The 230,686-nt window shown below is 70.7% G+C and carries 187 protein-coding genes, 1 other RNA gene and 1 pseudogene (1 of these 189 cut by a window edge); 121 read left to right on the top strand and 68 right to left on the bottom strand.

Translation table 11 applies throughout. From position 1 onward, the window contains the following. A protein-coding gene (gene purE, locus ACGFIV_RS10355; RefSeq protein ID WP_358555081.1) for a 5-(carboxyamino)imidazole ribonucleotide mutase crosses the window boundary here: on the top strand, positions 1–97 show its end. Its footprint begins 431 nt before the window's first position; 97 of the gene's 528 nt are visible here — the last part of the coding sequence; its start codon lies off the left edge, out of view; the stop codon is at positions 95–97. 12 nt (positions 98–109) lie between these two features. Here the strand turns inward: purE and ACGFIV_RS10350 are convergent, their stop codons facing one another. Beyond that, positions 110–1,429 (bottom strand): UDP-glucose/GDP-mannose dehydrogenase family protein, encoded by a 1,320-nt coding sequence (locus ACGFIV_RS10350; protein WP_358555084.1) that lies wholly within the window; start codon positions 1,427–1,429, stop codon positions 110–112. 175 nt (positions 1,430–1,604) lie between these two features. Here ACGFIV_RS10350 and ACGFIV_RS10345 point away from each other — a divergent pair, with 175 nt between their 5' ends. Further along, entirely contained in the window at positions 1,605–2,768 is a 1,164-nt protein-coding gene (locus ACGFIV_RS10345; protein WP_358555086.1) for an acyl-CoA dehydrogenase family protein, read from the top strand. 70 nt (positions 2,769–2,838) lie between these two features. Here the strand turns inward: ACGFIV_RS10345 and ACGFIV_RS10340 are convergent, their stop codons facing one another. After that, a complete protein-coding gene (locus ACGFIV_RS10340; protein WP_392833784.1) occupies positions 2,839–3,030 on the bottom strand; it encodes a hypothetical protein in 192 nt (63 codons plus the stop codon). A 342-nt stretch (positions 3,031–3,372) separates the two neighbouring features. On the opposite strand from ACGFIV_RS10340, the gene ACGFIV_RS10335 reads away from it, so the two are divergent. Next, the gene (locus ACGFIV_RS10335; RefSeq protein ID WP_392833782.1) at positions 3,373–3,726 is read left to right on the top strand and encodes a hypothetical protein; all 354 of its coding nucleotides are present in this window, start codon (positions 3,373–3,375) and stop codon (positions 3,724–3,726) included. Positions 3,727–3,757: 31 nt separating this feature from the next. Here ACGFIV_RS10335 and ACGFIV_RS10330 read toward each other — a convergent pair whose 3' ends face one another. After that, positions 3,758–6,607: a tetratricopeptide repeat protein gene (locus tag ACGFIV_RS10330; protein ID WP_392833779.1), complete on the bottom strand. Its 2,850-nt coding sequence runs from the start codon at positions 6,605–6,607 to the stop codon at positions 3,758–3,760. A 205-nt stretch (positions 6,608–6,812) separates the two neighbouring features. Here ACGFIV_RS10330 and ACGFIV_RS10325 point away from each other — a divergent pair, with 205 nt between their 5' ends. The 6 genes and pseudogenes from ACGFIV_RS10325 to ACGFIV_RS10300 all read left to right on the top strand — a co-directional run. Further along, the gene (locus ACGFIV_RS10325; RefSeq protein WP_358555098.1) at positions 6,813–6,977 is read left to right on the top strand and encodes a hypothetical protein; all 165 of its coding nucleotides are present in this window, start codon (positions 6,813–6,815) and stop codon (positions 6,975–6,977) included. Positions 6,978–7,046: 69 nt separating this feature from the next. Then, a complete protein-coding gene (locus ACGFIV_RS10320; RefSeq protein ID WP_358555101.1) occupies positions 7,047–7,553 on the top strand; it encodes a MauE/DoxX family redox-associated membrane protein in 507 nt (168 codons plus the stop codon). Beyond that, the gene (locus tag ACGFIV_RS10315) at positions 7,553–8,095 is read left to right on the top strand and encodes a TlpA disulfide reductase family protein (RefSeq protein WP_358555104.1); all 543 of its coding nucleotides are present in this window, start codon (positions 7,553–7,555) and stop codon (positions 8,093–8,095) included. The genes ACGFIV_RS10320 and ACGFIV_RS10315 overlap by 1 nt, the downstream gene beginning before the upstream one ends. Then, positions 8,092–9,924 (top strand): ABC transporter ATP-binding protein, encoded by a 1,833-nt coding sequence (locus ACGFIV_RS10310; protein WP_392833775.1) that lies wholly within the window; start codon positions 8,092–8,094, stop codon positions 9,922–9,924. The genes ACGFIV_RS10315 and ACGFIV_RS10310 overlap by 4 nt, the downstream gene beginning before the upstream one ends. Further along, positions 9,921–10,448: a S26 family signal peptidase gene (locus ACGFIV_RS10305; RefSeq protein WP_358555110.1), complete on the top strand. Its 528-nt coding sequence runs from the start codon at positions 9,921–9,923 to the stop codon at positions 10,446–10,448. Before ACGFIV_RS10310 ends, ACGFIV_RS10305 begins: the two co-directional genes overlap by 4 nt. Before the next feature lie 185 nt (positions 10,449–10,633). Beyond that, a pseudogene (locus tag ACGFIV_RS10300) lies at positions 10,634–12,004 on the top strand (ATP-binding protein); the annotation flags it as partial. A gap of 1,689 nt (positions 12,005–13,693) precedes the next feature. On the opposite strand, the gene ACGFIV_RS10295 reads toward ACGFIV_RS10300, so the two are convergent. From ACGFIV_RS10295 to ACGFIV_RS10275, 5 genes are all read right to left on the bottom strand, one after another. Further along, positions 13,694–14,530 (bottom strand): ABC transporter permease, encoded by an 837-nt coding sequence (locus tag ACGFIV_RS10295; RefSeq protein WP_358555113.1) that lies wholly within the window; start codon positions 14,528–14,530, stop codon positions 13,694–13,696. After that, on the bottom strand, positions 14,527–15,552 hold the full coding sequence (locus ACGFIV_RS10290) for an ATP-binding cassette domain-containing protein (protein WP_358555115.1): 1,026 nt from the start codon (positions 15,550–15,552) through the stop codon (positions 14,527–14,529). The genes ACGFIV_RS10295 and ACGFIV_RS10290 overlap by 4 nt, the downstream gene beginning before the upstream one ends. 375 nt (positions 15,553–15,927) lie before the next feature. Further along, the gene (locus tag ACGFIV_RS10285) at positions 15,928–17,373 is read right to left on the bottom strand and encodes a non-reducing end alpha-L-arabinofuranosidase family hydrolase (RefSeq protein ID WP_392833841.1); all 1,446 of its coding nucleotides are present in this window, start codon (positions 17,371–17,373) and stop codon (positions 15,928–15,930) included. A gap of 23 nt (positions 17,374–17,396) precedes the next feature. Further along, a complete protein-coding gene (locus ACGFIV_RS10280; protein WP_358555118.1) occupies positions 17,397–20,129 on the bottom strand; it encodes a beta-L-arabinofuranosidase domain-containing protein in 2,733 nt (910 codons plus the stop codon). An 871-nt stretch (positions 20,130–21,000) separates the two neighbouring features. Then, positions 21,001–21,843 carry a siderophore-interacting protein gene (locus tag ACGFIV_RS10275; protein ID WP_392833769.1) on the bottom strand — a complete coding sequence of 281 codons (843 nt, stop codon included), beginning with the start codon at positions 21,841–21,843 and terminating at the stop codon, positions 21,001–21,003. Positions 21,844–22,474: 631 nt separating this feature from the next. Between ACGFIV_RS10275 and ACGFIV_RS10270 the strand changes: the two genes are divergently transcribed. Together ACGFIV_RS10270 and ACGFIV_RS10265 are read left to right on the top strand one after the other, a co-directional pair. Beyond that, positions 22,475–23,305: a phosphoribosylaminoimidazolesuccinocarboxamide synthase gene (locus tag ACGFIV_RS10270; protein ID WP_358548800.1), complete on the top strand. Its 831-nt coding sequence runs from the start codon at positions 22,475–22,477 to the stop codon at positions 23,303–23,305. Between the two features lie 99 nt (positions 23,306–23,404). Continuing rightward, positions 23,405–24,067 (top strand): hypothetical protein, encoded by a 663-nt coding sequence (locus ACGFIV_RS10265; protein WP_358548802.1) that lies wholly within the window; start codon positions 23,405–23,407, stop codon positions 24,065–24,067. Position 24,068: 1 nt separating this feature from the next. On the opposite strand, the gene ACGFIV_RS10260 is transcribed toward ACGFIV_RS10265, so the two are convergent. Further along, on the bottom strand, positions 24,069–25,568 hold the full coding sequence (locus tag ACGFIV_RS10260; RefSeq protein WP_392833765.1) for an LCP family protein: 1,500 nt from the start codon (positions 25,566–25,568) through the stop codon (positions 24,069–24,071). Positions 25,569–25,669: 101 nt separating this feature from the next. Here ACGFIV_RS10260 and ACGFIV_RS10255 point away from each other — a divergent pair, with 101 nt between their 5' ends. Then, positions 25,670–26,698 (top strand): glycosyltransferase family 2 protein, encoded by a 1,029-nt coding sequence (locus ACGFIV_RS10255; RefSeq protein WP_358548940.1) that lies wholly within the window; start codon positions 25,670–25,672, stop codon positions 26,696–26,698. A gap of 41 nt (positions 26,699–26,739) precedes the next feature. On the opposite strand, the gene ACGFIV_RS10250 is transcribed toward ACGFIV_RS10255, so the two are convergent. Together ACGFIV_RS10250 and ACGFIV_RS10245 are read right to left on the bottom strand one after the other, a co-directional pair. Then, positions 26,740–28,503, bottom strand: coding sequence for a CDP-glycerol glycerophosphotransferase family protein (locus tag ACGFIV_RS10250; protein WP_392833762.1), 1,764 nt, complete (start codon positions 28,501–28,503; stop codon positions 26,740–26,742). Between the two features lie 91 nt (positions 28,504–28,594). Continuing rightward, a complete protein-coding gene (locus tag ACGFIV_RS10245) occupies positions 28,595–30,007 on the bottom strand; it encodes a bifunctional cytidylyltransferase/SDR family oxidoreductase (protein ID WP_358548809.1) in 1,413 nt (470 codons plus the stop codon). 240 nt (positions 30,008–30,247) lie between these two features. On the opposite strand from ACGFIV_RS10245, the gene ACGFIV_RS10240 reads away from it, so the two are divergent. The 8 genes from ACGFIV_RS10240 (at position 30,248) to ACGFIV_RS10205 (ending at position 37,348) form a co-directional block, all read left to right on the top strand. Next, complete coding sequence (locus ACGFIV_RS10240; RefSeq protein WP_392833760.1) at positions 30,248–31,963, top strand: CDP-alcohol phosphatidyltransferase family protein; 1,716 nt, start codon at positions 30,248–30,250, stop codon at positions 31,961–31,963. 2 nt (positions 31,964–31,965) lie between these two features. Further along, entirely contained in the window at positions 31,966–32,589 is a 624-nt protein-coding gene (locus ACGFIV_RS10235; RefSeq protein WP_358548815.1) for a DUF5941 domain-containing protein, read from the top strand. A 129-nt stretch (positions 32,590–32,718) separates the two neighbouring features. Continuing rightward, a complete protein-coding gene (locus ACGFIV_RS10230; RefSeq protein ID WP_358548818.1) occupies positions 32,719–33,453 on the top strand; it encodes a phosphocholine cytidylyltransferase family protein in 735 nt (244 codons plus the stop codon). Positions 33,454–33,535: 82 nt separating this feature from the next. Continuing rightward, positions 33,536–34,576, top strand: coding sequence for an iron-containing alcohol dehydrogenase family protein (locus ACGFIV_RS10225; RefSeq protein WP_358548942.1), 1,041 nt, complete (start codon positions 33,536–33,538; stop codon positions 34,574–34,576). Next, positions 34,554–35,321 carry a CDP-alcohol phosphatidyltransferase family protein gene (locus ACGFIV_RS10220; RefSeq protein WP_358548821.1) on the top strand — a complete coding sequence of 256 codons (768 nt, stop codon included), beginning with the start codon at positions 34,554–34,556 and terminating at the stop codon, positions 35,319–35,321. The genes ACGFIV_RS10225 and ACGFIV_RS10220 overlap by 23 nt, the downstream gene beginning before the upstream one ends. Positions 35,322–35,558: 237 nt before the next feature. Next, on the top strand, positions 35,559–36,410 hold the full coding sequence (locus tag ACGFIV_RS10215) for a glycosyltransferase family 2 protein (RefSeq protein WP_392833754.1): 852 nt from the start codon (positions 35,559–35,561) through the stop codon (positions 36,408–36,410). Between the two features lie 327 nt (positions 36,411–36,737). Next, a complete protein-coding gene (locus ACGFIV_RS10210) occupies positions 36,738–37,022 on the top strand; it encodes a hypothetical protein (protein ID WP_392833751.1) in 285 nt (94 codons plus the stop codon). A 131-nt stretch (positions 37,023–37,153) separates the two neighbouring features. Beyond that, positions 37,154–37,348 carry a helix-turn-helix transcriptional regulator gene (locus tag ACGFIV_RS10205; RefSeq protein WP_103961967.1) on the top strand — a complete coding sequence of 65 codons (195 nt, stop codon included), beginning with the start codon at positions 37,154–37,156 and terminating at the stop codon, positions 37,346–37,348. A 4-nt stretch (positions 37,349–37,352) separates the two neighbouring features. Here ACGFIV_RS10205 and ACGFIV_RS10200 read toward each other — a convergent pair whose 3' ends face one another. Then, entirely contained in the window at positions 37,353–37,709 is a 357-nt protein-coding gene (locus ACGFIV_RS10200) for a hypothetical protein (RefSeq protein ID WP_358548829.1), read from the bottom strand. Between the two features lie 79 nt (positions 37,710–37,788). On the opposite strand from ACGFIV_RS10200, the gene ACGFIV_RS10195 reads away from it, so the two are divergent. After that, on the top strand, positions 37,789–38,100 hold the full coding sequence (locus ACGFIV_RS10195; RefSeq protein WP_358548832.1) for a hypothetical protein: 312 nt from the start codon (positions 37,789–37,791) through the stop codon (positions 38,098–38,100). Between the two features lie 5 nt (positions 38,101–38,105). Here the strand turns inward: ACGFIV_RS10195 and ACGFIV_RS10190 are convergent, their stop codons facing one another. The 5 genes from ACGFIV_RS10190 to ACGFIV_RS10170 form a co-directional block, all read right to left on the bottom strand. Further along, positions 38,106–38,810, bottom strand: coding sequence for an acetoacetate decarboxylase family protein (locus ACGFIV_RS10190; RefSeq protein WP_358548945.1), 705 nt, complete (start codon positions 38,808–38,810; stop codon positions 38,106–38,108). Positions 38,811–38,900: 90 nt separating this feature from the next. Continuing rightward, positions 38,901–40,016, bottom strand: a complete 1,116-nt coding sequence (locus ACGFIV_RS10185) for a glycosyltransferase (protein WP_358548835.1) — start codon at positions 40,014–40,016, stop codon at positions 38,901–38,903. Between the two features lie 102 nt (positions 40,017–40,118). Next, a complete protein-coding gene (locus ACGFIV_RS10180) occupies positions 40,119–41,804 on the bottom strand; it encodes an acyltransferase family protein (protein WP_358548837.1) in 1,686 nt (561 codons plus the stop codon). 222 nt (positions 41,805–42,026) lie between these two features. After that, positions 42,027–43,964 (bottom strand): LCP family protein, encoded by a 1,938-nt coding sequence (locus ACGFIV_RS10175; RefSeq protein ID WP_358548840.1) that lies wholly within the window; start codon positions 43,962–43,964, stop codon positions 42,027–42,029. Between the two features lie 146 nt (positions 43,965–44,110). Continuing rightward, complete coding sequence (locus tag ACGFIV_RS10170) at positions 44,111–45,655, bottom strand: hypothetical protein (RefSeq protein WP_392833746.1); 1,545 nt, start codon at positions 45,653–45,655, stop codon at positions 44,111–44,113. A 209-nt stretch (positions 45,656–45,864) separates the two neighbouring features. Here ACGFIV_RS10170 and ACGFIV_RS10165 point away from each other — a divergent pair, with 209 nt between their 5' ends. From ACGFIV_RS10165 to ACGFIV_RS10150, 4 genes are all read left to right on the top strand, one after another. Beyond that, positions 45,865–47,973, top strand: a complete 2,109-nt coding sequence (locus ACGFIV_RS10165) for a hypothetical protein (RefSeq protein WP_358548845.1) — start codon at positions 45,865–45,867, stop codon at positions 47,971–47,973. A 33-nt stretch (positions 47,974–48,006) separates the two neighbouring features. Next, positions 48,007–48,936, top strand: a complete 930-nt coding sequence (locus ACGFIV_RS10160; protein WP_392833742.1) for a permease-like cell division protein FtsX — start codon at positions 48,007–48,009, stop codon at positions 48,934–48,936. A 149-nt stretch (positions 48,937–49,085) separates the two neighbouring features. Further along, on the top strand, positions 49,086–49,979 hold the full coding sequence (locus ACGFIV_RS10155; RefSeq protein WP_358548849.1) for a glycosyltransferase family 2 protein: 894 nt from the start codon (positions 49,086–49,088) through the stop codon (positions 49,977–49,979). Position 49,980: 1 nt separating this feature from the next. Then, positions 49,981–51,057: a glycosyltransferase family 4 protein gene (locus ACGFIV_RS10150; RefSeq protein WP_358548851.1), complete on the top strand. Its 1,077-nt coding sequence runs from the start codon at positions 49,981–49,983 to the stop codon at positions 51,055–51,057. On the opposite strand, the gene ACGFIV_RS10145 is transcribed toward ACGFIV_RS10150, so the two are convergent. Further along, a complete protein-coding gene (locus ACGFIV_RS10145) occupies positions 51,012–51,956 on the bottom strand; it encodes a lysylphosphatidylglycerol synthase domain-containing protein (protein WP_358548853.1) in 945 nt (314 codons plus the stop codon). The two genes, ACGFIV_RS10150 and ACGFIV_RS10145, sit on opposite strands and share 46 nt — an antisense overlap. A gap of 128 nt (positions 51,957–52,084) precedes the next feature. Between ACGFIV_RS10145 and ACGFIV_RS10140 the strand changes: the two genes are divergently transcribed. From ACGFIV_RS10140 to ACGFIV_RS10090, 11 genes are all read left to right on the top strand, one after another. Then, positions 52,085–52,930, top strand: a complete 846-nt coding sequence (locus ACGFIV_RS10140) for a class I SAM-dependent methyltransferase (RefSeq protein ID WP_358548856.1) — start codon at positions 52,085–52,087, stop codon at positions 52,928–52,930. Beyond that, complete coding sequence (locus ACGFIV_RS10135) at positions 52,927–53,850, top strand: lysylphosphatidylglycerol synthase transmembrane domain-containing protein (RefSeq protein WP_358548859.1); 924 nt, start codon at positions 52,927–52,929, stop codon at positions 53,848–53,850. Before ACGFIV_RS10140 ends, ACGFIV_RS10135 begins: the two co-directional genes overlap by 4 nt. A gap of 228 nt (positions 53,851–54,078) precedes the next feature. Continuing rightward, positions 54,079–55,206, top strand: coding sequence for a glycosyltransferase family 1 protein (locus ACGFIV_RS10130; protein ID WP_358548862.1), 1,128 nt, complete (start codon positions 54,079–54,081; stop codon positions 55,204–55,206). 14 nt (positions 55,207–55,220) lie between these two features. Beyond that, positions 55,221–56,324 carry an NDP-sugar synthase gene (locus ACGFIV_RS10125; protein ID WP_358548865.1) on the top strand — a complete coding sequence of 368 codons (1,104 nt, stop codon included), beginning with the start codon at positions 55,221–55,223 and terminating at the stop codon, positions 56,322–56,324. A gap of 414 nt (positions 56,325–56,738) precedes the next feature. Next, positions 56,739–57,953: a helix-turn-helix domain-containing protein gene (locus ACGFIV_RS10120; RefSeq protein ID WP_358548867.1), complete on the top strand. Its 1,215-nt coding sequence runs from the start codon at positions 56,739–56,741 to the stop codon at positions 57,951–57,953. A gap of 192 nt (positions 57,954–58,145) precedes the next feature. Next, entirely contained in the window at positions 58,146–58,364 is a 219-nt protein-coding gene (locus tag ACGFIV_RS10115; protein ID WP_358548869.1) for a hypothetical protein, read from the top strand. Then, positions 58,358–58,618 carry a hypothetical protein gene (locus ACGFIV_RS10110; RefSeq protein ID WP_358548871.1) on the top strand — a complete coding sequence of 87 codons (261 nt, stop codon included), beginning with the start codon at positions 58,358–58,360 and terminating at the stop codon, positions 58,616–58,618. Before ACGFIV_RS10115 ends, ACGFIV_RS10110 begins: the two co-directional genes overlap by 7 nt. Beyond that, complete coding sequence (locus ACGFIV_RS10105) at positions 58,615–58,947, top strand: hypothetical protein (protein WP_358548873.1); 333 nt, start codon at positions 58,615–58,617, stop codon at positions 58,945–58,947. Before ACGFIV_RS10110 ends, ACGFIV_RS10105 begins: the two co-directional genes overlap by 4 nt. Positions 58,948–59,074: 127 nt before the next feature. Further along, on the top strand, positions 59,075–59,998 hold the full coding sequence (locus ACGFIV_RS10100) for a DNA-3-methyladenine glycosylase 2 family protein (protein WP_358548876.1): 924 nt from the start codon (positions 59,075–59,077) through the stop codon (positions 59,996–59,998). Positions 59,999–60,317: 319 nt separating this feature from the next. Then, positions 60,318–62,894 carry a bifunctional FO biosynthesis protein CofGH gene (locus tag ACGFIV_RS10095; protein WP_358548879.1) on the top strand — a complete coding sequence of 859 codons (2,577 nt, stop codon included), beginning with the start codon at positions 60,318–60,320 and terminating at the stop codon, positions 62,892–62,894. A gap of 147 nt (positions 62,895–63,041) precedes the next feature. Further along, on the top strand, positions 63,042–64,814 hold the full coding sequence (locus tag ACGFIV_RS10090; RefSeq protein WP_358548882.1) for a substrate-binding and VWA domain-containing protein: 1,773 nt from the start codon (positions 63,042–63,044) through the stop codon (positions 64,812–64,814). Between the two features lie 69 nt (positions 64,815–64,883). Here the strand turns inward: ACGFIV_RS10090 and ACGFIV_RS10085 are convergent, their stop codons facing one another. Beyond that, positions 64,884–66,182: a coenzyme F420-0:L-glutamate ligase gene (locus ACGFIV_RS10085; RefSeq protein ID WP_358548884.1), complete on the bottom strand. Its 1,299-nt coding sequence runs from the start codon at positions 66,180–66,182 to the stop codon at positions 64,884–64,886. Beyond that, positions 66,179–67,105 carry a 2-phospho-L-lactate transferase gene (gene cofD, locus ACGFIV_RS10080; RefSeq protein WP_358548887.1) on the bottom strand — a complete coding sequence of 309 codons (927 nt, stop codon included), beginning with the start codon at positions 67,103–67,105 and terminating at the stop codon, positions 66,179–66,181. Before cofD ends, ACGFIV_RS10085 begins: the two co-directional genes overlap by 4 nt. Before the next feature lie 269 nt (positions 67,106–67,374). Here cofD and ACGFIV_RS10075 point away from each other — a divergent pair, with 269 nt between their 5' ends. The 4 genes from ACGFIV_RS10075 to ACGFIV_RS10060 all read left to right on the top strand — a co-directional run bounded on the left by ACGFIV_RS10075 (position 67,375) and on the right by ACGFIV_RS10060 (position 75,100). Then, positions 67,375–69,837, top strand: a complete 2,463-nt coding sequence (locus ACGFIV_RS10075; protein ID WP_392833731.1) for a hypothetical protein — start codon at positions 67,375–67,377, stop codon at positions 69,835–69,837. A 280-nt stretch (positions 69,838–70,117) separates the two neighbouring features. Continuing rightward, positions 70,118–70,360 (top strand): WhiB family transcriptional regulator, encoded by a 243-nt coding sequence (locus tag ACGFIV_RS10070; protein WP_114031515.1) that lies wholly within the window; start codon positions 70,118–70,120, stop codon positions 70,358–70,360. A gap of 238 nt (positions 70,361–70,598) precedes the next feature. Further along, entirely contained in the window at positions 70,599–73,673 is a 3,075-nt protein-coding gene (locus ACGFIV_RS10065) for a glycosyltransferase family 2 protein (RefSeq protein ID WP_358548893.1), read from the top strand. Next, positions 73,670–75,100 (top strand): DUF5719 family protein, encoded by a 1,431-nt coding sequence (locus ACGFIV_RS10060; protein ID WP_392833728.1) that lies wholly within the window; start codon positions 73,670–73,672, stop codon positions 75,098–75,100. Before ACGFIV_RS10065 ends, ACGFIV_RS10060 begins: the two co-directional genes overlap by 4 nt. Before the next feature lie 14 nt (positions 75,101–75,114). Here the strand turns inward: ACGFIV_RS10060 and ACGFIV_RS10055 are convergent, their stop codons facing one another. After that, positions 75,115–75,579, bottom strand: coding sequence for a metallopeptidase family protein (locus ACGFIV_RS10055; protein ID WP_358548899.1), 465 nt, complete (start codon positions 75,577–75,579; stop codon positions 75,115–75,117). 196 nt (positions 75,580–75,775) lie between these two features. Between ACGFIV_RS10055 and ACGFIV_RS10050 the strand changes: the two genes are divergently transcribed. From ACGFIV_RS10050 to ACGFIV_RS10030, 5 genes are all read left to right on the top strand, one after another. After that, complete coding sequence (locus ACGFIV_RS10050; protein ID WP_358548902.1) at positions 75,776–76,141, top strand: DUF3499 domain-containing protein; 366 nt, start codon at positions 75,776–75,778, stop codon at positions 76,139–76,141. Between the two features lie 268 nt (positions 76,142–76,409). Then, complete coding sequence (locus ACGFIV_RS10045) at positions 76,410–77,768, top strand: phosphomannomutase/phosphoglucomutase (protein WP_358548904.1); 1,359 nt, start codon at positions 76,410–76,412, stop codon at positions 77,766–77,768. 1 nt (position 77,769) lies between these two features. Beyond that, positions 77,770–77,943, top strand: coding sequence for a Trm112 family protein (locus ACGFIV_RS10040; protein WP_358548907.1), 174 nt, complete (start codon positions 77,770–77,772; stop codon positions 77,941–77,943). Next, positions 77,940–79,061, top strand: coding sequence for an SIS domain-containing protein (locus ACGFIV_RS10035; RefSeq protein WP_358548910.1), 1,122 nt, complete (start codon positions 77,940–77,942; stop codon positions 79,059–79,061). Before ACGFIV_RS10040 ends, ACGFIV_RS10035 begins: the two co-directional genes overlap by 4 nt. Positions 79,062–79,124: 63 nt before the next feature. Continuing rightward, entirely contained in the window at positions 79,125–80,081 is a 957-nt protein-coding gene (locus ACGFIV_RS10030) for a cation diffusion facilitator family transporter (protein ID WP_392833722.1), read from the top strand. A 41-nt stretch (positions 80,082–80,122) separates the two neighbouring features. On the opposite strand, the gene ACGFIV_RS10025 is transcribed toward ACGFIV_RS10030, so the two are convergent. Further along, complete coding sequence (locus tag ACGFIV_RS10025) at positions 80,123–80,458, bottom strand: MerR family DNA-binding transcriptional regulator (RefSeq protein WP_358548916.1); 336 nt, start codon at positions 80,456–80,458, stop codon at positions 80,123–80,125. 111 nt (positions 80,459–80,569) lie between these two features. Between ACGFIV_RS10025 and ahcY the strand changes: the two genes are divergently transcribed. The 4 genes from ahcY (at position 80,570) to ACGFIV_RS10005 (ending at position 85,696) form a co-directional block, all read left to right on the top strand. Continuing rightward, positions 80,570–81,997, top strand: a complete 1,428-nt coding sequence (gene ahcY, locus ACGFIV_RS10020; protein WP_392833718.1) for an adenosylhomocysteinase — start codon at positions 80,570–80,572, stop codon at positions 81,995–81,997. Between the two features lie 81 nt (positions 81,998–82,078). Next, entirely contained in the window at positions 82,079–83,329 is a 1,251-nt protein-coding gene (locus ACGFIV_RS10015; protein WP_392833715.1) for an adenosylhomocysteinase, read from the top strand. 257 nt (positions 83,330–83,586) lie between these two features. Continuing rightward, complete coding sequence (locus ACGFIV_RS10010) at positions 83,587–84,603, top strand: ABC transporter ATP-binding protein (RefSeq protein ID WP_392833712.1); 1,017 nt, start codon at positions 83,587–83,589, stop codon at positions 84,601–84,603. 55 nt (positions 84,604–84,658) lie between these two features. Beyond that, positions 84,659–85,696 (top strand): oligopeptide/dipeptide ABC transporter ATP-binding protein, encoded by a 1,038-nt coding sequence (locus tag ACGFIV_RS10005; protein WP_358548928.1) that lies wholly within the window; start codon positions 84,659–84,661, stop codon positions 85,694–85,696. A 177-nt stretch (positions 85,697–85,873) separates the two neighbouring features. Here the strand turns inward: ACGFIV_RS10005 and ACGFIV_RS10000 are convergent, their stop codons facing one another. Beyond that, positions 85,874–86,863 carry an RDD family protein gene (locus ACGFIV_RS10000; RefSeq protein ID WP_392833708.1) on the bottom strand — a complete coding sequence of 330 codons (990 nt, stop codon included), beginning with the start codon at positions 86,861–86,863 and terminating at the stop codon, positions 85,874–85,876. Positions 86,864–86,902: 39 nt separating this feature from the next. Here ACGFIV_RS10000 and ACGFIV_RS09995 point away from each other — a divergent pair, with 39 nt between their 5' ends. Beyond that, a complete protein-coding gene (locus ACGFIV_RS09995; protein ID WP_358548934.1) occupies positions 86,903–87,898 on the top strand; it encodes a stage II sporulation protein M in 996 nt (331 codons plus the stop codon). Here ACGFIV_RS09995 and ACGFIV_RS09990 read toward each other — a convergent pair. After that, a complete protein-coding gene (locus ACGFIV_RS09990) occupies positions 87,885–89,558 on the bottom strand; it encodes a penicillin-binding transpeptidase domain-containing protein (protein ID WP_392833704.1) in 1,674 nt (557 codons plus the stop codon). The genes ACGFIV_RS09995 and ACGFIV_RS09990 overlap by 14 nt on opposite strands. Positions 89,559–89,800: 242 nt before the next feature. Here ACGFIV_RS09990 and ACGFIV_RS09985 point away from each other — a divergent pair, with 242 nt between their 5' ends. Then, complete coding sequence (locus ACGFIV_RS09985; protein ID WP_392833701.1) at positions 89,801–90,031, top strand: hypothetical protein; 231 nt, start codon at positions 89,801–89,803, stop codon at positions 90,029–90,031. After that, entirely contained in the window at positions 89,991–90,341 is a 351-nt protein-coding gene (locus tag ACGFIV_RS09980) for a type II toxin-antitoxin system PemK/MazF family toxin (RefSeq protein ID WP_392833698.1), read from the top strand. Before ACGFIV_RS09985 ends, ACGFIV_RS09980 begins: the two co-directional genes overlap by 41 nt. A gap of 57 nt (positions 90,342–90,398) precedes the next feature. Here ACGFIV_RS09980 and ACGFIV_RS09975 read toward each other — a convergent pair whose 3' ends face one another. From ACGFIV_RS09975 to ACGFIV_RS09955, 5 genes are all read right to left on the bottom strand, one after another. Beyond that, on the bottom strand, positions 90,399–91,787 hold the full coding sequence (locus ACGFIV_RS09975) for a DUF58 domain-containing protein (protein ID WP_392833695.1): 1,389 nt from the start codon (positions 91,785–91,787) through the stop codon (positions 90,399–90,401). After that, positions 91,787–92,725, bottom strand: a complete 939-nt coding sequence (locus ACGFIV_RS09970; protein WP_358559198.1) for a MoxR family ATPase — start codon at positions 92,723–92,725, stop codon at positions 91,787–91,789. The genes ACGFIV_RS09975 and ACGFIV_RS09970 overlap by 1 nt, the downstream gene beginning before the upstream one ends. A gap of 230 nt (positions 92,726–92,955) precedes the next feature. Beyond that, the gene (locus tag ACGFIV_RS09965; RefSeq protein WP_358559183.1) at positions 92,956–94,137 is read right to left on the bottom strand and encodes a DUF4350 domain-containing protein; all 1,182 of its coding nucleotides are present in this window, start codon (positions 94,135–94,137) and stop codon (positions 92,956–92,958) included. 76 nt (positions 94,138–94,213) lie between these two features. After that, positions 94,214–94,870: a DUF4129 domain-containing protein gene (locus ACGFIV_RS09960; protein ID WP_392833691.1), complete on the bottom strand. Its 657-nt coding sequence runs from the start codon at positions 94,868–94,870 to the stop codon at positions 94,214–94,216. Beyond that, positions 94,867–96,435 carry a glycerophosphoryl diester phosphodiesterase membrane domain-containing protein gene (locus ACGFIV_RS09955; RefSeq protein WP_392833687.1) on the bottom strand — a complete coding sequence of 523 codons (1,569 nt, stop codon included), beginning with the start codon at positions 96,433–96,435 and terminating at the stop codon, positions 94,867–94,869. The genes ACGFIV_RS09960 and ACGFIV_RS09955 overlap by 4 nt, the downstream gene beginning before the upstream one ends. Before the next feature lie 304 nt (positions 96,436–96,739). Here ACGFIV_RS09955 and mtrA point away from each other — a divergent pair, with 304 nt between their 5' ends. The 6 genes from mtrA to ACGFIV_RS09925 all read left to right on the top strand — a co-directional run bounded on the left by mtrA (position 96,740) and on the right by ACGFIV_RS09925 (position 103,815). Continuing rightward, complete coding sequence (gene mtrA, locus ACGFIV_RS09950; RefSeq protein ID WP_114031473.1) at positions 96,740–97,417, top strand: MtrAB system response regulator MtrA; 678 nt, start codon at positions 96,740–96,742, stop codon at positions 97,415–97,417. A gap of 41 nt (positions 97,418–97,458) precedes the next feature. Then, on the top strand, positions 97,459–99,225 hold the full coding sequence (gene mtrB / locus ACGFIV_RS09945) for an MtrAB system histidine kinase MtrB (RefSeq protein WP_358559189.1): 1,767 nt from the start codon (positions 97,459–97,461) through the stop codon (positions 99,223–99,225). Then, a complete protein-coding gene (locus ACGFIV_RS09940) occupies positions 99,215–100,981 on the top strand; it encodes an LpqB family beta-propeller domain-containing protein (protein ID WP_358559191.1) in 1,767 nt (588 codons plus the stop codon). Before mtrB ends, ACGFIV_RS09940 begins: the two co-directional genes overlap by 11 nt. Before the next feature lie 63 nt (positions 100,982–101,044). Next, entirely contained in the window at positions 101,045–101,785 is a 741-nt protein-coding gene (locus ACGFIV_RS09935) for a ComF family protein (protein ID WP_392833681.1), read from the top strand. Positions 101,786–102,303: 518 nt separating this feature from the next. Continuing rightward, on the top strand, positions 102,304–102,972 hold the full coding sequence (gene hpf, locus ACGFIV_RS09930; protein WP_358559195.1) for a ribosome hibernation-promoting factor, HPF/YfiA family: 669 nt from the start codon (positions 102,304–102,306) through the stop codon (positions 102,970–102,972). Between the two features lie 138 nt (positions 102,973–103,110). After that, a complete protein-coding gene (locus tag ACGFIV_RS09925) occupies positions 103,111–103,815 on the top strand; it encodes a response regulator transcription factor (RefSeq protein WP_358559196.1) in 705 nt (234 codons plus the stop codon). A 2-nt stretch (positions 103,816–103,817) separates the two neighbouring features. Here the strand turns inward: ACGFIV_RS09925 and ACGFIV_RS09920 are convergent, their stop codons facing one another. Both ACGFIV_RS09920 and ACGFIV_RS09915 read right to left on the bottom strand, forming a co-directional pair. After that, positions 103,818–105,092, bottom strand: coding sequence for a winged helix-turn-helix domain-containing protein (locus ACGFIV_RS09920; RefSeq protein ID WP_392833676.1), 1,275 nt, complete (start codon positions 105,090–105,092; stop codon positions 103,818–103,820). A gap of 129 nt (positions 105,093–105,221) precedes the next feature. Next, on the bottom strand, positions 105,222–105,509 hold the full coding sequence (locus ACGFIV_RS09915) for an HGxxPAAW family protein (RefSeq protein ID WP_358552636.1): 288 nt from the start codon (positions 105,507–105,509) through the stop codon (positions 105,222–105,224). Between the two features lie 293 nt (positions 105,510–105,802). On the opposite strand from ACGFIV_RS09915, the gene secA reads away from it, so the two are divergent. Further along, on the top strand, positions 105,803–108,607 hold the full coding sequence (secA, locus tag ACGFIV_RS09910; RefSeq protein ID WP_358552634.1) for a preprotein translocase subunit SecA: 2,805 nt from the start codon (positions 105,803–105,805) through the stop codon (positions 108,605–108,607). A 116-nt stretch (positions 108,608–108,723) separates the two neighbouring features. On the opposite strand, the gene ACGFIV_RS09905 is transcribed toward secA, so the two are convergent. The 3 genes from ACGFIV_RS09905 to ACGFIV_RS09895 all read right to left on the bottom strand — a co-directional run bounded on the left by ACGFIV_RS09905 (position 108,724) and on the right by ACGFIV_RS09895 (position 111,574). Then, positions 108,724–109,263 (bottom strand): Rv3235 family protein, encoded by a 540-nt coding sequence (locus ACGFIV_RS09905; RefSeq protein ID WP_358552632.1) that lies wholly within the window; start codon positions 109,261–109,263, stop codon positions 108,724–108,726. Positions 109,264–109,471: 208 nt separating this feature from the next. Then, positions 109,472–110,803: a PTS transporter subunit EIIC gene (locus ACGFIV_RS09900; RefSeq protein ID WP_358552630.1), complete on the bottom strand. Its 1,332-nt coding sequence runs from the start codon at positions 110,801–110,803 to the stop codon at positions 109,472–109,474. 30 nt (positions 110,804–110,833) lie between these two features. Then, positions 110,834–111,574 carry a GntR family transcriptional regulator gene (locus ACGFIV_RS09895; RefSeq protein WP_358552628.1) on the bottom strand — a complete coding sequence of 247 codons (741 nt, stop codon included), beginning with the start codon at positions 111,572–111,574 and terminating at the stop codon, positions 110,834–110,836. Between the two features lie 159 nt (positions 111,575–111,733). Here ACGFIV_RS09895 and ACGFIV_RS09890 point away from each other — a divergent pair, with 159 nt between their 5' ends. From ACGFIV_RS09890 to ACGFIV_RS09835, 12 genes are all read left to right on the top strand, one after another. Continuing rightward, positions 111,734–112,768 (top strand): SIS domain-containing protein, encoded by a 1,035-nt coding sequence (locus ACGFIV_RS09890; protein ID WP_358552626.1) that lies wholly within the window; start codon positions 111,734–111,736, stop codon positions 112,766–112,768. A 40-nt stretch (positions 112,769–112,808) separates the two neighbouring features. Further along, on the top strand, positions 112,809–113,045 hold the full coding sequence (locus ACGFIV_RS09885) for a PTS glucose/sucrose transporter subunit IIB (protein WP_358552624.1): 237 nt from the start codon (positions 112,809–112,811) through the stop codon (positions 113,043–113,045). A gap of 32 nt (positions 113,046–113,077) precedes the next feature. Beyond that, positions 113,078–113,527, top strand: a complete 450-nt coding sequence (locus ACGFIV_RS09880) for a PTS glucose transporter subunit IIA (RefSeq protein WP_358552622.1) — start codon at positions 113,078–113,080, stop codon at positions 113,525–113,527. Positions 113,528–113,570: 43 nt separating this feature from the next. Continuing rightward, the gene (locus ACGFIV_RS09875; protein WP_358552620.1) at positions 113,571–114,209 is read left to right on the top strand and encodes an HAD family phosphatase; all 639 of its coding nucleotides are present in this window, start codon (positions 113,571–113,573) and stop codon (positions 114,207–114,209) included. Between the two features lie 81 nt (positions 114,210–114,290). After that, on the top strand, positions 114,291–114,548 hold the full coding sequence (locus ACGFIV_RS09870) for an HPr family phosphocarrier protein (RefSeq protein WP_358552618.1): 258 nt from the start codon (positions 114,291–114,293) through the stop codon (positions 114,546–114,548). A gap of 22 nt (positions 114,549–114,570) precedes the next feature. After that, positions 114,571–116,241, top strand: a complete 1,671-nt coding sequence (ptsP, locus tag ACGFIV_RS09865) for a phosphoenolpyruvate--protein phosphotransferase (protein WP_358552616.1) — start codon at positions 114,571–114,573, stop codon at positions 116,239–116,241. A gap of 88 nt (positions 116,242–116,329) precedes the next feature. Beyond that, the gene (locus ACGFIV_RS09860; protein ID WP_358552614.1) at positions 116,330–118,057 is read left to right on the top strand and encodes a glycoside hydrolase family 3 N-terminal domain-containing protein; all 1,728 of its coding nucleotides are present in this window, start codon (positions 116,330–116,332) and stop codon (positions 118,055–118,057) included. 51 nt (positions 118,058–118,108) lie between these two features. Further along, entirely contained in the window at positions 118,109–118,762 is a 654-nt protein-coding gene (locus tag ACGFIV_RS09855; protein WP_358552612.1) for an HAD family phosphatase, read from the top strand. 190 nt (positions 118,763–118,952) lie between these two features. Continuing rightward, positions 118,953–119,459 carry a DUF6912 family protein gene (locus tag ACGFIV_RS09850; protein ID WP_358552610.1) on the top strand — a complete coding sequence of 169 codons (507 nt, stop codon included), beginning with the start codon at positions 118,953–118,955 and terminating at the stop codon, positions 119,457–119,459. A gap of 106 nt (positions 119,460–119,565) precedes the next feature. Next, on the top strand, positions 119,566–120,204 hold the full coding sequence (locus tag ACGFIV_RS09845) for an HAD hydrolase-like protein (RefSeq protein WP_358552608.1): 639 nt from the start codon (positions 119,566–119,568) through the stop codon (positions 120,202–120,204). Between the two features lie 143 nt (positions 120,205–120,347). Next, entirely contained in the window at positions 120,348–121,055 is a 708-nt protein-coding gene (locus tag ACGFIV_RS09840; protein WP_358552606.1) for a haloacid dehalogenase-like hydrolase, read from the top strand. A 139-nt stretch (positions 121,056–121,194) separates the two neighbouring features. Further along, positions 121,195–123,075 (top strand): acetoacetate--CoA ligase, encoded by a 1,881-nt coding sequence (locus ACGFIV_RS09835; protein ID WP_358552604.1) that lies wholly within the window; start codon positions 121,195–121,197, stop codon positions 123,073–123,075. A gap of 10 nt (positions 123,076–123,085) precedes the next feature. Here the strand turns inward: ACGFIV_RS09835 and ACGFIV_RS09830 are convergent, their stop codons facing one another. Further along, positions 123,086–124,600 (bottom strand): FAD-binding oxidoreductase, encoded by a 1,515-nt coding sequence (locus ACGFIV_RS09830; RefSeq protein WP_358552602.1) that lies wholly within the window; start codon positions 124,598–124,600, stop codon positions 123,086–123,088. 285 nt (positions 124,601–124,885) lie between these two features. Between ACGFIV_RS09830 and ACGFIV_RS09825 the strand changes: the two genes are divergently transcribed. Further along, a complete protein-coding gene (locus ACGFIV_RS09825; protein ID WP_392833661.1) occupies positions 124,886–129,751 on the top strand; it encodes an NAD-glutamate dehydrogenase in 4,866 nt (1,621 codons plus the stop codon). A gap of 21 nt (positions 129,752–129,772) precedes the next feature. Here ACGFIV_RS09825 and ACGFIV_RS09820 read toward each other — a convergent pair whose 3' ends face one another. Further along, the gene (locus ACGFIV_RS09820; protein ID WP_358552598.1) at positions 129,773–130,828 is read right to left on the bottom strand and encodes a hypothetical protein; all 1,056 of its coding nucleotides are present in this window, start codon (positions 130,826–130,828) and stop codon (positions 129,773–129,775) included. An 83-nt stretch (positions 130,829–130,911) separates the two neighbouring features. Between ACGFIV_RS09820 and prfB the strand changes: the two genes are divergently transcribed. From prfB to ssrA, 6 genes are all read left to right on the top strand, one after another. Continuing rightward, complete coding sequence (gene prfB, locus ACGFIV_RS09815) at positions 130,912–132,030, top strand: peptide chain release factor 2 (protein WP_358552596.1); 1,119 nt, start codon at positions 130,912–130,914, stop codon at positions 132,028–132,030. A 473-nt stretch (positions 132,031–132,503) separates the two neighbouring features. Further along, the gene (gene ftsE, locus ACGFIV_RS09810) at positions 132,504–133,193 is read left to right on the top strand and encodes a cell division ATP-binding protein FtsE (protein WP_114029179.1); all 690 of its coding nucleotides are present in this window, start codon (positions 132,504–132,506) and stop codon (positions 133,191–133,193) included. 34 nt (positions 133,194–133,227) lie between these two features. Beyond that, positions 133,228–134,136, top strand: a complete 909-nt coding sequence (gene ftsX, locus ACGFIV_RS09805) for a permease-like cell division protein FtsX (protein WP_358552594.1) — start codon at positions 133,228–133,230, stop codon at positions 134,134–134,136. Positions 134,137–134,159: 23 nt separating this feature from the next. Continuing rightward, complete coding sequence (gene smpB, locus ACGFIV_RS09800) at positions 134,160–134,627, top strand: SsrA-binding protein SmpB (RefSeq protein ID WP_358552592.1); 468 nt, start codon at positions 134,160–134,162, stop codon at positions 134,625–134,627. Positions 134,628–134,658: 31 nt separating this feature from the next. Further along, positions 134,659–136,542 (top strand): penicillin-binding transpeptidase domain-containing protein, encoded by a 1,884-nt coding sequence (locus ACGFIV_RS09795; RefSeq protein WP_358552590.1) that lies wholly within the window; start codon positions 134,659–134,661, stop codon positions 136,540–136,542. Positions 136,543–136,861: 319 nt separating this feature from the next. Further along, positions 136,862–137,239, top strand: a transfer-messenger RNA (tmRNA) gene (gene ssrA, locus ACGFIV_RS09790). A 90-nt stretch (positions 137,240–137,329) separates the two neighbouring features. Here ssrA and ACGFIV_RS09785 read toward each other — a convergent pair. After that, a complete protein-coding gene (locus ACGFIV_RS09785) occupies positions 137,330–137,482 on the bottom strand; it encodes a hypothetical protein (protein WP_358552588.1) in 153 nt (50 codons plus the stop codon). Between the two features lie 192 nt (positions 137,483–137,674). Between ACGFIV_RS09785 and ACGFIV_RS09780 the strand changes: the two genes are divergently transcribed. After that, positions 137,675–138,358, top strand: a complete 684-nt coding sequence (locus ACGFIV_RS09780; protein WP_358552586.1) for an alpha/beta fold hydrolase — start codon at positions 137,675–137,677, stop codon at positions 138,356–138,358. Between the two features lie 67 nt (positions 138,359–138,425). Here the strand turns inward: ACGFIV_RS09780 and ACGFIV_RS09775 are convergent, their stop codons facing one another. The 3 genes from ACGFIV_RS09775 to ACGFIV_RS09765 all read right to left on the bottom strand — a co-directional run bounded on the left by ACGFIV_RS09775 (position 138,426) and on the right by ACGFIV_RS09765 (position 140,944). Then, complete coding sequence (locus ACGFIV_RS09775; protein ID WP_358549613.1) at positions 138,426–139,091, bottom strand: hypothetical protein; 666 nt, start codon at positions 139,089–139,091, stop codon at positions 138,426–138,428. Positions 139,092–139,302: 211 nt separating this feature from the next. Continuing rightward, a complete protein-coding gene (locus tag ACGFIV_RS09770; protein WP_358549616.1) occupies positions 139,303–139,755 on the bottom strand; it encodes a hypothetical protein in 453 nt (150 codons plus the stop codon). A gap of 91 nt (positions 139,756–139,846) precedes the next feature. Further along, a complete protein-coding gene (locus tag ACGFIV_RS09765; RefSeq protein ID WP_358549619.1) occupies positions 139,847–140,944 on the bottom strand; it encodes a trypsin-like peptidase domain-containing protein in 1,098 nt (365 codons plus the stop codon). A 572-nt stretch (positions 140,945–141,516) separates the two neighbouring features. Between ACGFIV_RS09765 and ACGFIV_RS09760 the strand changes: the two genes are divergently transcribed. The 7 genes from ACGFIV_RS09760 (at position 141,517) to ACGFIV_RS09730 (ending at position 154,517) form a co-directional block, all read left to right on the top strand. Next, entirely contained in the window at positions 141,517–142,530 is a 1,014-nt protein-coding gene (locus ACGFIV_RS09760) for a hypothetical protein (protein ID WP_358549622.1), read from the top strand. An 80-nt stretch (positions 142,531–142,610) separates the two neighbouring features. Further along, positions 142,611–143,450 carry a TIGR03619 family F420-dependent LLM class oxidoreductase gene (locus ACGFIV_RS09755; RefSeq protein WP_358549625.1) on the top strand — a complete coding sequence of 280 codons (840 nt, stop codon included), beginning with the start codon at positions 142,611–142,613 and terminating at the stop codon, positions 143,448–143,450. A 162-nt stretch (positions 143,451–143,612) separates the two neighbouring features. Further along, positions 143,613–145,811 (top strand): acyl-CoA dehydrogenase, encoded by a 2,199-nt coding sequence (locus ACGFIV_RS09750; RefSeq protein WP_358549628.1) that lies wholly within the window; start codon positions 143,613–143,615, stop codon positions 145,809–145,811. Between the two features lie 64 nt (positions 145,812–145,875). Next, the gene (locus tag ACGFIV_RS09745) at positions 145,876–147,594 is read left to right on the top strand and encodes a hypothetical protein (RefSeq protein ID WP_358549631.1); all 1,719 of its coding nucleotides are present in this window, start codon (positions 145,876–145,878) and stop codon (positions 147,592–147,594) included. Positions 147,595–148,042: 448 nt separating this feature from the next. Beyond that, complete coding sequence (locus ACGFIV_RS09740; RefSeq protein ID WP_392833645.1) at positions 148,043–149,350, top strand: glycosyltransferase family 4 protein; 1,308 nt, start codon at positions 148,043–148,045, stop codon at positions 149,348–149,350. Between the two features lie 20 nt (positions 149,351–149,370). Continuing rightward, complete coding sequence (locus ACGFIV_RS09735) at positions 149,371–153,522, top strand: alpha-(1->3)-arabinofuranosyltransferase family protein (RefSeq protein WP_392833642.1); 4,152 nt, start codon at positions 149,371–149,373, stop codon at positions 153,520–153,522. Then, positions 153,519–154,517, top strand: a complete 999-nt coding sequence (locus tag ACGFIV_RS09730; RefSeq protein WP_358549637.1) for a DUF3068 domain-containing protein — start codon at positions 153,519–153,521, stop codon at positions 154,515–154,517. Before ACGFIV_RS09735 ends, ACGFIV_RS09730 begins: the two co-directional genes overlap by 4 nt. Here the strand turns inward: ACGFIV_RS09730 and ACGFIV_RS09725 are convergent. Then, positions 154,458–155,201 carry a class I SAM-dependent methyltransferase gene (locus ACGFIV_RS09725; RefSeq protein WP_358549640.1) on the bottom strand — a complete coding sequence of 248 codons (744 nt, stop codon included), beginning with the start codon at positions 155,199–155,201 and terminating at the stop codon, positions 154,458–154,460. The two genes, ACGFIV_RS09730 and ACGFIV_RS09725, sit on opposite strands and share 60 nt — an antisense overlap. Before the next feature lie 125 nt (positions 155,202–155,326). Between ACGFIV_RS09725 and ACGFIV_RS09720 the strand changes: the two genes are divergently transcribed. Continuing rightward, on the top strand, positions 155,327–157,204 hold the full coding sequence (locus tag ACGFIV_RS09720; protein ID WP_392833637.1) for a hypothetical protein: 1,878 nt from the start codon (positions 155,327–155,329) through the stop codon (positions 157,202–157,204). Here ACGFIV_RS09720 and ACGFIV_RS09715 read toward each other — a convergent pair. Next, on the bottom strand, positions 157,158–158,543 hold the full coding sequence (locus tag ACGFIV_RS09715; RefSeq protein WP_392833634.1) for an acyltransferase family protein: 1,386 nt from the start codon (positions 158,541–158,543) through the stop codon (positions 157,158–157,160). The two genes, ACGFIV_RS09720 and ACGFIV_RS09715, sit on opposite strands and share 47 nt — an antisense overlap. Positions 158,544–158,744: 201 nt before the next feature. Between ACGFIV_RS09715 and ACGFIV_RS09710 the strand changes: the two genes are divergently transcribed. The 4 genes from ACGFIV_RS09710 to ACGFIV_RS09695 all read left to right on the top strand — a co-directional run bounded on the left by ACGFIV_RS09710 (position 158,745) and on the right by ACGFIV_RS09695 (position 162,899). Continuing rightward, positions 158,745–159,686 (top strand): DUF3068 domain-containing protein, encoded by a 942-nt coding sequence (locus ACGFIV_RS09710; protein WP_392833631.1) that lies wholly within the window; start codon positions 158,745–158,747, stop codon positions 159,684–159,686. Beyond that, complete coding sequence (locus ACGFIV_RS09705) at positions 159,683–160,600, top strand: decaprenyl-phosphate phosphoribosyltransferase (RefSeq protein WP_392833628.1); 918 nt, start codon at positions 159,683–159,685, stop codon at positions 160,598–160,600. Before ACGFIV_RS09710 ends, ACGFIV_RS09705 begins: the two co-directional genes overlap by 4 nt. 57 nt (positions 160,601–160,657) lie before the next feature. Continuing rightward, positions 160,658–161,983, top strand: coding sequence for an FAD-binding oxidoreductase (locus ACGFIV_RS09700; protein ID WP_358549650.1), 1,326 nt, complete (start codon positions 160,658–160,660; stop codon positions 161,981–161,983). Positions 161,984–162,146: 163 nt separating this feature from the next. After that, positions 162,147–162,899, top strand: a complete 753-nt coding sequence (locus tag ACGFIV_RS09695) for a decaprenylphospho-beta-D-erythro-pentofuranosid-2-ulose 2-reductase (protein WP_392833624.1) — start codon at positions 162,147–162,149, stop codon at positions 162,897–162,899. Between the two features lie 708 nt (positions 162,900–163,607). Here ACGFIV_RS09695 and ACGFIV_RS09690 read toward each other — a convergent pair. Beyond that, positions 163,608–164,027, bottom strand: a complete 420-nt coding sequence (locus tag ACGFIV_RS09690) for an ATP-binding protein (RefSeq protein ID WP_392833621.1) — start codon at positions 164,025–164,027, stop codon at positions 163,608–163,610. Positions 164,028–164,159: 132 nt separating this feature from the next. Here ACGFIV_RS09690 and ACGFIV_RS09685 point away from each other — a divergent pair, with 132 nt between their 5' ends. Then, the gene (locus ACGFIV_RS09685) at positions 164,160–165,011 is read left to right on the top strand and encodes a helix-turn-helix domain-containing protein (protein WP_392833618.1); all 852 of its coding nucleotides are present in this window, start codon (positions 164,160–164,162) and stop codon (positions 165,009–165,011) included. A 19-nt stretch (positions 165,012–165,030) separates the two neighbouring features. Beyond that, positions 165,031–165,291, top strand: coding sequence for a DUF397 domain-containing protein (locus ACGFIV_RS09680; RefSeq protein WP_392833614.1), 261 nt, complete (start codon positions 165,031–165,033; stop codon positions 165,289–165,291). 99 nt (positions 165,292–165,390) lie between these two features. Here the strand turns inward: ACGFIV_RS09680 and ACGFIV_RS09675 are convergent, their stop codons facing one another. The 3 genes from ACGFIV_RS09675 to ACGFIV_RS09665 form a co-directional block, all read right to left on the bottom strand. Then, on the bottom strand, positions 165,391–165,699 hold the full coding sequence (locus tag ACGFIV_RS09675) for a helix-turn-helix domain-containing protein (RefSeq protein WP_392833611.1): 309 nt from the start codon (positions 165,697–165,699) through the stop codon (positions 165,391–165,393). Next, positions 165,696–166,049 (bottom strand): type II toxin-antitoxin system RelE/ParE family toxin, encoded by a 354-nt coding sequence (locus tag ACGFIV_RS09670; protein WP_392833607.1) that lies wholly within the window; start codon positions 166,047–166,049, stop codon positions 165,696–165,698. The genes ACGFIV_RS09675 and ACGFIV_RS09670 overlap by 4 nt, the downstream gene beginning before the upstream one ends. A 363-nt stretch (positions 166,050–166,412) precedes the next feature. Further along, a complete protein-coding gene (locus tag ACGFIV_RS09665; protein ID WP_358549662.1) occupies positions 166,413–167,246 on the bottom strand; it encodes a Clp protease N-terminal domain-containing protein in 834 nt (277 codons plus the stop codon). Positions 167,247–167,404: 158 nt separating this feature from the next. Here ACGFIV_RS09665 and ACGFIV_RS09660 point away from each other — a divergent pair, with 158 nt between their 5' ends. After that, positions 167,405–167,803: a hypothetical protein gene (locus ACGFIV_RS09660; RefSeq protein ID WP_358549665.1), complete on the top strand. Its 399-nt coding sequence runs from the start codon at positions 167,405–167,407 to the stop codon at positions 167,801–167,803. Further along, positions 167,796–170,420 (top strand): maltose alpha-D-glucosyltransferase, encoded by a 2,625-nt coding sequence (treS, locus tag ACGFIV_RS09655; protein WP_358549667.1) that lies wholly within the window; start codon positions 167,796–167,798, stop codon positions 170,418–170,420. The genes ACGFIV_RS09660 and treS overlap by 8 nt, the downstream gene beginning before the upstream one ends. Before the next feature lie 137 nt (positions 170,421–170,557). Here treS and ACGFIV_RS09650 read toward each other — a convergent pair whose 3' ends face one another. Then, complete coding sequence (locus tag ACGFIV_RS09650; protein WP_358549669.1) at positions 170,558–171,649, bottom strand: S1 family peptidase; 1,092 nt, start codon at positions 171,647–171,649, stop codon at positions 170,558–170,560. A 428-nt stretch (positions 171,650–172,077) separates the two neighbouring features. Between ACGFIV_RS09650 and ACGFIV_RS09645 the strand changes: the two genes are divergently transcribed. After that, entirely contained in the window at positions 172,078–172,596 is a 519-nt protein-coding gene (locus ACGFIV_RS09645; protein ID WP_358549671.1) for a hypothetical protein, read from the top strand. Between the two features lie 185 nt (positions 172,597–172,781). Here ACGFIV_RS09645 and ACGFIV_RS09640 read toward each other — a convergent pair whose 3' ends face one another. Further along, on the bottom strand, positions 172,782–173,741 hold the full coding sequence (locus tag ACGFIV_RS09640; protein ID WP_358549673.1) for a LysR family transcriptional regulator: 960 nt from the start codon (positions 173,739–173,741) through the stop codon (positions 172,782–172,784). 247 nt (positions 173,742–173,988) lie between these two features. Here ACGFIV_RS09640 and ACGFIV_RS09635 point away from each other — a divergent pair, with 247 nt between their 5' ends. Together ACGFIV_RS09635 and ACGFIV_RS09630 are read left to right on the top strand one after the other, a co-directional pair. Beyond that, the gene (locus ACGFIV_RS09635; protein WP_358549675.1) at positions 173,989–175,104 is read left to right on the top strand and encodes a nitronate monooxygenase family protein; all 1,116 of its coding nucleotides are present in this window, start codon (positions 173,989–173,991) and stop codon (positions 175,102–175,104) included. Between the two features lie 145 nt (positions 175,105–175,249). Then, positions 175,250–176,416 (top strand): damage-control phosphatase ARMT1 family protein, encoded by a 1,167-nt coding sequence (locus ACGFIV_RS09630; RefSeq protein WP_392833599.1) that lies wholly within the window; start codon positions 175,250–175,252, stop codon positions 176,414–176,416. A gap of 31 nt (positions 176,417–176,447) precedes the next feature. On the opposite strand, the gene ACGFIV_RS09625 is transcribed toward ACGFIV_RS09630, so the two are convergent. Then, a complete protein-coding gene (locus tag ACGFIV_RS09625; protein ID WP_358549679.1) occupies positions 176,448–177,263 on the bottom strand; it encodes a crotonase/enoyl-CoA hydratase family protein in 816 nt (271 codons plus the stop codon). A gap of 248 nt (positions 177,264–177,511) precedes the next feature. On the opposite strand from ACGFIV_RS09625, the gene ACGFIV_RS09620 reads away from it, so the two are divergent. From ACGFIV_RS09620 to ACGFIV_RS09600, 5 genes are all read left to right on the top strand, one after another. Beyond that, positions 177,512–179,056, top strand: a complete 1,545-nt coding sequence (locus tag ACGFIV_RS09620) for an acyl-CoA synthetase (protein ID WP_392833595.1) — start codon at positions 177,512–177,514, stop codon at positions 179,054–179,056. Continuing rightward, positions 179,046–179,948 carry an OB-fold domain-containing protein gene (locus ACGFIV_RS09615; RefSeq protein ID WP_358549683.1) on the top strand — a complete coding sequence of 301 codons (903 nt, stop codon included), beginning with the start codon at positions 179,046–179,048 and terminating at the stop codon, positions 179,946–179,948. Before ACGFIV_RS09620 ends, ACGFIV_RS09615 begins: the two co-directional genes overlap by 11 nt. 154 nt (positions 179,949–180,102) lie before the next feature. Beyond that, positions 180,103–181,122, top strand: a complete 1,020-nt coding sequence (locus tag ACGFIV_RS09610; RefSeq protein WP_358549685.1) for a thiolase domain-containing protein — start codon at positions 180,103–180,105, stop codon at positions 181,120–181,122. 2 nt (positions 181,123–181,124) lie between these two features. Beyond that, entirely contained in the window at positions 181,125–182,273 is a 1,149-nt protein-coding gene (locus tag ACGFIV_RS09605) for a thiolase domain-containing protein (RefSeq protein WP_358549687.1), read from the top strand. A gap of 35 nt (positions 182,274–182,308) precedes the next feature. After that, positions 182,309–183,898 (top strand): acyl-CoA synthetase, encoded by a 1,590-nt coding sequence (locus ACGFIV_RS09600; protein ID WP_392833590.1) that lies wholly within the window; start codon positions 182,309–182,311, stop codon positions 183,896–183,898. Positions 183,899–184,008: 110 nt separating this feature from the next. Here ACGFIV_RS09600 and ACGFIV_RS09595 read toward each other — a convergent pair whose 3' ends face one another. Further along, positions 184,009–184,647: a LysE family translocator gene (locus ACGFIV_RS09595; RefSeq protein ID WP_358549691.1), complete on the bottom strand. Its 639-nt coding sequence runs from the start codon at positions 184,645–184,647 to the stop codon at positions 184,009–184,011. Between the two features lie 154 nt (positions 184,648–184,801). On the opposite strand from ACGFIV_RS09595, the gene ACGFIV_RS09590 reads away from it, so the two are divergent. Continuing rightward, positions 184,802–185,788, top strand: coding sequence for a pyridoxal-phosphate dependent enzyme (locus tag ACGFIV_RS09590; protein ID WP_358549693.1), 987 nt, complete (start codon positions 184,802–184,804; stop codon positions 185,786–185,788). A gap of 175 nt (positions 185,789–185,963) precedes the next feature. Here ACGFIV_RS09590 and ACGFIV_RS09585 read toward each other — a convergent pair whose 3' ends face one another. The 3 genes from ACGFIV_RS09585 to ACGFIV_RS09575 all read right to left on the bottom strand — a co-directional run bounded on the left by ACGFIV_RS09585 (position 185,964) and on the right by ACGFIV_RS09575 (position 189,892). Next, entirely contained in the window at positions 185,964–186,650 is a 687-nt protein-coding gene (locus ACGFIV_RS09585) for a TetR/AcrR family transcriptional regulator (RefSeq protein ID WP_358549695.1), read from the bottom strand. 171 nt (positions 186,651–186,821) lie between these two features. Next, a complete protein-coding gene (locus tag ACGFIV_RS09580) occupies positions 186,822–189,077 on the bottom strand; it encodes a YhgE/Pip family protein (protein WP_392833584.1) in 2,256 nt (751 codons plus the stop codon). Further along, on the bottom strand, positions 189,074–189,892 hold the full coding sequence (locus tag ACGFIV_RS09575) for an ATP-binding cassette domain-containing protein (protein ID WP_358549699.1): 819 nt from the start codon (positions 189,890–189,892) through the stop codon (positions 189,074–189,076). Before ACGFIV_RS09575 ends, ACGFIV_RS09580 begins: the two co-directional genes overlap by 4 nt. A gap of 289 nt (positions 189,893–190,181) precedes the next feature. On the opposite strand from ACGFIV_RS09575, the gene ACGFIV_RS09570 reads away from it, so the two are divergent. Together ACGFIV_RS09570 and ACGFIV_RS09565 are read left to right on the top strand one after the other, a co-directional pair. Then, a complete protein-coding gene (locus ACGFIV_RS09570) occupies positions 190,182–191,636 on the top strand; it encodes an RICIN domain-containing protein (RefSeq protein ID WP_358549701.1) in 1,455 nt (484 codons plus the stop codon). Between the two features lie 67 nt (positions 191,637–191,703). After that, positions 191,704–192,972 (top strand): pectate lyase, encoded by a 1,269-nt coding sequence (locus ACGFIV_RS09565; protein ID WP_392833580.1) that lies wholly within the window; start codon positions 191,704–191,706, stop codon positions 192,970–192,972. A gap of 148 nt (positions 192,973–193,120) precedes the next feature. Here the strand turns inward: ACGFIV_RS09565 and ACGFIV_RS09560 are convergent, their stop codons facing one another. Beyond that, on the bottom strand, positions 193,121–194,461 hold the full coding sequence (locus ACGFIV_RS09560) for a M20/M25/M40 family metallo-hydrolase (RefSeq protein WP_358549705.1): 1,341 nt from the start codon (positions 194,459–194,461) through the stop codon (positions 193,121–193,123). 300 nt (positions 194,462–194,761) lie between these two features. Here ACGFIV_RS09560 and ACGFIV_RS09555 point away from each other — a divergent pair, with 300 nt between their 5' ends. Further along, on the top strand, positions 194,762–196,153 hold the full coding sequence (locus tag ACGFIV_RS09555) for an aspartate aminotransferase family protein (RefSeq protein ID WP_392833576.1): 1,392 nt from the start codon (positions 194,762–194,764) through the stop codon (positions 196,151–196,153). A gap of 77 nt (positions 196,154–196,230) precedes the next feature. Then, positions 196,231–197,343 carry an alanine dehydrogenase gene (ald, locus tag ACGFIV_RS09550; RefSeq protein ID WP_392833573.1) on the top strand — a complete coding sequence of 371 codons (1,113 nt, stop codon included), beginning with the start codon at positions 196,231–196,233 and terminating at the stop codon, positions 197,341–197,343. A gap of 80 nt (positions 197,344–197,423) precedes the next feature. Here the strand turns inward: ald and ACGFIV_RS09545 are convergent, their stop codons facing one another. The 4 genes from ACGFIV_RS09545 to ACGFIV_RS09530 all read right to left on the bottom strand — a co-directional run bounded on the left by ACGFIV_RS09545 (position 197,424) and on the right by ACGFIV_RS09530 (position 202,079). Continuing rightward, positions 197,424–198,848, bottom strand: a complete 1,425-nt coding sequence (locus ACGFIV_RS09545; protein ID WP_358561501.1) for a tetratricopeptide repeat protein — start codon at positions 198,846–198,848, stop codon at positions 197,424–197,426. A gap of 96 nt (positions 198,849–198,944) precedes the next feature. After that, positions 198,945–200,060 carry a sulfite exporter TauE/SafE family protein gene (locus ACGFIV_RS09540; RefSeq protein ID WP_392833569.1) on the bottom strand — a complete coding sequence of 372 codons (1,116 nt, stop codon included), beginning with the start codon at positions 200,058–200,060 and terminating at the stop codon, positions 198,945–198,947. Between the two features lie 214 nt (positions 200,061–200,274). Further along, positions 200,275–200,922, bottom strand: a complete 648-nt coding sequence (locus tag ACGFIV_RS09535) for a response regulator transcription factor (protein ID WP_358561495.1) — start codon at positions 200,920–200,922, stop codon at positions 200,275–200,277. Next, positions 200,919–202,079: a sensor histidine kinase gene (locus ACGFIV_RS09530; RefSeq protein ID WP_392833566.1), complete on the bottom strand. Its 1,161-nt coding sequence runs from the start codon at positions 202,077–202,079 to the stop codon at positions 200,919–200,921. Before ACGFIV_RS09530 ends, ACGFIV_RS09535 begins: the two co-directional genes overlap by 4 nt. A 230-nt stretch (positions 202,080–202,309) precedes the next feature. Here ACGFIV_RS09530 and ggt point away from each other — a divergent pair, with 230 nt between their 5' ends. Beyond that, positions 202,310–204,142, top strand: a complete 1,833-nt coding sequence (gene ggt / locus ACGFIV_RS09525) for a gamma-glutamyltransferase (protein WP_392833563.1) — start codon at positions 202,310–202,312, stop codon at positions 204,140–204,142. On the opposite strand, the gene ACGFIV_RS09520 is transcribed toward ggt, so the two are convergent. Both ACGFIV_RS09520 and ACGFIV_RS09515 read right to left on the bottom strand, forming a co-directional pair. Beyond that, entirely contained in the window at positions 204,139–205,602 is a 1,464-nt protein-coding gene (locus tag ACGFIV_RS09520) for a flavin-containing monooxygenase (RefSeq protein WP_392833561.1), read from the bottom strand. The two genes, ggt and ACGFIV_RS09520, sit on opposite strands and share 4 nt — an antisense overlap. A 182-nt stretch (positions 205,603–205,784) precedes the next feature. Next, on the bottom strand, positions 205,785–205,955 hold the full coding sequence (locus ACGFIV_RS09515) for a hypothetical protein (RefSeq protein ID WP_358559632.1): 171 nt from the start codon (positions 205,953–205,955) through the stop codon (positions 205,785–205,787). 150 nt (positions 205,956–206,105) lie between these two features. On the opposite strand from ACGFIV_RS09515, the gene ACGFIV_RS09510 reads away from it, so the two are divergent. Further along, a complete protein-coding gene (locus ACGFIV_RS09510; protein ID WP_358559630.1) occupies positions 206,106–206,894 on the top strand; it encodes an SURF1 family protein in 789 nt (262 codons plus the stop codon). A gap of 49 nt (positions 206,895–206,943) precedes the next feature. Further along, complete coding sequence (locus ACGFIV_RS09505; protein WP_358559628.1) at positions 206,944–207,264, top strand: DUF3817 domain-containing protein; 321 nt, start codon at positions 206,944–206,946, stop codon at positions 207,262–207,264. A gap of 99 nt (positions 207,265–207,363) precedes the next feature. Here the strand turns inward: ACGFIV_RS09505 and ACGFIV_RS09500 are convergent, their stop codons facing one another. The 3 genes from ACGFIV_RS09500 to ACGFIV_RS09490 all read right to left on the bottom strand — a co-directional run bounded on the left by ACGFIV_RS09500 (position 207,364) and on the right by ACGFIV_RS09490 (position 210,237). Continuing rightward, the gene (locus ACGFIV_RS09500; protein WP_358559626.1) at positions 207,364–207,555 is read right to left on the bottom strand and encodes a hypothetical protein; all 192 of its coding nucleotides are present in this window, start codon (positions 207,553–207,555) and stop codon (positions 207,364–207,366) included. A gap of 130 nt (positions 207,556–207,685) precedes the next feature. Continuing rightward, complete coding sequence (locus tag ACGFIV_RS09495) at positions 207,686–208,630, bottom strand: LLM class F420-dependent oxidoreductase (RefSeq protein ID WP_358559624.1); 945 nt, start codon at positions 208,628–208,630, stop codon at positions 207,686–207,688. 155 nt (positions 208,631–208,785) lie between these two features. Continuing rightward, positions 208,786–210,237: a carotenoid oxygenase family protein gene (locus tag ACGFIV_RS09490; RefSeq protein ID WP_358559622.1), complete on the bottom strand. Its 1,452-nt coding sequence runs from the start codon at positions 210,235–210,237 to the stop codon at positions 208,786–208,788. Between the two features lie 85 nt (positions 210,238–210,322). Between ACGFIV_RS09490 and ACGFIV_RS09485 the strand changes: the two genes are divergently transcribed. From ACGFIV_RS09485 to ACGFIV_RS09460, 6 genes are all read left to right on the top strand, one after another. Continuing rightward, complete coding sequence (locus tag ACGFIV_RS09485) at positions 210,323–211,351, top strand: helix-turn-helix domain-containing protein (protein WP_358559620.1); 1,029 nt, start codon at positions 210,323–210,325, stop codon at positions 211,349–211,351. A 51-nt stretch (positions 211,352–211,402) separates the two neighbouring features. Next, complete coding sequence (locus tag ACGFIV_RS09480) at positions 211,403–213,055, top strand: class I adenylate-forming enzyme family protein (RefSeq protein WP_392833555.1); 1,653 nt, start codon at positions 211,403–211,405, stop codon at positions 213,053–213,055. A gap of 241 nt (positions 213,056–213,296) precedes the next feature. Beyond that, on the top strand, positions 213,297–214,565 hold the full coding sequence (locus tag ACGFIV_RS09475; RefSeq protein ID WP_392833553.1) for a cellulose-binding domain-containing protein: 1,269 nt from the start codon (positions 213,297–213,299) through the stop codon (positions 214,563–214,565). A 174-nt stretch (positions 214,566–214,739) separates the two neighbouring features. After that, positions 214,740–215,423 carry a response regulator transcription factor gene (locus ACGFIV_RS09470; RefSeq protein WP_358558065.1) on the top strand — a complete coding sequence of 228 codons (684 nt, stop codon included), beginning with the start codon at positions 214,740–214,742 and terminating at the stop codon, positions 215,421–215,423. Then, a complete protein-coding gene (locus ACGFIV_RS09465) occupies positions 215,420–218,386 on the top strand; it encodes a DUF4153 domain-containing protein (RefSeq protein WP_392833550.1) in 2,967 nt (988 codons plus the stop codon). Before ACGFIV_RS09470 ends, ACGFIV_RS09465 begins: the two co-directional genes overlap by 4 nt. Positions 218,387–218,423: 37 nt before the next feature. Further along, a complete protein-coding gene (locus tag ACGFIV_RS09460) occupies positions 218,424–219,641 on the top strand; it encodes a hypothetical protein (protein ID WP_358558071.1) in 1,218 nt (405 codons plus the stop codon). 15 nt (positions 219,642–219,656) lie between these two features. On the opposite strand, the gene ACGFIV_RS09455 is transcribed toward ACGFIV_RS09460, so the two are convergent. Continuing rightward, on the bottom strand, positions 219,657–220,652 hold the full coding sequence (locus ACGFIV_RS09455) for a LacI family DNA-binding transcriptional regulator (protein WP_358558074.1): 996 nt from the start codon (positions 220,650–220,652) through the stop codon (positions 219,657–219,659). A 28-nt stretch (positions 220,653–220,680) separates the two neighbouring features. Further along, positions 220,681–220,923, bottom strand: a complete 243-nt coding sequence (locus tag ACGFIV_RS09450) for a family 1 glycosylhydrolase (RefSeq protein ID WP_392833545.1) — start codon at positions 220,921–220,923, stop codon at positions 220,681–220,683. A 595-nt stretch (positions 220,924–221,518) separates the two neighbouring features. Here ACGFIV_RS09450 and ACGFIV_RS09445 point away from each other — a divergent pair. The 3 genes from ACGFIV_RS09445 (at position 221,519) to ACGFIV_RS09435 (ending at position 226,496) form a co-directional block, all read left to right on the top strand. Then, entirely contained in the window at positions 221,519–224,296 is a 2,778-nt protein-coding gene (locus tag ACGFIV_RS09445; RefSeq protein WP_392833542.1) for a glycosyl hydrolase, read from the top strand. Positions 224,297–224,383: 87 nt separating this feature from the next. After that, positions 224,384–225,805, top strand: coding sequence for a glycoside hydrolase family 16 protein (locus ACGFIV_RS09440; RefSeq protein WP_358558083.1), 1,422 nt, complete (start codon positions 224,384–224,386; stop codon positions 225,803–225,805). Between the two features lie 58 nt (positions 225,806–225,863). After that, positions 225,864–226,496 (top strand): YbhB/YbcL family Raf kinase inhibitor-like protein, encoded by a 633-nt coding sequence (locus ACGFIV_RS09435; protein ID WP_358558086.1) that lies wholly within the window; start codon positions 225,864–225,866, stop codon positions 226,494–226,496. Between the two features lie 89 nt (positions 226,497–226,585). Here ACGFIV_RS09435 and ACGFIV_RS09430 read toward each other — a convergent pair whose 3' ends face one another. The 3 genes from ACGFIV_RS09430 to ACGFIV_RS09420 all read right to left on the bottom strand — a co-directional run bounded on the left by ACGFIV_RS09430 (position 226,586) and on the right by ACGFIV_RS09420 (position 228,883). Continuing rightward, positions 226,586–227,209: a LysE family translocator gene (locus ACGFIV_RS09430; RefSeq protein WP_358558088.1), complete on the bottom strand. Its 624-nt coding sequence runs from the start codon at positions 227,207–227,209 to the stop codon at positions 226,586–226,588. A gap of 179 nt (positions 227,210–227,388) precedes the next feature. Continuing rightward, entirely contained in the window at positions 227,389–227,784 is a 396-nt protein-coding gene (locus ACGFIV_RS09425; protein ID WP_358558091.1) for a response regulator, read from the bottom strand. 370 nt (positions 227,785–228,154) lie between these two features. Then, positions 228,155–228,883, bottom strand: a complete 729-nt coding sequence (locus ACGFIV_RS09420; protein WP_358558094.1) for a phytanoyl-CoA dioxygenase family protein — start codon at positions 228,881–228,883, stop codon at positions 228,155–228,157. Positions 228,884–230,122: 1,239 nt separating this feature from the next. On the opposite strand from ACGFIV_RS09420, the gene ACGFIV_RS09415 reads away from it, so the two are divergent. Then, positions 230,123–230,503 carry an NlpC/P60 family protein gene (locus ACGFIV_RS09415; protein WP_358558096.1) on the top strand — a complete coding sequence of 127 codons (381 nt, stop codon included), beginning with the start codon at positions 230,123–230,125 and terminating at the stop codon, positions 230,501–230,503. The last annotated feature ends 183 nt before the right edge of the window (positions 230,504–230,686 follow it).

The following is a 230,686-nucleotide window of genomic DNA, read 5'->3' as shown; positions in this document are numbered from 1 at the left end:
GGCCTTCCAGGCAGCACTCAGGGACCAGGCGCACGCCAAGGGCGCCCGGCTCCGTGCCGAGGCCGAGGCCCTGGGAAGCCCCGGCCCGACGGGCTGAGAAAGGTCTGGGCTACGGGCGGCCCAGGGCGCGGTAGTGCCAGCCCGAGGCGCGCCAGGTCTCGGCGTCAAGCGCGTTGCGGCCGTCCACGATCTTGCGGGCGGCCACGACGCCGCCGAGCTTCTCGGGGTCGAGGTCGATGAACTCCTGCCACTCGGTCAGGAGCAGCACGACGTGCGCGCCGCGCGCGGCGTCCAGCGCCGAGGAGCCGAAGCCGAGGGTCGGATGGGCCTTGCGGGCGTTGGCGAGCGCCACCGGGTCGTAGACGGTCACCTTCCCGCCCTGCTCGCGGATCTTCACGGCCACGTCGAGAGCCGGGGAGTCGCGGATGTCGTCGGAGTTGGGCTTGAAGGCCGCCCCGAGCACGCCGACCGTACAGCCGCGGAACGAGCCGCCCGCCAGCTCGCGGGCCAGGTCGACCATGCGGGCCCGGCGGCGCATGTTGATCGCGTCCACCTCGCGCAGGAACGTCAGCGCCTGGTCGGCGCCCAGCTCGCCCGCGCGCGCCATGAACGCCCGGATGTCCTTGGGCAGGCAGCCGCCGCCGAAGCCGAGGCCCGGGTTGAGAAACCGGCCGCCTATGCGCTCGTCGAACGACAGCGCGAGCGAGAGGTCCTTGACGTCGGCGTGCGCGGCCTCGCAGACCTCGGCCATCGCGTTGATGAACGAGATCTTGGTGGCCAGGAAGGCGTTGGCCGCGACCTTGACCAGCTCGGCGGTCGGGTAGTCGGTGATGATCAGAGGGGTGCCCTCCGAGAGCATGGGCTCATACACCTCGCGCATCACCTTTTCGGCCTTGTCCGAGACGAGGCCGAGCACGATGCGATCGGGATGCATGGTGTCCCGCACGGCGAAGCCCTCGCGCAGGAACTCGGGGTTCCACGCGAGCTCCACCAGCTCGCCGGCGGGCGCGAGCCGTACGAGCTTGTCGGCGAGGCGCTGGGCGGTGCCGACCGGTACGGTCGACTTGCCGACGACCAGGCACTCGCGGTCGAGGTACGGGGCGAGCGACTCGACGACCGCGTCCAGATAGGACACGTCGGCCGCGTACTCGCCCTTCTTCTGCGGGGTTCCCACGCAGACGAAGTGCACGTCGCCGAACTCGGCGGCCTCCTGGTAGGAGGTCGTGAAGCGTAGCCGGCCCGACTCAAGCCCGCGCTGGAGCAACTCCTCCAGCTCGGGCTCGTGGATGGGAAGCTCGCCGGCCTGCAGGCTGGCGACCTTGGCCGGGTCCACGTCCAGCCCCAGCACTTCGAAGCCCAGCGCGGCCATGCACGCCGCGTGCGTGGCACCCAAGTATCCGGTCCCCAGGACCGTCAGGCGATAGGACACGAGCGTGCTCCTTCCATGTACGGCTGTCGACCCAATCTTTACCGTTACGTTGCCGAGGCATGTTACCGGCCCCCCTACCTCCTGCAACAGTACAAATAGGACATTTCGCCAGAGGGGTGACTTCCATATACCCCTGCTTCGGCCACCGTATTGTTGGACGTCCTAGTATTTGTCCATGAGCTTCCCTCTGTACGCGCCCGCCGAAGAGCACGAGATGCTGCGTGAGACCGTGCGGGCCCTCTCCGATGAGAAGATCGCCCCGCACGCCGCCGCCGTCGACGAGAACGGTGAGTTCCCGTGGGAGGCGTACAAGGCGCTCGTCGCCGCCGAGCTGCACGCCGTACACATCCCTGAGCAGTATGGCGGGGCGGGGGCCGACGCGCTCGCGACCGTGATCGTGATCGAGGAGGTCGCGCGGGCCTGCGCGTCGTCCTCCCTTATCCCGGCCGTGAACAAGCTTGGCACGGTGCCGCTGCTGCTGTCCGCCTCCGAGGAGCTCAAGCAGCGTTACCTGGCTCCCGTGGCGCGCGGCGAGGGCATGTTCTCGTACGCCCTGTCGGAGCCCGAGGCCGGCTCCGACGCCGCGGCGATGAAGACGCGCGCGGTCCGCGACGGCGACCACTACGTGCTCAACGGCACCAAGATGTGGATCACCAACGCGGGTGTGTCGGAGTTCTACACGGTCATGGCGGTCACCGACCCGCAGGCCGGCGCCCGGGGCATCTCCGCGTTCGTCGTGGAGAAGGACGACGAGGGCGTGAGCTTCGGCGCCAAGGAGAGGAAGCTCGGCATCAAGGGCTCGCCCACCCGCCAGGTCATCTTCGAGAACGCCCACATCCCGGCGGACCGGCTGATCGGCGAGGAGGGCACGGGCTTCAAGACCGCCCTCGCGACCCTCGACCACACCCGCATCACCATCGCCGCCCAGGCCCTCGGCATCGCCCAGGGCGCGCTCGACTACGCCATCGGCTACGTCAAGGAGCGCAAGCAGTTCGGCAAGCCCATCGCCGAGTTCCAGGGGCTGCAGTTCATGATCGCCGACATGGCGATGAAGCTGGAGTCCGCCCGGCAGCTCACGTACGCGGCGGCGGCCAAGTCCGAGCTCGCCATGCACGGCCAGAAGGTCGCCGACCTCACCTTCTTCTCCAGCGCGGCCAAGTGCGCCGCCTCCGACGCCGCCATGGAGATCACCACCGACGCCGTCCAGCTCCTCGGCGGCTACGGCTACACCCGCGACTACCCGGTCGAACGCATGATGCGCGACGCCAAGATCACCCAAATCTACGAGGGCACCAACCAAATCCAGCGCATGGTCATGGCCAGGCAGCTCCTCAAGTAGGCCCCTGGACAGCGAGAACCCGGTCCCGAGGGAGTTTCCGGGACCGGGTTCGTCATGTCAGTGGATGATCTTAGGAGGGTGCCTGTTCCGTCCCTGTTCCGTGGGACGCCGCGCGCGGACGGAACAGGCGATCGTCTATCGCCTTGCGGGCACGGTCGTGTGAGCCCGGCATCAGGTGGGCGTAGACGCGAAGGGTGAATCCCAGGTCCGCGTGGCCGAGGTACTCGGCGAACTCCTTGACCGACACACCACCGGCGAGCATCACACTCGCGTAGTAGTGCCGGAACTGGTGTAAGCCTCCTTGTGGCTCGTGGCGAACCGCTGACAGAACCTGGAATCCTTCTCCAGCTGCGGGATCACTCCGGCTTGGGCGATGGCCGGCTTCCACACGAGTTCCCTGTAGCTCCGAGCTTTGATGAACGTGTCATCGTTCCACCGGAACAACAGGTTGTGGGTGCGCGGAGCAGACGGCCTCATCCACACCGAACCTGGCATGGGTTCCTTCGTCACCGAGCCCGAGGAGCCCGAGGAGCCCAAGGCCGAGTGAGTCGCCGGCCGTCCGTTCCCTTGCTCGTAGGTACGACGATCCGAAATGCTGCCGCCCATGAGCTATGACTTGGCAGTCTGGGAAGGCGAACGGCCTTCCACTACGAAGGCGCTGGCAGCAAAGTACGAAGAGCTGATGGCGTATCTGGAGGCAGACGACAGCTCAGCACCAACACTGCGAATTCGCGCGTACGTGGAAGCTCTGCTTCGCCGCTGGCCTGACATCACCACTGACGAAGGGGAAGACAGCCCATGGTCAACAGGCCCGCTGCTGGGTGAAGCCTCCGGATCGATGATCTACTTCCCGTTGCGGTGGAGTGTGGCGGACGAGGCATCGGCCTTCGCCGCCCAGCTCGCAGAAGAGCATGGACTCGTGTGCTACGACCCACAGATGGACTGCCTCCGTCCGTAAGCCCGATCCAGCTCATCCGTGTACTCCAAACTCAGGTCGCGCCGCTGCCGAAGTGTTTCACGATCCGCTCCCGGAGCGCGTCCGCGTCCGCGTCGTTGAGTTCGTCGAGGATCGTCAGGGCCTCCTGCCAGCGGTCACGGGCCTGGGCGATGTCACCTGTCGCGGCGTATGTGTCGCCGAGGTGGGTGAGGACGGCGGCTTGGAACGAGCGGGCACCCACCTCCTGGAACACGGCGAGGGCCTGCTGGAAGCAGTCGATCGCTTCGTCGAAGCGGCCGAGGTGGTGATGGGCGTAGCCGATGCTGTCCAGCGTGCCCGCCTGGCCGTACCGAGAGCCGATCTGCCGCTGCAGGATGAGGGCCTGCTCGCCCGAGGCGAGGGCCTCGGCGTAGTCCCCCACACGGGTGCGGCACCAGCCGACCATGTTGAGCGCGTTCGCCTGCCCGGTGACGTGGTCTGCCGATCGGAACAGAAGCAGGGCCTCCGAGGCGTGGTCCAGCGCCGTGCGGTAGTCGCCTTGTCCCTCCAGCGCCAGTGCGAGACTGATGTGCACGTTGGCGCGAGCGGTGTCGTCGCCGTGTCCGGTGGCCAGTTCCAGCGCCTCCCCCAGGTGGGCACGCGCTTCATCGAAGCGGCCGAGCTGTGCGCAGGCGGTGCCGAGGACGCGGAGCACTCTGATCTGACCGGTCCGGTCGCCGAGACGCCTCGTGGCCTCCAGTGCTATGAGCTGTACGGTCATGCGGTCGGTCCAGTGCCCCCGGCGTTCCAGGAACTCGGTCGTGGTCCAGGCCAGTTGCCAGGCGTGGACGTCGAACCCTGATCGGTGCGCGTGCCGCACGGCCGCGAGCAGGTTCTGGTGCTCAGCGGCGAACCAGTGCGTCGCCCGCTCGGAATCCGGCACATCACCCCGTGTCACTCCCGGCCCGGGTCGCGCCACCACCACCGGGTCGCGGTGAGGATTGAGCGACATGGCCGCCGTCTGGGCGGTGTGCAGGTAATGGTCGAGTAGCCGGTGTGTCGCCGCGTACCCCTCGGCGGCATCGTCCTGCAGGGAGAGCTCGGCGCTGTACGCCCGGAGCAGGTCGTGCGAGGTGAACCGGCCGGGCCGGTGCTCGGTGACCAGGCCCGCCGCGGTCAACTCGGCGAGCAGGCCGCGCGCCGTCTCCGACGTGACCCCGGCGAGACTCGCCGCGGCCGCCGTGGCGATGTCGGCGCCCGCGGTCAGCCCGAGCAGACGGAAGACGCGGGCCGCGGCGGGCCCCAGAGTGCGGTACGACCAGGAGAAGACCGCGCGGACCTCGCCGGCCTCGTCCCCCGCGCTGAGGAGGTCCAGCCGCCCGCGCTCGTCGCGCAGCTCGTCGGCGAACACCGAAAGCGGGGAGGCTGGATGTCCGGCGGCTCGGGCGGCCACGATCGCCAGGGCCAGGGGCAGCCGCGCGCACCAGGTGATGATCTCGTCCATCGCATCGGGTTCGGCGGCGGCGCGCTCGGGGCCCAGGCGCCGCGCCAGCAGTTGCCGCGCTTCGCCGGCGGCCGGCGGATCCAAGGCGAGCGGATGGGCGCCTTCCACGGCGACGAGGCTGGTGAGCTGGTTGCGGCTGGTCACCAGCACCATGCTGCCGGGTGCCCCGGGCAGCAGTGGTCGTACCTGCTCGGCATCTCGGGCGTTGTCCAGCACCACAAGCATTCGGCGCCGGGCGAGCAAACTCCGGTACAGCGCCGTCTGCCTGTCCACGTCGGACGGCAGGTTTGAGACCGGGACGGCCAGGGCGTGCAGGAATCCGCCAAGTGCTTCGCCCGGTGTCATCGCCGGCCTGTTCGGGGCGAATCCGCGGAGGTTGACGTAGAGCTGGCCGTCGGGGAACCGTGCGGAGGCCCTGTGGGCCCAGTGCACCGCCAGAGCCGTCTTTCCCACGCCCGCCGTGCCCGACAGCGTCGCGATGAGGACCGCGGTGGGCTGGTCGGCAGCGCGGGCGAGAATCGCGTCTAGTTCGGCGATCTCGGTGTCGCGCCCGGTGAACCCGCGCACGTCCAGAGGGAGTTGCGCCGGGGGCGCGGTCCGGGCGTCCGCGGTCGCCGGTGAAGCCGTGCCGGTTTCGGCCGCCGTCGGCGGTGCGGGTGCCGGTCCGGATTCCGCTCCGTTCCCGCACAGGAGCGCCCGGTGCAGCTCGCGCAGTTCCTTTCCGGGGTCTAGGCCGAGTTGGTCGGCCATCCGTCGCCGAAACGTGTCGTAGCAGTCCAGAGCCTCCGGGATGCGTCCGGCGGCGTGCAGGGCACGCATCAGCGCCGTGACCAACGGCTCCGCCAAGGGGTTCTCCAGCAGCAGGTCGGCGAGTGGGCCGATGACCGTGGCCGCTTCGCCCAGGCGTAGTTCCGCCTGCGCCCAGCGCACCGCCGTGTCGAGGTGCTGCTGGTGCCATGCCTGTCGCACGCGGTCCGCCCAGTCGCCTTCGATGCCGCAAAGGGGGGCGCCCCGCCACAGCCCCAGAGCCTGCCGCAGCAGCCCGGCCTCCTCCGTCTCCGCGCATTTCCCGATTCGCGCCTGTCCGACGAGGCGCCTGAAGCGGTGCAGGTCGATGCTGTCGGGATCGACGTCCAGCACGTACCCTCCGCTGCGGCGCCTGAGCCGCGCCGATCCTTCCTCGCCGGTGCTCACCTGCTCCAGCACCCGCCGCATCCTGGCCAGATAGACATGGAGCGTGTGCCGTGCCCGCTCCGGCGGAGCCTCGCCCCACACCCGATCGACCAAGGTCTCCACGGGCACCGGCCGTGGGGTGTCCACCGCCACGGCCGCCCACACGGCCCGCTGCCGCGGAGGTCCGAGATCCACCGGCCGACCCGCCGTCCATAACTCCATCGGGCCCAGCATGCGTAACTCCACGATGCTCTCTCCCCCGTAAGCGCGAGCTCCGCCTGATCTCCCGTTGACCAGGTGATTAAGAAATCTGCAGCGTTTCGGCCACTTTCCTGGCCGATGCTGAACCCGTGATCGCCCCGTGTCAACCGGGTTCACGGGGGACGAAGTACGGACCGAACCGCCGGAAGCGTGATCGGCGACTTCGGTCCGAAACGCGAAGGAGAAAATCGTGAGCCGTCTCATCGACCGGATGATCGATCGGATCGTCCCCAAGGCCACCGCGTCCGCCTGTGACTACCGCGACGTGTGCAACGCGGCCGGCCATCCGGGCCTCTGGTGGCGCGAGTGCTGTGCGCAGACCGGCTGTTCCTGGACCTACGTCGGCCCCTGCTGACCGGCTGTGACGACACCGGGTGGCGGCGCCACGCCGCCACCCGGGCTTCCCGCGAGGAGTGACATGGGCATGGAGTACGTGAGGGCGGCGTGCGCCACCCTGATCGCGGTGGTCTTCGCGGCCTCCGCAGTGTCGAAGCTGCGGGATTTCAGGGGGTTCGCCCGGTCCCTTCCAACGCTCGTCCCGGTCAGGGCCCGCCTGGTCCGGCCGCTGGCCCTGGTCGTCGTCGCCGCGGAGACGGCGACCCCGATCCTCCTGGCGGTGCCCCGGGCGACCTCGTACGGCTTCGCGCTCGCGTGCGCCCTGCTCACGGCGTTCACCGCCGCGATCGCCGGCGTCCTACGACGGGGGCGGCAGGCTGCGTGCCAGTGCTTCGGCGCGTCCAGTGAGCCCGTCGGTCACCGTCACCTCGTCCGTAACGGCGCGCTGTTGATCAGTACGGTCCTCGGCGGGCTCGCGCCGCAGGGCCTTCCGGCTCCGGCCGGTCTGGCGGTGGCGGTCACGGCAGGCGTCGCCGGAGCGATGCTGATCATTTCGTTCGACGACGTCGTCGACCTGTTCGCGAGGAGCTCCTGATGCCCTACCTTGCCGCCGCCGTGGTGTTGCTCGGTGTGCTGTGCCTGCTGAACCTGGCGCTAATGATCGGGGTCCTGCGCCGGCTGCGAGCGCAGGCCGTCCAGGCGGACGTCCCAGCGGGGGCGCCGTCCGCGCTGGGACCGCGCTCTTCCATCGGGGAGTTCACGGCCGTCACCACTGACGGCGAGCTGGTGTCCGCCGCCACCTTGACCGGGGTGGTGGGCTTCTTCTCCTCCGGCTGCGAACCCTGCCACCGGCTGCTGCCGCGTTTCGTCGAGCATGCGCGGAAGCTGGGGCGCGAGAACGTGCTGGCGGTGTTCGGCGGCGACGACGAGGCGGCGGTACGGGCCCTCACACTTGTCGCCCGGGTCGTCGTGGCCGACCGCGACGGCGGAGCGGTGGCGCGCGCGTTCCAGAACACGTGGACCCCCATGCTCTACCTCATCGGCGACGACCACCGGATCGTCGCCGTGGGCACTCGCATGGAGGAATTGCCCCTCCCGGACCGGGACGACAGGGTCGCGGGCAAGGGGCGGCGGTGAGCGCCGTAGAGAAGAGGGATCTGCGCATCAGCCTGCGAGAGCAGCGCGCCTCCATCACCGAGGCCCTCTCGATCATCTGGCGGGCGGCATCGGTTGATGTGGCGGTGCTCCTGCTGCTGACCTTCGTCGCGGCCGCGGCGCCGATCGCGACCGCGTGGCTGACCAAGCTGGTGATCGACCGATTGACGGCTCCGGACGGCGCGGTCGCGGGACTCGCGCTCGGACTGGCCGGCACCGGACTGGGAGCCGCCGTCCTCCCGGCGATGCTCCGCCACCTTCGAGCCCACATCGGCAGGGCCGCCAACCTGGCCGCCATCGAGCGGCTGTTCGTGGCGGTCGAACGCCAGGTCGGGCTGCGCACCTTCGAGGATTCGTCCTTCCATGATCGCCTCCGGCTGGCCCAGGGGGCCACCGGTCGCATCGCCGAGTTGGTGGACGGCATCGGCAACGGTCTCGGAGGCGTGCTCTCCCTCGTCGGTTTCGTGGCATCCCTGCTCATCCTCAGCCCGGCGATGACCATGGTGGTGCTCCTGGCCGCCATTCCCGCCCTCGTCGCCGAGCTGTATCTCGCACGGCGCCGAGCGAGCACGGAATGGAACGTCGAACAGTACTACCGGCGGGAGTTCTTCTATAGCCAGCTGCTCACCGGGGTAGCCGCGGCCACGGAGATCCGCCTTTTCGGCATCGGGGCGTTCCTGCGCGCCCGGATGATCGGCGAACGACTGTCGGCGAACACGGCGATCCGGCGGATGGACCTGCGGGAACTCCGCACCCAGGCCGGACTGACGGTGCTGGGCGCGGGGGTCGCCGGGGCCGGCCTGTGGTGGGCGATCGCCGCTGCACGGCGCGGCGAGCTGAGCATCGGAGACGTCTCCATGTTCCTCGCGGCCGTCGGCGGCGTGCAGTCCGCCCTGGGGACGCTGACGTCGTCGATCTCCGGCTGGCAGGCGAGGCTGCTCGCCTTCACCCACTACGTCGCCGTCGTAACGGCCGAACCGGACCTGCCGCACGCGGAGCATGGGCACGCGCCGCCGCTGCGGCAGGGCGTCGAACTGCGGGACGTGTGGTTCCGCTACAGCGACGACCATCCCTGGGTTCTGCGTGGGGTGAACCTGACCATCCCGCACGGATGCGCTGTCGCACTCGTCGGGCTGAACGGCGCGGGAAAGAGCACGCTGGTCAAGCTGCTGTGCCGGATGTACGACCCGACCCGAGGTCAGATCTTGTGGGATGGAACGGATCTGCGCGACATCCCCCCGGCCATGCTGCGTGAGCGGATCAGCGCCGTGTTCCAGGACCACATGAACTACGACATGACGGCCCGCGACAACATCGTCCTCGGCGACCTGAGCACACGGCATGACCAGGGACGCATCGAGGAGGCGGCCGCACGTGCCGGGCTGCACGACACGCTCGCCGCCCTTCCCCGGGGTTACGGCACGCCCCTCACCCGCATCTTCATGATCGGGGATGACAAGGATGATCCGGCGGTCGGCGTCGTCCTGTCCGGCGGTCAATGGCAGCGGCTCGCGCTCGCCCGGGCCTTCGTGCGGAACGACAGGGATCTGATGATCCTCGACGAGCCGAGCTCCGGCCTGGATCCGGAGGCCGAACACGAGATCCACACCGGCATGCGGGAGTACCGCGAGGGCCGGACCAGCCTGCTGATCTCGCATCGGCTCAGCGCCGTCCGCGACGCCGACTACATCGCCGTCCTCGACGACGGACGGATCACCGAACACGGGTCGCACGAGGTCCTGCTCGCCGCCGGCGGCAGCTACGCCAGGCTCTTCCGGCTCCAGGCCGCCGGATACCAGGAGGCTCTGTGAAGCTCGCTCTTCCGGCCGCCGGGATGCTGCTGGCCGTCGGCCTGCTGGCGCTCTGGGCCCGCCGCGGCTTCCTGGCCACGACCGTCCACGGTACGAGCATGGAACCGACGCTGCGACCGGGCGACCGCCTGCTGGTCCGCAGGACGAAGCGCGTCCGCGCGGGACAGATAGTGGTCTTCGTCTACCCCGGCGGGCCGCACACCGAAGAGCCCGTACCCGAGCGGGACCGCCCGCTCCTCATCAAGCGGGCCGTGGCCGTGCCGGGTGATCAGGTGCCTGTCGCATGGGAGCATCCGGATGTCCACGAAGTGGCAGGCACGGTGGTGCCGCGCGGAGCTCTCGTCGTGCTGGGCGACAACCGTGCGACCAGCTGGGACTCCCGGCACTACGGTCTGGTGTGCCACGACCGCTTCGTCGGCGTCGTGATCCGGCGGCTGCCCGGACGGGAACCGTCCGAAGGGGATAAGCCCCACGGGGCCATGGCGGGCTCGCGCACCGACCACCTCGCCTCCCGCGAGGAGTGATCGCCCGACGAATCTGGCGAGGCCGAGTGTGATGACCACGGCCGGTCTGGCGAAGGATTCGCCCGCCGAGGCCAGGTTCGTAAGCTGGGGGTGTGTCCCCCGCACTGGTTCTGCTCGATGGAGTGCGCTGGCAGGGTGCGCGCGTGGTCGGTGATCGCGCGCAGACCCTGCTGGCCGTACTCGCCATGCACGGGCGTGGGGGGCTCAGTGACGAGCGCCTGGTCGAGGAGTTGTGGCCCGACGAGGCGCCGGCCAACCCGACGAAGGCGCTGCAGGTGGTCGTCTCGCGGACCAGGGCGGCGACCTGCGCCGACGTGGTGGTGCGGCTCCCGCGTGGTTACCGGCTCGGGCTGCCCGCCGGTCAGGTGGACGCGCTGCTGCTCGGCGCGCTGGTGGAGAAGGCACGGGCCGCGCTGGGCGAAGACGACATGGAGCTCGCGCGTCGCCACGCCGAAGAGGCCATGGGTCTCGTGGCCGGCGGCATGGATGGCGCCACGGGCCCACTCGCCGAGCTGAGGGGCGTCGCCGCGGGGTGGGTGGCCGAGGCGCGCCGGGTGGCGGCGATCGCGCGGGGCCGGAGCGGCGCTCACGAGGGCGCGCTGCCGCTGCTGGAAGAGGCCGCGGCCGATCGGCCGCACGACGAGGAGCTGCTCGCCTGCCTGCTGCGCAGCGAGGCCGCCGTACGCGGCGCCGGCGCCGCCCTGGAGCGCTACGAGCGGTATCGCGCGGGCCTGGTCGCGCGGCTCGGCACCGAACCAGGGCCTGAGCTCGCCCGCGTGTACGCCGAACTCCTCCTGGCCGATCGGCCGGTGCGTGAGGGCATCCTGTTCGATGGTTCCTCGCTGCTCGGCCGCGACGGCGATATTCGTGCGGTACACGCCCTGTTGCAGACCAACCGGGCGGTCTCCATCATCGGCCCTGGCGGGCTGGGCAAGACGCGGCTGGCTCATGTCGTCGGCAGGAACGCCGCGCAGCCCGTCGCCCACTTCGTCGAACTCGTCGGCGTCTCCTCGCCGGAGGGCGTGGTGGGCGAGGTGGGCTCGGCGCTCGGGGTCCGGGACTCGGTCAGCGGGCGCCGTGCCCTGACCGCCGAGCAGCGCTCCGACGTTCGCGCCCGGATCGCCCAGCATCTCGACCAGACTCCGGCGCTGCTGATCCTGGACAACTGCGAGCACGTGATCGAGGCTGTCGCCGATCTGGTGGCGTTCCTGACCGTGACGACCCGCGACCTGCGGGTGCTGATCACCTCGCGCGCCCCCTTGTCGATCCCCGCCGAACGCGTCTACCTGCTCGGCGAGCTGCCCACGGGCGACGCGGTGGAGTTGTTCCGCCAGCGCGCCACGGCCGCCCGTCCAGGTGTGCGGATCGCTGAGGAGGTGGTCGAGCAGGTCGTCGCCCGCCTCGACGGCCTGCCGCTCGCGATCGAGCTGGCCGCGGCCAAGGTGCGGGTGATGTCGGTGGAGGAGATCGCGCGGCGCCTGGCGGACCGGTTCGCCCTGCTGCGCGGCGGGAACCGTATGGCCCCCGACCGGCACCAGACGCTGCTGGCGGTCATCGACTGGTCGTGGAATCTGCTGGACGAGCCAGAACGGCGGGCGTTGCGATGGTTGTCGCTGTTCGGCGACGGTTTCACGCTGGACGCGGCCGAGCACGTACTCGGCCCGGAGGCCCTGCACGTCGTGGACGTGCTGACCGAGCAGTCGATGGTGAGCGTCCGCGAGACGACGTACGGCCTCCGCTACCGGATGCTGGAGACCGTCAGGGAGTTCGGGCGGATGAGGCTGAAGGAGGCCGGCGAGGAGGCGCCCGCCCGGGCGGCGCAGCGGGCCTGGGCGACGGAGTACGCTCACGAACACGCCTTCGAGCTGTTCGGCCCTGCGCAGTTCGCGGCGGTCGACGCGTTGCACGCCGAGGAGAGCAACCTCGCCGATCTGCTCCGGCAGGCTCTCAGCGAGTCCGATCCCGTGACGACCGTCCAGTTGCTGGCCGGCGTCGGCGCGCTGTGGTCGATCCGTGGCGACCACTCCCGGATCCTCGTCCACTGGGACGCGATCACCCAGGTGATCACCGGCTGGACGCCACCGCCGTACCTTGTGGAGGTGACCAGGGCCGCCACGATGATCACGCTCATGAACATCGCGGTCCTCATTGATCGCCGCGGCGATCCGTTGCGCGATCTCCTCCGCACGCTGCCCGCCGGTGAGACGACGGATCCCCGCGTGGCGGCGATGGCCACGGTGCTGCTCGCGTGCGACGCGGCCGACGGCTCCGAGGTGCGTCGCCGGCTGGCGGAACTGTGCCGGAGCCCCGATCCTGACGTCGCCTTGACGGCCACGCAGATGAGTGTCCACGTCCTGGAGAACGCGGGTGACGTGGCCGGGGCGATCGAGGCCGCCGAGCGGACCCTGACGATGCTCCGCGAGGACGAGGGGCCGTGGCTCGCCGCGATCATGCACGCCGTGCTGGCCCACCTGGTCAGGCAGCTCGGCGACCGCCGCCGGGCCGTCGAGCACGCGCGGACCGCCATCCCGGTGCTGACCCGGCTCGGCGCCAACGACGACGAGACCCAGCTACGCGCGTTGCTGCTGACCTCCGCGCTCGCCGACGGCGACCTCGGCACCGCGGAGGCCGAGCTCGCCGAGATCACCCGGATCAACGACAACGAGACGGTGCTCGGCGGGATGGCGATCGCCTCGCTGAGCGCGGCCGAGCTCGCCCTCGCCCGCGGTGAGACGGCCGCCGCGCTCGCGGAGTACCGCCTGGCCGTCCAGCGGGCACGCGATCTGCGCCTGCCCGGAGTCCCGCTCGCGGAGTTCACGCCGTGGATGATGATCGCGGTGTCGGTCACCCTGACGGCGTACGCGTACCACGCCCCGCCGGAAGACGTCCGGTACGGCGAGGAGTTGTTCTCCGCAGTCCGGGACCACGACCTGCTGGCTTCGGGAAACCCCGTCCTCGACTACCCGCTGTGCGGCTCGGTGCTCTTCGCGCTCGGCGCCTGGGGGTTGCTTCGGGTAGCCATGGCCCCCGGCGACGCGATCGGGTTGCTGGTGCTGGCCGAGCGGTTCGCGTACAACAGCAGCATGCCCAGCATGGCCTTCGAGCGGATCGAACCGTACGCGGAGCGGGCCGCGCCCGGGATGATCGCCGCCGTGCGGGCCGAGTACGGCGACCGACGCGGCTCCGACCTGCTCGGCGAGGCGCGGCGTCTCGTCGAGCAGGTTTCCGGCCGTGACGGGCGGAGGTCACATGTGCCGTTTGTAGCTGCGTACCGACAGCGGCGCGAAGATCGCGATGACGATCAGGCACGCCAGGAGCGTCCAGGCCACCTCTCCGCTGACGAGGGCGTTGTTGGCGAGGTCGCGGGCGGCCGTGACCAGGTGTGAGACCGGGTTGATCCGTACGAACGCGGCCAGCCAGTCGGGCAGGGTCTCGACGGGGACGAACGCGTTCGACAGGAACGTCAAGGGGAACAAGATCATCATGGAGATGCCCTGCACGGCCTGGGCGCTCCGGGCGATCGTGCCGACCCAGGTGAAGACCCACGCCAGCGACCAGCCCGTGAAGATCGCCAGCAGGATCGCGGCGAGCACGCCGCCCGCTCCGCCGCCCGGGCGGTAGCCCAGCACCAGGCCCATGGAGAAGGTCAGGGTGGCCGCGATCGTATAGCGCAGCAGGTCGGCCACCATCGGGCCGGCGAGCGGCGCGATCCGGGCGATCGGCAGCGACTTGAACCGATCGAAGACACCCTTCTCCATGTCTTCGCGGAGCTGCGTGCCCGTGGCCATGCACGTCGTCAGCACGGTCTGGGCGAGGATGCCGGGGATCATCAGGGGAAGGTAGCTTTCCACGTCGCCGGCGATGGCGCCGCCGAAGATGAAGGCGAACATCGCGGTGAACAGGATCGGCTGCAGCGCCACGTCGAAGAACTGCTCCGGGTTGCGGCGCATCTTCTTGAGCGCCCGCCACGCCATCATCAGGGTCTGGCCGAGCGTCTCCCCCATGGAGACGCGCCGCCGGGCGGCGGCCACGCGGTCGGCGGCCCGTACCGCCTCGCGGGCGGGTGCGGTCATGGTGCTCATCGGTTCTCCTCGATGCCGGTCTTGTCGTCCCCGTCCGTCTCATGGCCGGTGAGGGCGAGGAACACCTCGTCCAGGCTGGGCTTGGCCACGCTCACCGAGGAGATGGACACCCCGGCGGCGCGAAGCGCGATCAGTACGTCCGCGGCCAGGTCGGCCTGGTCGAGGGCGACGTTGAGGCGGCCCTGCTCCGGGCCGAGGATCGGGTCGGAGCCGAGGACGCGCCGCACGACCTCCACGGCGGCGGGCACCGCGCCCGGCTCGGCGAGCAGCAACTGGAGGGCGGAGTTGCCGACCGCGGTCTTCAACTCGTCGGGGGTGCCCTCGGCGACTTTGCGGCCGTGGTCGATGACGGCGACGCGATCGGCGAGCTGGTCGGCCTCGTCCAGATATTGCGTGGTCAGCAGCACCGTGCAGCCATCGGCGACCAGACCGCGGATGGTGTCCCACATCTGGCCGCGCGTGCGCGGATCGAGACCGGTGGTCGGCTCGTCGAGGAAGATCAGCGGTGGCCTGGTGATCAGGCTGGCCGCCAGGTCGAGACGCCGGCGCATGCCGCCGGAGAACTGCGAGATCGGCTTGTTGGCGGCGTCCTCCAGGCCGAACTGACCCAGCAGTTCGGTGGCGATGCGCCGGGCGCGCGGCGCGGCGATGCCCTGCAGGCGACTGAAAAGCCAGAGGTTCTCGCGGGCCGTCAGGTTCTCGTCGACCGACGCGTACTGTCCGGTGACGCCGACGAGCTGGCGGATCACGTGCGGATTGCCGGCCACGTCGACCCCGAAGATCTCGGCACGGCCCGCGTCGATCTTCAACAGGGTGGCCAGCATCCGTAGCATGGTGGTCTTGCCGGCGCCGTTCGGGCCAAGGACGCCGAAGATCTCACCTGGGCGTACGTCCAGGTCGATCCCGTCGACGGCACGGTGCCCGCCGAACGTCTTCACCAGCCCTTCCGCATGTACGGCCAGATCAGTGCCCCCGTCGGGGGCCGGGCCGCCCCCGGTTCGTCCGAGTTCTGTGATGCTCATGGCCTCACTCTCGGTGGCGCCGGTTTCACGGCACCCTCGACCGGGTTTCACCGCTCATCCCCGTGATCGGATTGTTTTCCCAGGTGCCCTGGTAGCGGGTCGCTACGGGCCAGAAGGTCATGCTCGGCGTGCGAGCAGACGGCCTCATCCGCACCGAACCGGGCATGGGTTCCTTCGTCACCAAGGCCGAGGAGCGCGAGGAGTCAAAGGCCCGAGTGAACCGCCGTCCGTCCGTTTGCTCGTCTGTACGACGATCCGATGCCCGCTTCAGCTCCATCTGGTGGTGATCGCGTGCTGTGCTGACGCTCACTCGATTTCGCGTAATGCCTTCGTGGTGAGCGTCAGGAGCACCCCTGGTGGAGCTGTGTCAGGTTGTCAGCGTTGCAGGGTGAGTACGCCCGGGCGGTAGGGCAGGAGGCCGTAGTCGCCGCCGGAGCTGGGGCTGCGGCCTTGGTAGAGCAGTTGCAGGTTGCAGGGGTCGATGGTCTTGGTCTGGTCGGGGTTGCTGCGGACCAGGTCGCCGTGGCTGATGTCGTTGGTCCAGGTGGCGCCGCTGTTGGCCTTGCCGGCGAAGGGGTTGCTCTCGGTCGCGGCCTGCGGTGTCCACGAGCCGCCCAGGCTGGTGGAGGTGAACGAGCGGAAGTAGCGGCCCTGCGAGCCGATCGCCTCGACGATCATGAGGTATTGGTTCTGGCCCTGGACCTTGTAGACCTCGACCGCTTCGAACAGGTTGTTCGTCGTGTCGCTCATGACCACTGTCGAGGTCGAGCCGAAGCTGCCCGGGAAATTCCCGATGGGCATGCTGGCCCGGTAGATCTTGCCGTTGTCCCCGGCGAAGAACAGGTACATGTTGGTGCCGTCACCGATGAGCGTCTGGTCGATGGGGCCCGTTCCGGAGCCGGAGATGCTTCCGGAGAACAGGGTCTGCGCCGATGACCAGCCGTTGGGGTTGGTGGGGTCGCTTGAGGTCTTGTAGGAGAAGGCGGTCGGACCCCATTGGTAGGCCAGGACCCAGATGTTCTTGGGGGCGAAGTAGAAAAGCGTGGGCGCCACAGTGCCGGAGGACATGGTGTTCTGGCCGGCCGAGGCCATGTCGGACCAGTTGGTGAACAGGCCGAAGTTCATCGAACCCCAGCTCGATCCCGTGTCGTGCGTCGTGGCGTAGACCAGGTGCTTGCCGTTGTAGACGACGGAGGTGAAGTCCTTGAGCGAGACCCACCCCGACTTCGGGTTCGCCAGCGAGCCCGTCGATGTCCAGCGGTACGTCGACGGAAGAGCGCACGTACCGGTCGGCGTCGCGCTCGGGCTCGGGCTCGGGTTGCCGCCGCCGACCTGGACGAGCTGCCACTGCTGGTTGGCGCCGCCCCAGTCGTCGTACTGGACGATGTTGCCCCCGTCTGCCGTCGACGCGCCCTGGACCTCCAGGGCCTTGTTGCTGAGACGGCTGATGAAGCGGACGTAGCCGCTGTCGGAGTCGGCGAGGCGCCATTGCTGGTTGGTGCCGTTGCCGTCGGCCCATTGGACGATGGAGCCGCCGTTGGCGGTGGAGAAGTTGTAGACGTCCAGGACCTTGCCGGAGACGCGGGACTTGATGCGGTAGTAGCCGCCGCCTGAGTCGACGAACTGCCATTGCTGGTTGTTCCCGTTGTTGCGGGTCCATTGGGTGATGCGCCCGCCGTCGGCGGTGGAGGAGTTGTAGACGTCCAAGGCCTTGCCGCTGTTGCGGTTGACCAGGATGTACCACGCGTTGGTGTCGACGGTCGCGGCGGAGGCGCCGGACGACAGGATGCTGATCACGGTTGCCGCGAGTATCGCGGGCAGGATGATCGCCAGGAGGCGTCTGATCACAGGAATCTCCAGAGGTTGTTGCTCGAACCGTTGTCGTCGGCCAGGACGACCTGCGCGCCCTGGGAGGTACCACTGAGGCCCAGCACCCGGCCGCCGTTGGCGCACTGGACGCGGAAGGCGGCGTCGCCGCCGTAGCGGAGCCGCCACCGGTGGTCGCCGGTGCCGTTGTCGGCCCACTGCACGACGCGCGATCCCGCGGCGGTGCCCGCGTTCTCCACACCCAGCACCTTCTGGCTGTTGGAGTTGCGCAGCCGCAGGTAGCCCCCGGTGTCGACGATCGCGGTCCACAGGTGGTCGGCGGTGCCGGTGTCACCCCACTGGACGACGAGCGCGCCGTCGGACGTCGCCATGCCGGTGACGCCGAGCACCATGCCGGTGCCCACGTTCTGCAGGCGACGCGCGCCGTTGGGCACGAATCGCCACTGGTTGTCCGCGCTGCCGTTGTCGGAGTCCTGCACGGCGGGCGTGCCGTTGGCGGTGGAGCCGTTCTGGGTGCCGAGCAGCTTGGAGCTGTTGACGTTGCGGATCTTCACGGAGCCGTCACCGACGTCGGTGATCGTCCAGCGGTGGTCGGCGGTGCCCGTGTCGCCCCACTGGAGCACGCGGGCGCCGTCGGCCGTCGACATGTTCTCGACGCCCAGCACCTTGCCGCTGTTGGCGTTGCGGAACCGCAGGGCGTTGCCGTCCACGATGAGGGCCCAGTCGTGGTCGGCGGTCCCGTTGTCGGTCCACTGCAGGGCCGTCCCGCCGTCGGCGGTGGACATGTCCTGGATGCCGAGGACCAGAGCGCTGGCGGCGTTCATCAGCCGGAACCTCGCCCCGCCTCCCTGCCCGGTGGCGTTCCAGTAGACGACGTAGTTGTGGTCGTACGCGTCGTAGAACGGGCCGAGGTTGACCGTGGAGCCGTTGGCGGTGGCGGTGGCGGTGGCGGTGAAGGCCAGTGACGACGTGCTGGTCCGGGTGATCGACGAGGGGGTGAGCGTCGGCGCCGACGACAGGGAGGTGCTGCCGTAGTTCCCCGACAACACGACCGGGCCGTACACGGCGGCGGCGATGCCGGCGTTGTCGTTGGCGGCCTTCATGATCACGCGCATGGGCAGTCGCATGGTCACGGTGTCGCCCGAGGTCCACGACCGGGTCAGCTCGGCGTAGGAGCCCGGGGTGATGCCGATGTTCTGTTCGGCCCCGTTGACGCTGATCGTCGCGCCCTGGGTCCAGGCCGGGATGCGGATCCGCATCGACCACGACCCGCTCACGTTACCGGTGACCTGCAATGATGTGGTGTCGCTCACCGGGTAGGTCGTCGTCTGCGTCACGGTGATGCCGCGCTGGGACCAGTTCAGCGTCGAGGGCGCGAACAGGTTCACGAACAACGTGGTGCCGTTGTAGAAGTAGATCGAGTCCACCAGCTTCGTGTTGGTCTCGATGCCGGTGCCCTGGCAGCACCAGAACGAGTTGTAGTCCGTGCTCCAGGTGCCCCCGCCCCAGGCCGGGCCGACGCCGCGGCGGCCGCCGGGGTTGAGCGGGGTGAAGTAGGTGACGTGCCCCCGGCTGTCGGAGGGGTTCTGCTGGCCGATCATATGGTTGAACAGGGCGTTCTCGTAGTAGTCGAAGTAGTCGGCCCGGTTGGGCGAGAGCGTCCAAAGCTCCCGGGTCAGCTTCAGCATGTTGTACGTGTTGCACGCCTCGCCGGTGTCCTGGGTCAGGTAGGCGGCGATGGCGTTGGGTGCGCGGAAGTGCTCGGCCTGGCTGTTGGCGCCGTTCACGTACGTGTGCGCGTTGACCGTGATGGCCCAGGCGTTGGCCGCGATGTCCCGATAGCGGGTCGTGCCCGTCGCCTTGTACTCGCGCGCCGCCCCGATCCACTTGGGGACCTGCGTGTTGGCGTGCAGGCCGTTGAGCTGGTCCTGGTTGGACGCGAGGGGGTTGAAGACGGCGGCGTGGTCGAACCGCTGGGCCACGGTCAGCCAGCGGGAATCGCCGGTCATCTGGTACAGGTCGGTCAGCACGGCGTTCATGCCGCCGAACTCGGTGCCCAGCATCGACTGCATCTGGCTTGAGCTGAGCCGGCTCGTCCGCGTGTCCACCCAGCCCGCCAGGGCCAGCACTACCGTCCGGGCCTGGTTGTTCTCCATGAGCCGCCACACGTCGAGCAGCCCGGCGAGGGTCTTGTGGACGCAGTAGTAGGGTACGTTGCCGTTGCTGAGCGTCCGGTTCTCGACGGCGGTGATTTCGGACTCGGGGAAGCCGGACAGGTAGCCGGCGGTGAACCCCGCGGCGCCGTTGTTGTTCTGGCATTTGGCCAGCTCGGCGACCATGTAGCCGGCCTTGTCCCGGCACGTGGTGTCCCCGAGCACGGCGTAGGCCTGCGCCCATGCCGTCAGGAAGTGCCCCTGCATGTGGCTGCGGAACGGGAAGCCGGGCGCGTCCCAGCCGCCGTTGGCCGAGGCGCCGTTGGTGGACAGACGGTGGTTGGCGCGAAAGACGTAGAGCAGCCGGTCGACGTCGACGAAGCGCAGATAGTTCAGGGTGCGGTTCTGATTGTCCAGCCAGCGGCCAGAGGTCAACCGGACCTGCCCGAGGCCGAACTCGTAGGCGGCCACGCCGATGTCGGCACGTCCCCAGGGAACGGCGGCGCCGGCGGCGGAGGCACCGGCGACCTGGGCGGCGGCCGAGAGCACCACGGTCGTGCCCGCGGCCTGGAAGAGCTGGCGGCGGTTCATGGACATGGGAAGGCTCCTAGAGACAGGGGGGTGTCAGGTCAGCGGTCGTGGCCACCCGGCCGCTCACCGGTGTTCATCCGGTCGGGCCGATGGATCTGCTGCCCATGACCTTCGGCGTTGGGGAGCGCACGAGGTTTCCTCCGGGACGGGACGGGACGGGGTGGTCTGATGGCTTCCGGAGCGCCGCTCCCGGGAGCCGTCGGCGAGGTCAAGGAGTGGTCATGTCGGGCCGGCCGCGCCGAGTGTCGTTCGCGGGCGCAGGGGTTCCCAGCGTTGCGAGGCCGGTGGAGGGAACTGCGGCGCAAGTGAAGGGTCTGGGTGGCGTAGGCGGCCGGGATGAGAGGGGAATCCGACGTTCCCTGGCCAGGTCGAGGAGGGACGATTAGATTGTTATCGCTAACATTTCAACTGGCAGATCTTCATGGCGTGCTCCGTGGTCGCGTGACGCGGAGTACATCCGACTGCCGAGTCCGGTGTCAACGAGTCGCGAACTTCGCATACCTGCGCATCGCTACGGGGGCATCCATCGGCCTGGGCATTCGTTCGGATGGAGATCGCGTCGCACTCCCCGCGGAAGTGAAAGTTTCAGTGAGGTTACCGGTCGGCGACCCGTCGGACCCGGGCGGAGTGCGGGCGGAACCCCGCGTCTGGGTTTTCTAGGCCGATTCCCGGCCTGCGAAGGCCCGGGTATGTTAGCGATAACAAGATCCTTGAGCCCGCCGCGCGGTGACCATCCTCATGCCACCAACGAGGACTGCTTCTCCTGGCCGCTCGCCCTGTCAAGCGGCGGAACTCGACACGAGCCGTCCGGTGAGGAGATGACCTGCCTCCGGAACTTGGACTCCGCTCGCAGGCCAGGACTCGCGGGGACGTCGCTTCAGGGGGTCGGTTCCTGTTCGGCTTCCACTTGTTGGTTCCACTCACGCTTGGTGGCCTGCCAGCCGTCCTCGTCCTGGCCGGCGCGCCAGTATCCCGAGATGGACAGCGCCTCGCGCGGCACGCCGTGTTCGACGCGCAGCAGGTGCCGCAGCTCCTTCACGAAGCCCGCCTCGCCGTGCACGAACGCCTGGACCGCGCCCGAAGGGAAGTCCAGGGCCCGGACCGAGCGGACCAGGGCGTCGCCGACTCGCCCGTCGCCCCGGTGCAGCCAGGTGATGGAGACCTCGCCGGCCGATTCCAGCTTCTGCTCCTCCTCTGGGCCGCTGACCTCGATGAAGACGTGCGCCCGCGCACCGGGAGCGAGGCGCTCCAGGGCGGCGGCGATGGCGGGCAGCGCGCTCTCGTCGCCGGCCATCAGGTGCCAGCCGGCCGCCGGGTCGGGCGCGTAGCCGCCGCCCGGACCGGCGAAACGCACCTGGTCGCCGGGAACGACGGAGGCGGCCCACGGGCCGGCCAGGCCCTCGTCCCCGTGGTAGACGAAGTCCAAAGTCAGCTCGCCCGCTTCGGCGTCCCACCGGCGCACGGTGTAGGTCCGCATGCGTGGCCATTGCTCGCGCGAGAACTCGGCGCGGACGCGCTGAAGGTCGAAGGGCTCCGGGTAGGTCACCCCTTCGGCGGGGAACAGCAGCTTGACGTAGTGATCGGTGTACTGGCCCGCGGGGAAGCCCGCCAGGCCGGGGCCGCCCAGGACGACGCGGATCATGTGCGGCGTCAGCCGTTCGACGCGCAGCACCTGCGCCTGGGTCACATTCGGAGTCCTGCGTGCCGGACGCTCGGTCATGCGCGGGCCCCCTGTCCGGTCAGCGCGCCCGGCAGCGGCACGCCGGGCCGCGTCTTCGCGGCGCGTACCTCGTTCCACACTTTCGCCCCCACTGGGATCCCGTTCTTCGCTCTCGCGCCGGCGACTGCCGCGCTCCGTTCCCCAGCGTAGAGAACGTCCGCCCCCCGGCGATCCGTCGGTGCGACCACCCGAGCCGATCGTACGGGCCGGGCGGTGGAGGCCGGGGTCACCTTCAGGTCGAACGCAGACGGGATGCTCAGAACAGTCGCGACAGGTGCGGGTCTGCCCGGCGGAACGATGCCGTGAACGTCATGTCGGCGGCTTCAGCCTCCACGCTCTTGGCTGCGACGGTGGTGCTTGAGCGCCAGTCGGACTGCGCCGTACACGATGGGAAACAGAATGATGATGGGGATCACAAGCGCGATCATCTCGGCCGTGCCTAAACCGGGCATTTCGTTCCCTTCGTGGTAGAGGCATCTAAGCCTAGAGGGATCAAGGCCCATGGGAGGTAGTGGGGGGCCGTAGGCGCGTCTCCTGAAGGCTCAGGGAAGGCGGGGTCGGGGGTGGGCGATAGCCTGGGGGCGGTTCGGGAGGACGGGAGGCCGTTGGTGGCCGCAGAGCAGGGGGCAGGGTGAAGCTTCTCCACTCCGGGAAGGTCCGGGACGTCTACGAGGACCGCGGGGACATCATCCTCGTGGCGTCCGACCGGCTCTCGGTGTACGACGTGATCCTTCCGACCGCGATCCCCGACAAGGGCAAGGTCCTGACGCGGCTCTCGTTGTGGTGGTTCGAGCAGCTCGCGGACATCGTCCCCAGTCACGTGATCTCGGCGACCGACGTTCCCGAGGAGTTCGCCGGCCGGGCCGTACGCTGCCGCAGGCTCGACATGGTCCCCGTGGAGTGCATCGCCCGCGGCTACCTCGCCGGGCTCGGCCTTCGGGAGTACCAGGCGACGGGCGCGGTGTCCGGCGTGGCGCTCCCGCCGGGGCTCGTGGAGGGCTCCAAGCTGCCGGAGCCGGTCTTCACGCCGACCACCAAGGCCGAGCTGGGCGCCCACGACGAGTTCATCACCTTCGCCGACGTGGTCGCGCAGGAGGGCGCCGAGACCGCCGAGGAGCTGCGGCGGGTCACGCTGGAGGTCTACCGGCGCGGCGCGGAGCTCGCCGCCGAGCGGGGCATCCTGATCGCCGACACCAAGCTGGAGTTCGGACGGGCGGCCGACGGCACGCTGGTGCTGGGGGACGAGGTCCTTACCTCCGACTCCTCGCGGTTCTGGCCTGCCGGCCAGTGGGAGCCCGGGCGCCCGCAGTACGCCTTCGACAAGCAGTTCGTACGAGACTGGGCGCTCGGCACCGGGTGGGACAAGAAGGAGCCCGCGCCTGAGGTGCCCCAGGAGGTCGTCGACACCACGCGCGCACGCTACATCGAGGCGTACGAGCGCATCACCGGCAAGGCCTGGTAGTCGGCCGCCGGAACCCCGGGGCGGGGCGGGGGAGGCGTCAGGGGTGGTCCGGGGTCATCCCCGATGGGAGCGGGCGCGGGTCCGGCGCATCATCGGAGCATGTCCTATCGATCGCTGACAGCCTCCCGCGACGTGTTCACCGGGATGGCGTTCGCCGGCGCCCCCGTCTTCCTGCTGGCGTACGGGGTCATCCGGCTGCTGGACGGGCTCGACGGGGTCCGGGGCCCGGGTGTGGCCTGGACGACCGGCCACGCGGCGTTCCTCATCGGGCTGCTCCTGTTCGGGCCGGTCGTCCTCGGGATGCGCCGCATGGTGGCCGCCGGCACGGCGGGCCTGAGGTTCACCGCGACCCTGACCGCCGTGATCGCCCTGCTCGGGGTGGCCGCGACGGCCGGGCAGGCCGTCATCGACCTCGTCGTGGGGCTGCGCGCGGCCGGCCGTCCCGAGATGAACGACCTGTTCCAGCAGGTCCAGGGGTATCCGGGCGTGGGCCCGGCGTTCTACACCGTAGGCCCTGTGCTGTTCTACGTGGGTCTTCTCGCGCTCGTCGTCCTGCTCGCCGTGCTGACGCCGGGACGGGTGAGCGGCTGGAGCCCCGTGCTGGTCGTCCTCGGCACCGCCCTGATGGCGGTCGACCTCGACCTGATCCCCGTGGGCGCCATCTGCTACTGGCTCGTCCTGGCCCCGCTGGGATGGCGGCTGGCGCAGGGAGCCCCTGAAGGAGCGGTGAGCGGCGCCGAGGACGCGGCCGCCCTCGCCTGACTCACTTCTTGCAGATGTTCTGGGTGGCGGTCTTGGCCACCGGGGCGTCGTCGGCGGGGGTGGGGGTGGCGGCGGGGGAGTCGTCCTTGACGGTGACCTTCTTGGTGCCGGAGTACTTGCTCCCGACGATGACCTCGATGCCCGGCACGTCGGCCTGCCGCAGGTCGGCCCCGGGGATGGCGGCGGCGACGGTGCGCGCGGAGTCCTCCCGGCCGGCGGGGTAGCGCACCACGGTGTCGGTGTGGTCGCGTGGGGTCGTGTCGCCGGGTGCGGCGGGCACCTGGAAACCGACCTTGCGCAGATCGGCCTTGGTGCGCGCGCCCAGGCCCGTGATGGCCGTGCCGTTGAGCACCCGGACCGCGATGCGCGAGGGAGCCACGGTCAGGGCCTCGGCCGAGGAAGCCGGGGAGGACGAGGCCGATGGAGTAGGCGTGGCGCTCTTGGAGGCCGCCGGCTTGACCAGGGGCTCGTCGGCCGCGATGCGCTTGAACAGGTCGCGGGCCGCCGGCTTGTCCCACAGCACGGCGGATTCCCCGGTGGGCGCCCTGTAGTTCACGTCCGCGAGCGGGACGGTGGTGAAGGCCACGTCGTCGGTCGACACGTCCTTGAGCTGGTCGGCGAGGCCGAGGACGTCCTTGGCCAGGGCGTCGTCCACGGTCAGGGTCTTGAGTGTCGAGCCGACCAGGGCGCCGAGCTTCGCGGGGTTGGCCAGGGTGCCGCCGCTCAGCGCCCGCTGGAGCAGGGCCGAGATGACCTGCTGCTGGCGGTCGATGCGGTCGAGGTCGGAACGGGCGGTGGCGCGGGTGCGCGCGTAGAACAGCGCCTTGACCCCGTCGAGCTCGTACGTGCCGGGCTGGAGCTGGAACTTGGTGTGCTGGTCGTTGATCGCGACGGGGGTGCACACGGAGACCCCGCCGACGGCGTTCACGACGTTGATGAACCCGAGGACGTTGACCTCGATGTAGTGGTTGATCGGCAGCCCGGTGGCGTTCTGCACCGTGTGGACGGCCAGCTTGGCGCCGCCGAGGGAGTACGCTGAGTTGATCTTGTGGGTGCCCTTGCCGGGGATGTCGACCCAGCTGTCACGGGGCAGGCTGACCACGGTGACCTTCGAGTGGTCCTCCGAGAGGTGGATCACCATCATCGTGTCGCTGCGCTGGCCGACCTCACGGCCGAGGTGGAGCCGGTTCTGCTCCTTGCGCGACAGGTCGTCGCGCTTGTCGACGCCGACCAGCAAGATGTTCATCGCTCCGCGGGCGTCGGACCCGACGGTGCCGGCGTTGACCCGCTTGAGCTGGCTCGTCGCGTAGGTCGACAGGAACCACAGCACGCCCGACCCGAGCAGCACCGCGCTTGACAGGGCCCCGGTGACCATCAGGCCGCGCGCGCTGGACCGTGCCCGCCTGGTGCGGCGCTGTGACAGCCTGACTCCGCCGTACGCGTCGCCGCCCACGTGGACACCGGAGTCGCCGACGCCAGCACCGGAGTCGTCGTCACTCACCGTGGTGCCCCCCTCAGGCCGAGAACGTTCACCGGTGAGGGGGCTTCCATCGCCCGTGGGTTGCCGTCCCCACCCGCTCGTACAGTAGCGTGAGCGCCGCCATGAAGGAGTTCCCCGACTCGCCCCGAACCAGCCAGACCACACGAGTCTGGCCGCCGATCTCGGTCGTCATGCCGGTGCTCAACGAAGAGCGCCACCTGCGTGAGGCCGTGCGGCAGGTGCTCGCCCAACGCTACGACGGACCGATCGAGATCGTCCTCGCCATCGGCCCGTCCCATGACCGCACGCAGGAGGTGGCCGACGCCCTCGCGGCGGAGGACCCCCGCGTGAAGGTCGTGCCGAATCCCACCGGACGTACCCCGAACGCGCTCAACGCCGCCATCGGGGCATCCCGCAACGGGATCATCGCCCGCGTCGACGGGCACGCCATGCTCCCGGAGGACTACCTCCAGGTCGCGGTCGACACCCTCGAACGCACCGGCGCCGACAACGTGGGCGGCATCATGGCCGCCGAGGGCGTCACGCCGTTCGAGCAGGCCGTGGCGTGCGCGATGACGTCCAAGATCGGCGTGGGCAACGCGCGCTTCCACACCGGAGGCCAGCCAGGGCCCGCCGACACCGTCTACCTCGGCGTCTTCCGCCGTGAGGCGCTGGAGCGGGTCGGCGGCTACGACGAGCACTTCCAGCGCGCGCAGGACTGGGAGATGAACCACCGCATCCGGGAGACCGGCGGCCTGGTCTGGTTCCAGCCCCGCATGCGCGTCTCCTACCGGCCGCGCCCGACGGTCAAGGCCCTCGCCAAGCAGTACTTCCACTACGGGCGCTGGCGGCGGGTCGTGGCCCGCACCCACGAGGGCACGATCAACCTCCGCTACCTCGCCCCGCCGCTCGCGGTGCTGGCGATGCTGCTCGGCCTTGTGGTGTCGCCGTTCTTCCCGCTCGGCCTGCTGGTTCCCGGGGCGTACATCGTGGCGATCCTCGCCGGCTCGGTGCTCACCGGCCGGGGGCTGTCCACCAGCGCTCTGCTGCGGTTGCCGCTGGTGTACGCGACCATGCACATCTCGTGGGGCTGGGGCTTCCTCACCAGCCCGCCTCGCCTCGCCAGGCCGCCGCAGGGCGCGCTCTCCTAGCCGCACGCCCCCTCCGGGAGCCTCCCAGGGCTCCCGGAGCCCTAGAGCCGTAGCGTGCCCTTGAGCCCCGCCATGTCGTGGGCGCGGTTGACCGCCTCGTCGAACCGCGTCATCGCGTCCGGATGGTCGGGCCCGAGCAGGTAGGTCTTCATCGCCCGCCTCGCCTCGGCGAGCTCGTCCACGCCCGGGCGCTGGAGCTGGGCGAGGATCCCCGGCAGCTCCCGCAGGCCGGGGCCGAGCAGGTAGGCCGCCACCGCGCTCGGGTAGCGCTCGCGGAAGACGTGGTCGGCCATCCCCGCGACGTTGGTCACCGCGTACGGCTTGCCGCTCGCCACGAAGTCGGCGACGACGCTGGAGATGTCGCTGACCAGCAGGTCGCAGTCGTTGAAGCAGGCGTAAAGGTGGGGCTCAGGGCCGGTGACCACCTGATGCCGCCCGGCGCCCGCCCCGATCATCTCGACGATCCTGCGGTGCGCCGTGCCGGCGCGCGGGTCGCGCTCACCCGTCAGCGGGTGCGGCTTGTAGATCACCCGTACGGCCGGGGAGTGCGCGAGCAGGGCCCGTACGAGCTTCGGGCCCATCGTGATGAGCGAGGTGTGGAACAGGTCGTCGGTCCAGCCCTCCCAGGTGGGCGCGTAGAGCACGCTGAGGACCGGCAGGCCGGGACCGCTCCGCCTGATCCCCGACAGCTGCGGGCGGCCCACCTCGACGATGTCCTCGTCGCGCACGCCCACCTGAGCGCGGAGGTAGCGGTCGCGCCCCGCCTGCCCAACGACCCACACCTCGTCGTACGCCTTGGAGAACGGGTTGAACGAGGCCTCCTTGTCGCTGTCGCCGTGGCCGATGAACACGCTGCGCAGGCCCTGAGCCCGCAGCAGATGGATGTTCTTACCCACGTTCGAGGCGTAGAGCGCGAGGCGGGCGCCGTCCAGCCCGCGCAGGTTCATCAGGTCGACGGCGGAGGGCACGCACAGCACCGGCAGCGCCGTCGGCCCGAGCAGGGGGAGGATCTCGCGCTCCCGCAGCACGATGATCGTGCGGCGGCTGAGCCGTGCCATCGTGTCCAGCCACATGGTGGCCTGGTAGACCGAGGTGGGCGGCCCAGAGAAGTAGAAGATCACCTCAGGGCGGTAGGCCTGGACGCGCTGGTCGACGGCCGCGATCACGTGCTCGCGGTTCGCCGGCGGAGCCGCCCGCCGCGCGTGGAGCAGCAGTACGAGCACGGCCGCCGCCTGGAGCGCGATGGCCGCGCCGAGCCCGGCTCCGCCCAGTGCGGCCGTACCGGGCCCGTACGCCTCCATGAGGGCACTGACGGCGATCGCGCCCACGGGGAGGACGTCGACGTAGAACAGCCGGGCCCCGCGCCATCCGGCCAGCCCTCCCGGGGGCTCCGCGTGGATCCGCAGCGAGGGCACATCGAGGTTCCTGGTCGCCACCGGCATGAGGTTGAGGCAGCGGTCGAGGTAGAGCGCGGTGCCGGCCTGGAGCACGCGAAGGACGTGCATGAGCAGGAGGCCGCCGCAGAGCAGGACGAACCACCGGGAACCCGCGCCGGCCGTACGCGCCACGAGCAGCACCGCGCCGACCTCCCGGGCCAGGAAGCGCACGGTGACCCCGAGGTGGATCCGGCCCAGCCGGTCGAGCACCGGCCGCGCCAGGCGCCCGGCCGCCGTCTCCGCGCCGTACGACACAGCCACCACGACGGCGAAGGCCGTGGGGAAGGGGTACAGCGCGGTGACCATCAGCGCCGGGAAGGACAGCAGGAGCAGTCCCGCGAGGAACGCTCCAGGCGTGTTTCGGCGCACCCACCCCATCGACGGCCCCCCGGTCGTGTCCCCGCGCGTTGACGACCTTGTACCCACTCACCGGCCGGGGCTTACCGCAGGGTGGCTTATGTCAGGGGATGCGGCGTACGTCGATCACCTGGCCGGTGAGGTTGGAGATGAGCAGGTCTATGGAGGTCTGGGCCACCGCGCGGGGCGACAGCAACGTCGCGGGCGGCTCGTCGCCGAAGGCGCGGTGCCGCATGGGCGTGCCGGTGCGCTCGGGGTTGACGCAGTTGACGCGGACCCCGTACTCGGCCCACTCGTCGGCCAGCGCCTGGGTGAGGTTCACCACGGCCGCCTTGGTGGAGGAGTAGAGGCTGTAGTCCGCGCGGCCCCTGGTGTAGGACGAGGAGGTGTAGAGCAGCAGGTGACCGTGGGTCTCGCGGAGGTGGCGGATCGCCGCCCTGGCGATGTTGACCGGGCCGAGGTAGTTGACGCCGACGGTCTCCTGCACGGTGAGGTCGTCCGCCTCTCCGAGCTTGCCCATGTGGAGCACCCCGGCGGTGTTGACCACGTAGTCGACCCGGCCGCTCTCCTTGGCCGCCTGGTCGAGGGCATCGGCCACCGCGACGGCGTCCTCCACGCGCACGCCGTTCTGGGACCGCGAGAAGGAGTACACGTTGGCGCCGTACTCGCCGGCGAGGTCCACGACGTCGGCGCCGATGCCGTAGCTGCCGCCGAACACGACCACGGTCCTGCCCGCGAGCGCCCGCCGGTAGGCCTCCGGGCTCGCGGGCACGGGGGCGGTGTTCGAGGCGAGCTGGAAGAGCTTGTCGGCGATGTAGACGTCGACGGGATGGGTGACCTTCATGTTGTGCTCGCTACCCGGCACGATGTAGATGGGGACGTCCGGGAGGTAACGCAGCACCACGCCGCAGTCGTCGGTGGCGGGCCGCCTGTCGAAGTCCGGGTCCGCGAAGGCGCGCTCGTACGCCTCGCGGATCACCGACAGGCGGAAGCACTGCGGGGTCTGGCCGCGCCGCAGCCGCGAGCGGTCGGGGATGTCGCGGATGATCTCGCCCCGGGGGCCCGGCGCGGCCACCACGACCGTGTCGGAGGACGGGATCGCCACGTCGACCGCCGAATACACCTTGAGGGCCTCTACGCACTCGGTGATGATGCGCGGCTCCACCAGGGGGCGCACGGCGTCGTGCAGGAGCACGTCGCACTCGCCGGGGCCGAGCGCCTGCAGGGCCCGCCAGGTCGACTCGGTGCGGCTCGCGCCTCCCTCGACGACCTTGCTCACCTTGTGGAAGCCGCCCCGCTTGATCAACTGCTCGACATCGGCCGTGAAGCCGGGGGCCATGAGCACGACGATCTCGTCGATCTCGGGAGCGTCGTTGAAGACCGCGAGGGTGTGTTCGATGATCGTGCGCCCAGCGATCTTGAGGAGCTGCTTCGGGGTGTTGAGCCCGACGCGTTGCCCGATTCCGCCGGCGAGGACCACTCCGACGGTCCGCAGGCGTGGTTCCTGTGTGGCCAAAATAGGACTTCCTTAAGCGACTCGGTAATGGCTGACCCTACTGATCACTACCCGGAGGCAGCGCTCACGTCCCCTTATAACGCAGCGGCGCGCCGCGTGACGCGCCGATGGGATTGCGAGGCGCGTGACCGCTCGGTTACTTTGCGGGGTGGACGATCCCCGGCCGCGGAAGGAGACCCCCGGTTGCCCGACTCCGCGTACCCGCCCCCTGTGAGGCCTCCCCGAAAGCCTCACGGCACTGTGGAGCATTCAGGCGCCCTGTCGGACGCCAAGCCGCCGGCGGCCGCCGCGGTGCTGCTCGCCACCACCCCGGCGACCGGCCTGGCGTGCCCCGAGGGCACCCTGGCCGACCGGCTCGCCCGGCAGCTCGCGTCACTCCATGTCCCCCGGGTGCACGTCGTGACCCGCGCCACCGACCTGCCCGCGCTCCCCGCCCGTCCGGCCGTGCTCGTCGCGGGCCCCGCGGTGGAGCCGGTGACCGAGCCGCCGGCCGGGCCGGTGACCGAGCCGCCGGCCGGGCCTCTGGTCGAGCCTGACGTCACGCGGAGCGCCGGGCTCACCGGCGACCTGCGCGCGGTGGCCGAGGTCGCCCGAGCCGTCTCAGGCCCCTTAGCCGTGCTCCCCGGCGACCTGGTGGCTCACACCGACGCGCTCGCCCTGCTCCTGGCCGACCCCGCGCGTGGCACCGGCGCGCTGGTCTCCCCAGAGCACGACCGGCTTCCTCCGGTCCGCGCCGAGCGGGGCCGGGTGGTCGCCGCGGGAAACTCCTTCCACACCGTGAGCGGCGCCAACGGCGGCTTCAGAGGCGTCCTGCACGTGGGCGAGGCCGATCTGGTGAGCCTCGCCGACGTCGCCGAGGAGCTCGCCAGTCTGGCCCAGGACCAACGGCTCGGCGGCGCAGAGGAGACCGAGGTGGCCGACCTGCTGCTGGCGGGCCTGGTGCGCGTGGGAGTGCCCGTACGGGCGGCGCCCCTCGGGCGGCTGCACTGCGACAGGGTCACGGGCCAGCCCGGCGCCGACGCCGCCATCGCCAGGCTTGGCGAGGTCGACGAGGGCCGCGCCCGGCTGGAGGCCGCGGTCAAGTCCGACGACGGCTTCGTCGCGACCTACTTCGTGAGCTCGTGGTCGGGGCACGTGGTGCGGCTGGCCGCCAGGCTGGGGCTCACTCCGAACGCCGTCACCGGGCTCTCGGTCGGCCTCGCGGGCCTCGCTGCGGTCGCCTTCTCTGCGGGGGAGCGCCGCGCGCAGGTCGCGGGCGCCGCGCTGCTCTTCCTGTCGTTCGTCCTCGACTGCGTCGACGGGCAGCTCGCCCGGTACACCCGTATGTTCTCGCCCCTCGGGGCCTGGCTTGACGCCACGTTCGACCGCGTGAAGGAGTATGTCGTCTATGTCGGGCTCGCCGTTGGATACGCCGGTGGCGTCGAGCTCGGGCCCACGGGCCCGGGCGGCATCTGGGCCCTGGCGGTAGCGGCCATGCTGGTCCAGGCGATCCGCCACATGATCGACTTCTCGTACGCCGGGGCGCGGGCGGACGCGGCCGGCGCCGGCCAGGTCTGGGAGCGTCCCGAGCACGGCGGCTCGCTGGGGCTGCCGGTCGCGCTCAGGCGCGACTCCTCCGGCGGGCCCGGGACGTCCGGCGGGCCTGGGAAGCCCGGTGGGGCCGGGACACCCGGCGGGCCTGGGAAGCCCGGTGGGGCCGGGACGCCCGGCGTGGTCGTGGCGCCGGGACGAAGGCGCGGTGACGGCTCGGTCGCGCGGCTCTCGGCCCGCCTCGACAGGAACACCGCGTCCCGCTGGCTGAAGAAGATCGTCGTACTGCCCATCGGCGAGCGCATGGTGCTGATCGCGCTGACCGCCGCGATCTTCAACGCGCGGGTGACCTTCGTCGCGCTGCTGGCCTGGGGTGGGCTCGCGGCGCTCTACACGCTGACCGGCCGGATCGCGAGGTCTCTATGAGCATGACCAGGGTTCACATGGCACCGGTGCCGCGCAGCTCCGTGGTGACCTACCGCGACGACGGGGTGCTGGCGCGCGGCATGGGCCTGCTGGTCGCGGGCCAGCTTCCGCCGCTGCCGCCCGCGATCGCCGGGGCGTTCGTCACGGGGGTGATGCTGTTCCTCGGCGTCGCCGGCGCCGACGGGCCGTCCGTCTTCGCCCCGGCCGTGGCGCTGCTGCTCGCGGGCCCCGGCAGCTCCCACGCCCACGACGGGCGGCTCGACTGGCTGGTGCCGCCCATCCTCCGGCTCACCGAGTACGGCTTCATCGCCTGCGTCGGCTTCGCGTGGGATGTGCCCAAGGTCCTTTTGTTCACCCTTCTCGGCGCGATGCTCTTCCACCACTACGACGTCGTCTACCGCTGCCGCCAGCGGGTCTATCCGCCCGCCTGGCTCGCCTCCGCCGGGCTCGGGTGGGAGGGGAGGATGCTGCTGATCGCCATGGGTGCCCTGCTGGAGATCGTCACACCCGTGTTCGCGCTGGCCGCGCTGTATCTCGCGGCGCTGTTCTGCTGGGAGAGCGTCACCTGCTGGCTGGTCGCGCCCAGATCCGGCGTCGAGGCGGCCGACCTCGGCGGGCACGACTGACGCGCTTCACGGCGGTCATTGCCACTGTTTGGTCTTGTTATGGAATAGGTGAACCCGGGATTACACGATCACCACCTGCAGGCAACTAACCTTTGGCCTACAGATTCTGGCTTTATTGAGGAGTGCACGTTGCTGGGAATGGTGCTGGCCGCCGGGGCCGGACGACGCCTGCGGCCGTACACCGACACGCTGCCCAAGGCGCTCGTGCCGGTCGACGGGGAGACCACGATCCTGGACATCGCCCTGCGGAACCTCGCCGCGGTCGATCTGCGGGATGTCGTGGTCATCATCGGCTACGCGGCGCAGGCGGTGCACGACCGCAAGGCCGAGCTCGAACGGCGGCACGGCGTGAAGCTCACCCTCGTGCACAACGACAAGGCGGAGGAGTGGAACAACGCGTACTCCCTGTGGTGCGCGCGCGACCACTTCTCCGAGGGCGCTCTGCTGGTCAACGGCGACACCGTCCACCCGGTCTCGGTCGAGCGCACGCTGCTCGACGCGCCCGTGACCAGCGACATCCTCCTCGCGGTCGACGACGTGAAGTCGCTCGCCGACGAGGAGATGAAGGTCACACTCGACGAGGCGGGCCACCTTCGGCGCATCACCAAGCTGATGGACCCGGCCGACGCCTTCGGCGAGTACATCGGCGCCACCCTGATCCGCCCGGGAGCCGCCGCGCGGCTCGCCGACGCCCTGAAGGCCACCTTCGAGCGCGACCCCCAGCTCTACTACGAGGACGGGTACGGCGAGATGGTGGCCCGCGGCGAGAAGATCGCCGTCGCCCCCATCGGCAAGGTCGACTGGGTGGAAGTGGACAACCACGACGACCTCGCCAAGGCCCGGGAGATCGCGTGCACCTACTAGCCGAGCCGCCCGCGGGCCCGTGGGCAGCCGGTGTGCCGTGTCCCTCGACAGTCTGTGAGAACGCATGCCGCTTCTAGCGCGAATGCTCATGGCCCCGCTGACCGTCGAGGTCCGCCGGGGCGCGGTGGCCCAGCTTGGCGCGCTGCTCGCCGACAGCCGGGTGGCCACCTCCGGCCGGGTCGCGGTCGCGGTGGGCGCCGGGCAGGGCGACCACATCTCCAGCATGATCGCGCCCACGCTGGGCGAGGCGGAGGTGTTCCGGGTCCCCGACGGCTCGGTGGACTCCGCCGTCTCGCTCGGCGCCGACCTGCGCAAGGGCGCGTACGAGGCCGTGGTCGGCATCGGCGGCGGCAAGACCATCGACGTGACCAAGTACGCCGCGTCGCTGACCGGCATCCCCATGGTCGCCGTGGCCACCAACCTGTCCCACGACGGCATCTGCTCGCCGGTCTCCTCGCTGGAGCACGAGGGGGGCAAGGGCTCGTTCGGCGTCCCGATGCCCCTGGCGATCCTGGTCGACCTCGACTTCGTCCACGGCGCGCCCCCCTCACTCGTACGGGCCGGCGTGGGCGATGTGATCAGCAACCTGTCGGCCATCGAAGACTGGCAGCTCGGCAACGTCGAGCGCGGCGAGCCCATCGACGGCCTCGCGGTCGCCATGGCGCGCACCAGCGCCGAGGCCGTGCTCGGCAGGAGCGACTCGGTCGAGTCCGACGCCTTCCTCACGGTCCTCGCCGAATCCCTGGTGCTGTCGGGCATGTCGATGGTCATCGCGGGTTCGTCGCGTCCCAGCAGTGGTGGGGATCATGAGATCCTGCATGCCGTGGACCAGCTATTCCCAGGCACCTCGAACCACGGCGAGCTCGCCGGCATCGGGGCCGCCTTCTGCTTCTTCCTGCGTGAGGACGAGCGCCGGCTGTCGCTGGTCGCCGACTGCCTGCGCGGGCATGACCTGCCGGTCACCCCCGGCGACGTCGGGCTGACGGCCGAGCAGTTCACCGCCGCGGTGATGCTGGCGCCGTCGACCCGTCCCGGGCGATACACGATTCTGGAGCACCTGCGCCTCTCCGAGGCCGAAGTGCGTGACCGGGTGGAGGAATATGTCCGGGCCCTCGGTCATTGAGCTGCGCGCGGTCGCTCAGCCGCACACGACGATGGAGCGCAACTCCGGTGAGCACTGGGCCGGAGCGCTCTACATGCGCAAGCTCTCGATCTACGTGACGTGGGCGCTGGCCCGCACGCCGATCACCCCCAACCAGGTCACCGGCCTGATGATCCTCGCCGGGTTGCTCGCCGGCGTGGTGCTGGCCCTGCCGGGGCTGTGGGCGGCCGTCGCCGCCGCGGTCCTGATCCAGGTCTACCTGTTGCTCGACTGCTCAGACGGCGAGCTGGCGAGGTGGACCCACCGCACCTCGATCACCGGCGTCTACCTCGACCGGGTCGGCCACTACTTCTGCGAGGCCGCGCTGCTGATCGGGCTCGGGTTCCGGGCCTCGGTCACGCTGCCCGACTGGTACACCGTGCTCGGCGTCGCCGCCGCGCTCGGGGCCATCCTGATCAAGTCGGAGACCGACCTGGTGGACGTCGCCCGTGCCCGTTCGGGGCTGGCGGCGACCACGGAGGCGGCGGCCGAGCAGTTCCAGTCGCGGCGGCTCGGCGCGGCCCGGAAGATCGCCGCGGCGCTGCGCTTCCACCGGGTGATCCAGGCGGTGGAGCTGTCGATCATCGCCGTGATCGCGGCCGTCTGGGACGCGGTGGCGGGGAGCCTGGTGGCGACCCAGGTGCTGACCGTCGCGTGTGTCGTATTCGCGGGGCTTCAGGCGGTTCTGCACCTTGTGAGCATCCTGGCGTCGAAGCGGCTCGGGTGACATGAGAAAGCATCGGAACCGGCAGCGCTTCTCCGGCGTCGTATCTCTGTCAAGAGCCGTCGCCAAGCCAACAGTTACTGTTTGGCGGGGGTTTGCTGGCAGTTCCGATACCCTTATTTCGCAGTATGCAGACACAAGCTGGATTGCCCGCTCAAGCAGACTCGGTGATCATGACTCCATGCGTTCTCCATGCGTCGAGGCGATGACGCGTTGAAGATCTCGTGTGTCATCCTCACTATGGGTAACCGGATCTCCGAGCTCGACAGGGCCGTCGAATCCGCGCTGAACCAGACCGACGGAGACGTCGAGGTCGTGGTCGTCGGCAACGGTGCCGATGTGCCCAAGCTCGCCGACGTTCCGACGCCCGGTTCCGCCTCCGTGCGCACCGTGCGCGTCCCGCACAACGTCGGCATCCCCGAGGGCCGCAACCACGGCGTCCGCGAGTGTACGGGCGACGTGGTGCTGTTCCTCGACGACGACGGCTGGTACGCCGACGACAAGCTCGCGGCGCACGTCCGCGAGCGGTTCGCCGCCGAGCCCGATCTCGCGGTGATCTCCTTCCGCGTCATGGACCCCGACGGCGGCGTGGGCCAGCGTCGTCACGTGCCCCGCCTGCGGGCCGGCGACCCGCAGCGCTCCTCGCCGGTGACCACCTTCCTGGGCGGTGCCTGCGCGATCAGACGCTCGGCCTACCTGCAGGTCGGCGGCCTTCCGGGCCGCTTCTTCTATGCCCACGAGGAGACGGACCTGGCCTGGCGCCTCCTGGGTGAGGGCTACCGCATCGAGTACGACGCGGACGCCGTCATGTACCACCCGCAGGTGCCGCCCACGCGCCACGCCGACTTCTACCGGCTGAACGCGCGCAACCGGGTGTGGCTGGCCCGCCGCAACCTGCCCTGGCCGCTGGCGGCCCTGTACCTGCTCGACTGGGTCGTGCTGACGCTGGTGCGCGAGCGCTCCTCGCTGGCGATCAAGTCGTGGTTCCAGGGCTTCAAGGAAGGCCTCCGCGAACCGGCGGGCGAACGCCGCCCCATGGCCTGGCGCACCGCCTGGCGCATGCTCCGCCTCGGCCGCCCTCCCATCGTCTGACCTGTCGCCAGCCGTGGTTCTCGCACGGCTGCGCTCCGCGAGCGCAAGGCCATCCGGCTGGTCGGCGAACTTCATGACCGAGTGGCACCAGCGCTACGGCGGTGCCAGGGTCATGGTGTATTGGCACGTAGAGCGTAGGAACGTGGGCTGACAGCGATGACCGGAAAGCAGCGTCGCCCGGGCCGCACGTTGTCGGACGGAACTAATGACCGTCCCATGGTGCCCTGACCAGGGGTCGACCCGGCCGACGTAAAGGACACTTGACATCACGGCGGCCTCCTCCTACCGTGTCAAGTGTCCTTGACTTCTCGCCGCAGGAGGGCGCCCGTGCAAGCACACACCACAACCGGGGACTACCGGGAGTCGACCAAGGCAACCGTCCGGCTCGTACTCTGGACACTCGCCTGGGCGGCGACCCTCGCCTTGGCCAAGTTCGGTCCCGACCTCTTATGGGACCCGCAGCAACCGGTGGCAAGCTGGGCCGCGGTCGCCGTCAACCTGGCCGTCGGCATCGGATGGATCGTCGCCTTCACTCGCTTTCTTCAGAGAGTCGATGAGTTGCAGCGCAAGGTCATGCAGGAGGCCCTGGCCATCTCCCTCGGAGCAGGGTAGGTCGGCGGATTCGCCTATGTCGTCGCGGACGCCGCCGGCCTCATCACTTACGACGTCAACGCTGCGGTCCTGCCCGCGCTCCTGGGAGTCGTCTTCCTGATCGCCTTCGCCGCTGGCATGATCAGATACCGATGAAGAACCGCATCACGGAACTCCGGGCCGAACGCGACTGGACACAGGCTGATCTGGCTCAGCGGATCAGCGTGTCGAGGCAGACGATCATCGCGATCGAAAAAGGCAAGTTCGACCCGAGCCTTCCCGTCGCCTTCCGCCTCGCCAAGGTGTTCGACCTGACGATCGAAGAAGTTTTTCTCGACGAGCAGTAGAGCATCATCCGAAGTAGCTGAACACCATTCGGACGGCCGCGGAAGCACCCGCGCCGGTAGATCGCCCGATCCCGTACGTGCGTGCTCGGAAAGAGCATCTGTCATCGCCGGCATGGCTTACGTGCGGTCCCATCACTTTGGAGAGGAAGCGTTGCCGTGATCGTGCCCAGACCTCTTCCGCGAGACCGAGGCTGAGATCCGTCCATTCGGGCCGCATGATCGCCTGGTAGAAGGTGATGAGCGGTTCCGCGATACGGTAGCGCGTCCGCCCCGACCGGAAGGCATCCTTCTCTTTGGTCAGAAGGCCGCAGTCTTCCAGGACGTTGAGCGGGTGGGCGATGTCGGGTGACTTGCGGCCCACATGACTCGCTATGCCGCCCCAGGTGTTACTTCCCTCCGCCACCGCGGAGAGGACTGAGTGGTAGAGCGCAGGATCGCGAATGTCGGTCTCCTCGGTCGAACTGCTTCGCCTTTTCGGCATGGCGCTCGCCCGGCAGACCGGCTCTCCTGTCGGCTATCCGTTCGCGGACTGGCGGGACGCGCTCACCTTCTTCTTCTCGCTCCCCCGAGACCGCCCGATGCCGCTGGTCATCGACGAGATTCCGTATCTGATGAAAGCCAATCCCGCCATCCCGTCCATCCTCATGCAGGAGATCGATCTGCGCGGCCGTACACATGGAGGACCTCAGCACGCAGTCTGCGGGTGGCCGTGCGAAGACATTCGTGAGCACGCTCGTCCAGGAAGGCGGTGAGTGTCTTAGGAGGGCGGGAGTACCAAGGGGGAGTCGAAGGTCATCGTCAGGTGGGAGACGGTGGTGGTGAGCAGGGCTCGTTTGGGGAGGCCCAGTTCGCTGAGTTCCTTGGCGATGGGGTGGTTGCCGAGCCTGATCAGGGCTCCGCCGGGGCGGGCGCGTACGCCGTGGGGACGCATCGTCCAGCCGGTGTGCCGGGTCACGCCGTCGAGCCGGGAGTAGGCGTCCATCGGGGTGGAGCCACCGACCACGGGCATTCCCGGACGGATCAGCAGGTCGAGGACGAGCCGTCCGTCCTTCCGCAGGACGCAGCGCTTGTACGGCGAGGTGAGGCGGAGGTCGATCTCCGCCAGCTCCTTGGGGAAGCCCCAGATCGTGCGTCCGGCCTCCATGGTGAAGCCCTGGTCCACCGGGAGCCAGTGGATGAACGCCCCGGTGCCGTTCAGGCGGAGGTCCTTCAACCCCGCCAGCACGCCGCGCGTGGGCGGGCGCCCGGCCTCCGGCGGGCGGACCATGAACGCCACACCGAACTCGTTGTAGGAGTCAAGGTCGCTGTCGCCGTAGCGGACGAACGCCAGCGTGCACAGGGCCTTGCCGGGGAGCACCTCGGTGACGTCCAGGTCGGCATAGGCGAGCACGGCCCGGGCGGCGTCGGCTCGCACCAGGTACATCGCGCTGCACAGCGTGGCGTCCCTGACTTCCACGGGCATCCTGACCAAGCGCCCCTGGATGAGATGGCTAGCCATAACCTCAAGTACACCAACCCGGGCCGCAGGGCGCCAGGGCCTGGATTCCAGGGGTCAGGCCGGGACGACGCGGTGGACGGCGGGGGCGGGGACGTGGACGGCCCATTCCTCCAGCCGGGCGACGAAGTCCCGCGCGTGGTCCGGCCAGTGGTAGTGGCCGCGGGCCTCGGCGTACCCACGGGCCGCCATCACGGCCCGCCGCTCGGGGTCGTCCCGCAGGCGGAGTACGGCCTGCGCCGCCGCGTCCACGTCGCCGTAGGGAACGATCATGCCGCAGTCCGCGCGTCCGACGATCGAGGCCGCCAGGGGCAGCGGAGTGGTGATCACGGGAATGCCCCTGGCCATGTACTCGACGACCTTCGTGGGCAGGGACTGCCGGTAGTTGGGCACGTCGTGCAGGAGCGAGAGCCCCGCCAGTGCCCCCTGGGCCATGCGCAGCGCGTGGTCGTTCGGCACGTACCCGAACCAGTCGAGCAGGCCCTCCCGCTGCGCGTCCCGCAGCATCGGGCGCACCGTCGCGTCGGCGGCCCCGATCAGGTCCAGGCGGATCCCGTGCGGGCGGAGCCTGCGGGCCAGCTCCAGCATCTCGGCGACGCCCCTGGCCTCGGAGAGGTGGCCGACGTAGACGAGGCGCCCGGCGCCCGGCGGGGGAGGCGGCGCGGCGGGCACGTACGTGGTGTTCGGGATCACCGGGTGGTTCCCGGTGAAGCGGTCGCGGTAGGCGGCCTCGGCGAGGATCAGGTGCAGGCGGCGCTCCGCCCGCCTCTCGATCCCGTTGATCAGGTGCGGGAGCATCCGGCGCGCGGACTCCGGGAGGTAGGGCTTGGTTTCCAGGGCGCCCACGATGTCCTCGTGTACGTCCCACACGGTCGTGGGACGGCGTCGTGGCAGGGCGAACAGCAGCTCGATGTCGTGGACGAGCAGCAGGTCGGCGTCCCTTGCGCCCTTCCTGAGCGCGCCGCGCGCCGCGTTGAGCGCGTGTCCCCGGCGCAGGCCCACGGCGCGCGGCACGTCGATCGCGCGGATCTCCTGGGGCGGAGTGACGTTGCAATGGGTGAACGGCGCGATGTACGTGACCTCGTGCCCGGCGTCGAGCAACGCGCGGATCTGCCGGTGCATGATCCGCGCGTCCTCCGGGTGGTGGACGATCGTGCCGACACATACCTTCATACGTCGATGCTGGGTGGCGTTCCCTTCCTGCCCGGATGCGCACCGTGAATCAGAACCGAAATGCCGCTTAACATCAGCCCTTCTGGCGGGCGCCGGGTGGCCCTACGAGGAGGGCCTGCGGTAGAGCCAGACCAGGCGCGGCTCCAGCAGCCACTTGAAGGCCGTGCGGGTCTCCGGCAGGCACAGGACGATCGCCAGAGCGAAGCAACTGCTGGTGATCGCCATGACGCCGAGCGGCCCGTGCAGCCACGGGTAGCTCAGCCAGCCCATCTCCTTGGCGATGAGCACGGGCACCCCGTGGAGCAGGTAGCAGTAGAGCGTGCGCGTGCCGAGGTCGGAGAACCACGTGGTCCCGCGCGGCACCAGCGCCAGGACCGCCACGGAGACGGTCAGGGCGGCGACCAGCAGGGCCGCGCGCATGCCCATGCCCATCCACCACGACAGGTGGAGCTCGGCGTAGCTGTCCTTGAAGTAGATCGGCCCGAGCGGCACGCGCTTGGAGATCAGGATCGCCACCCCGGCGGCCCCGACGAGCACCACCGCCGACACGATCTTCACCCAGAGGCGGTTCAGCATGTCGAAGTGGCGGGGCTGGAGCCAGAGGCCGAGCACGAAGAACGGCATCAGGCCGAAGAAGCGGTCCATGCTGAAGTCACCCGGCAGATCGGACAGCCCGGCGAGCAGGTAGACGGCGACCGCGATCGGCAGGGGATAGCGCATGCGCTTCCACACCGGGGTGGAGAGCCGCCAGAGGAGCAGGGCGAGCAGATACCAGTTGAGCCAGGCCGGGTCGATGATCGTCAGGCTCCACTTGTGGCCGAGCGCGAAGCGGAGCGCGGCGTAGCCGATCTCCACGATCACGTACGGCACGAGGAAGGTGTCGACGAGCTTGTTCGTCTTGGCGTTGGAGTTCCAGAAGTTCCTGCTCAGGTAACCGCTGATGAGCACGAACAGCGGCATGTGGAACACGTAGATGAACAGGTAGGCCGACCGGGCCGAGTGCGCCGCGAGCGTGGGCACCAGGGAGTGCCCGGTGACGACCAGCGCGATCAGCACGAACTTCACGTTGTCGAGGTACGGCTCGCGCGGGCGCTTCACCGGCGCGGGCGCGGGGGCCTCCTCGGCCTCGGGAGCGGAGTCGTCCCAGGCGGCCTCGCCGGCTCGCGCGGGCTGCCGGACGCCGGGCTGCCCGGCCCAGGCGGGGGGCGCCCCGTCGAAGGTAGCGGGGGAGGCGTCGGGTATCGGCCGCCGTTCCCAGTACGAGAAGCCGTCGGACGCGGTGCCCTCAGGCCGCTCCTGCGGCCCCGGCGGAGCCTCCCACGCGGGCACGGGCCCCCGGGCGGCGGGCGGCGTCTCACGCGCGGGCGCCTGCGGGACGTCGCGTACGGACGTGCCGCCCGTCGGCTCGTCCCACGTGGGCCTTTCGAAGGTGAACGTCTCTGGGTCGTCGTCGGACGCCGGCGGGCCGGTGTGCTCGCCGGGACGGGCGTGGACGCCCTTCCAGGACTCGTCGCCGGCGTTCGCGGCGTGCTCGGCGACCGGCCACAGGGGCTCCCGGGCGTGCCCGCCGCTGTGAGGCCGCTGCCGGTCCCACGCGCCCGTTGGGGGCTCGGCGTAGTCGGGGACCGGCCAGCGCGCCGTGGGCGCGTCCTCGACGGCGTCGGTGTCCGGGGCGGGGCCGGTCGGTGCCTGTCCTCGTCTGGCGGTGGCCCCGACCTCGTCGGCGTCGGTGGAGACGCCGTCGGTGCGTGGAGCCGGAACCTGGAAGGAGGATCTGGTGTCACTCACGGGGGAAACGCTCAGCCATCTGTCGGGAGACCAGGGGTAGCTTCTGACACTGGAAGGTGCCCTCGAAGGACGGCGGAATGGAGCGTGCGGGCGCGCCTGCCAGGTGATCCACCATAACGCCCTCGTCAGGGATTGTCGCGACGGAGTCAGAAGTTCAACCCTGAGGGAATCATGAGAAACGGCCCGGCCCCACAGGGGAACCGGGCCGTTTCCTTGATCGGCTCAGGTGCTGCAGACGTCCGTCTTGGAGTCGACCACGCGAGCGCTGTCAGGGATGGTGACCGGCACCTTGACACCCTTGAAGTCGGCGCCGATGACCAACTGGATCACCGGGCTGCCGGGTGCGGGAGTGGCGGTGGAAGGCGTGGGCGCCACCGTGGGGGTGAAGGGGGTGATGAGCCCGGCCGTCACCTTGCCGGCGGCGGGGGTGACCTTGGTCAGCAGCTTCGCGACCACAGGGGCGGCGTAGTCGGGTCCCGCGGCCGCGCCCTTGGCGTAGAGCACCATGGTCTGCGGGCGGTCGGTGCCGTCGGGCTTGCGCGCGTCGCCCACCTGGGTCACCTTGAAGCCCTGCGCCGCCAGCGCCTCGGCGACCTCCTTGGCCCTGCCCGCGGTGTTGGTGCCGTTGACCACCTGGATGCGCACCTCGCCCGGCTTGATCGCGGGCTTGGCGGGCGCGGCCGAGCCGGAGGACGCCGCGCTCGGCTTGGCCGTCGGGGTGACCTCGACGTCGGTGCGCAGCGACTCGAACATCTTCCCGGCGTCCGGCTGCTTCCACTGGACGCGGTTCTTGTCGGCGGGGTACGGCTCCCAGGGAACCGTGACGAACTTGACCCCCTTGGCGGTCAGGCTTCGGGCGCTCTGGGCGATCTGGATCAGGGTGTCCACGTCGAGCTGGGGGTCCATGACCACCGACTGGGCGGCGGCTCTGACGAGGTTCAGGAGCTTGGCGGGATCGGTCAGGGTGTCGCCGCTGGTCGCCTTCTTGGCCACCTGCGAGAGGAAGATCTGCTGGCGCTTGATGCGGCTGATGTCGCTGCCGTCACCGAGGGAGTGGCGCGCACGCACGTACGCGAGCGCGGTCTCGCCCTTCACGATCTGCTTGCCCGCCTGGAGGTCGAGCTTGGCCTGCTTGTCGTGGACGGCCTGCGGCACGCAGATCTGGATGCCGCCGAGCGAGTCGACGATGGCCTTGAAGCCGGTGAAGTCGACCTTGATGTAGTGGTCGACACGGATGTTGGTGGTCGCCTCGATCGTGTTGATCGTGCAGGCCATGCCGCCCTCGTTGAACGCCGAGTTGATCATGTCGACGCGGGGGGCGATCGACACCTTCGTACGCGCGTTCTTGCAGCCCGGGATCTGCACCATCGAGTCGCGGGGAAAGCTGATCAGCGTCGCCTTGTCGCGGTTCGGCGAGATGTGCATGAGGATGATCGTGTCGGTGCGCTCGCCCTCGCCGGCCATGTGCTGGCCGTACTTCTTGTTGTCGCCCGCGCGGGAGTCGGACCCGACGAGCAGCACGTTGAGGGCGCCGGTGGAGTTGACGGGCCGGTTGGCGTTGAGGTCGCCGCTGACGTCCTCGGTACGGACGTTGCCGAGCAGGTTGCGGTAGAGCGTGTACCCGGTCAGTGCGATGAGGACCAGCACGGCGGTGAGGGCGATGCTGATGTAGGCCAGGACCCGCTGGCGCCCGGTCTTCGGGTCACCGGGGGCCTTGCCGCCTCGGCGGCGCCCGCGCCGGCCGGGGTCGTCCGGCGGCGGGGGAGGGGGCTCGGCGGGGACGCCCCTGCGGCGGGAGCGCTTCTCCTCGACCGGAGGCGCGCCCTGCGCACCGTAGGCGTCGGGGGGGCCGTAGGACTCCTGAGATCGGTAGGCGTCCGGGGTGCCGTAGGCCTCCCGCACACCGTAGGGATCGCGTGAGTCGTAGGCCTCCGGCGTGCCGTAGGCGTCGCGGGTGCCGTACGGATCCTCCGGGCGCTGGGGGCCCGGGGGCTCCTGCGGGCCCTGGGGGGCGCCCCGGCGGCGGCGGGGACGCTCGGCCTCGGCGGGGGGGAGGCCGCCTGGGGGTTCCGGCGTCCGGCCTCGGCTCGACCTGCGGCCGGGCTGGCCCGGATCCGCACGTTGGTCCCTGACCGTGGCGCCGTGTCGGTGCTCGCTCATTTCGTCATGAGGTTAGGTCACCGGCCCGCTTCTGGGCAGCATGATCGGGTGAATAGGCTCATGATCATGAATACTCCAGAGGGGTCGACACGGCGGCCAAGCTTACCGACAGGAGGATATTTGCAGGAATATCCTAATCCGCTGCTTTACCTGGAATTCACAGAATTCGCAGGTAGTGGGCTGTCTGACCGATCCCTCTTTCCTGCGGTCATGAGTGCGGCGGCCAGGCATGCCAGCGGCACCGCGGGCAGGACGTAGCGGTAGTCGAACTCGGCGGTCGCGGCGGGGATGACCAGCAACGACAGGGACGTCACCCACGGCAGCGTCCACGGCGCCCCCGCAGGCTCTCCCCTGCGCCGGCGTACGGCCGCTCGGGGGACGGCCCCTCGGCGTACGGCTCGGCGTACGGCCGTTCGGCGTACGGCCGCGGCCACGGGAGGCGCCAGCAGGAGCGCCAGGAGCACCGTGCCCGGCAGCCGGACCACGTCCTGGTAGGCCCGCGTCCAGCCCGCGAACGGCTCGGCGACGCGCGTGCCGATGGGACCCCGCTCGTAGCGCACGGCGAACTTCGCGCCGGTGGTGGCGGGCTCGCGGCCGGGCGGGGCGGGGGTCACGGCGGGGAACTCGTAGTGGTCGTAGATCTCCTGGTCGGGGTACACCGGACGGCCCCAGGAGAACGACCGGGCCAGCTCGGACACCACCGAGGCCGCGTAGTCCACCGGCTGGCTGCGCAGGGCCAGGAACGCGAACCGCCCCGCGAGCCGGTCGGTGTCCGCGGTGAAGGTGATGCCCGGCAGGGCGACCAGCGGCGAGCCCGCGGCCCAGACGTACTCCTGCGACGGCGGCCGGCGCGCGGGCGGGGTGCCGTCGCAGAGCACCGCGAGGTCGGGCGGCGGGCGCATGACGCCGCAGTCGGCGAACGACATCGTGCGTGCGTACAGGAAGACGCCGTTGGAGCCCACGATGCCGAACCGGTGGTGCGTCGAGGAGAACCAGGCGGCGTACCCCGCGATCGGCAGCAGGGCCACGACGACGAGCACCCCCACCAGACGCAGCCCCCTGGTCAGTGGAGTGTCCCATCGGCGTGCCGCCATCGCCTGCCGGACCAGCAGCCAGGCCGCCACGACCGCGATCAGCGGCAGCCCCACCGTCCTGGTGAGCGTCGCGGTCGCCAGGAGCAGGCCGGTGGCGCAGGCCGTACGCCAGGTCAACGGCCCCATGGCGACGATGACGGCCGCGACGACCAGGAACATGAACAGCGTGTCCGAGACCAGGAGGTGCTCCAGCTCGACCTGGTAGGCGTCGAGCAGAACCGGCGCGGCGGCCAGCGCGCCCACCCGGCTCCGGCCGCGCAGGCGCAGTACGGCCGCGTAGACGAGCACGCCCGTCGCCAGGCCCAGCAGGTGCTGTACGAGCACCACGAACCCGAAGCTGTGGAAGGGCTCCAGCAGCCGGAGGAACATCGAGTACCCGGCGGGCCGTACGAGGTCGGGCCGGGGTCGCATCGCGGTGACCACGTAGGTGTAGGAGTCGGGGAACCAGAGCGCGGGCCGATAACCGATCATCGCCACCACCCGCAGCACCGCCCCGGCCGACAGCACCGCGACGAACCACCGATGCCGCCCGGCCAGGGCACGTAGGCCCCCACCGGCCCGCGGAGCCGGGGGGAACACCCCGATCAGTTCACGCATGCCGCCACCGCTCGACAGCGCCGACGATGAACCGCCCGGCCGTTTCGCACAGGCTGCCGCCGGTCCGCGTGACGCGGTCCCACCCGGCAGCCACCACTCCATACCCCCACACACGAACGATCCACGAGGTCGGGCCGTACGCTACCCGGTCCGACAGGACGTGCCCGCATCCACGCGGAGCGTTCCTGAGACTAGGCTCGCGCACACAGATGGACGGAACCTGGCTCGATCACTCGCGATGGCCGTCGGCTGGCCGGGTGCTCGCCGCGGTGTCGATCATGCCCGCCCTCGCCCTGGCGGGCTGGCTGCTCGCGGGGCTGCCCCTGCTCCTGCTCGGCTGGTTCCGCCCGCTGCCCATGCTGCTGCTCGGCGGAGCGCTCGCGGTCGCCCTGTGCGTGTACGGCGCGCGTCTCGCCCGCGAGGACGAGGCGGCCGACGCCACCGCCTGGCACGTCACCGCCACCTGCGGCATCGCCGCCGCCTCGGCCGTCTTCAACGGCCTGTTCCACAGCGAGCAGCTCGTCATCCGCAGGGATCCCGCCACCTACGCCCAGTACGCCGTCTGGCTGGCCGATCACGGATCCCTGCCGATCCCGTACGGCACGGCGGCGTTCGGCGGAGGCGATCCGGCGCTGGTCCCCCGCAGCGTGGGGGTCTACGACCACGGCGGCGCGATCGTGCCGCAGTTCATGCCGGGCGCGCCGATCGTCCAGGCCATCGGGCACTGGATCGGAGGGGTCTCCGGCCTGCTGCTGACGCCCCCGGTGCTCGGCGCCCTGGCCGTGCTGACCGTCGCCGGCGTCGTCGCCCGGCTGGTCGGGGCGCGCTGGGCCCCGCTCGCCGCGCTGGCCTTCGCGGTCGCGCTGCCGATCCTCTACACCTCGCGCACCACGTTCAGCGAGATCCCGTCGCTGATTCTGATCTTCGGGGGCATCGCCCTCACCGTCGACGCCCGCGCCCGCCCGCGCGCGGCGGCGCTCGCCGGGCTCGTCTTCGGCCTGGCCGTCCTGGTGCGCATCGACGGGCTCAGGGACGTGCTTCCCGTGCTGGCCTACGCCGGGCTGCTGATCGCGCTGCGCCGCGGGCGCGGCCGGGGCGAGAGGTACGCGCGCATGGGACTGCCGCTCCTCGGGGGCCTGGCCGTGGGCGTGGGGCTCGGCTTCGTCGCGGCCTACTTCCTGGCCAGGCCCTATCTCGGCTACCTGTCCGACTCCCTCGTCCCGCTGCTCGCCATCTGCGCGGTCGTCCTCGCGGCCACGGCGGCGGGCGCGGTCCTCGGGCCGAAGATCATCCCGATCGGGTGGAAGGCGGTGCGCACGGGGAGGGCGGCGCGATGGCTGCCCGAGCTGGCGGCGGGTCTGGTGGTCCTGGTGGCGCTCGGCCTGGCCGTACGTCCCTGGGTGCAGACCGTCCATCGGGTGGCGAGGGCCGAGGGCGACGTGCTCAACGCGCAGTTCATCATGATGACGCAGCTCGCCAACGGGCTGCCGCCCGATCCGAGCCGTCTTTATTACGAGAACTCCCTCTATTGGGTGATCTGGTACGTCGGCGTCCCGGTCGTCGTGCTCGCCACGCTGGCGGCGGCCGTGCTGGCGCGGCGCATGGCGCGGGGCAGGGGGTTCGTCTGGCTGCTGCCGCTGGCGATCATCGCGTGGACGACCGTCACCACGCTCTGGCGTCCCGCCATCACGCCCGACCATCCTTTCGCGTCGCGGCGGCTCGTACCGGTGATCGTCCCCGGCCTGATCCTGCTGGCGGTCTGGGGGCTGCGCTGGATGCGGGCGAGGGCGCGGCAGGCCGGGTACGGCTGGCGCGTCCAGCGCTCGCTGCTCGCGGCGGGCGGTGCGCTGGTGGTACTCCCCGCCGTGGTGACCTCGATCGGGACGGCGTTCACACCCGTCGAGCGCGGGGAGTCGGCGGCGGTCGCGAGGCTGTGCGCCGCGCTGCCCCGCGACGCCTCGGTGCTGATCGTCGAGCGCGTCACCGGCGACCGGTTCACCCAGGTCGTACGCGGCATGTGCGGCCTGCCGGTGTCCCAGGTCCGCCTGTCGGGTGATGTCGGCGCCGCCGCGGGCCGCGACGCCGACATCACCGTCGCGGCCCCAGCCGACGTGAGGCGCCTGGCCGAGCGCATCCGTTCCGCCGGCCGCCGCCCGGTCGTCCTCGCGGCCCAGCCTGCCCAGCTCGCGCCGTACGGCCCGGCCACCCAGGTCGTGCGACTCCGCACCCGCCAGGACGAGCGCTCCCTGGTCGACCCCCCGAACGGCACGTGGTCCCTGAGCATCGACGTCTGGATGGCCCTCCCCCCACCGAGTTGACCTTGAACTCCGCCGGTCGCGAGAGTGGTCCTCATGGACGCGCCCGCGAGCTCGCATTCGGCCGAGGAACTGTCGTTCGGAGGCGACCCCGACCGGGATCCGTGGTTACGGGCCTGGATATCGGCCCACCGCAGGCTGCTGGCCGTGTGCACGGCCGTGCTCGTCGTGCTGGGACTGGCAGGAGGCGGTGGCTGGTACCTGTACGACCGCTCACGCAGGCCCCTGCCGCCGCCGGACGGGCCCTGGCCCGAACACCTGGGCTTCACGGTCGGCCTTTGCGGCAAGTGGTCACCATCCCCCGCATGCACGCCGGCGGCTGAACTGGCCGCCAAGAAGCCGTCTGGCATCGAGGCCGCGCTGCGGGCCGTTCCCGAGATCGCCACGATCCGGTTCTCCGAGGAGCGGTTCGTCTCTCGCGGCGACCCGAACAAGTCCCTCTGGGTTTCACGTGTCATCAGTGGGATGGGCGACGCGTCCGACCAGACCTCCTACGTCAGCCCGGCGAACTTCGTAGGGACGGTGCGCACCCGCGACTACGCTCGCGTGGCCGCGCGGGTGAGGTCCATCGAAGGGGTGAGTTACGTCTGGTCCCAGGCCATGTTCTGGGAGGGCAAGGCCGACGTGGCGATCGACCTGTGTGCGAAGGGCCCGGGGCTGGTGTGCGGCGGCATCGACGACCGATCGGTGACCGAGCCGCAGAAGCGGGCCATCGTCGACCGGCTCTGGGACATCCCCGGGGTGGAGAAGATCTACTTCGAGGACCACGCCCACGTGAGGAAGATCCGCGAGCACTATGCCTCCGGAGACGCGGACGCCTCGGACGACCCGGCCATCGTCAGCGCGGACGACATGCGAGAGTCGCTGTACGTCAAGCTCACCGACCGCCGGGCCGTCGAGGTCGTCGGCGAGTCGATCAAGGACATGCCGGGGGTCCGGGTCGTCCGCAGGGTCGGAGCCGAGTGATCGGCGGCCGGGCGAGACGTACGGCGCGGAGTAGGGGCCGGGTGGGTGGGAAGAGGCCCAGGTGAGGATGAGGTGGATTCGAAGGCGGGCTCGGCACTGTATCCTCGCCCGACGTGAGTGTGACCGAGACGCCTGAGACTGGATCCGCCGTGGAAGCGAAGCCGTACGTCACGATCGTCCTGCCCTGTTACAACGAGCAGGACCACGTCATCGAAGAGGTCGAGCGCATCTGCGGCGCCATGGACGTCAGCGGTTACACCTACGAGCTGGTCGCCGTGGACGACCATTCCACCGACGAGACGCTCGCCCGCCTCCAGGAGGCCGCGCCCCGGTTTCCGAGCATGCGCATCGTGGCGTTCCACCGCAACGGCGGCTCGGGCACGGTGCGGCGCATCGGCACGCAGGACGCGCTCGGCGAGATCGTCGTGTGGACCGACGCCGACATGACCTACCCCAACGAGCGCATCCCCGAGCTCGTGCAGCTCCTGGAGAAGGACCCGACGATCGACCAGGTCGTCGGCGCGCGCACCAGCGAGCAGGGCTCCCACAAGGTCCTCCGGGTGCCGGCCAAGTGGTTCATCCGCAAGGTGGCCGAGCGCCTGGCCGGTCAGGAGATCCCCGACCTGAACTCCGGCCTGCGGGCCTTCAGGAAGTCGGTCTCCCTGCCCTACCTGCGCCTGCTGCCCCCCGGCTTCTCCTGCGTGACGACGATCACCCTGGCGTTCCTGTCGAACCAGCACGACGTGCACTACATGCCCATCGAGTACAGCAAGCGGGCGGGCAAGTCGAAGTTCAGCTTCATCTCCGACGCCTACCGCTACATCCTGCAGGTGCTGCGGATGGTGATGTACTTCAACCCGCTCAAGGTGCTCATGCCGCCCGCGATCTGGCTGGTCGTGATCGGTCTGGGCAAGGGCGTCGTCGACATGTTCCGGCACCCGTTCTACTTCCCGGCGAGCACGGTGATGCTCGTCCTGTCCGGGCTGATCATCGGATCGCTGGCCCTCCTGGCCGACCTGATCGTCCGGTCCCGGGGCGCCTGACGTGCGGGTCGCGATCGTCGGGCCCGCCTACCCGTACAAGGGCGGCGGGGCGCAGCACACCACGGAGCTGGCGCACCGGCTGGCGGCCCTGGGCCACGACGTCGTGATCGAGTCCTGGCGCGCGCAGTACCCCTCGTTCCTGTATCCCGGGCAGCAGACCATCTCGGCGCCCGAGGGGCGGCCGTTCCCTGGCATCCGGCGCGACCTCGACTGGCGGCGCCCCGACGGCTGGCTCCGCTGCGGGCGCCGGCTGCGCGGCGCCGACCTCGCCGTGCTGACCCTGTTGAGCCCCGTGCAGGTGCCCGCCTACCTGGGCATCCTGTACGGGCTGCGCCGCAGGACCCCCGTGGTCGCGCTCTGCCACAACGTGCTGCCGCACGAGCGCAAGCCGTACGACGCGCCGCTGGTGAAGGCGCTGCTGCGGCGGGCCGACCGGGTGCTCGCGCACTCCGAGGAGCAGGCGGGGCTCGCCCGCGACCTGGCGCCCGCGCCGGTCCGCGTCGCCGCGCTGCCGCCGCACCTGCCCACGAAGGCCGAGGCCAGGTCCGGTGGAGGGGTGCGGCACAGGCTGCTGTTCTTCGGCATGGTCCGGCCTTACAAGGGGCTCGACCTGCTGCTGCGCGCGCTGGCACCCGTCCCGGGGGTCTCGCTCACGGTCGCCGGTGAGTTCTGGGGCGGCCTGGACGAGACGCGCGCCCTGATCAAGGAGCTGGGCCTGGGCGAGCGGGTCGAGCTGCGACCGGGGTACGTCCCCGCCGGTGACCTGCCCGCGTTGTTCGCCGGGGCCGACGCCCTCGTGCTTCCCTACCGGAGCGCCACGGCCAGCCAGAACGCCTGGCTCGGCCACGAGCACGGCCTCCCGGTCATCGCCACCCGCGTGGGGGCACTGGCCGACCACGTCACCGACGGGGTCGACGGGCTGCTCGTCGAGCCCGGCTCCGTCGGCGCGCTCACCGAGGCGATCACCCGGTTCTACGCGGACGGCGAGCCCGAGCGGCTGCGCCAGGGCGTGAAGGCCGTGGACCCCGACCCCTACTGGTCGGCGTACGCCGAGGCCCTGCTCTCCTCGGAGGCATGACCGCGCGCCAGCAGGAAGCCCAGCCCGGCCCACAGGACGTCGGAGAGGGTGAAGGCCAGCCGTGACACGATCGCGATGACCAGCGCGCGCGGCGCGTCAAGGACGGGCGCGAGCACCAGCACCATGGCGCCCTCGCGGACCCCGATGCCGGCCGGGACGATCACGGTGAGCAGGCCCGTCACCCACGCGAGCGCGTACGCCCCGGCGGCGACGGCGAACAGCGACGGGCCGCCGGGACGCATGTCGGTGAGCAGCAGCCAGATGTGCACGCCGTAGAACAGCCAGCCGATCATCGTCCACGCGGTCGCGACCAGCATCGCCGACCCCGGCAGCACCCGGTCGAGCGGCTCCTTCCTGGCGATCCTCAGCACGAGGTTGAGCCCGAAGGTCAGCACCCGGGGATGCAGGCCCACGACGATGAGCGGGATCAGCAGCAGCAGGTACCAGGTCTGCCTGGCCACGGCCTGCGAGGTCAGCGGCAGCGTCACCGCAGCGAGCGCCAGCGCGCAGCCGAGCGAGGTCACAAGGGCCACCACCGTCGCGCCGAACGTGCGGCGGGGCGGGGAGCCGTGGTCGCGGGCCAGTTCCATCATCGCCGCGAACGCCCACACAGAGCCGGGGACGTACTTGCCGAGCTGCCCCATGAACAGGACCTTGGCGGCGACGCGCGACGGCAGCGGGGAGCCGAACCCGGCCAGCACGGCCCGCCAGGCAAGCAGCATGAACCCGAGGCCGGCGAGGACGGCGGCGAGGGACCCGGCCACCGTCCACCACGACAGCCTGCCGAGAGCGGCCACGGAGTCGTTCCAGTTCCTGGACAGCCCGTACGTGAGGAAAGCCAGGGCGACGAGCGCCAGACCCACCCGGAGCAGGGGACTCGATCGCAGGCGGCTCAGCATCCGCCCAGCGTACGATCACTCGTTACCAGCCGGTAGGTCCTCTCCCGCATCGTTACCCCATGCGGAGCCGTTCATGGTCGACACATAGGACCGGAGCCCGCACCGCGAACCCACTACTCTTGGGCGGCGTGGGTAAGGAACGCGTGGCGCAGCTTGAGTACTCCGAGCTCCAGACCGCGATGCTGGACGAGGCCAAGCGACGCCGCAAGGCCGCCAAGATCATCGCTGTGCTCGCGCACTTCCTGGGCCGTGATCCGGGTTCCCCCGTGCTCGACGGGCTGACCGTCGCCGACATCGGATGCTCGGCCGGGTTCATCGCCGACGAGCTGGCCTCCGCGGGCGCGCGCCGGGCCTTCGGGGTGGACATCGACGTCCCTGGCCTGCGCAGGGCGGCCGAGCGGTTCGGCAAGAGGGTCGAGTTCGTGTGCGCCGACGGCACCGCGCTGCCCTTCCCCGACGGGTCGCTGGACGTGCTGGTCTTCAACCACATCTACGAGCACGTGGTCGACCCCGACGCCGTGGTCAAGGAGATGCACCGGGTGCTCGCCGACGACGGCGTGCTGTACCTCGGCCTCGGAAACCGGCTCGGCGTGATGGAGCCGCACTACAAGCTGCCGTTCCTGTCGTACCTGCCGCCGTCGCTGGCCGATCGCTACGTCCGCGCGTCCGGCCGGGCCGACCACTACTACGAGCGCTTCCGCACGAGGGGCGGGCTGCGCCGCATGCTCGGGGACTTCCACGTCTGGGACTACTCGTTCCCCGTGCTCGCCTCGCCGGAGCGGTTCGCCGGCACCGAGCTGTTCCCCGGCGCCGTCGGGCGCGCCGCCCAGGGCACGCTGGCGAGGACGCCTCGCACGGCGCTGCGGGCGCTGCTGCCGGTCGTCCCGACCTACCTTTGGGTGGCGACCAAGACGCCCCGCGGGCCCCTCGGCCCCGCCCTCCCGCGGCCTCCCGAGCACGTACGCACGCCGTGACGCGCAAGAAGCTGGTCAGGTTCGCGTTCCTGCTGGTCGCGCTGGGGTTCGGGGCGTGGGCGATCGCGGGGCGGTGGACCCAGGTGGCCGACGGCTTCACCAGGCTCTCCTGGCCGCTGCTGGCCGGGTCCCTGGTCGCGGTGCTGGCGGCGCTGACGGCGGGGATGATGATGTGGCGGGCGCTGCTGGCCGATCTCGGCTCGCCGCTGCGGTTCACCGACGCGGCCAAGGTGTTCTTCGTGGGCCAGCTCGGCAAGTACATCCCCGGGTCGCTCTGGCCCGTGCTCGCCCAGATGGAGATGGGCAAGGACCTCGGCGTCCCCCGACCCCGCAGTGCAGCCGCCTTTTTCCTGACATATCCGATCTATCTGGTCAGTGGTCTCGCGGTGGCCCTCGTGACCCTGCCCGCGTTCGCCGGCGACTCGGTGGCGCGCTACGCGTGGCTGCTCCTGCTGCTGCCCCTGCTGGTCGCCGGCCTCCATCCCCGCGTCGTCAACACCGTCCTCGGATTCGGGCTCAAGCTGATCAAACGCCCCCCGCTGGAGCGCCCGCTGACCCGCAGGGGTGTGCTCACCTCGGTCGGATGGGCCTTCGCGGGCTGGGCGGCGTACGGGGTACACCTCGCGCTGATCGCCGCCGGGCTGGGCGCGTCAGGGCCGAGGGCCCTGGTGCTGTCCCTCGGGGCGTTCGCGCTCGCCTGGTGCCTGGGGTTCGTCGTCTTCGTCGCTCCCGCCGGGGCCGGAGTGCGCGAGGTGGCCATGGTGGCGGCGCTGGCGCCTGTGCTCGACGGGGGCTCGGCGATCGCGGCGGCGCTGTGCTCGCGCCTGGTCGTGTCGGCAGGGGACCTCGTCTGCGCCGGGCTCGCCGGCCTGGCCGCGCGCCGCGCCGAGACGGTGCCGGCGGCGGCTCGGAACGACTGATGTTTCCCCATTGGTCGCCGGCGAGAAGGATGAAATGGCCTGTGATTTCTCTCACGGATTTGGGGAGCCCCGCAATAGAGTGAAGTCGATGGGGATCGGCGGCGACGGTGCCGGCGGCAGCCGGTGGGACATTTCAGTGACCCTGCCGGTTCGCACGAGCAGGCGGCCTTCGCCCGCATCTGGTCTCCGTCCCTGACCGGCCCGGAGACCCGAGAGGAGCGATCGCTCTTGACGCCCCGAGTGCTCGTCGACGCCGCAGCCGTTCCCGCGGATCGCGGGGCCCTGATCCGCTATGTCGACGGGCTCCTTGCCGCGCTCGACCGGGCGGGCGCCGATCTCGCGGTCGTCTGCCAGCGGGCCGACGCCGAGCGGTACGGCAAGATCGCCCCCTCCGCCCGCGTCATCCCCGGGCCTCCGGCGATCTCCAGCAGGGGCACCCGGCTGGTCTGGGAACAGACCGGCATACCGGTGCTGGCCCGCCAGGTCGGGGCGCAGGTCATCCACGCCCCCTTCTACTCGATCCCGTTGCACACCGGGATTCCCACGGTGGCCACCGTGCACGACGTGACGTGGTTCACCGAGCCCGAGCAGCACAACACCGTCAGGGCGTCGTTCTTCCGCGCCGCCACGCGTACGGCGGTCCGCAACGCGACGCGCGTCATCGTGCCGTCCAAGGCCACCCGCGACGAGCTCGTACGGGTGCTCGCGGCCGACCCGACGCGCATCGACGTCGCCTACCACGGGGTCGACACCGGGCTGTTCCACCAGCCGTCCGAGCAGGAGATCAAGAGGACGGCCGGCCGCCTCGGCCTGCACGGCCGTCCCTATGTCGCCTTTCTCGGTGCCTTCGAGCCCCGCAAGAACGTCCCGAACCTCGTCAAGGGGTTCGGCCAGGCCGTCAGCGACCTGCCGTCGCCGCCCGCCCTGGTGCTGGCCAGCGGAGCCGGCTGGAACGACGAGGTGAACGCCGCGATCAGCGAGCTTCCCGTCACCGTGCGGGTCGTCCGCCCCGGCTACCTCTCCTTCGCCGACCTGCCGGGCTTCCTCGGCGGCGCCGTCGTGGTGGCGTTCCCCTCGCGCGGCGAGGGGTTCGGCCTGCCCGTCCTGGAGGCCATGGCCTGCGGCGCGCCGGTGCTCACGACCCACCGCACGTCCCTGCCCGAGGTGGGCGGTGAGGCCGTCGCCTACACCGAGCCGGACGCCGAGAGCATCCGAGACGCCCTGAAATCGTTGCTGGAGTCGCCGGAGCGGCGCGCGTCGCTCTCCGCCTCCGGTATCGCCCGTTCACGGGAGTTCACGTGGGATGCGTCGGCTGAGGCTCATATGGTGTCCTATCAACGTGCGGTCGATCAGTGAGCTAGCCTCACGGTGTGACGGAGAGCTACTCGCCGGAGTCGGCGCACCTTGAGGCGATTCTCCTTGTGGGCGGGCAGGGCACCAGGCTCCGCCCCCTGACCTTGAGCACTCCGAAGCCGTTGCTCCCGACGGCCGGTGTCCCGTTCCTCGCCCACCAGCTGGCGAGGGCCAGGTCGTTCGGCGTGCGCCGGGTCGTCTTCGCGACCTCCTACCGCGCCTCGATGTTCGCCGACGTCTTCGGCGACGGTTCGGCGTTCGGCCTCTCGCTCGAATACATGACCGAGGAGAGCCCGCTCGGCACGGGCGGGGCGATCCGGAACGCCGCCGAGGCGCTGACCTGCGGATCCGACGCGCCGGTGCTCGTGCTCAACGGCGACATCCTGTCCGGTCACGACATCTCCGAGCAGGTCGGGCTGCACGTCTCGCGCGGGGCGGCCGTCACGCTCCACCTGACCGAGGTGGACGACCCGTCGAGGTTCGGATGCGTGCCGAGCGACGCGGACGGCCGGGTCACGGCCTTCCTGGAGAAGACCCCGAACCCCGTGACGAACCGCATCAACGCCGGGTGCTACGTGTTCCAGCGGTCGTTCATCGACCAGATCCCGGCGGGCCAGGTGGTCTCCGTCGAGCGCGAGACCTTCCCCGGCCTGATCGCCTCCGGCGAGCTGGTGCTCGGGTACGCCGACCGGTCCTACTGGCTGGATGTGGGTACCCCCGCGGCCTTCGTCCAGGGGTCGTGCGATCTGGTGCTGGGCCGCCTGGCGTCTCCGGCGCTTCCCGGTCCCTGCGGGGAGTTCCTCGCGCTGCCGGAGTCCAGGGTCTCGCCGAACGCCAAGGTCGCCGGTGGCACGGTGGTCGGCCCCCGGGCCGTCGTGGAGTCCGACGCCTCCGTCCGGGGGAGCGTGCTGTACGCCGACTGCGTGGTGGAGTCCGGTGCCACGGTGGTCGAGTCGGTGGTGGGCGTGGGCGCCCGCATCTGCTCGGGGGCGGTGCTGAGGAACGCCGTGATCGGTGACGGCGCGGTCGTCGGCCCCGGCAACGAGCTGCTGGCCGGCGCCCGCGTCTGGCCCGGCGTGACGCTGCCCACGCGCGCGGTCCGCTTCTCCAGCGACATCTGACCGCACGAGCGGTCCGGGCGGACTACCGCTGCACGGGCGGTCCGGGCAGACCATCGACGCCGACCGTTCGCTGATCGCGTTCCTCCCGGACTGGCTGGAGGCGGTTACGCTGCCGCTGATCCCCACCGGCCTGGCGTACCGGGCTCGCCATACTCCCCGGCCGGACCTGCCAGCCTCGCAGCACTAGACCGACGCCACCGGGAAAGAGACAGGACTCATGGAGGACTCAGTGAGCCCTCACCGGCGCGCGGCAGTCTCGGCCACGGTTGCCTCGCGACCGGAGGGTGTCATCCGTGACACCGTCAATCTGACGGGCTCAAAAACTCTGCGATCCTGGCACGAGAAAAGCCCTGCGCCTAGCCTGAAGTTGCGACGCTCCAGGAAAGGCCAGGGCTTATGAATCACCGTAGCACCATGGACCTACGTCCAGAGATGTCCATCGGCGAGCGACTCGCGGTCGCACGGCGCTATCGCGGGCTCAACCAAGAGGTCCTCGCCGAGCGGGCCGGCGTGCATGTCGACACCATCCGCAAGCTGGAGCAGGGTCAGCGCCATTCCGCGCGCCTCTCAACCATCAACGCGCTGGCGAACGCCCTGGGCGTGGACACCTCGGCGCTACTACTGGGCATCGACCAGGAGCAGGACCGGGAGAACCCGCGACTGCTCGCACTGCGCCAGTCCCTCCTGCCGGTCAGCGACTTTCTGCCCTCGACCGACGATGACGAAGAGGACACCCCGCCCGGCGTCGGCGCTCTACGCCGCTCCGTCGAAGACGCGTGGGGCAGTTACCACCGCGGCGAGTTCACCGCCTTGGCCGAGGTCGTGCCCCGACTGCTGACGGAAGCGCGCATAGCGGTCCGGGAGCACACCAACGGCGAAGCCCAAGAGGCCAGCGCCGTACTGGCGAAGACGTGCCAGCTCGGCGCGCACGTCCTCGCCCGGATGCAGATGGACGACCTCGCACTCCTCGGGCTGGACCGGGCGCGCACCGCCGCCCAAGGGTCGGGTGATCCGCTGCTGCCCGCGATGATCGCCAACAGCGTTGCCTGGATCTTCATGCGCACGGGCAGACTGGGCGACTCCGAGCACGTCGCCATCGCCTCGGCCGACTCGATCGAGCCGAGGTTCCGCTCATCCTCGGCGGGGCATGTCGCGGTGTACGGCGGGCTACTGCTGTCGGCCGCAGCCGCCGACGCCCGGCATCGCCGATATGACGCTGCCCGGGAACTGCTGAACGTCGCTCAGGCTGCGGCACAGCGCGTCGGGGATGACTCCACCGACCGATGGACCAGCGTGTTCGGACCCACATCCGTGGCCATGCAAGCCGTGGCGGTCGAGACGGCCGCAGGCGAATGGGGTACGGCGCTACAACTAGCCCGCCGCGTGCCCATGACCGGCAAGACCCCTGACTCCTGGAAGGCATGGTTCCTGCTCGACGTCGCTCAGGCGCAGATGGAGACCTACCGCGACAACGACGCCACCGAAACCCTCCGCGCGGTCCGGCGGGCTGCGCCGGAGTGGCTGCGTCGCGCCGGCCTGGCCAAGGTCGTGGTTCGCGAACTGCTGGGGAGGCCCACCCCGCCGCGTGGCATCCACGCGTTGGCCGATTTCGTGGGGGTCGCGCACTAATCGCGACGTGACAGCACTGCTGCGAGTAGTGGGTTTCGTCCCTGTGACGGCGATCAAGGCGGCCCTACCGTCGTAGGCGTGACTCTGCGCGATGGGGCCGTCACGCGAGTGCGGCTCTGCGCTAAAGCGGGGACCCGCAGGCGCGGTCACGCCGTACGGGTCCCCTTGGCCGCACGCTGGAGGTGCAACCCAATGGGAAAGCCTACGGGCAGCGACGAAAACCCCGCGATCGTCGGGTGGTCCGTCTTCAAGTCGGATAAAGGACGATTTTGGGCGAGCAGGCACCGCCCCTACGAGCCCGCCGCCGAGAAGGCCGGCGCGTGGCGCACCGTCGACGGGGACGACCTCGCCCAGGTCTGCATGGCCATCGCCGAACAGGAGGCCCTCGCCACGGTGGCGACCGGATGGTGACGCCGTCACGCGTCGAACGCCAGCTCGCTGTGCTCAACCAGGACAACCCGGCCTGGAGGATCACAAGACCCCTACGCCCGGACGGCAGCTCGATGGGCTGGTGGGCCTTCCGGCGTGTCCCGCTGACCCCCTCTGAGCGGTGCGCGGGCCTGGTCCCGAGCATCGCCCGGGGTGACGTCGTAGCGCTGGCCATGGAGCTGGCGGCGCAGGACGACATCGCGCACCGGGCGCGGTACTCGGCGGGCGCGCCGTGAGCGAGCGCCTGGAGACGTACCTGAGCGCCTTCCAGGGCAACGCCGACCACGGGGTGCACATCCCCCGGTGGCGGGGCACAGGCGGAGCGGACCGGGTCACCTGGTTTCCCGCATGGAGCGGGGAGGAGCGCACCCGGGTGCTGCGCTGGACGTGCGAATGCCGGCTCAGGGTGTACTACCTGGTGACCGGCGGCGGGCGGGCGTGGGTACGCCGCAAAGCCCGAGCCGCGCCCATCAGCGATCAGGTGAAGACGAGCGACACCGAGCGCATGCGATACCCGGACGCCGAGATGCTGTGGGAACGGATCCTGCTCGGACGCGCCCGATAGACCGGCGCGGCGGGCCTGAGCCGTGCGGGCGGGGTCCGCCGCGTTCTCCCTCCACATAGAACAGGAGACCGTTCTCGGCCGACGACCACCGTACGCGCGGGAGCCGGGGCGCCCATAGCCTGGCAGCGTGCGAGAACGCTGGTGGCGCCCGGGCCGGGCCCTCGACGTGGAGCCGACGATGGCGCCGCATCGCCGGGGGAGCGGCGACCCCGCCTGGCAGCTCGCACCCGACAGGGCGATCTGGCGCACCTGCCGCACGCCCGAGGGGGCGGGCACGCTCCGGGTCACGGTCCGGCCGGGCGAGGCTGTCGTCGTCGCCCAGGCGTGGGGCCGGGGGGCCGAGTGGATGCTGGAGACCCTGCCGGAGCTCCTCGGCGCGCAGGACGAGATCTCCGGCTTCCAGGGGCTGATCGAGCGGCTGGGGCCTGACGGCCACCCGCTGATCAGGGAGCTGGCCACGCGGTACGGCGGGTTGCGCGTCGGCCGTACGCTGCGGGTGTTCGAGGCGCTGGTGCCGGCGGTGCTGGAGCAGAAGGTCGTCGGCCGGGAGGCGTGGCGGGCGTGGCGGTGGCTCCTGCGGACGTACGGCGAGCCCGCGCCGGGCCCGGCTCCCGCGACCATGCGGGTCTTCCCCGAGCCCGAGGTGTGGCGGAAGGTCCCCTCGTGGGACTGGCACCGCGCGGGGGCGGAGGCCGTACGGGCCAGGACGATCGTGAACGCGGCCCTGCACGCCGAGAGACTGGAGGCGTCCGGGCCGGCGGAGGCGGACAGGTTGTTACGGGCGCTGCCCGGCATCGGGGTGTGGACGTCGGCGGAGACGCGGCAGCGCGCCCACGGTGACCCGGACGCCGTCTCGGTCGGTGACTACCACCTGCCGTCGCTGGTCGGGTGGTCGCTGACCGGCAGGAAGACCGACGACGCCGGGATGCTGGAGTTGCTCGCTCCCTACCGGGGGCACCGCCACAGGATCATCCGCCTGCTGGAACTCGGCGGGCGCAGGCCACCGGCGCGCGGCCCTCGGATGGCCGTTCGCGACTATCGAGCCTTCTGACCGGCGGACCCTCGGGGTACGAGCGCCGCTCGTCGGGCGCCTGCGGCGTGCTTGACTTCCAGTCGCGGCCGTCGCGCGTGTCGGCGCCGAAGAGCGGGGCGAGCAGGGCCGCCGCGACGATGAAGGCGAGGACCAACCAGGACATCGGAGTCTCCTTTTGGAGGATCGCGGAGGAGTGACTCTGTAAGTGTGTTCCCGCGCATATGTTTACGTCTATCGAGAATTCGTCAGTCTTACTCTTAAGGACCGCTAAACCCCTTGCCGGTCGGCGGGACCCCGCCCGAGTGCCGGGCCGCGGTGATTCCGTACTGTGCGTTCCATGGACGTGAACCCCACAGACGCCGCGATGCGGCGGGCGCTGGCCAGGGCCAGAGACGGCAAGGCGCTCGACGTGACGGAGGCCACGGTTCTGTTGCATGCCCGAGGGGCCGACCTGGACCGGCTCCTCGAATACGCCGGCCGCGTGAGGGACGCTGGGCTGGCCTCGGTGGGAAGGGAGGGGATCGTCACCTACAGCCGCAAGGTCTTCATCCCCCTGACCAGGTTGTGCCGCGACCGATGTGGCTACTGCACGTTCGCCACGGCTCCCGGCAAGCTTCCCGCCGCCTTCCTCAGTCCCGACGAGGTGCTGGACATCGCCCGCCAGGGCGCCGCCATGGGGTGCAAGGAGGCCCTGTTCACGCTGGGCGACCGCCCCGAGGACCGCTGGCACCAGGCCAAGGAGTGGCTGGACGCCCACGGGTACGACGACACCCTCTCCTACGTGCGCGCCATGGCGATCCGCGTGCTGGAGGAGACCGGGCTGCTCCCGCACCTCAACCCGGGCGTCATGACCTGGAGCGACCTGCAGCGGCTCAAGCCGGTCGCCCCTTCCATGGGCATGATGCTGGAGACGACCTCCCGGCGGCTGTTCGAGGAGAAGGGCGAGGCGCACTACGGCTCGCCCGACAAGGACCCGGCCGTACGGCTGCGCGTGCTGGAGGACGCCGGCCGCACCAACGTGCCGTTCACCACGGGCGTCCTGATCGGCATCGGGGAGACCGTCGCCGACCGCGCCGAGTCGATCTTCGCCATCCGCCGCGTCGCCCGCGAGTACGGGGCCGTGCAGGAAGTCATCGTGCAGAACTTCCGCGCCAAGCCGGACACGTCCATGCGCGGCATGCCGGACGCCGACCTGCACGAGCTGGCCGCCACGATCGCGGTCACCCGGCTCGTGCTCGGCGCCAGGACCCGCGTCCAGGCGCCCCCGAACCTCATCGGCGACGAGTACGCCCTGATGATCAGGGCCGGCATCGACGACTGGGGCGGGGTCTCCCCGCTGACGCCCGACCACGTGAACCCCGAGCGCCCCTGGCCGCAGATCGAGGAGCTCGCCGCCCGCACGGCCGAGGCCGGGTTCACGCTCAAGGAGCGGCTCACGATCTACCCGGAGTACGTCCTCGCGGGCGAGCCCTGGCTGGACCCGCGCCTGCGCGGCCACGTGGCAGCGCTGGCCGACCCGGAGACCGGCCTGGCCCTTCCGGGCGTGCTCCCCGCCGGCCTGCCGTGGCAGGAGCCCGACGGCGGGTTCGCCTCGACGGGCCGTACGGACCTGCACGTCGAGGTGGACTCCACGGGCCGGACGCAGGACAGGCGCGACGACTTCGACAACGTCTACGGTGACTGGGACGCCCTGCGCGAGCGGACGCCCGCCCCGAACGGGACGCCGGCGGGCACCGCGATCGCCGCCGACATGCGTGAGGCGCTGCGCCGCGCCGCCTCGGACCCCGCGCGTCTCACCGACGACCAGGCACTCACGCTGCTGAGCGCCGACGGGGCCGACCTGACAGAGCTGTGCCGGGTCGCGGACGACCTGCGCAGGCAGGCCGTGGGCGACGACGTCACCTACGTCGTGAACCGGAACATCAACTTCACCAACGTCTGCTACACCGGCTGCCGGTTCTGCGCGTTCGCGCAGCGGCGCACCGACGCCGACGCCTACACCCTGTCCCTCGACCAGGTCGCCGACCGGGCGGCCGAGGGGTGGGAGGCGGGGGCGACCGAGGTGTGCATGCAGGGCGGCATCCACCCCGACCTGCCCGGCACGGCCTACTTCGACATCGCCAGGGCGGTGAAGGAGCGGTGCCCGGAGATGCACGTCCACGCCTTCTCGCCGATGGAGGTCATGAACGGCGCGAGCCGCACCAACATGTCGGTCCACGACTGGCTCGTGGCGGCGAAGGAGGCCGGGGTCGACTCGCTGCCGGGCACGGCGGCCGAGATCCTCGACGACGACGTGCGCTGGGTCCTGACCAAGGGCAAGCTCCCCACCAGGGAGTGGGTGGACGTCGTCACCACCGCCCACCGCGTGGGCATCCCGACGACCTCGACGATGATGTACGGCCACGTGGACACGCCCGCGCACTGGGTGGCGCACATCCGGCTGATCCGCCGCATCCAGGAGGAGACCGGCGGTTTCTCCGAGTTCGTGCTGCTGCCTTTCGTCCACCACAGCGCGCCGATCTACCTGGCGGGCATCGCGCGGCCGGGCCCGACCCCCAGGGAGAACCGCGCCGTGCACGCGCTCGCGCGGATCATGCTGCACGGCGCGATCGACAACATCCAGTGCTCGTGGGTGAAGCTCCAGGACGAGCTGTGCCGCGCCGTGCTGTCGGGCGGCGTGAACGACCTGGGCGGCACGCTGATGGAGGAGACGATCAGCCGCATGGCCGGCTCGGAGAACGGGTCGTACAAGACCATCACCGAGATCGCCGCGATGGTCGCGCCCACCGGACGCCCGCTGCGCCAGCGCGTCACCGGGTACGGCCGGCCGTCCGAGGAGCGCGTCGCGGCGGCGAGGGCCAGCGACGGCGTCTGCCGCAGCGTGCGCAGGACCATCCCCCTGCTGGCGCAGTAGGGGCGGCCCGTCCGACCGGAAGGCTTATCAGACACGGGTATAACAAGTTCTCCATTTCCGTCTTGGGGATACTTGCGCTGTCTACGGTGTCCGTTGGGAGAATCGTCCGACTCCTCCCTGTAACACGAGACACCGAGAGGCGAACCCGTGGCGACAGGTCGACACGGTCGGCACCGCGCGGAACCGGTCTTCGAGCCCCCGCGCCGGCGGACCGGGCGCCGCGGCCCGCTGGCGGCGGTCATCGTCGTCGTGCTGGTCGCGGGGGCGCTCGTATGGGCCGGTCGGCGCGGGGAGGGCTCGTGCTCGTCCCGCGACCCGGTGCTCGTCGGCGTGGACGCCGCGGTGGACATCGCCCCGGTCGCCATGGAGGCCGCCGGGCGGTTCAACGCGACCAGGGCGGCCGTGGACGGGCGCTGCGTGCTGGTGCAGGTCACCGAGCAGTCCCCGGCGCCCGTGCTGCGGACGCTGATCGGCGACCGGGCCGGGGTGCTCGCCCAGCGGCCCGACGCCTGGATCGCCGACTCCTCCGCGTGGATCCGGCTCGCGCGCAAGCAGGGCGCGCCCGGCGTGGCGCCCAGCGAGACCGTGGTGGCCACCTCGCCGCTGGTGTTCGCGACCAGGCGCTCCCTGGCCCAGCGGTTCGCCACCGGGAACACCGAGATGAGCTGGGAGATGGTCTTCCCGGCCACGGCGAGAGGACGGCTCCAGCCGACCGAGGACGAGCCGGACATCGTCCGCGTCCCCGACCCGTCGGTGGCGGGCGCCGGCATCGCCACGGTGGCCGCCGCCAGGGACATCGCGGGCGAGGGCGGCCGGGGGGACAAGGAGCTGACCGCCTTCGTCCGGATGGCGCAGGCGGGCTCGGCCCCCGACTACCGCTCGATGCTCGCCGCCGTGGACGACCACTCGTTCTGGAAGCGGCCGGTCGTCGTCGTGCCCGAGCAGTCGGTGTGGCTGCACAACCGGACGCCCTCCGCCGACCCCGTCGTGGCGCTCACCCCCAAAGAGGGCACGATCATCCTCGACTACCCGTACGTGGTCACCTCCTCGGACCCCGCCGATTCGGCCGGCGCGCGGCTCTTCGGGAACTGGCTGACCTCGGCGGAGGTGAGGACGGCGGTGCGCGGCGGCGGGTTCCGCCTCCCCGACGGCAAGGACGCGCCGCTGGACGCGGGGCCGGAGATCCCGGCCGGTCAGCCGAGGCCGCGCCCGTCCATCACGCCCCTGGTGATCGACGAGGCCCTTGACGCGTGGAGCCGCCTCGCGCCGCCGAGCAACATCCTGGTGCTGGCCGACGCCGCCAGGCACATGGCCGAGCCCATCGCGGGCGGCAAGGGCGACACCCCGCTGTCGGTGGCGCTCAAGGCCACCCACCTCGGGCTCCAGCTCTTCCCGGGCTCCACCCGGATGGGCCTGTGGGAGTTCGCGGACGGGCTGGACGGCGGCAAGGGGTACCGCTCTTTGGTCCGGCTCGGGCCGATCACCCAGCCGGACGGCGAGGACGACCAGCTCACCAGGCAGAGCCGCCTGGACCGGTTCACCCAGACGCTAAAGGCGTACAAGGGCCGCGACAGCTCGCTCTACGACTCGATCTTCGCGGGGTTCCGCGAGGTGACCGACGAGTACGACCCGGCGATGAACAACTCGCTCCTGGTCATCACGGCCGGCAGGGACGACGGCAAGGGGCTCTCCCGGCAGGCGCTGGTGGACAGGCTCAGAAAGGACTGGGACCCCGACCACCCCGTGCAGATCATCGTGCTGGCCTTCGGCAGGAACGTCGACCGCGCCGCCCTGGGTGAGATCACCTCGATCACCAATGGGTCCCTGCACGTGGCCACCGGGCCCGGCGAGATCATCGACGTCTTCCTGAGCGCCCTGGCCCGCCGCCTGTGCCACCCCACCTGCGTCAAGCCCGGCTGAGAAGGCCCGGTTCAGAAGGCGGGTGACCACCGCCGGGACGTGGCGGTGGTCCTCCTCGTCGGCGGTGGCTCAGCGGGTGACGACGAAGTCGGCGGCGTCCCGGGGGGGACGGTCGCGCGGCGGGGCGGAGGGGTGGCCCACGGCCACGGCGCCCATGGGATCCCAGGACTCCGGCAGGTCGAGGACCTCCCGCACGACCTCGCGGCAGAACATCGTGGAGGACACCCACGCCGAGCCCAGGCCCTCGACAGCGAGGTGGACCAGCAGGTTCTCCACGCCCGCGCCCATGGCGACGACGAACATCTCGCGCTCGGCCGCGTTGCGGCGGTCGTCGGGATAGGTGTGCGAGCCGTCCATGACCAGGCAGGGGACCACCAGGTAGGGCGCCCTGCGCAGGACGTCGCCGCGCCTGACCCTGCGCGTGATCGACTCCTCGGTGAAGCCGGTGGCGCGCAGGTCGCGGATCCAGGCCTCCAGCATGGCGTCCAGCAGCTTCTCGCGTGCCGAGGGCGACTCCAGCAGCACGAAACGCCACGGCGTCGTGTGGTGGGGAGCCGGGGCGCTGATCGCGGCGCCGACGGCCCGCCTGACCGCCGCAGGGTCCACAGGTTCGGGGGAGAAGTCCCTGATCGTGCGGCGGGCGAACAGCACGTCGGCGGAGCCGTACCGGAACATGTCCTCGTCGGCGGGCCGTACGAGCGGCCGTACGCCCGGGCCGTCCTCGGCGGTCACCAGGTGGGACAGCCCGCGCACGACCGCCACCGGCACCCCGTCGAGCTTGCCCTTGACCAGCTCGGCCGCCGACGCGATCTCGTCGGCCAGCGCGGTGACCGTCGCGGACAGCGGGTTGCCGTAGGTGTCTGACCTGCCGCGGAAGTCGTCGAGCGGCCGGACGCCCGCGGCCCCGATCGCCACGTCGGTCAGGCCGTTGCGCCAGGGGCGCCCGAAGGTGTCCGACACGATGACCCCGGCGTTGACCCTCAGGCCGGCCCGGATGCGGCGGGCCGAGGCGTCCGGGTCCTCGGGGAGCAGCAGCACGGTGCCGGGCTCGGTGTTCGAGGCGTCCACCCCGGCGGCGGCCATGACGAAGCCGTGCCGCGTCTGGGCGATCACGGTCTCGCCACGCCGCGCGACGACGCGGGCGGTCTCCTCGGCGATGGCCGCCGCGCGGCTGTCGCCTTTCCGGACGCGGCCCTCGGCCTTGCTGACGATCTTGGAGGTGATGACGAGGATGTCGCCGTCCTCCAGGCCGGGCATGGCCCGCGTGACCAGCTCGGCGAGGTCGTCGCCCGGCCGTACCTCGGGCAGCCCGTGGACGCCCCGGACGCTGACCACCTGTCCGGCCCGGCCCGCCTGCGCGCCGCTCATCGGGCCAGCTCAAGCGCGGCGCGGGCGATGTCGGCGGTGGCGTCGAGGTCGCTCATGAGCAGGGGCCTGGCCACCACGCGGACCCCTTCGAGCGCGACGTCCTTGTCCTGTTCGGCGACCAGCCAGCCGTCGAGCAGACGGGAGCCGTACAGCTCAAGCACGGCCTGGGCGCTGGTCTCCACGCCGATGGCGGTGAGGCACGCGTCGGCCATGCCGCGTACCGGGGCGCCGCCGACGATGGGGGAGACGCCGACCACGGTCTTGGCTTCGAGGGCCTCGCGGATGCCGGGGATCTGGAGGATGGTGCCGATGCTGACCACGGGGTTGGAGGGCGGGAGGATCACCACGTCGGCCTGCTCGATCGCCTCGATCACGCCGGGCGCGGGCTTGGCCTCCTCGGCGCCGACGAGCAGGATCTGCTCGGCCGGGACCGACGCGCGCAGCTTCACCCACCACTCCTGGAAGTGGATCGCGCGGCGGCCCTGCTCGTCGTTGATGACCACGTGGGTCTCGGCGCGGTCGTCGGTCATCGGGATCAGCCGCACGCCGGGCCGCCAGCGCGTGCAGAGCGCCTCGGTGATCGCCGACAGGGGGTAGCCCGCGTTCAGCATCTGGGTGCGCACGATATGGGTGGCGATGTCCTTGTCACCGAGGCCGAACCACTGCGGCTCCATGCCGTAGGCGGCGAGCTCGTCCTTGATGAGGTGCCGTTCGCCGGCACGGCCCCAGCCCTGCTCCTCGTCGATGCCGCCGCCGAGGGTGTACATCACGGTGTCGAGATCGGGACAGACACGAAGACCGAAAAGGGTGATGTCGTCACCGGTGTTGCCGATGACGGTGATGTCGGCGTCGGGGATGGCGGCCAGGAGTCCGCGAAGAAAACGGGCGCCGCCGATTCCACCCGCTAGGGACACGATGCGCATGCTGTCAAGTGTTCCATTGCCATCTTCTTGCCTGGCCCCGGGCTCGGGCATGGGCGAAGTGATCTCCGAAACGCCTGCTCACGGGCTTATGGAAAGGGTTGAATGGCTTTCATACGGGGCTTGTGTGATCAATGAGGTTGTTGGGTCCGGCGTCCTCGAAGTGGGGAGATGTGCGAAACTTCGGGTGCCGTATGACCCATTGGGGGGTAGTTGTGGTGAAAGTTGAGCCCGGACGGCTCCGCGAGCCTGCGGCGTTGATCATGCTTTCGGTGGTTTGCGCACAGGTTCTGGTCGCCGCCCTGGGATTGATCCTCGAAGACGGTTCGTTCGGCTCCCGGTCGGCGGGCGCGCTCGGCGCGCTGACCTCTCCGCTCCGCCCGGCGCTCGCGATCGGCGCCGTCGTCCTGGTCACCAGGTTAGGCGAGCCGACCCGGCGTGCGCGGCTCGTGAACCTCGGCGCCGTCGCCGCACTGGCGGTCGCCGCGCTCTTCGGCTTCATCAGCCTCATCGGCGTGCTCCTCGGCGGCGGCACGGGCGGCTGGAGCATCATCGAGTACCTGCTGACCGGCGTGCCCGCGCTCGCCCTCATCGCGGTCGCCCTGGTGTACGCGCTCTCCATCCTGCCGTCCGGCGCGCCCTCGGCGGTGCGGCCCGGGCAGGCCGCGCCCGGCCAGGGGCTGTACCCCCCGCAGCCTCTCCACGGCGACAACCCCGGGTACGGTGTGCCCGGCGGCCACCCCGACCAGGCTCCGTACGTGCCCGCCCAGAACGGCCCCGCCTCCGCGCTTCCCGCGCTGCCCCCGGCTCCGTACGCCCCCCAGCAGCAGCCGTACGGGCAGGGTGACCAGCGGCCCGCGGAGACCTACGCCCAGCAGCAGCCGGGTCCCGACCCCTACCCGCAGCCGCAGTTCGCCCAGCAGGGCGAGACGCACCAGCCGCAGTTCGCCCAGCAGGGCGAGACGCACCAGCCGCAGTTCGCCCAGCAGGGGGAGCAGCAGTTCCCCCCGCAGGGTGATCAGCAGTTCGGCCCCCAGGGCGAGCAGCGATTCGGGCCGCAGAGCGAGCAGTTCGGCCCCCAGGGCGAGCAGCGGTTCGAGCCGCAGAGCGAGCAGTTCGGGCCGCAGGGTGATCGGCAGGTGCGGCCGTACGTTCCCGCGAACGAGGCGGGCCCCCTCGGCGACACCTCCTACGCGCCCCAGCACTCCCAGCCGCTCGACGCTTACGCGGCGGCCCTGAAGTCCGAGCCGTACGCGCAGAGCGCCCCGGCCGAATCCGCCGCCGCGCAGTCCTCCGGGTCGTACGGGCCGTCCTCCGCGTCTCCGTACGCCCCGCAGCCCTCCGGCCCGTACGGCCAGCAGAGCCAGCCGGGGCAGCAGAGCCAGCCGGGCCAGCACGGGCAGCAGGGCCGGCAGGCGTCCGACCCGTACGCTCCCCAAGGGTCCGACTCGTATGCCCCTCAGGCGGGCTCGCCGTACCCGCACTCGGGCGGGGGCGCGGGTGCCTTCGGCATGAACGACGCCTTCACGACCGGCGCGCGCCAGGCCGTGCCCGAGCCGCTCACGGCGCCGACCGCCTTCGACCAGCCTCACGCCTACGGCCGTCCCCCGGCGCAGGCCGGCGCCCCGTACGGCCAGACGGGTCCGCAGCCGAGTGCGCTGGACCAGCCGTCTTCGTCTTACGGTCAGACGGGTCCGCAGACGAACCCGCTGGACCAGCCGTCTTCGTCTTACGGTCAGACCGGTCCGCAGACGAACCCGCTGGACAAGGCCCCAGTCCACGGACAGACAGGCCCGCTCGACCAGCCTTCTCCGTCCTACGGTCAGTCCGGTCCGCTGGACCAGCCGTCTTCGTCCTACGGCCAGACCGGCCCGCAGGCGAACCCGATGGACCAGACGCAGGTCTACTCCCAGCCGAGCCCGCAGCCCAGCCCGCTGGACCAGCCTTCCCCGTCCTACGGTCAGACCGGCCCGCAGGCGGGCCCGTACGGTCAGGCCGGTGAGCCGTACGGCGGCTACTCCGGCGCCGACTTCGGCCGCCGGCCCGAGCCCTCCCCGCTGTATGCCGAGGCCGCCGACGCGCGCCAGCAGCAGATCGCGCATGCCTACCAGCAGGCGCAGAGCTACCAGCAGTCGCAGGCCGGGTCGCCCTCGGACGGCGGCGGCACCCAGGGCGAGTACGCCACCGGCACGCATCCGGTGAGGACGCCGGACTACACCCCCGGCTACAGCGGCAGCCCGTTCGGCCACCCGCAGTCGGCGGGGGACTCCTCGGGCTACTCGCGGCCCCCGGCGGACGCGCAGCCGTACCGGCCGGCCCAGGAGCAGCCGTATCCCCAGGCCCAGGACCAGCCGTACCAGCGACCGCAGGACCAGGGCTACCCCCAGCCCCAGGACCAGGCGTACCCCCAGTCGCAGGATCAGGGCTATCCCCAGTCGCAGGACCGGCCGTACCAGCAGGCGGCGGAGCAGCCGTACCAGCCGCAGCAGCCGGCCTGGGAGGATGTCGCCGTGGACAGTACGGTCCGCTTCGACCCCAAGGCCTTCCAGAACGACCCGCTGAACGCCCCCATGCCCCCGCCCGGGTCGCAGGGGCACCGGGACGAGCCGATCGATCCGACCGCCATCTACGCCCCCGACCGGTCGGCCCAGGCAAGGCCAGAGGAAAGCGGCGGTAGAGAACCGGCAGGTCCAGGTGTTGATCAGGGATCACGCTGGTACGGTTCCGACCGCTGAGGGCATTGAAGATCGGGGATATCAGAACGCCGTCGGGTCCCGCGTAGACGGCATACGCCGAAGACGGCCATATATTCCGCCAAGGCCCGCATACCGGGGTGAGCTGGTCTTTCCCCGGATACTGCCATGCTGCTTGACGCCACACGCGGCACACGCGTGTAATTACAACTGTGTTGTTACGCCTTTCACAGGGTGGGTATTGAGGAAGGTGTTCAAAAGGGGGGCTCCGTTGCGGAGCGGGCGGGCGATCGGCAGGAGGTGTGCATTGACCGATCTGGTCATGGCACAGGTGCTCGGCGCGGAAGAGCTGGGATGGCAGGAGCGCGCGTTGTGCGCGCAGACGGATCCGGAGGCGTTTTTCCCGGAGAAGGGCGGTTCCACCCGGGAGGCCAAGAAGGTGTGCCGGTCCTGCGAGGTGCGGGCCGAGTGCTTGGAGTACGCGCTACAGCATGATGAGAGATTTGGGATCTGGGGAGGGTTGTCCGAGCGTGAGCGTCGCCGGATCAAGCGAGAGGCCGGCTGAGAGACCGTAACCGCCGGAAGGCGACGGTTACGTTTTGAGATACGACGACCGACACTGAGCGAACACGGTCACGGCCGAACGGCTAGGGTCTAGGGGGGCCATAGCCGGAGGCCGGGCGAGGGGACGTGAGCTCCGGTCGGTGATCTGGACCTGATTGGGAGAGTGGCAGACCCGGCGCGCTCGGGGTGCCGTATCGTGATCGGCGCAAGCCACACGAGCCCCCAAGGACACCACCTCCGTGCACCCGCCGCGTCAATCCGTCACAGCGATCATCGTCGCCCACGATGGCGCCCGCTGGCTGAGGGAGTCGCTGGAAGGCGTGCTCCGGCAGACGCGCCCCCTCGACAGGCTCGTCGGCGTCGACAACGGCAGCCGCGACGGCAGCGGGAAGCTCCTCGCCGAGGCCCTCGGCGCCAACGGCGTCCTGACCCTGCCTCGCTCGACCGGTTTCGGCGAGGCGGTGGCGGCGGTGCTCGAACGGCTGCCCCGCACGGGTGGCCAAGAGTGGATCTGGCTGATCCACGACGACTGCGCGCCCCACCCGCGGGCGCTCGAAGCGCTCCTGTGGGCCGCCGCCGAGGACGAGAAGGTCGCCATCCTCGGCCCGAAGCTCCGCGACTGGCTCGACCGCCGCATCCTGCTCGAAGTCGGCGTCACGGTCGACCGGTCGGGCCGGCGTGACACCGGCCTGGAGCCCAGGGAGTACGACCAGGGGCAGCACGACGGCGTCCGCAAGGTGCTGTCGGTGTCCACGGCGGGCATGCTGATCCGTCGCGACGTGTGGGAGGAGTTCGGCGGTCTCGACCCCGGCCTGCCCCTCTTCCGCGACGACCTCGACCTGTGCTGGCGGGTCACGGCCGCCGGCTACCACGTGCTGACCGTCACCGACGCGGTCGCCTGGCACGCCGAGGCGGCGACCCGGCGCAGGCGCCGCATGACCGCCAGCACCGACCATCCGCGCAGGCTCGACCGGCGCAACGCCATGTTCGTGATCATGGCGAACCTGCCCTTCCGGTCGCTGCTGTGGTCGCTGGTGCGCAACATCTTCGGCTCGGTGTTCCGCACGCTTCTGCTGCTGCTGGCCAAGCAGCCGGCCAACGCCCTCGACGAGGTCGTCGCGCTCGTCTCCGTGCTGGCCGCCCCCCGCCGTCTCATGAAGGCGCGAAAGGCGAGGAAGCAGGGTAGGAAACAGGGCTATCCCAAGGTGAAGCGGCTGCTCACGCCCTCGGGCATGGCCTACAGACGCCTCGCCGACATGGTCCAGAACTACCTGTCGGGGGCCGGGCCGATCGACTCCGCCGGGCGGCACCACGCGGTGATCTCCGAGCCGTCCAAGGGCGACGAGGGCGACGAGCTGCTGACCGACGCCGGCCTGATGCAGCGCGTCTTCGGCAACCCCGGCGTGCTGCTCTGCCTGGCGCTCGTCGCCGTCACGCTGGCCGCCGAGCGATCCCTGCTCTACGGCGGCCTGCTCGGCGGCGGCGCGCTGGTGCCCGTCGTGGGCGGCGCCTCCGACCTGTGGCAGTTCTACACCTCGGGCTACCACGCCAGCGGGCTCGGCTCCGACGGCTGGGCGCCGCCGTACGTCGCGGTCCTCGCGGCCCTGTCGACGATCTTCCTCGGCAAGACCTGGCTCGCGGTCTCGGTCCTGCTGCTCGGCTGCGTGCCGCTCGCGGGCCTGTCCGCCTACGTCGCCACCCGCTCGATGATCTCCTACCCGCTGGCCCGGGTCTGGCTGGCCGCCTCGTACGCGCTGCTTCCCGTGGCGACAGGAGCCGTCGCGGGCGGGAGGCTCGGCACGGCGGTGGTCTTCGTCCTGCTCCCCGCCTACGCCGCGCTGGCCTCCCGGGTCATCATGGGAGAGCGCCGCGTCGCGCGCCGGGCGGCATGGGCCCTCGGCCTGCTGCTGGCGGTCGGCACGGCGTTCGCGCCCCTGGTCTACGTGCTCGTCGCGGTCCTCGGCGGCCTCGCCGCGGTGTCCTTCGGCGGGGTGCGGCGCGGGGTGGGCCTCTCGCTCGGCATCGCGATGGCCGTGCCGATCGTGTTGCTGTTCCCTTGGCTGGTCCAGATCGCGGGCGACCCCGGGCGCATCCTGCTGGAGGCCGGGCTGCACCGCCCCGAGCTGGCCGACCCCCGGCTCACCGCCGAAGCCCTCCTGCTGCTCAGCCCCGGCGGCCCCGGCGTGCCGCCCGTTTGGGTGACCGGGGGCCTGATCGCCGCCGCGCTGGCGGCCCTGCTGTTCCGGCGGCACCAGATGGTCGTCATCGTCGGATGGGGCGTCACGGTCTTCGGCGTCCTGGTCGCGATCGTGGCCAGCCGCGTCCCCGTGGAGGGCACGCCCGCCTGGCCCGGCGTGCCGCTGGCGTTCGCCGCCACGGGCCTGATCGTGGCGGCGGCGCTGACCGGGCACCGCGTCATCGAGCTCAACCAGGCCGGGGGCCTGCGCAGGGTCGGCGCGGCGTTCATGGTCCTTGTGGCCTGCGCCTCGCCCGTCGCCGTGGCGGGGTTGTGGATCAAGGAAGGCGTGCGGGGGCCGCTCCAGCGCGGCGTGCCCAGCGTGATCACGGACTTCGCCGCCGCGAGCTCCTCCGAGGGCGAGGGCACGGTCGTGCTCCGCTCGGAGGACGGCGGGCGGCTCACCTTCACCGTGCTGCGCGGCCGTACTCCTCTGCTGGGGGAGACCGACCTGCCGGTCTCCGGCGCGATGCGGCAGCGGCTCTCCGACCTGGTCGCGGGCGTGGTCTCCGGGCGCGGAGGCGACGACGCCCTCACGCTGGCCACCTACGGCGTCAGCTTCGTCGCCGTCCCGGCTCCGGTCGATCCCAAGGTGCGGCGCTCGCTCGACGCGGACCCCGCGCTGGTCCGGGTGAACCTCTCGGCGACCGCCGGGCTGTGGCGCATGGTCCAGCCCCTCGGCCGGGCCTACCTCCAGGACCAGACCGGGGCGCGCACGCCCGTCCCGTACACCGAGGCGGCGGGCGGCGGCCTGACGGTCTCGGTCCCCGTGGGGCAGGGCACCCGCACACTGGTGCTGGCCGAGCCCGCCGGCGGGTGGAACGCCACGGCGGGCGGCTCGTCGCTGGCAGGGCGCACCGTCGACGGCTGGGCACAGGGCTTCGACGTGCCCGCCGCCGGTGGCCGCGTCACCGTGGAGTACGGAGCCTTCTGGCACGACGTCTGGCTCTGGGTGCAGGTCGCGCTCGTGGCGCTGGTCCTCGTCCTGGCCTCTCCGGGCGCGCGGAGCGCGGAGGCCGCCGACGAGTACGCCGAGATGCCGGTGGAGCGCGAGACCGAGGGAGTGCTGGTCCGGTGAGGGCGCTGATCGAGAACCGTTTCGCATTCCTCGCCCTGGTCCTGGTCGCCCTGACGGCCCTGTTCGGCGTGGCGTCCGTGACCCGTCCCGGCGTCGCCGCCGTGCCCGCCGTCACCCCGCACAAGGTCGCGGTCGAGACGGTCTCCACCGTCTGCCCCGACCCGGGCGGCGCGCGGGTCAGCACGATCACCCCGCCCGGCGGCAAGGGCGCGGGGCGTACCACGATCTCCGAGGTCAGGGCCGAGACCTCGCCGCTGGCGAGCCTCGACCAGCCCGGCCTGCTGTGGCAGCGCGACCTGCCCGCGAAGTCGGGGCCGCTGGAGGTCGCCGGCGTCGGCGCGATGGCGGCGGGGCTGGAGGCCGCGCAGACCACCCGCAAGGCCGATGGCACGGCGCGCGGGCTGGCCGGGGTGCGGTGCGCCGAGCCCGGCTCCAGCGCGTGGTTCGTCGGCCCTGGCCCGGCCGCCGCCGACGTCGTGCTCTATCTCGCCAACGCGGACGCCGCCCAGGCCGTCCTTGAGGTCATGGTCTACGCCGGCGAGGGTCCCGTGGTCAACGACTCAGGCAACGGCCTCGTGCTCAAGCCTGGGGAGCACCGCGCGGTACGGGTGCGCGACCTCGCGCCCTCACCCCTGGTCATGGCCGTGGAGGTGCGCACCATCAGCGGGCGCGTGGCCGCCTCGGCGCGGGCGGTCCTCGGGAAGGGCAAGGGCACCGACTGGCTCCCCGCCGCCGCCGAGCCCGCGACCAGCGTCGTCGTCCCCGGCATCCCCGGCGGTGGCGGGCTGCGCGAGCTGTACGTCACCGCGCCGGGGGAGGCCGACACGACCGTCCATGTGAAGGCGCTGACGGCCGACGGGTTCTACGCCATGAAGAACCGCGAGTCGCTCGACGTGACCGCCGGGTCCACGGCCTCGCTCGACCTGTCGACCGGCATCGGCGGGCAGCCGTCGGCCCTCGTGCTCACCGCCGACGTCCCGATCGTGGCCGGGGTGATGGCCACGGGCACCGGCACCAAGCAGGACGTCGCGTTCAGCGCGGGAGCGGTGCCGATCGACATCGGCAGCGTGGTCGCCGACAACCGCGCCGGGAAGAAGATCTCCTCCCGGCTGGTCCTCTCGGCGCCCGGCGCCGCAGGGAAGGTGCGCGTGCAGACGCTGCCGCTGAAGGGCGCCGCGCCCCCGCCCGTGGAGGTGGAGATCCCCGCGTCGCGCACGAAGGAGATCAAGCTGGCCCCTCCGGGGGTCCGGGGGGACTTCAGCGTGGTCGTGCTGCCCCTTCCCGGCTCCGGGCCGGTCTACGGCGGGCGGGTCATGGACGAGCGTGCCCCCGACGGGCTGCTCGTCACGACGCAGCCCCTGGCCCTCGCGCGCACCTGGGCGATCGTGCCGAGCATCTCCGAGGCGCCCACCGTGGTGCTGCCCTGACCGCGTGGCCGCGCTCAGTGGCGGTCGTCGTAACCGGGGTCCACGGTCTCGGGCGACAGGCCCAGAAGGTTGGCGACCTGCTCGACCACGACGTCGTGCACGAGCGCGCTCAGAGTGTCGCGATCGCGGGCCCTGGCTTCCAGCGGGCGGCGGTAGACCACGACCACCGCCGGACTGCCGCTCTCGGCGGGCTGGACCCGGCCGAAGGGGATCGGGTCGGACGAGAGCCTGCCCGGCCCGTCGATCAGCTCGTCGGCCGGGGGGACCTCCTCGACGGCGAACTCGACGGAGGAGAGCTGCCCACCCCACTTCGGCTTCAGCCGGTCGACCGCGTCCAGCACGAAATCGTCGAAACGCTCGCTGCGGGAGCGCGCGATGGGCACGTGCGACGGGGCCAGCGGACCGCGCATGCCGCGGCCGTGCCGGTCGCGCCGCCGCGGGCCGTTGGGGCGGGGCTTGCCGCCGGGGGCCGAACTCACACAGCAAGCCTAGATCGTGGTTCTCTGGTCCCGCGCCCCACTCCCTGACGTCCCGTCGAACGGGCTGTCCGCCATGCGGTTTCAGGACCCGCCATACAGCCCGTAAAGGGACGGCAAGTGTCCGAATTGTGGCGACACGCTCGTTAAGAGCTGCCAGGTGGTGGCAATGTGAACGCGGACCGGATACGGTCCCTCCGTGAGCCCCGTCCGCAGCTGTTCCCGTACCGCCTGCAGGCAGCCTGCCGTCTTCACACTCACGTACGTCTACGCCGACTCGACCGCTGTGCTCGGACCGCTGGCGACGTACGTCGAACCACACTGCTATGACCTGTGCGCGGACCACGCGGAGCGGCTGACGGCCCCGCGTGGGTGGGAGGTCGTCCGGCTGCCGTCGGAGGCGGGGCAACCGAGCACCGACGATCTCGAAGCCCTCGCCAACGCCGTGCGCGAGGCGGCCAGGCCCACGCCCTCGACGGGCGAGCCCGTGGGGCAGGGCGTGGAGGTCGGCCGGCGCGGTCACCTGCGGGTCCTGCGGTCCGCCCAGCAGAACCTCGAACGCTGAGGCCGCCGCCGGGTCCCGGCCTCCGCGCCCTCCTCCCCGGAAAGCTCCTCACCGACCTGCCCGGAAAGCTCCTCACCGACCTCCCCGAAAAGCTTCTGGCCAGCCTCCCTGGAAAGCTTCTCACCGGCCTCCCCGGAAAAGATCCCCACCCGCGTCCCGGAAAGATCCCCGCCCACGTCGGCCCCGGACGCTTCCCGATCACCGTGAAAGGCCCGGGAGGAACGCAGTAGGCTCGGTCAGAACAGACGTGACTAGGTGCGGAGCGGCAGTGGGCGACCTCGCCAAGATCTTCAAGGCGTACGACATCCGTGGCGTCGTCCCCGGTGAGCTCGACGAGAAGACCGCCGAGGCCGTGGGCGCCGCCTTCGTCGAGGTCCTCGAAGCCGGCGCCGTGGTCATGGCACACGACATGCGCGCGTCCTCCGGCCCCCTCGCCGTGGCCTTCGCCCGAGGGGCGACAGGCAGGGGCGCCGACGTGGTCGACACCGGGCTCGGCTCGACCGATCTGCTCTACTACGCCAGCGGCAGCCTGGGGCTACCCGGCGTGATGTTTACGGCCAGCCACAATCCCGCCCGCTACAACGGGATGAAGCTGTGCCGCGCGGGCGCCGTCCCCGTCGGGGCCGACACGGGCCTGGTGCGGATCCGCGACCGCGCCGCCGAGCTGCTCGCCTCGGGCGTCCAGAGCACCGGCGGGCGCACGGGCACGGTCACCGAGCGCGACCTGCTCGACGGGTATGCCGCCCATCTGCGCGGCCTGGTCGGCCTTTCCGGCATCAGGCCCCTCAAGGTCGTCGTGGACGCCGGCAACGGCATGGGCGGGCACACCGTCCCCACGGTGTTCGAGGGTCTCCCGCTGGAGGTGACCCCGCTGTTCTTCGAGCTCGACGGCACCTTCCCCAACCACGAGGCCAACCCGATCGAGCCCGGCAACCTCCGCGACCTGCAGAAGGCCGTGCTCGACAAGGGCGCCGACCTCGGCCTGGCCTTCGACGGCGACGCCGACCGCTGCTGGGTCGTCGACGAGCGCGGTGAGTCGGTCTCGCCCTCGACGATCACCGCGCTGGTGGCCGTGCGCGAGCTGGCCAAGCATCCCGGGGCCACGGTGATCCACAATCTGATCACCTCGAAGGCGGTGCCCGAGATCATCGCCGAGAACGGCGGCGTCCCGGTGCGCACCCGCGTGGGGCACTCCTACATCAAGGCCGAGATGGCCCGCACCGGAGCCGTCTTCGGCGGCGAGCACTCCGCCCACTACTATTTCCGCGACTTCTGGTTCGCCGATTCCGGCATGCTCGCGGCGCTGCACGTGCTGGCCGCCCTCGGCGAGCAAGATCGCCCGCTGTCCGACCTGCTCGCGCGCTACTCCCGGTACGCCGCGTCCGGTGAGGTCAACAGCACCGTCGCCGACCAGGCGGCCGCGCTGGCGCGGGTCCGCGCGCGGTACGCCGGCCGTGAGGGGGTGACCGTGGACGAGCTCGACGGTCTCACCGTGTCGGGGTCCGGCTGGTGGTTCAATCTTCGTCCGTCCAACACAGAGCCGCTCCTTCGGTTGAATGCCGAGGCGGCCGACGAGAAGCTAATGGCGGCGACCCGAGACGAGGTCCTCGCCGTCGTGAGGAGTTGACGTGAAGATCGACGATTGGTTGCTCGACATCCTGGCCTGCCCGGCCTGCAAGTCACCGCTCAACGCTGTCACCCAGAGCGATGAGCTGGCGTGCAGTTCCGAGACGTGCGGGCTGGTCTACCCCGTTCGAGACGACATCCCGGTGCTGCTGGTCGACGAGGCTCGCAAGGCGTGAGCTCGTTCGAGCCCGAGCGGCTGGATGACGCGGCGCTCCTGACCGAGGGCGACCCCGCGGGCATGCTGCCCGCGGTGGCGTCCTCCGGCGCGCAGGTCCGCACCTCGCACCGGGGCGCGCTGGAGGCGGGCGTCTCCCGGATGTCCGTGGGCGACCGTCCCCGGGCGGTCGTGATCGCGGGGGTGGGCGGTTCCGCCATCGCCGGCGACATGCTCGCCGCCGTGTGCGGAGGCGGGGTCCCGATCCCGATCGTGACCGTGCGCTCCTACCGGCTGCCGGGCTGGGTGGGCGCCGCCGACCTGGTCATCGCCGTGTCCAGTTCGGGCACCACCGAGGAGACCAGGACCCTGGCGCTTGAGGCGGTGCGCCGGGGGTGCCGGCTGATCACCGTCGGACGCGCGGGGTCGCCGCTGGCGGCGATCGCCGAGCAGGCGTCCGCGCCGCACCTGCCGGTGGTGCCGGTCCAGGGGGCGGTCCGGCTGCCCCGGGCGAACCTCTGGGGGCTGACCATGCCCCTGGTCGCCGTGGCGTCGGCGCTCGGGCTGGCCGACGTGAACGCCGACGCGGTCGAGGCCACGGCCAAGCGCCTGGAGGACATCGCGCACCGCTGCCGGCCGTCGAGCGAGTCGTTCATCAACCCCGGCAAGACGCTGGCGCTGGAGATCGCCGACACGATCCCGATGGTCTGGGGGTCCTCGCCGGTGGCGACGGCGGCCGCGTACCGGCTGGCGACCCAGCTCAACGAGAACGCCAAGTACCCCGCCATCTGGGGCGAGATCCCCGAGGCCGATCACAACCAGGTGGTGGCCTTCGACGGGCCGCTGGCCCAGCGCGACATCTTCGGCGACGAGCCCTCCCTGGCCCTGCGGCTGATCGTGCTGCGCGACCTGGAGGAGCATCCCCAGGTGAGCAAGCGGCGCGCGATGTCGGTGCGCCTGGCGCAAGACCGCGGGGTGCCGGTCACCGAGATCACCGCCGAGGGGGCGCACCCGCTGGAGAGGCTGGCCTCGCTGGTGGGTCTCGTCGATTACGCGAGCGTCTACCTGGCACTGGGGTTCGGCATCGATCCGACTCCCGTGAGCGCCATCGCGGAACTTAAGGCAAGACTTTCCCAATAAGATCTCGTTGACCGCTTTACGGTGGGGTCAGAGAACGGCGTTACAGATGGGTGGAGACTGCGGGTGAGCGCGGGCGGCGGTACCAAGGCGATCATGGCGGCGCTGGGGGCGAACCTGGCGATCGCGGTGGCGAAGTTCGTGGCGTTCGTCTTCACGGGGTCGTCGTCGATGCTCGCCGAGTCGGTTCACTCGGTCGCCGACTCCGGGAACCAGGCGCTGCTGCTGCTCGGCGACAAGCGGTCGAAGAAGCGCGAGAACCGCAAGCACCCCTTCGGGTACGGCCGCGAGCGCTACTTCTACGCGTTCGTGGTCGCGGTCGTGCTGTTCACGATCGGCGCGGTCTTCTCCCTCTACGAGGGCATCGAGAAGATCGCGAATCCCCACCACGTGGAGTCCCCGATCTGGGCCTTCGGCGTCCTGATCTTCGCGATCGTCGCCGAGGGGTTCTCATTCCGAACCGCGATCATCGAGTCCAACACGGTCAGGGGCGAGGTCTCCTGGTTCAACTTCATCCGCAGGGCCAAGGCTCCCGAGCTGCCGGTCGTGCTCCTGGAGGACTTCGGAGCCCTGCTGGGCCTGCTGTTCGCGCTCTTCGGCGTGACGATGTCCGTGGTCACGGGCAACGGCGTCTGGGACGGCGTCGGCACCCTCATGATCGGCATCCTGCTGGCGATCATCGCGGTGATCCTCGCGATCGAGACCAAGTCCCTGCTCATCGGTGAGAGCGCCGTCCCGGAGATCGAGGAGAAGATCTGCGAGGCGCTGGAGGGGGCCCCCGAGGTGAGCAGGGTCATCCACCTGCGCACCCTGCACCTCGGCCCCGAGGAGCTCCTGGTCGCCGCGAAGATCGCCGTGGAGCACGGCGACACGGCCTCCGACATCGCCAAGGGCATCGACGAGGCCGAGCGGCGCATCCGCGAGGCCGTGCCGATCGCCCGGGTCATCTACCTGGAGCCCGACCTCTACCGTGCCGGCCAGGCGACCGCCTCGCCGAACGGGGCGGGCGACGCCCGCTCCTGAGCGGGACACCCGCTCCTGCGCAGGGTGGCGCTCCGCCGCGGTCAGCGGTCGCGGCGGAGCAGGCGCAGGGCCTTCTCCTTCTCGAAGTCGAGCGCGCGGCGCGGGGCGTGGATGCGGCCGATGCGCAGCCCGAGGTCGCGCACGGCCTGGGCGACGGCGGGCTCGCTGAGGACGCGCATGCCGAACGCCAGCTCGGCGGGCGACACGTCGAACCGTCGCTCCAGCTCCATGGCCTGGGTGACCGCCGCGAGCTCCTCGGGACCGAACCGCCGGTGGGAGCCGCGCTCTCGCGTCGGGGGCAGCAGGCCGAGGGCCTCCCGGTAGCGCAGCATCCGGGGGGACAACCCCAGCCGCTTGGCCGCCTCAGTGATGCGCATGGACCCGAATCTTACATTCTTTTGTCAGGTTCGCAGATCTGGGGATGCGTTGGGGTGCGCGTGCCTCTTAAACTCGCAGAGACGCACTGACCGGGTTGAGGGGAACACACTATGGACTTCAAGGTCGCCGACCTTGCGCTCGCTGATTTCGGCCGCAGGGAGATCCAGCTCGCCGAGCATGAGATGCCGGGCCTGATGGCCATCCGCCGCGAGTACGCCGAGGCGCGCCCGCTGAGCGGAGCCAAGATCATGGGCTCGCTCCACATGACCATCCAGACCGCCGTGCTCATCGAGACGCTGGTGGCGCTCGGCGCCGACGTCCGCTGGGTGAGCTGCAACATCTTCTCCACCCAGGACCACGCCGCCGCGGCGGTCGTCGTCGGCGCCGATGGCACGGCCGACGACCCCAAGGGTGTGCCGGTGTTCGCCTGGAAGGGTGAGACGCTGGAGGAGTACTGGTGGTGCACCGAGCAGGCGCTCGCGTGGCCCGGCGGTGGCGGCCCCAACATGATCCTCGACGACGGCGGCGACGCCACCCTGCTCGTCCACAAGGGCGCCGAGTACGAGAAGGCCGGGGCCGTGCCCTCGCCCTCCGAGAGCGACCCCGAGGAGTGGAAGATCATCCTCGACCTCCTCCGCCGCACGGTGTCCTCCGAGGGCCGGTGGACCGCCGTGGCCAAGGAGATCAAGGGCGTCACCGAGGAGACCACGACCGGCGTCCACCGCCTGTACGAGATGTTCAAGGCCGGCTCGCTGCTCTTCCCGGCCATCAACGTCAACGACTCGGTGACCAAGTCGAAGTTCGACAACAAGTACGGCTGCCGCCACAGCGTGATCGACGGCCTCAACCGCGCCACCGACGTCCTCATCGGCGGCAAGGTCGCCGTGGTCGCCGGGTACGGCGACGTGGGCAAGGGCTGTGCCGACGCGCTGCGCGGCCAGGGCGCCCGCGTGATCGTCACCGAGATCGACCCGATCTGCGCGCTCCAGGCGGCCATGGACGGCTTCCAGGTCACCACGCTCGACGACGTCGTCGGCATCGCGGACATCTTCGTGACCACGACCGGCAACTTCGACATCATCACGGCCGACCACATGAGCCGTATGAAGCACAACGCGATCGTCTCCAACATCGGCCACTTCGACAACGAGATCGACATGGCCGGCCTGGCGAAGCTGCCCGGCATCGTGAAGACCGAGGTCAAGCCGCAGGTCCACACCTGGACCTTCGCCGACGGCCACTCGATCATCGTGCTGGCCGAGGGCCGCCTGATGAACCTCGGCTGCGCCACCGGCCACCCCAGCTTCGTGATGTCCAACTCCTTCACGAACCAGGTGATCGCGCAGATCGAGCTGTTCACCAAGACCGACGAGTACCCCATCGGCGTCTACGTGCTCCCCAAGCACCTCGACGAGAAGGTCGCGCGGCTCCACCTCGACGCGCTGGGCGTCAAGCTGACCCAGCTCACCAAGGCGCAGGCCGAGTACATCGGCGTCGACGTCGAGGGCCCGTACAAGCCCGACCACTACCGCTACTGATCGACCGGCCTTCGGGCCAGGTGAGGTCCCCGCGCGAGGTCGCGCGGGGACCTTTCGCCACACAGGGGGACAGGGGAAACTGTGGATTCCGCGGACGCGTCGCTCGCCGAGGTGGGCGAGCGGCGGATCGACTGGGCGCTTCGCTCCATGCCCGTGCTGCGGGCGATCGGGGAGCGGTTCGACGCCGCGCGTCCGCTCGAAGGCCTGAAGATCGCCGCGTGCCTCCACGTGACCGCGGAGACGGCGGTGTTCGTCGGCGCGCTCAAGGCCGGCGGGGCCGAGATCGCCCTGGCCGCGTCCAACCCCCTGTCCACGCAGAACGACGTGGCGGTGGCGCTGCGCGCGTACGACATGGCGGTGTACGCCCGTGCGGGCGTCGACCGTGACACCTACTACCGGCACATCCACCAGGCTCTCGACATCGGGCCGGACATCGTGCTCGACGACGGCTGCGACCTGGTCAACACGCTGCACACCGAGCGTGTCGAGCTGCTCGACGGGGTGACCGGCGGGTGCGAGGAGACCACGACGGGCATCATCCGGCTGCGCCAGATGGCGGCCGAGCACGCCCTGCGGTTTCCGGTCGTCGCGGTCAACGACACCCGCACCAAGCGGATGTTCGACAACAGGTACGGCACCGGCCAGTCCACGTTCGACGGCATCATGCGGGCGACCAACACGCTGCTCGCGGGCCGCACGATCGTGGTCGCCGGGTTCGGCTTCTGCGGGCGTGGCGTGGCCGAACGGGCGCGGGGGCAGGGCGCCCGGGTCATCGTGACCGAGATCGACCCGGTCAAGGCGCTGGACGCCAGTATGCAGGGCTACGAGGTGCTGCCGATGGCCGAGGCGGCGCGCGCGGGCGACCTGTTCATCACCGTCACCGGCAACCGCGACGTCATCAGGGGCGAGCACCTCGCCGAGATGAAGGACGGCGCCATGCTCGCCAACGCCGGCCACTTCGACGTCGAGATCGACGTGCGCGCCCTGGAGGGCATGGCGCAGGAGGTACACCTCGGGGTGCGGCCCCACACCGACGAGTACGTCCTCCCGGACGGGCGGCGGCTGCTGCTGCTCGCGGAGGGCCGCCTGGTCAACCTGACCGCCGCCGAGGGGCACCCCGCGGCCGTCATGGACATGTCGTTCTCCGCCCAGGCGCTGGCGGTCGCGTGGCTGGCCGAGGAGCGCGTACGGCTCGCGCCCGGCGTGTACGACGTGCCCGCGGAGATCGACGCGGAGGTCGCGCGGCTGAAGCTCGCGGCGGCGGGCATCGACATCGACGTGCTCACCGCTCTCCAGAGCGACTACCTGCGATCGTGGCGCTTCGGCTCCTGACGCCCGTTGTTCACTCCGCCCTGACCGTCTCACGATCATCGGCGCAGGCCAGGACCGTGCCCCCGGCCCGCAGGACGGTTGTGTCGCGATTCGCTGACATTTCATCATCGAATCGGCATCACTTGCGGGTCGCGCCTCGCCAACGGTTGGGTAACCACCCTCGACAGGCACCCCTCCGGGATGGGTTCCTTCATTCAGAGCAATCTTCGACCTCACCGACCTCTGGCTGGACCCGCCGACCCATGAGCCTTCTCCAAGTGAAAGACCTCACGGTCGGGTTCCCGACCGCGGGCGGCCTGGTCCAGGCCGTCCGCGGCCTGTCGTTCAGCGTCGAGCCGGGCCGGACGCTGGCGATCGTCGGGGAGTCGGGGAGCGGCAAGACGGTCGGCACGCAGGCCATCCTCGGGCTGCTTCCCGAGGCCGACATCTCGGGGAGCGCGGTCTTCGAGGGCGTGGACCTTCTCGCGCTCGGCGAGGAACGGCTCCGGCAGATCCGAGGCGCCGAGATAAGCGTGATATTTCAGGATCCGCTGACCAGCCTGCATCCGCTGTACAAGGTGGGCAGGCAGATCGCGGAGCTGATCCGCGCCCACGACTCCGGGGTGAGCCGCGCCCAGGCCAGGCGGCGCGCCGTGGAACTGCTGGGCCTGGTCGGCATCCCCCGGCCGGACCGCAGGGTGGACGACTACCCGCACCAGTTCTCGGGCGGCATGCGGCAGCGGGCGGTGATCGCGATGGCGCTCGCGCTCAACCCCAAGCTCGTGGTCGCCGACGAGCCCACCACGGCGCTCGACGCGACCGTCCAGGCGCAGATCCTGGACCTGATCACCCGCCTCCAGCGGGAGTTCGCCATCGCGCTGCTGCTGATCACGCACGACCTCGGGGTGGTCGCCGGGATGGCCGACGAGGTCGTGGTGATGTACGCCGGGGTCCCGGTGGAGCGGGCCGACCGGCGCACGATCTACTACCGGCCACATCACCCCTACACAAAGGGTCTGCTGGAGTCGATCCCCGGCAGCACGGGCACGCGGGAGGGAAGGCTCCGGCCCATCTCCGGCCGGCCCCCCAGCATGATCGCGATGCCGTCGGGATGCGCGTTCCACCCGCGCTGCCCCTACGCCATGCCGGTATGCGCGGCCGAGCGCCCGCCCCTCGCGCGGGTCACCGGCGACGGCGACCACGCCTCGGCCTGCTGGCTTCCCCACCAGGCCATCGGCCTCGGCGAGGAGGCGGAGGCCGTACGGCTGCGCGCCTCGGGGACCGGGCCCCGGTGAACGCGGATCCCGCGAACGAAGCCGAGCGAACGCGGATCCCGCGAACGGAGGACCGGTGAACCTTCTGGAGGTGGACCGCCTGGTCAAGCACTTCCCGATCCGTGAGGGCACCGTGTTCCGCCGTACGGTCGGGCAGGTGCGGGCCGTCGACGGGGTCAGCCTGACGCTGGCGCCCGGCGAGACCCTGGGGCTGGTGGGCGAGACCGGCTCCGGCAAGTCCACGCTGGCCCGCTGCATCGCGGGGCTGCACCCCGTGAGCTCCGGCACCGTCACCTTCGACGGTCAGGACATCACCAACCTGTCGCGAAGTGCGATGCGGCCCTTTCGCAGGGACATCCAGGTGATGTTCCAGGACCCGTACGGCTCGCTGAACCCCCGCAGGCGGGCCGGCTCGATCATCGCCGACCCCCTGGTCATCCACGGCGTCGGCACCCCCGAGGAGCGGCGGCGCACGGTGGCGGAGCTGATGGAACGCGTCGGGCTCAACCCGGAGCATCACGACCGATTCCCCGCGGAGTTCTCCGGCGGCCAGCGGCAGCGCATCGGCGTGGCCCGTGCCCTCGCGCTGCGGCCCCGGCTGATCATCTGTGACGAGCCGGTGTCGGCGCTCGACGTGTCGATCCAGGCCCAGATCCTCAACCTGCTCATGGACCTCCAGGACGACTACGGGCTGACGTACCTCTTCATCGCGCAGGACCTGTCGGTGGTGCGGCACGTCAGCGACCGCATCGCGGTGATGTACCTCGGCCGGTTGGCTGAGCTGGCCGAGGCCGACGAGCTGTACGATCACCCCCGCCATCCGTACTCCGACGCCCTCCTGTCGGCCACGGCCGTCGCCGACCCGGACGTCGCCGACCGGCGCGAGCGCGTCATCCTCACGGGCGACGTCCCCTCGCCGATCGACCCGCCGTCGGGCTGCCGGTTCCACCCGCGCTGCCCGAGGGCCCAGGAGATCTGCGCGACCGAGCAGCCCGCGCTGGAGGGGACCGTACCGGAGGGGACCGTACCGGAGGGGACCATGGCGGCAGGGGCCCCGCACCTGACGGCCTGCCACTTCCCGATCGGACAGCCCGCGGACGGGGGGACGAGGTGACGCTCAACCGAGATACGCCCGGGTGCTGCCGGCCTGAGTGGTGGGTATGGCCGGTGCGACCTCTCCCTCACGCACCGGGCCATACCCGTTCCCACGTAGCGGGCTAATGCCCCAGTAGCCCGCTGGAACATCCCGTGCCCGTGGTTGCCCTATGTATGCGTCGGCTTTGCGAAAAATCTACGCCGGAGGGATGAAACCACCGGGCGTCGGCCGCGATTCCCCTGCTGGGGACGGCCGGACGCGGGTCGGCGGAACGTACGAGAAGGCCGGCGGCGGAGCGAGCGCGGCGGGGGGTCCGACGGGAGGGGCGGGGGGTCCGACGGGAGGGGCGGGGGGTCCGACGGGAGGGGCGGGGGGTCCGACGGGAGGGGCGGGGGGTCCGAGGGGAGGGGCGGCGAGGCCGTACGGCGAGGAGTTCTGCCGCATCTGGCGCGCCAGCCGCAACTCCGTGCGGCGGCGGCGCTCGGCGAGCACCGCGGCCAGGTACGCGTAGGGAGGCGCGGTGGGAGGGGGAGGCGGCGAGACGAAGGACGCGAACTGGGCGGCGATCCGCGTCCCCATGTCGTGCCGGACGGCCGGCGAGAGCTGGTGCCAGCGCGAGAGGTACTGCCTCGCGGTGGCCGCGAGGTCCTCGGGCAGGCGGGAGAGCTCCAGCGTGCCGGCCCAGCGGGCGAGCGGCGCGGGCATCTCGGGCGGCGGGGCCTGGCGAGGGGACCGCTCGGAGATCACGATGGTCCCCGAGAAGACGTCGCCGAGCCGCTTGCCCTGCGGGGAGATCAGCGAGCTGATCAGCGCCGGGGCGCCGAAGAACATCCAGAACTCCAGGAGCCCGGACAGGCCGCGGAACAGCGCCTGCCGGAAACGCTCGGGACCGCCGTCGTCGCTGACGACCCGCAGGCCCATGGCGATCTTGCCGAGGCTCCTGCCCCGGCTGAGCGTCTCGAAGATGACCGGATATCCCACGATGACCAGCGCGCTCAGCAGGATCGAGAGCGCCACCGCGACCGCCTCCTCGGCGACCCACGACAGCATGCCCATCAGCAGGCTCAGCCCGAAAACGGCCATGAGCTGGAGCGCCATGTCGATCAACAGCGCCAGTGCCCGGCTCGGCAACTGGGCCACCCGTACCTCTACGACCACGGCCTCGCCGGTCACGACATCTGCCACGTCCCCCACCCTATCCATCGGCCCAATAGGCTCTCGTGCGTGGACATCGACGCGTTTGTCTCCGCGCACAAGCCGACGTGGGACCGGCTGGAGGCCCTGGTGCGGCGCCGGGGCTCGCTGAGCGGGCCCGAGGTGGACGAGCTGGTCGACCTCTACCAGCGCGTCGCCACGCACCTGTCCATCGTCAGGACGGGCTCCGACCGGCTCCTGGTGGGGCGGCTCTCGGCGCTCGTCGCGCGGGCGCGGTCGGCGGTCACGGGGGCGCACACGCCGGCCTGGCGGGAGTTCGTCCGCTTCTTCACCGTCTCCTTCCCGGTGGTCGCCTACCGCGCGCGGTGGTGGTGGGCCATCACCTCGGCGGTGTTCCTGCTGGTCTCCCTGGCGGTCGGCCTGTGGGTCGCGCGAAACCCCGACGTCCAGGCCGCCATCGCCGGGCCTGAGCAGATCAAGCAACTCGTCGAGCACGACTTCGCCGACTACTACTCCGAGCATCCGGCGGGGGCGTTCGCCGGGCAGGTGTGGATCAACAACGCCTGGGTCTCGATGCAGGTGATCGCCACGTCCGTGCTGCTCGGCATCCCGATCCCGTACATCCTCTGGCAGAACGCCGCGAACGTCGGCGTCTCCGCCGGGCTGATGGCCTCCCGCGACCGGCTGGACGTCTTCTTCGGCCTGATCACCCCGCATGGCCTGCTGGAGCTGACGGCCGTCTTCCTCGCCGCCGCCGTCGGCATGCGCCTCGGCTGGACGGCCGTCGACCCGGGGCCGAGGAAGCGTACGGAGGCGCTGGCCGAGCAGGGGCGGGCCGTGGTCGCCGTCGCGCTCGGCCTGGTCGTGGTCCTGCTGGTGTCGGGGCTGATCGAGGCGATGGTGACCCCCTCATCCCTGCCCACGTGGGCGCGCGTCGGCATCGGGGTGGCAGCCGAGGCCGCGTTCCTGGCGTACGTCGTGTTCTTCGGCCGCCGAGCCCTGCGGGCCGGCGAGACCGGCGACCTCGAACGCGCTCCCGACGTCGCCCCGTCTACAGGGCCTTGAGGAACCTCGCGGCGATCGGCGCCGCCACGCCGCCGCCCGTGCCGCCGTTCTGGACGAGGACCGCGAACGCCAGGTCGCCCCGGTAGCCGATGAACCACGCGTGCGACCTGGCCCCGGCGACCTCGGCGGTGCCGGTCTTGCCGGCGGTGCCCGAGGGGAGGCCGGCCTGCGCGGCGGTGCCCCTGGTGACGACGGCGCCCATCATCGCGCGCAGACCGGAGACCACGCCGCCGTCCAGGGGCACCTGGGCCGGCGCGTCGGCGGGGGGCGTGTCCGTCATGATGGCGGGCTTCCAGACACCGCTCGCGACGGCGGCGGCCACCTCGGCCATGCAGAGCGGGCTGGCCTGCACCGAGTTCTGGCCGATGGCGTCGGAGCCCAGCTCGTTGAAGTCCTTGTACGGCCGGATCCGGCAGAAGCTCAGGCCGGGCTTCTCGCGGAACCCGAAGCGGTCGGCGGCCTCGGCGCGCAGCCGGTCGTCACGTAGCCGCTCGTAGGTCTGCCGCACGAACGTGGTGTTGCAGGACAGGGCGAACGCCGTGGTGAGGGTCACGGCGCCGTGGTCGGCGCCCCCGTCGTTGGTGAAGGTCCTGGCGTTCGGGATGGTGTAGCTCCCCGGGCACGCCACCGGTGACTCCGGGGTCAGCCCGGTGCCGAACAGGGCGGCGGAGGTCACCACCTTGAACGCCGAACCCGGCGGGTACAGGCCGTTGAACGCCCGCCTGCCGCCCAGCGTGTCGGCCACAGCGCGCACCTGACCGGACCGGGCGTCCACGGCCACGATCGCCGAGGGCTGCCCGACGCCGTCCAGCGCGCGGGCCGCCGCGGCCTGGACCTTCTGGGAGATCGTGCTCCGCGTTCCCGACTGCGGCGGGGTGGGGGTGGCCAGGAGCACCCGGCCCGAGGGCGCCTCCTCCAGCTTCAGGGTGACCACCGTCGCGTCCAGCCCGGTGACGTAGTCGCCCGCCCTGCTGTCGGGCGGGAACGGCAGGCCCTCGCGGGTGAGCGTGGAGGGCCTTTTGACCTGGGCCTCCTTGAGTCGCAGGCTCCCGCCGTCCTTGAGGGAGGGATGCAGCGTCTCGGGGGCCCAGAGCACCCTCCAGGCCCCGTCCCTGGACGCCAGGCGCAGCACCGAGGAGAACGGCCACCGGCCCAGCCCGGTCACCTCCCGGACCCCCTGGAAGGGCATCTCGGCCGCCTCCCCGCCCTGGCGGCGCAGAGCGCCCGGACTGAGCGACAGCGACGCGATCCGCAAATCGGCGCTGAACCGCCGGTGCCGGTCCGCGAAGTCGGCCGGAGGGTTGTCCACCAGCCCGGCCATGGTGGTGAAGTCACCGGCCTGCCAGGCGGTGAAATACCGTGTCGCGACCACCTCGGGACCGTCCTGCGCGGCCGTCTGTGACGCGGCCGGCGGCGGCGCCTGCCCCGTCGGGGCCACCTGCGCCGACGGGTCCACCGGCGGCGGCGTCTCGGCAGGCAGGAGGGTCGGCGCGGGCGCCGGGGCCGCAGGCGGACCCCCGGCCGACCGTACGGGCGCGGAGGACCGCCGCGCCCGCGGCGAGGCGTCCACGGGCTCCGGCCCGGTCAGCAGCGCGTACACGCCGAAAGCGATCATCACCACCACCACGGCGATCATCACGAGGGGCCACCGCTCACGCATGCTGTTGACACCCCCCCCGGTTTCCACATGTGCATACCAGCGCAAAGATCGTAAGCGCCCCAGCAACCGCACACCAGGCTTTTATCTGTTAACGGCGATCGCGCCCGGCCTGACGCACCGATTGAACTCGGGCCGGAACTCACAGCCGGGGGACCATTCAGTCCATGTCAGTACGCTCCGCATCCGGACGGTGACGGAATTCGTTCAAAGGCATGCGAGAGGGCTGGTCGTACAGTGAAGATATGACCGTGTTGACCGTGGAGATCGATCCGAAGACGGAGAAAATCCTCTCCGAGCTGACTGCCGACGGCAGGTCCACGACCGAGGTGATCCGTGAGGCGATCCACATCGCTGGACGGCTCCGCTGGGTGGAGCAAGCTCGTGCCGACGCGGAGAGACTGGCGAACGACCCCGATGACATCGCGGAGATCCGTGCCATCCATCGTGACCTGGGCGATTCCGATGCGTGGTGACGTCTACCGCTTGCGCGCTCCACGGGATGCGGTCGGTCATGAGCAGCAGGGAAAAAGGTTCGCGGTTCTCCTGCAGGCCGATTTCCTCTCCATGTTGTCCACCCTGATCGTCGCTCCGACTTCGGCGAGTGCGGCTCCCGCTGTCTTCCGTCCCGAGATCGAGCTGAACGGCAAGGCCACCCGAGTGCTGATTGACCAGCTCAAGGCCGTGGATGTGTCCCGGCTGGGTGATTTCGCGGGGCGCCTCTCACCATACGAGCTTGATGAGGTGGATGGAGTCCTTCTCAAGGTCTTCAGCCTGCGCCGATGAGAGCCGGCGCGGCGCGGTCCGGCTTTGGCCACCTGGCTTGCGGGAGTGCTCGTGACGCTAGAGGCGGCCTTGGGCCTTGAGGGCTAGGTAGGTGTCGGCGAGGGCGGGGGCGAGGTCGTCGGGGGTGGCGTCGACCACTTCGCATCCGTGGCGGCGGAGCCGGGCGGTGAGCCGTGCGCGCTCGCCGCGCAGGTGCTCGGCGGCCGCCGCGTCGTAGACCCGCTCCGCCGTGCCACGGCCCGCCGCCATCTCGGCGACGCGCGGATCGGCGGCGGCGGCGACCAGCACGACATGGCGCGAGGCCAGCTGCGGGAGCACAGGGAGCAGGCCCTCCTCCATGGCGGCCGGGTTCAGGTCGGTGAGCAGCACGACCAGGCACCGCCGCTTGGCCCGCGCGAGGACGGCCGCGACCATGCTCGCCGAGTCCGCCTCGACGAGCTCGGCCTCGATGGGCGCCATCACGTTGACCAGCGCCGACAGCGAGTCGGTACGGGAGGCACCGGACATCCACGCCCGTACGGCACGGTCGTGGGCGAGGAAGTCGACCCGGTCGCCTGCGCGGGTCGCGAGGGCGGCCAGCAGCAGGGCGGCGTCCATCGACCAGTCGAGACGCGGCCACCCGGCCGTGCCGGCGTCCATGCCGCCGCCAGGGCCGTTCGGCCGGGAGAGCGAGGTGTCGCCGCGGGGTCCGGCCGCTGCGGGGATGGGGGAGGTGCCGATCCGGCCGGCCGAGGTGCGGCCGGTGTCGAGGACGATCAGGACGCGGCGGTCGCGTTCGGGGCGCCAGGTCCTGACGACCACGTCCGAGCGGCGAGCCGTGGCACGCCAGTCGATCGAGCGCACGTCGTCGCCCACGACGTACTCGCGCAGCGAGTCGAACTCCGTGCCCTGGCCGCGCACCAGCGCGGGATGCTGTCCCTCCAGCTCGCGGAGCCTGGACAGCTTCGCGGGCAGGTGCTTGCGGCTGAGGAACGGCGGCAGCACCCGCACGGTCCAGGGCACGTGGTGCGACCCTTGACGGGCGGCCACGCCGAGGGGGCCGAGCGACCGTACCGTGATCGTGACGGCCTCGCGGTCGCCGCGCCGCGACGGCGTCAGCGTCGTGACGAGACGGCGGCGCTCACCGCCCGGGACGTCGAGGCGCAGATGGCGCGGGCTCGGCCCCGCCGACGGCGGCCAGGCGTCCCGGAGCGTGCCCCGTACACGCCGGCGCCCGGGGTTCTCGACGATCAGCTCCACCGCGACCGACTCGCCCAGCCGTACGAGGTGCTCGCCGCCGCGCCGGAAGCGCAGCGGGCGCACGCCCCCGGCGAACAGCAGGTCGATCACGATGAGCGCGCCCAGCGACAGCAGCAGGCCGAGCACGGCGTAGGCGGGCCGCGGCGCGAACAGCACGCCGATGGCGCCCAGCGCCGCGATCAGCCCCGCGCGGCCGGTCAGCGCCATCAGCGGGGGACCGGGACCGACGCGAGCACCCCGTCGAGCAGCCCGTCCGGTGTCGCACCCTCCAGTTCGGCTTCGGGACGGAGCTGGACGCGGTGCCGCAGGGCGGGCTTGGCCAGGGCCTTCACGTCGTCGGGGGTGACATAGGAGCGGCCGGACAGCCAGGCCCAGGCGCGGGCCGCCCCCAGCAGCGCGGTCGCGCCACGCGGCGACACGCCGAGTTGCAGGGACGGGGAAAGGCGGGTCGCGCGGGCCAGGTCCACGATGTACCCGAGCACCTCGGGGGCCACGTGGACCTTGGCGACCTCGGCCCGCGCCGCGGCGAGGTCGGCGGCCGTCGCCACCTGCTTGACGTGCGACAGGTCCTTCGGGTCGAACCCGTGCGCGTGGCGGTCGAGCACCGCGATCTCGTGGTCGCGCGGCGGCAGCGGCACGGTCAGCTTCAGCAGGAACCGGTCGAGCTGTGCCTCCGGCAACTGGTAGGTGCCTTCGTACTCGATCGGGTTCTGCGTGGCGACCACCACGAACGGGTCGGGCAGCTTCACCGGCGAGCCGTCGACGCTGACCTGCCGCTCCTCCATGGCCTCCAGCAGCGCGGCCTGGGTCTTCGGAGGCGTGCGGTTGATCTCGTCGGCGAGCAGCAGGTTGGTGAAGATCGGGCCCTCGCGGAAGGCGAACTCCGCCGTCTTGGCGTCGTACACCAGCGAGCCCGTCACGTCACCCGGCATCAGGTCGGGCGTGAACTGCACCCGCTTGAAGTCGAGGGAGAGGGTGGCGGACAGCGTGCGCACGAGCAGCGTCTTGGCGACGCCGGGGACGCCCTCAAGCAGCACGTGCCCCTTGCACAGCAGGGCGATCACCAGACCGGTGACCACGGCGTCCTGCCCCACGACCGCCTTGCCCACCTCGGCGCGCAGCGCCCCGAGCGCGTCCCTCGCCAGGTCGCCGGGGAAGGAGCCGGACGGCTCGTGGGCCGAGGGTGGCGGGGCGTCCGCGGGCGGCGGGGCGTCTGCGGGGGCCACGGCCGTCCCAGAAGGTCTGAAGGCCGGGCCGGGAGGCCGGAAAGGCTCGGAAGGGCCCAGAGACCCCGCAGGGCCTTGGCCTTCGGGAGGCGTCTGGGGCCAGGGGTGACCGGGCGATCCGCTCAACGGGCCTCCGGGCGGAGGTGTGGTCACGGCTCTCGTACCTGCCTTTCCAAGGTGTCGAGGTGGCCGGCCAGGGCCACGAGCCCGGCGTCATCGGCCGGTATCGGGCCGTACATGACCGAACGCACCCAAACCGCATCCTGCCCGGTCCGCAGAGCAGTCGCGGCGATGATCTCGTTGGGGGTCGCGTCGCCGGACAGCCCCAGCCTAGGGGCGAGCCGTGCGGCGCAGGCCGCCCGCAGGGTGGCGGAGGCGCGATCGCGGGCCCGGCGGGCGCGGTAGAGGCGGCCGCGCCCCTCGACGGTCTCGGCCGCGCGTACGACCACGGGGATCCGCTCCACCACCACGGGACCGAGGCGGCGGCCCCGCCAGCACGCGACCACCAGCAGCGCGACGCCGAGCTGGAGCACGGCCCAGGGCACCCCCGCCGGGACGAGATCCCCGGCGGCGGCGTCCCCCGACCCGGGGACGACCAGCGACTCGTCCGGCACCAGCCAGATCAGCACCGGCCTGGCGCCCGCGAGGTTGATCGCCAGCGCGGCGTTGCCGTCCTCGGCGAGCCGCTGGTTGGTCATGAACGCGCCGTCGCTCACCACGGTCACGACGCGGGGGCCGGACGTGCGCACCAGGGTCGGCCCGTCGGCGCCCGGATAGCAGCCGGTCGAGCCGGCGGGCACGGTGAGGGAGGCGCCTCCGGTGAACGCGCTGCCGGCCCGGGCGGCGGCGGGAAGGTCGCATCGCGGCTCCCTCGAACGCACCGCCACCTGGCCGCTCGCCGAGATCCCTGGGGCGAGCGTGGACAGGCCGTGCACCGTGCCGACGATCAGCCGGTCGGCGCGGGTGCCCGCGAGCGTGGCGATGTCGTCGTCGTCGAGGTAGGAGGTGCTGGACACCAGCAGCTGTGTGCCGGGCCCGTCGAGCCGTACGACCTCGCCGGGGGTCGAGACGCGCTCGACCCGGACTCCGCGCCGGCCAAGGATCTCGGCCAGAGCCCTGCCGCCGGTGAGCGTCGCGTCGGCGGGGTCGAGCCGCCTGCCCTCCGTGGAGGTGCCGGTCACCAGCGCGGTGAGCCCGGCGACGACGACCACGATCAGACCGAGGAGCAGCATGCCGCGCCCGCCGCGCCAGATGCTCCGCGCGGTCGCGGACGTCGAGGTCGAGGGGCCGCCGGAGGCGGCCGGGGCACGCTCGGGCACCGTGACGGTCATGGCGCGCCGCCCCCGTCCGATGCGGGGGCGGGCCGTCCCTGTGCCGTGACGGCCATCGGCTGCCCTGCCGTGCCGGTCATCGGCTGCCCGCCGTGGCCGGGGTGATCGCGGCCGGTCTGGCGGCACGCAGGTCGTGGTCGAGCCCCGACATGGCCTGGTAGCCCTCCGTGGTTCCCGGCGCCTCGCCGTAGGTCACGTCGTCGAACATGCGCGCCGCCGCGGCGAGCCTCGCGGCGAACTCGGGAAGCTCACGTCCCGCCGCGTCGGCCAGCTCGTCCGCCGTCCTTCCGGGCTGCGGCGCCACGATGGCCCGGTGCTCCAGGTCGCGCGCGATGGCCCGGAGCCGTTCACGGATGGCCTCGGCCCAGCGCGACTCCCCGGCCAGGCGCTCGGCCTCGGCCCGGTGCTCGTCTGCCGTGCGCTCGCGGGCGCCGTAGAGCCCGTCAACGGCGGCCCGGCGGCTCCGCGTGGCCCGCTTCGCCTGCCAGGCGATCAGCACGATCAGGGCGGCGAGGATGAGAAGCACGATGACCAGCGCGAAGACGCCTCCCGAAACCCCTCCGGGCGCGTTGTCGAGGAGGCCGTCGAGGAACTCCCGCACGCTCCTGAAGATCCGGTCGATCAGCGACTCCTGCTGGTACTCGGGCCTGACGAGCTCTTCCACGGCCCTCCGGCGCGCTTCTTCGCGCCCGATGTCGTAGAGGACCACGGCCCCGGCCAGAGAGATGATCACGGCGCTCCGGGGGCGCCGGTGGCCTGCGGCCCCGTGGAGCCCGGCGCGTACGGCCCGCCGGGTCCAGCTCCGTAAGGCGCGCCAGGTCCAGGTCCGTACGGTCCGCCGGGCCCAGGTCCGTAAGGCGCGCCAGGTCCAGGTCCGTACGGTCCGCCGGGCCCAGGTCCGTACGGTCCGCCGGGGCCGGGCGCGTGGGGACCGGAGGCGCCGGCGGCGTGGGAGGGATGCCACAGGTCGTCGGCCGTGGCCGACACCCAGCCCTGGCGCTGCTGCTCGATCGCGGCGGTCTGCAGCACGAGGTCGAACGCCTCGGCCCGCATCCGGCGGTCGGTGTAGAGCAGCCCGTTGACCCCGGCCTGGATGGGATAGGTGATCATCGAGCTGAGGATGCCTCCCACGGTGAACAGGATGGCCGTGATCACCGTGGCGGCGACGCTGCCCTGCCCGACGGCCGACACGATGAGGCTGATGACGCTGAAGGGCACCGACAGCACGCTGCCGAGCACACCGGCCAGGAGCCCGGTCAGGATCAGGATGCCGAGCACGCGCCAGAAGTCTCCGCTGACGAGCGTCCACGACCTGCGCATCGACTCGACGACGCCGCGACGCTCCAGCACGACCGCAGGGGCGGCCAGGGCGAAGCGCGTGCTGATGAACAGCGCGTACGCGATGTAGGCCACGACGAGCACCATGCCGACGAGCACGATGGCGGTCACGCTAGCCCCGGCGGCGGCGAGGGCCAGGACGAGCGCGATCCCTACTGCGAGCGGGGCCAGCGCGATCAGCCCGGTGAGCAGGGCCAGCCCGAACAGGGCGGGCAGCCGTGAGCGGGTGAGCCTCCAGGCCTCGCCGATGGTGATCTTTCCGCCGAAGACCGAACGGCCGAGGATCCGCGTCAGGACGCCGGTGAGCATGGTGACCAGGAAGAACTGCATGATCATCGACAGGGCGGCCCCGCCGAGCTGGGCGACCAGCCCGCCCATGGGCACGTCGGCGGCGCCCGACTCCAGCGCCGTGGGGTCCGTCAGCAGGCCGCCGACGGAGCGGTAGTAGACCGCCTGGCCGATCGCCAGGGGGAGAGTGCCGATCGCGGCGGCGATGGCCGACAGGCCGAGCGTGGCCTTCGGGTTGGAGCGGATCAGCTTGATGGTGCCGTCGAGGATGTCGCCGAGGGCGAGGGGCCGCAGCGGGATGATCCCCGGGCGCAGCGCCTGCGGCGGGGGGCGGTAGCCGTACGGCTGCCCGTAGACGGGCGCCTGCCCGTGAGCCCCGTACGATGACCGACCTTGGTCGTAGGGGACCTGCCCGTACTGCGGGGCCCGCGCGTCCGGGTCGTGTCCGGGCGGGACCGGCGCCGCCCGGCCGTCAGGGGCCTGGCCGTGACCGGGCGGGCCGTAAGGAGGCCGGCCGGGACCGGGCTGAGCCGGGGGGACGGGCTGGTCGGCGGGCGGGGCTGAGCCGCCGGGAGCGGTCCACGGCGTCTGGCCCTGGCCGGAGTACGGCGGAGGCTGGTTCTCCGCCCAACCCGGGGGCGTGCTGGGCGTGGAGCCGTGACCGTCTGACATATCCCAATCCTGGCATGTCGCACCGCTCTCCGTGGTGGCCGGTCAAGCGATCAAGGACAGGGATGGCCGAATATGGGGCGCTTGGCGCAGACTTGGGGAGGAACCACGGGGGCCCGCGCCACGCCACGCCACAAGCTCATCGAGCCAGATCATTGGCGGGTTCCGTAACCTGCGCCTAAAATTCGGCTTTTGGTGAAGCCAATGTTCGATCGTTTATCACCCTGCGATGACTCGCGGGTAGCCTTCGGTCGGTCGTACGGCTTTCGCCTCAACCTCCAAAACTGTGCAGAACGAATGAGGGGCCATGAAAGGACGCGTGCTGGTCGTCGACGACGACGCCGCTCTCGCCGAGATGCTCGGCATTGTCCTTCGGGGCGAGGGCTTCGAGCCGTCGTTCGTATCCGACGGAGACAAGGCGCTCGACGCGTTCCGTGACACCCGGCCGGACCTGGTCCTTCTCGACCTGATGCTGCCCGGAGCCGACGGCATCGACGTGTGCCGCCGCATCCGCGCGGAGTCCGGCGTGCCGATCGTCATGCTGACCGCCAAGAGCGACACCATCGACGTCGTGCTCGGCCTGGAGTCGGGGGCGGACGACTACATCGTCAAACCCTTCAAGCCGAAGGAGCTCGTGGCGCGGGTGCGCGCGCGGCTGCGCCGCACCGACGAGCCCACGCCCGAGGTGCTGCAGATCGGCGACATCACCATCGACGTCGCCGGCCACTCGGTCAAGCGCGAAGAGGAGACCGTCAACCTCACCCCGCTGGAGTTCGACCTGCTGGTCGCGCTCGCCCGCAAGCCGCGCCAGGTGTTCACCCGCGAGGTGCTGCTGGAGCAGGTCTGGGGCTACCGGCACGCGGCCGACACGCGGCTGGTCAACGTCCACGTCCAGCGTCTCCGCGCCAAGATCGAGAAGGATCCCGAGCATCCCGAGATCGTGGTGACGGTACGCGGCGTCGGTTACAAGGCCGGTCCGGCGTAGGCGGCCCCGCCGTGCCCGCGCTGTGACCCCCGGACATCCCGATGGCCTCCCCGACCTCGTCTTCAGGCGCCGTCCGCAGCGCGTCCAGGCCCAAGGCGAAGAGGAAGACCCGGCGGACCCCGCGCCAGATCGTGCGCGGCGTCCGCAGGCGGGCCCGCCGCGCCGTGGGCCGGGTGCGCCGGATCTGGCGGCGCTCGCTGCAGCTCAGGGTCGTCACCAGCACGATGGTCATCTCCATGATCGTCGTCGCGGTGCTGGGCACCTTCCTCACCCAGATGATCACCAAGGCCGTCCTGGACGGCCGCGTGCACGCGGCCATCGCCGAGGCGCAGGCCAACGTCACCACCGTGGCGAGCTACCTCAACCAGCCTCAGGTGGCGGTGTCCAAGCAGTCGGTGGCCTCGCAGGAGGACAGCTCCGAGATCGTCATGGGCGCTCCGCTCGAACAGGCGGCGCTGGCCCTCGCCGTGCGGTCGGACGCCCGCTACAGCGTGGTGATCCTCAACGCCGACGAGGTCGGCCAGGACCGCGGCACGGGGAACGTCGATCCGAAGAGCGTGCCCCAGCTGCTGCGCGACAAGGTGCGGCAGGTCAAGGATCCGCCCCAGTGGCAGTACACCTCGCTCTACTACCTGCACGACCCGAAGCCGGTGCCGGCCGTCGCCATCGGCTCGCTGGTGTCGAACATCTACGGCGGCGACTACGAGGTCTACCACTTCTTCCCGCTCACCGACGACGAGTACACCCTCACCATGGTCCAGCGGTGGCTGATTGTGGTGGGCGTGGCCCTGGTGCTCCTGCTCGCCGCCGTGGCGTCGCTGGTCACCCGGCAGGTGGTCACCCCGGTCCGGCTCACCCGCCAGGCCGCCGAGCGCCTCGCCGCCGGGAAGCTCTCTGAGCGGCTGCGCGTGCGCGGTGAGGACGACCTCGCCCGCCTCGCGACCTCCTTCAACGAGATGGCCTCCAACCTGGCGCTGAAGATCCACCAGCTGGAGGAGCTCTCGCAGGTCCAGCGGCAGTTCGTCTCCGACGTCTCCCACGAGCTGCGCACCCCGCTGACCACCGTGCGCATGGCGGCCGACCTGCTGTACGAGAGCCGCGAGGACTTCGAGCCCGCGGCCTCGCGCTCGGCCGAGCTCATGCAGAACCAGCTCGAACGCTTCGAGTCGATGCTGGCCGACCTGCTGGAGATCAGCCGGTACGACGCCGGGGCCGCCACGCTGGACATCGACTCGGTCGACATGCGCGACGTGGTCCTGCGGGCGGTCGGGGACTCCCAGCCGCTGGCCGAGCGCAAGGCCACCAGGCTCGACCTGCGGCTGCCCAACGAGCCGTGCATGGCCGAGGTCGAGAGCCGCAGGGTCGAGCGCATCCTACGCAACCTGCTGTTCAACGCCATCGAGCACGGCGAGGGCCGCGACATCGTGGTCACCCTCGGCGCCGACCGCGACGCGGTGGCGGTGGCGGTGCGCGACCACGGGGTGGGGCTCAAGCCCGGCGAGGAGAACATGGTCTTCGACCGGTTCTGGCGGGCCGACCCCTCACGGGCCCGCACCATCGGCGGCACGGGCCTCGGCCTCGCGATCTCCCGTGAGGACGCCATGCTGCACGGCGGCTGGCTCCAGGCGTGGGGCATGCACGGCGAAGGGTCGCAGTTCCGCTTGTCGCTGCCCCGCCAGGCGGGGGCCGAGCTGCGCGGGTCGCCGCTGCCGCTGGTGCCCCCGGAGATCGAGATGCGGCGCACCTGGAGGGGCCAGGCCACGCCGGTCCTGTCCCCGGCGATCGAGGGAGGGTTCGATGCCGACTAGGACCGGGGGGCGGAGGCTGCGAGCGTTCGCCCTCGCCGCCGTCGTCCTCGCCTCGGCGTCCTGTTCCACGGTGCCGACCGGGGGCAGCATCTTCGCGGCCCGGGACGCGGGCGGGGGCGACCCGCTCAGCCAGCCGTACGTCCGGATCCTCGCCGGCCCGCCGAAGCCGAACGGCTCGCCCCTGGAGATCGTCGTCGGCTTCCTCGCCGCGGCGGCGAGCTTCGACGACCCCCTCCGCGCCCTGGCCAGGCAGTACCTCACGGGCGAGGCCCAGCGCACCTGGAGCCCCTTCGACGCCATCACGATCTACGACGACGCCAAGCCCAGCACCGACTCCCCGAGGGACGACATCCAGCAGGCGCACGTGGCGCTGAAGGGCACCCTGCTCGGCGAGCTCGACGGCGACGGCCACTACGTGCCGAGCGACGCCTCGGCGGGCACCGGGCTGAACAAGGGCTTCACGCTGGTGAAGGTGGGCGGCCAGTGGCGCATCTCGTCGGCGCCGGCGGGGCTGCTGCTGTCGGACGACGACTTCAAGCGCGCCTACCGGTCCTTCGAGCTGTACTTCGCGGCGTACCAGTCGGTGGGCCTGGTCGCCGACCAGGTGCGGGTGCCGATCAACCCCGGCGAGGGGCTGGGCAAGACCCTGGTCCACCGGCTGCTCGTCGGGCCGACCGCGCCGCTCAGGGGCGCGGTCGAGTCAGCGTTCGGGCCGAACGTCGACGTCAACAGGGTCTCCGTCGAGGGCGACACGGTCGTGGCCGACTTCACCTACGGCATCGTCGACTCGGCCCTGATCCCCGGGAACAGGGAGGCACTGGCGGCCCAGCTCTCGTGGACGCTCAAGCCGCTGACCGAGTCGCGGCGCATCGAGGTGAGGGTCAACGGCGAGCAGTTCCCCGGCGGGCCGTTCGTCATCGACCCGCGCGACTACGAGCGCTTCGACCCCGACGTGCTGTCTTCCCAGCCCACGACCTACTACCTCCAGCAGGGCAAGCTCCACAGGATCGACAAGGACAGCGACAGCCCCGTGACGCTCGGCACGGGTGGCCAGGCGCGGCAGTTCACGCACCTCGCGGTGTCCAACGACGAGCCGCCCAAGATGGCCGCACTGGAGAAGGGCGGCGGCCTCTGGGTCACCGGCATCTCCTCCGGCGCCCAGTGGCAGCGCTGGATCGAGGGCCCGGGGCTGACCCCGCCGTCGTGGGACCGCTACGGGGACGTCTGGTCGGTCTCGCGGCAGGGGCCCCACAAGTCGCAGGTGCTCAGGTCGCACGACCCCTCGCAGCAGTTCACGGTCAGCGCGCCCGGGCTGGAGTCCACTGACGTCAAGGCGTTCCGCGTCTCGCGTGACGGGGCCCGGGTGGCCGCCATCGCGGACGACGGCCACGGCGAGCAGGTCCTGCTGGGCTCGATCAACCGCACGACCTGGGCTGTGGAGAACCTCCACCCGCTGGTGCCGGCCGAAGACGGCCAGCGCATCGCCGACATCGCGTGGCGGGACGCCAGCACGCTGCTGGTCCTCTCGGACACCAAGTCCGACCGCGTGCTGACCCCCTGGTCGGTCACGCAGGGGGTCAGGGTCGAGGCGGCCAAGGCGGCGGCCCGCATCGAGACCATCACCGCGGGCCCGGACCCCATCTCGGTCCTGGCGGGCACGGCGCAGGGCGAGGTGCTGTTGTGGGACCCGCAGAAGCGCCAGTGGAGCACACTCGTCAAGAGCGGAGCCGGGGCCCCGGTCTACCCCCTCGGCTGAGCCGCGCCGGGCGCCTGTGGACAGGCGTCCGGAACTGTCGGTGGCGGGCCGCATGGTGGCGGGGTGCTGACCGCGTTCCTCGACCTCGTCCTGCCCGCTCGCTGCGCCGGGTGCGCTCGGGCCGGCGCGGTGGTGTGCCCCGCCTGCGCGGCGGAGCTCCACGGCGATCCGTGCCCGAGGGCGCCCAGTCCGCCTCCTCACGGGCTGCCCGCCTGCTGGGCGGCCGCCCGCTACGAGGGGGCGGCCCGCCGCGCCATCCTCGCCTACAAGGAGCGCGGCCGTACGTCGCTCGCGCGCCCGCTCGCCGCGCCCCTGGCCGCCACCCTTGTGGCGGCCCTGCGGGCGGCGGGCGCGCTCGACGCGCCGTCGGCTCTGGTCCCGATCCCGAGCTCCCGCGGGGCCGTGCGGCGGCGTGGCCATGATCCCGTCGGGCGGCTGGCGGAGCTGGCCGTACGGGCGCTGCGGGCACAGGGCAGGCCGGTGACGCTGGCGCCGGTCCTCGCGCAGCGTCGGCGGGTGCGCGACCAGGCGGGCCTGAGCGCCTCGCAGAGGGCCGCGAATCTGGCCGGAGCATTCGGGGTTCGGCAGACCGGAAACGTCCGCGAGCATCCTCTGTGGGGGCGGCCGGGCCCGTTCGTGGTGCTGGTCGACGACATCGTGACCACCGGCACGACACTGGCGCAGGCCGCGGAGGCGCTGCGCCGCGAGGGAGTCGTGGTGCCGCTGGCGGTGACCCTCGCCGCCACGCCGCGCCGTGCGCGACACGCCCGGTTAGGTCCAATCCGAAAAGATTACGAAGGGTAATGAATTGGTCAAATCCGGAGCCTGCCCCGGCAGTCACATGTTCCTGGCCAGGACATCCAACCTCCCAGCTCACCGGATGCGAGAAGCCTTCACACACCGGCCCCGAGCATCGTCAACTTCCCGTCTGCCCAAGGGCTGGAGGCCGTAAGCAGATCACTTACAGTGATCATTCGGCTGATCTCCCGGCTGACATTCGCGCCGGTAGCGACTAGCGTTCGAGCCATGGCACCCGTTCGGGTCCGTGGTTGCGCCGGACCGACCCCCGTGAGGGGACAGGAATGGCTAGCCGATGCCAGCCGCAGGCGAAACGGCCCACGTAAGGCGACTCTTCGTCGACCGATCACGGTGCGGCTTAGAGGTAAGTCCTGCCTTCCCGGAGGGTCAGATGCCCTCCGCAAGAAGAGAAGGGCAGTAGTGGCGACTGAGCCGCGAACCCCTCAGCAGGCGGATGTGGGGACGAAGACCAGGTCGGCCGAGCGGGTGCCCTCCTCGCAGTCGAGACGAAGGGGGGCCTTTGAGTGGACATCATCGTCAAGGGACGGCACACCAGTGTGAGTGACCGGTTCCGCGATCATGTGACAACGAAGCTGGCCAGGATCGAACGACTGGACAACAAGCTCATACGAGTGGACGTGGAGGTGTCCAAGGAGGCGAACGTCCGGGCGACCGACGACCGCGAGCGGGTGGAGTTGACGATCCACTCCAAGGGCCCCGCCGTCCGGGCGGAGGCGTCCGCCGACGATCGGTTCGCGGCGCTGGACATCGCCCTCGGCAAGCTCGAAGGACGGCTCAGGCGCATCGCCGACCGGCGCAAGGTCCACCACGGCAACCACTGTCCCCCCTCGGTCGCCGAGCTGACCTCCGCTCTGGCCGACAACTACGAACCGCTGCCCGAGCCGCTCCCCGTAGAGCCCCAGGTGCAGGAGAAGGCCGCGGCCGGGAAGCCCTCACGCGAGGGCGAGTACTCCGAACCGATCGTCCCGATCGCGATGGAGGGTGACGGCCCCCTGGTCGTCCGCGAGAAGTTCCACGAGGCCGACCCGATGACCATCGACCAGGCGCTGCTGGAGATGGAGCTCGTCGGGCACGATTTCTATCTGTTCAGGGACAAGGAGTGCGGGCAACCGAGCGTCGTGTACCGGCGTGTCGGGTATGCCTATGGAGTCTTGCGGCTCGTAGAACAGTAACCAACGCGTTCGAAGATCCTCTCGACCAGCCCCGCGCGTCGGAAACCCATGTAATGATGGCGGTTCCGACGGCGCGGGAGCGTCGCGCGGTAGGGATCGACCTACCTTGCGCGATCTGGCTCCCCACGAGGAGGAGGCGTGACGCAGACCGACGAAACGGCCGGCCGCTCCGGGCGTGAAGAGCCGATCCGCGTGCTGATCGTTGACGATCACGCGTTGATCCGGCGGAGCCTGGAGCTGGCGCTGGCCGCGGAGCCGGACATCGAGGTGGTCGGCGAGGCGAACGACGGACAGGAGGCGGTCGAGATCGCCGATCGCCTCCTGCCCGACGTCGTTCTGATGGACGTCCGGATGCCCCGTCAGGGCGGCATCGAGGCGACCAGGGTCATCAAGGCATCGGTGCCGAGCGCGCGCATCGTCATGCTGACCGTGAGCGACGAGGAAGAGGACCTCTTCGAGGCGATCAAGGCGGGGGCCACGGGCTACCTGCTGAAGGACGTGCAGATCGACGAGGTGCCGGACGCCGTGCGCGGCGTCCACGAAGGCCAGTCGCTCATCAACCCGGCTATGGCGGCCAAGCTCATCAGCGAGTTCGCCAACATGAGCCGCAAGGAGGCCGAGCGCCCGCCGCAGCTTCCCGTGCCACGGCTGACCGAGCGCGAGATGGAAGTGCTGCGCCTGGTCGCCAAGGGCATGAACAACCGCGAGATCGCCAAGCAGCTGTTCATCTCCGAGAACACCGTCAAGAACCACGTGCGCAACATCCTGGAGAAGCTGCAGCTGCACTCGCGGATGGAGGCGGTGGTCTACGCGGTGCGCGAGCGCCTCCTGGAGATCACCTGAGCTCAGGCGAGCCCGGCGGGAGACTCCCGCAGGGCCGCTTGGAGCGGCGCCGCCAGCTCCGGCGCGCCGACCCGCTCCACGCGCACGTCGTCGCACCCGACCCAGGCCGCGGCCTCCCAGAGCGCCGCGGCCATGGCCTCGGCGGTGCCGGCGCGCACGGCGGTGCCCGCACGGCCCGCCGCCGGCTCGAACCCCACCTGCCGGGCCACGAAGGTCGACCCCTCGCGAGCGGGGTCGACCCGCCCGATCAGCCGGCCCCCCGCCAGCACCGGCATGGTGAAGTAGCCGTGGACGCGCTTGTCCTTCGGCACGTACGCCTCCAGCCGGTGGGTGAAGCCGAACACGCGCTCGGTGCGGGCGCGATCCCACACCAGGGAGTCGAAGGGGGACAGCGGGGTCGTGCGGTGACGGCCCCGTGGAGCGGTCTCCAGCGCGGAGGGGTGCGCCCAGGCGTTGGACGGCGTGGCCCGGCCCGCCGGGCCGCGACCGCCCCGGCCGTCGGACCAGCCGGCCACGCGCACCGGGACCAGCCCGGACGTGCCGTCGAGCAGCGCCTGGTCGAGCAGCGCCCCGTGGGCGCCGCGCACGCGCACGAAGTCGGCGAGGTCGGCGCGGGTGGCGACGCCCAGGGCCGCGCCCGCGATGCCCGTGAGCCGCGCGACGCACTCGGCGTCGGTGAGGTCGTGCCCGAGGAGGGAGGTGGGGACCACGCGCTCGGCCACGTCGTAGACGCGGCGCCAGCCGACCCTGCGGGTGCAGACCACCTCGCCGATGTCGAGGAGGAACTCCACGGCGATCTTGACATCGGACCAGTCCCACCAGGGGCCGCCGTTCTTGGCGCCGCCCAGCTCGGTGGTGGTCAGCGGCCCTTCGTTCCTGACCTGGTCGAGCACCTTGTCGACGGTGGGCGGGACCTCGTGCCACCGGAAGCGCCGCTCGCGGTAGGCCCGGCGCCGGAACGAGTAGAGCGGCCAGTCGCCGATCGGCACGATGCAGGCGGCGTGGCACCAGTATTCGAAGGCGAGGGCGGGGTCGTGCCAGTAGGCCCGCTCGATCTGGGCCCTGCCGACCGCCCCGAGCCGCGCGTACGCCACCAGCTCGTGGGAGCGGGCCAGCACGGAGATGGTGTCGAGCTGCACGGCGGCCAGCCGGCGCAACATGGCGGTCACCCCGCCACGCCGGGAGCCGGCCCCGAGGAAGCCCTGGGCGCTGAGGATGACCCGGCGCGCCTCGTCGGCGGAGAGCTCCAGCGCGGGGGCGGGGAAACCGTTCGGCATGGACCCGATGGTAGGGCGTGCCACCGACAAAACCGATACGCAGGTGTCGCCGCGAAAGAGAACGCCCCCACCGCGACCGTCGGCGGTGGGGGCGGCCCGGTCTTCCGGGGCGAGGCTCAGCGGGAGCGGTCAGACGGTGTCGGCGTGCCGCTCGAAGGGGGAGTGGTGCTCCTGGACCGCGATGTGGCGCGGAGCGTCCTCGATGACATCGGAGAAGATGTCGAAGACCAGGGCGAGCACGCCGCCGACCGCGATGACCCCGGCGCCGGTCCAGAAGAGGAACCAGTTGGGACCCATCACAAGGGCGATGCCGCCGATGGTGAACCCCAGCAGGATCACGGTGACGGCGAGCCACGAGGTGGGCCTCCCGGCGTGAGACTGCCCGCTGTGTGCCTGCGCCGGTGCGCTGTCGGCCATCCTGACTCCCTGTTTTCGTCCAAATTCGCATGTCGCCAGAGGGGCGCCCCGAGGCAAAGATTCCCTCCCCTTACCATCGCACGATATACAACGTGACTCCCCGTCCCGCAGGCCGTGCCCCGTAAAGGCCTCAGGTGGGAGGCGTCCGGGAACCTTCGAGGCCCCGACGGCGTCGTTGACGATGGCTGTGTCCGGTGGTGAAACCGCCTACCATGGCTACGGGGAACCATGTCTCGTCCTCATGTCCGCAGCCGTCGGGCCGCGGTACAGACCTGCGAGGAGCTTTACAAAAAGTGCCAGCCATTCTCGACAAGATTCTTCGCGCCGGCGAGGGCAAGGTCCTGCGTAAGCTGAAGCGGATCTCCGAGCAGGTCAACTCCATCGAGTCCGACTTCACCAGCCTCAGCGACGCCGAGCTGCGCGCGCTGACCGCTGAGTTCAAGCAGCGCCACGCCGACGGCGAGTCGCTCGACGATCTGCTTCCCGAGGCGTTCGCCGCCGTGCGCGAGGCGGCCCGCAGGGTCCTCGGCCAGCGCCACTTCGACGTGCAGATCATGGGCGGGGCCGCGCTCCACCTCGGCAACATCGCCGAGATGCGCACCGGTGAGGGCAAGACCCTGACCTGTACGCTGCCCGCGTACCTCAACGCGATCGCGGGCAAGGGCGTGCACGTCGTCACGGTCAACGACTACCTCGCCAAGCGCGACGCCGAGAACATGGGCCGGGTGCACCGCTTCCTCGGTCTGGAGGTCGGCGTGATCCTGGCGAACATGCCGCCGGACGAGCGCCGCAAGCAGTACAACGCCGACATCACCTACGGCACGAACAACGAGTTCGGCTTCGACTACCTCCGCGACAACATGGCGTGGTCGCTGGAGGAGTGCGTCCAGCGGGGCCACCACTTCGCCGTCGTCGACGAGGTCGACTCGATCCTCATCGACGAGGCGCGCACGCCGCTGATCATCTCCGGTCCCGGCGAGCAGTCCGGCAAGTGGTACCAGGAGTTCGCCAAGATCGTCCCCCGCCTCCGCCGCGGCGTCGAGGGCAAAGAGGGCGAAGAGAGCACCGGCGACTACATCGTCGACGAGAAGAAGCGCACGGTCGGCGTCCTTGAGGCCGGTGTCGAGAAGGTCGAAGACTGGCTCGGCATCGACAACCTCTACAAGCCGGAGCACACCCACCTGGTCGGCTTCCTCAACAACGCGATCAAGGCCAAGGAGCTCTACAAGAAGGACAAGGACTACATCGTCGTCGACGGTGAGGTCCTGATCGTCGACGAGTTCACCGGTCGCGTGCTCCACGGGCGCCGCTACAACGAGGGCATGCACCAGGCCATCGAGGCCAAGGAGTCCGTGAAGATCAAGGACGAGAACCAAACGCTCGCCACGATCACCCTGCAGAACTACTTCCGCCTCTACTCCAGGCTGTCGGGCATGACCGGCACGGCGACCACCGAGGCGAACGAGTTCCACCAGACCTACAAGCTCGGCGTCATCCCGATCCCGACGAACCGGCCGATGGTCCGCAAGGACCAGGCCGACGTGGTCTACAAGAGCGAGGACGCCAAGTTCAACGCCTGCGTGGTCGACATCAAGGAGCGCTACGAGCGGGGCCAGCCGGTCCTCGTCGGCACCACCTCGGTCGAGAAGTCCGAGAGGCTCTCCAAGGCGCTCAAGCGGGCCGGCGTCCAGCACGAGGTGCTGAACGCCAAGAACCACGCCCGTGAGGCCACGATCATCGCCGAGGCGGGCCGCAAGCACGCCGTCACCGTCGCGACCAACATGGCCGGCCGAGGCACCGACATCATGCTCGGCGGCAACTCCGAGTTCCGCGCCGACATCGAGCTCCAGCAGCGCGGCCTGTCCCCCTCGGAGACCCCCGACGAGTACGAGAAGGCCTGGCCCGAGGCGCTTGAGAAGGCCAAGGACGCCGTCAAGGCCGAGCACGAGGAGGTCACCGAGCTCGGTGGCCTGTACGTCCTCGGCACCGAGCGCCACGAGTCCCGGCGCATCGACAACCAGCTGCGAGGCCGTTCCGGCCGTCAGGGCGACCCGGGCGAGTCCCGCTTCTACCTGTCGCTCGAAGACGACCTGATGCGGCTGTTCAACTCCGCCCGCGTCGAGATGATCATGACGCGGCTGAACATCCCCGAGGACGTGCCGATCGAGTCGGGCATCGTCTCCAAGGCGATCGCCTCGGCCCAGCACCAGGTCGAGCAGCAGAACTTCGAGATCCGCAAGAACGTCCTCAAGTACGACGAGGTCATGAACCGCCAGCGCAAGGTGATCTACGCCGAGCGCCACCGGGTGCTTGAGGGCGCCGACCTGCGCGACCAGGTCCGCGACTTCATCACCGAGGTCGTCGAGGGGTACGTCCAGGCGGCCACCGCCGAGGGGTTCGCCGAAGAGTGGGACCTCGACAAGCTGTGGAAGGCGTTCCAGCAGCTCTACCCGATCTCGATCACGGTCGACGAGCTGATCGAGCGCGAGGCCGACGGCGAGCGCGAGAACCTCACGCCCCAGCTGATCACCGACTGGGTCAAGGCCGACGCCCTCGCGGCCTACGAGCGGCGCGAGGAGGAGCTCGGCGCCGAGACCGTGCGCGAGCTGGAGCGGCGCGTCATCCTCTCGGTGCTCGACCGCAAGTGGCGTGAGCACCTCTACGAGATGGACTACCTCCAGGAGGGCATCGCGCTGCGGGCCTACGCCCAGCGCGATCCGCTGATCGAGTACCAGCGCGAGGGCTTCGACATGTTCGCGGCCATGCTCGACGGCATCAAGGAGGAGTCGGTCGGCTACCTGTTCAACCTTGAGGTCGAGGTGCAGGACAACCCGATCGTCGAGGAGGTCGCCGCCGTCGACTCCAACGTCTCCGAGGCGAGCGCGATCATCTCCAAGGCGCTGCGCCGGCCGCAGCGGCCCACGGAGATGATCTACAGCGCTCCCGGTGAGAGCGGCGAGGTCGAGCAGACCCGGGTGCGCACCACCGCCGAGGAGCGTGCCGCGTACGGCAACGTCGAGCGCAACGCCCCCTGCCCCTGTGGCTCCGGCAAGAAGTACAAGCGCTGCCACGGCGACCCGAAGAACGTCCAGGTCTGACGCCTTCTCGCACGGCCCCGTGACCCGACCGGTCGCGGGGCCGTTCGCGTGTGTCACGCCGTCTCGAACGTGTTCAACGCCGTCTCGAACGTGTGTCACCGCTTCTCGAACGTGTGTCACGCCGTCTCGAAGTCGGTGCACAGCCACTGCGTGCCGTGCCGTTCGAGGCGGATCGCCAGCACGTGGCTGCGCTCGCCGCAGTGGACCAGCACGCAGGCCTCCACGGCGCCGTCACGCGGCTGGTTGACGTGGGGCAGCCCGGCCATCGGCGGCCGTCTGGTGTCGATCATCTTCCCCGCGCGCACCAGCTCGGCGTACGCCCTCTCGGTGAGGCGGTCGGCGACGGTGCTCGGCGGGCGGCGGCCCGCCAGGATCTCGGCCATGGCCTGCCCGAGGCTCCGCAGCCCTCGCTCGTCGGGCGTCGACCCGGCCGCCCCGCCCGCGCGGATGGCGTAGGGTCGCGGCCCGGCCCACTCGCGAGGTTCGCAGGGCGGGTCGTAGGCCAGGGCGAGCGCCCCCTGGGTCGGGGGCGGGGCCACGGGCGGCGAGCCGGGGCCACGCTCGTCGTCGTAGGGCGGGTCGGCCGGGGGGACGGTGCGCAGCCGGGGGAGGGTGACCGGCCGGGGGGCGCGTCGGGGGAGGGGGAGACGGGACATCGGGGCACTCCGGTGTCGTCGGCGAATCTTGACGCACTAAGGAGTTTCCGGCCCGGCCCGGTGATACGGCGGCCTCCAACTTCCTCCGCCCGGGGCCGGTTCGTACGGCTTGCGCCGTAAAGATCACCGCCGGTTGGAGCGTCAGGCGACCCGTCATGCGCCGTTTGCGGCGGGTACGCCGTGAGGAGACGGGCCGTCCGAAACCCGCTCAGCGCGCGTTGGCGCGGGTGCCGGGCTCGCCGGAGTCCACGTCCGGCTCGGGCTCGCGCCCGGGGGTCAGGATGTTCAGCGGCTTGATCAGGAAGCTGAACACCACGTAGTACACCACCGCGTAGATCAGGCCGAGGAACATGATCTGCCAGAACTTGTCGGTGTTGGACTTGGTGGCGTTGAGCGTCGCGTCGATCGCGCCCGCGCTGAAGCTGAAGCCGAGATGCCCGTCCAGCGCGGCGACCAGGGCCATCGAGAGCCCGGTGAGCAGGGCGTGGATCACGAAGAGCAGCGGGGCGACGAAGATGAAAGCGAACTCGATCGGCTCGGTGATCCCGGTGACGAAGGCCACCAGCGCCGCCGAGATCATGATGCCGCCGACCGCGGGGCGGCGGTGCGGCGGGGCGGCGCGCCAGATGGCGAGGGCGGCGGCGGGCAGGCCGAACATGATGACGGGGAAGAACCCGGCCATGAACTCGCCGGACCCGGGGTTGCCCTGCAGGTAGCAGGTGAGGTCGCCCGCGAACTGCCTGCCCGCGACGGTGCAGTCGGGCACCTGGAACCACACGATCGAGTTCAGGAAGTGGTGCAGGCCGAGGGGGATGAGCAGCCGGTTGAACACGCCGTAGATCCCCGCGCCGGCCGTGGAGTGGTCGGCGAGCCACCGGCCGAAGCTGGTCATCCACTCGCCGACGGGCTGCCAGAGGAGCCCGAACACCACGCCGAGCAGGAGCGCCGCGAACGCCGTGACGATCGGCACGAACCTCCGGCCGCCGAAGAACGCCAGCCACGTGGGCAGCTTGATGCGGTGGTAGCGCTGGTAGAGCAGGGCCGCGACGATCCCGATCACGATGCCGCCGAGCACGCCGGTCGGGTTGCCCGCCGCCAGGTTGATCACTTCGGTGGGCCTGCCGTCGGCCCCGACGACCGTCTGCGCGACCCTCTTGTGGACGGCGAACCCGGAGGAGGCGTCGAAGAACAGCAGCTTGGACACCCGGTCGAAGACCAGGTAGCCGATCAGCGCGGCGAGCGCCGTGGACCCGTCGGAGCGGCGGGCGAACCCGACGGCCACGCCGATGGCGAACAGGATGGGGAGGTTGTCGAAGAGCACCCCGCCCGCGCCCCCGACGACCTCGGCGATCTTGTCGAGGGCCGCGTTCCCCGTACGTCCGAGAAGGTCGTCCTGGCCCAGCCGGAGCAGCAGGCCCGCGGCGGGCAGGGCGGCGATCGGCAGCATCAGCGAGCGGCCGATGCGGGACATGATCGCCATGAGGGCGGAGGCGGATGAGGGGGCTGCGGGCGAGCCCGCGTCGGCCGAGGTCGAGCTCATCGGCTTTCCTCCAGGAATGGAATGGGAGGCTCAGCTGCGCCGGTTCGGTATCTCCAGCACTGTGCGGAGCTGGTACCGGTCGGCACGGTAGGTCGAGACCCCGAACTCGACGCAGACGCCGCCCGAGAAAGACCGGCGCTGGAGCAGCAGCACGGCTCCGCCCCGGGGCAGCTTGAGCAGATCGGCGTCGCCCGGATCGGCGATTCCACCGTCGATGGTCAGCTCTCCCGCGTCCAGCACCACTCCGTGGCGCGTCTCAAGTAGCGCGTAGAGCGAGCGGCCGGACAGGTCGAACGTCTCCAGGTCGGGCGCGAAGGACACCGGGATGTGGGCCCTTTCGATGCACAGCGGTTCCCCGTCCGCCGTGCGCAGCCGTTCGATGAAGTGCACGGCCTCGCCCGGCTGGATGCCGAGCTCCCGTGCGAGGTGCGCGCTGGCCCGGACCACCCGGCGGTCCAGGTCGCGGGAGCCCGGTTCCATGCCGCGGGCCCGCATGTCGTCGCTGAAGGAGGTGAGCCGCAGCGCCATCTCGATCTTCGGACGGGCCACGAACGTGCCCTTGCCCGCGACGCGGTGCAGCCGGCCCTCGGAGACCAGGTGGTCGACCGCCTGGCGTACGGTCATGCGTGACAGGCCGAAACGCTGGCAGAGCTCTCGCTCGGAGGGGATCGCCGCCCCGATGGAGAGCTCGTTGTTCTCGATGAGGTCGAGGAGGATCTCGCGAAGCTGGAAGTACTTCGGCACGGGACTGTCGGGGTCGATCTGGGCCACTGATCCCCTCCCCTCTCGATCTCGCTGCGGGTATAAGTTAAAGTTTGTGCTGGTCTAGTCCGGACTAGACCACACGCCAGAAATGAGTGTCAACGTACGGACCGGCGACGGATCGATAACGGCCCGATCTCGCCCTCCGCAGCTGAAGGACGGGCACGGATGACGACCAAGATGCGCAGCGAGATAGCCGAGCAGCCGGCCGCGCTGCGAGCCACGCTCGATGCCCTGCTCCCGCGGATCGACGAGGTGAGGAAGCTCGGCGGCCAGACCCGGCAGCTCGTCTTCATCGCCCGGGGAACCTCCGACAACGCCGCGGTCTACGGTCGCTACCTGATCGAGGCGCACGCGGGCAGGCTCTCCTCGCTCGCCGCCCCCTCCATCGCCACCACCTACAAGCGCAAGCTGGACCTCACCGGCGTGCTCGCCGTCGCGCTCTCGCAGTCGGGCAGGACCGAGGAGATCGTCGAGACCCTCACCTGGGCCAAGGACTGCGGCGCCGGCACGGTCGCCATCACCAACGGCGGAGCGGAGTCGCCGCTCGCGCAGGCCGCCCACCTCGCCCTGTGTACCGAGGCGGGCGAGGAGAAGGCCGTCCCGGCCACCAAGACCTACACCACCCAGCTCGCCGCCCTCGCCGTGCTGGCGCTCGGGCTCGGCGCGGACGTGGACGCCGACGACCTCAACCGCGTGCCCGACGCGGTCGAGCAGCTGATCGCGGACCCGGGCGACCTCGACACGGTGGTCGAGGGGCTGGCCCACGTGTCCGGCGTGGTCGTCTCCGGCCGGGGCATGGCGTTCTCGACCGCGCTGGAGACCGCGCTCAAGCTCAAGGAGGCGTGCTACCTGCACGCCATGGGCCTGTCGTACGCCGACCTGCTCCACGGGCCGATCGCCGTCGTGGACGAGAGCACGCCCGCGCTGCTCGTGGCGGCCGACGAGGGTCCGACGCTGGCGGGCACCGTCGCCCTCGCCCGGCGGGTCACCGGCGCAGGGGCGTCCGCCTTCGGCGTGGGCGGCGGCCCCGAGCTGAAGGCGGCCTCCACCGCCGCGCTCAACGGCCCGGCGCTGCCCGAATGGGTGGCGCCGATGGGCCTCATCGTGCCGGGGCAGATGCTGACCGAGGCGCTCGCCCGCAGGCGCGGCATCGACCCCGACTCTCCTCGCGGCCTCAACAAGGTGACGCAGACCGAATAACCTCATTACCTTGACCTCGGGCGTAATGAGGAGGACGGATATGGCGGCAGACGCGAACGCGATCATCGCCGGGCTCGGTGGCGCCGACAACATCATCGACATCGAGCCGTGCATCACCCGCCTCCGCACCGAGGTCCGCGACGTGTCCAAGGTCGACCACGCGGCGCTGAAGGCGGCCGGCGCCCACGGCGTCATGGCGGCCGGCAATGTCGTCCAGGTAGTGGTGGGCCCCGACGCCGACACGATCGCCTCTGACATCGACGACATCATCGCTTGATCCCCGCGCCGGGACGCCAAGGCGGGAGGCCTGTGACCACTGTTCTCGCCCCGGTGGCGGGGTCCGTCGTGGGGCTGGCCGCCGTGCCCGACCCGGTCTTCGCCCAGGGCCTGGTGGGACCGGGCACGGCCATCGACCCGGCCAGGGAGCCCGGCAAGGTGCTCGCGCCCATCGACGGCAGGATCCTGAAGCTCCACCCCCACGCGTACGTGATCGTGGGCGAGGACGGCAGGGGGGTCCTCGTCCACCTGGGCATCGACACCGTGCAGCTCAGGGGCGAGGGGTTCAGGCTCCTCGCCGGCGAGGGGGAGCGGGTCAGGGCCGGCCAGCCCGTCGTGGCGTGGAACCCCGCCGCCATCGAGGCGGGCGGGAGGTCTCCGGTCTGCCCGGTGGTCGCCCTCGACGCCCGGCCGGGTACTGTGAGCGCCGTCGTCACGGCCGGGCCCGTACGGGCGGGGGACCGGCTCTTCCAGTGGGACTGAGCCCCGGGAAGACCGGTGCGACCGAGAGTCAGGGGGAACGGCGGTGGGAGCGAAGGCCGCGCTTTTCGACCTCGACGGCACGCTGGTGGACAGCGAGCGGCGGAGCCTCGTGCTGTGGAGCACCCTGCTGGTGAACCACGGGGTCGACCACGACGAGCACCTGCTCAGGGAGTTCATGGGACGGCGGGGGCCTGACGTGCTAGCCGAGAAGGCCGTGCTGTTCCCGGGCAGGCGCATCGACGACCTGATGGCCGAGCTGAGGTCCTACTACGACAGGCCCGACCTGCCCGAGGTCAGCCCGGTCCCTGGCGCGGCCGAACTCGTCCGGCGCATCGACGGCCACGGCCTTCCCGTGGCGCTCGTCACCTCGGCGCGGCGGTGGTGGGCTCTGAGCTGCCTCGAACTGCTCGGGATCGGAGACGTGGTCCGTACCATCGTCTCCGGCGAGGACGTGATCATCGGAAAGCCCGATCCCGCCGGTTTCCTCGCGGGAGCGCGGGCCATCGGCGTGCGGCCGGGGGAGTGCGTGGCCTTCGAGGATTCGCTCGCGGGGATCGCGGCGGCCAAGGCCGCGGGTATGACTTGCGTGGGGGTCGCGACAACCCACCACGTGAGCGAACTGTCCGCTGCTGATCTGGTCGTATCCGATTTAACCGGTGTTGACTGGCCGTTATCGCTATAAGGCGTCTTCTTTTGGAATAACGCGCTAGTCGTACTGATTTGAACGGGTGGTCCGGACCGCCCGGCCAGTTGAGGAGGAAACGTGCCCGAGCGCAAGGTCATCGTGGAGTCAGAGGTCGGCCTGCACGCCCGTCCAGCCGCGACGTTCGTGCAGACCGCCGCCAAGGCACCCATCGACGTCACCGTCGCCAAGCCCGGCGGAGCGCCGGTCAGCGCGAAGAGCATCCTTTCCATCCTGGCGCTGGACGTCAAAAACGGGGAGGCGATCGTCATCCACGCGGAGGGCGACGGCGCCGACCGGTTGCTGGACGAGCTGGCCGCGATCGTGTCGGCTCCGTGAGAACGCCGTCAGCCGGGTCGCGATGGAGAGGTTGACGGGGGCCGGGGTCAGCCCCGGCGCCGGGTACGGTCCCGCGTACCTTCTGGGGGGCGCCGTCCCCGAACCGCCCGCCGGATCGCGGCACGACGGCGATCCCGTGGGCGAGACGGCGCGGGCCGAGGCCGCCGTCGAGCGGGTCGCCGCGGAGCTCTCCGCCCGCGGTGAGGCGGCGGGGGGCGACGCGCGCGAGGTGCTCGCGGCGCAGGCGCTGATCGCGCGGGACCCGGCCCTGTCCGCCGAGGTCGCCGAGCTCATCGACGCCGGTACGGCCGCCGAGCGGGCCGTCTACGAGGCTTTCGGCAGATATCACGACATGTTGGCGGAGATCGGGGGATACCTCGGGCAGCGGGTCGCCGACCTGGACGACATCCGCGATCGGGTGATCGCCGAGCTGACGGGCATGCCGATGCCCGGACTCCCGGAGAAGGGCGAGCGCCCGTACGTGCTGGTGGCCCGCGACCTCGCGCCCGCCGACACGGCGGTGCTGTCCAAGGAGGTCGTCGCCGCGTTCGTTACCGAGCAGGGCGGCCCGACCAGCCACACCGCGATCCTGGCCCGCTCCATGCGGGTGCCGGCCGTGGTGGCCTGCGCGGGCGCGACCTCCATCGTGAACGGGACCTTCGTGCTCGTGGACGGCACCACGGGCATGGTCGGGCTCGTGCCCTCCGACGAGGAGGTCACCGCGACGATCGAGGCGGCCGAGGCCCGCGCGGCCGTCCTGACCTCGGCCACGGGGCCCGGCGCGACCTCGGACGGACATCCCGTGGCCCTGCTGGCCAACGTCGGAGGCCCGCGCGACCTCGCGGCGGCGCTGGAGCACGGCGCCGAGGGCGTGGGGCTCTACCGCACGGAGTTCCTCTTCCTCGACCGCGAGGCGGCGCCCTCGGACGAGGAGCAGGAGGCCGCCTACCGCGAGGTCCTGTCCGCGTTCCCGGGCGCCCCGGTGGTGGTGCGCGTGCTCGACGCGGGCGCGGACAAGCCGCTGGGCTTCCTGCCTCCCACCGGGGACGAGCCCAACCCGGCCATGGGCGAGCGTGGGCTCAGGATTCTGCGGATATTTCCGGACGTGATGATGAGCCAGCTCCGGGCGCTCGCCCGAGCAGCCGAGGGCACCTCGGCCGAACTCCACGTCATGGCCCCGATGGTGGCGAGCGCCGAGGAGGCCACCTGGTTCGCGGGCGCCTGCCGGGCGGCCGGCCTCCCGTCGGCCGGGATCATGATCGAGATCCCCGCTGCCGCGCTCAGGGCCGCCGATCTCGCCCCGGCCGTGGACTTCTTCTCCATCGGGACCAACGACCTCGCGCAGTACGTCTTCGCGGCCGACCGGGAGGTGGGGGCGCTGGCGGTCTACCAGGACCCCTGGCAGCCCGTCATGCTCGACCTCGTCGCGATCGCCGCCTCGGCGGGCGTCCCGTGCGGGGTCTGCGGAGAGGCGGGGTCCGATCCCGCGCTCGCCTGCGTGCTGGTCGGCCTCGGCGTGACGTCGCTGTCGATGGGCGCGCCGGCGCTGCCGTGGGTACGGGCCACGCTGGCGCGCCACACTCTCGGCCAGTGCAGGGCCGCCGCCGCTGCCGCGCGCGCCACGAGCACCGCCGAGGCCGCCCGCGCCGCCGCCCGCGCGCACCTGCCCGGACTCGCCGGCCTTTCTCTTTGAGCCTCTTCGAGCGCTGACCCGCGAGCAGCGGGTCCCGCGTCCCGAAACGGCGAGCCCGCCACGCGACGACGCCGATACGGTTGAGGCCATGGGTGGACCTCTGCGCGCGGCGGCGCTTGTGATGATCGTGTCGATGGCCGCGGGGTGCGCGGGGGCGTCCTCCGAAGCGGCGCGTACCCCCGCGACCACGGCCACGAGCGCGCCGCCCCGGCCCACCCTGGCCGCCACCTCGCCCGAGGCCGGCACGGCCCCCAGCCCGTCGCTCCCGGCGAGGCTCGCCGGGATGAGCGTTGAGGACAAGGTCGGGCAGCTCTTCATGCCCGTCCTGTACGGCTCGCGCGCCGACGGGGCCCACGGCGACAACCAGGCGAGGTTCGGCCTGGCCACTCCCGAGGCGGTGATCCGCAAATACCATCCTGGCGGCGTCATCCTGTTCCCCTGGGCGGGCAACGTCGCGGACGTCGGGCAGATCGTCAAGCTGACCCGCGGCCTGCAGAGGGCCTCCGAGATCCCCCTGATCATCGGGGCCGACCAGGAGAACGGCCTGGTCTCGCGGCTCAGCCCCCTGGTAACCGACGTGCCAGGGAGCATGGCCATCGGCGCCACGCGCGACCCGGCCGACGCCCGTACGGCCGCTCGGGTGACCGGCGAGGAACTGCGCGCCCTCGGCATCAACGTCGACTTCGCGCCGGTCGCCGACGTCAACGTCGACCCGGCCAACCCGGTGATCGGCTCCCGCTCGTACGGGTCCGACCCCGCGCGGGTGGCGGCCATGGTCGGGGCCGCCGTCGACGGGTTCCACGACGCGGGCGTGGGCAGCGCGGCCAAGCACTTCCCCGGGCACGGCGACACGCGGGTCGACAGCCACAGCGGCCTGCCGGTGATCCGGCACTCGCGGTCGCAGTGGGAGAAGCTCGACGCGCCGCCGTTCAGGGCGGCGGCCAGGCACGGGGTCGACATCGTGATGTCCGCCCATGTCGTGATGCCGAAGCTCGATCCGTCGGGCGATCCCGCGACTCTCTCCAAGCCGATCCTGACCGGGTTGCTCCGTGAGAAGCTCGGCTACGACGGCGTGGTCACCACCGACGCCCTCGACATGAAGGGGGTGCGGGAGAGGTACGGCGACGCGGAGGTGGCCGTGCGGGCGATCCTCGCGGGCGTGGACCTGCTGCTGATGCCGCCGGACTTCCCCAAGGCCTACGGCGCGGTGCTCGCCGCGGTCAAGTCCGGGCGCATCTCGCGCGCGCGGCTCGACCGGTCGGTCACGCGCCTGCTGGCGCTGAAGGCCTCCAGGGGGATCCTGGAAGGCCCCATGGCGGACGCCGGCAAGGCCGCCGGGATCCTGCGCTCCGACGAGCACCGCAAGGCGGCCCAGGGCATCGCCGACCGTTCCGTGACGCCCGTGAAGGGGGCGGGCGGCCTTCCCGTGAAGGGCGACGTGCTGGTCACAGGCCCGGCGGGCAGGCGTCTCGCGGGCATGCTCGACGGCGCGTCGGCGGCGGGCACCGGGGACACCCCGACCGCCGCCCAGATCGCGAGCGCCCGAGCGGCCGCCGCGGGCGCCGACACCGTGGTCGTCACCACCAAGGACGCGGGCCCGGCCCAGGCACGGCTCCTGTCCGCGATGGCCGCCACCGGCAAGAGGGTCGTCGTGGTCTCCATGGGCGCTCCGTACGAGCTGGCGCGGCTTCGGGGCTATGACACGGCCCTGGCCGTCTACTCCGACGGCGAGGCGTCTCTCAGGGCGGCCGCCAAGGCTTTGACCGGGCATCTCAAGCCCAGGGGGGTCCTTCCGGTGGGGCTGGGGATCCGGTAGGAACCGGCTTCGGCTTACTCTGAAAGGCCGAGCCGGACATAAGGAGCAGACGTGGTAAAGGGTGTGCTTATCGACTGGGGCGGCGTGCTCACCACCAACCTCCAGGAGGCCATCGCCGAATGGCTCGCCGCCGACGCGATCGACGACGCGCACTACCGTGACCTGATGCGCCAGCTCATACGCCATGCCTACGAGGGGAGCGTCGACGGGGAGAGCCCGATCCACGCCCTTGAGCGGGGAGAGATCGACGCGGCGGAGTTCGAGCGTGACCTGGCGGCCAAGCTCGTGACGCTCGACGGCGGTTCGCCGATCGCCGAAGGGCTGCTGGCGCGGATGTTCGCCGGGTTCCGGCCGGTGCCGACCATGTACGAGATGCTGCGCGCGGCGCGGGCGGCGGGCCTGTCGACCTGCCTGCTCTCCAACTCCTGGGGCGACCACTACCTCAGGGACGGCTGGGACGACTACTTCGACCAGGTCGTGATCTCGGGCGAGGTCGGCATGCGCAAGCCCGAGCCACGGATCTTCCACCACGCCCTGGGCCTGGTGGGGCTGCGCCCGCAAGAGTGCGTCTTCATCGACGACATCGAGGCGAACATCGTGGCGGCCCGCTCGCTCGGCATCGTCGGCCTGCACCACCGCGACGCCGACGCGACCATAGCGGCGGTGGAGGCCCTGTGCCGCCTTCCCCTGCGCCCCGGCGTATGACCCGGCGCGCGCCGCGCGCCGGCTCGGGCCGTCCAGGGGGCACTATCTGAGGGCGGCCCGTGGTGGGTTTCGCGGGCCGCCTTGCGCGATCCTGTACGGACGGTGGCGCGGCGCCTGGCACACTCGTGGAGTTGATCGGCCGCCGCTCTGGCACCGATATCCGGAAATATCATGATTGAGGAACGAACGCATGCGCGTCTACCTGCCGTGCACCCTTCCCGCGCTGGCCCGTGTGGTCGCCACGGGGGAGGTCGGCCCGGCCCCGCTGACCGGCTACGCGGTGACCCCCGCACTGGTCGAGTGGTACGTCTCGGGTGACACCGAGGAGCTCGAATACGTCGCGCTGACGGACGCCGCCAGGGCGTCCCTGCGGATGCTGGCGGCCGACCGCGCGGACGGCGTGGAGGTCCCGGCACGACGCGTGGTGATCGCCGCCGAGGTGCCGGACGACATGGTGAAGGCCGGCACGGACCTTGAGGACCGCTCGCGGGTGCGGATCCCGGTCGCGGTGCCGATGAACAAGATCGCCGCCGCGCACGTGGACGACCCGCAGGCCGTGCCCGACGTGGAGACGGCGCTCGCGGCCGTCTTCGCGGCGGACGCGGGCGACGACGACGCCCGGTTCGAGGCCGACGGCGCCGAGGCCCACGAGCTGCTGTGGTACGCCACCCAGGAGATCCCCGACCTCCTCACCTGACCGGCCGGGCCCCCGGCCGCCGTTCCGCGTGACCGGGATGTGGTCACAGTGCCACCCCTATATTCCAATGCTTGGTGCAAGGGGTTCGTTTATTCTGGACCTTGTTATGAAGCACATCATCTGGGATTGGAACGGCACGCTTTTCCACGACATCGAAGCCGTGGTGGGAGCCACGAACGAGGTGTTCAGACCCTACGGCGTGGCCGCATTCGACAACGACGGCTTCCGGGCCGCCTACACCCGCCCGATCTGGGTCGCCTACGAGCGCATCCTCGGCCGGCCGATGTACGAGGGGGAGTGGGAGAGGCTCGACCAGGCGTTCCACGACCACTACCACCGGCTGATGCTCTCGTGCGCCCTCGCCGAGGAGGCGCTCGACTGCCTGCGCAGCTGGGCCGACTCAGGGCGCACCCAGTCGCTGCTGTCCATGTGGGCACACGACCGGCTGGTGAGCAAGACCGCCGAGCTGGGCATCTCCGAGTACTTCGCCCGCATCGACGGCCTGAGCAACGGCGCGCCGGGCGGGGGCAAGGCCGAGCACATGGTGGTCCACATCGAGTCGCTCGACGTGAAGCCGTCCGAGATCCTCGTGATCGGCGACAGCATCGACGACGCTCACGCGGCCGAGCATGTCGGCGCCCACGCGGTCCTGTACACCGGAGGCATGACCAGCCGCGCCGAGCTCGCGGCCTCCGGCTTCCCGGTCGTCGAGTCCCTGTCCAAGGCCTTCGACCACGCCAAGTGACCGGGCCCGCGACGGGAGCGGCCGTCCGGGACATTCCTCTCGACGGGTGACGAGTTGGGCATGGGTCGGCGTCGGGGGCGCGCGATCGTCGTACTCTGAGCGCGCACCCCTCACGCCTTCGGAGGCCCCCCATTAACCGTCTCGTGCTCTGGAACGTCGACCTCACCCTGGTCGACGTGGCGATCGTCACCCGTGACGCCTACGCCGACGCGTTCCGGCAGGTCACCGGGCGCCCGCTGGTGAAGCTGGCGCCCGCGATGGGCCGCCCCGACTCGGAGATCATCTTCGAGACGCTCGCCATCAACGGCATCGTGACCGGTGACGATCACCTTCCCCGGTTCATCGACGCCCTCTCCGCCGCGTTCGCCGCCCGGCGCAAGCGTCTCGACAAGGACGGGCGCGCCATGCCCGGCGCCAAGGACGCGCTGAAGGCCGTGGCCAGGCTCGAAGGGGTGGTCCAGTCGGTGCTCACCGGGACCGTCAAGGCCAACGCCATGCTCAAGCTGAAGGCGTTCGGCCTGGAGAAGTACGTCGACTTCGAGGTCGGCGGGTACGGCGAGGAGGTCTACCCCAAGGCGACGCTCCTCCAGGTCGCCCAGGGCAGGGTCAAGCAGATGTACGGCTTCGCCTGCGACGGGTCGAACACGGTGCTGATCGGCGACTCGGCCAGAGACGTGCAGGCCGCCCGCATCGCCGGAGCCGCGATGATCGCCGTGGCGTCGGGCCGCTCGACCTCGGCCGAGCTGCGCGAGGCGGGCGCGGACATCGTGCTGCAGGACCTGGCCAACGCCTCCGAGGTGGTCGCGGCGGTCGCCCGCCTCACCAGCCCCCTCGACCGGAAGTCCGCCTGACCCAGAGGCCGTGGATTGAGTCCGCATCGGCCACGAGCCGGCCGCGCCGTGCCCGGCAAGGGGATTACCAGGCCGGTGGGCGCCGATGTGTGGGCGGGCGGGATGGCGGCGGGGCGGGGGGCTCCGACAGGATGGGGCCATGGTTGAGGAAGGTGCGTTGCTCTGGGAGCCGTCCCCCGAGGTGATCCGCGACGCGAAGGTCACCCGGTTCGCCACGTGGCTGGGGCGTTCCGAGCACGGTTACGAAGATCTGTGGCGCTGGTCGGTCGAGGCTCCTGAAGAGTTCTGGACCTCGGTCTGGGACTATTTCTCGGTCGTCGGCGACCGTGGCGACGGGCCCGTCATCAGCGGGACGATGCCGGCCGCGAAATGGTTCGGGGGATCGACCCTGAACTACGCGGAGAACGCGTTGCGCGGAGACCCCGGCCGCCTCGCCGTGATCTCGCGCGACGAGGCGGGCGACCGGCGCTCGTTCACGTACGGCGAGCTCGCGGAGGAGGTCGCCCGGGTCAGGGCGGGCCTGGTGCGGCTCGGGGTCACCCGGGGAGACCGCGTCGCGGGGTATCTTCCCAATGCCCCTGAAGCACTGATCGCCTTCCTCGCCACCGCGAGCCTCGGCGCGATCTGGTCGTCCTGCTCGCCCGATTTCGGCGCCTCCAGCGTGGTCGACAGGTTCACGCAGATCACGCCCAAGGTGCTGATCGCGGTCGGCTCCTACAGCTACAACGGCCGCTCCTTCGACCGGTCGGCCGTGGTGGCCGACATCGCGGCCAAGCTCCCGAGCCTGGTCGCGACCGTGATGGTCGGCACGGACTCCTGGGACGGGCTGCGGGCCGAGCCCGCGCCGCTCGCCTTCGAGCCCGTGCCGTTCGACCATCCGCTCTGGATCGTCTACTCCTCGGGCACCACGGGGCTGCCCAAGCCGATCGTCCACGGCCACGGCGGCATCGTGCTGGAGCACCTGAAGGCGCTCACCTTTCATCAGGATCTAGGCGAAGGCGACGTGTTCCTCTGGTACACCACGACCGGCTGGATGATGTGGAACTACCTGGTGGGAGGCCTGCTCGTCGGCGCCACCGTGGTCCTCTACGACGGCAGCGCCACGCACCCCGGACCCGACGCGCTCTGGCGGCTGGCGGCCGAGGAGGGTGTCACCTACTTCGGCACCGGCGCGCCGTACATCATCGCCTCCATGCGCGCGGAGCTGAGCCCGTCCGGCCTGGAGAGGCTCAGGGGGGTCGGCTCGACCGGCTCGCCGCTGCCGCCCGAAGGGTTCGGCTGGCTGTACGACGTCCTGCCGGGCGTCCAGCTCGGATCGTTCTCCGGCGGCACCGACGTGTGCACGGGGTTCGTGGGCGCGGTGCCCGTGCTGCCGGTCAGGGCGGGGGTGATCCCCTGCCGCTGCCTCGGCGCGTCCGTCGAGTCCTACGACCCGGAGGGCGATTCGGTGGTCGGCGAGGTCGGCGAGCTGGTGGTGACCCGGCCCATGCCGTCGATGCCCGTCATGTTCTGGAACGACCCCGACGGCGCCCGCTACCAGGAGAGTTACTTCGCCGACTATCCGGGCGTCTGGCGGCACGGTGACTGGATCAAGATCCAGCCTGACGGTTCCTGCGTGATCTACGGCAGGTCCGACTCCACGCTGAACCGCGGCGGGGTGCGCATGGGGACCAGCGAGTTCTACCGCGTCGTCGAGCGGTTCCCCGAGATCGAGGACAGCCTGGTCATCGACACCGGCCAGCTCGGGCAGGAGGGCCGGCTGCTGCTGTACGTGACGATGTCCGAGGGCGGCACGCTGACCGACGCGCTGGTGACGAAGCTCAAGGAGGCCATCAGAGGCGAGCTGTCCCCGCGCCACGTGCCGAACGAGATCCGCGAGGTGCCCGGCATCCCCCGCACGCTCAGCGGCAAGAAGCTGGAGGTGCCGGTAAGGAAGATCCTTCTCGGCACCCCCGTGGAGAAGGCCGCCAACACGGGCGCCATGGCCAACCCCGAGGTGCTGAAGCACTTCGTCCCGTGACCGGCCCCGGTCAGACGGCCTGCGGGAAGCGGAAGAGGCGCCCGGGGTCGTAGGCGGCCTTCACCTTGGCGAGGCGGCCGGCGTTGGCGCCGTAGTAGGCCTGACGCCAGCCGCTCAGGGCCGGGTCGATGTAGTTGACGTAGGCGTGGTCGCCGAAGTGCGGAGCCATGGCGGCGTGCGCGCCGCGCAGCCAGGCGGCCGCGCCCGCCATGTGCGCGTAGTACTGCACGCTGAACAGCGCCGTGCGGTGCGGGAACGCGGTCGCTCCCGGCCGTACCCGCCCGACCGCGCCGCCGAGGGCGTCGAGGAGCACGGCGTGCCGTCCCGGGCGGGCCGTCTGGTCGACCAGGGCGCCGATGCCCGCGGCCGACAGGGGCCCGTAGGCCATGTGCGACTTGGCGCTGAACGCGTCGCGCGGGAAGCGGCCGTCGGCCGTCTGCCCCGGAAGGCTTCCCGGCCGGTGGCACTGGGACACCGTGCGGGTCGAGCAGCCCGCCTCGATCATCATGGCCTGGCGGTAGGACGTCTGGGTGACGTAGCGGGTGGAGGGCTGGGCGCCGATCTTTCCGATCAGCGGTTCCAGCCGGCGCTCGCAGTCCGCCCGCGATCCGAGGTAGAGGCCGCCGATCTGCAGGTCCAGCGAGGGATCCCGGGTCAGGTGGAGGTTGGACCACATGGCGTCCGGTTCGAAGGGCGCCCACGCCTGCCAGGCGGCGATCGCCTTGCGGGCGCGCGACCACGGCCAGTGCAGGAAGAACAGCGTGACGTCGCGCGTGGCGTGCGTGCGGAAGGTGAACGACACGGCGACGCCGAAGTTGCCCCCACCGCCGCCGCGCGAGGCCCAGTAGAGCTCGGGCTCGTGGTCGGCGTCACAGGTCAGCACCCGGCCGTCGGCGGTGACGATCTGGAGCGATTCCAGCGCGTCGCAGGTCAGGCCGTACTTCCTGGCGACGACGCCGATGCCCCCGCCCAGGGTCAGTCCGGCGATGCCCACCGTCGGGCAGGAGCCGCCCGGTATGCTCACTCCATGCGAGGCCAGCCGGTCGTACACGTCGACCAGTTGCGCGCCCGCGCCCACGACCGCGCGCCCCGATGTGGCGCGCACGCCGTTCATGCGCGAGACGTCCACGACGAGACCCGTCCCGGACGACCAGCCCGCATAGCTGTGGCCGCCCGACCGCGAGGTCACCGGCACGCGGAGCCGCTTGGCGAAGGCCAGGCACTCGGCCACGTCCGACGGGTTCGCGCAGTACGCCACGGCGGCGGGCTGTATGCCGTCGAACGAGGGGTTGTACAGACGGCGGGCCGTGTCGTACGAGGCGTCCCCGGGGCGGATCAGGCGCCCGGCCAGGCCCTTGCCCAGGGAGGTCCAGTCCGACGGCGAGGGGCCCGTCCGCGCCGTGGTCCCGGTGGCGGCGCGCGCGGCCGCCCCGGTGTTCCCGCAGGCGCTCGCCACCGCCGTGGCTGCGACGGCGGAGGTGGCCGAGGCGCGGAGGAAACTCCGGCGGTCGAGCGCGGGGCGCATGGTCACTCATCCCCCAAGAACGGGTCATCGGTCGCGAAAGGTCGCGCTCGTTGAGTGAGACGTCCGCGAGGGTGGCTTGGTTTATCACAGATCGGTCACGGCGCACGTGATGGGGTCGAAGGCTCGTCCGATCAGGGAATTGCGCACGATTCCGGACAAGTTGACGTTTCACGTGTGATGGGCTGATATCGGGTACGGCCAGAGAGGACCCGGTCAACGGAGACCGGGGTCTGGGTCGTGACCATCTGGAACGAAGGCGAACCCTCACAAAGGAGTGAGAGCGACATGCCGCTCGACGAGGCAAAGGACCGGCTTCTGCGGTCCGCTGCTGAACTGTGTGCAGAGACCCCGGACGGCGATCACCTCGACGGTGAGAGCATCCTTGAGTTTCTGCGGCTCTACTACCGGCATGTCGCGCCAGAGGATGTGATCGACCGCGAGCCCGTGGAGCTGTACGGGCCGGCCATGGCGCACCGGCGGCTCGCCGACTACCGTCCGCAGGGCCGGGCCCTGGTCCGCGCCTACACTCCGACGGTCGAGCAGCACGGCTTCGACCTCGGGAACTCCGTCGTCGAGGTGGTCACCGACGACATGTCCTTCCTCGTCGACTCGGTCACCATGGAGCTCGACCGTCACGAGATGGGCGCCCACATCATCGTGCACCCGCAGATGAGGGTCCGCCGCGACATGACGGGCAAGATGCTCGGCCGCGAGCAGGCCGAGCTCACCGGTCAGGTGCTGGTCGAGTCGTGGATGCACATCGAGATCGACCGGCAGGGCGACCCCGAGGTGCTCGCGGGGCTGGAGAGGGACCTGCAGCGGGTCCTGCAGGACGTCCGGTACTCCGTCGAGGACTACCCGAAGATGCGGGCCCTGGCCCTCCAGATCGCGGGCGACCTGGAGGCCGCCCCGCCGGAGCTCCCGCCCGGAGACCTGGAGGACAGCCTGGAGCTGCTCCGCTGGCTCGCGGACGGGCACTTCAACTTCCTCGGATACCGCGAGTACCGCCTGGAGATGGGCCCCGACGGCGACGGGCTGCGCGCCCTGCCCGGCACCGGCCTCGGCATCCTGCGGGCCGACAAGGCCGGCTCGGCCAGCTTCGCCGCGATGTCCCCCGAGCTGCGGGCGAAGGCCCGTGAGAAACAGCTGCTCGTCGTGACCAAGGCGAACAGCAGGGCGACCGTGCACCGGCCGGCCTACCTCGACTACATCGGCGCGAAGCTCTTCTCGCCCGAGGGCGAGGTGATCGGCGAGCGCCGCTTCCTCGGCCTGTTCTCGCACATGGCCTACAGCGAGTCGATCTCGCACATCCCGGTGCTGCGGCACCGGCTCCAAGAGGTGCTCGACAAGGCCGGGCTCACCGCCGACAGCCACGACGGCAAGGACCTCATCGAGATACTGGAGACCTACCCGCGCGCGGAGCTGTTCCAGGTGTCGGCCGACGACCTGGTGCCGATGGTGCTGGGCGTGCTGCGCCTGCGCGAGCGCAAGCGGGTCAAGCTCTTCCTGCGCCGCGACGACTACAACCGCTACATCTCCTGCCTGATCTACCTGCCGCGTGACCGGTACACCACCGACGTCCGCCTGCGGATGCAGGACATCCTGATCCAGACGCTCGGCGGCACGACCCTCGACTACAGCACGATGATCGGCGAGTCGCCGCTGGCCCGCCTGCACGTGGTCATCCGGGGTGAGCGCGGCAAGCCGATGGGCGGCGCCGATGTGAACCTCGCGGAGCTGGAGGCCCGCATCGCGGCCACCACCCGCTCCTGGAAGGAGGACCTCGCCGCGGCGATCGGCGAGTTCTCCCCGGAGAAGGAGGCCACGTCGCTGACCCGCCGCTACGCCGCGGCGTTCCCCGAGGGTTACAAGGAGGACTTCAGCCCCCGTACGGCCGTCGCGGACCTGTACCGCCTCGAACGGCTCTCGGACGCCCCCGGCCAGATCGGGATGGATCTGTACGAGCCGCGCGACCGGACCCAGGGCGAGCGGCGGTTCAAGATCTACCGCATCGGCTCCGCGATCTCCCTCTCCGAGATCCTCCCCCTGCTGTCGCGCATGGGCGTCGAGGTGGTGGACGAGCGGCCGTACCAGATCACCAGGAAGGGCGAGCGGCCCGCCTGGATCTACGACTTCGGCCTGCGGTGCCCCCACTCGGAGGTGGTCGACCACGAGCAGTTCAAGCGGCTGTTCCAGGACGCCTTCGCGGCGCTCTGGCGCGGTGAGATCGAGAGCGACGGCTTCAACGGGCTCGTGCTCGGCGCCGGTCTCACCTGGGAGCAGGCCCAGATCCTGCGGATTTACGCGAAGTACCTCCGCCAGGCGGGCATCGCCTTCAGCCAGCGCTACATCGAAAAGGTGCTCCTCGGGAACATCCGGCTGGCCAACCTCCTCGTCCGCCTCTTCGAGTCCAGGCTGGACCCGCGCCGCACGGACGACGCGCGGGAGGACCTCAGCGAGGCCCTGCACGAGGAGGTGCTCGCCGCCCTGGACGAGGTCGCCTCGCTGGACGAGGACCGCATCCTGCGGGCCTACCTGGAGATGATCCTCGCCACGCTGCGCACCAACGCCTTCCAGCGGGTGGACGGCAAGCGCAAGCCGTACATCTCCATCAAGTTCGACTCCTCGGCGATCAGCGTGCTGCCGCTGCCCCGGCCCAAGTACGAGATCTTCGTGTACTCGCCGAAGGTGGAGGGCGTTCACCTGCGGTTCGGCAAGGTCGCGCGGGGCGGCCTGCGCTGGTCGGACCGCATGGAGGACTTCCGGACCGAGGTCCTCGGCCTGGTCAAGGCCCAGATGGTGAAAAATACGGTCATCGTGCCTACTGGGTCCAAGGGTGGCTTTGTCGTGAAGAAGCCGCCGGTGGGCGGCGGGCGCGACGAGCTCATGGCCGAGGGCGTGGCCTGCTACCGCCAGTTCATCTCGGGCCTGCTCGACATCACCGACAACCTGGTCGACAACAAGGTGGTCCCGCCCGCCGACGTCGTGCGGCACGACGGCGACGACACCTACCTCGTCGTCGCGGCCGACAAGGGCACCGCGACGTTCTCCGACATCGCCAACAGCGTGTCCAAGGACTACGGGTTCTGGCTCGGCGACGCCTTCGCCTCCGGAGGCTCCGTCGGCTACGACCACAAGGCCATGGGCATCACCGCGCGGGGCGCGTGGGAGTCCGTCGCCTACCACTTCCGCTCGCTGGGGATCGACGTCCAGACCACCGACTTCACGGTGGCGGGCGTGGGCGACATGTCGGGCGACGTCTTCGGCAACGGCATGCTGCTTTCCCAGCACATCAAGCTGGCCGCGGCCTTCGACCACCGGCACATCTTCGTCGACCCCTCGCCGGACGCCGCGCGCGGCTTCGCCGAACGGTCGCGTCTGTTCGCCCTGCCGCGCAGCTCCTGGGCCGACTACGACACCAAGCTGATCTCCACCGGCGGCGGCGTCTGGCCGCGTACGGCCAAGTCGGTGCCGGTCTCCCCCCAGATGCGCGCGGCGCTCGGCCTCTCCGACGGGGTGTCGGCGCTTACCCCGAATGACCTGATCAACGCCATCCTGAAGGCCCCGGTCGACCTGCTCTGGAACGGAGGCATCGGCACCTACGTCAAGGCGTCCTCCGAGAGCCACGCCGACGTCGGCGACAAGGCCAACGACTCACTGCGCGTCAACGCCGCCGACCTGCGGTGCAAGGTGGTCGGCGAGGGCGGCAACCTCGGCCTGACCCAGCTCGCCCGCATCGAGTTCGCGCTGAACGGCGGGCTCGTCAACACCGACTTCATCGACAACTCGGCCGGCGTGGACACCTCCGACCACGAGGTGAACATCAAGATCCTGCTCGACCGCGTGGTGCGGGACGGCCGGCTCACCGACCAGCAGCGTGACCAGCTCTTCCTCGACATGACCGACGAGGTGGCCGGGCTCGTGCTCGGCGACAACCAGGCGCAGAACGTCGTGCTGGCCGCCGCGCGGGCCCAGGCCCCCGAGATGCTGCACATTCACTCCCGCTACCTCCGCAAGCTGGAGCGCGAGGGCCTGGTCAACCGGGAGCTGGAGGCGCTGCCCTCCGACAAGATGCTGGCCGAGCGGCGCCAGGCCGGGCTCGGGCTCACCGCTCCGGAGTTCTCGGTGCTGCTCGCGTACACCAAGCTGGTGGCCGACCACGAGCTGCTCGCCTCCGACCTGCCCGACGACCCGTACCTGGAGTCGTGGCTGGTGGGCTACTTCCCCTCGGCTCTGCGAGAGCGGTTCCGCACGGCCATGGACGCCCACCCGCTGCGCCGCGAGATCATCACCACCCGCGTGGTGAACGACCTGGTCAACGCGAGCGGCACCACGTTCATGTTCCGCTTCGGCGAGGAGACGGGCGCGTCCACCCCCGACATCGCCAGGGCGTATCTGGTGTCCAGGGAGGTCTTCGAGCTGCCGAGCTTCCGGCGGGACGTCGAGGCGCTGGACAACAAGGTGGACACCGCCACCCAGCTCGCCATGCTGCTGGAGGGCCGCAAGCTCGCCGAGCGGGGCGCGCGCTGGCTGCTCGGCAACCGCAGGCCCCCGCTCGACCTGGCCTCCACCGTGAGGTTCTTCGTCGAGGGCGCCGACGGGCTGCTGCCGCATCTGCCCAAGCTGCTCACCGGGCCCGACCTCACGGCCTTCGAGGAGCGCCGCGACGGGTTCCTGGCACGGGGCGTGCCCGCGGAGCTGGCCGAACGCGCGGCGGTGATGGTGCCGGCGTACTCGACCTTCGACCTCGTGGAGATCTCCTCGCGTACCGGCCGTCCCGTGCTCGACGTCGCGGAGGTCTACTTCGACCTGGCCGAGCGGCTCCAGCTCGCCCGGCTGCGCGAGCGGGTCATCGCCCTGCCCCGCGACAACCGGTGGAACTCCATGGCGAGGGCCGCGCTGCGCGACGACCTGTACGCCGCGCACGCCACGCTCACCCGTGACGTCCTCACGCACAGCGAGCCGGGGCTGACGCCCGAGGAGCGCCTGGCCCGCTGGTCGGAGGCGAACTCCGCGGCCGTCGCGCGTGCACGCCAGACGCTGTCGGAGATCTGGGAGAGCGACCACTTCGACCTGGCCACGCTGTCGGTGGCGCTCCGCGCGGTGCGCACCCTGGTCGCGACCAGCAACCTGCCCCACGCCGAGGGCTGACCTCTCACGCGCCGGGCGGCGTCACTTGTCGCTGACGCCGGTGGCGGCGCCGTCGAATCCGATGATCTTCGCGGGTTCGGCGGCGCCCCTGCGCAAGACGTGGCTGACGTACTGCTGCGTCTCGACCACCCGGAGCGTGTTCGGCACCACGACGCTGCCGACGGCCCAGCGAACCTCCTTGGGCACGGGCACGAGCCCGTCGGCGTGCTTGATCTTGGCCTGCCGGAGCGTGGTGCGCGTCAGGGAGTACAGGATGACGGCTCCGCCGTCGGTGGTGCGCAGGGCGAAGATGGGGAAGGCGGTCGCGGCGAAGAGCGAGTCGTACAGGAACCCGCGCAGCTTGGCCTCGGGCTGGATCTTCTTCACCTCGGTGAAGTAGCCGGTGGTCTGCGGGCCGGCCGCGATCAGGCCCGCCGCGAACCCGCCGGGGCCCTCCTCGGCGATCGTCGCGTGCAGCGGCGCCATGAGGTGCGGGCTGATCGCGATGGAGTCGTCGCGGGTGGCCAGCGGGGTGGCGTACCCCCGGGAGTCCAGGCTGACCTCAGGTGGCTTCGTGCCGGGGTAGAGCAGGGACGCGAAGCTGAGCTGCCAGCGGGAGATCTCGTACTGCTTCATGAAGGCGAGCACCGCCGTGCGGCTCGCCCCGTCGGCGTCCCGCCGCTCGACGACCGCGGCGAACCAGTAGGGGAACCGGTCGAGCTGCGGGACCAGCAGCTTCGGCCTCCCCCAGGTGTAGCGGGGCGGCTTCATGCCGGTCGACTGGAAGGCGGTCGCGGTGATCAGGCTCTGCGCGCCCTGCACCTGCTGGAGTGCGTAGGACTCGTCGCCCGACGCCCGCAGGACGTCGTCCGTCTGGAGGATCTCGCGCATCACGTCCGCCGCCTCGGTGAGCGTGACCGCGGGGGAGTCCGTGGCCGTCGGCGAGGCGGAAGGAGACGGGACGGGCGTGGAGGCGCCGGTGGACGCCGAGGTGGCGGCGACGGGGCTGCGCCGGATCTCGTGCCCGCCGGACGCGCACGCGGCGGCCGTGACGGCGGACAGGAACATCGCCAGGACCGCACGCATGGTCCGGTTCACGCTCGCCTCCCGATGGGTCCCCCGCAGACCGCCCATGCTAGCCACGCGCGAGGTGCCTCCGGTGTCGCGTACCCTTGGCAGATGTGGCAGCCATCGATCCCGCAGAAGAGATCAGCGAGCTTACCGGCACACTGAAGGGCATTCAGGACGTGCTGGACCTCGACGTTATGCGAAAGCAGATCGCCGAGTTGGAGGAGCAGGCTGCCGCGCCAGACCTGTGGAACGACCCTGAGCAGGCGCAGAAGGTCACGAGCAAGCTCTCCCACATGCAGGGCGAGCTCAACCGCGTCGAGGGCCTTCTCCGCAGGCTGGACGACATCAACGTCCTGTACGAGCTGGCCGAGGCCGAGGACGACGCCGAGACGCGCGAGGAGGCCGGGCGGGAGCTCGCGTCCCTGCGCACCGACGTCAACGCCCTGGAGGTGCGCACGCTGCTCGCCGGGCCGTACGACGCCCGCGAGGCGCTCATCACGATCAACTCCCAGGCCGGCGGCGTCGACGCGGCCGACTGGGCGCAGATGCTGCTCCGCATGTATCTCCGCTGGGCCGAGCGCAAGGGCTACTCCACCGAGGTGTACGACACCTCCTACGCCGAAGAGGCCGGCATCAAGTCGGCGACCTTCGTCGTCAAGGCGCCCTACGCCTACGGCACGCTGAGGGGCGAGCACGGCACCCACCGGCTCGTCCGCATCAGCCCGTTCGACAACCAGGGCCGCCGCCAGACCTCCTTCGCGGGCGTCGACGTGGTGCCGGTCGTCGAGCAGACCGATCACATCGACATCAACGAGGACGATCTGCGCATCGACGTCTACCGCTCGTCGGGTCCCGGCGGACAGGGCGTCAACACCACCGACTCGGCGGTGCGCATCACCCACCTGCCCACCGGCATCGTCGTCTCCTGCCAGAACGAGCGGTCCCAGCTCCAGAACCGCGCCTCCGCGATGACCGTGCTCCAGGCCAAGCTGCTGGAGCGCAAGCGGCAGGAAGAGGCCGAGAAGATGTCGGAGCTGCGTGGCGAGGCGACCACCTCGTGGGGCACGCAGATCCGCAACTACGTCCTCCACCCTTACCAGATCGTGAAGGACCTGCGCACCTCCGTCGAGGCGGGCAACCCCAGCGCCGTGCTCGACGGCGACCTCGACGAGTTCATCGAGGGCGAGATCCGATGGACGCGGCGCATCGAGTCGGGCGCGGCGGGCTAGCCCCTCGTACGGATCCCGGCGCTCCGGGATCCGTACCGGACGCCGTCAGGCGCCGTACAGGTGCTTCAGCGCCAGGGTCGCAGCGAGCAGGACAAACAGGATTATCGCGATGAGCATGGGGGAAAGACCCCCCAGCCCATGGTGATGGACCCTGGCCCTACTGGCCCGGCAGGCGGGGCAGCGGCCCTCCACGACTGGACCGGCGCACTGGGCACAGATGAGATGTTCGCAGCTCACGGGATATCTCCCTCTCCACGGTGATCGCTTTACCAGCCTGATAGCGAGTGTGGAATCGTTTTGTTTCCGTTATGGACGTTCCATGCCAGTGTTACCCCTAGACTGAGCCTCGGCCAACCGGAACGTCGATCAATGGTAAAGAGCGGCGCCCCCCGGCCGGCGAGCAATGCGCTGTGGCCCACGCGGCCACTTCCGCGACCGTCCTAACCCCTAGACTGGCATGCCGTGATGCGCCTGTGATCCATTTCGATAATGTCACCAAGGTCTACGTTAACCAGAACCGCCCTGCCCTCGACCACGTCAGCGTTGACGTCGACAAGGGTGAGTTCGTGTTCCTGGTCGGTCCTTCGGGGTCGGGGAAGTCGACCTTTCTCCGCCTGGTCCTGAAGGAGGAGCGCCCGAACTCGGGCGCTATACATGTCGCCGGGAAGGATCTGGCGCGCCTGTCGAACTTCAAGGTGCCGCATCTGCGCCGCCGCATCGGCTGCGTGTTCCAGGACTTCCGGCTGCTGCCCAACAAGAACGTCTACGAGAACGTGGCGTTCGCGTTGGAGGTCATCGGCAAGCCCCGGCGGTTCATCCGCAAGGTGGTGCCTGAGGTCGTCGAGCTGGTCGGCCTGGAAGGAAAGGCACACCGTATGCCCGACGAGCTGTCCGGAGGTGAGCAACAGCGGGTCGCCATGGCCCGCGCGTTCGTCAACCGCCCGATGATCCTGCTCGCGGACGAGCCCACGGGAAACATCGACCCCGCGACCAGCATCGGGATCATGAAGGTGCTCGACCGGATCAACCGGACCGGCACCACCGTCGTCATGGCCACCCATGACGCCGCCATTGTCGACTCCATGCGCAAGCGCGTGGTCGAGCTGGAGGACGGCAAGATCGTCCGAGATCAGTCACGCGGCGTCTACGGTCAGGCGTACTGATCACCAAGCGAGAGCAACAGGGGACACCCACAGCATGCGGGCAAACTTCATCTTCTCTGAGGTCTGGATCGGCCTTCGCCGCAACCTCACGATGACCGTCGCGGTCATCGTGACCGTGGCCATCGGCATGGCGCTGCTCGGCATTGGGCTGATGATCAACGCACAGGTCGGCAGCATGAGCAGCTACTGGTCCGACAAGGTCCAGCTGTCGGCGTTCCTGTGCAAGAAGAACGACCCGTTCCAGGCCTGCAAGGGCCGCGGCGCCGTCAGCGACCAGGAGAAGCAGGCGCTGAAGACGCAGATCGAGAGCATGGCCCAGGTGGACAGGGTCTCCTTCGAGGGCCAGGAGCAGGCCTACCAGAACTTCAAGGCCGCTTACAGCAGCAACAGCGTGTTCCTCTCCGCGGTCAAGGTCGACGACATGCCCGAGTCGTTCCGGGTCAAGCTGAAGAACCCCGATGACTACAAGGCCGTGTTCGACCGCCTCAGCGGCGCCCCGGGCGTGTCCAACGTGGTCAACGACCAGCAGTTGCTCGACAAGTTCTTCGGCCTGATGGACAAGCTGCGGTGGGCGGCGCTCATCGTGGCGATGATCCAGGTCTTCGCGGCGATCCTCCTGATCGGCAACACCGTGCGGCTGTCCGCGTACAACCGGAGGCGGGAGACCGGGATCATGCGCCTGGTCGGCGCCTCCAACCTCTACATCCAGCTACCGTTCGTCATGGAGGGCACCATCGCCGGCCTGGTCGGCGGCGTGATCTCCGCGATCCTGCTGATGCTGGCCAAGATCGTGTTGTTCGACGGGATGAAGAGCTACTTCGTCCTGTCCACGCAGCTAGGCTGGACCGAGGTCGCGCAGGTGATCACGTTGACGACCGTGGTCGGCGTGCTGATCTGTATCCTCGCCTCCTTCGTCACCCTCCGGCGATACCTGAGGGTGTGACACACCCCGGTAGGCTCGACGCTATGCCACGTGAGACCGGGCGCAAGCTCATCGCCCAGAACAAGCGTGCCCGGCACGACTATCAGATCGAGGACACCTACGAGGCGGGGCTCGTCCTGATGGGCACGGAGGTGAAATCCCTCCGTGCCGGCCGGGCGAGCCTGTCGGACGGGTACGCCCAGGTCAAAGATGACGAGGTGTGGCTGATGAACATCCACATCCCCGAGTACCACATGGGCACGTGGACCAACCACGCCTCGCGGCGCCCCCGCAAGCTCCTGCTCCACCGCAAGGAGATCGGGAAGATCATCAACAAGACCAAGGAGTCCGGTCTGACGCTGGTCCCCCTGTCGCTGTACTTCAAGGACGGCAAGGCCAAGGTCGAGATCGGTGTGGCGCGCGGTAAGAAGACCTGGGACAAGCGGCACGACCTCGCCGAGAAGCAGGCGACCCGGGAGATGGCCCGCGCCCTTCGTCACCGCAACCGATGAGGTCCGATCAGCCGTGCCGCTAGTCGTACGCATGAGAAGAACGCTGTCGGCGGGACTGTCGCTGGCCGTGGCCGTTCCCCTGCTGTCGGCCTGCCTCAGCGAGCCGTCGCCGCACGAGGCCGTCAGCCAGTTCCTGGTCGGATGGCAGACCGGCGACTTCGGCTCGGCCGCCGAGCGCACCGACGGCGACCCGAAGGTCGTCAAGAAGGCCCTGGAAGAGGCCGGCCTGCAGCTGGACGCCGCGTCGATCCGCTTCTCCCTCAAGGGGCTGCGGACCAACGGCGAGAACGCCGACGCGAAGTTCCGGGTCCAGGTCGACCTCGGGGACAACAACCCCATCTGGCAGTACGACAACGATCTGCCGCTGCACGTGGTCGACGGCACCTGGAAGGTCCGCTGGTCGCCGAGCGTCATCCACCCGCAGCTCCGTGAGGGGCAGCGCTTCGCGGTGGAGGTCTCCTCCATGGGCCGCCAGCCCATCGAGGACCGCAACGGTGACGCGCTCCAGAGGGAGGCGACGCTTTACGTCGCGGGTGTCTTCCCCGCCAGGGTCAAGGATCCTGTGGGCGTGTGCGAACGGCTCTACCAGGTGACCGGCTTCGCCCAAGATCGTCTGCTCAGCCGCATCAGGTCGGCCCCGCCCCAGACCTTCGTGCCGCTGGTGACGTTCGGCGGCACCAAGTACGCCCAGCTTCGCGACCGCCTGGACGAGATCCCCGACCTGAAGATCGACAAGAAGTCGCAGCCGGTCGCGCCCGCCCAGCCGGCCGACATCATCGGCAAGGTCGGCGCGATCACGCCAGAGACCGAGCAGCAGCTCGGCGGGCCGCAGCGCGCGGGTGACACCGTCGGCCAGGGCGGGCTGCAGAAGGCCTACCAGGACCAGCTCACCGGCTCCACCGGCACGAAGGTCATCACCTACGACCTGAAGACGAGCGAGCAGGTGGCCGAGCTGGCCCAGTGGCCCGGCAGGTCGAACACCACGTCGGTGAGGACCACCATCGACAGGGGCGTGCAGCGTTCCGCCGATCTCGCCGTCAGTGGCACGGTCCCCGCGACCCTGGTCGCGGTCAGGGCGTCGACGGGCGAGATCCTGGCCGTGAGCTCCCACGAGATGAACCAGGCGCGCGACGGGCTCAACGGCCGGTTCCCCCCGGGCACCGCGTTCTCGGTCGTCGCGGCTGAGGGGCTGCTCGCCGGGGGAGTCGATCCCAAGCAGAAGCTGCCGTGCCCCGTCGGCCGCACGGTCGGGGGCGCGCGGTTCGAGCAGGTCGCCGTGGGTCCCGTCGGCACGCCACCCACCATGGCCAGCGATTTCGCCAACGGATGCGTCACCGCGCTGGCGTCGCTGGCCCGCCGCGTCGACGCGGGCACGCTCACCGAGGCGGCCACCCGCTTCGGCATCGGCGGCGACTGGACCCTGCCGCTGCGGTCGTTCAGCGGCACCATCCCCAAGGCCACGAGTGACGCCGCCAAGGCGAAGATCATCGCTGGGCAGACCGTGCGGGTCAGCCCCCTGTCGATGGCCCTGGTCGCGGGTGCCGTGGCCTCCGGCACGTGGCGGCCGCCGACGCTGGTCACCTCTCCCGGCTCGCCCGACGCCTCGTCCGACGTCCCGCCCGCCACTCCGCCGAGCCCCGTTCCGCTGGACTCCCAGACGCTGACCAAGCTGCGCGCCCTCATGCGGTCGGGCGTCACCTCCGGTACGGCCGCGGCCGCCGCGGCGCCGGGCGACAAGGTCCACGGCGTCTCCGCCGCCATCACCTACACCGACAAGAAGCGCCCGAGGAGCCTCTCGTGGTTCGTCGGCTGGCAGGGCGACGTCGCCGTGGCCGTGCTCAGCGAGACGGCGACCGCGACTGCCTCCGCCCAGATCGCCGGTCAGTTCTTCCGCAGCGCCCGCACGGCCGCCTGAAAAAAATAGTTCCTGGGGCGAGCAACCTTTGGGGGCTTGACCTGCGTCTTTCTCGATGACTGGGCACCGCTTGGGGGTTGCGGGCTCAGTCGCCGTGATGAGACCAGGGCTTCATCTCGGGGGAAGCCCTGCCGTCCGGACCGGCTCGACCCTGCCGGTCGGCCCCCGGGGGCGTGCGCCATGTGCCACGCTTCCGGGGGTTTCGGCATGTACGGGCCGCTGTGCTGGGCATGCCGGGGAATCAAGTTCGCGCCACAGGCGTTCTCTAGAGTATCTTCTGGTTGTCCGGTCTTTCGCGAGGCCGGGCGACAACTCCACAGGGGGTGACTGGTTTCGACTTCGACATGTCGCGCCAGGGGAAGCGGGTCGAGGACTGCGGACATAACCTCGTTAACACTGTGACCGCAAAACAATAAGTGCCAATAACACGCGCACTCAGGGCCACATGGCCCTCGCCGCCTGAGCGAGGACCACGCCCTTGTCAGCCCGGGACCGCCTCCGGCCCGGACCTGGCATCGCTAGGAGGCTAAACCGATCGACCCGGTCACGGGGACGATAGGGAAACCTAACAGTGACTGAGCCCGTCGATGACATGCCTGTGTGATCATCGGGGCTGAGAAAATCGCAGCAGGCTGCACCCGGAGAAGCCCTGTCGTGGTGTTGAAGGACGCGGGTTCGATTCCCGCCACCTCCACCAGATCGCCAAGGGCGGTCGGTAAGCCCCAAAGGCCAACCGACCGCCCTTGATTCTTTCCGGCCCTGGCTTCTTCAAGTGGCCCATCGGGTATCAGAAGGTCATGATCACGCTTGGATCTGCTCGCATCCGCAGGACCTCCGGGACTCTGGAGTGGTCTCGCATCCATACGGCTGTGGTAGGGCAGATGTAGCCCACCAGCCGGTTGATGCTCTCGGCGTCCGCCTGCTCTGAACGGTCACGCACGGTAGCATGGCATGCGTACGCCCCGGATGACATCGCTTTCGAGCGGGCTCCGGGGCACAGCTCTTTCTGAGCCCGGTCGCTTGGGCCGGCCCGCTTCTCCACTGCTTCGAGTCGCTCACTCATACGCTCCCAGGTCTTTCACCTGTCGCGAACTTCGAGGCGACACGGATGGAGGCGGATTAGGTTGGGGTGATGGGCGATCTTCGGGTTGTGGGTGTCAACGGGATTCGGGTGGCCTACCAGGTGGCGGGGGACGCCGGTGCGCCGCCTCTGGTGCTCCTGCCGGGGCGGGGGCTCGATCACTCCGACTGGGCGCGCGTCGTCGACCGCCTCTCCGCTTCGTGGCGGGTCTACGCGCCCGACCTGCGGGGTCATGGGCGCAGCGACTGGCCGGGGGTCTACACGCTGGAGCTGATGCGTGACGATGTGGTCGCGCTGCTCGATCATCTGGAGGTGGATCGCGCGACGTTCGTGGCCCATTCGCTTGGTGGCATGGTCGCGGTCCTGATCGCCGAGGCGTATCCCGACCGGGTCGAGCAGATGGTGCTGGAGGATGTGCCCGCTCCCCATCCGGCGGGGCTGTCGTTGCCCGCGAAGCCCGAGGGAACGCTGTCGTTCGACTGGGCCATGGTCGAGCAGACCGCCTACCAGCGCGATCATCCCGACCCCGAGTGGCTCGAAGGGCTCGCGAAGATCACCGCGCCGACCCTCGTCATCGCCGGTGGCGCGCCCAGTCACCTGCCGCAGGATCAGGTCGCCGACCTGGCCTCACGTATCCCCGCTGCCCGGCTGGTGACGATCGAGGCGGGCCACGACGTCCACGCCAAGCGCCCGGAGGAGTTCCTCGCGGCGGTCACGGAGTTCCTCGAACGCTGAGCGGGCCGCGAGGCCGTACGACCTTGCGGAGAGGTGTGGGGCCGGAACGGTGAGCGGGGGCGGGGGGTTAGCGGTAGAGGCGGAGGGCGCCGGTGAGGGCCTGGTGGGCGATGGCGAGGACCTCGTCGGCCACGGCGGGCGACGGAGGTGGCGCGACGACCTGCACCATCTGGGTGCTGGGCTCGCCGACGTCGGGGAACAGCTCCCACTTCCACGCGGGGCTCGTGGGGTTGTCGAAGCGGTCCAGGGAGACGACGAGCGAGGCCATGCCGTCCCATCCCCACGGAGGCGTCCGCGGGAGCCGGGCCAGGCGGATCGAGGCCCGGGGAGCCGGACCGGCGGCGTCCGCCGCACCGGTCACCCCGAAAGTCGCCACGCCGCCGTCCCTCGGCGCACCGGGTAGGTCGGGGCGCGTCCGGGGGCGGAGGGTGGTCAGGCCGGCGCGGTCGGCGGCGGCGGTGAGCAGGGCGAGCGGGTCGTCCAGGCCGGCGAGGGAGGCCTGACGGTACGCGGTCGCCTGGCCCAGGAGAACGGCCTCGGCGAGTCGGTGGTCGGTACCGTGGAAACCTTGCCAGTCAGCCGGGCCGATGCCATGGCGCAGCCCGGCGGCGTGCAGGTCGGCCAGCACCGTGGAGGCGGCCTCCAGCACCGAGGGCGTGTAGACGGTTCGATAGTGCCCTCGCGCCGCCTGCTCGATCACCCGTCGCGCGGAGACGGATGTGGTGGTGGTCATCGGCTGCCATTCTCCATCGCGGTGATCAGCGGATTGAGAACCAAAGGGACATCTCACCCTTGACGTAAGGACTCTAGTCGTTCTTGATCCAATGGCGTAGCCGGGCCCGGGTTGCCCGGTCTCTCGTATCGGCTCTGTGAGCGAGGTGCGCGCCCCCGGCGTCCTGGTCTCGGGGCGTGGCCGGGTGAGGCAGGGGAGTGGGAGCCGCTGTCTATGCCTCGGCGCGGGTCATTTCCATGATCCAGTTGGTCTCCCAGTACTTGCCGCCGTCGGTGGAGAACGCCTGCTCCCATCGGGCGGAGGTCGGGGTGATCCCGGACCAGATGTACCGCACCCGTATGGGAACGCCCCGGTAGGTGTCGTCGGCGTAGAACACGCCCTCGCCTCCGTCGAAGTGGCCGACCACCGGCGGGTCGATCACGGCGGAGCGGCTGCTGGACCAGTACAGCGACCACTCCTCGCGCCCCGAGTCGTAGAGCCGGAGGGTCAGCCCCGAGAAGCCCCTGGTGGGAAAGTCGATCTCGTCCATGTTCCCGCCGCCGAAGATGCTCTTGGAGGTTGAGACGCCGGGGAACTCATCCCATTCCGTACACGCCGTCAGGCATTCCTTGAGCCGCCGGTTGGCCACGTTCCAGGTGCCGACGAGGAAGTCGAAGTCGTTCATGGGAGCCAAGCTAGGCCCGGATCGCTGACACCTACTGTCAGCGACCACCGCCGCGATGCGAGCGGCCACACCACGGGGAGCCGGAGACGGATCAGGTGCCCGAGAGGGTGCCGAGGATCACGGTGACGGTGTCCGACCTCCCGTTGGGATGGAGGATCTCGACCCTCGCCTGGGCCCCCGGCTTGAGGCCGGCGAGCACCTCGGAGAGCGTCGCGGCCGTGGGAGTCGGCCTGCCGTTGACGCTGACGATGATGTCACCGGGCTTGATGCCCGCCTTCGCGGCGCCGCTGCCCGGATCCACCTGGGCGATGCCCACGCCCACCGGCTGGCCGTCGGGCCCGACGACGGTGTTGACCCGCACCCCTAGGGCGGCGCGGCGCGTGTTGGTGACCTTGCCGCTCCTGATGATCTGCTCGGCGACGTCCTTGGCGGTGCTGCTCGGGATGGCGAAGCCGATGCCCGGGGCCGCGCCCCCGCCCAGCTCGGGGTTTATCGCGGCCAGCGTTGGGACGCCGATGACCTCGCCCGAGAGGTTGGTGAGCGCGCCGCCGCTGTTCCCCGGGTTGATCGACGCCGAGGTCTGGATGGCGTTGGTGATCGTGGCACCCGGTGACCCCTCGCCCTGGGGCTCGGTGACCGTACGGCCGAGCGCGGACACGATGCCGTTGGTCACGCTGCCCGACAGGCCCAGCGGGTTGCCCATGGCCAGCACGATCTGACCCACCTTGAGCTTGGTGGAGTCGCCGAACGTCGCCGGGGCCAGCCCCGATTTGTCGTTGACGCGGATGACGGCGAGGTCGCCCAGCGGGTACGACGCGACGAGCTTGGCCTTTCGGGGCTTGCCGCCCGTCGCGAGTATGACCTCGAAGTTCGTGGACTTACCCACAACATGGGCATTTGTCACGATATGGCCGTCAGTGTCGTATACGACGCCCGACCCGAGACCTCCCGACGTGTTGATCTGCACGATGGACGGAAGCACCTGGGCGATGACCCGCTCGTACGCCTGCTCCTCCGAGACCATCGTCGCGGGCGGCGGTGGCGGCGTGGTGGACCCCCCGGAGGCCCGGTGCGTCGAGGCCGGCGCTCCGGTGAGTCCGCAGCCGCTGAGCACCACCAGGACCCCGGCCACCCCGGCGGTGAGAGCGTGCCGGCCGATATGTCCGGTGCGCCGCGTACCTGGTGTCATCTCCATGGTCAAGGTGATGCCCGACCACACGGAAGATACTCGCTGTCAGCGGCCCATAGGTCGATCTTGCCAACGGTCCGGCCGGTCGGGCCCGCCCTGATCGGGCACGTCGGCGGTGATCATCGCGAGCATGTTGGCGACCCGATTTTCTTCGGTGCGGGCTCGCGCGTTCTACCTGCTGGAACGCGCTTTCTGCCGTCGCGGCCCGCGATGGCGGACCTCGTGGATCACGATTTGTGACGTAGTCTGCGGACATGGCGGACGGCGCTGGAAACTCCCCCAGCCGCCCTGGGCCGGGGCGGCCTCCGACGTACGTTCCCTCCTATGAAGCGCCGACCACCCCGATGCCGCGGGTGAGCACCGAGCAGGCACTCGCCATGGCCGAGGCGGCGAGGGCTCGGGCGTCCAAACGGCAGGAGCCCGGCGAAGCCGCCACGGACCCGGCAACCACGGACCCAGCGTCCACGGACCCGGCAACCACGGACCCGGCAACCACGGACCCGGCGTCCACGGATCCGGCGCCGGGCTCAGCGGCTCCGGATGAGAGCGCGCACGAGACCGCGGACCACAACGTGACGGCGAACGTCCGAAGGCCGACTGGACCGTTCCTCCGGCCGGACCGGTCCGTCGCCGGCTCGCCCGCCACCTCGGCCCGTCCCCATCCGGCCACATCGCGGCCCTCGGCCCGTCCCGGTCCCGCCACGCCAGAGCCCTCGGCCCCCGATCCGGTCACGCCGCGGGCCTCGGCCCGGCATGAGCCGCCCGCGCCGGGGCCGCCGTCGAGTTTCGGGGCTCTGGCCGGCGAGGCGAGGCCCGCCGCACCCCGCGCGAGGAAGCGGCCCCGCTGGTTCGCCAGGGCGATCTTCCGGATCGGTGACATCCCCATGAGAGCGGTGTACGGCGTCGGCGCCGCCATCGTCACGGGGATCATCGTGGTCCTGATCTTCATGCTGTTCGGCGGTGACATCCCCGGTGAGCAGGTACACGTGAGCCCGGCCCAGGCGGGCGGCCCCGCCGTGCCGAGCGCGCCGCCGAAGCCGACCCCGACCCCGATCGCGGTCCCGCCGGTCCCCGCCGCCAAGGCGATGACGGTCTTCTCCGGCGCGGGCACGCCGATCGCGTCGTACGTGGCCGACCGGACCGCCGGCCTCAGCTACGCCCAGTACGGCACCCCGTGGGCCAAGACCACCCGCGCCCCCTTCTCGGCGGCGCAGAAGGCCGGCTCGTCCGGGCAGGCGCTGATCGGCTCGGCCCCTGTGCCGGTCGCCGTTCCCAAGGCGCTGACGACGTACGAGGACTTCCGCAAGCTGGCGGGCAAGGCGGCGAAGTGGACGCTGCGCTACCAGCCCGCCGGGTCGAAGTTCACCTGGACCGTGTCGCAGCAGGCGCGGTACAACCTCGGATGGGTGCTCGGCTACAAGGTCAGCTACGTCCAGGGCGGCAAGAAGCACTCTTCGCAGGCCTACGTCATGGTCATCGCGACGGGCAAGAAGAAGCCCGCGATGCTGTTCGCGACCGTCCCCGACACCCGTACGGCGCTCTACCACGACCTGAACATGCTCTTCTGGACCGCCCGCGCGATCTAGTCCTTGGCCGCGAAACACCTGGTCAGAAGGCATCCGGGTGTCGGCGCGGCGATGGCGGGGGCCCGGGTTACCTTGGGGCGATGGACACTGGATTCGGCTACTTCGCGACGCATGACGCGGTCGCTCCCGACACCCTGGCCAGGCTGGTGGAAGAGCGCGGGCACGCGGCCGTGCTCTTCTCCGAGCACACCCATATCCCGGCCCACGCCGAGCTGCCGCGACGGCCCGAGAACGGCCCGCTCCCGCGCAAGTACTGGCACACCTACGACACCCTCACGACGTGCATGGTCGCCGGCATGGCCACCACCAAACTACGCGTCGGCACCGGTGTCTGCCTGGTGGTCCAGCATCATCCGATCACCCTCGCCAAGACGGTGGCCAGCATCGACCGCCTCACCGGCGGCCGCTTCGAGTTCGGCGTCGGCGCCGGCTGGAACGACCCCGAGATCCGCAACCACGGAGTCGACCCTTCCAGGCGGTTCGCCGTGATGAAGGAGCACGTCGAGGCGATGGAGCAGATCTGGACCCACGACGAGGCCGAGTACCACGGTGAGTTCGTCTCGTTCGATCCGATCTGGTCCTGGCCCAAGCCGGTCCAGCAGCCACACCCGCCGGTCCTGGTGGGCGGCACCGGACCCAAGGTGCTCGACCGGGTCCTGTCGTACGGTGAGGTCTGGCTGCCGAACTACGCTCCGGGCGTGCTGGAGCGCGTGCCCGAGCTGTTCCGCCGGGCGGAGGAGCTCGGGAAGTCCGTACGAGTGATGATGATGTCGGTTCCGCCGGACCCGAAGGTGCTTGAGGAGTGCGAGAAGGCCGGGGTCGCGCGGGTCATGCCGTGGCTGCCCTCGGCCGGGCTCGCCCGCATAGAGGGGGAGATGGACGCCTTCGAGAAGGCGCTGGCCGACCTGCACGGCGAGTGATCCCTTTCCGGGGTGCGCCCGTGCCAGGGTTTCCCCTTATTCACGCGCTGTGGTCGCTAAGTTGATTCGGGCCAGATGTGGTCTGGGCCATGGTTAGCCTTGGAAGCATCTTCTAGAATATGGTTCTGCCACGTCTTGGGGCCGAACCGCACGGAGGGTGTTATGGCGATCGGGTTGAGCGAGGAGCACGAGGCGCTCCGCGAGTCCGTGAGCGGCTGGGCGGAGCGCAACATTCCCGCCGAGGTCGTCCGTTCGGCCGTCGGCGCGGACACCGAGGAGCGGCCCGCCTTCTGGGCCGGCCTCGCCGACCAGGGCCTGCTCGGCCTGCACCTGCCCGAAGAGTACGGCGGGAGCGGCTTCGGCCTGCTGGAGACCGCCGTGGCCGTCGAGGCGCTCGGCGAGCGCATGGCCCCCGGCCCGTACGTCCCGACCGTGCTCGCGTCCGCGGTGATCCTCGCCTCCGACGGCAAGGCCCGCGCCGAGCTCCTGCCCGGCCTCGCCGAGGGCGCGCTGACGGGTGCCGTCGCGTTCACCGGCACGCTGACCGGCAACCGCGACGACGACGGCGTCCTGACCGTCAGCGGCACGGCCGAGCCCGTGCTCGGCGCCGCACTCGCCGACGTGTTCGTGCTCCCGGTGAGCACCGATCGGGGCCAGGAGTGGGTGGCCCTTTCCAGAGACAGCGTGACCGTCACCCCGCTCAAGAGCCTCGACCTCACCAGGGGCGTGGCCAAGGTGGAGGCCGGTTCGGTGAGCGTGCCCGGCGAGCGGGTGCTCGACGGGCTGACGGGCGCCCAGGTCCGCGAGCTGGGTGCGATCGTGCTCGGCGCGGAGGCGGCGGGCGTCGCCTCGTGGTGCGTGCGCGCCGCCTCCGACTACGCCAAGGTGCGGGTGCAGTTCGGCCGTCCGATCGGCCAGTTCCAGGGCATCAAGCACAAGGCGGCCCGGATGCTCGTCGCGCTGGAGCAGGCCCGCGCCACCGTCTGGGACGCCACCCGCGCGAGCGGCGACGAGCTCGGCTACGCCGCCGCGATCGCCGGTGTCATGGCCCCCGACGCCGCCGTGCAGTGCGCCAAGGACGCCATCCAGACCTTCGGCGGCATCGGCTACACCTTCGAGCACGACGCCCACCTGTACTTCCGCCGCGCGCTGACCCTCCGCGCGCTGCTCGGCCCGTCGGCCGAGTGGGCCGAGTCCGTGGCGTCGCACGCCCTGTCCGGCGTCGCCCGCGAGATGGAGCTCGACCTTCCCGAGGACGCCGAGGCGCTGCGCTCGTCCCTTCGCGAGGAGATCGCCGAGATCGCCACGCTGGAGGGCAAGGAGCAGAAGCGCGCGCTCGCCGGCAAGGGCTTCGTGATGCCCCACCTGCCGGCGCCGTGGGGCCGTGGGTCTTCGCCGCTGGAGCAGGTGCTCATCCACCAGGAGCTGAAGGCCGCGCGCGTACGGCTGCCACAGATGATCATCGGAGCCTGGGTCGTGCCCTCCATCGCGGCGTACGGCACCACCGAGCAGCAGGAGCGGTTCCTGCCGCCCACGCTCGCCGGAGAGCTGATCTGGTGTCAGCTCTTCAGCGAGCCGGGCGCGGGCTCCGACCTCGCCTCGCTGCAGATGAAGGCCGAGCGCGTGGAAGGCGGCTGGAAGCTCAACGGGCAGAAGATCTGGACCTCCGTCGCGCACGTCGCCGAGTGGGGCATCTGCATCGCCCGCACGGACACCTCCAAGCCCAAGCACGACGGCATCACCTACTTCGTCGTGGACATGAAGGCCCCCGGCGTGACCGTGCGGCCCCTGACCGAGATGACCGGCGAGAACCTCTTCAACGAGGTCTTCTTCGACGATGTCTTCGTCCCGGACGACCTGGTCGTGGGCGAGATCAACGAGGGCTGGCGGGTCGCGCGCAACACCCTGTCCAACGAGCGGGTGTCCCTGTCGTCCGGTTCCGGCGGCACGGGCTCCTCGGTCACCGACCTGCTCGGCCTGGCGTCCCGGCTCGGCCGCGACCTGACGGCGGTCGAGCGGCAGGAGCTGGCCCGCGTGGTCTGCGAGGGCCACTCGATCAACGCCCTGAGCATGCGGGTCACGTTGAAGCAGCTCGCGGGGTCCGAGCCGGGCGCGGACGCCTCGGTGCGCAAGCTCCTGTCGACCTCGCACGCGCAGCACGTGTCCGAATGCGCGGTCACCCTGCTCGGCGCCTCGGCCACGGTGGCCGCCGACATGAAGCTGGGCGACGCCGGCTACTGGAACCGCGCGGTCCTCGCCACGCGCGCGATGACCATCTACGGTGGCACGACCGAGGTCCAGCTCAACATCATCGCCGAACGCATGCTCGGCCTCCCCCGCGACCCGGAACCCGGCAAATAGCCAGATGACCGTCCGGTAGCTTTGCGGCATCACGGTGCCTGGCGACCGGGGGTGGTACGAGGCCATGCGCGCTCACCGCTTGGTGCGGGCGGCGCCCGCGCTCGCGGGGCTGGTCGTGGGGCTGCTCGCCCTCGGGCCCGCGCTCGGGCGCGGGTTCGTGCTGCGGTACGACATGGTCTTCGTGCCCGGTCCGCCGCTGCGCCTCGATCCCGGCGGGTTCCCGCGTGCCGTGCCGAGTGACCAGGTCGTCGCGCTGCTGTCGTCGGTGCTCCCGGCGCAGGCCGTGCAGAAGCTGATCCTGCTCGCGATCTTCGTGCTGGCCGGGTCGGGGGCGGCGGCGCTGGTGCCGGGGGACCGGCTGGTGGCCCGGCTGGCCGCGGCGGTGTTCTACGCGTGGAACGCCTACCTCGCGCAGCGGTTGCTGCTCGGCCAGTGGGCGCTGCTGCTCGGGTTCGCCGGCCTGCCGTGGGCGGTCAGGGCGGCGGCCAGAGGCGGGCCGTGGCGGCTCGCCCTGGCGCTGGTCCCGGCCGCCGCCGGCGGCTTCCAGGCCATGCTCGTGTCGGTCCTCGCCGTACTCCCCGTGGCCGCCACCCGGGCCCTGCCCGTCCCGGCCGGTGGCTCGTCCCTGGTGGTGCCTGTGCCGGTCGGCGGTTCGTCGCCGGTAGTGACCGTGCCGGTCGCGGGCCCGTCGCGGCGGCTTCGCGGGACCTTGGAGGCTCTGGCCGTACTGGCGGTGCTGAGCCTGCCGTGGGCGGTCCCCGCGCTGCTCAGCCACGCCGTGACCGACCCCGCCGGGGTGGACGCCTTCGCGCCGAGGGCCGACGGGCCGTTCGGCACCCTGGGCAGCCTGCTCAGCCTCGGCGGCATCTGGAACGCCCAGGCGGTCGTTCCCGGCCAGGCCGCCTGGGTGCTCGCGACCGCCCGCCTGCTCCTCGCCGTGGTGGCCGTCGTCACCTTCGTCCGTCTTCTCCGGACCGAAGCGCCCTACTGGAGGGGCCTGCTCATCGCCGCGTCGGCCGGGTTGGTGATCGCGCTGGCCGGGGCGTACGCGCCGGGGGTCCTCAAGGGGCTGATCGGGCTGTGGCCGGGGTTCGGGCCGCTTCGGGACGGGCAGCTCTACGTCGCTCCCCTGGTGCTGGTCCAGGCCGTCGGGTTCGGGGTGGCCGTGGGCCGGCTGTCCCGCCCGGATGACCGTGTCCGAGGGGTGGCCGTGGGCCATCTGCCCCGCCTGGACGACCGTGTCCGAGGGGTGGCACGCGCCGATGCCCGTGCCCGCAGGGCGGCGGTGCTCGTGCCTGCCGTCGTCGGCGTGCTGGTGCCGGTGCTCGTCCTGCCCACGTTCGCCTGGGGGGCCTCGGGGCGGCTGGCGGCGGTGGAGTACCCGGACGACTGGCGGCGCGTGCAGGCGATCGTGAACGGCGACCCCCGGCCGGGGGCGCTGATCTCGCTGCCATGGGGCGCCCACCGGGCGTTCGCGTGGAACGGTGGCCGGGTGATCCTGGACCCCGCCACCAAGTCGTTCGCCCGGCGGGTCGTCTGGGACGACGCGCTCGTCGTCGGCCTGGCAGCCGGGCGGCCGCTCCGCGTCGCCGGGGAGGATCTCCTGGCCAGGCGCGTCGGGGCGGCCATCGGGACGCGCGGCGGCGCCTTGACCTCGGTGCTCAGGGCGGCCGGCATACGGTACGTGCTCATCGTGGGACAGGACGAGAACGCGTTCCGCTCACGGCTGCCCGGCGCCACCTCGGTCTACGTGGGCCGTCAGGTGCTCCTGCTTCGACTGTGACCCAGTGAAGGTGCGGCCAGGCAGGCATACTGGACGGTAAGTCCATTTATTACGTTTTGACCAAGCTGCTGGCTTAGAACCTGTATCACGTTCTACTCTCGGTAGGCCCACAGCGTCCGCACTTTGGAGGGAGAAGCCCAATGGTGCGAGTGCTCGCCGCTCTCGTCGTTGGGGTGGTTCTGGCGATCGGCGCGTCCGTCAGCGTCGTCAACGTTGTCGCCCCCAGCCCTCAGCCGCCCAACAAGCCGTTGTACAACTACGGCAACAGATGATCTTTCACGGGCGGGTCTCACACGTCGATCGGTGAGCCCGTCCGGTTCCACGTCGGATGAGCACGAAGCGCGGCTTCGCCGTGCCCGAAACCATCCGGCGTGATCATGCCCATGCTCGAAACCACGCCCGAGCACGCGCGGCAGCCAGGGGGGTTCGAGACACAGAAGGAGTGGCCGTGGTCGCACAGCAGGCGGGCCGGGCTCCCCACGATCCCGGCGACGTGCCCGTACCTCCAACCGGGCCCATCGGCCCGCCGCGCCTCACGGTGGAGACGGCGCACGCTCCTGACCGGTTTCTCCAGGGCGTCCGGGTCGCGGTGCTGAACTTCCGGGAGCCGCTGCAGTCGGTCGCCGGAGGGGCGGAGGAGTACGCCTGGCAGGTCGGCCGGTACCTGGTCGGCCAGGGCGCCTCGGTGCACTTCCTGACGAGCCGCGAGCCGGGGCAGCCAGGCGGCGAGCGGCGTGAGGGCATCGAGCTGCGGCGCATGGGCAACCGCTACCTGGTCTACCTGCTGGTACCCCTCTGGCTCCTGCTGCGCCGCCGCCGCTTCGACGTGGTCGTCGACTGCATGAACGGCATCCCGTTCTTCGCTCCGCTGGTGGCCGGCAGGCGCACGAGCGTCATCTCCCTGGTCCACCACGTACACGACCGCCAGTTCTACGCGTTCTTCCCCCGCTGGCTCGCCCGCGCCGGCTGCTTCGTCGAGGGGCCGGTCGCGCGGCTGCTCTACCGCCACTGCACCACCGTGACGGTGTCGGAGTCCTCGCGTACCGAGCTGCGTGACAAGCTCGGCTGGCTCGCGCCCATCGAGGTCATCCCCAACGGCAGCCCCGTCGCGCGCCCGGTGGCCTCCGGCGTCGGCGGCGAGGAGGTCGCGGGGGACCCGGTCGTCGCCTACCTCGGACGCCTGGTCGGCCACAAGCGCGTCGAACGCGTCGTGGAACTGGTGGCCGAGCTGGGGGAGACCTGGCCTGACCTGCACGTCCACGTGATCGGACGCGGCCCGGAGTACGTACCGCTGGCGCGCAGGGCCGCCGCGCTCGGGGTGACCGGCAGGGTCAGCCTGCACGGCTTCCTCGCCGAGCCGGAGAAGAACGCGGTGCTCGGCGCCGCGCGGCTCAACGTCACGGCGTCGGAGTTCGAGGGATGGGGGCTCACGGTCATCGAGGCCGCCGCCCTCGGCGTGCCCACCGTCGCCTACGACGTGGCGGGCCTGCGCGACTCGGTGCGGCACGGCGTCACCGGCTGGCTCGTCCAGGAGGGCGAGTCGCTGGCCGACGTGGTGGACCGGGCACTGAAGGAGCTGGAGGACCCCGCGAGGCGCGCGGAGATCCAGCAGGCGTGCCGCGGCTGGGCGGCGGAGTTCTCGTGGGGAAGGACGGGCGCTAGGATGACCGGACTCATCACGGCCGAACTTGAGCAAAAGGGGCACGTTCGTTCCCTGGGTCTCCGTCTTGCCACAGGTGAGAGCCATATCCCCTGAACCCCGGCCAAGGGTACGTTTTGACCGCTGATGCCTGGTTCCGCCGTCTGACGACCGGCCGTGCCGGGCCCGATGCCCCGGGATCCCGGCTGCGCCGGCGGCTCCGCCTGCTGGCGGGCTGCCTGCTCCTTGGGGCGATCGCCTTCAACACCTCGCCGGGCGAGGTCATCGCCGAGACCAAGCTCGACATGGCGGTCAACCCGATCGGCTTCCTGGAACGTGCCGCCCACCTGTGGGACGACGCCTTCTTCGGGCACCTGCAGAACCAGGCGTACGGCTACCTGTTCCCGATGGGGCCGTTCTACGCCCTGTTCCGCTGGCTCGACATGCCTCCGTGGAACATCCAGCGGCTGTGGATGACGCTGGTGCTGTGCGCGGCGTTCCTCGGGGCCGAGAGGGTCGCGCGTGCGCTGCGTATCGGCACGCCCGACACCAGGATCCTCGCCGGGCTGGTCTACGCGCTCGCGCCGCACGCGCTGGCGCTCATCGGCGTCAACTCCTCGGAGTTCCAGCCCAGCGCCGTGCTGCCGTGGATCCTGCTGCCGCTCGTGCGCGGGGCCGAGGAGAGCGTCAGCCCGCGCCGCGCCGCCGCGCTCTCGGCCCTCGCGTTCCTGTTCGCCGGGGGCATCAACGCCGCCGCCGAGCTGGCCGTGCTCGTCGTGCCGTTCCTCTACCTGCTCACCCGCCGCGGCGGCCCGCGCAGGCGGCGGCTGCTGGCCTGGTGGCTCGTCTGCGTCGCGGCCGTGTCGATGTGGTGGCTCGTCCCGCTCGTGTTGCTCGGCCGCTACATCTTCTCCTTCCTGCCGTTCATCGAGACCGCCGCCGCGACCACGGGCGTGACGTCCCTGCTGAACACGCTGCGCGGCACGTCGAGCTGGATCTCCTTCCTTCCGGTGGACGGCAGGCCGTGGCTGCCCGCCGCCTACGACCAGGCGACCCAGCCGTGGCTGGTCGTCGTGACCGCCGCCGTCGCCGCGCTGGGCCTCGCGGGGCTGGTCCGCGGGTCCACGCCAGAGCGCACGTTCCTCGTGCTCTGCGTGCTCGCCGGGGTGGTGATCGTCACCGCCGGGCACGCCGACGCGCTCACCTTCCCGTGGGCGGCGTGGTTCAGAGCCCTGCTCGACGGCCCGCTCGCCCCCTTCCGCAACCTGCACAAGTTCGACGCGCTGCTGCGGCTGCCGCTCGCCCTCGGCCTGGCCGCCCTGCCGGCGCTGCGCCCGGAGGTGACGCGGCTGCGGCTGGCCGCCGTGAGCGCGGGCCTCGCCGGGCTCGCCGTGCTGCCCGTCGCCACCTCCGGGATCACCCCCGCGGGGGCCTTCACCGATCTGCCCACCTACTGGCGCGACGCGGCCACCTGGCTGAACGGCAACACCGGCCAGGGCATGGTGCTCGCCGTCCCCGGCTCCAAGCGCGGCGAGTATCTGTGGGGCCGTCCGCTCGACGAGCCGATGCAGTCACTGCTGACCGTGCGCTGGGCCACGCACTCGAACGTGCCGTGGGGCTCCGCCGGGCTGGCACGCCTGCTCCAGGCGGTCGACGAGCGCTTCTCCGACGGCGAAGGCTCAGAAGGCCTCACCCTCACCCTGCGCCGCATCGGGGTGAAGTACCTGCTCGTCCGCAACGACCTGGCCCGCGACACCATCGGCTCGGCGTGGCCGGCCCGCGTCCACCAGACCATCGAGGACTCCACGGGGCTGGTGCGGGTCGCCCAGTTCGGCCCCCTGGTCGGCCAGATCTCCAGCCCCACGGCCTCGAACTGGTTCGACCAGGCATATCCCGCCCTGGAGGTCTACGCGGTACCCGATCCCGCGCCGGTCGCGGGCACCGTGCCGGCCGATTCCACGATGCGGATGGCGGGCGCCCCCGAGGGCGTGCTCGACATGGCGGAGCAGGGGGTGCTGAAGGACGACTCCCCGGTCCTGGTGGGAGACGAGCCGGGCGCCTCGTCGGTGCCCGCCAGGAAGACCGTGGTCACTGACACCCTGCGCAGGCGGCAGATGGTCTTCGGCGACCTCCGGCGGAGCGCGGGGCCGACGCTCCCCGAGGGCGGGAAGCTGAACGCCACCACCGACCTGCTGGACCCGGCCTGGGCCTCCGCCACATCCTCCGCGCGTTATCTCGGGATCGACGACGTCCTCGCGTCCTCCTCGGACGCGAACATCACGGCCGCGGCGGGGGAGCGGGATCCCGGCCGCCTGCCGTTCGCCGCCTTCGACGGGGACGCGCGCACCGGATGGCGGTCGGACGGGTGGAACGGCGCGCTCGGCGAGTGGCTGGAGGCGAAATTCGTCGAGCCGGTGCCGATGAAGGAGATCACGATCGCGTTCGACCAGGGCGCGATCGGACCGCCCGTCGCCGAGGTCGAGCTCTCGACCGCGGCGGGGACGCGGCGTGTGCCCGTACGGGAGACCGCCGATCCGCAGTTGTTCGCCCCTGTTCCTGGGGAGACGACCTGGCTGCGCATCCGGGTCACCAAGCTGGCGTACCAGCCGAAGAGCGCCTTCGGCAGCCGGGTGGGCATCAGCGAGGTCGCCATTCCGGGGGTACGGCCGACGCGGGCGATCGCGGCCCCCGGGCTGCCCGGAGGCGGCGACGCGGGGACGGTGATGCTGACCTCGAAGGGCAAGGCCCCGGCCTGCATGCGCGGCTCGTCCGCCTGGGCCTGCTCGCGGCGGCTGGAGATCGTCGGCGAGGACGGCTACGGCTTCCAGCGGCTGTTCGCGGTCGACTCCAACCAGACGCGCACGCTGAGCGGTACGGCCGTGCTCACCGACCCGAGGTCGGCCGACCTGCTCACCACGCTGCCGAACGCCTACCCGCACGTGACCGCGTCCTCGACCATCACCGACCACCCGGCCGCGCTCGGGCGCTCGGCCATGGATGGCGACGAGAAGACGCTCTGGTACGCCCAGCCGTTCGACCGCCACCCCACGCTCTCGATCGACCTCGGCAGGCCCCGGAAGTTCTCCCAGGTCAAGGTGCTGTTCCCCGACTCCTTCCTCGGCAAGCCTCCGGTGAAGATCACCATCCGCACGGGATCGCGCACCGTCCAGGCGTGGATCGGCGGCGACGGGCGTGTGGCGTTCCCCGAGCTCACGACCCGGCGGCTCAGCATCGAGTTCACCGCTCCGGCCTCGCGGTCCATCGAGGTCGCCGAGATCGCCATCCCGGGGGTCGAGCCGCTCGGCCAGCTCGGCGGATTCCCGCTCCGGCTGCCCTGCGGGTACGGTCCCACCCTTGAGGTCGACGGCGACACCGTGCCGACCCGCATCGTCGGCGGCACGCTCAACGACGTGCTGAACGGCCGTCCCCTGACCTACGCCGGGTGCGCGCCGGTGCGGCTCATCCCGGGGATGACCTGGGTCGGCGCGCCGTTCACCGACGCGTTCAGGGTCAGGTCGGCGGTCCTTCGCGGGGAGTCGGCCGCAGACGACGGCACCACCAGGATCCAGCCCGCCCGCGTCGAGAGCTGGGGGCCCGAGGAGCGGCGGCTGGCCGTCTCCACGAGCGAGGGCTCCTACCTGACCGTCGGCGAGAACTACAACCCCGGCTGGAACGCCTACCTGAAGGGCGCGCGGCTCAGGCCCGTACGCCTCGACGGGTGGAGGCAGGCGTGGATCCTGCCTCCGGGCACAGGGACGGTGGTGCTCCGGTACGAGCCGGACGCGACGTACCGGGTGGCGCTGCTGGCCGGGCTCGCGCTCGTGCTGGGCGTCGCCGCGCTGGCCCTGATCCGCGCGAGGCCCGGCCGCCGCCCGCCGAAGGCGGGCGTGGGACGGATCAAGGGCCGCTGGGTCTGGCCCGCCGCGCCGCTGGCCGGCCTGTGGATCGGCGGGCTCCCCGGCGCGGCGGTCCTGTCGGTGCTGACGCTCGTGGGCCTGTGGCTTCCGCGCGTGCTCGCCGCCCAGCACGCCGGCGGCAGCCGGGCCAGGCGCGCCGCCCGCGTCGCGCTGTCCCCCTGGGTGCCAGCGTGGGCGCTGGTCCTGGCCGGGCTGAGCGCGGCGGTGGGCACCGCGTACCAGGTCACGCCGCTGACCGGCCTGGTTCCCCAGCTCTGCTGCCTGGTGGTGGTCGCCCGGCTGCTGGCCGCCGTGCCCTCCCTGGACCCTGCCCCGCCCCCGGCGCCCGCCCCGAGGCACCGCGAGGCCACGCTGACGGAGGTGGGCGGGTGACCCGCGAGCAACTGCTTCGGACCATCCCGTACGTCGTGGTGGCGTTCCTGGTGACGATGGCGGTGCTGCTGCGGTACTACGTCTACGGCACCAGCCTGACGCTGCCCCTGGAACAGCGCAGGACCACCCACCTGACCGCCCCGTCGGCCACCTACCTCGACACCGCGACCTTCCAGGTCCGTACGGGCGTGCCCGTGACCGACACGGTCTCGCTGTACGGCGACCCGGTGGCGGGGGACGCGCGCACCGCGGTCTGGGTGGAGTTCTCGTCGCTGGAGACCGGATACGGCCAGCGGATCGACTACCACGAGCGCCGGGCGGCCTTCGACCGGCGCACCGGGCTGGCCGTCGCCTGCTGCGACGCCTACATCGACGACGACACGGCCGTGCGGCAGACGGGCCTGGCGTTCCGGTTGCCGCACGGGGCGGAGCCGCGCGGGTACCCGATCTTCGACACTGTTCTCAAGCGCCAGGTCACGCTGCGGTACGAGGGCGAGGAGACCGTCGAGGGCCTGCCGGCCTACCGCTACTCCTACACCGTCGGCCCGGCCAAGGTGGAGGACCTGCCCGACCAGGTGCCGGGCAAGGTGCTCGGCCTGCCCGAGTGGAAGCTCGTCAGCGTGGCAAGGTACGTGCGGATCACCAGGACGATGTGGGTCGAGCCGGAGAGCGGCCTGCCGGTCCGTACGCGGGAGCAGCGGGTGGACACCCTGCGCACCCCCGACCAGGTGGACCGCGTGGTGAGCTTCCGTGCCGACCTCACCACCGAGCCGGGGGACGTGGACGCCCAGGTGGGCGAGGCCGCGGGGTTCCGGCGGTGGGCGATCCTGATCCGGGACGTGCTCCCGGTCGGCTGCCTCGCGCTCGCGGCCGCGGTCATCCTGGTCGTGGTGGCCGTGCGCCTGCGCCCGCGCCGCCGCCCGAAGGCGGAGGGGTCAGCGACGGCGCAGGACGAGCAGGAGGTTCCAGGTCACGATCTCGCGGACGCCGGGTAGCCGGAGCACGCCGGTGGCCCATTCGGGGTGGTAGCGGGGCCGGGCGTCCAGCACCTCGGCGTCCGTGCGCGACCTGGCCCAGCGGAGGGCGGCGGCCACCGACACCGGGTACAGGCTCTCGCCGTAGAGGTTCTTGGGGCGGTGGCCCTGGCGGCCGGTGTAGCGGCGCGCGGCGCGGTGGCCGCCCAGGTAGTGCCAGGGGGAGGTCTCGTGGCCGCCCCAGGGCGAGAGCCAGTTGGTGAACGACAGGTAGACCACCCCGCCCGGCCGGGTGACCCGCACCATCTCGGCCGCCATGCGCCAGGGGTCGGGCACGTGCTCCAGCACGTTGGAGGAGAAGCAGACGTCCACCGAGGCGTCGCGCAGCGGGATGTCGAGCGCGCTCCCGAGCACCGCGCCCTCGGGGACGGCGCCGTCCCTGGCCATCATCTCCCCGGCGTCGCAGTCGACGCACAGCGTCCTCGCGCCGTACGCCCGCAGCACCTCGGTGAAGTACCCGGGCCCGCCGCCCACGTCGGCCACCAGCGCGCCCGGCAGGCCGGTGTAGGTGGCGAGCTGGGCGGCCGTGTCGCGGGCGAGCATGCCGTAGAAGAAGTCGGGATCCGTCTGCTCCTTGCGGAAGGCCGACAGCAGCCGGACCGACCGGCCGAGCGTGGCGCGGAACGGCGCGTTCGAGGTCTCCACGTCTGCTTCCCTTCACGGGAGTGTTCGGGTGCCCGGGAGCATAACACCGCGTTGCGCCGGGTTTGCGGGGCTCATAGGGTGTTCGTTACTCGGGGGTAGCAACCGGCGCGTGATCGGAGGGACCGTTGCCGCAGACCGCGGAGGTCGAGCAGCCGGAGCGGCCGACCGTACGCATCGCCTACCCGAGGTGGATGGCGCCCCTGGCGAACCCCGTGCTGATCCTCGGCACGCTGCTCGTGCTCGCGTCGACGGGCCTGCGCGTCCCGATCCTGCGCGGTGCCTACTTCATCGAGGACGACCTGCTGTTCGTCGGCGACGCCTACGAGCACGAGTTGACCTTCGACTTCCTGTTCCGCGTCCACAAGGGCCATCTGATGCCCGGAGCGCTCGGGCTGACGTGGGTGGAGTCCCGGCTCGCCGCCTATGACTGGCTGCTGGTCGCCTCGGTGACGCTCGTCCTGCAGGCGCTGGTCGCGGTGCTGATGTTCCGCCTGCTGTGGTCGCTTTTCGGCCCCCGCATGGGCATCCTGCTGCCGCTCGCGGTGTACCTGTTCTGCCCGCTCACCATCCCGGCCTTCAGTTGGTGGTCGGCGGCGCTCAACGCCGTCCCGCTGCAACTCGCGATGGTGCTCGCGCTTGCGGCGCAGCTCCGCCACGCGCGCGGCGAGGGGACCAGGCACGCCTGGAAGGCCCTTGGCTGGGTCGTGTTCGGCATTGCTTTCAGCACCAAGGGCGTCTTCGTTCCGCTGCTGCTGTTCGCCCTGACCACCGCCTACCTGCGGGTGGACGGGACCGGGTGGTTCACCTCCGTGGCGCGGGAGCTCCGCGGGCACTGGCGGCTGTGGGGGGTCCACGTCCTGCTCATGGGCGGCTACACGGCCCTGTACCTGTCGCGCCAGTACACCGCGCCGGGGGAGGGGGCGGCGGTCCCGAAGCCGGGCGTCGCCGCCGACCTGCTCGGGACGCTGCTCGGACGCACCCTGCCCACCGGCGTGGTCGGCGGCCCGCTGTCGTGGGGTCCGGTGCCGTCCACGGGCGGCATGGCCGATCCCTCCACGTTCCTGGTCGCCGCCGCCTGGACGGCGCTCGCCGTCCTGGTGGGCGCCACCCTGCTCTACCGCCGCCGGGCGGCGCGCGCGTGGCTCGTCGTCGCGGTGTACGTCGTGGCCGTGGACGCCGTCCCCACGGTGATCGCCCGGGGCACCGCGCTCGGGCTGGTCGGGGCCGAGACCCGCTACGTGGCCGACGCCGTCGTGGTGTTCGCCGTCTGCCTCGGCCTCGCGCTGCTGCCGTCGCGCGGTGAGCCCGACCCCTACCGCAGGCCCCTCCCGGCCGGCACCGTCGTCCCGCTCGTGACGGGGCTGGCCGCCGGAGCGTACCTGACCATGTCGGTGGTCTCCATCGAGAACTTCCGGCAGACCCTGTCCGGTGAGCTCGTACGGACCTACCTCGGCAACGTGCGGGCGGCGCTGGCCAAGGCCCCGGCCGACACCGTGATCTTCTCGCGTCCGGTGCCCGACTCCATCGTGCTGCCCTGGAACGGCAGCCGCCGTCTGAGCCACCACCTGCTCGCCCCGCTGGCCTCTCCGGCGCTCCGCGCCCGGATGCGCGTGCCCGAGCCCTCCGACCAGGCCATGGTGTTCGACGACAGCGGCAAGCTGGTCCCGGTGAGCGTCAGGGCCGACTTCGCCCAGGTTCCTCCCCCGAAGAAGAAGTGCCTGCCCACGCTGGACGGCGCGGTCTACTACCCGGAGGCGGTCAGCTGGGGCGGGCCGGACGGGGTGGCGGGCCTGGCCTACTCGGCCGAGCGGCCGACCTCGGTCTCCATCGAGGTCAGCGGTCAGAGCCAGCAGCTCAACCTGACGGCCACCCCGGGCCGGCTGCTGCACTTCCCGATCCTGACCCCGGGCAGGGGCCTGCTTCTGCGGATCGACGACCCCTCGGCGGACGTCTGCCTCAAGGGGTTCGCCCTTGGGGCGGCGGTTCCTGTGAACGGGCGCTGAGGGCGGAGGGCCGCAGGAAGCGGGCCAGCCCGCGCGCCGGCTCCTCGATGTACTTGTAGGTCAGTGCCGCGAGGCCGATCGTCAGCGCGCCGACCACCAGGAGGTTGCCCGCGAAGTTCCCCGAGAACGGCTGCTGCTCGCTGAGGTCATACCACAGGTAGAGCGCGATGAACTGCCACAGGAAGATCCCGTAGGAGATGCGCCCGAAGTAGCGCATCACGGGGTTGCCGAGCAGGCGGGCCACGGGGGCGTCGCCGTGTGACAGCGTGGCGCACGGCGCCACCAGGCACAGGGCGATCGTGCTGTAGAGGGCCAGCTCGAACACGCCGCTCCAGACCCCGTCGACGCCGGAGAACCGGGGACCGGTCACCGGGGACGCCGCGACCGCGTAGGCGAGGCCGGCCACCGCCCACAGTGTTCCCGGCGAGGCGTTCACGGCGCGGACCAGCCGCGCGGCCGGGCCGTCCTGCTCGCGGCGCGCCCACACCGACACCACGGCCAGCGCCATGCCGGGCGCGAAGAACGTCAGCGCGCGCGGGAGCCAGGTGTTCATGTAGGGCCGGTAGTCGGGGTAGTAGCTCAGGACGGTCCACAGGTAGGAGACCGCGGCGAGCGCGGCGAGGCCCAGCAGCAGGCGCCTCGCCCGGCGACCGGCGTCGCCTCCGCCCCGGCGCGCGAACCACGCGAGCCCCGCGGCGAGCAGCGGCAGCACCAGGTAGAACGCCACCTCCACGCACAGGCTCCACATCTGGGCGAGCCCCTTCGGGCCGAGGCCGAACCACCAGGGGTCGGTCTCGTAGTTCTGGGCCAGGAACACCATCTGCAGCCACGTCTTGGTGTCGCCGAGGTGGTCGCGGGACCACAGCAGCATGGCGATGACCACGACGAGCCAGTAGGCGGGCAGGATGCGCAGCGCCCGCTTGACCAGGTACGTCCGGGTGCCCGGCCACCTGGTCCCGTCCACCACTGCCCTGGCGTAGGGGCGGTAGAGGAGCAGCCCGGAGAGCGTGAAGAAGATGGGCACCGCCACGTCGCCGCGAGACAGCAGGGCGGCGAAGAAGTTGTTCTGAAGCGCGGTGGCAGACTCGATGGCGACGTGGAAGATCAGGACCGCGAAGGCGGCGACGGCCCGCATCCCGTCGAGCGCGTCGAGGTGCCCGGAGGGCGACGGCGGCCCATCGGGCGGTCGCTTCCCGGGCTCCGGTGGCGTCGCAGGGGTCCCGGGTTCCGGAGACGTCCCGGGTTCCGGTGGCGTCGGAGGCGTCTCGGGTTCCGGCTCGCGGGTCGCGGCGACGGTGGACGCCGAGGGACCGGTGCCCGGCGCGTCGCTGGAGCCCAACCTAGAACCTGTTTCTGTCACTTTTCCGCATCCCTCGTGACTTGGGGTCACTCGCCCAACTAACATATCCCGAAATAGAACTTTGTTTTAGGACATATCGCCGCGATTACCCTCGCGCGTACCGTCACCAGTTGTCGAGAGTAAGTACATTCCCGTCGTCCGGGTACAAGCCCGGTCCGACGGGCACCCCCAGGAGGAGCGATGGGCCGCGTCGTCGGAATTGTTCTCTTAGGAGTAGGCACGTTCCTGATCGCGTTGGCACCACTCGTGAGGTTCCAGGTCGCAGGACAGCTCATCGCCGCCCCGGCCGATCAGTACGGCATCACCAAGCTGACCGCCGACAACGCCCAGTACTTCAGCGTCGGTGACCTGAAGGTACTCACCGGGACCTTGGACATCACCGTCACCACCCGGGGTGACGTGACGGACTCCACGGATGACAAGGTCGTCTGGGACCAGTTCACCTCGGTCAGCGACGTGACCAACAACAGGCCCGGCATCTCGATGACGGAGTTCCGCAGCGCGTTCAACAAGTACACGGGTGCGGCGGTCAACTGCTGCGGTGCCAGCATCGACAAGCAGCCGGTGAAGCTGGACGGGCAGATCTTCCTGTTCCCGTTCGGCGCGGAGAAGAAGACCTACAAGGTGTTCAACTCCAGCACCGGCGCCGCCTACGACGCCACGTTCGACGGCGAGGACGTCGTCAACGGGCTGCCGGTCTACAGGTACGTGCAGCAGGTGCCCGCCACCAAGATCCAGACGCTGACCGCCCCCGCCTCCGTGATGGGCATCGACGAGGCCGGAGACGTGCAGCTCGGCCGCTGGTACGACGGCACGGTCACGTTCTGGGTTGAGCCGGCGAGCGGCGTGCCGGTCAGGCAGGAGCAGCGGCGTCACGAGGTGCTCAAGACCGACGACGGCGTCGAGCGCAAGCCGGCCCTGATCGCCACCGCGAAGTACACCCCGGAGACCACCGACGAGCTGGTGAAGAAGGCGATCGAGTCCAGGGACCAGATCGGCCTGATCAAGACCACGATCCCGATCGTCCTGCTCGTCGCCGGGCTGCTGTCGCTCCTCGCCGGGGCGTTCCTCGTCGTCCGGGGCCGTCCGGCGTCGCGGCGCGGGAGCGCCGGGGCTTCGTGACCTCCGGGCGAACGGACGTACGGCCGTCGGACACCGTTCCGGCGGCCGTGGGCGTGGGGGCACGGATCCGGGGATTCGCGCGCGCGTGCCGTCCCCGCCAGTGGCTGAAGAACTTCCTGGTCTTCGCCGCCCCGGCCGCCGCCGGGGTGCTGACCACCCCGTCCGGCCTGCTCGACGCCATGGTGGCGTTCGTGGCGTTCTGCATGGCGGCCAGCGGCGCGTACCTGCTCAATGACGCCGCGGACGCCGAGGCCGACCGCCGCCACCCGCGCAAGCGCCTGCGCCCCATCGCCGCCGGAATCGTGCCGGTACGGGCGGCGCGGGTGGCCGGGGCGCTGTTCATCGTGGCGGCGCCCGGGTTCGCGTTCCTCGCCGGTGGCTGGAAGCTGCCGGCGGTCGTGGCCGGGTACCTCGTCCTGACCCTCTCCTACACCTACTGGCTCAAGCACGAGGTGGTCGTCGACCTCGTCGCCGTCGCGGCATGCCATGTGATCAGGGCCTTCGCCGGCGCGGTCGCGGTGGGCGTGCCCGTGACGAGCTGGTTCCTGGTGGTGATCTCGCTCGGCTCGCTCCAGGTGGTGGTGGGCAAGCGGGAGGCCGAGGTGCGCAACCAGGGCACGAACGGCACACGCGCGACCCTGGTCACCTACACCCCGAGCTACCTGGCGCACGTCCGCTCCATGGCCTCAGGGGCGATGATCGTCACGTACTGCCTGTGGGCGCTGCAGATCCACGCGGACACCCTCTATGGTGTGAGCATCGTCCCGTTCGTCCTCATCGTGCTCCGGCACAACCTGTTGGTCGACCGGGGGATCGGGGAGGAGCCGGAAGAGCTCGCGCTGCGCGACCGGCCGCTACAGCTCTACACCGCCCTGCTCGTCGTCCTGCTCGCCGTCGGAATCTACGTGCAATGACCCCACTCGCCGTCGGGATCCCTCTGAGATGACCTTCGCCCTCAGGACTCGTTCGCGATGACCTTCCTATCCGGCTGGGGGCGCACCGCCCCCACGCCCGCCACGCTCGTCACGCCGCGAACGCCGTCCGAACTGGCCGCCCTGGTCACCGGGGCGCCGTCCCGCGGCCTGATCGCGCGCGGGCTCGGCCGGGCGTACGGCGACGCCGCCCAGAACGCCGGCGGCGTGGTGGTGGACCTCGCGGGGATGGAAGCGCGCTGGTCGCTGGATCCGTCCACGGGCGTGGTGACCGCGACCGCCGGGATGAGCCTGCACGACCTGATGCGCGCGCTCGTCCCGCGCGGATGGTTCGTCCCGGTCACGCCGGGGACCCGGCACGTCACCCTGGGCGGAGCGGTCGCGGCCGACGTACACGGCAAGAACCACCACGTCGACTCCTCCTTCGGCGCGCACCTGCGGTCGCTGACGCTGGTCACCGCCGACGGGGCGAGCCGCACGCTGGGCCCGGGGGACGAGCTGTTCTGGGCCACAGTCGGCGGCATGGGCCTGACCGGCCTGATCACCGAGGTGAGCTTCGCCTGCGTCCCCGTCGAGACCTCCCGCATGCGCGTGGACGTCGAGCGCACCCGCGACCTCGACCACACGCTGGAGGTCATGACGGCCACCGACGACCGCTACCGCTACACGGTCGCGTGGATCGACCTGCTCGCCCGGGGCCCTCGTATGGGCCGCAGCGTGCTGACGCGAGGCGACCACGCGCGCCGCGACGAGCTCCCCGCCGGGGAGGACCCCCTGGCCTTCGCCCCCGCCTCGCGGCTGCCCGCCCCGCCGTGGGCGCCGAACGGCCTGCTCAACGGGCTGACCGTGCGCGCGTTCAACGAAGCCTGGTACGCCAAGTCGCGCGAGCGGCGGATCATCCAGGACCTCGCCCCCTTCTTCCACCCGCTGGACTTCGTGAACGGATGGAACCGGGTCTACGGCTCGCGGGGGTTCGTGCAGTACCAGTTCGTCGTGCCGTTCGGCGAGGAGGGGACGCTCCGGCGCATCGTGTCCCGCCTGTCGTCGGAGGGGGTGGTGTCCTTCCTGACCGTGCTGAAGCGGTTCGGTGCGGGGACGCCGGGAATGCTGTCCTTCCCTCTGCCGGGCTGGACGCTCGCGCTGGACATCCCGTCGGGGCAGGCGGGTCTGGCCGGGCTGCTGCGGGGGTTCGACGAGTGGGTCGCCGGCGCCGGCGGCCGCCTCTACCTCGCCAAGGACGCGCGGATGCGGGCCGAACTGCTGCCCGTCATGTACCCGCGCCTGCCGGAATGGCGCAAGATACGCGAGAGCGCCGACCCGGGTGAGGTCTTCCGCTCCGACCTGGCAAGGAGACTCGCGCTGTGAACCGAGCGACGTACGGACCCAGAGACGAGACTCGCGCTGTGAACCGAGCGAAGAACGGACCCGGAGACGAGACTCGCGTTGTGAACCGAGCGACGTACGGACCCGGAGACGAGACTCGCGCTGTGAACCGAGCGAAGTACGGACCCGACAAGGAGACCGGCCTGTGAAGAACGCCCTGGGCTCGGTGGACTCGGTGCTGCTGCTCGGCGGGCGCAGCGAGATCGGCCTGGCCATCGTGGAGCGGCTCGTCCGCGACGGGGCCCGTCGGGTCGTGCTGGCCGCGCGCGGCGAGGCGGAGGCCGCGGCCGTACGGCTGAAGGGCCTCGGCGCCGACGTCCGCGTGCTGCACTTCGACGCGACCGAGCCGGAGACACACGAGCAGGTCATCGCCTCCGCCGCCGAGTTCGCCGGTGACCTCGACGTCGTCGTCGCGGCCTTCGGCGTGCTGGGCGACCAGGCCGCCTACGAGGCCGACCCGGTGTCCGCGGCCCGGTCGATCGGGGTCAACTTCGGCGGGTACGTGTCGGCGGGGCTGTTCGCCGCTCGCCGGCTGCGCGAACAGGGCCACGGCACGCTCGTCGTCCTGTCCTCGGTGGCGGGCGTGCGCGTGCGGCGCGCCAACTTCGTGTACGGGGCGGCCAAGGCGGGCCTGGACGGTTTCGCCCAGGGCCTCGGCGACGCCCTGCACGGCTCCGGTGCCCGCGTGATGGTGGTACGTCCGGGGTTCGTCACCGGGCGCATGACGGCGGGGATGCCGCCCGCGCCCATGGCGACCACCCCGGAGACGGTCGCGGCCGCCGTCGCAGCCGGTCTGCGCGACGACGCGGAGACCGTCTGGGTCCCGGCCAAGCTCCGCCCGGCCTTCACAGTGCTCCGCGCCCTACCCCGCTCCCTCTGGCGCCGCATGCCTCGCTAGAACTTGTTCTAGCGTGCTGAGAGAGCACCAGGTTGACTGATCAACTTGGCCACTCAGTGAGGTCGTAGACATCCAATGCCGCCGCGGTCGCCGCCTGAGCGTCTCGATTCCGAAATGCCGCAACCAGTCGTTGGGCTTGGGCAGGAGCGATGTCCTGAGAGCGAGGCACCGGGGGTCCTGAACCAGGCTTTCGACCGGCGTAGCCGTCGGCGAGAGCGAAGCCGAACCGTTCTGTCGCCAGGAGTCGACTGGCTCACGCGACGGTTCCACTGGCGCTCTCCTGCTCGTGCCAGGCCAGGGAAGCGTGTCTCCCACGCTTGCCTGGCTTCGATTGGCAGGTACAGGTATGGCCAGATCCGGACGAGCGTCTCGCGGTTGAGGTACGTGCGCAGGTCGTCAAGCCGAGACGCTTCGCGGATCACACGCTCATACATCAGGCCCACGTGGCTGCTGTCCGACAGGTCATAGACGCCCTGTTCGGACCAGTCCAAACGAGTCGGCAGCTCCACGACACCGGCGACCGGTCCTGTCAGCTCGCTCAGGACAGCGGGCAGCAGATAAGCGCGGTGACTGCTGTAACGGGACCTGGCGTTCACATCTCCCAGTCTGCCCGTTCGCGACGAAGCTCGCACCAATGGGTGCCGAGGTACTCGGGCGAGTCGCTGATGGTGATCGCCAGGATCGGGGAGGACTTTATGACCTGCGCCATCAGAAGGGCAGTTCGCACCAGGTGGTGAGGGTTGTGCCTCGGTGGGTGACACCCCATTCCTTGGCCAGCATGCTGACGATCCTCAGGCCTCGCCCGTTCTCGGAGTCCGGCTCGTCGCGGATGTAGGGGGAGCTGTAGGCCGATCCCTCGTCGGTGACCTCCACCCGGACGGCGTTGTCGGAGCTGTCGATGGTCAGGGGCACGGTCCCTTGCCGGCCCGAGCACGAGTGCGTGATCGAATTCGTCACCAGTTCGCTGACGACGAGGATCACGTCGTCGGCCGCCGGGTGATCTCGTCCCAGCAGGTCCTGGGTGAAGTGCCGTGCTCGCCGCACCGAGGTCTTCGTGCCGATCAGGTTGATCGTCGCCGAGAGCCTGCCTGCCATCATGCCGCCCCATTTCATCGTCCGTGACGACATGATTACTCTCCGGCGTCGCGCTCGCAACCGATTCTGCAACGGTTGCAGACCTCAAATCTTTGAGACAGAGCTGCTGCGAGGCACGGCATGCATGCGCGACACTGATCCCTGCTTACGGAAGGTGGTGGACTGATGACACAAGGCCATGGCCCGACCGTGCGTCGGCGCAGGCTCGCATCCGAGTTGCGGAAGCTGCGTGAGAGATCAGGTTTGACTGGAGATCAGGCAGCGGAAGCTCTTGGCTGGTCGCCGTCGAAGATCAGTCGCATTGAAACCTGCCGGGTGGGCGTGACCGCGAAGGATCTCGCCAGAGCCTTGGACTTGTACAAGGTGACCGACGGGAAGCGCGAGGCTCTTCTGACGCTGGCGCGCACGTCGAAACAGCGAGGCTGGTGGGATAGGTACGACTCGATTCGCACGGACTACGCCAACTACATCAGCCTTGAAGCTGAGGCCAGCTCAGTAATGTGCTACTGCAACATGCTCATTCACGGCCTGCTTCAGACTGAGGACTATGCCCGCGCTGTCATTCGGTCAGCTCTCATGTCCCTGCTTCCTCCGGCTGAGATCGACCGGCGGGTAGAAGTCCGTATGACACGGCAGGAGGCTCTACGCAGGGAGTCACCTCTGAAGATCTGGGCCGTCTTGGACGAGGCCGTCCTCAATCGGATGACCGGTGGGGAGAAGACCATGCGAGAGCAAGGTCGCCATCTCCTCGAACAGGCCGAACTCCCGAATGTCACGATTCAAGTTCTCCCTAACGCGCTTGGAGCGCATCCCGGCACCGTGGAATTCTCGATCCTGGAGTTCCCGGAGCCGTACGATCCCGATGCCGTCTATGTCGAGACGATGACCAGCAGTCTTTACGTCGAGGATGACATGGATGTTTATCGGTATACGCTCGCCTTTGACCAATTACGCGCGATGGCGCTCGGCCCCGATGAGTCGATCAAGATGATCCGTCGGGTCGTCGGGACCACGTAGTCGGACGGAGGGGAGCAAGGTGCCCCAGCGACAGGTCGGCTTTGCCGCCCCTGTATGGCGTAAGTCCACCCGCAGCAATGGTGGTGAGGGCTGCGTTGAGTTGGCGGTCGTCGACGTCGCCTCTGACGGAGCCCCGCACAAGGTGGAGGCTGACAAGCTCTACCTCGTACGCGATTCGAAGAACCCCGACGGCCCGGTGCTGGGGTTCGCTCCGGGTGAGTGGGAGGCGTTCATCGGCGGTGTCAAGAACGGCGAGTTCGACCCCGAGGGCCAGGGCTGAGCATCTCCGTGGGGGAATCGTCCTCCGATGTCACACGCGGGACCGGCTCGCCGGGCTGCTCATGTGGTCGCAGGGGGCGGAGCGGGTGCGGTCGGTGGGTTAGGCGATCTTGTAGTGGGTGCCGTCCACCGTTGCCACGACGTCAAGTCGCCCACCCAGGGCCTGCACGTAGGAGATGAGCGTGCTCAGCGTCGTGGATGCGGGGTCGCCACGCTCGATCGCGGAAACCCGTTCTTGGCGGACGTGCATCCTCTCCGCGACGTCCGCCTGACGTAGGCCGACTTGCCTGCGTACCTGGGACAGCCTGATCGCGGCCACCATCTCCGCGGTGCCCTCGTCGATAGCCGTGATGTCCTCGTCATCGAAGATCTCTCGCTTGACAGCATCCCACTCGTGGAAAGTGGTCATCGGCCGTGTCCCTTCGATCCATGTTCGAGTAGCTCGACCCACTCGGCGAAACGCACTTCGGCGAGTGGAATCGCTTTCTCATACCAGGAGTCCCATTGTCCTGATTTATCTCCACCGACGAGTAGTACGGCAGTGCGCCTGGGGTCGAAGGCGAACAGGATCCTGATCTCGCTTGGGCCTGCGGAGCCCGGGCGGAGTTCCTTCAAGTTCTGTATGGCCGACCCCCGGATCCTGTCGACGAGCGGTCGGCCCAGGTCCGGTCCGATCTCGATCAGGGTCTGGATCGCCTGACCGATCAGCCGAGCGGTGATCCGGTCTTCCACGCGGATCGTGTGCAGCCACTCCTTCACTTCTCCGACCATCTCAAGACGCCACCCCACCGCGGCCCTCCTTCATAGTATGCAGGCATACTAGGAAAGCCAACTCTTCCACGCTAAGTAATCGTCAAACTTCTCATCGTGGTCACGGTGATCTCTGTAGTAGCTCGGCTTTCGGATCGTCCGGCGTCCGGGAGGGGCTCCGGAGCTGGTCGTCTTCGGGTCGCTGGGCGCTGTTCGGCCCTCCTGGTCGGTACGTCCGAGGAGTGCTGTGACAAGGTGCTCCTTGGGCGGTCCACAGCCAGCCGGAGAAGACGACGGCGCAGGACAGGACGCGTACGGTCTTGGCCCATCCGGTCTTCGGTAATCGGTCCATGGGATGGCATCCGCTCGATGTCAGCTCTCGGGAGCCGTGTTGAGGCGTTCCTCCAATTGCTCGATGCGCCGGGTGAGGGGCTGGAGTTCCTTGCGGACGACCGCCGCCAGTGCCTGGGCCGCGTCGGCGGGTACGGCCGGGGCCGCCGGCTGGGTCTGCGCCCGGAGGTGGACGTACCCCGCGAGGGCGGCGGCGACGGCGCGGCGGGTCAGGCGGGGCTCTGCGCCGAGGGCGCGCAGCACCTGCCCGGCGGTGCCGTCGGGTTCGGCGACCAGGCCGAGCAGGAGGTGCTCGCAGCCGACGTAGTTGTGCCCGAGCGCGGTGGCCTCGGTGACGGCCAGCTCCAGCGCGTTGGCGGCGGGGCCGCTGAAGTGCCGCGCCGTTCCCTCGTCGCCGTGGCCGTCGTAGCCGCTGTCGCCAGCGTCGTCGCCGTCGTCTCCGGACGCGGACGTGGATGCGGGTACGGACGTGGACGTGGACGTGGGGGAGCGGCGGTCGAGGGTGCGGCTCAGGTTTTCTGGCTCGATCTCCACGGCCCGGAGTACGTGCAGTGCCAGGTTGCCGCCCTCGGCGAGCATGCCGCCGAGCAGGTGCTCGGTGCCGACGCTCGGCGCCCCATCGGCCCGCGCCTGCTCCACGCCGAGCTTCAGCACGGTGCGCGCCCGTCCGGTGAAGTGCGCTAGCCGTTCGGTGGGGTCGTCGAGGTCCAGATCGCCCAGGACCGTCTCCCGTATGGCGGTGACGCGGCGCACCGCCTGCTCAAGAGCCCGCTGGCAGACGGCCGAGACGGGCACGCCCGCCTCCTTGACCGCCTCGGCGAGCTCGTCAGGCAGATAGACGTTGATCTTCGGCATCACACGCGCTCCGGGAAGTGGGGTTAGAGAAGGGTTATACCCCCTATATACCTCCAAGCGGGTTACTTGTCCACGCCGTGTGGGGGATAGATCACATATCTCTACGTGACGGCACCGAACGGGTGCCCGCCGCAGTTCGGGTCGGGCAGAATTCCTTCATGGAGCCACAGCCACTCATCGTCCGGCTCGAATCCATCGACCCCGGCGAGACCGAGGCCCTCGCGGAGAGGACGCTCCGCCTGCGCGACGAGATCCTTCAGCTCGACGGCGTCACCGCCGCCGAGCCCGTACCGTCCCGCGAGTCGGCGGCGGGCACCCGTGCCCCCGCGCTCATGCAAGAGGGCGCGCTCGCGATCTCCATCTACATCTGGATGGTCAGGCCCGCCGTCGCGATCATCCGCGACTTCCTCCGGCGCAACGCGGGGAACCGTGCGCGGCTCGAATTCCCCAACGGGCAGAAGGTGACGATCGAGGGCCATTCAGAGGGTTCCGCCGAGCGGCTCGTGGCCATCCTCAACGAATACAAGGAATACGAGGACAGAGCCGACCGTGACTGAGGCGCTGGGCGAAGATCTTCGCCTGGGCGGTCACCGGCGTGCCCTGGCGGTCGCCACCGGCCACTACCGTCACCCCTCCCTGCCCGACCTGGAGTCGCCCGCGAAGGACGCCGCGATCATGCGGAGGGTGCTCTCCGACCCGCTGCTCGGCGGCTTCGACCCCGTGGGCATCCTGTACGACGCCGACCTCGTGACCGTGCGCGAGCGCATCTACGACTTCTTCGTGACGGCCGAGCCAGACGACTTCCTGTTCGCCTACTTCTCCGGGCACGGGATGAAGGACGCCGACGGCCGCCTCTACCTCGCCACGATCGAGACCGACCCCGAGCGGCTGCTTCCCTCCGCCGTGCCGGCCGAGTACATCCGAGACTGCCTCGACAGGTGCCGCGCGCGCCGGGTGGCCATCGTCCTCGACTGCTGCTACGCCGGGGCGTTCCCGCGCAGCCGGCAGCAGCGCGCCGACCTCGAACGGGTGGTCATCGTGGCGGCCAGCCCGATCCAGCGGGCCCACGAGGCCGAGGACGACGCGGGCCAGGCGCTCCCGTCGGTCTTCGGAAGCGCGTTCTTCGAAGGCATCGAGACCGGCGCGGCCGACCGCGACGGCAACGGCTGGGTGAGCGTGCGCGAGGCCTTCGACCACGCCCGAGAGCGGCTCGGCTACAGCGGGCGGAACCAGACGCCCACGATCGACAGCAGGGTCGGCGGAGACCTGTGGGTCGCCCGCGCCCCCGTACGTCCCGGCGTACTCCCGGCCGACGTCGCCGCGCTGATGCACAGCGGGCGCGCCGCCGCGCGGGTCATGGCGGTCGAGGAGATCGGCCTGTGGCTGCTGTCGGCGGACGCCATCCAGGTGGCGACGGCTGAGCGCGCGCTGACGGACCTGCGTGCCGACCCCGCCGAGGAGGTCGGGCTGGCCGCGCGGCGGGCACTCGCCCGGCATCGCGGCACGTCGGTCACCGGCCTCGCCGAGGACACCGCGCGGGCACCGCTCCGCGACCCCCTCTGGTACAAGAAGGCCGTCTTCTACGAGGTGCGGGTGCGGAGCTTCTCCGACTCCGACGGCGACGGGGTCGGCGACCTGCGGGGGCTCATCAACAAGCTCGACTACCTCAGCTGGCTCGGGGTGACGTGCCTGACGCTGTCCCCGGTGTTCGGCTCGCCGCTCCACGACGACGGCTACGACATCGATGATTTCCTCGCCATAAATCCGGACCTGGGGACGCGGCAGGACTTCGTCGAGCTGATCGACGCCGCCCACCGCAAGGACATCCGCGTCGTGCTCGACCTGGTGCTCAACCACACGAGCGACCAGCATGAGTGGTTCCTCCGGTCCAGGAGCGACCCCGCCGGGCCGTACGGGGACTTCTACGTCTGGCGCGACGCCGGCGAGGGCGAGGCCCCGTACGGCCGCGGAAACGGTGACACGCGGGGCTGGACCTACGACCCGGTACGCCGCGCCCACTACTGGCATCGGTTCCTCGCGTCCGAGCCGGACCTGAACTTCGACAACCTGGCCGTGCAGGAGGCCATGCTCGACGTCGTGCGCCACTGGCTCGACCTCGGCGTCGACGGCTACCGGCTGATCTCCGCGCCTTATCTGTACGAGCGCGAGGGCACCTCGGGAGAGGGCCTCGCCGAGACGCACGACTACCTGAAGCGGCTGCGCGCCGAGGTCGAGAGGCTGTATCCCGGCCGCATCCTCATGGCGGACGCCAACCGCCGGCCGACCGACGCCGCGGCCTACTTCGGCGACGGCGTGACAGGGGACGAGTGCCACATGGTGCTCTACGCCTCGCTGATCCCGCGCATCTTCCTGGCCATCCGGCGCGAGAACCACCAGCCGGTCTCCGACGTGCTCACCCGGCTGCCCGCCACGGCGCCGAACTGCCAGTGGGGCGTGTTCCTGCGCAACAGCGACGAGCTGTCCCTGGCCTCACTCGACGAGCGCGAGCGCGCCTACCTGTTCCGCGAGTACGCCACGGCGCCGCGCATGCGCACCGAGACCGGCATCCGGCGGCGCCTCGCGCCGCTGGCGGACAACGAGCGCAGCCTCCTGGAGCTGTGTACGGCGCTCATGATGTCGCTCCCCGGCTCCCCGGTGCTCTACTACGGCGACGAGATCGGCATGGGCGACAACCTCATGCTGCGCGGCGGCGACAGCGTCCGTACGCCCATGCAGTGGTCGCCCGACCGCAACGCCGGCTTCTCTCACAGCGAGCCCGACCGGCTCATCCTGCCCGTCCTGATGGACTCGGTGTACGGCTACCAGGCGACGAACGTCGAGGCGCAGCGGCGGAGCCGTTCGCTCCTGCACTTCACGCGGCGGATCATCGAGTTGCGCCGGCACAACCCCGCCTTCGGGGTCGGCAGGTTCGAGGAGGTCGCCTCCACCAACCCCGCCGTGTTCGCCTACGTCCGCTCGCACCAGGTCGACCAGGTGCTGTGCGTGGTCAACTTCTCCAGGTTCGCCCAGGCGGCCCGGCTCGACCTCGCGGGGTACGCCAACCGCACTCCCGTGGAGGCCTTCGGGGGGTCGCGCTTCCTGCCGATCGGCCACGAGCCCTATCCCCTCAACCTGGCCGGCCACGGCTTCTACTGGCTCAACCTCCCGGCCTGACGCGGCCCGCACGACGGGCGCACAGTGACCCGTACAGTGGCCGCACATGGGAGGGCGCCGCCACCCCGTGAGGGATGGCGGCGCCTTGGTGATGCCGGGGGGTGCTTACGGGGTCTTTCAGCCGGTTACCCGGTCGGTCAGCCGGTCACCAGGGTGAGGCCGTAGACCGAGAGGATCTCGTTGACCGGCTGGAAGTAGGTGGTGCCACCGGAGGAGCAGTTGCCCGACCCGCCGGAGGTGACGCCCTGGGCCTGGCTGCCGGAGATGAAGGACCCGCCGGAGTCGCCGGGCTCGGCGCAGACGTTGGTGCGGGTGACTTCGTAGATCGTGCCCTGGGAGTAGGTCACGCTGGTGTTGCGCTGCTGGACGGTGCCGCAGTGCCAGCCGGTGGTCGAGCCCGACCGGCAGATCGACGCGCCGACGCCGGCGACGGTCGAACCGGTGACGGTCACGTTGCCGTAGGACACGATGCCCCTGGGCGTCCAGTTGCTGTTCACCGCGACCCACGAGTAGTCGTTGGTCGGGAAGGACGAGCCCTGGAAGGTGCCCTGGGCGACCCGGTTGTACCCGGTCGTGGTGTTGCCCGCCCGGCCGCAGTGGCCGGCGCTGACGAAGCCCGGCGTGCTGCCGCGCCTCACCGAGAAGCCGATCGAGCAGCGGGCCGAGCTGTTGATGTAGTACGCCTCGCCGCCGCGCAGGTCGTAGAAGGTCTGCGGCCGCTCGGTGGACTGCTCGATCTTGACCATCGACTTGTCCACGCCGCTGGCGGCGACGAAGGCCTCGGCGTCCGAGGGCTGGGAGGTCTTGAGGACCACGCTGTTGCTCGGCACGTCGACGTACCACACCGGGGTCGACTTGGGCGTCTGGGCGGCGGCGGCCTTGTCGAGCGCGGCCTTGGCGGCGTCGAGCGAGGCGAGGCTACGGCCGACGACCTTGGCCTGGACGCCGGTGCCGGTGATGGCGGACGCGGCGGCGGCGTCGGTGGTGGCGACGGTCAGCGTCGCCGAGGTGGGTCCGCTGAGCCACGAACCGGCGAAGGTGTCGCCGAGCTGGGTCTTGACCTTGGCCTCGACGCCGCTGAAGCGCGACTCGTTGAGCAGGCGGGACTCGGCCTGCTCGCGGGTGATGCCGAGGTCACGGCTCATCGCGTCGAGCATCGGGGGAGCGGGTTGCGCGGTGACGCCGGTCGCGGCGGCTGGTGCGCGGTCTGCGACAGCTGGGGCGGCCATGATGGTGAGGACACTGACGGCTAGAGCGCATCCGGCGGTAACGGTGCGTCTGCGGAGCATGGGCTCTCCTCGGTGTTCGGGGGTGCCGTCACCGTAACTGCGCTCACGGAAGTCGCGGAGCTATCGTTTGGTCCCTATCGCCGCGTTATGGAACCCTCCGGAGCGATGCCGGGCCTGTCCGGATTCGCCAACCGGGACCTCGGAACGGCGGCTTGGCCGCCGGGCGCGGGGGGCTCGTCACGAGAGCGACGGCATTTCCGCGGCCGGAAAAATAGCGCAGCTTTTTATACTGACTTGCCAGGGGAATGCGATTATGTCGCGAATCTGATCGTTGCTATGGCCATAGCGGAGCGGACACAATGTTCTGCCGCTTCAAAGCGAAATGCGGCCACTCTCTCCGCATCCCCCTTTCCCGAGTTGGAGTAGAAATGTCAGGGTTCTCGATCCGTACCCGCTATGCCACGACCGCCCTGGTCGTGGCGTTCTCGGGTACTTCGGTCGCTGTTCTTCCGCCGGTCTCGGCGTCGGCTTCCACGACCGCGTTCACGTCCACCGCCGCGTCCACTCCCAAGCACAAGTCCACCGAGCTCGTATTCCACGCCGACAATGTGGTGAACACCCAGCCCGCACAGGTCAAGCCGGGCGATTCATGGGTCACCTACTTCTCCCTCTCCGACGCGAAAAGGAAGCGGGCCGGTGACGGCAGCACGCGCTGCTCGGCGGTTCAGGCGACCGCGCACGGCGTCATCGCGCAGTGCACGCGCGTGCTGCGCACGAGGCAGGGGCAGATCACGCTGCTCGGTATGGACGAGTGGGCGGGCAACCCGCCGTGGACGAGCGGTGCCACGATCACCGGCGGCACCGAGCGCTACGCCGGCGTGACCGGCTCGGCCCGCGTCACGACCTCCGGTCAGCACGTCATCTTCAAGCTCGACCCGGAGGACTGAGGCCGGGCGCACGCGGAGGCGGTGCTGCCGTCCCACGCCGGACGGCGGTACCGCCTCGACGTCGGCGCCGGTGGGGCCGTCGAGGCGGGGGCCTGTCGCTCCACGCATCGACGTTCCTCGGTGTTGGGGGGCGTCACCGTAGCGGCGTCCATGCTGGGCGCGATTGGTCTGCCCCTATCGCTGGGTTATGGAACCGTGCCGAACTGGGGGTTGGCGACGAGCCAGTCGCGGTAGCGGGAGCTGCGTCCTATGGCGTCCCCGTAGGCCTCCCGCGCGTGGTGCGCCAGCGAGGGCGCGGCGCGGGCGGCGAGGGAGTCCGAGTGCCAGCCCAGCAGGTGCCGCCACCGCAGCGGCGCCCCGGCGACGGGCATCATCACCAGCTCGGCGGTCAGCTCGAACGTCGCCTGGCACAGCGCCACGGCCTTGCCCACCTTGACCAGGTGCAGGCAGGTTCCCACGTCGGTCTCGTACACGGTCTTCGGGACGAAGCCCGCACGCGCGCACGCCCCGGCGAAGCAGTCGGCGAAACAGCCGTCCCCCGGGGCCACCGCCCACGCCTCGTCGGCGAGGTTGGACAGTTCCAGCTCCTTCTCTCCGGCCATGGGGTGGTCCTCGCGAAGCAGGACGAAGACCGGGTCGGCCCCGACGACGCTCCACGTCATGATGTCGGCGGCGGGGGGCGGGGTGTCCCCGCAGGTCCCGATGAGCGCGAAGTCGAGCCGCCCGGCGCTCACCAACGTGGTGAGCTCGCGTGAGGACCACGACGTACGGGTGCTGACGGGCGTGTTCGGATGGGCCATGGTGAGTCTTTCGACCAGGCCGCCGAGTATGGGTCCGTGGGTGGCGCCGATCCGGAACCCCGGTATTCCTTCATAGGTGTTGGCGAAGCGCACCGCCTCTTCTTGGAGTTCCCGCACAGCGGGCAGCAGGACACGTGCCCGAGTCAGGACGAGTTCGCCGAGGGGAGTGGGACGGGCGCCGTTGCGGTCACGCTCGAACAGAGCGCCACCGAGCGTGCGCTCGATCCGTTTCAGCTGCGCGGTCAGCGATGGCTGGGCCAGTCCGAGCTGGGTGGCCGCCTTGGTGACGCTCCCTGCCTCGGCGACCGCGCGCACGATCTTGAGGTGACGGAGCTCCAGATCCATACCGGGAACGTACGACTAACGTGTTATGTCCGCAATGCCGATTTGTCACGAAATTTGACATTAATTAGTCGGATCATGCCCAACATCTTTCACGTCCCGCGAGGCGAGATGTGATGAGAAGGACTGGAACGTGTTCCTCATATTTTCGCCGTCGCGATCATGCCCGGGCGTCCGGCAGGCCGTACCGATCAGATGTTCTAGATAGAACACGTTGCAGTCATTGTCGCGCGCGCCGTACATTCGTGCCATGCGGACACGTGTCACCGACATGTTCGGGATCGAGTTACCGATCTTCGCTTTCAGCCACTGCCGGGATGTCGTCGCCGCGGTCAGCCGCGCCGGCGGCATGGGAGTGCTCGGCGCCCTCTACTTCACTCCCGACGAGCTCGAAATGGAGCTCAAGTGGATCGACGACCACGTCGACGGCAGGCCGTACGGCGTGGACGTGGTCATGCCCGCCTCGTACGCCGGAGCCGACCTCGGCGTCGACTCCCCGGAGGAACTGGTGGCCAGGCTCCAGGGGATGATCCCCGACGGGCACCGCCGGTTCGTGGAGAACCTGCTGGCCGAGCACGGCGTGCCCCCGCTGTCCGGCGGGGCCGACGCGGGCAGGGTGCTGCTCGGCTGGACCGACGCCACCGCCCGGCCCCAGGTCGAGACCGCGCTCAGGCACCCGATCGCGCTGCTCGCCAACGCGCTCGGCCCACCGCCCAAGGACGTCGTCGACCTGGCCCACGCCAAGGGGGTCAAGGTCGCCGCCCTCGCCTCGACGCCGCGCCATGCCGTCAAGCAGGTCGAGGCCGGCGTGGACGTGGTCGTCGCCCAGGGGACCGAGGCGGGCGGGCACACCGGGGAGATCTCCACCATGGTGCTGATCCCGCAGGTCGCGGACGCCGTCGACGTCCCCGTCCTCGCCGCGGGTGGCATCGGGTCGGGCCGCCAGATGGCCGCGGGGCTCGCGCTCGGCGCCGAGGGCGTCTGGACGGGCTCGCTGTGGCTGACGGTCGAGGAGGCCGACACGCCCGAGCACGCCCGGCAGAAGATCCTCAAGGCCACCTCCCGCGACACCGTGCGGTCCCGCTCCTGGACCGGCAAGCCCGCGCGGCTGCTCAAGAACGAGTGGACCGACGCCTGGGAGTCGGCCGAGTCGCCGGGAACGCTGCCGATGCCCCTCCAGTTCATGCTGATCTCCGGCGCCCTGCGCAGGATCGGCAACTCCGACGCCGCCGAGCTCGCGACGTTCCCGGCGGGCCAGATCATCGGTTCCATGAACCAGGTGAAATCCGCCAAGGACGTCGTCTTCGGCCTGGTCGAAGAGTACGTAGAGGCCATCGAACGCCTGGACCGCCTCACGGGAGGCTGATCTCGTCTCACCGGGTGCCGAGAAGCCCTGACCTTCGGGGTACGCCTGTTCCGCGTCAGCCCGTCTGCCATAGATACGACAGGGGAAGCGCGGTGAGCCGGTCCCCGAAGGACAGGGGAATGTCCCCGTAATGCAAGATGGATGGATGCCGGAGACGATCGACGCGCCGCCCATCATGGGCAACGTGCCGGGCTCGTACGCTCTCGGGGTGTTCCGTGACCGGCATCCGGTCCTGTTGCGGCAGGTCAGGGATGCGCTGCCCTACACCCCCGACCGGCACGAGGCGCTCGACCGGCTGGCGGGCGAGGTCGCGCGGGACGTGATGGAGCCGCTCGACGGCTCGGCGCACGACTACGCCGCGTGGGCGGAGTGGGGGCGCGGGAAGCTCGGCCGCCGGTGGGTCGACGTGCCGTTCCTGTGGGCCGAGAGCTACTTCTACCGCAAGCTCCTCGACGCCACGGGCTACTTCGGGGACGGCCCGTGGCGGGGCGTCGACCCGTTCGGGCCGGTGAAGCAGGCCGAGCTGCGGGGCACCGCCGTGGACGACGAGCTGGCCGCCCTGGACAAGGCCGCCACGCTGTCTCCCGGCGAGCGGGCGAAGGGACTGCTGCTCGGATCGCTCTGGGGCAACCGCGCGGACCTCTCGTTCAGGGTCACGCTGACGGACGAGCGTGAGCAGGTGGCCGCCCTCGTCGTGGACGACAGCGCGTTGCTGTGGTCGCTGATCCGCGACGGCGCTCCGGGGAGGGTCTGCGTGCTCGCGGACAACGCCGGGCGCGAGCTGCTGCCCGACCTCGTCCTGGTCGACCACCTCCTGTCCGAGGGACTCGCCGCCGAGGTGGTGCTGCACGTCAAGCCGCACCCGTACTTCGTGTCCGACGCCACGCCGGCGGACGTGGCCGCCTGCCTGCGGCGGCTCGCGGGCGCGCCGGGACGGGCGGGCGAGGCGGGCGCCCGGCTCTGGAGGGCGATGGGGGAGGGGCGCCTCACGCTGCGCGCCCATCCCTTCTCGTGCGCTCCGCTGCCGTACCGGGACATGCCCGACGACCTGCGCGAGGACTTCGCCTCGGCCTCCCTGACGATCACCAAGGGGGACCTCAACTACCGCCGGCTGGTCGGCGACCAGGTGTGGCCGCCGGACACGCCGTTCCGGGACGTCACCGCGTACTTCCCGGGGCCGGTCGCCGCCCTGCGCACGCTGAAGTCGGACGTGCTCGTCGGGGTCGGCGAGCGCACCCTGGTCGCCCTGGACGCGGCGGGCGAACCGTGGCGCACGACGGGCACGCACGCCATGATCCAGGCTCGGGCGTGAGGGCGGCGGGCATGTCCTTGTAGAGAGCGGGCTAAGCGCCCTTGTAGAGGGGGGGACGCTTCTCGCGGAAGGCGCGGGAGCCCTCCTTGGCGTCCTCGGAGCCGATCACCGGCCATCCGATGGCGTCGGAGACCTTGAGGGCCTCGGCCTCGGGCATGCCCAGCGTCTCGCGGTACGTCCGGAGTATGGCCTGCACCGCGAGCGGGCCGCAGGCCGCGACCTGGTCGGCGATCTCGCGGGCGACGGTCAGGGCCTGCCCGTCCGGCACGACGCGGTTGACCAGGCCCATCGCCAGCGCCTCCTGGGCGGTGACGGCCCGGCCGGTGAGCAGCAGGTCCATGGCGAACGCGTAGGGGACCTGGCGTGGCAGCCGGATGGCGCTGCCTCCCATGGGGAACAGCGCGCGCCTCGCCTCGAACAGGCCCAGCGTCGCCGACTCCGCGACGACCCGCAGGTCGGTGCCGACCAGCAGCTCCGTGCCGCCCGCGACGGCGTAGCCCTCGACCGCGCAGATGATCGGCTTGGTCGGCAGGGCGTCGCCGTCGCGCAGCAGGCCCTTCCAGTGGAAGTCGGGGATCTCCTGGGCGCGCTTGAGCACGCGGGGGTCGGTGGACGGCGTGCCCATGGCCTTGAGGTCGGCCCCGGCGCAGAAGGTGCCGTTCGCGCCGGTGAGGACGCCCACCCGTACGCCGGGCTCGGCGGAGATGTAGGCCCAGGCGTCGGCGAGCCCTACCAGCATGTCGGATGAGAGCGCGTTCCTGGCCTCGGGACGGTCCATCGTCACGATCACGACGTGGTCCTCGCGCTCGACGCGGCAGTGTGGCGTGCTGATGGGCAGGAGCTCCATGGACACCGTCCTCAGTGGTCAGGCGCCTGCCGGGCCGGCCGGACGCTCGGTGGGTGTTATATCAAGCGCTTGCTCGGGTCGCGTCGGGCGGGTTAGTCTGCGGCTTGCGAACTAGAACAGATTCTTGTTCGTGACCTCCCGTAGCGCCAGGTCTTGTCCGAATATCAGGAACGTGCTTCACTGCGGCGGATTCGGGGGAGGTCGCAGACGTCAAGGACGTCAGGGCGGAACCGAACAAGGGAGTTCCGATGGGCTCGCTCGGCTTCTGGAGGCTCGCGCAGGCGGATCCCGGCTGGATCGCGGCGGTGGATCCCGACGGCACCGAGTACACGGCCGGGGAGCTGCTCGCCCGGGCCAACCGCCTCGTCCACGGCCTGCGCGCCCTCGGCCTGAAGGCGGGCGACGGCATCTGCGGCCTGGTGCCGAACGGGGTCGACGGCCTCACCGTCTACCTCGCCGCGTTGCAGGCGGGCTGGTACTACACCCCGGTCAACTGGCACCTCACCGGGCCCGAGATCGCGTACATCGTCTCCGACAGCGAGGCCAAGGCGTTCTTCGTCCACGAGCGGTACGCCAAGGAGGGCGCGCGGGGGGCCGAGGCGATCGAGGCGGACCGGCGGTTCTCGTTCGGCTCGATCGAAGGGTTCCGGCCGGTGTCGGAGCTCACCGTGGGACGGCCCGAGACGCTGCCCGGCGAGCGTACGGCCGGCGCGACCATGCACTACACCTCCGGGACGACGGGCAGGCCCAAGGGCGTCAGGCGACCGCTGAACGGGCTCGATCCGGACGACGCGGCCGAGCTGATGGCGTTCCTGCTCTCGCTGTTCGGGGTCACGGCGGGCAGGCCCAACGCCCACCTGGTGACCTCGCCCAACTACCACACGGCGGTCACGCAGTTCGGCGGCACGTCGCTGCACATGGGGCACACGCTCGTCTACATGGACAAGTGGGACCCGGAGGAGACGCTGCGGCTCTGCGAGAAGTACCGGGTGACCAACTCCCACATGGTGCCCACGCACTTCAAGCGGCTGCTCGGCCTGCCCGACGAGGTCAAGCACAAGTACGACCTCTCCTCGCTGAAGTGGATGATCCACGCGGCCGCGCCCTGTCCGGTCCCGGTCAAGTGGGCGATGCTCGAATGGTGGGGCGACTGCATCTACGAGTACTACGCGGCGACCGAGGGCGGCGGCACCATCGCCACGCCGGAGGGGTGGAAGAAGCACCCGGGCACGGTCGGCACGGCCTGGCCGATCAGCGAGCTGCTCATCGTGGACGACGACCACGAGCCCGTCCCGGCGGGCACCCCCGGCACGATCTACATGAAGATGGGGGGCCTGCGCTTCGAGTACAAGGGCGACCCCGCCAAGACCGAGGAGAACCGGCTCAGGGACCACTTCACCGTCGGTGACATCGGCTATCTCGACGAGGAAGGCTTCCTGTTCCTCTGCGACCGCAAGGCCGACATGATCATCTCGGGTGGCACCAACATCTACCCGGCCGAGATCGAGAACGAGCTGGTGGTCCATCCGAAGGTGGCCGACGTCGCCGTCTTCGGGATCCCGGACGACGAGTGGGGTGAGCAGATCAAGGCCGTCGTCGAGCCCGCTCCCGGCGTCGCTCCGGGGCCGGAGCTGGCGGGCGAGATCCTGCGGTCACTCGAAGGACGGCTGGCCAAGATGAAGTGGCCGCGTTCGATCGACTTCATCGAGGAGATGCCGCGCGAGCCGAACGGCAAGCTCCTCAAGCGCAAGCTCCGTGATCCCTACTGGGAGGGCCGAGACCGTGCCATCTGATCCGCTCGTCGCCGAGCATGTGCTGGAGTTCCCCGGGGGGTACACCCGCACGACGGGACCCGTGATCGGGCGTTTCCTCACGGAGTTACGCGACGGGCGGATCGTCGGGGTGCGTACGGCCGACGACCGCGTGCTGGTGCCGCCCCTGGAGTACGACCCGGCCACCGGCGAGGCCGTGACCGGCACGTTCGTCGAGGTCGGCCCGGCGGGCACCGTGCTCGGCTGGGCCTGGGTGGAGACGCCGCGCAAGGGACACCCACTCGACCGGCCGTTCGCCTGGGCGCTGGTCAAGCTCGACGGCGCGGACACCTCGCTGGTCCACGCGGTCGACGCCGGCGACGTCAAGGCGATGCGGCCCGGCCTGCGGGTGCGTCCCCGGTTCCGGCCGGAGGCCGAGCGCGTCGGGCACATCACCGACATTTCGTGCTTCGTTCCTGAGGTCACCACGATGGTCTCGCACGTCCGCACCGAGTACCGCGTCCAGGCCGGCCGATCGCTCGCCCGCTTCCTCGAAGGCGTCCGCGAAGGCGTCTTCCTGGCCGGGCGCTGCACGCACTGCGACAAGGTCTACGTGCCCTACCGCACCACCTGCCCGCAGTGCGGCTCGTCCATCAGTGAGGAGGTGGAGCTGCCCGGCACCGGCACCGTCACCACCTTCGCCATCAACAACCTGCCCGATCCCCGCGCGCCCGAGGTGCCGTTCGTCTCGGCCTACATCCTGCTCGACGGGGCGGACGTCCCGATGATCGCGCTGATGGGCGACGTGCCCGCCCACGAGGTGCGGCAGGGCATGCGGGTGAGGGCCGTCTGGGTGCCTCCCGAGGAGCGCACCCTCTCCATGACCAACATCAGGTGGTTCGCCCCCACGGGCGAGCCCGACGCCGAACTGTGAGCGAGCGAGCGGTGAGGACGTGTGAGCGAGCGAGCTGTGAAGACCTGTTGAGTGAGCGAGCTGTGAGGACCTGTTGAGTGAGCGAGCTGTGAGGACCTGTTGAGTGAGCGAGCTGTGAGGATCGACGGCGCGAGCCGCGTGAGGGGAGGGTCGCGTGCGTGAGGTAGCGGTCGTCGCGTTCGCCCAGACCAGGCACACCGGCCACGACGAGGGACTGACCGAGCCCGAGCTGATCTCGCCGGTGATCCAGGAGGTCAAGCGGCTGTCCGGCCTGACGAGGTTCGGCTTCACCTGCTCGGGAAGCTGTGACTACCTCGCGGGGGCGCCGTTCTCGTTCGTCTCCGCGCTGGACGCCATCGGCGCCTGGCCGCCGATCTCCGAGAGCCATGTCGAGATGGACGCCGCCTGGGCCCTGTACGAGGCGTGGGTGCGCCTCCAGCATGGCGACGTGGACTCGGCGCTGGTGTACGGCTACGGCAAGTCCTCCCAGGGCGACCTGCGGGAGATCATGACGCTCCAGCTCGACCCGTACTATCTGGCTCCGCTCGGCCTCGACCAGGTCTCCTTCGCCGCGCTGCAGGCGAGCGCGCTGGGCGCCGACCCGGGCGAGCTCCGCGAGATCGTACGGCGCAGCCGCGCCGACGGCAGGGCCAACCCGTACGCGCTGGACCTGCCCGAGCCAGGCGAGGAGGGGTACGAGGTACGGCCGCTGCGTCCGAGCGACGCCGCGCCCATCACCGACGGCGCGGCGGCGGTGGTGCTCGCGGCCGGCGACCTGGCCAGGGAGCTGGTCGAACGCCCGGCGTGGATCACGGGGATCGCCCATCGGACCGAACCCCATTACCTGGGCATGCGCGATCTCGCCCGGTCGGCGTCCGCCGCCGACGCCGCGCGGGCCGCGGGCGTCGGCAAGGGTCCGGTCGAGGTCGCCGAGCTGCACGCCCAGTTCAGCCACGAGGAGATCATCCTCCGCGAGGCGCTCGGGCTGCCGCCGGACACGGTGGTCAACCCCTCGGGCGGCCCTCTGGCCGCCAATCCCGTCATGGCCACCGGGCTGATCCGCGTCGGCGAGGCCGCCCGGCGCGTCATCGACGGCGGCGCGAGCCGAACCGTCGCCCACGCGTCGTCGGGCCCGTGCCTCCAGCAGAACCTCGTCACCGTGTTGGAGGCCTGACCATGGCAAACCGCTGCGCCGTCATCGGGGTCGGGCAGACCAAGTACCAGACCAGGCGGCGGGACGTCTCGATCGCCGGGCTGGTGCGCGAGGCCGCCATCCGCGCCCTGGAGGACGCCGAGCTGACGTTCAAGGACATCGACGCGGTCGTCATCGGCAAGGCCCCCGACCTGTTCGAGGGCGTCATGATGCCGGAGGCCTACCTCGCCGACGCGCTCGGCGCCGCGGGCAAGCCGGTGACCCGCGTCCACACCGCCGGCAGCGTGGGCGGCTCGACCGCGCTGGTCGGGGCCTCGCTCATCCAGGGCGGCGTACACGAGCGGGTGCTGGTGGTCGCCTTCGAGAAGCAGTCGGAGTCCAACGCGACGTGGGCGCTTTCGACGCACCTGCCGTTCAACGCCTCCCTGGTCGTGGGCGCGGGAGGGTACTTCGCCCCGCACATCCGCGAGTACATGCGGCGGTCGGGCGCCCCCGACCACATCGGCACGCTCGTCGCCGTCAAGGACCGGCGGAACGCCCTCAAGAACCCGTACGCGCACCTGAGGATCCCCGGCATCGACCGGGCCATGGTCGAGTCCACGCCGATGCTCTGGGAGCCGATCCGCTACCTGGAGACCTGCCCGTCCTCGGACGGCGCCTGCGCCATGGTGCTCGCCGCCGAGCACAAGGTGACGGGCACGCCCGCCTGGGTACACGGCACGGCCATGCGCTCGGAGCCCATCTTCCGCGCGGACCGCGACACGGTGAACCCGCAGGGCGGCAAGGACTGCGTCGCCGACGTCTACCGCCAGGCCGGTGTCACCGACCCCCGGCGGGAGATCGACGTCGCCGAGGTGTACGTCCCGTTCTCCTGGTACGAGCCGATGTGGCTGGAGAACCTCGGCTTCGCAGGGGAGGGCGAGGGCTGGAAGCTGACCGAGTCCGGGGCCACGGCGCTCGACGGGGACATCCCCTGGAACGCCTCCGGCGGCGTCCTCAGCTCGAACCCCATCGGCGCGTCCGGGCTGATCCGCTTCGCCGAGGCGGCGTTGCAGGTCAGGGGCCTCGCGGGGGAGCACCAGGTGGACGGGGCGCGCCGCGCGCTCGGCCACGCGTACGGCGGGGGCGCCCAGTTCTTCGCCATGTGGATCGTCGGGAGTGACCGGCCGTGAGGGTCTTCAGCCACGACTTCTAAGGAGCGTCCCCGATGGAGTTCAACCACGCTGATCTGTTCGAGGGATTGGCCGACGCGATCGGGGACCGCGTGGCCGTCGTCTGCGGTGACACCCGCATGACCTACGCCGAGCTGGAGGCGCACGCCAACCGCCTCGCGCACTTCCTGCGGGACCGGGGCGTCGAGCCCGGACAGCACGTCGGCATCCACCTGTACAACGGCATCGAGTACATCGCGGGGATCCTGGCTGTACTGAAGATCAGGGCGGTGCCGGTCAACGTCAACTACCGGTACGTCGAGTCCGAGCTGCTCTACCTGTACACCGACTCCGACATCGTGGCCCTGCTGTTCGACGTGGAGTTCGACGACAGGGTGGCCGCCACCGCCCCGCGGTGCCCCAAGCTGGAGACCTTCGTCGCCGTCGGCGGCCCCTCGCGCGTCGAGGCCGCCGTGCCGTACGGGCAGGCCGTCGCCGGGCGGCCGTACGGGCGCGACGGCTTCCCCGCGCGGTCGGGCGACGACGTCTACATCATCTACACCGGCGGCACGACCGGCATGCCCAAAGGCGTCATGTGGCGCACCGAGGACCTGTTCATGGCCTTCGGCGGCGGCAACCCGTACGGGGAGCCGCACAGCGAGCCCGGGCAGGTCATCGAGACGGCGAGGAACACGGGGCCCATCGTCATGATGCCCGCCGCGCCGCTGATGCACGGAGCGGCGCAGATGGCCACGTTCATCGCGTGGTGGATGGGGGCGACCATCGTCTACACGCCGAGGTTCGACGCCTCCGAGGTGCTGCGCGCGGTGGAGCGCGAGAAGGTGCTTACGCTCAACATCACGGGTGACGCGATGGCGCGCCCCCTCGCGGACGAGATCGCCGCGGGGACGTACGACCTGTCGTCGCTCATGGTCCTGAGCTCGACCGGGGCCATCCTCACGGGCGCTGTACGCGATCGGCTGCGGGAGCTGCTGCCGAACGTGATGATCATCGACAGCTTCGGGTCGACGGAGTCCGGCTACACCGCCTCGGCCGTGGCGGGCTCGTCCCCGGAGTCCGGGCTGAAGTACCAGCCCAACGCGAGCTCCACGCTGGCCGTGCTGAACGACGCCCTGGAACCCGTGAAGCCGGGGTCCGGCGAGATGGGAACCGTGGCCAAGACGGGAAGCATCGCCTTCGGGTACTACAACGACCCGGACAAGACGAACAGGACCTTCGTCACCGACGCCGAGGGGACGCGCTGGTTACTCACCGGCGACCTCGCCAGAATCGAGGATGACGGGACGATCCTGGTCTTCGGGCGCGGCTCGCAGTGCATCAACAGCGGCGGCGAGAAGGTCTTCCCCGAGGAGGTCGAGGCCGTGCTCAAGGGACACCCGGCCGTGTTCGACGCCGTGGTGACCGGGATCCCGGACGACCGCTGGGGCAGCCGCGTCGCCGCCGTCGTCGAGCCCAGGGAGGGCGCCGAGCCGACGGCCGAGGAACTGGACGCGCACTGCCGGGGGAGGCTGTCGGGATACAAGGTGCCGCGTACGTACGCCTTCGTGGACCGCATGGTGCGCTCACCCGCGGGCAAGGCCGACTACCGCTGGGCCAAGGAGACCGCCCAGGCCACCCTCTCCTGACCGGGCCCGTTCAAGCGCAGGACGTTCGCCGTACGACACGGTGGCCCGCTGCCCGGGGAGGGGCATCCCACGGGTGATCATGGAGCCCAGTGCACCCTCCGAGGGCTCGTTCAGGACTCGCGCGCGCCGTCACCGGCGAGCGCGGCGACGGCTCCGAGGCCGATGTAGACGAGCCCGCTGGCGATGTCGAGCCGCCGGGTGGCCCTGACGGAGCGGCGCAGGCGGCCGGCGAGGGCGGCGGACAGCAGGGCGTAGCTGCCGTCGCTGGCCATCCCGAGGGCGATCCAGATGAGACCGAGCACCACGATCTGGCCCGCGACCGGGCCGCGTGCCGGGTCGACGAACTGCGGAAGGAAGGCCAGGAAGAAGATCGCCGTCTTGGGGTTGAGCACGTTGACCACGAAGCCCTCCCCGAACAGCCTCGGCCGGGACACGGGCGCGACCTGCTTGGCGAGGTCGCCGGTACGGGAGAAGAGCTTCCGCAGGCCGAGGTAGACGAGGTAGGCAGCGCCGAGGTACTTGACCAGGGCGAACGCCGTGGCCGAGGCTGCGAGCAGCGCGCTGATGCCAAGGGCGGCGGCGGCCACGTGGACCACCGAGCCCGCGTGGATGCCCGCGACGGAGACCAGCCCGGCCGTACGTCCCTGCGCCACGCTCCGCGTCACGATGTAGACGACGGCGGGGCCGGGTACGAGCAGCAGCGCGAGGGTCGCCGCGGCGAAGATCGCGAGTGTGGTGATAGGTGGCATGCCGCTGATGCTAGGAAATGCCTGGTAATCCGGTCCAGCGCATTTCGGGGTGTCCGACGCCCCTCTCGGCCGCCCGGTGGCGGAGCCTGCCCGTGTCGGTCAGCCGGCGTGTTGGCACTGGACCAATGGATGACTTTGCCGCAGCGTGGTGTCCGTGAATACGACATCGCCATCCATTACCGACGTCCTCGACGCCGCGCGCCTGATCGCTCCGCACCTGCCGGAGACCCCCATGTGGTCCTATCCGGTGCTCAACGAGCGGCTGGGGACCGAGACGCTCGTCAAGCACGAGAACACCCAGCCCACCGGCGCGTTCAAGGTGCGCGGAGGGATCAACCTGCTCGCCCGCATGCCCGGGGACCAGCGGGCGGCCGGAGTGCTGACCTATTCCACGGGCAACCACGCCCAGTCGATCGCGTACGCGGCCCGTATCTTCGGCGCGCCCTGCACGATCGTGATGCCCGAGAACCCGAACCCGGCCAAGGTCGCGGCGGTCGAGGCACTCGGCGCCACCGTGGAGATCAAGGGAGCCACGATGGTGGAGGCGGGCGAGTACGCTGCCACGCTCGCCGTGGACCGGGGGAACCGCCTGATCAGCCCCGCCGACGAGCCCGGTTTGATCGCCGGGGTCGGCACGCTGTACCTGGAGATGCTGACCCGCCGTCCGGACCTCGACGCGATCTTCGTCCCGGTGGGGTCGGGTACGGGCGCGGCGGGCGCGTGCCTGGTCGCGAAGGCGGTCGCACCCGGGTGCCGGGTGATCGCCGTACAGTCGTCGCTGGCGCCGGCCGCTCACGACTCGTGGCGGGCGGGCGAGCCGGTCAGGCGGCCGGTGCGGACGGTGGCGGACGGCCTCGCGACCGGATCCGCCTTCGCGCTGCCGCAGGAGATCATGCGCGATCTGGACGGCTTCACGCTGGTCACCGATGACGACCTTCGTCTTGCCCAGTGGCTGCTGCTCGCCGAGGCGCACACGCTCACCGAACTGGCCGGGGCCGCCGCGCTGGCCGCCCTCATCAGCAGGAAGGAGGAGTTCGCGGGACGCAAGGTAGGCGTCGTCTGCACCGGCGCCAACGCCGGCCCCGCCGAACTCCAACGCGTCCTGTCCACTGCGTATCCGACGGCTGCGAACCACGGCTGATCACGACGAGGGCGCTACCTGGTGGGCCGGTTGGGTTGTTGTTCCCTCCCGGCACCCATTGCCGGGGGGACCCATCTGCTTCCCACCCAGCAATACGCCCATACAACACGGCGACCAGGGAGTACGGCGACCACTGGATACACCCGGTGCGGCGTTTGGGTGGGGAGCCCCTGGGCTATTCAGGCACGTTCGTGCCGGCGATGCGGCCGTGGATGAGGTCGGTGAGGGTGGCGTGGACCTCGGTCAGGGGGCGCTCGGGGTGAAGTGCCCGGCGCTCGATCGAGACCGTGAGGACCATCCCGAACACCGCCGTCGCCGCCGTCTCCACGTCGAGATCCGCCCGCAACTCTCCAGCGTCGACGGCCTCCCGCAACACGTCGGCGTACACCCCGAGTGCCTGCCTGCGGAGCCGTGCCACCGCCTCCTCCCAGGTGGTGCGCCACATCTCGGCCAGCAGCACTCGGGCGAACGCGCCGTACTCCTCGAAGAAGCGAAGCTGCGCCATCACCACCGCGTCAAGCCGTTGAAGCGGCGCGGAAGCCGGTCCGCCAGGCGGGTTAGGGACGGGTGCCCCACCGGGCGGGGTGAGGGTGGAAGACCCACCTGGTGGGGTGAGGGCGGGAGTCTCGCCGGGGGGCTTGTCGGTGAGGGCATCGTTGAGAGTGTCGGCGAGCCGTTGGATGCCGTGGTCCAGGAGAGCGACGAACAGGCCGTCCTTGCTGCCGAAGTTGTAGAAGACGGTGCCTTTGGCGACCCCGGCGCGGTCGGCGATCGCGTCGACCGTTGTGGCGGTGTAACCCTGCTCGGCGATCAGCTCCACCGCGGCCATGTAGAGCTTGAGCTGGGTCTCCATCTTGCTCATATCAACAGCCCCGGCTTGCTCGTGCGGACGTTTCCAGCTTGCGGACAGGGGAGCTGCGGCTCGTTGACGCACACGTCTCCGGCCTCCGCATGGGCGGCTTGTTCGTACGGATGTCTCTGGTTTCCGGATGAGGGTGCTGCGGCTTGTTGGTGCGGGTGTTTCTGGTTTCCGTCATAGCGACAGCTCTGGGTGGAGGCGGCGCGGGGACCAGGTTCTGGCTCGGTGTGCGGCGAGGACGGTCAGGGCCAGGCCGAGGGCGGTGAAGGCGGTGAGCACGCCGCAAGCCTGCCACACCACGGTCGCGTCGCCGCCGCTGATCAGCCGGCGGAGCGCCCGTACGACCCAGCTCATCGGGAGCCAGGGCGAGATCGCCTGGAAGAACCCGGGGGAGGTCTCGATGGGATAGGTGCCGGCCGCCGAGGTGAGCTGCAGCATGAGCAGCGCCAGCACGAGCACCCGTCCGGCCGGGCCCACAAGGGCGTTGACGGCCTGGACGAGAGCGAGGAATGCCGTGACCGTGAGCGCCAGCAGGCCGAACATGCCCGCCCAGTTCGCCGCGTCGAGCCCGAGGCCGAACCGGATGACTCCCAGCAGCACGGCCACCTGCAGGAAGCCCATGGTGACACCCGGCAGCCAGCCGGCCGTCGCGATGCGCCAGGCGGGGGCGGAGCCCGCGAGCAGGCGAGGGTTCAGCGGGCGCAGGACCATGTAGGTCACCATGGCGCCGACCCACAGCGCCAAGGGGATGAAGAACGGCGCGAAGCCCGTGCCGTAGTTGGGCACGCTGTTGTCGACCTCGCTGTCGAGCCTGACGGGGTCGCTCATCATGCCCGTACGGCTGTCGCGCTCGGAGGCGGTGTAGTCGGGAATCTTGCCGGCGCCGTCGCTGAGACCGCTCGCCAGGTCGTCCGAGCCGTCGGCCAGCTTCACCAGGCCATGGTCGAGCTTGCCGGCCCCCGCGCGCAGCTTGCCGATGCCGCTGTCGAGCCGGCCCGCGCCCTCACCGAGTGCCGCGAGGCCCCCGCTGAGCTGGTCGGCGCCGGTGCTCAGACCGGCGAGGCCCGAGCCGAGCCGTGCCGTGGCGCTCACGGCGCTGCCGGTGCCCTCGCTGAGCTTCGCCGAGCCGTCGGCGAGCTGCTTCAGCCCGCTGTCGAGCTCGTTGAACTTGTCGCGCGCCGCGTCGAGCTTCGCGCCGAGCTTGGGCGCGGCGGCGGCGAGCTCGCGCGCGGCCTCGGCGACCGCGTGCGCGTCACGCCGGACGTCGTCGATGGCGGCGCTCCGCTCCTGGACGCGGTCCTGGAGGCGACCGGCCGAGTCGGCGAGCGACCTGGCCGAGTCGGCGGCGTCGCCGAGAAGCGAGCGCAGCTCCGGATCGGCGTCGGGGTGGTCGTCGAGCCATGCCTCGACCGCGCGCAGGTCGCGCTGGGCGCGGGCGGCGTCGCCGCCGACCTCCGAGGGGAGGTCGCCGAGCCCTGCGGCGACGAGGTCGGCCCCCCTGGCCACGGCGAGTGCCGCCTGCCGGATCTTGTGACCGTTCTCCGTGAGGATCGGCACGTAGGTGTCGGCCGCTCCGTTGACGGTGCCGGAGTAGGCGTGCACCTTCTTGTACGCCTGGGCGTTGCCGGTGGCGAGCTTCGCGGCGCCTCGGTCGAGCTCGGCCAGGCCCTCGCGCAGGGTCGCCGCGCCGCGCTGTGCCGTGGCCAGGCCTCCGGCCAGCCGCGCCGCGCCGCTCTGAGCCGTGGCCGCGCCCGAGGCGAGGCGGTGGGTGCCCTTCTGGGCGTCGCCGAGCCCGTCGTCGAGCGCGGAGGCGCCCTGGCTGGCGGCGGCCGCGCCGTCGCTCAGCTTGCCGGCTCCCTCGGCGGCCTTCGCTGTGGCGTCGTGGATGTCGCCGAAGGACAGGAAGACGCGGTCGAGGTAGTCGTGGATCGCGCTGCGGCCGGCTGCCTCCTTGACCTCGGAGAAGACCGCGTCGGAGATCGTGCGCATGATGTAGCTGCGCCCCGTGTCCACGCGTACGCCGAGTCGCGCCGCCGTGGGGACGCCGTCGCCGTCGGGCGAGGCGAGGTTCGCGCTGAAGTCGGCCGGGATCGTCAGGGACAGGTAATAGGTGCCGTCCCTCACGCCCTGGTCGGCCTGGCGGGCATCGACCTGGTGCCAGGCGAAGACCTCGCGGTCGCGCAGCTCGGCGGCGAGCTCGCCGCCCGCGTCGAGGGTCCTGCCGCCGACCGTCACGGGCCGGTCGGCCACGACCAGGGCGACGGGGATCCTGTCGAGGTTGCCCTGGGGATCCCAGAACGACCAGAGGTAGAGCCCGGCGTAGAGCAGCGGCAGCAGCACGACGGCGGCCAGCGCGGCCCGGGTCAGGCGCGATCTGGTGAACCGGCGCAGCTCCAGCCGCCCGAGCTGGAGCGGAAGCGGCTTCCTCACGACGACTCCTCTTCCTTCGCTTCCACTGCCGCTTCCGCCGGTATCTCGGCCACCGCTTCCGGCGGAGCCTGCGGCGGCTCCCGCCGGGTCTCTTCGGCCGATGCCCGGCCCTCTTCGGACGGACGGTCTTGCGGAGGTGTGGGCTGGGGCTCGGCGGGGTTGGAGGGCAGGGTGATCACGGTGTCGGCGCCGCCGGGTGGGTCGGTGGCGGAGGCGACCACGGTGAGGCCCTCGCGGGACAGGTCGCGCAGCGTCGTCATCAGGCCGGTGCGGTGGTCTTCACGCAGGCCGCCGTCGATGTCGTCGACCAGCAGGATCTCGGGCGCGTCGAGCAGGGCGAGGGCGATGCCCAGGCGCAGCCGCTGGTCGCGGCCGAGGTGGCGTACGAGGGTGCGGTCGGCGTGGGGCAGGCCGGACACGTCGAGCCCGGCCCGGGTGAGCGCGGCGTCGGCGGCGTGGCCGTCGCGACGGCGAAGCACGCTGGGCCGGAGCCGCTCGTGGGCGTGATCACGGATGGAGAGGGCGTCGTCGAGGTCGTTGACGCCGTCGAACAACCCGAGCGCGGTGACGCGGCGGATGCGACGACCGCTGGTGTGACCGCCGGTCACCAACGTGCCCTCGGTGGGGCGCATCCGCCCCCCGAGCGTCAGCAGCAGGCTCGTGCGACCGCTGCCGGTCTCGCCGGCGACCACGGTGACGCTTCCCTGGGGGATGTCGAGGTCGACGTCTCGGTAGACCCAGCCGTGCCCGCCCCTGAGTGACAGCCCGGTCGCGAGGATCGCCCGCGCCCCCTGGCCCTCGCCTTGCATCTCCATGCTCCCTGCCGCCTTGAACTGACCGGTCAGTTCAAAATCTACCACCGCCCAAGGGCGTGCGAGTCCCCGCGCCGTGAATGTTTCATCCCGTTCACATATATGAAATGCATCTGCTTATACGAAATCCTCGACAGTGCAGGTAGATGCCATACGGGTTTCGAGGAGGTGGGCAAGTGTTTCGTCCAGGTCACCAGCGGCATTGACAGTCGTTGGCGTTGTTCTACGTTTAGCTCGTTCGGTTACATGTATGGCGTCCACATATATGAACCGCGAGTCGAGGAGCGTGGTCGTGAACGTGATCGTGAGAAGAACCAGAGCGGGTGCGGTGCTGGCTGCGATGGTGGCGGCCGGTGTGGCGCTGGCGGGTGGTGTCGTGTCCGGGGTGTGGGCGGCGGCGGCGCCGACGTCGGGGACCTACAGCCTGGTCAACGCGGGTAGTGGTCTGTGCCTGGATGTTCCGGGTGGTAGCACGGCCGATGGTACGCAGTTGGTGCAGTACGGGTGTAACTCGGCGGCGAACCAGAGCTGGACGGTCACCTCGGTCAGCGGTGGGGTGACGTTGAAGGCGGGCAACAGCGGTAAGTGCGCGGGGGTCAAGGGTGCGAGCACCTCGGCGGGTGCGGCCGTTCAGCTGGAGAGCTGTTCGGGTGCCTTGTCGCAGACCTGGCAGCTGACCGCGTCGGGGTCGAACTACCGGGTGGTGAACGCCAACGGTGGTAAGTGCCTGAACATCAAGGACAACGCCACCAGCGCCAGCGCCCTGGTCCAGCAGAACTCCTGCGACTCGGTCAGCACCAAGCAGTGGACGCTGAACCCCGCCGGATCCACCCCCAGCAACACCCCGACTCCCACGCCCACCGTCACTCCTCCGCCCGGTAACGCCACGGGCCTGGTCGGCTGGGCCACCCAGGGCGGCGGTACCACCGGTGGCGGGAACACCAGCCCGACCACGGTGACCAGCGCCTCGGCGCTGACCAGCGCGCTGGCGGCCAGTGGCACCGCGGTCATCCGCGTCTCCGGGACGATCTCCTGCTCCGGGATGCTCAAGGTGACCTCGAACAAGAGCGTGCTCGGCAACGCGGGCGCCACGATCGTCGGCTGCGGGCTCAACGTGACCCAGGCGTCCAACGTCATCATCCGCAACCTGACCTTCAGGGACTGGGACGACGACGCCATCAACGTCCAGTACTCCACGCGGGTGTGGATCGACCACAACACCCTCAGCAACGGCTACGACGGGGCGATCGACATCAAGCGCGCCAGCGACTACGTCACCGTCTCGTGGAACCGGACCTTCAACCACGACAAGACCATGCTGCTCGGCCACAGCGACGACAACGGGTCGGAGGACAACGGCCACCTGCGGGTGACCTACCACCACAACTTCTTCGACGGCACCAACCAGCGTCACCCGCGCGTGCGCTTCGGCAACCCGGTGCACGTCTACAACAACTACTACGCCAACGTCGGCTCCTCCGGCGGGTACGGCGTCGCCTCCACCGAAGGGGCCGGCGTACTGGTCGAGGGCAACTACTTCGAGAACACCCCGGACCCGTTCCACCGCGGCGAGGCGTCCTCGTCCGCCGGGAGCCTGGTCGCGCGCAACAACTTCTTCGTGAACTCAGGAGCCGGGGACGCCGGAGGCAGCGTCGCCTCCATCCCCTACTCCTACACGCTCGACACTCCGTCGAACATCAAGTCGATCGTCAGCGGCGGCGCGGGCGCGGGCAAGATCAGCGTCTGACGCGCACGCGGGAACCCCGATGAACAAGGCCGGGACCGCGAGGTCCCACGAGCCGAGGAGCGTGATCGTGAGAAGAACCAGAGCGGGTGCGGTGCTGGCTGCGATGGTGGCGGCCGGTGTGGCGCTGGCGGGTGGTGTCGTGTCCGGGGTGTGGGCGGCGGCGGCGCCGACGTCGGGGACCTACAGCCTGGTCAACGCGGGTAGTGGTCTGTGCCTGGATGTTCCGGGTGGTAGCACGGCCGATGGTACGCAGTTGGTGCAGTACGGGTGTAACTCGGCGGCGAACCAGAGCTGGACGGTCACCTCGGTCAGCGGTGGGGTGACGTTGAAGGCGGGCAACAGCGGTAAGTGCGCGGGGGTCAAGGGCGCGAGCACCTCGGCGGGTGCGGCCGTTCAGCTGGAGAGCTGTTCGGGTGCCTCGTCGCAGACCTGGCAGCTGACCGCGTCGGGGTCGAACTACCGGGTGGTGAACGCCAACGGTGGTAAGTGCCTGAACATCAAGGACAACGCCACCAGCGCCAGCGCCCTGGTCCAGCAGAACTCCTGCGACTCGGTCAGCACCAAGCAGTGGACGCTGAACCCCGCCGGATCCACCCCCAGCAACACCCCGACGAGCACCCCGACCACGACCCCGACCAGCTCCCCGGGATCGTGGCCGAGCGCCAACGGCCAGCAGGCCGTGAGCAGCACCATCAGCGTCTCGGGCACTCTGGACGGCGGCCTGAAGCGCTACTACGCCACGGGGAACATGGGCGACGGCGGCCAGAGCGAGAGCCAGCTGCCCATCTTCGAGCTGGCGAACGGCGCGGTGCTGAAGAACGTGATCATCGGGGCTCCCGCGGCCGACGGCGTCCACTGCCTGGGCACCTGCACGCTGCAGAACGTCTGGTGGGAGGACGTGGGCGAGGACGCCGCGACGTTCATGGGGACCTCGTCGTCGCAGACGATGACCATCGACGGCGGCGGCGCCAGGAGCGCCACGGACAAGGTGTTCCAGCACAACGGCCCGGGCACGATGTACATCAGGAACTTCCAGGTCTCCGACTTCGGGAAGCTCTATCGAGCCTGCGGCAACTGTACGAACTCGTACAAGCGGGACGTGGTCATCTCCAACGTCACCGCGACCTCCCCGGGCAAGAGCCTGGCCGGGATCAACACCAACTGGGGCGACACCGCGAGGTTCTCCAACATCACGATCGTCAACGACTCCAGCAAGAAGATCGTGATCTGCGAGAAGTACAAGGGTGTGCCGAAGGGCAGCGAGCCCACGAAGATCGGAAGCGGTGCCGACGGCACCAACTGCCTCTACTCCTCGTCGGACATCACCTACAGGTAAGGCGCCCCGACCGGTAGGCCCCCGGAACCGCCCGAGGGCGGAGCACACGAATGCGGGAAGCCCCCGTGCCGACGGCACGGGGGCTTCTGGCTCGACCGGCGTCCGCGCTCCGGCAGGGAGCGGGGTGACGTACGGCGAAGCGGACCGCTCAGATGGTGCCGTAGTCCGCCAGGAACAGCGCCTCGGCGGTCGCCGCGCGGCGGAGCTCTTCGAGGACGAGCCGCTCGTTCGGCGCGTGGATCGCCGCGCCGTCGTCCTCGGCGCCGAACAGCAGGATCTCGGCGGCGGGGAACTGCCTCACCAGGGTCGCCACCAGCGGGATGGAACCGCCCGAGCCGATGTCACGCGGCGCCCGGCCGAACGCGCGCTCCATCGCGCGGTTCAGCGCGGCCCTGGCGCGTCCACCGGTGTCGGCGAGGTAGCCGGAGCCGAGGACCCGGTCGGTCACCGACACCTGCACGCCCCACGGCGCGGCCCGGCGAAGGTGCTCCACCACGTCGTCGGCGGCCGTGCCAGGATCGCCCGCCGGGGGGACCCGGACGGTGACGCGGGCCCGGGCCACGGCCTGGACGGCGTTGATCGCACCGTTGACGGTCGGCGCGTCGATGCCGGTGACCGTGATCGCGTACGAGGCCCACAGGCGGTCGGCCGGCGAGCCGGAACCGACCAGGGACACGCCGTCGAGCACCCCGGCGGTGGCGCGGAACTCCGCGTCGGAGGGGCCGGAGCCGAGGAAGACGCCACGCGGCAGGCCGGGGACCCTGATGTCGCCGTTGTCGTCGTGCAGCGAGGCGAGCATGCGGATCAGCGCCGACAGGGCGTCGGGGCTGGCGCCGCCGAACGAGCCGCTGTGCAGCGACTCCTTCAGGGACCTGACCTCGACGGTGAACGCGGCGAGGCCGCGCAGGGACGTCGTGACGGACGCCTCGCCCACGCTCGGGTTGCCGGTGTCGGCCACGACGATCGCGTCGGCGCGGAACAGCTCGGGGTTCTTCTCGACGAACGCCTCCAGGCGCTCGCCCGCGTACTCCTCCTGGCCCTCGACGACGACCTTGATCCCCACGGGGAAGCGGCCCTGGAAGGCCCGCAGCGCGAGCACGTGGGCGATGACGCCCGACTTGTCGTCGGCGGCGCCCCGGCCGTACAGCTCGCCGTCGACCAGGGTGGGCTCGAACGGGGCCGTGCGCCACAGCGAGAGGTCCCCGGCGGGCTGCACGTCGTAGTGCGCGTACAGGAGCACGGTGGGCGCCCCGGGAGGCGCGGGCGCCTCGCCGTAGACGGCGGGGAAGCTGCCTTCGACGGGGATCTGCCGGACGTGCGGCAGCCCCACGCTGCGCAAAAGCTCCTCGGTCATCGCGGCGGCCGCGTACACCGGCTCCTCCGGATGACCGGGGAAGGCGACCGAGGGGATGGAGACCAGCCGCCTCAGCTCGTCCACCGCCCGGGGCATCTCGGCTGTGACGGCGTTCTCGATTAGCTCAGGAGTCACGACTATCTGTTCCCCGCATCGACTGTGTTCTGATCCGACACATTGCATCACAGATGTGATACCGGCCGTGCCACCAGCGGCGAACGCCGTGATCACCGGTGCTCCGGGACGGCGTCCCCGCCGTCGCCAAGCCTTTGAGGAGTGGCGAAAAGCGCGACACCCCACACGGATTTCGTCGTTGTTACATACCGATATCACGGATTCCGAAGTTCTTGCATAGTGTCGCCACGCAACCAGTTGTAATCATCGGTGTGGAGCATGCACACTGAGGACAGTCGAGATCACTGAGGAAAGATAGCCATGACGCGACCTGAAACCGACACGGCCGCCGTCCTGAGGGCAGCGCAGGACAACCTGTGGATGCACTTCACCCGGCACAGCTCCTACGACGCCGGCGAGGTCCCGACGATCGTGCGGGGCGACGGTGCCCATATCTATGACATCCACGGCAAGCGCTACCTGGACGGCCTCTCCGGGCTGTTCGTCGTGCAGGTGGGCCACGGGCGCACCGAACTCGCCGAGGCCGCCGCGAAGCAGGCCCAGGAGCTCGCCTTCTTCCCCCTGTGGTCGTACGCCCACCCCAAGGCCGCCGAGCTGGCCCAGCGCCTCGCGGAGCTCGCCCCCGGTGACCTGAACCGTGTGTTCTTCACCACAGGCGGCGGCGAGGCCGTCGAGTCGGCGTGGAAGCTGGCCAAGCAGTACTTCAAGATCACCGGCAAGCCGGGCAAGCACAAGGTCATCAGCCGCGCGGTCGCCTACCACGGCACCCCGCAGGGCGCCCTGTCGATCACCGGCATCCCCGCGTTCAAGCAGCCCTTCGAGCCGCTCGTGCCGGGCTCGGTGCGCGTGCCGAACACCAACTACTACCGCGCCGGCGAGATCACCGGCTTCGACGACCTGACGCCCGAGCAGTTCGGGCGGTGGGCCGCCGACCAGGTGGGCAAGGCGATCGAGATGGAAGGCCCCGACAGCGTCGCGGCCGTCTTCGTAGAGCCGGTGCAGAACGCCGGAGGCTGCTTCCCGCCGCCGCCCGGGTACTTCCAGCGCCTGCGCGAGATCTGCGACCAGCACGACGTCCTGCTCGTCTCCGACGAGGTCATCTGCGCCTTCGGACGCCTCGGCACGATGTTCGGCGGGCAGAAGTTCGACTACGTGCCCGACATCATCACCTGCGCCAAGGGCATGACCAGCGGTTACTCGCCGATCGGCGCGATGATCGCCTCCGAGCGGCTGTTCGAGCCGTTCAGCACCGGCACCAACACCTTCTCCCACGGCTACACCTTCGGCGGGCACCCGGTCTCGGCGGCGGTCGCGCTCGCCAACCTCGACCTGTTCGAGCGTGAGGACCTCCTCGGCCACGTCCAGAAGAACGAGCCCGTCTTCCGCGCCACGCTGGAGAAGCTGCTCGACCTGCCGATCGTCGGAGACGTGCGCGGCTCCGGCTACTTCTACGGCATCGAGCTGGTCAAGGACAAGGCGACCAAGGAGACCTTCAACGAAGCCGAGTCCGAGCGCCTGCTGCGCGGCTTCCTTTCGCAGGCTCTGTTCGAGGCGGGTCTGTACTGCCGCGCCGACGACCGCGGCGACCCCGTCGTACAGCTCGCGCCGCCGCTCATCTGCGGGCCCAGGGAGTTCGACCAGATCGAGTCGATCCTCCGTACCGTCCTCACCGAGGCGTGGGCTCGCCTGTAGATCCCGTTTTTCCGCGTTTGTGCTGGTAGGGGCGCGTCCGCGTACCATCATTCGAGCCATTCTGAAAGGATTCAGCGATGAAGATCGGCGTGCCCGCCGAGGTGAAGAACCACGAGTACCGCGTCGCCGCCACTCCGGCGGGCGTGCACGAGCTCGTACGCCACGGCCATGACGTCCATGTCCAGCGGGACGCGGGCCTCGGTTCGCAGATCCCCGACGAGGACTACCTCTTCGCCGGGGCGAAGATCGTCGAAAGTGCGGACGAGGTGTGGGGCGAGGCCGACCTGGTCCTGAAGGTCAAGGAGCCCATCGCCGAGGAGTACCACCGGATGCGCGAGGGGCAGGTGCTGTTCACCTACCTGCACCTCGCCGCGTCCCGCGCCTGCACCGACGCGCTCCTCGACCGCAAGGTCACCGCGATCGCGTACGAGACCGTGCAGGTGGGCAACTCCCTGCCCCTGCTGGCCCCGATGTCGGAGGTGGCCGGCCGGCTGGCGCCGCAGGTGGGCGCGTACAACCTGATGCGGTTCAACGGCGGCCGGGGCGTGCTGCCGGGCGGTGTCCCGGGCGTCGCCCCCGCCAAGATCGTCGTCATCGGCGGCGGCGTCTCCGGCCTGAACGCCGCGCAGATCGCGGTCGGCATGGGCGCCGACGTCACGATCCTCGACGTCAACATCGACAGGCTCCGCCAGATCGACGCGATCTACCAGGGCCGGCTCAAGACGATCGTCTCCACGCAGTACGCCATCGAGCAGGCCGTCGTGGAGGCCGACCTGGTCATCGGCGCCGTCCTCATCCCGGGGGCCAAGGCTCCGACCCTGGTCTCCAACGAGCTCGTCTCCCGCATGAAGCCGGGGTCGGTGCTGGTCGACATCGCCATCGACCAGGGCGGCTGCTTCGAGGACTCCCGGCCGACCACGCACGCCGAGCCCACGTACAAGGTGCACAACTCGGTGTTCTACTGCGTGGCCAACATGCCGGGGTCGGTGGCCAACACCTCGACCTACGCGCTGACCAACGCGACGCTGCCGTACGCGGTCAAGCTCGCCAACCTCGGCTGGCAGGAGGCGCTGCGCGGCGACGCCCCGCTCGCGCTCGGCCTCAACACCCACGCCGGGCAGCTCACCTACGAGCAGGTCGCCCAGGCCCACGGCCTGCCGTTCACGCGGGTAGCCGACCTGCTCGGCTAGGCGAGCCGACGGTATCCGCGCGGGTCGCCGGCCCGCGCGGCCGGTCCTCCGGCGGCATCGCCCGTGACGCGCCTCGGCCTTCAGGAAAGGCCGAGGCGTTTGCGGAGCTGCCGTGAGGTGGCGAGGACGTGCTCGATCTCGGCTGGAGTGGGCCAGGGGGCGGTGCCGGGCCTCACCAGGGTCATGCGCACCGAGCTGAGGTGCTCGACGGCCGCCGCGTGCAGGCCGCTCTTCTCGGTGAGCCAGGCGACCACGTCGATGGGCTCCCTGAGCCGCCTGGTGAGCAGGTCCCAGGTGCCGAGGATCTCGGTCAGGTCGGCCATGCGCAGCATGGTGCCGCCCCGCCTGCCCGCCGCCGCGACGGCCAGCTCCGCGCGGGCCACCAGCTCAGGCTCCACGGGACGGTCCCACACCGGCACCGCCTGGTCGGCCGTCCACTGCGGGGGGGCCGTCCGCCGTGCGCCGATGACCGACTGCAGGGTGCTCAGCTCCGCCGCCGCCCCCTGGTGCCCGCACATGGCGGCCTGGCGGAACCAGTGCTGCCCGCCCCGCAGGTCGTTGTGCTCGGCGATGAGCAGCAGGCCGAAGTTGTAGGCCGACTCGGGATCGCCGCTGGCCGCCGCGCGCCCGAACCAGTGGCTGGCGGCGCGGGGGTCCTCCAGCTCGACGCAGACGAATCCCGCCATGCGCTGGTCCTCGACCCTGCCGAAGTGCGCGGCGCGCTCGAACCACGCGCGGGCCGTACGCAGGTCACGGCGCGCGAGGGCGAGCCTGCCGAGCTGCGAGGCGGCGGCCGGATGGTCGACCTTGGCCGCGAGGCGGTAGAGCGTCTCCGCGCCCTCCGGATCGCGGTCGGCGTGCAGGAGCCGCCCGAGGTAGTACGCGGCGTCGGCGTGCCCGCCCCTTGCGGCGTACTCCCACCAGCCGCGCGCCTGCGCCTCGTCGCCCGAGGCGTAGCTCATGAAGGCGAGGTCATGGGCGGAGGCGAGGTCGCCCGCCGAGGCCGCGCGGCGGTGCCAGTCGCGTGCGGCCACGGGGTCGCCGACGTCCTCGCAGAGCAGGGCCAGCCTCCGGGTGGCCGGACGGGACCCGGCGCCCGCGGCGCTCTCGAACCAGTGGCGCGCGCCGAGGACGTCCCCCCGCTGCTCCAGCAGCAGGGTGGCCAGGTTGACGGCCGCCTCGGCGTCCCCCGCGCCCGCCGCGAGCTCGTACCACGTGATCGCCTCGTCGAGGCTGCCGTGTTTCTCGTGCCAGACGCCGAGGTTGTAGGCGCTGTCGATGTTCCCGGCTCCCGCCGCCCGCTCCCACCAGTGGCGTGCCGCCGACCGGTCGCCGCGCTGGGCGTACAGGCGGCCGAGCCGGTGCGCGGCCCCCGAGTCGCCCGCCTGGGCGGCGCTCAGGAGGTCGGCCTCGCTGGGTTCCCGGAGTGACGCTTCGGGCGCACGGGGCATCGGCACGGCGGGCCACGCGACCGCCGCCTCCGGTTCACCATGCCACCACGTCATGGGGGACAGAGTCGCACGTGATCCAAAGAGATGGAACATAATCGACAGCTTCTTGCCGTCCGGCGGAACGCGTTTGACCCGTCCCGACCAGGGACGTCAGCGTCTCGGCTCGGTCGCCGCGCCTGGGGACGCCGGTTGACTTACGTTGATAAATCCGGCATACATCCCCATTCCGCATACATAGCGGAGCCTTCCGGGGCCCTGCGGCGCGAGCCGTACGGTCGCTTCGCCTGTCACCGGGAGCGTGATGTCGTGGCCCTGGATCGTCAGCGTGCGCGTGCACCCCTGGTTGTCCAGGGTGCGGAAGACGATCTCCGCCGGCCGTCCGGCCTCGATGGAGACCACGCCGGGACGGTAGCCCTCGGCCGTCGACCAGACCGTGACGACCTGGGTGCCGTCCGCGCGCGTCTGGGCGCCCGCGGTGGCGGTGGGGGGAGCGCCGAGGTCGGGCAGCCACCCGCCGAGCCGGAGCCCCGCGACCACGGTCACCGACCCGGCCACGAGCGCCGCCGCCGCGGCGACGATCGCGAGCCTGGTCGTGGCGATGCGGCGGAGCAGCACGCCGAGCAGGGCGAACGCCGGGGCCGTGCCGGTGACGAACCCGGCCATGACCGCCGCGCCGCCGAACCAGGATCCGCTGGAGACCGCGATCACCTCGGTGCTGAGCGTGACCCCGCAGGGGATCAGGATGGTGACCGCTCCCAGCAGCACCGCCCTCATCCAGGGCGGCACCCGCGCGAGAACCCCCGCCACCGCCGCCGGCACCCCCGAAGGCGATGGCGTTCCCGAGGGCGCCGGCGTTCCCGGGGGTCCCGACGACGAGGCGGAGGGCGGCGGCGCTGAGGTAGAAGGCGATGACAAGGCCGACGGTGCGTGGTGTGAAGAGCATGCCGGGGTCCGGCCGGTGTTCCTGATGAGCCGGGCGGCGAAGCAGATCACGGCGGTGCCCGCCCCCACGAGGAGCACCGCCCGACCCTCCGGCGGGATCCGGACCACGCCGCCCAGCAGGCCGAGCAGCGCCCCCACCATCGCGTGGGACGCCAGACGCCCCCCGATGAACGCCGGCACGACCGCGAGCCCCGAGCCTGGCCGCCCGCCGTCCCGGCGGCCGGTGAGACCGATGAGGAGGCCTCCCTGCACCGCCGTGCATGAGGCGGTGCCCGCCACCAGCCCGGCGGCGAGGCCCCCGGCGAAGAGCGCGGCGGGCGTCACGCTCGGCGGACCGGGGTCGCTCCGGCGCCACGCGGTCGTACGCTCGGTTCCACGTGATCCTCCTCCGTAAGTGTCTCCTCGCGGAACGTAACGGAGAGGGTCGCCGGTGGCCAGTCACACTTCGCTAACCACCGGCCCTTTTTCCGTCATGACCTGCCACGACGAGCGCCCCGCGCACGCTGGTCGGAAGGCCGTACGTACGGCGGGGGACAGGTCACAGCCAGCCGGGCTTGACCAGGCCGGACTCGTAGGCGATGACGACGAGCTGGGCGCGGTCGCGGGCGTGGAGCTTCGTCATGGCCCGGCTCACGTGGGTCTTGGCCGTGGCGGGCGCCATGAACAGCTTGGCGGCGATCTCGTCGTTGGTCATCCCGGCGGCGACCAGCGTCAGCACCTCGCGCTCGCGCTCGGTGAGCTGGTCGAGCCCGGCCGTGACGCGCGGCTCCTTGGCCCGCGACGCGTACTCGGCGATCAGCCGCCGGGTCACGCTGGGGGACAGCAGCGCCTCCCCCACCGCGACGACGCGTACGGCCTGGATCAGCTCGGCGGGCTCGGTGTCCTTGACCAGGAAGCCGCTGGCCCCGCCCCGCAGCGCCTCGAAGACGTACTCGTCCAGCTCGAAGGTGGTGAGGATGATGACCTTGATGTCGGCGGGCATCTCGCGCGTCGCGGTGAGGCCGTCCATCCCCGGCATGCGGATGTCCATCAGGACCACGTCCGGCCGGTGCTCCTCAGCCAGCCGGACGGCCTCGGCGCCGTCCGAGGCCTCGGCCACCACCGTCATGCCGTCCTGGGCGTCGAGCAGGGCGCGGAAGCCCGCCCGCACGAGGGCCTGGTCGTCCACCAGCAGGATCTTGATCACTCGGCTTCCTCGGGTGTCTCCGCGCCCGCCACGGGCGGGATCGGAAGGCGGGCCTCGACAAGGAAGCCCGCCCTATGGGGTCGGGCGGTCAGCGAGCCGCCCAGCGCGGCGGCGCGCTCGCGCATCCCGGGGATGCCGTTGCCGCCCCCCTCGTCGGTCAGCGCGCTCGGCGCGGTCGCGCCGCTGTCGGCGACGCGGACGTACAGCTCCTCCGGGCCGTAGGTGATCGTCACCGTGGCCCGCGCGCCGGGCGCGTGCTTGGTGACGTTGGTGAGCGACTCCTGGATGATCCGGTAGGTGGCCCGCTCGACCCCCGGAGGCAACGGCCGGGGAATGCCCTCGGTCTCCATGGTGACCGCCGGCCCCGTGCGCCCGATCAGCTCGTCGAGCTGGCCGAGGCCCGCCGCCGGCGACCGGGGGGCGCCGTCCCGCAGCACGCCGAGCACTGACCGCATCTCGGTGAGCACGTCCTTGCTGGCCTGCTTGATGGTCGCGAGCGCCGTGCGCGCCTGCTCGGGGTGGTCGTCGATGAGGTGCAGGGCCGTGGACGCCTGGACGTGGATGAGCGAGATGCTGTGCCCGAGCACGTCGTGCAGCTCCTGCGCCATGGTCAGGCGCTCCTCGCTGGCCTGCCGCCTGGCCTCCTCCTCTTCGACCCTCTCGCGCTCCACGCGCTGCTCGCGCCGGGCGCGGGCCATCTCGGCCCCGGTGAGCACGACCAGGATGATCGCTCCGACGCCTGCGTGGTGCAGCCAGCCCTGGCGCACCGGGAGGAGCCAGGTGGCGTAGGCGGCGAAGAAGAGGAAGAGGGAACCACCGGCGGCCCACGCGGCCCGGCGGTGCCCGGCCATGACAGCGTTGACGATCATGAAGATGGGGGCGGCGAACACGGGCCCGTAGGCGAAGCCCTGGTGGACGTAGACGCAGGTCGCCACGATCGTCACCCACAGCGCCGCCACGGGATGCGCCCGGCGCGCGACAAGCGCGAGCGGCCCCACCGTCAGCAGCGCGTACCCGAGGGTGTCGAGCGGGACGCGGGTGCCGGGGTCGGCGGCGTCGATCTGGGCTCTCTGCGCGCCGATCGAACCCCACACCTGCGCCATGCCCACGAGCAGCGGGAGCGTGGAGTCGAACCAATGGGACCGTTTCGTGCGCACGCCAGAACGGTACGTCAGCGCGCTGACCAGAGCGTCGTCCCAGGGGGGCAGTGCCGCCTACGGTAACCGGCGTACCGCCCGGCGCCACACGGACCCTGCGTTACACTCTCATCACTTCATGTGAACACCTCTGCCCGGCGGCACGACCGCATGCGGACACTTTGATCATAATTGACCACGGTTGTGAAGCTATGAGTCAATGCTGGTGCGATCTAGGAATGAGGTCCAGCATGAGCTTTCGCCGCCTGGCGGTGCCCTTTGTAGGGGTCGCCGCCTCTCTGGCACTCGTCATACCGCCCGCCGACGCACGGGCGCCGATCACCACCGGGACACCGCCCGGCTCCCAGGGGCACGGGCAGCCGGCCAAGGTCCCCGTCGCCGAGGGGTACGGCGGCGCCGTGTCCACCGTCGACCTCGACGCGAGCAAGGCCGCGCTGAGCGTCCTGAAGCAGGGCGGCAACGCCATGGACGCGGCCGTCGCGGGAGCCGCGACGCTGGGCGTGACCGAGCCGTACTCGGCGGGCCTGTCGGGCGGCGGGTTCCTGGTCTACTACGACGCCCGGCGCGGCAAGGTCTTCACCATTGACGGCCGCGAGAAGGCCCCCCAGGCGATGACCGAGACCTCGTTCCAGGAGAACGGCGTGGCCATCCCGTTCGACGCCGCCGTGACCAGCGGGCTGTCGGCGGGCGTGCCCGGCGGCCTCGCGCAGTGGGAGCTGGCGCTGCGGCGCTTCGGCACCCTGTCGCTCAAGCGGGCGCTCCAGCCGGCGATCGACGTCGCCACCAAGGGCTTCACGGTCGACCAGACCTTCTACGACCAGACCGCGCAGAACGCCGCGCGCTTCGCGGACTTCACCTCCACCGCCTCCCTGTACCTGCCGAACGGCGCTCCGCCGCCCGTCGGCTCGGTCTTCCGCAACCCCGACCTCGCCGCGACCTACCGCGAGCTGGGCAGGCGCGGCGGCGACTGGCTGTACGGGGGCAAGCTCGGCGAGGAGGTCGTGGCCACCGTCAAGTCGCCCCCGGTCAGGCCCGGGTCCACCCGCGTGGTGCGGCCGGGTCTCATGGAGCTCTCCGACCTGCGGGCCTACCGCGCGCTGGAGCGCGCCCCGAGCAAGATCAGCTACAACGGCATGGACGTGTACGGCATGGCGCCGCCGTCCTCCGGTGGCTCCACGGTCGGCGAGGCGCTGAACATCCTCGAAGCGCTGCCCAAGGTCGGCGTCCACGAGTACCTGGAGGCCTCCCGCCTCGCCTTCGCCGACCGCAACAAGTTCGTGGGCGACCCCGACTACGTTGACGTGCCGCTCAAGGGGCTGCTGTCCGACGGGTTCGCCAAGGAGCGCGCCTGCCTGATCGGCCACGTCGCGATGCCGAACCCGGCCGCGCCCGGCTCGCCCGACGGCTCGTACGGCCGGTGCCAGATCGAGGGCAGGCCGCTCGCGGCCGACGAGGCCGGCGCCGCCGAGAAGCCGGAGGGGCCAGAGACCACCCACCTGGTCGTGGCCGACCGCTGGGGCGACGTCGCGGCGTACAACATCACGATCGAGCAGACCGGCGGCAACGGCATGGTCGTCCCGGGGCGGGGCTTCCTGCTGAACAACGAGCTGACCGACTTCACCTTCGGCCCGGCCCCCGGCGACCCGAACCTCCCGGCCCCCGGCAAGCGCCCCCGCTCGTCCATGGCCCCGACGATCGTGCTGAAGAACGGCAAGCCCCTCCTCGCCGTGGGCTCGCCGGGCGGGGCGACGATCATCACGACGGTGCTGCAGATCCTCGTCAACCGCTACGAGTTCGGCATGTCCCTGCCCGACGCGGTCGCCGCGCCGAGGGGCAGCCAGCGCAACGCCGCCGCGACGCAGGCCGAGCAGGGCTTCATCGACCGCTACGGAGCCGAGCTGACCGCCAAGGGCCACACGCTGACGATCGCCCCCGGCCCGCCGGTCGGGGAGATCGGCGCGGCCACGGGGCTTGAGTTCCTCGGCCGCGGCAAGGTCCAGGCGGTCGCCGAGCCTTCCCGCAGGGGCGGCGGCAGCGCGCTGGTGGTCTCAGAGAGGCCCTAGCGGATCAGCTCGTAGGCACTCGGCTTCACGTTCCGGGTTCGCGCCCAGAACTCGAACGTGAAGCCGGGCCACAGGGTGCGGTTCCGGCCCTGGTCGTCGAGGTACCAGCTCACGCAGCCGCCCTCGGACCACACCAGGCGGGTGAGCCGTTCCTGGAGCCTGGTGTTGTACGCCCGCTGGGCCTCGGGCCGCACATCCAGGGCCCTCGCCCGGGCCGACGACAGCAGGCGCAGGCAGGACATGACATACCGCACCTGGGCCTCGATCATGAAGACGACCGAGGTGTGCCCGAGCCCGGTGTTCGGGCCGAGCAGGAAGAACAGGTTGGGGAACCCCGCCGTGGAGGTGCCGAGGTAGGCCTGCATGCCGTCCTGCCACGCGTCCTGGATCTTCAGCCCGTCCCTGCCGGTGATCCGCTGCTCGCCGAGCGCGTCGGTGACCTTGAACCCGGTGCCGTAGATGATCACGTCGACCGGGCGTTCCCGGCCGGTCGCGTCGACGATCGAGTGCTCGCGGATCTCGGTGATCCGGTCGGTGACCAGCTCGACGTCGTCCCGGACGAGGGCCGGGTAGTAGTCGTCGGAGAGCAGGATGCGCTTGCAGCCGATGGTGTAGCCGGGCGTCAGCTTGGCGCGCAGCTCCGCGTCGGGCACCTGGGCGGCGAGGTGGCGTTCGGCCACCGCCTGGTGGATCCGCATCAGGCGCGGGTCGACGGTGAACCCGAGGGCGCGGGTCTCCAGGAGCCAGTAGACCGCGTTGCGCAGCGCCCGCCCGGCCAGGGGCAGCGTCCTGAGCGTCTTCCGGGTGCGCTCCGAGAGCCGGATGTCGGGCTCGGGCTGGATCCACGGAGCGGTCCGCTGGAAGACGTGCAACCGCTCCGCCCGCCCGGCGATCTTGGGGACGAACTGGACGGCGGAGGCTCCGGTGCCGATGACCGCGACGCGCTTGCCGGTCAGGTCGCAGGAGTGGTCCCAGTTCGCCGAGTGGAACGACCGGCCGGCGAACGTCTCGCGTCCGGGGATCTCCGGCAGGGACGGGACGTGCAGGGCCCCGATGCCCGACACCACCGCGTTCGTCGTGAAGGTCGCGCCGTCGGCGGTGCTCACCCGCCAGCGGTTGGTCTCGTCCAGGTATTCGAGCCCGCGGACTTCCTTCCCGAATCGGAAGTGGGGCGCGAGCGCGTACTTGTCCACGCATGCACGCATGTAGTCCCAGATCTCCCGCTGCGGGGCGAACAGCCGGGACCACTCGGGGTTGAGCTCGAAGGAGAAGGAGTACATCGGGGAGGGAACGTCGCAGGCGCAACCAGGGTAGGTGTTGTCGCGCCAGGTGCCGCCGAGGTCCGCGTCCTTTTCGAGGATGACGAAGTCGTGGTACCCCGCGTCCTTCAGCTTGATCGCCATGCAGAGCCCGGCGAAACCGGAGCCGATGATCGTGATGCCGGGGCCCGTGGCTGCCATTCCATCTCCTCCACCCCGTATTGGACCTTTGGTCCAATTTAGACGCAGGTGTCGTCCTGGTCCATCCCCGCCTCTGTCAGCATATTTCCGGGTACGGGGAAAGCGCCGAACCGATTCCGGGTACGGCGAAAGCGCCGACGGCGCGTGGCCGACGGCGCGTGGCCTCTACGAGCGGCCGGTTCCTACCGGAGGAGCAGGAAGACGACCACGGCGACGACGATGACGGCGGCGACCGCGGCGATCACGGGAACCAGGTAGGACCGCTGCGGCGCGACGGGCTCGGGCTCCTGGCGCTGGGCGAAGGCCTTGAACTGCTGGGTGTTCCCCGCAGGATCAATCTGAGGTTCGGACATGGGCACGACTTTATCGACCTCGGTGGTGACTTGACGCTGTTTATGCCACTTCGGCCTCAGGCTGCGGAAGCTTTCCCCGAGCGGCGGCGCCCGCCCTGCCTGAGCAGGACCGAAGACCGGACCACGGGCCTGTGCGGATAGCGTGGGGGCATGCTCCGGACGTTGTTCTCGCCCCGCCTCGTGGGCCTCCACCTGGTGACGATCGGGGTGCTGATCTCGTTCACCTTTCTCGGGCGCTGGCAGCTCGGGGTCTTCGAGGAGTCCGGCCGTCCCCATGCCGTCGTGGATCCGGCGCCGATCGCGCTGTCCACGCTCGTCGAGGCCGGCAGGCGCGTGCCGGCACCGGCGATCAGCCGCAGGGTCACCGCGCAGGGCACCTTCGAGGCGTCCCGGCAGTTGCTCGTGGCCGAGCGCGAGCCCACCGTGGAGTCCGGCGGCGGCGTGAGCAAGGACGGCGGCTACTGGCTGCTGACCCCCCTGAAGCTGGCCGACGGCACCTTGGTGCCTGTCGTGCGCGGGTGGGTCGCTTCTCCGTCCGACCCGGCGACGGCCGTGCCGGGCGGGACGGTGAGCGTGAGCGGGCGCCTCCAGCCGTCCGAGCCCACAGACTTCGCCAGGAGGCGCACCTCTCCGCTCCCGGCGGGCCAGGTGGCGACCGTCTCGACGTCCGAGCTGATCAACATCTGGCATGGTGCCCGGCTCCATGACGGGTTCGTGGTGGCGACGGCGCCGATGGCCCCGGTCACCCGCCTGGTCGACGTGCCCCCGCCCACCGAGGGGGGCGGCTTCACCTGGCGGAACCTCGCCTACGCCGCCCAATGGTGGATCTTCGCGGCGTTCGCCGTGTTCATGTGGTTCCACTTCGTACGCGACGCGGTGCGCGCGGGCCGGGCGGGCGGAGCCGCGACCGCGGAGCTCAGCGCGTCCCCGCAGGGCTGACCACCCTCATGCCCGGATATCGTGTGGTGACCGCTCTCCAAGCGAGGTAATGATCATCGTGGATTCCGCGCTCAAGCCCTTCCGGGTGATGGCCTACGTCGTCGGCTGCATGCTGCTCGCCCTCGTGGGCGCCATGGTCCTGAAGTACGTCTTCGACAACGCCACGCCCGTCGCCGTCGTCGGCCCCGTGCACGGCTTCATCTATGCCGTCTACCTCCTGGCCGCGCTCAACCTGGGTCTCAAGGCCCGCTGGACCTGGCCCTACATCCTGGGAGTGCTGCTCGCCGGCACGATCCCGTTCCTGTCGTTCGTGATCGAGCGCAAGGTGACCCAGCGCGTGCAGGAGCAGATCGCCGTCGCCCCGGCCTGATCCCGTGGCACGATCGGGTGTGACCGCGCCTGGCCGATCGCGGACGACCGCGTGGGCGGACGGTCGGCCCGTCCGGTCACGCGGTCGTCGTGCGGGCGATCAGCGGCCGATCTGGCGCCGCCGGATCCGCCGGAGCCTTGCGCGCTGCGACTCGTCCAGCATGAAGTACACCACCACGGGCCCGGCCAGCACGGCCAGGACCAGCACCCATGCGACCAGGGACGGCAGCAGGAGAAGGGCGAGTACGGAGGCGATCCCCGCGCCCACGTAATACTTTGCGACTGGCGACATGGCCGGGCCTTTCTCTTCGCCGAGCGGGGGTGGTCCCCACGCCCATTCTGCGTCGTCCCGTCAACGTGTGGCACTCCGGCCGGAGTTCCGTTCACGGCGCCGTCCGGATCCGGGGCCGGTGCGCGGGCGGTCAGTCGGCGAGGGCCTTGAGCGTGGCCTCGCCGCACGGGTCGGCGTCGGTGCTGACGGGCACGAGCGCCACCTCGTCCACGCCCGCCTCCGCGTAGGCGTCCAGCCGGTCCATGATCTCGACCGAGTCGCCGATCAGCGCGACCGACTCCAGCAGGGCGTCCGGGATCTTGGCGAGCAGCTCACGGGGGTGCGGCAGGGTACGGGCGTACCGCACCACGTCCTCGAAACCGGCCTCGGCGAACATCTCGCCGTACCCGGGGGCAGCGAGGTAGGGGACGACGCCACGCCTGATCTGCTCGATCGCGGCCGGGCCGGGGTCCACCGCGGCCGTCACCCAGGCGGCGGCCCGCGTGCTGGGCGTGAGCAGGCGCAGATCGGTGATCAGGCGGGCGGCGGAGGCCGGGGTGAGGAGGTTGAGCACCATGCGGTCCGCGAGAGCGGCCGTGGCCACCGCTCCGGGGCCGAAGGCGGCGACGGTGAGCTCCGACCGGGGAGCGGGCAGCCGCAGCCGGTAGCCCTTGCTGGAGACCCGCGTGCCCGCGAAGTCGGATTTCTCCCCGTCGAGCAGGGGCCGCAGCGCCTGGACGGTCTCACGCAGCGCCGTGCCCGAGCCGGCCCTGGACCGGCCGTGCCAGTCCTCCACCACCATCGGGCTGGAGGTGCCGAGCGCGATGTTCACCCGCCTGCCCGTGAGCTCCGCGACCGAGGCGGCTCCCATCGCGATCATCAGGGGGTCCCGCACGCTCACCGCCAGCGGCCCGACCGTGAGAGCCGCCCGGCCGGTCCGCGCGCCGATCGCCGTGGCGAGGGCGAAGGCGTCGTACGTCGCCATCTCGCCGACCCATACCTCGGGGTAGCCGAGCTCGTCCGCGATCTGAGCGGTCCGAACCGCCTCGCCCGCCGGGCGGTCCTGCCACAGCCCGAGGGAGACGCTGAGCCTCATGTGTCATGCTCCTGCCATAGCCCGGGGGAGCCGTCGTGCCTCGTACGGCATGCCCCCGACACCGTCCTTGCGAGACGCTTAGTCAATCTCATATTGGACACTCCCCACCACTTCCATTTGATTCCGTTTTATGAGTCATATGCGTATCTGCTCGATCAATGGAGCTGGTCCGGCCTGACCCAGGTGGCGTGGAAGCCGAGGGGCACGCGCTGGGGGAGCAGGACCCGCGCGACCGGCCCCGCCGTCAGGTCGGACGCGGACAGGACCTGGACCTCCGAGGCGCCCTCGCGCTCGTCGGTGACGAACGTCACCAGGTAGCCGTCGTCCTCGCCGGTCGCGCCGTCCCGGGGGGCGAACGGCGCCTCGCTGCCGTAGCGGTGCTCGCCGAAGCGGTACACCTGCTTCTCGCCGGTCACGTTGTCGTAGCGGACCAGGCCGTCGAACAGGTTGGTGTCGGCGTCCATCACGGACACGTTGTAGGCGTACCTCGTGGCACGGCCGGTCCGGCGGGCGTCGATCGAGGGGAACTCGGTGTTGTGGCCCTCGTCCACGAACCCCTCGGAGGTCCGCCCGGTGCGCAGGTCGAAGCGGTACCGGTACATCCGGGCGTCGAGCCTCAGGTACGACAGCATGCGCGCGAGCGGCCCGCCGGCGCCGCTCGGCGCCGGGCGCGACACCCGGCAGACGTCCATGGTGATCTCGTCGCCGGACTCCCAGGCGTTGACCACGTGGTAGATGTAGCAGGGCTTGGCCTCGAACCAGCGGATCTCGTGCGCGAGGCCCCGGCGCGGAATGACGCCGAAGCGGGAGGGCAGTTCGCGGTCGAAGGTCAGCTTGTACCTTCCCCGCCGCGCGGCGTCGAGGTCCTGGTAGAGCGGCAGGTCCATGAGGATCGCGTGGTTCTCGGTGATCGCCATGTCGTGCGGCAGCCGGGCTCCGGGCAGGTCCAGCTCCACGCAGTGCTCGACCGCGCCGCCCGCGCCGACCACCCCGTACCGCAGGTAGGGCTCGCGTGGCCCGTAGTCGAACCAGAACAGTTCACCCGTGCGCTCGTCGGCCTTCGGATGGGCCATGACGTCGCCCGTCAGCGTGTTGAGGAAGGTCTCGGCGCCGAGGGTCTCCAGCGAGAGCGGGTCGAGCGAGTACGGCGAGCCGCACAGGTACCACGTGGCCAGCACCCGGCCCCTGTGGAAGATCAGATCGGTGTTGGCGGAGTCCTTCAGGTTGAGCCCGCGGGTGTTGCCGAAGGGGTTGCCCTTCGGGCTCTCCATGACGCCGGTCCACAGCGACCTCCCGGCGGCCGACTCGGCCTCGAAGGCGCTGGTGCGCACGTACCGGTTGCGGTAGCGCGCGCGGCCGTTCTCGAAGTGCATGGCGTGGACCATGCCGTCGCCGTCGAACCAGTGGTAGCGGCCCTTCATCGGGTGGCGCGCGTTGGGCCCGTTGCGCAGGTAGACGCCGTTCAGGTCACGGGGGATCTCGCCGATGACCTTGAGGTCGCCGGTGGTGATCTCATCGTGGACCGGTGCGTAGACGCCGAGGAGGTACGGGTTCGGCTCGCCCGAATCGTCCATCACCGCCGCGACCGCGGTGGGCTGTTCCCTCATCACTGGAAACTACGATAGAAAAAGTCAGCTAGTCAACGCACCGGCCGGGCCCCCCGACCGGAGAGGGCTGTTTAGAGTTGGCGCGGTGGAGACGAAGGAGTCGCCGGTCATGGCCGGGGTGGGGAAGGCCGTGGCCGGAGGCCGCGATCACGTGGACGGGGACACCGCCGATCTCAGCGCCATAGGGCGCGCGCTCGGCGTCCTCGGCGACCGATGGGTCCTGCTGATCCTCCAGCGGGCCTTCCTGCTGCGCATCCGCACCTTCGCCGCGTGGCGCGACGAGCTCGGCATCTCCGAGTCCGTGCTCGCGGCCCGGCTCAAGGAGCTGGTCAGGCACGGCATCTTCGAGACGGCCGCCTACCGCGACGGCCGCATCCGCTACGAGTACCGGCTGACCGGCAGGGGACTGCGGCTGTGGGTCCTCCTCGTGGCCATCCACAGCTGGGAGCGCGACTGGGCCGACCGGCCCGAGCTGCTCACCCTGATCCATGACACCTGCGGGAACGACGCGCGGCCGTACCTCGCCTGTGGAACGTGCCGCGCGCCGATGAGCGCCCGGGACACCCACACCGAGCGCGGCCCCCTCGCGACGTTCGCCCGCATCGGCGTGCCGCGCCACCATCGCCGCACCGTGCGCGGTGACGACAGGACCGAATTCCTCGGCTACTGCCCGCACTCCATGGAGATCCTGGGCGACCGCTGGAGCACCACGATCCTTGCGGCGGCCTTCCTCGGCATCAGGCGCTTCGTCGACTTCCAGGGCGAGCTGGGCATCGCTCCGTCGGTGCTCACCGAGCGGCTCAAGCGGTTCGTCGAGCTCGGAGTGCTCCAGACCGATTCGTACCGGCTCTACCGGCTCACCGACAAGGGGCTCGCCTTCTTCGAGGTCTTCGCCTTCCTCACCGACTGGGCTCAAACGGAGCTGCCCGCTCCGGAAGGGTCCGGCCTGACCATCACGCACAAACCCTGCGGCTCCGCGCTGCGGCCCGTCCTGCTGTGCCGGGTGTGCCACCGGGCGCTGGAGCGCCGGGAGATCCACTTCGACATGCCGGCGCACCTGCGTTCCGCGCCTTTTCCGGCCTCCTCCAGCGAGGATCTGCCCGCCTGCCATTGACCCGCTGGCTTCTGTCTTCGTAGTGTCCTTCCATTCACGATGGGAGTCGCGATGAGGCTGCACCCCCCACAGCAGATCGAGCGCTTCACTTCGGGTGGATGGTGGACAGGCGACACCGTCGACGGGCTGTTCAGGGCACAGGTGAGCGCCCGGCCGGACGCGATCGCGATCGTCGACCCGCTCAACAAGCCCAGCCTGATGGACGGCGCGGCCCGGCGGCTGACCTGGGCGCAACTGGGCGCGGAGGCCGACAGGATCGCCGCGGTCCTGCTGGAGACCGGTGTCGTCCAGGGCGATGTGGTCGCGGTCCAGCTTCCGAACAGCGTGGAGCTCGCGGTGACGTTCCTCGCGGTGGCCAGGATCGGCGCCGTCGTCACCCCCCTGCCCGTGCAGTACCGCGAGTACGAGCTGGCGCAGGCCATCCGGCTGGCGGCGGTCAAGGTGCTCGTCACCGCCGAGCGCGTGGGGGACCGGGACAACGCCGAGATCGTCCGCAGGCTCGACGTCCCCGCGCCTCCGATCGTGCTGGCCTGGGGCGATCCCGCCCGGGACCTGGAGACCGCGGTCGCCGACCCCGCCATGCTCGCCGCCCACCTCAAGGGCCTCGAAACCGACCCCAACGACTGCCTGACCATCTGCTGGACCTCCGGCACCGAGGCGACGCCGAAGGGAGTGCCCCGCTGCCACTACGACTGGTTCGCCGTCGAGTCGAACACCACCGCCGCGCCCTCGCTGCACGGGGGCGACGTGGTGCTCAACCCGTTCCCGATGGTGAACATGGCCGGGATCGGCGGCGTCTTCCTGCCGTGGCTCCGCACCGGGTTCCAGATGGTCCAGCACCACCCGTTCGACCTGCTCGTCTACCTCGACCAGATCACCGAGGAACGGGTCACCTACACCCTCGCCCCGCCGGCGCTGCTCACGATGCTGCTGCGGAAGCCCGAGATGCTCGAAAGGTACGACATCTCCTCGCTGACGCGCATCGGCTCGGGCTCCGCGCCGCTGCCTCCCTGGATGGTGAGGGGCTGGCAGGAGCGGTACGGCATCGCCGTCATCAACTTCTTCGGCTCCAACGAGGGCATCGCGCTGCTCTCCGACCCGGTGAACATTCCGGACCCCGAGGAGCGCGCACGGTTCTTCCCGCGGCCGGGCGTCCCCGGAGGCGCCTGGCCCGGGACCCTCGCCGCCAGCAGCGTGAAGCTGGTGGACCCCGCCTCCGGCGAGGAGATCACCGAGCCCGGCCGGCCGGGAGAGCTGCATCTTTCCGGGCCCACCGTCTTCGCCGGCTACCTCGCCGGCACGGCCGACGCCGATCCCTTCGACGAGGACGGCTACCTCATCACGGGTGACGTGTTCGAGATCGACGGCCCCGATGGCCGTTACCTGCGGTACGTCGACCGAGCCAAGGACCTGATCATCCGGGGTGGCATGAACATCGCCCCCGCCGAGCTGGAGTCCCTGCTCGCCGGGCACCCGGCCGTCGTGGAGGTGGCGATCGTCGGGTACCCGGACGGCGTGCTGGGCGAGAGGGTCTGCGCGGTCGTCGCGCCACGGGACGACGTCGACCTGCCGTCACTCGTGGACTTCCTCAAGGAGAAGGGCATCGCGTCCTACAAGCTCCCCGAGCGGCTGGAGATCGTCGAAGCCCTGCCGCGCAACGCCGTGGGCAAGATCCTCAAGCGGGATCTGCGCGAGCGGCTCTGAGGTTCGGGCGGGATCCGCGCGAGCGGCCATGAGGTTCGAGAGGGTCCGCGCGAACGGCCATGAGGTGAAAGATTCAGCGCGTTTTCGCGCCGTCCGAGGTCGGTGAACGCCGGGCGTCGCCGTCGTTGACACCTGGACGCGCGCGGAGAACCATCGGCGATCGAGCGCAGCAGAGCGATCCCGGTCCGGCGTGTGGGAGCGCTCCCACCTCTTGAGGGCATCCGTAGAAAGCGAGCGATCCATGAGTGCTCCCCTCCCCGGCCGTCCGTTCCCCCCGGCCGGACCCTTGCCACCGTGGTCAGGCCGGCCGAGCGCGAGGCGGCGGTTCCTCGCCCTCGTCGCCACGCTGGCCGCCGTCGCCGCCGTGCTCCTGCCGGCCCGCGCCGCCTCGGCCGCGGACCCCGGCTGCCGGGTGGACTACACCGTGAACCAGTGGAGCGGCGGGTTCACCGCCTCGGTCAAGGTGACCAACCTCGGTCCGGCCATCACGGCCTGGGATCTGCGGTGGACCTTCGGCGGCGACCAGAAGGTCACCTCGGCGTGGAACGCGAAGCTCACCCAGACCGGGGCAGCCGTGAGCGCCGTCAACCTGGCGTACAACGGCTCGCTGGCGACCGGCGGGGCGACCGACTTCGGCTTCCAGGGCACGTGGGCGGCGTCGAACCCCGTCCCGGCGAGCTTCACCGTCAACGGCGTCCCCTGCAACGGATCCACCACGCCGACGCCGACCCCGACCGTCACCCCGACCCCGACCGTCACTCCGACCCCGACCCCCACGCCCACGCCGACCCCGACGCCGACGCCCACGCCTTCGGTGCCTCCGGGCTGCTCGGGCGCCGTGGTCTGCTCCGGGTTCGACGACCAGGCGTCCTCGACGCCGAGCGGCGACTGGCAGGTCGTGACGCCCAACTGCCAGGGCACCGGTACGGCCGCGATCGACTCCACGACCGCGCACAGCGGCACCAAGTCCCTCCGGGTGAACGGCGGAGGCGGGTACTGCAACCACGTATTCGTCGGCACCACCAAGAACGTCTCCACGGTCGGGCCGGTGGTGTACGCGCGGATGTGGGTGCGGCACACCACCGCCCTTCCCGCCTCGCACGTCACCATGATCACGATGGCCGACGCCTCCAACGGCAACAAGGACCTGCGCATCGGCGGGCAGAACAGCGCTCTCCAGTGGAACCGCGAGTCCGACGACGCGACCCTGCCCGAGCAGAGCCCGACGGGTGTGGCCCTGAGCACGCCGCTGCCCACCGGTCGCTGGGTCTGCCTGCGCTACCAGATCGACACCACCAAGCAGGCCATGAGCACCTGGGTCGACAACCAGGAGGTCGCCGGCCTGCACCTGGACCAGACGCCAACCCGCGACGTCGACTCCCAGTGGCTCAGCCGTACGACGCCGCCGCGCCCGGCGACCCTGCGCCTCGGCTGGGAGAGCTACGGCGGCGACGCGGACACGCTCTGGTTCGACGACGTCGCCTTCGGATCCTCACCGATCGCCTGCTGACCCCGGCGGGGCTCGGAACGGTGAACGCGAACCGTTCCGGGCCCCCCGACCGAGGCGGTGGAGACAGGCGGATACGCCCAGAGGTCGTGTCACGGGCCAAGCCGATCAAGGCTGCATCGGATCTGCACATTTAAGCCCGGATTGTCTGCACGAGATCGTTCTAGGCTTCCGAGCGTGACAGACCAGCGGCGCATTCTCGTGGTCGAGGACGACGCGACCATCGCGTTGGCCCTCCAGAGCCGGCTCGTCGCCGAGGGCTTCGACGTCCGCACAGCGGGGGACGGTGAGGCGGCGCTCGCGGCCTACGCGAGAGCGGAGCCGGACCTGGTCGTTCTCGACAGGCTGCTGCCCGGCCTCGACGGCGTGGAGGTGTGCCGGCGCATGCAGGCGGCACGGCCCGTCCCTGTGCTGATGCTCACCGCGCTCGGCGAGGAGACCGACCTGCTCGTCGGCCTCGGCGTCGGCGCCGACGACTACCTCACCAAGCCGTTCAGCATGCGCGAGCTCGTCGCGAGGATCCACGCGCTGCTGCGCAGGGTCGAACGGGCGGCGCAGCTCGCGCACGAGGACACGGTGATCCGCGTCGGCGGCGTCGAGATCAACACCGCCGAGCGCAGGGTGTTCGTACGCGGGGTCGAGGCCCAGCTGACCCGCACCGAGTTCGACCTGCTCAGGCGCCTCGCGGAACGTCCCGGCCACGTCTTCGAGCGCGAGAGGCTGCTCTCCGACATCTGGGGCTTCTCGGAGGCCGCCGCCACCCGCACGGTCGACAGCCACGTACGGGCGCTGCGCCGCAAGCTCGGCGCGGGCATCGTCCGTACGGTCCACGGCGTCGGATACGCGCTGGTCAAGCCGTGAGGCCGCTCGACTTCCTCGGCCGGATCAAGATCAAGCTCGGGCTGGTCATCCTGCTGGCGGTGGCCACGGCCTTCGCGCTCAACGAGTACGGCCGCCTGCTGGGCATCGTCCCGGCCGTGCGCATGGGGCTCGCGGCGTTCCTCAGCCTCGGTATGGTCCAGCTGATCGGCCGGGGCATGACCGGGCCGCTGCGCGAGATGGCCGCCGCCGCCCAGACCATCGCCAAGGGCCGGTACGGGATGCGGGTCAGGGCGACATCCCGGGACGAGGTGGGCGAGCTGGCGCGTGCCTTCAACGCGATGGCGGCGGACCTTGAGGAGGTGGACCGGCAGCGCCGCGAGCTGGTCGCCAACGTGAGCCACGAGCTGCGTACGCCCATCACCGGGTTGCAGGCCGTGCTGGAGAACGTCGTGGACGGCGTGTCCCCGCCCGACCTCGCCACGCTGAGCACGGCCCTGGCCCAGACCGAACGCCTCGGACGACTGGTGGCCCAGCTGCTCGACCTGTCACGGCTGGACTCCGGCGCCCGGCCCATCGAGCCCGAACTGGTGGAGCTCGGACCGTTGTGCGGCCAGGCCGTACGGGAGGCGAGCCTCGCGCGCGACGACGTGTCGCTGTCGAGCGCGGTGTCGCCCCGGCTCGGCGTCCAGGCCGATCCCGCGCTGCTCGCCCAGGTGCTGGCCAACCTGCTGGACAACGGCGTGCGGCACAGCCCGCCCGGCGGGCTGGTCCGGCTCGAAGCACGGCCAGAGGGGGCGGGCGTACGGCTGAGCGTGACCGACGAGGGGCCGGGCATCCCCGAGCCGGAGCGGCCCCGGGTGTTCGAGCGGTTCTCCCGCCTCGACACCGCGCGGGCGGCCGACGCGGGCGGCGCGGGCCTGGGCCTGGCCATCGTCAAGGAGATCGTCGAACTGCACGGCGGCTCGATCAGAGTCGCCGACTCCCCGGTCGGCTGCCGGATGGTCGTCGACCTTCCCGGAAGGAAGGCTGCCATGAGCGACGCACCCGAGCCCCTGGGAGAACCCCGCCAACCCGACAAAACCCCCACCGCACCATCCGCACCCAAGCCAAGCCGTGGCGAGGAGCGTTTACCCGAGGTGGAGGCGAGCCTTGGCGAGGATCCTTCACCCGGGCCCGGTGACCCTGTGGGCCGACCGGCGGACGGGCCCTCGGAGACCGGGAACGAGCCACCCCGTGCCGCCGAGCCCGAGCACCCCAAGGTCCGGAGCGGTTCTCTCCCCACCGAGGGCGGCCTCGCGCCCTCCGGCGATGAGCCGGTTCCCGTGAAGGACGAGCCGGGCGACTCCGGAACCGACCCGCTCCCTACCGGGGGCGAGCGGGTCCGTACAGAAGACGCACGCCTCCCCACGCCGGGGCATGGTCCCGGTTCGCAGCACGGGCATGGGCCGGTGGCCGCGCCACCAGGAGTCGCCGCCTCGGTGGCCGTGTCCCCGGGTGGGGTGCGGCCGGTGCCGCGGCGGGAGGCGGATTACGTGCCGCCGCCGCTGTTCCCGCGTCCGGACCTGCCCGAGACGCCTCGCAGGCTGCCGTTCATGGCGGCGGCGGTCGGGCTCCTGGCGGCGATCGCGCTGCCGTACAGCAGGCCGGGACTCGGGATCGCGCTCGTGGCCGTCGCCGCCGGCGCGGCGGTGCTTCCCGCGGCCAGACACCGGATCACGCCGTGGACGGCGGCGTTCGGCCTGCTGGCGTACGCGCTGGTCTCCGTCGCCCTGTTCAGGGACGCCGAGTGGATGGTCGCCCCCATGCTGCTCGCCGGCTTCGGGGTCGCCGCGCTCGCGGTGTCGGGAGGCGGTCGCGGCTGGCTCGGAGTGATCAGGGGCGGGATGTCGGTCGTCCTCGCGGTGCTGCCGCTCCCGTGGTTCCTCGCGGCGCCGCTGAAGGGGATCAACCGGCGGCGGGTCGGGCCCGTGCTCGCGGCGCTCGGCCTGACCGCGGTGCTGATCGTCGTGTTCGGGTTGCTGTTCGCCTCCGCCGACGCGGTCTTCTCGTCCTTCGTCGCGCACCTGTTCACCGCCCCGGCGTGGGCCTCGTCCCTGCCGTTCCGGATCTTCGTTTTCGTGGTCTTCGCCGCGCTGGTGGGGGCGGCGACGCTCGTCGCCCTGAGGCCGCCGGTCGAGCCGGCCACGCCCAACCTGCGCGCGACCGTGAGCGGCACCCTGTGGATCACTCCGCTGGTGGCGCTGAACCTGCTGTTCGCCTCCTTCGTGGGCGTGCAGATCACCACGCTCTTCGGCGGCAACCGCAAGGTCGTGGAGACGGCGGGGCTGACCTACGCCGAGTACGCCAGGTCGGGCTTCTTCGAGCTGGTCACGGTCAGCGTGTTCGTGCTCGGCCTCGTCGCGGTGGCCGCCGGTGTGCTCGCGCCCAAAGGCAGGGAGCGCTGGCTGCTCGCCGGACTGCTCGGCCTGCTGTGCGGCCTCACGCTGGTGATCCTCGCCTCGGCACTGCACCGGCTCGGCCTCTACACCGACGCGTACGGCCTGTCGCGGCTGCGGGCTTCGGTCGGGGCGACCATCTGGTGGCTCGGCGCGGTGTTCGCGGTCGTGCTCGTCGCCGGGGGGATGCGGCTGGCGGGCAAGAGGATCGGCTGGCTCCCGCGCGCGATGGTGCTGCTGACGGGAGTGTCGCTGGTGGTCTTCGCCGTCTGGAACCCCGACCTGCGGGTCGCCGAGAGCCAGCTTCACAAGCGCGGCGTCGAACGGCTCGACGTGGACTATTTCAGCGACCTCGGGGCCGAGGCCGTACCGGTGGTGGACGCCCTGCCCGAGCCGGCGCGTAGCTGCCTGCTGTCGAAGATGGCCATCGTGGAGAGCCTGGGAGAGCCAGAACCGTGGAACGGATGGAACCTCGCGCGCCAGAAGGCCCGCGACCTGCTCCACGCCCTCCCACCGGCGGAGCCGACTCCGCCCACCTGTCAAGATATAGGGTCACCTGGGACATAGGTCATTCACAGCGGGCTCCTTGAAAGGCACGGCTGCGTTGGACGGTTCGGTTTACGTCTATGTCGAGGACGTGCGAGACGAGGGCGTCGGCCAGGTCCTCGACCGGATCGCCGGGTACGGCGTGCGCGAGGTGACGGTCGCCGCCGCCTACCACGGGGCCCGCGACGTCACCCCGCACGGTGCCTCGCGGGTGACCGTCCGCGCCGACGGCGTCCACTTCACGCCGCCCGCCGACCTGTTCGGCGGCCTGCGCCTGGTGCCGCCCATGCAGGCCGGCGCCGCCGAGGAGCCGCTCGTGGCGCTGCGCGAGGCCGCGGCCGACCGGGGGATGACCCTGCACGGGTGGACGGTGTTCCTGCACAACATCACGCTCGGCCTGCGCGACCCGGACGTGACCGTGAGCGACTGCTTCGGCGGGCGCGGCTTCCCGGCGGCCCTGTGCCCCGCGCACCCCGACGTCCGCCTGTACGCCGTCGCCCTGGCGAGGTCGGTGGCCCGGCAGGGGGTGAGCAGCGTGGTGGCCGATTCCCTGCACTTCGGGGCGTTCGCCCAGGGGTACCAGCAGGAGAGGTGCTTCGTCCCGCTCGGCCCGATGGACGAGTTCCTGTTCGGGCTGTGCTTCTGCTCGTGGTGCATGCGGCGCGCGGCCGACCTCGGGGTCAAGGCGGAGGTCGCGCGGGAGGAGTGCGCCCGCATCGTCGGCGGGGTACTCGACGGCGACCCGCCCGCGCAGGGCGAGGTGACGCGCGCGGCCCTCACGGCCTACGCCGGCCCCGAGGTCGTGGCGTACGCGCGAGCCCGATCGGAGACGGTGACCTCACTGGTCAGCGAGGTGTCGTCGGCGGTGGCCGCCGAGGGCTCCAAGCTGACCTTCCTCGACGGCACGGGCCACAGGAAGGGGTACGCCGACGGCCTGCCCCCGGCAGGCCTCGCCGCGCACGACGCCTGGCAGCTCGGCGTCGACCTGGTCGCGCTCGGCGACCTCGTGCCGTCCTTCGGGGTGCTCGCCTACGCCAGGGACGCCGCCCGGGTGGCCGACGACGTGGGCGCCTACCGCCGTTCGGTCGGCAACGACAGGGAGCTCCGGGTGGTGCTCCGCCCCGGCCGTCCCGACACCGACTCGGAGGACCGGCTGGCCGCCAAGGTGCGCGCGGTCAAGGCCGCGGGCGGTGACGCCGTCGACTTCCACGCCTACGGGCTCGTGCCGTACAGCGTCCTGAACCGCATCCCGGGGGCACTCGGCCACAAGGCCTGACCCCCGGCGCGCCGCTCAGGCGGACTCGCGGATGACCAGCTCGCTGGGCAGGATGATGTGGTCGGTCACGCGGTCCTTGGCGGGTGTCAGCAGCAGCCGCACCATCGCGGTCGCCTGCTCGACGATCGGCTGGCGGACGGTGGTGAGCGGCGGATCGGTGTAGGCCGCGGCCTCGATGTCGTCGAAGCCCACCAGGGCCACGTCGTCGGGCACGCGGCGCCCCGCCCGGCGCAGGGCGCGCAGCGCGCCGATCGCCATCTCGTCGTTCGCCGCGAACACGGCGTCGAGCGCGGGGTCGTCCTCCAGGAGCTGCCGCATCGCGTCGGCGCCCGAGGCGCGGGTGAAGTCGCCGACGGCGACGATCGACCGGCGGTCGGAGTCGCGCAGGGCGTCGCGGTAGCCGGTCAGGCGGTCCTGGCCGCCGATCATGTCCTGGGGGCCGGCGATGGTCGCGATGCGGCGCCTGCCCGTGGCGAGCAGGTGCCGCACGGCCGCCCCGGCGCCGCCCACGTTGTCGTTGTCGACGTACGGCAGGGCCACGGCCACGGCGGGCCTGCCGTACGACACGACCGGCACGCCCATGCGGTTGAGTGCGGCGGGGAGCGGGTCGGCGCCGTGCATGGACAGGAGCAGGACCCCGTCGACGTGCCCGCTGGATATGTAACGCTCCACACGCTCGTGGCCGCGCGGCGAGCTGGCGAGCATGAGCACGATCTGCTTGTCGGACGACTCAAGCTCGCTGCTGACCGTGCGGACCACCATCGAGAACAGCCGGTCGTCGGAGAACACCCTGGTCGCCGGCTCGGAGATCACCAGGGCGATGGAGTCGGTGCGCTGGGTGACCAGGCTCCGGGCGGCCGAGTTGGGGACGTATCCCAGCTCGCTCACGGCCCGCAGCACCGTGTCCCTGATCTCCGGGGTCACCGTCGACTGGCCGTTGACGACCCGCGAGACGGTCGCCCGGGAAACGCCCGCTCGCGCGGCGACCGCTTCCAGGGTGGGTCGTTTCATTCGCAGAGCCCTGTCTTCCTCGGGTCGGTCATGGGGTGAGGCCGTTCCCCCGGATGACATCCCGGTAGCCCAGCCCGCTGTCCTTGGGGAGCCGGCGCTGGGTCTCGCAGTCGGCGTACACGATCCCGAGCCTCCGGCGGTACCCATCGTGCCACTGGAAGTCACCCGGTCGCGACCTTACGAGAGACCCCCGGAAATCCGCGTCACCCTGCAGCACGGCGAGGCCGCCGGGGTGGGCGCGCTCCGGGACGTCCGCGCGAGTGGTCGTCATCGCCTGACCGCCCCCTGCATGTGTTCCTCCGATGATCTGCCTGCCGGGGCAGGCCGTGGCCGGGCGGGAGCGGAACGGCGCCCCCCGCCGCCCGCCGGGCGAGCCCCTCGCGCGTGCCCGCGGGAGCCCTCTCTCGATGATCAAAAGAGAGCGCTCTCGGCTCCGGGCGGGCGCGGAGCCGATCCGTGCCGGGAAGCGTCCCCATGATAAAGGTTCTTTCCGATTATCTCGACGATCCCAGTGAGATGGGGTCTGGTGTCCTGAACATGGGGTTTCGTCCCTGATGGGAAGGCCGACGGCGCGGCGGGCCGCCGTCGCCGTCGCCGAGCAAGAGTGGAGAGCGCTCTCATGATCTACGAGAAACATTCTCTGGCTGTTGACACGGCTTGTCAGCCCATCTAGCGTCAGCGGCGCTGAGAGCGTTACAAGCAAGTTACGTCGACGCGAACACCTGGATCCCAGCGCTGTGCGGGCCTCGAACGGCCGTCGGGCCCGCGGTAGGAGTTGTCGCCGGCCTCCGCCTCGTCGAGGCGGGCCGGTCCCCCCACGACGAAAGTCACGCCGCATGACCACCGATCTCCCCAGGAACCCCTCCTTGAGACGACGGTCCGCCGGGTTGGCCGTCGCCACCCTGCTGGCAGGCCTGCTCGCCACCGTCCCCGTCACCTCCGCCAGCGCCGCCACCGTCACCGTGGGGGTCGGCAGCTACACGACCGACCTTCCCGCCGGAGCCGTCGGCCCGTCCAACAACGCCGGCGCGCCGGTGACCCCCAAGATCACCTCTGCCGTCACGGCGAAGGTCCCGACGAACGACTGGTGGTCCTCGCTGGCCTTCCAGCGGTACGCGGGCAACCCCTACTCCGAGAACATGTACGCCCACCCGCTGGCCTTCCACGCCGTCGCGGGCGGCCTTGAGGTCAGCTACCCGACCTCGCCCACGATCTCCGCGTCGCAGTACGACTACACCCACGCCCGCGACCTCACCCTTGGCGTGACCGGCCTCAACGCGCCGAGCACCCAGGTGGACGGCTGGTCCGACTGGACCGTCACCCCCTACTGGTCCGACGGCGCCCGCACGCTGCGCGCGACCATCGGGCACGGGCTGCCGTTCGTCTACGCCACTCCGTCCGGCGGGAACGCACAGGTCAGCTTCGTCGCGACGCCCACGATCTGGGCCGACCGGGGCAACGTGCTCGGGGCCACGGTCAACGGGCACGACTACGCCCTGTTCGCGCCGACCGGCACCGACTGGACCATCGCGGGAACGGCGGCGACCGTCGCCCTCGGCGGCAAGAACTACTACTCCGTCGCGGCCCTGCCCGCCCGCGGCGCGCTCGACCTGTTCGCCAAGTACGCCTACTCCTTCGTCACCGGCACCAAGGTGAGCTGGTCGTACGACGAGGCCGCCGCCCGCCTCACGACCACCTACACCGCGACGACCACGGCCAAGGAAGGCACCGAGACGGGGACGCTGCAGGCGCTCTACCGCCACCAGTGGCTCGCCACCACCGACCCGCTCACCACCTACACCTACGTGTCGCCGCGCGGCACGATGAAGCTGCGCGAGGGCGCGTCGTTCAGCACCCGGCAGACCTTCCACGGCGTCCTGCCTGCACTGCCGGACCTCGGCGCCTACGACCGGGCGCGGCTCGGCGACTTCGTCAAGCAGGGAGCGGCGGGCGACCCGCTCGGGGGCATGGGCGACACCTACGGGACGGGCAAGACCCTCGGGCGGCTCGCGCAGCTCGTGCCCATCGCCGAACAGCTCGGTGACACCGCGTCCCGCGACAAGCTTCTCGGGATGCTCAAGACCGAGCTGCAGAGCTGGTTCACCGCCGGCGGCGAGCAGTTCAGGTACGACGGCACGTGGGGCATCCTGACCGGCTACCCCGCCTCGTACGGCAGCGACTCCGAGGTCAACGACCACCACTTCCACTACGGCTACTACCTCATGGCCGCCGCCACGGTGGCACGGTACGACCGGGCGTGGGCGGCCGACGGCCAGTGGGGCGGCATGGCGAAACTGCTGGCGAAGGACGCGAACAACTGGGACCGCACGGACACGCGCTTCCCGTTCCTGCGCAACTTCGACGCCTACGCGGGCAACGGCTGGGCGTCGGGGCACGCGGGCTTCGCGGCGGGGAACAACGAGGAGTCGTCCTCCGAGGGCATGAACTTCGCGACCGGAGCGCTGCTGCTGGGCGCGGCGACCGGGGACAACTCCCTGCGCGACCTCGGCATCTACCTGTACACCACGCAGGCGGCCACCATCGGGCAGTACTGGTTCGACGTGGACAACGTCGTCTTCCCCGCGGGTTTCAGCCATGACACCGCCGGCATGATCTGGGGCGACGGCGCCGCCTACGGCACCTGGTGGACCGGCAACCCCGAGGAGATCCACGGCATCAACTACCTGCCCATCACGGGCGGTTCGCTGTACCACGGGCTCTACCCGAACAAGGTGAGGGCCGGCCTGGCCGAGATGGAGGCCGGCAACGGCGGCCCGGCGGTGGAGTGGCGCGACATCATCTGGGAGTACCGGGCGCTCGCCGACCCGGCCGCCGCCAAGGCCAACTGGGACGCGGGGTGGAACGCCTACACCCCGGAGGCGGGGGAGACCAAGGCCCACGAGTACCACTGGATCTACAACCTGGCCAGGCTCGGCACGGTCGACGCGGCGGTGACCGCCGACACCCCGACGGCCGCGGTCTTCAGCCTCAACGGAACGCGCACCTACGTGGCGCACAACTACGGGACCGCCGCCCGCACCGTCACCTTCTCCGACGGCAAGAAGCTCACGGTTCCCGCCGCGTCGACCGCCACCAGCGCGGGCGGCTCCCCGTCACCCACCCCGACCCCGACTCCCACCGTGTCCCCGACGCCGACTCCCACCCCGACGCCGGGTTCCCCGACCCGCTACCTGCTGACCGGCGGCGCGCTGTCGGCCACCAGCGGCACGGCCGGATCGGACACGGTCCCCTCGGCCGGCGGCGTCACCCACGACGGCACCCCCTACAACCCGCTCGTCTACACCTCGACGGGCCTGACCATGTCCTACACCGGCGCCGCCACCGCGTTCGACCTGTTCCTCGACGCGGGAACCTCGGTGGGCAACGGCGTCCAGACCCGGGTCTCGTACGACCTGACGGGCGACGGCACGTACGACCGCGTGGAGACCTACAAGTACTTCGCCACCGATCCGGTCGCCGGCTGGGAGCACTCCACCCAGGCGGCGGGCCTCGCGTCCTCGTCGGGGACGCTCGGCAACCTCACCAACGGCCGCGTGAAGGTCGAGATCTGGAGCGCGATCGGGACCAACCCGACCTCGCTCGGGGTCGGCAACCGCTCCGTGGTCACCATCCCGTTCAGCTGACAGCGGCGGCGCCGGCCCGGGTCTCCGGGCCGGCGCCCGTCCTCGCGGAAAGTGTGTGATCTGCCCCCACCAGAGAAGAGGATCATCATGTCCACCGGTCCGGTGCCCCGAGGCCGTCCCCGGCTTCGCCTCCTGCTGGCCGCCATAGGCGCGGCCCTCATCCCCGTGATCGCGATGACCGCCACCGGCGGGTCCGCGGGCGCGGCCGTACCCACCACGCCGAGCGGCTGGAGCCTGGTGTGGAGCGACGACTTCAACGGCTCGGCGGGCTCCCTCCCGTCGTCGGCCGACTGGATCATCGACACCGGTCACGCCTACCCGGGCGGTCCGGGCAACTGGGGCACCGGTGAGATTCAGAACTACACCGCGAGCCCTTCCAACCTCAGCCTCGACGGGGCGGGCAACCTGCGCATCACGCCCATCAAGAGCGGCTCGGGCGAGTGGACCTCCGCCCGCATCGAGACCCGCCGGGCCGACTTCAAGCCGCAGGCCGGGCGCGTCCTGCGCATCGAGGGCCGCATCCAGATGCCCAACGTCACCGGGAACGAGGCGCTCGGCTACTGGCCGGCGTTCTGGGCGCTGGGCTCGCCGTACAGGGGCAACTACTGGAACTGGCCCAGCACCGGCGAGTTCGACATCATGGAGAACGTCAACGGGCTCAACGCGGTTTGGGGCGTCCTGCACTGCGGCGTGAACCCCGGCGGGCCGTGCAACGAGACGACCGGCATCGGCGCCAACCGGGCCTGCCCGGGCGCCAGTTGCCAGTCGGCCATGCACACCTACCGCTTCGAGTGGGACCGTAGCGTCAGCCCCAACCAGCTCCGCTGGTACGTGGACGGGCAGCAGTTCCACAGCGTCGCCGAGAACCAGATGGACGCCGGCACGTGGAGCAACATGACCAGCCACGCGGGCTACTTCCTCCTGCTCAACGTGGCCATGGGCGGCGCCTTCCCCAACGCGCTCGGCGGTTCGACGCCGACGGCGGCCACCGTGTCGGGACGTCCGATGGTCGTCGACTACGTCGCCGTCTGGCAGAGCGGCTCCGGCTCGACGCCCCCGCCGGGCTCGCCCACGCCGAGCCCCCCGCCCGGCGGCGGCTTCGACGCGCGGTCGACCATCCAGGCGGAGAGCTACCAGGCCCAGTCCGGTACCGGGCTGGAGACCACGACCGACAGCGGAGGCGGCCAGAACGTCTCGCAGATCGGCAACGGCGACTGGCTCCGGTACGACGGGGTGAGGTTCGGCACGTCCGCCGCCACGCAGTTCGTGGCTCGGGTCGCGTCCGGAGCGGCGGGCGGAGCCAGCGGCCTGGTCCAGGTACGGCTGGACAGCCCGACCGCCGCGCCGATCGGTGACTTCGCCGTCGGCAACACGGGCGGGTGGCAGAGCTGGCGCACCGTACCTGCCAACATCACGGGGGTAACCGGCACCCACACCGTGTACATCACCTTCTCCAGCGGCCAGCCGGCCGACTACGTCAACCTCAACTGGTTCACCTTCGGCAACTGATTCGCCAGCGGCCCGCGCCTTGGCCGGGCGCGGGCCGTGGTGGCGTTAACCTGGACGGATGAAGATCGGCAAGCTCGGTGTGGTCTGTGGCGGGCTCCTGCTGGCCGTCCTCGCGGGATGCTCCGCCGAAGGCGCCTCACCCTCGGCGCGAGCCGGCTCACCCTCGGCCGGAGTCGACGCGCCTTCGGCCGGAGTCGACGCGCCCTCGGCCGGGGGCGGCTCGCCTTCGGCTGGAGCCGGTTCGCCGTCTGCCGGGCTCCAGGTGAGCAGCCCGGCCTTCGCCGAGGGCGCGCCGATCCCGCGGAAGTACGTCTGCGGGAGCCAGGGAGGCCGGGACGTCTCGCCTCCGCTGGCCTGGAGCGGTGTCCCCGGGCCGGCGCGCGAGCTGGCGATCGTGGTGGATGACCCCGACGCGCCCGGCGGGTCGTACGTCCACTGGATCGTGACCGGCATCCCGGCCTCCGAGAGCGGCGTCGGCGAGGGCGGCGCCCCCGGCAGGACGGCGCCGGGCAGCGACGGCAGGCCCATGTACGCGGGTCCGTGCCCACCCGGCGGCGTGCACCACTACCACTTCATCGTGTACGCCCTGCGTGGCCCGATCAAGCCCGGCGGCGATGCCCGGGAAGTGCACAGGAAGATCAAGGACGCGGCCCTCACCTCAGGCGAGACGATCGGCACCTGGGGAAGCTGACGCCCTGGCTTGCCTCTGACCGATCAGCCGGCACGGCCGTCGGCCGGTCAGCGGGCACGCCGCCGACAGTCAGCGGGTACGGCCGTCGCTCAGCGGGTCCGGCCGCCGGTAAGCGCGGTGGCGACGCCGAGTCCGAGGTAGACGCAGCCGCTGAAGTACTTCAGCGGCTTCTGCCTTCCGTGCAGCAACCGGCTCAACGTGCCCGCGCCGACGGCGTAGACCATGTCGCTCGCGATGCCGAGCAGGAGAAGGGTCACGCCCAGCACCACGATCTGCAGCGCGGGAGACCCCGCCGCCGGATCCACGAACTGGGGGAGGAAGGCGAGGAAGAACAGGATGACCTTCGGGTTGAGCACGTTGACGACCACGCCTTCGAGGAAGATCCGGTGGAGAGGCTGGCCGGTCGCGGCGCTGGCGGTCGCCTCCCGGCCGCTGGTCAGCGTCCGGATCCCGAGATAGACGAGGTAGGCGGCGCCGGCCCACTTCACGACGGCGAACGCCGCCGCCGACCTGGCGATCAGGTACGAGAGCCCGGCCGCCGCCGCGGCGATGTGGACCAGGGTTCCCGTCTCCACCCCGACGGCCGACGCGACCGCGGCCGCCCTGCCCTGGGAGATGCCCCTGGCGGTGATGTAGAGGTTGTTGGGACCGGGGACGACGACCAGCGCGACGGCGGCCAGCGAGAAGATCAGCAAGGTCGAGGGGGAGATCATGGCCTCGACCCTAGAATCCTTTCGGCGCGAAACAGAGAGCCATTCATGGCCCGATTTCACGTCCAATCCCGTTCACGTCGGTGTTCGTGTGCTTCGTGGGCTTCTGGCGTTCGCGCCGGCCGGGGTGCGCCGCTGGTGCGGGCGTCCGGGGACAGGCGCCGGTAGAAGGTCGCCCGGGGTCAGGCACTTGTGGTGCGGGCGTCCAGGGCGAGGTCCCGCACTGCTTGGATCAGCTCGGCAGGATCGAACGGCTTGGTGAGGTAGGCGTCGACGCCTATGCCGAGGCCACGCTTCTTGTCGTCTTCCTGGGCCCGGGCGGTGATCATCATGATCTTGATGCGCTTGGTGCTCTCGTCGGCGCGAAGCTTCGTCGCCGTCATCCAGCCGTCCAGGCGCGGCATCATCACGTCCAGCGTGATCACGTCAGGTCGTACGGACTCCACCCGCTCCAGGCAGTCTTGCCCGTCGGTCGCCGTCTCGACCTGGAAGCCCTCCAGGCTGAGATTCACGGCGATGAGCTGTCGGATTACCTCGTCGTCGTCCACGACCAGCACGCGTCCCAGAACCTCGTCCACAGCCGCGAGGCTAAACCCTAAGACGAAGTCTCGCGAGTCCTTTTCCGAAGTTCCTAAGGGCTCGATCCTCCATGAGAACAAGTCGGCGACTGTCAGCGGCGCCGGTTACCGTCGAGCGCGTTGGAGACCTCCGAGACCTCTGCTGGTGAGGATGAGCCCAAGGGTGATCGGGCCGAAGCTGCTTTACCAGTTGGCCCTGCGGGTCGGCCACGTCATCGACCTTGGGTCTGCCTGCTGGGGCGCGTGGTGGTCATCCGCCGCTCAGCACCCGCGCGGCGGGATCACACGCGCGGCGGGATCACATGCGCGGCGGGATCACACAACGCTGCCGCCTGGCCTCACGCGCCGGGACCGTCGGTCCCCGCGGACGTCAGCCGGCCAGTGCCAGCCCCAGCAGATTGCCCGCCTCCGGCGAAACCGGCTGCCTCAGCAGCACCGGCCCCTGCGCCATGAACCGCGGCCGCGCCCCCCGGTGCTCGTCGGCGGCGTGCACGGTGAACGGGTGCACCAGGAACACATCGCCCGGCTCGCCCGTGGCGTGCGCCACCGGGAAGTCTCGCGTGGCCTCGTCGACCACCGGCCCGGCCTTCATCGGGTCCAGCACCTGCCCCGCGAGCGCCGCCCCCGCCGCCCGGTGAGAACCCACCCGGATCCGCGTCGGCGCGTCATCCGGGCCCACCCGCGACAGCAACGTCAGCACCAGCATCATCTCCGGCCGCCCGCTGACCGCGTACGTCCCGTCGGGCAGGGCCACATTCGCATCGATGTGCCACCCGCGATCGTCGACCGCAGCCTTGCCGGGAAACCGTACCGGGATCATGCCCAGCGCGCCACGCGGTGCCCAGCCGTCCGCCCCGCACACCTCATCCAGTGCCCGCGCCAGCCGAGCGCTGCGCGCCATCTGGCCCAGCGGCCCCTGACCGCTCAGGTCCGACGCCCACATCACCGGCTCGTCCCAGCCGGACGGATCGCCGGGGGAGCGCCCGCCCAACTGCTCCCACACCTGCGCCAGCGCCGCCTCGGCCAGCTCCAGCGCCACCGTCGCGGACACCTTCACGAACCCGTCGCGGACGAACGTCTCACCATCGATCGCTGCCATGACAATCACGTTAACCACAGGCGCAACCGATTAACGGATGGCGGTATCGGCGCGCGCGGCCTATCGGGTGTCGAGTCTCATACCCTTGACGCGCAGATCCCAAGTTCCTTTGTCAGCAGGCCATAAGCTCGCAGGGGATACGGCCATCCTTTCCCGACTGCTGGCCCTGGCGCTTCGGACGCAGTCTTTGTGCCGGGCTCGAACGCTCCGCCAAGGAGCGGTGGACTACCCGGCTTATCCACAAACCGCACCCTCACCTGGCCGGAAGCCCTCTCCACCGCAGATCAGAGGATGTGCATGAAGGGCGCTGCGTATCCACAACCGTGGTTTATGCACAGAGCGGGATTCGGTCCGGCGCGCCTGAGCCCGTCCAAATGATCCTGGGGCCTCGATTCCTCATCGAGCCCTAGGAGGGCATCTGTGATCACGATGCTCGTCACCACCGTCCTTGTCACGGGGGCGGCCCTTTCCGGAGGTTCCGGCGAGGGCGTTCCGCGCCTGCCTGCCGGCCGATGCGCGCAGGTCCGCTGGCTTCCCGGCCTCGAACCCCCCGCAGGGTCACGAAGTCTCCACCCGGTCCGCCGGCACCACGCCTCCTCGTCACCGTGGTTCCAAGCCGCCCCAGTGGCCTGGTCCGACGCGGCGCTTCCCCGCTGGTCCGACACCGCTCTGCCACGCTGGTCCGACGCTGCTCTCCACAAGTGGCTCGACGCCATCCCCACCCGGCTGCCCGCCAAGCCGCCCATCCACTGGCGAGTCACCATCCCGGCACCGTCGCGACAGGTCGCCTCCGCCTGGCTCCGAAACCTCGCCACCGGCCCGGCAACCACCATCTGCGACGACACGATTAGTACCGCTGCTTCAGCCAACCCCTCGAAAGTCCATCCCAGCCACCGCTCCGAGGGCGGTCCTCTCCACTCGCCTCAAGCTTCTGAACCCCCACTGTCCACCACACCACCCCCGCGATCCACTCCAGGGGCACCTCGGCACCAGATAGATCCACACGGCTCACCGGGCGCACGCATGTGGTCCTGGCCCACCCATGGCCGGGGCCCCGGCGGAACGGACGGACATGAGAACGACGACGAGACCCTCGCCCGAATCCACCAACCCGCACGCACCGAGGAGCACCTGCAGCCTCCCTTGACCTCCAGCACCGCCCGGTCGCGCGATGGGGTGTCGGGGGCGGCGGCTGCGAAGGCCGCCTCCACCTCTCGGTCACGCCAGGCGGTGTCCGGGGTGATCGCCGCGACCGCCGCGCTTCGCCAGCTTGGTACGCCGTACGTCTGGGGTGGAGGGTCCGTGACCGGGGCGACGCGTGGCGGCTTCGACTGTTCCGGGCTGGCCCTCTATGCCTGGGCTCGGGCGGGTGTCTCGCTTCCTCACTACACCGGCAGCCAGTTCACCAAAGGCACCAAGATCCCCTTCTCGAAGCTCAGGCCAGGAGATCTCGTCTTCTTCGGTGGCGGCAGCGGCGATCCCACCCACGTGGGCATCTACCTCAAAGACGGAGTGATGGTGCACGCGCCCAAGTCTGGCGACGTGGTGCGCAAGGTCGACTTCGCCCACTCTCTCTACTACCGTTCGCGCTACCGTGGCGCGATCCGCCCGGGAAAATGAATCCCCACCCACAGAGCAGGCACGGTCCTTCCTTTACGAGGCACGGGTATGCCCAGCGAGACATAGCGCGCGCCGGAAACGGCCTGTGTGTCGCTTGCCAGCCTGATGGGACCACCCAGTTGCCACGAGGAAGGGACCACCTGGTCGTGTAGTCGATCATAATGATCTCCCTCAGTTCGTCCC

Origin of the sequence: Sphaerisporangium sp. NPDC049003 (assembly GCF_043197795.1) — a bacterium.
Classification (GTDB): Bacteria; Actinomycetota; Actinomycetes; order Streptosporangiales; family Streptosporangiaceae; genus Sphaerisporangium.
This window is presented reverse-complemented; position numbering and strand designations above follow the sequence as displayed.

What these genes read in the sequence shown, in the direction of transcription:
- ACGFIV_RS09660 (WP_358549665.1), top strand. Translation starts at nt 167,405, where the DNA reads ATGGAGCCACAGCCACTCATCGTCCGGCTCGAATCCATCGACCCCGGC.
- ptsP (WP_358552616.1), top strand. Translation starts at nt 114,571, where the DNA reads ATGGAGAGGTTGACGGGGGCCGGGGTCAGCCCCGGCGCCGGGTACGGT.
- ACGFIV_RS09675 (WP_392833611.1), bottom strand. Translation starts at nt 165,699, where the DNA reads ATGACCACTTTCCACGAGTGGGATGCTGTCAAGCGAGAGATCTTCGAT.
- ACGFIV_RS10185 (WP_358548835.1), bottom strand. Translation starts at nt 40,016, where the DNA reads ATGAAGGTATGTGTCGGCACGATCGTCCACCACCCGGAGGACGCGCGG.
- ACGFIV_RS09595 (WP_358549691.1), bottom strand. Translation starts at nt 184,647, where the DNA reads ATGCCACCTATCACCACACTCGCGATCTTCGCCGCGGCGACCCTCGCG.
- ACGFIV_RS10205 (WP_103961967.1), top strand. Translation starts at nt 37,154, where the DNA reads ATGAAGAACCGCATCACGGAACTCCGGGCCGAACGCGACTGGACACAG.
- ACGFIV_RS10165 (WP_358548845.1), top strand. Translation starts at nt 45,865, where the DNA reads ATGGACGGAACCTGGCTCGATCACTCGCGATGGCCGTCGGCTGGCCGG.
- ACGFIV_RS09685 (WP_392833618.1), top strand. Translation starts at nt 164,160, where the DNA reads ATGACACAAGGCCATGGCCCGACCGTGCGTCGGCGCAGGCTCGCATCC.
- ACGFIV_RS10115 (WP_358548869.1), top strand. Translation starts at nt 58,146, where the DNA reads ATGGGAAAGCCTACGGGCAGCGACGAAAACCCCGCGATCGTCGGGTGG.
- ACGFIV_RS09480 (WP_392833555.1), top strand. Translation starts at nt 211,403, where the DNA reads ATGAGGCTGCACCCCCCACAGCAGATCGAGCGCTTCACTTCGGGTGGA.
- ACGFIV_RS09750 (WP_358549628.1), top strand. Translation starts at nt 143,613, where the DNA reads ATGGCGATCGGGTTGAGCGAGGAGCACGAGGCGCTCCGCGAGTCCGTG.
- ACGFIV_RS09520 (WP_392833561.1), bottom strand. Translation starts at nt 205,602, where the DNA reads ATGGCAGCCACGGGCCCCGGCATCACGATCATCGGCTCCGGTTTCGCC.
- ACGFIV_RS10220 (WP_358548821.1), top strand. Translation starts at nt 34,554, where the DNA reads ATGTCCGGGCCCTCGGTCATTGAGCTGCGCGCGGTCGCTCAGCCGCAC.
- ACGFIV_RS10025 (WP_358548916.1), bottom strand. Translation starts at nt 80,458, where the DNA reads ATGCGCATCACTGAGGCGGCCAAGCGGCTGGGGTTGTCCCCCCGGATG.
- ACGFIV_RS09975 (WP_392833695.1), bottom strand. Translation starts at nt 91,787, where the DNA reads ATGGCGCTGACCGGCCGCGCGGGGCTGATCGCGGCGCTGGGCGCCATC.
- ACGFIV_RS09955 (WP_392833687.1), bottom strand. Translation starts at nt 96,435, where the DNA reads ATGTCAGACGGTCACGGCTCCACGCCCAGCACGCCCCCGGGTTGGGCG.
- ACGFIV_RS10095 (WP_358548879.1), top strand. Translation starts at nt 60,318, where the DNA reads ATGGACGTGAACCCCACAGACGCCGCGATGCGGCGGGCGCTGGCCAGG.
- ACGFIV_RS09915 (WP_358552636.1), bottom strand. Translation starts at nt 105,509, where the DNA reads ATGGCCGACAGCGCACCGGCGCAGGCACACAGCGGGCAGTCTCACGCC.
- ald (WP_392833573.1), top strand. Translation starts at nt 196,231, where the DNA reads ATGAAGATCGGCGTGCCCGCCGAGGTGAAGAACCACGAGTACCGCGTC.
- ACGFIV_RS09455 (WP_358558074.1), bottom strand. Translation starts at nt 220,652, where the DNA reads ATGAAACGACCCACCCTGGAAGCGGTCGCCGCGCGAGCGGGCGTTTCC.
- ACGFIV_RS10175 (WP_358548840.1), bottom strand. Translation starts at nt 43,964, where the DNA reads ATGAGCGAGCACCGACACGGCGCCACGGTCAGGGACCAACGTGCGGAT.
- ACGFIV_RS09450 (WP_392833545.1), bottom strand. Translation starts at nt 220,923, where the DNA reads ATGACGACCACTCGCGCGGACGTCCCGGAGCGCGCCCACCCCGGCGGC.
- ACGFIV_RS09770 (WP_358549616.1), bottom strand. Translation starts at nt 139,755, where the DNA reads ATGAACGACTTCGACTTCCTCGTCGGCACCTGGAACGTGGCCAACCGG.
- ACGFIV_RS10110 (WP_358548871.1), top strand. Translation starts at nt 58,358, where the DNA reads ATGGTGACGCCGTCACGCGTCGAACGCCAGCTCGCTGTGCTCAACCAG.
- ahcY (WP_392833718.1), top strand. Translation starts at nt 80,570, where the DNA reads ATGGACTTCAAGGTCGCCGACCTTGCGCTCGCTGATTTCGGCCGCAGG.
- ACGFIV_RS09605 (WP_358549687.1), top strand. Translation starts at nt 181,125, where the DNA reads ATGGCAAACCGCTGCGCCGTCATCGGGGTCGGGCAGACCAAGTACCAG.
- mtrB (WP_358559189.1), top strand. Translation starts at nt 97,459, where the DNA reads ATGGCCTCCCCGACCTCGTCTTCAGGCGCCGTCCGCAGCGCGTCCAGG.
- ACGFIV_RS10275 (WP_392833769.1), bottom strand. Translation starts at nt 21,843, where the DNA reads ATGACCGAGCGTCCGGCACGCAGGACTCCGAATGTGACCCAGGCGCAG.
- ACGFIV_RS09515 (WP_358559632.1), bottom strand. Translation starts at nt 205,955, where the DNA reads ATGTCCGAACCTCAGATTGATCCTGCGGGGAACACCCAGCAGTTCAAG.
- ACGFIV_RS10085 (WP_358548884.1), bottom strand. Translation starts at nt 66,182, where the DNA reads ATGAGCGGCGCGCAGGCGGGCCGGGCCGGACAGGTGGTCAGCGTCCGG.
- ACGFIV_RS09755 (WP_358549625.1), top strand. Translation starts at nt 142,611, where the DNA reads ATGGACACTGGATTCGGCTACTTCGCGACGCATGACGCGGTCGCTCCC.
- ACGFIV_RS10335 (WP_392833782.1), top strand. Translation starts at nt 3,373, where the DNA reads ATGAGCTATGACTTGGCAGTCTGGGAAGGCGAACGGCCTTCCACTACG.
- ACGFIV_RS09420 (WP_358558094.1), bottom strand. Translation starts at nt 228,883, where the DNA reads ATGGCAGCGATCGATGGTGAGACGTTCGTCCGCGACGGGTTCGTGAAG.
- ACGFIV_RS09650 (WP_358549669.1), bottom strand. Translation starts at nt 171,649, where the DNA reads ATGGCCGCCCCAGCTGTCGCAGACCGCGCACCAGCCGCCGCGACCGGC.
- smpB (WP_358552592.1), top strand. Translation starts at nt 134,160, where the DNA reads ATGCCACGTGAGACCGGGCGCAAGCTCATCGCCCAGAACAAGCGTGCC.
- ACGFIV_RS09490 (WP_358559622.1), bottom strand. Translation starts at nt 210,237, where the DNA reads ATGAGGGAACAGCCCACCGCGGTCGCGGCGGTGATGGACGATTCGGGC.
- ACGFIV_RS10345 (WP_358555086.1), top strand. Translation starts at nt 1,605, where the DNA reads ATGAGCTTCCCTCTGTACGCGCCCGCCGAAGAGCACGAGATGCTGCGT.
- ACGFIV_RS10290 (WP_358555115.1), bottom strand. Translation starts at nt 15,552, where the DNA reads ATGAGCATCACAGAACTCGGACGAACCGGGGGCGGCCCGGCCCCCGAC.
- ACGFIV_RS09645 (WP_358549671.1), top strand. Translation starts at nt 172,078, where the DNA reads ATGTCAGGGTTCTCGATCCGTACCCGCTATGCCACGACCGCCCTGGTC.
- ACGFIV_RS09635 (WP_358549675.1), top strand. Translation starts at nt 173,989, where the DNA reads ATGCGGACACGTGTCACCGACATGTTCGGGATCGAGTTACCGATCTTC.
- ACGFIV_RS09860 (WP_358552614.1), top strand. Translation starts at nt 116,330, where the DNA reads ATGGGTGGACCTCTGCGCGCGGCGGCGCTTGTGATGATCGTGTCGATG.
- ACGFIV_RS09585 (WP_358549695.1), bottom strand. Translation starts at nt 186,650, where the DNA reads ATGAGCAAGATGGAGACCCAGCTCAAGCTCTACATGGCCGCGGTGGAG.
- ACGFIV_RS09830 (WP_358552602.1), bottom strand. Translation starts at nt 124,600, where the DNA reads ATGCGCCCCGCGCTCGACCGCCGGAGTTTCCTCCGCGCCTCGGCCACC.
- ACGFIV_RS10320 (WP_358555101.1), top strand. Translation starts at nt 7,047, where the DNA reads ATGGAGTACGTGAGGGCGGCGTGCGCCACCCTGATCGCGGTGGTCTTC.
- ACGFIV_RS09500 (WP_358559626.1), bottom strand. Translation starts at nt 207,555, where the DNA reads ATGTCGCCAGTCGCAAAGTATTACGTGGGCGCGGGGATCGCCTCCGTA.
- ACGFIV_RS10190 (WP_358548945.1), bottom strand. Translation starts at nt 38,810, where the DNA reads ATGCCCGTGGAAGTCAGGGACGCCACGCTGTGCAGCGCGATGTACCTG.
- ACGFIV_RS09885 (WP_358552624.1), top strand. Translation starts at nt 112,809, where the DNA reads ATGGCGGCAGACGCGAACGCGATCATCGCCGGGCTCGGTGGCGCCGAC.
- ggt (WP_392833563.1), top strand. Translation starts at nt 202,310, where the DNA reads ATGAGCTTTCGCCGCCTGGCGGTGCCCTTTGTAGGGGTCGCCGCCTCT.
- ACGFIV_RS10235 (WP_358548815.1), top strand. Translation starts at nt 31,966, where the DNA reads ATGACCAGGGTTCACATGGCACCGGTGCCGCGCAGCTCCGTGGTGACC.
- ACGFIV_RS09700 (WP_358549650.1), top strand. Translation starts at nt 160,658, where the DNA reads ATGACCTTCCTATCCGGCTGGGGGCGCACCGCCCCCACGCCCGCCACG.
- ACGFIV_RS09780 (WP_358552586.1), top strand. Translation starts at nt 137,675, where the DNA reads ATGGGCGATCTTCGGGTTGTGGGTGTCAACGGGATTCGGGTGGCCTAC.
- ACGFIV_RS10160 (WP_392833742.1), top strand. Translation starts at nt 48,007, where the DNA reads ATGGACGCGCCCGCGAGCTCGCATTCGGCCGAGGAACTGTCGTTCGGA.
- ACGFIV_RS09435 (WP_358558086.1), top strand. Translation starts at nt 225,864, where the DNA reads ATGAAGATCGGCAAGCTCGGTGTGGTCTGTGGCGGGCTCCTGCTGGCC.
- ACGFIV_RS10340 (WP_392833784.1), bottom strand. Translation starts at nt 3,030, where the DNA reads ATGCTCGCCGGTGGTGTGTCGGTCAAGGAGTTCGCCGAGTACCTCGGC.
- ACGFIV_RS09835 (WP_358552604.1), top strand. Translation starts at nt 121,195, where the DNA reads ATGGTTGAGGAAGGTGCGTTGCTCTGGGAGCCGTCCCCCGAGGTGATC.
- ACGFIV_RS10195 (WP_358548832.1), top strand. Translation starts at nt 37,789, where the DNA reads ATGTCGGTCTCCTCGGTCGAACTGCTTCGCCTTTTCGGCATGGCGCTC.
- ACGFIV_RS10315 (WP_358555104.1), top strand. Translation starts at nt 7,553, where the DNA reads ATGCCCTACCTTGCCGCCGCCGTGGTGTTGCTCGGTGTGCTGTGCCTG.
- ACGFIV_RS09625 (WP_358549679.1), bottom strand. Translation starts at nt 177,263, where the DNA reads ATGGAGCTCCTGCCCATCAGCACGCCACACTGCCGCGTCGAGCGCGAG.
- ACGFIV_RS09990 (WP_392833704.1), bottom strand. Translation starts at nt 89,558, where the DNA reads ATGCGTGAGCGGTGGCCCCTCGTGATGATCGCCGTGGTGGTGGTGATG.
- ACGFIV_RS09940 (WP_358559191.1), top strand. Translation starts at nt 99,215, where the DNA reads ATGCCGACTAGGACCGGGGGGCGGAGGCTGCGAGCGTTCGCCCTCGCC.
- ACGFIV_RS09690 (WP_392833621.1), bottom strand. Translation starts at nt 164,027, where the DNA reads ATGTCGTCACGGACGATGAAATGGGGCGGCATGATGGCAGGCAGGCTC.
- ACGFIV_RS09640 (WP_358549673.1), bottom strand. Translation starts at nt 173,741, where the DNA reads ATGGATCTGGAGCTCCGTCACCTCAAGATCGTGCGCGCGGTCGCCGAG.
- ACGFIV_RS09630 (WP_392833599.1), top strand. Translation starts at nt 175,250, where the DNA reads ATGCCGGAGACGATCGACGCGCCGCCCATCATGGGCAACGTGCCGGGC.
- ACGFIV_RS10215 (WP_392833754.1), top strand. Translation starts at nt 35,559, where the DNA reads ATGGGTAACCGGATCTCCGAGCTCGACAGGGCCGTCGAATCCGCGCTG.
- ftsX (WP_358552594.1), top strand. Translation starts at nt 133,228, where the DNA reads ATGCGGGCAAACTTCATCTTCTCTGAGGTCTGGATCGGCCTTCGCCGC.
- ACGFIV_RS10255 (WP_358548940.1), top strand. Translation starts at nt 25,670, where the DNA reads ATGAAGGAGTTCCCCGACTCGCCCCGAACCAGCCAGACCACACGAGTC.
- ACGFIV_RS09510 (WP_358559630.1), top strand. Translation starts at nt 206,106, where the DNA reads ATGCTCCGGACGTTGTTCTCGCCCCGCCTCGTGGGCCTCCACCTGGTG.
- ACGFIV_RS09890 (WP_358552626.1), top strand. Translation starts at nt 111,734, where the DNA reads ATGACGACCAAGATGCGCAGCGAGATAGCCGAGCAGCCGGCCGCGCTG.
- ACGFIV_RS09505 (WP_358559628.1), top strand. Translation starts at nt 206,944, where the DNA reads ATGATCATCGTGGATTCCGCGCTCAAGCCCTTCCGGGTGATGGCCTAC.
- ACGFIV_RS09575 (WP_358549699.1), bottom strand. Translation starts at nt 189,892, where the DNA reads ATGGAGATGCAAGGCGAGGGCCAGGGGGCGCGGGCGATCCTCGCGACC.
- cofD (WP_358548887.1), bottom strand. Translation starts at nt 67,105, where the DNA reads ATGCGCATCGTGTCCCTAGCGGGTGGAATCGGCGGCGCCCGTTTTCTT.
- ACGFIV_RS09845 (WP_358552608.1), top strand. Translation starts at nt 119,566, where the DNA reads ATGAAGCACATCATCTGGGATTGGAACGGCACGCTTTTCCACGACATC.
- mtrA (WP_114031473.1), top strand. Translation starts at nt 96,740, where the DNA reads ATGAAAGGACGCGTGCTGGTCGTCGACGACGACGCCGCTCTCGCCGAG.
- ACGFIV_RS09475 (WP_392833553.1), top strand. Translation starts at nt 213,297, where the DNA reads ATGAGTGCTCCCCTCCCCGGCCGTCCGTTCCCCCCGGCCGGACCCTTG.
- ACGFIV_RS09965 (WP_358559183.1), bottom strand. Translation starts at nt 94,137, where the DNA reads ATGACCGTCACGGTGCCCGAGCGTGCCCCGGCCGCCTCCGGCGGCCCC.
- ACGFIV_RS09430 (WP_358558088.1), bottom strand. Translation starts at nt 227,209, where the DNA reads ATGATCTCCCCCTCGACCTTGCTGATCTTCTCGCTGGCCGCCGTCGCG.
- ACGFIV_RS09850 (WP_358552610.1), top strand. Translation starts at nt 118,953, where the DNA reads ATGCGCGTCTACCTGCCGTGCACCCTTCCCGCGCTGGCCCGTGTGGTC.
- ACGFIV_RS10145 (WP_358548853.1), bottom strand. Translation starts at nt 51,956, where the DNA reads ATGCTGAGCCGCCTGCGATCGAGTCCCCTGCTCCGGGTGGGTCTGGCG.
- ACGFIV_RS09985 (WP_392833701.1), top strand. Translation starts at nt 89,801, where the DNA reads ATGACCGTGTTGACCGTGGAGATCGATCCGAAGACGGAGAAAATCCTC.
- ACGFIV_RS09745 (WP_358549631.1), top strand. Translation starts at nt 145,876, where the DNA reads ATGCGCGCTCACCGCTTGGTGCGGGCGGCGCCCGCGCTCGCGGGGCTG.
- ACGFIV_RS09920 (WP_392833676.1), bottom strand. Translation starts at nt 105,092, where the DNA reads ATGCCGAACGGTTTCCCCGCCCCCGCGCTGGAGCTCTCCGCCGACGAG.
- ACGFIV_RS09710 (WP_392833631.1), top strand. Translation starts at nt 158,745, where the DNA reads ATGGGCCGCGTCGTCGGAATTGTTCTCTTAGGAGTAGGCACGTTCCTG.
- ACGFIV_RS09495 (WP_358559624.1), bottom strand. Translation starts at nt 208,630, where the DNA reads ATGAGGCTCAGCGTCTCCCTCGGGCTGTGGCAGGACCGCCCGGCGGGC.
- ACGFIV_RS09900 (WP_358552630.1), bottom strand. Translation starts at nt 110,803, where the DNA reads ATGAGCTCGACCTCGGCCGACGCGGGCTCGCCCGCAGCCCCCTCATCC.
- ACGFIV_RS09665 (WP_358549662.1), bottom strand. Translation starts at nt 167,246, where the DNA reads ATGCCGAAGATCAACGTCTATCTGCCTGACGAGCTCGCCGAGGCGGTC.
- ACGFIV_RS10170 (WP_392833746.1), bottom strand. Translation starts at nt 45,655, where the DNA reads ATGCGTGAACTGATCGGGGTGTTCCCCCCGGCTCCGCGGGCCGGTGGG.
- ACGFIV_RS09440 (WP_358558083.1), top strand. Translation starts at nt 224,384, where the DNA reads ATGTCCACCGGTCCGGTGCCCCGAGGCCGTCCCCGGCTTCGCCTCCTG.
- ACGFIV_RS10295 (WP_358555113.1), bottom strand. Translation starts at nt 14,530, where the DNA reads ATGAGCACCATGACCGCACCCGCCCGCGAGGCGGTACGGGCCGCCGAC.
- ACGFIV_RS10280 (WP_358555118.1), bottom strand. Translation starts at nt 20,129, where the DNA reads ATGTCCATGAACCGCCGCCAGCTCTTCCAGGCCGCGGGCACGACCGTG.
- ACGFIV_RS09600 (WP_392833590.1), top strand. Translation starts at nt 182,309, where the DNA reads ATGGAGTTCAACCACGCTGATCTGTTCGAGGGATTGGCCGACGCGATC.
- ACGFIV_RS09775 (WP_358549613.1), bottom strand. Translation starts at nt 139,091, where the DNA reads ATGACCACCACCACATCCGTCTCCGCGCGACGGGTGATCGAGCAGGCG.
- ACGFIV_RS09555 (WP_392833576.1), top strand. Translation starts at nt 194,762, where the DNA reads ATGACGCGACCTGAAACCGACACGGCCGCCGTCCTGAGGGCAGCGCAG.
- ACGFIV_RS09905 (WP_358552632.1), bottom strand. Translation starts at nt 109,263, where the DNA reads ATGTCCCGTCTCCCCCTCCCCCGACGCGCCCCCCGGCCGGTCACCCTC.
- ACGFIV_RS09825 (WP_392833661.1), top strand. Translation starts at nt 124,886, where the DNA reads ATGCCGCTCGACGAGGCAAAGGACCGGCTTCTGCGGTCCGCTGCTGAA.
- ACGFIV_RS10070 (WP_114031515.1), top strand. Translation starts at nt 70,118, where the DNA reads ATGGCACAGGTGCTCGGCGCGGAAGAGCTGGGATGGCAGGAGCGCGCG.
- ACGFIV_RS10265 (WP_358548802.1), top strand. Translation starts at nt 23,405, where the DNA reads ATGTCCTATCGATCGCTGACAGCCTCCCGCGACGTGTTCACCGGGATG.
- ACGFIV_RS09795 (WP_358552590.1), top strand. Translation starts at nt 134,659, where the DNA reads ATGAGAAGAACGCTGTCGGCGGGACTGTCGCTGGCCGTGGCCGTTCCC.
- ACGFIV_RS09620 (WP_392833595.1), top strand. Translation starts at nt 177,512, where the DNA reads ATGGGCTCGCTCGGCTTCTGGAGGCTCGCGCAGGCGGATCCCGGCTGG.
- ACGFIV_RS09545 (WP_358561501.1), bottom strand. Translation starts at nt 198,848, where the DNA reads ATGACGTGGTGGCATGGTGAACCGGAGGCGGCGGTCGCGTGGCCCGCC.
- ACGFIV_RS10225 (WP_358548942.1), top strand. Translation starts at nt 33,536, where the DNA reads ATGCTCATGGCCCCGCTGACCGTCGAGGTCCGCCGGGGCGCGGTGGCC.
- ACGFIV_RS09765 (WP_358549619.1), bottom strand. Translation starts at nt 140,944, where the DNA reads ATGACACCAGGTACGCGGCGCACCGGACATATCGGCCGGCACGCTCTC.
- ACGFIV_RS10120 (WP_358548867.1), top strand. Translation starts at nt 56,739, where the DNA reads ATGGACCTACGTCCAGAGATGTCCATCGGCGAGCGACTCGCGGTCGCA.